The organism is Pseudomonas khavaziana (genome assembly GCF_036704165.1).
Classification (GTDB): Bacteria; Pseudomonadota; Gammaproteobacteria; order Pseudomonadales; family Pseudomonadaceae; genus Aquipseudomonas; species Aquipseudomonas khavaziana.
This window is the reverse complement of sequence record NZ_CP129946.1, coordinates 5,483,504-5,714,189: the sequence shown is the minus strand read 5'-3', so window position 1 is coordinate 5,714,189 and position 230,686 is coordinate 5,483,504. Positions and strand designations below refer to the sequence as shown.

Annotated in this window: 172 protein-coding genes, 2 tRNA genes, 1 other RNA gene and 3 pseudogenes (1 of these 178 only partly in view); 96 read left to right on the top strand and 82 right to left on the bottom strand. The window is 58.2% G+C overall.

What is annotated here, in order from left to right; genetic code table 11:
- The 6 genes and pseudogenes from QYQ93_RS25490 to QYQ93_RS25470 all read left to right on the top strand — a co-directional run.
- Window positions 1-3,247, top strand: partial view of an amino acid adenylation domain-containing protein gene (locus QYQ93_RS25490; protein WP_338475762.1) — the 3' portion only. Its footprint begins 6,173 nt before the window's first position; the window shows 3,247 of its 9,420 coding nt (coding positions 6,174-9,420); its start codon lies beyond the left edge, outside the window; it ends in the stop codon at window positions 3,245-3,247.
- Entirely contained in the window at window positions 3,234-7,469 is a 4,236-nt protein-coding gene (locus QYQ93_RS25485) for a type I polyketide synthase (protein ID WP_043047937.1), read from the top strand. The genes QYQ93_RS25490 and QYQ93_RS25485 overlap by 14 nt, the downstream gene beginning before the upstream one ends.
- Entirely contained in the window at window positions 7,470-8,903 is a 1,434-nt protein-coding gene (locus QYQ93_RS25480; protein WP_124421781.1) for a condensation domain-containing protein, read from the top strand.
- Window positions 8,897-9,115: an MbtH family protein gene (locus QYQ93_RS25475; protein WP_080889039.1), complete on the top strand. Its 219-nt coding sequence runs from the start codon at window positions 8,897-8,899 to the stop codon at window positions 9,113-9,115. Before QYQ93_RS25480 ends, QYQ93_RS25475 begins: the two co-directional genes overlap by 7 nt.
- Window positions 9,112-11,415: pseudogene (locus QYQ93_RS28650) on the top strand (AMP-binding protein); the annotation flags it as partial. The gene QYQ93_RS25475 and the pseudogene QYQ93_RS28650, both read left to right, overlap by 4 nt.
- Before the next feature lie 345 nt (window positions 11,416-11,760).
- Window positions 11,761-25,098, top strand: a complete 13,338-nt coding sequence (locus QYQ93_RS25470; protein WP_422394059.1) for an amino acid adenylation domain-containing protein — start codon at window positions 11,761-11,763, stop codon at window positions 25,096-25,098.
- A 237-nt stretch (window positions 25,099-25,335) separates the two neighbouring features.
- Here the strand turns inward: QYQ93_RS25470 and QYQ93_RS25465 are convergent, their stop codons facing one another.
- The 8 genes and pseudogenes from QYQ93_RS25465 to QYQ93_RS25430 form a co-directional block, all read right to left on the bottom strand.
- Window positions 25,336-26,946: an MBL fold metallo-hydrolase gene (locus QYQ93_RS25465; RefSeq protein ID WP_338475759.1), complete on the bottom strand. Its 1,611-nt coding sequence runs from the start codon at window positions 26,944-26,946 to the stop codon at window positions 25,336-25,338.
- A gap of 129 nt (window positions 26,947-27,075) precedes the next feature.
- A complete protein-coding gene (locus QYQ93_RS25460; RefSeq protein ID WP_338475758.1) occupies window positions 27,076-28,089 on the bottom strand; it encodes an LLM class flavin-dependent oxidoreductase in 1,014 nt (337 codons plus the stop codon).
- A gap of 466 nt (window positions 28,090-28,555) precedes the next feature.
- Window positions 28,556-28,747, bottom strand: a pseudogene (locus QYQ93_RS25455) (MbtH family protein); the annotation flags it as partial.
- Between the two features lie 61 nt (window positions 28,748-28,808).
- Window positions 28,809-38,408, bottom strand: a complete 9,600-nt coding sequence (locus QYQ93_RS25450; RefSeq protein ID WP_338475757.1) for an amino acid adenylation domain-containing protein — start codon at window positions 38,406-38,408, stop codon at window positions 28,809-28,811.
- 654 nt (window positions 38,409-39,062) lie between these two features.
- The gene (locus QYQ93_RS25445; protein WP_338475756.1) at window positions 39,063-40,040 is read right to left on the bottom strand and encodes a phosphotransferase enzyme family protein; all 978 of its coding nucleotides are present in this window, start codon (window positions 40,038-40,040) and stop codon (window positions 39,063-39,065) included.
- 63 nt (window positions 40,041-40,103) lie between these two features.
- Window positions 40,104-41,819, bottom strand: a complete 1,716-nt coding sequence (locus QYQ93_RS25440) for a cyclic peptide export ABC transporter (RefSeq protein WP_043050658.1) — start codon at window positions 41,817-41,819, stop codon at window positions 40,104-40,106.
- Complete coding sequence (locus QYQ93_RS25435) at window positions 41,816-44,263, bottom strand: penicillin acylase family protein (protein ID WP_338475755.1); 2,448 nt, start codon at window positions 44,261-44,263, stop codon at window positions 41,816-41,818. Before QYQ93_RS25435 ends, QYQ93_RS25440 begins: the two co-directional genes overlap by 4 nt.
- 61 nt (window positions 44,264-44,324) lie before the next feature.
- Complete coding sequence (locus QYQ93_RS25430) at window positions 44,325-45,650, bottom strand: lysine N(6)-hydroxylase/L-ornithine N(5)-oxygenase family protein (protein WP_043050659.1); 1,326 nt, start codon at window positions 45,648-45,650, stop codon at window positions 44,325-44,327.
- A 326-nt stretch (window positions 45,651-45,976) separates the two neighbouring features.
- Here QYQ93_RS25430 and QYQ93_RS25425 point away from each other — a divergent pair, with 326 nt between their 5' ends.
- The 4 genes from QYQ93_RS25425 (at window position 45,977) to QYQ93_RS25410 (ending at window position 52,255) form a co-directional block, all read left to right on the top strand.
- Window positions 45,977-47,119 (top strand): efflux RND transporter periplasmic adaptor subunit, encoded by a 1,143-nt coding sequence (locus tag QYQ93_RS25425; RefSeq protein WP_043050660.1) that lies wholly within the window; start codon window positions 45,977-45,979, stop codon window positions 47,117-47,119.
- 7 nt (window positions 47,120-47,126) lie between these two features.
- Window positions 47,127-50,252, top strand: coding sequence for a multidrug efflux RND transporter permease subunit (locus tag QYQ93_RS25420; RefSeq protein WP_043050661.1), 3,126 nt, complete (start codon window positions 47,127-47,129; stop codon window positions 50,250-50,252).
- 50 nt (window positions 50,253-50,302) lie between these two features.
- Entirely contained in the window at window positions 50,303-51,361 is a 1,059-nt protein-coding gene (locus QYQ93_RS25415; RefSeq protein ID WP_052501170.1) for a GNAT family N-acetyltransferase, read from the top strand.
- A gap of 159 nt (window positions 51,362-51,520) precedes the next feature.
- Window positions 51,521-52,255 (top strand): thioesterase II family protein, encoded by a 735-nt coding sequence (locus tag QYQ93_RS25410; RefSeq protein ID WP_043050662.1) that lies wholly within the window; start codon window positions 51,521-51,523, stop codon window positions 52,253-52,255.
- A gap of 114 nt (window positions 52,256-52,369) precedes the next feature.
- Here the strand turns inward: QYQ93_RS25410 and QYQ93_RS25405 are convergent, their stop codons facing one another.
- The 3 genes from QYQ93_RS25405 to QYQ93_RS25395 all read right to left on the bottom strand — a co-directional run bounded on the left by QYQ93_RS25405 (window position 52,370) and on the right by QYQ93_RS25395 (window position 55,126).
- Window positions 52,370-53,266 (bottom strand): serine hydrolase domain-containing protein, encoded by an 897-nt coding sequence (locus QYQ93_RS25405; RefSeq protein WP_080889114.1) that lies wholly within the window; start codon window positions 53,264-53,266, stop codon window positions 52,370-52,372.
- Between the two features lie 70 nt (window positions 53,267-53,336).
- Window positions 53,337-54,425 (bottom strand): endonuclease/exonuclease/phosphatase family protein, encoded by a 1,089-nt coding sequence (locus tag QYQ93_RS25400; RefSeq protein WP_338475754.1) that lies wholly within the window; start codon window positions 54,423-54,425, stop codon window positions 53,337-53,339.
- 41 nt (window positions 54,426-54,466) lie between these two features.
- Window positions 54,467-55,126, bottom strand: a complete 660-nt coding sequence (locus tag QYQ93_RS25395) for a YciC family protein (protein ID WP_043050687.1) — start codon at window positions 55,124-55,126, stop codon at window positions 54,467-54,469.
- A 182-nt stretch (window positions 55,127-55,308) separates the two neighbouring features.
- Here QYQ93_RS25395 and QYQ93_RS25390 point away from each other — a divergent pair, with 182 nt between their 5' ends.
- The 3 genes from QYQ93_RS25390 (at window position 55,309) to QYQ93_RS25380 (ending at window position 57,283) form a co-directional block, all read left to right on the top strand.
- Window positions 55,309-56,034, top strand: coding sequence for a DUF2076 domain-containing protein (locus QYQ93_RS25390; RefSeq protein WP_338475753.1), 726 nt, complete (start codon window positions 55,309-55,311; stop codon window positions 56,032-56,034).
- A 135-nt stretch (window positions 56,035-56,169) separates the two neighbouring features.
- Window positions 56,170-56,646, top strand: coding sequence for an NYN domain-containing protein (locus QYQ93_RS25385; protein ID WP_043050665.1), 477 nt, complete (start codon window positions 56,170-56,172; stop codon window positions 56,644-56,646).
- Between the two features lie 25 nt (window positions 56,647-56,671).
- Complete coding sequence (locus QYQ93_RS25380) at window positions 56,672-57,283, top strand: 3'-5' exonuclease (protein WP_043050666.1); 612 nt, start codon at window positions 56,672-56,674, stop codon at window positions 57,281-57,283.
- 141 nt (window positions 57,284-57,424) lie between these two features.
- Here QYQ93_RS25380 and QYQ93_RS25375 read toward each other — a convergent pair whose 3' ends face one another.
- Entirely contained in the window at window positions 57,425-57,736 is a 312-nt protein-coding gene (locus QYQ93_RS25375; protein WP_043050667.1) for a DUF6124 family protein, read from the bottom strand.
- Between the two features lie 488 nt (window positions 57,737-58,224).
- Between QYQ93_RS25375 and QYQ93_RS25370 the strand changes: the two genes are divergently transcribed.
- Both QYQ93_RS25370 and QYQ93_RS25365 read left to right on the top strand, forming a co-directional pair.
- Window positions 58,225-58,791 carry a hypothetical protein gene (locus tag QYQ93_RS25370; RefSeq protein WP_043050668.1) on the top strand — a complete coding sequence of 189 codons (567 nt, stop codon included), beginning with the start codon at window positions 58,225-58,227 and terminating at the stop codon, window positions 58,789-58,791.
- The gene (locus QYQ93_RS25365; RefSeq protein ID WP_043050669.1) at window positions 58,781-59,047 is read left to right on the top strand and encodes a hypothetical protein; all 267 of its coding nucleotides are present in this window, start codon (window positions 58,781-58,783) and stop codon (window positions 59,045-59,047) included. The genes QYQ93_RS25370 and QYQ93_RS25365 overlap by 11 nt, the downstream gene beginning before the upstream one ends.
- A gap of 107 nt (window positions 59,048-59,154) precedes the next feature.
- Here QYQ93_RS25365 and QYQ93_RS25355 read toward each other — a convergent pair whose 3' ends face one another.
- Complete coding sequence (locus QYQ93_RS25355) at window positions 59,155-59,616, bottom strand: Lrp/AsnC family transcriptional regulator (RefSeq protein WP_056845799.1); 462 nt, start codon at window positions 59,614-59,616, stop codon at window positions 59,155-59,157.
- 161 nt (window positions 59,617-59,777) lie between these two features.
- Between QYQ93_RS25355 and yedA the strand changes: the two genes are divergently transcribed.
- Together yedA and QYQ93_RS25345 are read left to right on the top strand one after the other, a co-directional pair.
- Window positions 59,778-60,674, top strand: coding sequence for a drug/metabolite exporter YedA (yedA, locus tag QYQ93_RS25350; RefSeq protein WP_043050671.1), 897 nt, complete (start codon window positions 59,778-59,780; stop codon window positions 60,672-60,674).
- 48 nt (window positions 60,675-60,722) lie between these two features.
- Window positions 60,723-62,057 (top strand): DEAD/DEAH box helicase, encoded by a 1,335-nt coding sequence (locus QYQ93_RS25345; protein ID WP_338475750.1) that lies wholly within the window; start codon window positions 60,723-60,725, stop codon window positions 62,055-62,057.
- A gap of 123 nt (window positions 62,058-62,180) precedes the next feature.
- Here QYQ93_RS25345 and QYQ93_RS25340 read toward each other — a convergent pair whose 3' ends face one another.
- Entirely contained in the window at window positions 62,181-63,407 is a 1,227-nt protein-coding gene (locus QYQ93_RS25340; protein ID WP_338475749.1) for a TIGR03862 family flavoprotein, read from the bottom strand.
- Between the two features lie 170 nt (window positions 63,408-63,577).
- Window positions 63,578-64,498 (bottom strand): histone deacetylase, encoded by a 921-nt coding sequence (locus QYQ93_RS25335; protein WP_338475748.1) that lies wholly within the window; start codon window positions 64,496-64,498, stop codon window positions 63,578-63,580.
- 76 nt (window positions 64,499-64,574) lie between these two features.
- Here QYQ93_RS25335 and QYQ93_RS25330 point away from each other — a divergent pair, with 76 nt between their 5' ends.
- From QYQ93_RS25330 to QYQ93_RS25320, 3 genes are read left to right on the top strand one after another with little or no spacing between them, the layout of a single operon-like run.
- On the top strand, window positions 64,575-65,144 hold the full coding sequence (locus tag QYQ93_RS25330; RefSeq protein ID WP_338475746.1) for a GNAT family N-acetyltransferase: 570 nt from the start codon (window positions 64,575-64,577) through the stop codon (window positions 65,142-65,144).
- Between the two features lie 38 nt (window positions 65,145-65,182).
- The gene (gene tesB, locus QYQ93_RS25325) at window positions 65,183-66,052 is read left to right on the top strand and encodes an acyl-CoA thioesterase II (RefSeq protein ID WP_043050676.1); all 870 of its coding nucleotides are present in this window, start codon (window positions 65,183-65,185) and stop codon (window positions 66,050-66,052) included.
- Window positions 66,049-66,636: an HAD family hydrolase gene (locus tag QYQ93_RS25320; RefSeq protein ID WP_338475744.1), complete on the top strand. Its 588-nt coding sequence runs from the start codon at window positions 66,049-66,051 to the stop codon at window positions 66,634-66,636. Before tesB ends, QYQ93_RS25320 begins: the two co-directional genes overlap by 4 nt.
- Before the next feature lie 132 nt (window positions 66,637-66,768).
- Here QYQ93_RS25320 and QYQ93_RS25315 read toward each other — a convergent pair whose 3' ends face one another.
- Genes QYQ93_RS25315 through QYQ93_RS25305 form a run of 3 tightly spaced genes read right to left on the bottom strand, consistent with a single transcriptional unit; the run spans window position 66,769 to window position 69,087 of the window.
- Window positions 66,769-67,743 carry an alpha/beta hydrolase gene (locus tag QYQ93_RS25315; RefSeq protein ID WP_338475743.1) on the bottom strand — a complete coding sequence of 325 codons (975 nt, stop codon included), beginning with the start codon at window positions 67,741-67,743 and terminating at the stop codon, window positions 66,769-66,771.
- Window positions 67,744-68,631, bottom strand: coding sequence for a KPN_02809 family neutral zinc metallopeptidase (locus QYQ93_RS25310; protein ID WP_043050679.1), 888 nt, complete (start codon window positions 68,629-68,631; stop codon window positions 67,744-67,746). It abuts the gene before it with no gap.
- A 45-nt stretch (window positions 68,632-68,676) separates the two neighbouring features.
- Window positions 68,677-69,087 carry a membrane lipoprotein lipid attachment site-containing protein gene (locus QYQ93_RS25305; protein ID WP_043050680.1) on the bottom strand — a complete coding sequence of 137 codons (411 nt, stop codon included), beginning with the start codon at window positions 69,085-69,087 and terminating at the stop codon, window positions 68,677-68,679.
- A gap of 185 nt (window positions 69,088-69,272) precedes the next feature.
- Between QYQ93_RS25305 and QYQ93_RS25300 the strand changes: the two genes are divergently transcribed.
- A complete protein-coding gene (locus QYQ93_RS25300) occupies window positions 69,273-70,151 on the top strand; it encodes a DMT family transporter (protein ID WP_043050681.1) in 879 nt (292 codons plus the stop codon).
- Here the strand turns inward: QYQ93_RS25300 and QYQ93_RS25295 are convergent, their stop codons facing one another.
- Window positions 70,152-71,486: an MFS transporter gene (locus QYQ93_RS25295; protein ID WP_043050682.1), complete on the bottom strand. Its 1,335-nt coding sequence runs from the start codon at window positions 71,484-71,486 to the stop codon at window positions 70,152-70,154.
- A gap of 224 nt (window positions 71,487-71,710) precedes the next feature.
- On the opposite strand from QYQ93_RS25295, the gene quiC reads away from it, so the two are divergent.
- The gene (gene quiC / locus QYQ93_RS25290) at window positions 71,711-73,612 is read left to right on the top strand and encodes a 3-dehydroshikimate dehydratase QuiC (RefSeq protein ID WP_338475741.1); all 1,902 of its coding nucleotides are present in this window, start codon (window positions 71,711-71,713) and stop codon (window positions 73,610-73,612) included.
- A 77-nt stretch (window positions 73,613-73,689) separates the two neighbouring features.
- Window positions 73,690-74,355, top strand: a complete 666-nt coding sequence (locus tag QYQ93_RS25285; RefSeq protein ID WP_043050684.1) for a TetR/AcrR family transcriptional regulator — start codon at window positions 73,690-73,692, stop codon at window positions 74,353-74,355.
- Between the two features lie 142 nt (window positions 74,356-74,497).
- Here the strand turns inward: QYQ93_RS25285 and QYQ93_RS25280 are convergent, their stop codons facing one another.
- Both QYQ93_RS25280 and aroQ read right to left on the bottom strand, forming a co-directional pair.
- A complete protein-coding gene (locus QYQ93_RS25280; protein WP_338475740.1) occupies window positions 74,498-75,346 on the bottom strand; it encodes a shikimate dehydrogenase in 849 nt (282 codons plus the stop codon).
- Entirely contained in the window at window positions 75,346-75,792 is a 447-nt protein-coding gene (gene aroQ / locus QYQ93_RS25275; protein WP_043048490.1) for a type II 3-dehydroquinate dehydratase, read from the bottom strand. Before aroQ ends, QYQ93_RS25280 begins: the two co-directional genes overlap by 1 nt.
- A 207-nt stretch (window positions 75,793-75,999) precedes the next feature.
- Between aroQ and QYQ93_RS25270 the strand changes: the two genes are divergently transcribed.
- The 9 genes from QYQ93_RS25270 (at window position 76,000) to QYQ93_RS25230 (ending at window position 86,682) form a co-directional block, all read left to right on the top strand.
- Complete coding sequence (locus QYQ93_RS25270; RefSeq protein ID WP_043048488.1) at window positions 76,000-76,521, top strand: RNA polymerase sigma factor; 522 nt, start codon at window positions 76,000-76,002, stop codon at window positions 76,519-76,521.
- A 63-nt stretch (window positions 76,522-76,584) separates the two neighbouring features.
- The gene (locus tag QYQ93_RS25265) at window positions 76,585-77,583 is read left to right on the top strand and encodes a FecR family protein (protein WP_338475738.1); all 999 of its coding nucleotides are present in this window, start codon (window positions 76,585-76,587) and stop codon (window positions 77,581-77,583) included.
- A 199-nt stretch (window positions 77,584-77,782) separates the two neighbouring features.
- A complete protein-coding gene (locus tag QYQ93_RS25260) occupies window positions 77,783-80,440 on the top strand; it encodes a TonB-dependent receptor (protein ID WP_338475737.1) in 2,658 nt (885 codons plus the stop codon).
- Window positions 80,441-80,521: 81 nt separating this feature from the next.
- The gene (locus QYQ93_RS25255; protein ID WP_043048484.1) at window positions 80,522-81,142 is read left to right on the top strand and encodes a heme acquisition protein HasA; all 621 of its coding nucleotides are present in this window, start codon (window positions 80,522-80,524) and stop codon (window positions 81,140-81,142) included.
- A 119-nt stretch (window positions 81,143-81,261) separates the two neighbouring features.
- Window positions 81,262-83,010 carry a type I secretion system permease/ATPase gene (locus tag QYQ93_RS25250; RefSeq protein WP_338475735.1) on the top strand — a complete coding sequence of 583 codons (1,749 nt, stop codon included), beginning with the start codon at window positions 81,262-81,264 and terminating at the stop codon, window positions 83,008-83,010.
- Window positions 83,007-84,332 (top strand): HlyD family type I secretion periplasmic adaptor subunit, encoded by a 1,326-nt coding sequence (locus QYQ93_RS25245; protein WP_338475734.1) that lies wholly within the window; start codon window positions 83,007-83,009, stop codon window positions 84,330-84,332. Before QYQ93_RS25250 ends, QYQ93_RS25245 begins: the two co-directional genes overlap by 4 nt.
- Window positions 84,329-85,657: a TolC family outer membrane protein gene (locus QYQ93_RS25240; protein ID WP_338475733.1), complete on the top strand. Its 1,329-nt coding sequence runs from the start codon at window positions 84,329-84,331 to the stop codon at window positions 85,655-85,657. The genes QYQ93_RS25245 and QYQ93_RS25240 overlap by 4 nt, the downstream gene beginning before the upstream one ends.
- A gap of 135 nt (window positions 85,658-85,792) precedes the next feature.
- Window positions 85,793-86,221 carry a DUF4160 domain-containing protein gene (locus QYQ93_RS25235; protein WP_043048479.1) on the top strand — a complete coding sequence of 143 codons (429 nt, stop codon included), beginning with the start codon at window positions 85,793-85,795 and terminating at the stop codon, window positions 86,219-86,221.
- A complete protein-coding gene (locus tag QYQ93_RS25230; RefSeq protein ID WP_043048477.1) occupies window positions 86,218-86,682 on the top strand; it encodes a DUF2442 domain-containing protein in 465 nt (154 codons plus the stop codon). Before QYQ93_RS25235 ends, QYQ93_RS25230 begins: the two co-directional genes overlap by 4 nt.
- A gap of 122 nt (window positions 86,683-86,804) precedes the next feature.
- On the opposite strand, the gene trmA is transcribed toward QYQ93_RS25230, so the two are convergent.
- Window positions 86,805-87,884 carry a tRNA (uridine(54)-C5)-methyltransferase TrmA gene (trmA, locus tag QYQ93_RS25225; RefSeq protein ID WP_338475732.1) on the bottom strand — a complete coding sequence of 360 codons (1,080 nt, stop codon included), beginning with the start codon at window positions 87,882-87,884 and terminating at the stop codon, window positions 86,805-86,807.
- On the bottom strand, window positions 87,881-89,176 hold the full coding sequence (locus QYQ93_RS25220) for an NCS2 family permease (RefSeq protein WP_034117796.1): 1,296 nt from the start codon (window positions 89,174-89,176) through the stop codon (window positions 87,881-87,883). Before QYQ93_RS25220 ends, trmA begins: the two co-directional genes overlap by 4 nt.
- Before the next feature lie 188 nt (window positions 89,177-89,364).
- Between QYQ93_RS25220 and QYQ93_RS25215 the strand changes: the two genes are divergently transcribed.
- From QYQ93_RS25215 to QYQ93_RS25200, 4 genes are all read left to right on the top strand, one after another.
- The gene (locus tag QYQ93_RS25215; protein ID WP_043048499.1) at window positions 89,365-89,811 is read left to right on the top strand and encodes a DUF4879 domain-containing protein; all 447 of its coding nucleotides are present in this window, start codon (window positions 89,365-89,367) and stop codon (window positions 89,809-89,811) included.
- Window positions 89,812-89,908: 97 nt separating this feature from the next.
- Window positions 89,909-90,433, top strand: a complete 525-nt coding sequence (locus tag QYQ93_RS25210; RefSeq protein ID WP_043048475.1) for a (2Fe-2S)-binding protein — start codon at window positions 89,909-89,911, stop codon at window positions 90,431-90,433.
- Window positions 90,430-91,419 (top strand): FAD binding domain-containing protein, encoded by a 990-nt coding sequence (locus tag QYQ93_RS25205; RefSeq protein WP_043048473.1) that lies wholly within the window; start codon window positions 90,430-90,432, stop codon window positions 91,417-91,419. Before QYQ93_RS25210 ends, QYQ93_RS25205 begins: the two co-directional genes overlap by 4 nt.
- Complete coding sequence (locus QYQ93_RS25200; RefSeq protein WP_338475730.1) at window positions 91,416-93,599, top strand: xanthine dehydrogenase family protein molybdopterin-binding subunit; 2,184 nt, start codon at window positions 91,416-91,418, stop codon at window positions 93,597-93,599. Before QYQ93_RS25205 ends, QYQ93_RS25200 begins: the two co-directional genes overlap by 4 nt.
- Window positions 93,600-93,710: 111 nt before the next feature.
- Here QYQ93_RS25200 and QYQ93_RS25195 read toward each other — a convergent pair whose 3' ends face one another.
- A complete protein-coding gene (locus tag QYQ93_RS25195) occupies window positions 93,711-94,961 on the bottom strand; it encodes an MFS transporter (protein WP_338475728.1) in 1,251 nt (416 codons plus the stop codon).
- A 318-nt stretch (window positions 94,962-95,279) separates the two neighbouring features.
- Between QYQ93_RS25195 and QYQ93_RS25190 the strand changes: the two genes are divergently transcribed.
- Genes QYQ93_RS25190 through QYQ93_RS25180 form a run of 3 tightly spaced genes read left to right on the top strand, consistent with a single transcriptional unit; the run spans window position 95,280 to window position 97,908 of the window.
- Entirely contained in the window at window positions 95,280-96,719 is a 1,440-nt protein-coding gene (locus tag QYQ93_RS25190) for a cytochrome ubiquinol oxidase subunit I (RefSeq protein ID WP_043048468.1), read from the top strand.
- 1 nt (window position 96,720) lies between these two features.
- Complete coding sequence (cydB, locus tag QYQ93_RS25185; RefSeq protein ID WP_043048467.1) at window positions 96,721-97,728, top strand: cytochrome d ubiquinol oxidase subunit II; 1,008 nt, start codon at window positions 96,721-96,723, stop codon at window positions 97,726-97,728.
- A 12-nt stretch (window positions 97,729-97,740) separates the two neighbouring features.
- Window positions 97,741-97,908, top strand: a complete 168-nt coding sequence (locus QYQ93_RS25180; RefSeq protein WP_068965453.1) for a DUF2474 domain-containing protein — start codon at window positions 97,741-97,743, stop codon at window positions 97,906-97,908.
- 124 nt (window positions 97,909-98,032) lie between these two features.
- On the opposite strand, the gene QYQ93_RS25170 is transcribed toward QYQ93_RS25180, so the two are convergent.
- Together QYQ93_RS25170 and QYQ93_RS25165 are read right to left on the bottom strand one after the other, a co-directional pair.
- Complete coding sequence (locus tag QYQ93_RS25170; protein WP_338475725.1) at window positions 98,033-99,157, bottom strand: class I SAM-dependent methyltransferase; 1,125 nt, start codon at window positions 99,155-99,157, stop codon at window positions 98,033-98,035.
- Window positions 99,158-99,298: 141 nt separating this feature from the next.
- Window positions 99,299-100,009: a LuxR family transcriptional regulator gene (locus QYQ93_RS25165; protein ID WP_043048464.1), complete on the bottom strand. Its 711-nt coding sequence runs from the start codon at window positions 100,007-100,009 to the stop codon at window positions 99,299-99,301.
- Between the two features lie 445 nt (window positions 100,010-100,454).
- Between QYQ93_RS25165 and QYQ93_RS25160 the strand changes: the two genes are divergently transcribed.
- Window positions 100,455-101,231, top strand: coding sequence for a ferredoxin--NADP reductase (locus tag QYQ93_RS25160; protein WP_043048463.1), 777 nt, complete (start codon window positions 100,455-100,457; stop codon window positions 101,229-101,231).
- A gap of 43 nt (window positions 101,232-101,274) precedes the next feature.
- Here the strand turns inward: QYQ93_RS25160 and mscL are convergent, their stop codons facing one another.
- Entirely contained in the window at window positions 101,275-101,691 is a 417-nt protein-coding gene (gene mscL / locus QYQ93_RS25155; RefSeq protein ID WP_043048461.1) for a large-conductance mechanosensitive channel protein MscL, read from the bottom strand.
- Between the two features lie 287 nt (window positions 101,692-101,978).
- On the opposite strand from mscL, the gene QYQ93_RS25150 reads away from it, so the two are divergent.
- Genes QYQ93_RS25150 through radA form a run of 3 tightly spaced genes read left to right on the top strand, consistent with a single transcriptional unit; the run spans window position 101,979 to window position 105,520 of the window.
- Window positions 101,979-103,520 (top strand): catalase, encoded by a 1,542-nt coding sequence (locus QYQ93_RS25150; RefSeq protein WP_338475722.1) that lies wholly within the window; start codon window positions 101,979-101,981, stop codon window positions 103,518-103,520.
- A gap of 57 nt (window positions 103,521-103,577) precedes the next feature.
- On the top strand, window positions 103,578-104,117 hold the full coding sequence (locus QYQ93_RS25145; RefSeq protein ID WP_043048458.1) for an ankyrin repeat domain-containing protein: 540 nt from the start codon (window positions 103,578-103,580) through the stop codon (window positions 104,115-104,117).
- 35 nt (window positions 104,118-104,152) lie between these two features.
- Entirely contained in the window at window positions 104,153-105,520 is a 1,368-nt protein-coding gene (radA, locus tag QYQ93_RS25140; protein ID WP_005791613.1) for a DNA repair protein RadA, read from the top strand.
- 127 nt (window positions 105,521-105,647) lie between these two features.
- Here radA and QYQ93_RS25135 read toward each other — a convergent pair whose 3' ends face one another.
- Window positions 105,648-106,016 carry a PilZ domain-containing protein gene (locus QYQ93_RS25135; protein ID WP_338475721.1) on the bottom strand — a complete coding sequence of 123 codons (369 nt, stop codon included), beginning with the start codon at window positions 106,014-106,016 and terminating at the stop codon, window positions 105,648-105,650.
- Window positions 106,017-106,191: 175 nt separating this feature from the next.
- Between QYQ93_RS25135 and QYQ93_RS25130 the strand changes: the two genes are divergently transcribed.
- From QYQ93_RS25130 to yjiA, 3 genes are all read left to right on the top strand, one after another.
- Complete coding sequence (locus tag QYQ93_RS25130; protein WP_043048455.1) at window positions 106,192-108,258, top strand: carbon starvation CstA family protein; 2,067 nt, start codon at window positions 106,192-106,194, stop codon at window positions 108,256-108,258.
- Window positions 108,259-108,273: 15 nt separating this feature from the next.
- On the top strand, window positions 108,274-108,471 hold the full coding sequence (locus QYQ93_RS25125; protein ID WP_003194308.1) for a YbdD/YjiX family protein: 198 nt from the start codon (window positions 108,274-108,276) through the stop codon (window positions 108,469-108,471).
- A 152-nt stretch (window positions 108,472-108,623) separates the two neighbouring features.
- Window positions 108,624-109,583: a GTPase gene (gene yjiA, locus QYQ93_RS25120; RefSeq protein ID WP_043048453.1), complete on the top strand. Its 960-nt coding sequence runs from the start codon at window positions 108,624-108,626 to the stop codon at window positions 109,581-109,583.
- Window positions 109,584-109,928: 345 nt separating this feature from the next.
- Here yjiA and glyA read toward each other — a convergent pair whose 3' ends face one another.
- Entirely contained in the window at window positions 109,929-111,182 is a 1,254-nt protein-coding gene (gene glyA / locus QYQ93_RS25115) for a serine hydroxymethyltransferase (protein ID WP_043048451.1), read from the bottom strand.
- Between the two features lie 230 nt (window positions 111,183-111,412).
- The gene (locus QYQ93_RS25110; protein WP_043048449.1) at window positions 111,413-115,264 is read right to left on the bottom strand and encodes a sensor domain-containing protein; all 3,852 of its coding nucleotides are present in this window, start codon (window positions 115,262-115,264) and stop codon (window positions 111,413-111,415) included.
- Between the two features lie 284 nt (window positions 115,265-115,548).
- Here QYQ93_RS25110 and ettA point away from each other — a divergent pair, with 284 nt between their 5' ends.
- Both ettA and gdhA read left to right on the top strand, forming a co-directional pair.
- Window positions 115,549-117,213, top strand: coding sequence for an energy-dependent translational throttle protein EttA (gene ettA, locus QYQ93_RS25105; RefSeq protein ID WP_005791601.1), 1,665 nt, complete (start codon window positions 115,549-115,551; stop codon window positions 117,211-117,213).
- Window positions 117,214-117,502: 289 nt separating this feature from the next.
- Window positions 117,503-118,840 carry an NADP-specific glutamate dehydrogenase gene (gene gdhA, locus QYQ93_RS25100; RefSeq protein ID WP_217883305.1) on the top strand — a complete coding sequence of 446 codons (1,338 nt, stop codon included), beginning with the start codon at window positions 117,503-117,505 and terminating at the stop codon, window positions 118,838-118,840.
- Here the strand turns inward: gdhA and QYQ93_RS25095 are convergent.
- From QYQ93_RS25095 to QYQ93_RS25070, 6 genes are all read right to left on the bottom strand, one after another.
- Window positions 118,837-119,334 (bottom strand): GreA/GreB family elongation factor, encoded by a 498-nt coding sequence (locus QYQ93_RS25095; protein WP_043048447.1) that lies wholly within the window; start codon window positions 119,332-119,334, stop codon window positions 118,837-118,839. The genes gdhA and QYQ93_RS25095 overlap by 4 nt on opposite strands.
- Before the next feature lie 70 nt (window positions 119,335-119,404).
- Window positions 119,405-119,761: a hypothetical protein gene (locus QYQ93_RS25090; RefSeq protein WP_005791596.1), complete on the bottom strand. Its 357-nt coding sequence runs from the start codon at window positions 119,759-119,761 to the stop codon at window positions 119,405-119,407.
- A 241-nt stretch (window positions 119,762-120,002) separates the two neighbouring features.
- Window positions 120,003-121,088, bottom strand: a complete 1,086-nt coding sequence (locus QYQ93_RS25085; protein WP_338475717.1) for a type I restriction endonuclease — start codon at window positions 121,086-121,088, stop codon at window positions 120,003-120,005.
- Window positions 121,089-121,324: 236 nt separating this feature from the next.
- Window positions 121,325-121,636: a chorismate mutase gene (locus QYQ93_RS25080; RefSeq protein WP_338475716.1), complete on the bottom strand. Its 312-nt coding sequence runs from the start codon at window positions 121,634-121,636 to the stop codon at window positions 121,325-121,327.
- Between the two features lie 152 nt (window positions 121,637-121,788).
- Window positions 121,789-123,642 carry a DUF4105 domain-containing protein gene (locus QYQ93_RS25075; protein ID WP_043048442.1) on the bottom strand — a complete coding sequence of 618 codons (1,854 nt, stop codon included), beginning with the start codon at window positions 123,640-123,642 and terminating at the stop codon, window positions 121,789-121,791.
- Between the two features lie 92 nt (window positions 123,643-123,734).
- Window positions 123,735-124,223 (bottom strand): DUF3015 domain-containing protein, encoded by a 489-nt coding sequence (locus tag QYQ93_RS25070; protein WP_003194274.1) that lies wholly within the window; start codon window positions 124,221-124,223, stop codon window positions 123,735-123,737.
- Between the two features lie 265 nt (window positions 124,224-124,488).
- On the opposite strand from QYQ93_RS25070, the gene QYQ93_RS25065 reads away from it, so the two are divergent.
- On the top strand, window positions 124,489-126,927 hold the full coding sequence (locus QYQ93_RS25065; RefSeq protein WP_043048439.1) for a Lon protease family protein: 2,439 nt from the start codon (window positions 124,489-124,491) through the stop codon (window positions 126,925-126,927).
- A 296-nt stretch (window positions 126,928-127,223) separates the two neighbouring features.
- Window positions 127,224-127,541 (top strand): hypothetical protein, encoded by a 318-nt coding sequence (locus tag QYQ93_RS25060; protein WP_043048438.1) that lies wholly within the window; start codon window positions 127,224-127,226, stop codon window positions 127,539-127,541.
- A 6-nt stretch (window positions 127,542-127,547) separates the two neighbouring features.
- Here the strand turns inward: QYQ93_RS25060 and QYQ93_RS25055 are convergent, their stop codons facing one another.
- Window positions 127,548-129,371, bottom strand: a complete 1,824-nt coding sequence (locus QYQ93_RS25055; protein ID WP_338475715.1) for a hypothetical protein — start codon at window positions 129,369-129,371, stop codon at window positions 127,548-127,550.
- 162 nt (window positions 129,372-129,533) lie between these two features.
- Here QYQ93_RS25055 and QYQ93_RS25050 point away from each other — a divergent pair, with 162 nt between their 5' ends.
- On the top strand, window positions 129,534-130,022 hold the full coding sequence (locus tag QYQ93_RS25050) for a TIGR00645 family protein (RefSeq protein WP_005791582.1): 489 nt from the start codon (window positions 129,534-129,536) through the stop codon (window positions 130,020-130,022).
- A 15-nt stretch (window positions 130,023-130,037) separates the two neighbouring features.
- Here the strand turns inward: QYQ93_RS25050 and QYQ93_RS25045 are convergent, their stop codons facing one another.
- The 6 genes from QYQ93_RS25045 to QYQ93_RS25020 all read right to left on the bottom strand — a co-directional run bounded on the left by QYQ93_RS25045 (window position 130,038) and on the right by QYQ93_RS25020 (window position 135,442).
- Window positions 130,038-131,471, bottom strand: a complete 1,434-nt coding sequence (locus tag QYQ93_RS25045) for an ArnT family glycosyltransferase (protein ID WP_338475714.1) — start codon at window positions 131,469-131,471, stop codon at window positions 130,038-130,040.
- Between the two features lie 116 nt (window positions 131,472-131,587).
- Window positions 131,588-132,613, bottom strand: a complete 1,026-nt coding sequence (locus QYQ93_RS25040) for a hypothetical protein (protein ID WP_338475713.1) — start codon at window positions 132,611-132,613, stop codon at window positions 131,588-131,590.
- Between the two features lie 106 nt (window positions 132,614-132,719).
- Window positions 132,720-132,974: a DUF6124 family protein gene (locus QYQ93_RS25035; RefSeq protein WP_094774590.1), complete on the bottom strand. Its 255-nt coding sequence runs from the start codon at window positions 132,972-132,974 to the stop codon at window positions 132,720-132,722.
- A gap of 415 nt (window positions 132,975-133,389) precedes the next feature.
- Window positions 133,390-133,923: a hypothetical protein gene (locus QYQ93_RS25030; RefSeq protein WP_338475711.1), complete on the bottom strand. Its 534-nt coding sequence runs from the start codon at window positions 133,921-133,923 to the stop codon at window positions 133,390-133,392.
- A gap of 128 nt (window positions 133,924-134,051) precedes the next feature.
- Entirely contained in the window at window positions 134,052-134,303 is a 252-nt protein-coding gene (locus QYQ93_RS25025) for a DUF6124 family protein (protein ID WP_338475710.1), read from the bottom strand.
- A gap of 620 nt (window positions 134,304-134,923) precedes the next feature.
- Window positions 134,924-135,442, bottom strand: a complete 519-nt coding sequence (locus QYQ93_RS25020) for a cysteine hydrolase family protein (protein WP_338475709.1) — start codon at window positions 135,440-135,442, stop codon at window positions 134,924-134,926.
- A gap of 312 nt (window positions 135,443-135,754) precedes the next feature.
- On the opposite strand from QYQ93_RS25020, the gene QYQ93_RS25015 reads away from it, so the two are divergent.
- On the top strand, window positions 135,755-136,678 hold the full coding sequence (locus QYQ93_RS25015; RefSeq protein ID WP_338475708.1) for a phytanoyl-CoA dioxygenase family protein: 924 nt from the start codon (window positions 135,755-135,757) through the stop codon (window positions 136,676-136,678).
- 32 nt (window positions 136,679-136,710) lie between these two features.
- Window positions 136,711-137,670, top strand: coding sequence for a DMT family transporter (locus QYQ93_RS25010; RefSeq protein WP_043048429.1), 960 nt, complete (start codon window positions 136,711-136,713; stop codon window positions 137,668-137,670).
- 55 nt (window positions 137,671-137,725) lie between these two features.
- On the opposite strand, the gene QYQ93_RS25005 is transcribed toward QYQ93_RS25010, so the two are convergent.
- A complete protein-coding gene (locus tag QYQ93_RS25005; RefSeq protein ID WP_056845772.1) occupies window positions 137,726-138,043 on the bottom strand; it encodes a hypothetical protein in 318 nt (105 codons plus the stop codon).
- A gap of 410 nt (window positions 138,044-138,453) precedes the next feature.
- Complete coding sequence (locus tag QYQ93_RS25000; protein ID WP_338475707.1) at window positions 138,454-139,356, bottom strand: hypothetical protein; 903 nt, start codon at window positions 139,354-139,356, stop codon at window positions 138,454-138,456.
- A gap of 127 nt (window positions 139,357-139,483) precedes the next feature.
- On the opposite strand from QYQ93_RS25000, the gene QYQ93_RS24995 reads away from it, so the two are divergent.
- From QYQ93_RS24995 to QYQ93_RS24965, 7 genes are all read left to right on the top strand, one after another.
- Window positions 139,484-140,794 carry a hypothetical protein gene (locus tag QYQ93_RS24995; protein ID WP_338475706.1) on the top strand — a complete coding sequence of 437 codons (1,311 nt, stop codon included), beginning with the start codon at window positions 139,484-139,486 and terminating at the stop codon, window positions 140,792-140,794.
- Between the two features lie 61 nt (window positions 140,795-140,855).
- Window positions 140,856-141,083, top strand: coding sequence for an AlpA family transcriptional regulator (locus QYQ93_RS24990; RefSeq protein WP_338475705.1), 228 nt, complete (start codon window positions 140,856-140,858; stop codon window positions 141,081-141,083).
- Between the two features lie 462 nt (window positions 141,084-141,545).
- A complete protein-coding gene (locus QYQ93_RS24985; RefSeq protein ID WP_338475704.1) occupies window positions 141,546-142,247 on the top strand; it encodes an inovirus Gp2 family protein in 702 nt (233 codons plus the stop codon).
- 406 nt (window positions 142,248-142,653) lie between these two features.
- Window positions 142,654-144,528: a UvrD-helicase domain-containing protein gene (locus tag QYQ93_RS24980; protein ID WP_338475703.1), complete on the top strand. Its 1,875-nt coding sequence runs from the start codon at window positions 142,654-142,656 to the stop codon at window positions 144,526-144,528.
- A 5-nt stretch (window positions 144,529-144,533) separates the two neighbouring features.
- The gene (locus QYQ93_RS24975) at window positions 144,534-147,725 is read left to right on the top strand and encodes a helicase-related protein (protein WP_338475701.1); all 3,192 of its coding nucleotides are present in this window, start codon (window positions 144,534-144,536) and stop codon (window positions 147,723-147,725) included.
- Complete coding sequence (gene drmB / locus QYQ93_RS24970) at window positions 147,715-149,568, top strand: DrmB family protein (RefSeq protein WP_148852544.1); 1,854 nt, start codon at window positions 147,715-147,717, stop codon at window positions 149,566-149,568. Before QYQ93_RS24975 ends, drmB begins: the two co-directional genes overlap by 11 nt.
- Window positions 149,568-151,256 carry a nuclease-related domain-containing DEAD/DEAH box helicase gene (locus tag QYQ93_RS24965; RefSeq protein ID WP_338475699.1) on the top strand — a complete coding sequence of 563 codons (1,689 nt, stop codon included), beginning with the start codon at window positions 149,568-149,570 and terminating at the stop codon, window positions 151,254-151,256. The genes drmB and QYQ93_RS24965 overlap by 1 nt, the downstream gene beginning before the upstream one ends.
- Before the next feature lie 59 nt (window positions 151,257-151,315).
- On the opposite strand, the gene QYQ93_RS24960 is transcribed toward QYQ93_RS24965, so the two are convergent.
- The 7 genes from QYQ93_RS24960 to QYQ93_RS24930 form a co-directional block, all read right to left on the bottom strand.
- Window positions 151,316-151,891, bottom strand: coding sequence for a hypothetical protein (locus QYQ93_RS24960; RefSeq protein WP_338475698.1), 576 nt, complete (start codon window positions 151,889-151,891; stop codon window positions 151,316-151,318).
- Entirely contained in the window at window positions 151,872-152,354 is a 483-nt protein-coding gene (locus QYQ93_RS24955; RefSeq protein WP_338475696.1) for a very short patch repair endonuclease, read from the bottom strand. Before QYQ93_RS24955 ends, QYQ93_RS24960 begins: the two co-directional genes overlap by 20 nt.
- Entirely contained in the window at window positions 152,354-154,012 is a 1,659-nt protein-coding gene (locus QYQ93_RS24950; RefSeq protein ID WP_338475694.1) for a DUF2357 domain-containing protein, read from the bottom strand. Before QYQ93_RS24950 ends, QYQ93_RS24955 begins: the two co-directional genes overlap by 1 nt.
- Before the next feature lie 3 nt (window positions 154,013-154,015).
- Window positions 154,016-155,695: an McrB family protein gene (locus tag QYQ93_RS24945; protein WP_148852545.1), complete on the bottom strand. Its 1,680-nt coding sequence runs from the start codon at window positions 155,693-155,695 to the stop codon at window positions 154,016-154,018.
- A complete protein-coding gene (locus tag QYQ93_RS24940; protein WP_338475691.1) occupies window positions 155,661-157,166 on the bottom strand; it encodes a DNA cytosine methyltransferase in 1,506 nt (501 codons plus the stop codon). Before QYQ93_RS24940 ends, QYQ93_RS24945 begins: the two co-directional genes overlap by 35 nt.
- A gap of 571 nt (window positions 157,167-157,737) precedes the next feature.
- Window positions 157,738-158,529 carry a hypothetical protein gene (locus QYQ93_RS24935; protein WP_338475689.1) on the bottom strand — a complete coding sequence of 264 codons (792 nt, stop codon included), beginning with the start codon at window positions 158,527-158,529 and terminating at the stop codon, window positions 157,738-157,740.
- 113 nt (window positions 158,530-158,642) lie between these two features.
- Window positions 158,643-158,996, bottom strand: a complete 354-nt coding sequence (locus QYQ93_RS24930) for a hypothetical protein (protein ID WP_338475687.1) — start codon at window positions 158,994-158,996, stop codon at window positions 158,643-158,645.
- A gap of 138 nt (window positions 158,997-159,134) precedes the next feature.
- Between QYQ93_RS24930 and QYQ93_RS24925 the strand changes: the two genes are divergently transcribed.
- Entirely contained in the window at window positions 159,135-159,482 is a 348-nt protein-coding gene (locus tag QYQ93_RS24925) for a helix-turn-helix domain-containing protein (RefSeq protein WP_043048414.1), read from the top strand.
- A 44-nt stretch (window positions 159,483-159,526) separates the two neighbouring features.
- Here the strand turns inward: QYQ93_RS24925 and QYQ93_RS24920 are convergent, their stop codons facing one another.
- The 6 genes from QYQ93_RS24920 to QYQ93_RS24895 form a co-directional block, all read right to left on the bottom strand.
- A complete protein-coding gene (locus QYQ93_RS24920) occupies window positions 159,527-159,814 on the bottom strand; it encodes a hypothetical protein (RefSeq protein ID WP_338475685.1) in 288 nt (95 codons plus the stop codon).
- A 66-nt stretch (window positions 159,815-159,880) separates the two neighbouring features.
- Window positions 159,881-160,093: a hypothetical protein gene (locus QYQ93_RS24915; RefSeq protein WP_338475683.1), complete on the bottom strand. Its 213-nt coding sequence runs from the start codon at window positions 160,091-160,093 to the stop codon at window positions 159,881-159,883.
- 57 nt (window positions 160,094-160,150) lie between these two features.
- Window positions 160,151-161,047, bottom strand: a complete 897-nt coding sequence (locus QYQ93_RS24910) for a hydrolase or metal-binding protein (RefSeq protein WP_338475681.1) — start codon at window positions 161,045-161,047, stop codon at window positions 160,151-160,153.
- Between the two features lie 90 nt (window positions 161,048-161,137).
- A complete protein-coding gene (locus tag QYQ93_RS24905; protein ID WP_338475679.1) occupies window positions 161,138-162,139 on the bottom strand; it encodes a lambda-exonuclease family protein in 1,002 nt (333 codons plus the stop codon).
- A gap of 79 nt (window positions 162,140-162,218) precedes the next feature.
- The gene (locus QYQ93_RS24900; protein ID WP_338475678.1) at window positions 162,219-163,187 is read right to left on the bottom strand and encodes a DUF932 domain-containing protein; all 969 of its coding nucleotides are present in this window, start codon (window positions 163,185-163,187) and stop codon (window positions 162,219-162,221) included.
- 93 nt (window positions 163,188-163,280) lie between these two features.
- Window positions 163,281-163,610, bottom strand: coding sequence for a hypothetical protein (locus tag QYQ93_RS24895; protein ID WP_043048406.1), 330 nt, complete (start codon window positions 163,608-163,610; stop codon window positions 163,281-163,283).
- A 357-nt stretch (window positions 163,611-163,967) separates the two neighbouring features.
- On the opposite strand from QYQ93_RS24895, the gene QYQ93_RS24890 reads away from it, so the two are divergent.
- Window positions 163,968-164,561, top strand: coding sequence for a hypothetical protein (locus QYQ93_RS24890; RefSeq protein WP_052501134.1), 594 nt, complete (start codon window positions 163,968-163,970; stop codon window positions 164,559-164,561).
- Window positions 164,562-164,563: 2 nt separating this feature from the next.
- Complete coding sequence (locus QYQ93_RS24885; protein WP_043048404.1) at window positions 164,564-165,490, top strand: Kiwa anti-phage protein KwaB-like domain-containing protein; 927 nt, start codon at window positions 164,564-164,566, stop codon at window positions 165,488-165,490.
- A gap of 157 nt (window positions 165,491-165,647) precedes the next feature.
- Here the strand turns inward: QYQ93_RS24885 and QYQ93_RS24880 are convergent, their stop codons facing one another.
- From QYQ93_RS24880 to QYQ93_RS24860, 5 genes are all read right to left on the bottom strand, one after another.
- Window positions 165,648-166,904, bottom strand: coding sequence for an integrase domain-containing protein (locus tag QYQ93_RS24880; protein ID WP_338475677.1), 1,257 nt, complete (start codon window positions 166,902-166,904; stop codon window positions 165,648-165,650).
- A 184-nt stretch (window positions 166,905-167,088) separates the two neighbouring features.
- Window positions 167,089-167,486: a transfer-messenger RNA gene (gene ssrA, locus QYQ93_RS24875) on the bottom strand.
- 94 nt (window positions 167,487-167,580) lie between these two features.
- The gene (locus QYQ93_RS24870) at window positions 167,581-167,862 is read right to left on the bottom strand and encodes a hypothetical protein (RefSeq protein WP_043048402.1); all 282 of its coding nucleotides are present in this window, start codon (window positions 167,860-167,862) and stop codon (window positions 167,581-167,583) included.
- A 136-nt stretch (window positions 167,863-167,998) separates the two neighbouring features.
- Window positions 167,999-170,809, bottom strand: coding sequence for an FAD-binding and (Fe-S)-binding domain-containing protein (locus QYQ93_RS24865; protein WP_338475676.1), 2,811 nt, complete (start codon window positions 170,807-170,809; stop codon window positions 167,999-168,001).
- 70 nt (window positions 170,810-170,879) lie between these two features.
- Window positions 170,880-172,574 (bottom strand): lactate permease LctP family transporter, encoded by a 1,695-nt coding sequence (locus tag QYQ93_RS24860; RefSeq protein WP_338475675.1) that lies wholly within the window; start codon window positions 172,572-172,574, stop codon window positions 170,880-170,882.
- Window positions 172,575-172,826: 252 nt separating this feature from the next.
- Here QYQ93_RS24860 and QYQ93_RS24855 point away from each other — a divergent pair, with 252 nt between their 5' ends.
- Window positions 172,827-173,594, top strand: coding sequence for a GntR family transcriptional regulator (locus QYQ93_RS24855; protein ID WP_034117836.1), 768 nt, complete (start codon window positions 172,827-172,829; stop codon window positions 173,592-173,594).
- A 38-nt stretch (window positions 173,595-173,632) separates the two neighbouring features.
- Here QYQ93_RS24855 and smpB read toward each other — a convergent pair whose 3' ends face one another.
- The gene (gene smpB / locus QYQ93_RS24850; protein WP_014719962.1) at window positions 173,633-174,115 is read right to left on the bottom strand and encodes an SsrA-binding protein SmpB; all 483 of its coding nucleotides are present in this window, start codon (window positions 174,113-174,115) and stop codon (window positions 173,633-173,635) included.
- A gap of 168 nt (window positions 174,116-174,283) precedes the next feature.
- Between smpB and QYQ93_RS24845 the strand changes: the two genes are divergently transcribed.
- Entirely contained in the window at window positions 174,284-174,718 is a 435-nt protein-coding gene (locus QYQ93_RS24845; protein ID WP_005791512.1) for a type II toxin-antitoxin system RatA family toxin, read from the top strand.
- Complete coding sequence (locus QYQ93_RS24840; protein ID WP_043048398.1) at window positions 174,711-175,013, top strand: RnfH family protein; 303 nt, start codon at window positions 174,711-174,713, stop codon at window positions 175,011-175,013. The genes QYQ93_RS24845 and QYQ93_RS24840 overlap by 8 nt, the downstream gene beginning before the upstream one ends.
- Window positions 175,014-175,076: 63 nt before the next feature.
- On the opposite strand, the gene QYQ93_RS24835 is transcribed toward QYQ93_RS24840, so the two are convergent.
- Window positions 175,077-175,604: an outer membrane protein assembly factor BamE gene (locus QYQ93_RS24835; RefSeq protein ID WP_043048396.1), complete on the bottom strand. Its 528-nt coding sequence runs from the start codon at window positions 175,602-175,604 to the stop codon at window positions 175,077-175,079.
- A gap of 98 nt (window positions 175,605-175,702) precedes the next feature.
- Between QYQ93_RS24835 and fur the strand changes: the two genes are divergently transcribed.
- The gene (gene fur / locus QYQ93_RS24830; protein WP_003194220.1) at window positions 175,703-176,107 is read left to right on the top strand and encodes a ferric iron uptake transcriptional regulator; all 405 of its coding nucleotides are present in this window, start codon (window positions 175,703-175,705) and stop codon (window positions 176,105-176,107) included.
- Window positions 176,108-176,191: 84 nt separating this feature from the next.
- Here fur and recN read toward each other — a convergent pair whose 3' ends face one another.
- The gene (gene recN, locus QYQ93_RS24825; RefSeq protein ID WP_217883354.1) at window positions 176,192-177,865 is read right to left on the bottom strand and encodes a DNA repair protein RecN; all 1,674 of its coding nucleotides are present in this window, start codon (window positions 177,863-177,865) and stop codon (window positions 176,192-176,194) included.
- 254 nt (window positions 177,866-178,119) lie between these two features.
- On the opposite strand from recN, the gene grpE reads away from it, so the two are divergent.
- The 8 genes from grpE to QYQ93_RS24785 all read left to right on the top strand — a co-directional run bounded on the left by grpE (window position 178,120) and on the right by QYQ93_RS24785 (window position 188,593).
- Window positions 178,120-178,680 (top strand): nucleotide exchange factor GrpE, encoded by a 561-nt coding sequence (gene grpE / locus QYQ93_RS24820; RefSeq protein WP_043048393.1) that lies wholly within the window; start codon window positions 178,120-178,122, stop codon window positions 178,678-178,680.
- Between the two features lie 102 nt (window positions 178,681-178,782).
- The gene (gene dnaK, locus QYQ93_RS24815) at window positions 178,783-180,699 is read left to right on the top strand and encodes a molecular chaperone DnaK (RefSeq protein WP_043048392.1); all 1,917 of its coding nucleotides are present in this window, start codon (window positions 178,783-178,785) and stop codon (window positions 180,697-180,699) included.
- A 317-nt stretch (window positions 180,700-181,016) separates the two neighbouring features.
- A complete protein-coding gene (gene dnaJ / locus QYQ93_RS24810) occupies window positions 181,017-182,141 on the top strand; it encodes a molecular chaperone DnaJ (RefSeq protein ID WP_005791501.1) in 1,125 nt (374 codons plus the stop codon).
- Window positions 182,142-182,151: 10 nt separating this feature from the next.
- The gene (gene dapB / locus QYQ93_RS24805) at window positions 182,152-182,958 is read left to right on the top strand and encodes a 4-hydroxy-tetrahydrodipicolinate reductase (protein ID WP_338475672.1); all 807 of its coding nucleotides are present in this window, start codon (window positions 182,152-182,154) and stop codon (window positions 182,956-182,958) included.
- Window positions 182,959-183,217: 259 nt separating this feature from the next.
- Window positions 183,218-184,354 carry a glutamine-hydrolyzing carbamoyl-phosphate synthase small subunit gene (gene carA / locus QYQ93_RS24800; protein ID WP_043048390.1) on the top strand — a complete coding sequence of 379 codons (1,137 nt, stop codon included), beginning with the start codon at window positions 183,218-183,220 and terminating at the stop codon, window positions 184,352-184,354.
- Window positions 184,355-184,459: 105 nt separating this feature from the next.
- Window positions 184,460-187,681: a carbamoyl-phosphate synthase large subunit gene (carB, locus tag QYQ93_RS24795; protein ID WP_043048389.1), complete on the top strand. Its 3,222-nt coding sequence runs from the start codon at window positions 184,460-184,462 to the stop codon at window positions 187,679-187,681.
- Between the two features lie 2 nt (window positions 187,682-187,683).
- Window positions 187,684-188,160 (top strand): transcription elongation factor GreA, encoded by a 477-nt coding sequence (gene greA / locus QYQ93_RS24790; RefSeq protein WP_338477294.1) that lies wholly within the window; start codon window positions 187,684-187,686, stop codon window positions 188,158-188,160.
- A gap of 28 nt (window positions 188,161-188,188) precedes the next feature.
- The gene (locus QYQ93_RS24785) at window positions 188,189-188,593 is read left to right on the top strand and encodes a hypothetical protein (RefSeq protein WP_043048387.1); all 405 of its coding nucleotides are present in this window, start codon (window positions 188,189-188,191) and stop codon (window positions 188,591-188,593) included.
- Between the two features lie 9 nt (window positions 188,594-188,602).
- Here QYQ93_RS24785 and yhbY read toward each other — a convergent pair whose 3' ends face one another.
- Window positions 188,603-188,911 carry a ribosome assembly RNA-binding protein YhbY gene (gene yhbY / locus QYQ93_RS24780; protein WP_043048386.1) on the bottom strand — a complete coding sequence of 103 codons (309 nt, stop codon included), beginning with the start codon at window positions 188,909-188,911 and terminating at the stop codon, window positions 188,603-188,605.
- A gap of 106 nt (window positions 188,912-189,017) precedes the next feature.
- Between yhbY and rlmE the strand changes: the two genes are divergently transcribed.
- From rlmE to QYQ93_RS24700, 16 genes are all read left to right on the top strand, one after another.
- Complete coding sequence (rlmE, locus tag QYQ93_RS24775; RefSeq protein WP_034117848.1) at window positions 189,018-189,668, top strand: 23S rRNA (uridine(2552)-2'-O)-methyltransferase RlmE; 651 nt, start codon at window positions 189,018-189,020, stop codon at window positions 189,666-189,668.
- Window positions 189,669-189,868: 200 nt separating this feature from the next.
- Window positions 189,869-191,779: an ATP-dependent zinc metalloprotease FtsH gene (ftsH, locus tag QYQ93_RS24770; protein ID WP_046069552.1), complete on the top strand. Its 1,911-nt coding sequence runs from the start codon at window positions 189,869-189,871 to the stop codon at window positions 191,777-191,779.
- An 8-nt stretch (window positions 191,780-191,787) separates the two neighbouring features.
- Window positions 191,788-192,639, top strand: a complete 852-nt coding sequence (gene folP, locus QYQ93_RS24765) for a dihydropteroate synthase (protein ID WP_043051839.1) — start codon at window positions 191,788-191,790, stop codon at window positions 192,637-192,639.
- Window positions 192,640-192,655: 16 nt separating this feature from the next.
- Window positions 192,656-193,993, top strand: coding sequence for a phosphoglucosamine mutase (glmM, locus tag QYQ93_RS24760; RefSeq protein ID WP_043051840.1), 1,338 nt, complete (start codon window positions 192,656-192,658; stop codon window positions 193,991-193,993).
- A 66-nt stretch (window positions 193,994-194,059) separates the two neighbouring features.
- On the top strand, window positions 194,060-194,815 hold the full coding sequence (gene tpiA, locus QYQ93_RS24755) for a triose-phosphate isomerase (protein ID WP_043051841.1): 756 nt from the start codon (window positions 194,060-194,062) through the stop codon (window positions 194,813-194,815).
- Between the two features lie 4 nt (window positions 194,816-194,819).
- The gene (gene secG, locus QYQ93_RS24750) at window positions 194,820-195,203 is read left to right on the top strand and encodes a preprotein translocase subunit SecG (RefSeq protein ID WP_338475668.1); all 384 of its coding nucleotides are present in this window, start codon (window positions 194,820-194,822) and stop codon (window positions 195,201-195,203) included.
- 21 nt (window positions 195,204-195,224) lie between these two features.
- Window positions 195,225-195,310: transfer RNA gene (locus QYQ93_RS24745), tRNA-Leu, on the top strand.
- Window positions 195,311-195,406: 96 nt separating this feature from the next.
- A tRNA-Met gene (locus QYQ93_RS24740) sits at window positions 195,407-195,483 on the top strand.
- 140 nt (window positions 195,484-195,623) lie between these two features.
- Window positions 195,624-196,082: a ribosome maturation factor RimP gene (gene rimP / locus QYQ93_RS24735; RefSeq protein ID WP_043051767.1), complete on the top strand. Its 459-nt coding sequence runs from the start codon at window positions 195,624-195,626 to the stop codon at window positions 196,080-196,082.
- A gap of 47 nt (window positions 196,083-196,129) precedes the next feature.
- Window positions 196,130-197,611: a transcription termination factor NusA gene (nusA, locus tag QYQ93_RS24730; RefSeq protein WP_043051766.1), complete on the top strand. Its 1,482-nt coding sequence runs from the start codon at window positions 196,130-196,132 to the stop codon at window positions 197,609-197,611.
- A 27-nt stretch (window positions 197,612-197,638) separates the two neighbouring features.
- Window positions 197,639-200,155, top strand: coding sequence for a translation initiation factor IF-2 (infB, locus tag QYQ93_RS24725; RefSeq protein ID WP_043051765.1), 2,517 nt, complete (start codon window positions 197,639-197,641; stop codon window positions 200,153-200,155).
- Window positions 200,156-200,314: 159 nt separating this feature from the next.
- Entirely contained in the window at window positions 200,315-200,710 is a 396-nt protein-coding gene (rbfA, locus tag QYQ93_RS24720) for a 30S ribosome-binding factor RbfA (protein ID WP_003176137.1), read from the top strand.
- Between the two features lie 3 nt (window positions 200,711-200,713).
- On the top strand, window positions 200,714-201,631 hold the full coding sequence (gene truB, locus QYQ93_RS24715; protein WP_043051764.1) for a tRNA pseudouridine(55) synthase TruB: 918 nt from the start codon (window positions 200,714-200,716) through the stop codon (window positions 201,629-201,631).
- Between the two features lie 116 nt (window positions 201,632-201,747).
- Window positions 201,748-202,017 carry a 30S ribosomal protein S15 gene (rpsO, locus tag QYQ93_RS24710; RefSeq protein WP_003176135.1) on the top strand — a complete coding sequence of 90 codons (270 nt, stop codon included), beginning with the start codon at window positions 201,748-201,750 and terminating at the stop codon, window positions 202,015-202,017.
- Between the two features lie 196 nt (window positions 202,018-202,213).
- On the top strand, window positions 202,214-204,319 hold the full coding sequence (gene pnp / locus QYQ93_RS24705) for a polyribonucleotide nucleotidyltransferase (protein ID WP_043051763.1): 2,106 nt from the start codon (window positions 202,214-202,216) through the stop codon (window positions 204,317-204,319).
- Between the two features lie 294 nt (window positions 204,320-204,613).
- Window positions 204,614-205,234 (top strand): BON domain-containing protein, encoded by a 621-nt coding sequence (locus QYQ93_RS24700; RefSeq protein ID WP_043051762.1) that lies wholly within the window; start codon window positions 204,614-204,616, stop codon window positions 205,232-205,234.
- Between the two features lie 374 nt (window positions 205,235-205,608).
- Here QYQ93_RS24700 and QYQ93_RS24695 read toward each other — a convergent pair whose 3' ends face one another.
- The 14 genes from QYQ93_RS24695 to dksA form a co-directional block, all read right to left on the bottom strand.
- Entirely contained in the window at window positions 205,609-208,542 is a 2,934-nt protein-coding gene (locus QYQ93_RS24695; protein WP_124421777.1) for a DUF748 domain-containing protein, read from the bottom strand.
- A gap of 87 nt (window positions 208,543-208,629) precedes the next feature.
- Window positions 208,630-209,646, bottom strand: a complete 1,017-nt coding sequence (locus QYQ93_RS24690) for a class I SAM-dependent rRNA methyltransferase (protein ID WP_338475667.1) — start codon at window positions 209,644-209,646, stop codon at window positions 208,630-208,632.
- 68 nt (window positions 209,647-209,714) lie between these two features.
- On the bottom strand, window positions 209,715-210,584 hold the full coding sequence (locus QYQ93_RS24685) for an oxygenase MpaB family protein (RefSeq protein WP_338475666.1): 870 nt from the start codon (window positions 210,582-210,584) through the stop codon (window positions 209,715-209,717).
- Between the two features lie 16 nt (window positions 210,585-210,600).
- On the bottom strand, window positions 210,601-212,538 hold the full coding sequence (gene acs / locus QYQ93_RS24680) for an acetate--CoA ligase (RefSeq protein WP_338475665.1): 1,938 nt from the start codon (window positions 212,536-212,538) through the stop codon (window positions 210,601-210,603).
- Between the two features lie 103 nt (window positions 212,539-212,641).
- Window positions 212,642-214,306, bottom strand: a complete 1,665-nt coding sequence (gene pgi, locus QYQ93_RS24675; RefSeq protein WP_043050613.1) for a glucose-6-phosphate isomerase — start codon at window positions 214,304-214,306, stop codon at window positions 212,642-212,644.
- Window positions 214,307-214,530: 224 nt separating this feature from the next.
- Window positions 214,531-215,382: a pantoate--beta-alanine ligase gene (panC, locus tag QYQ93_RS24670; RefSeq protein ID WP_338475664.1), complete on the bottom strand. Its 852-nt coding sequence runs from the start codon at window positions 215,380-215,382 to the stop codon at window positions 214,531-214,533.
- Complete coding sequence (gene panB, locus QYQ93_RS24665) at window positions 215,379-216,179, bottom strand: 3-methyl-2-oxobutanoate hydroxymethyltransferase (protein WP_043050611.1); 801 nt, start codon at window positions 216,177-216,179, stop codon at window positions 215,379-215,381. The genes panC and panB overlap by 4 nt, the downstream gene beginning before the upstream one ends.
- A gap of 322 nt (window positions 216,180-216,501) precedes the next feature.
- On the bottom strand, window positions 216,502-216,984 hold the full coding sequence (gene folK / locus QYQ93_RS24660; RefSeq protein ID WP_043050610.1) for a 2-amino-4-hydroxy-6-hydroxymethyldihydropteridine diphosphokinase: 483 nt from the start codon (window positions 216,982-216,984) through the stop codon (window positions 216,502-216,504).
- A gap of 2 nt (window positions 216,985-216,986) precedes the next feature.
- Window positions 216,987-218,390: a polynucleotide adenylyltransferase PcnB gene (locus tag QYQ93_RS24655; protein WP_124379464.1), complete on the bottom strand. Its 1,404-nt coding sequence runs from the start codon at window positions 218,388-218,390 to the stop codon at window positions 216,987-216,989.
- Window positions 218,391-219,087: 697 nt separating this feature from the next.
- Window positions 219,088-220,527 carry a sigma-54-dependent transcriptional regulator gene (locus QYQ93_RS24650; RefSeq protein WP_124379463.1) on the bottom strand — a complete coding sequence of 480 codons (1,440 nt, stop codon included), beginning with the start codon at window positions 220,525-220,527 and terminating at the stop codon, window positions 219,088-219,090.
- Between the two features lie 22 nt (window positions 220,528-220,549).
- The gene (locus tag QYQ93_RS24645; protein WP_161796521.1) at window positions 220,550-223,504 is read right to left on the bottom strand and encodes a sensor histidine kinase; all 2,955 of its coding nucleotides are present in this window, start codon (window positions 223,502-223,504) and stop codon (window positions 220,550-220,552) included.
- On the bottom strand, window positions 223,488-223,664 hold the full coding sequence (locus QYQ93_RS24640) for a hypothetical protein (RefSeq protein WP_003176118.1): 177 nt from the start codon (window positions 223,662-223,664) through the stop codon (window positions 223,488-223,490). The genes QYQ93_RS24645 and QYQ93_RS24640 overlap by 17 nt, the downstream gene beginning before the upstream one ends.
- 62 nt (window positions 223,665-223,726) lie before the next feature.
- Entirely contained in the window at window positions 223,727-224,614 is an 888-nt protein-coding gene (gene gluQRS, locus QYQ93_RS24635) for a tRNA glutamyl-Q(34) synthetase GluQRS (RefSeq protein ID WP_043050606.1), read from the bottom strand.
- Between the two features lie 83 nt (window positions 224,615-224,697).
- A complete protein-coding gene (dksA, locus tag QYQ93_RS24630) occupies window positions 224,698-225,132 on the bottom strand; it encodes an RNA polymerase-binding protein DksA (RefSeq protein WP_005791430.1) in 435 nt (144 codons plus the stop codon).
- 321 nt (window positions 225,133-225,453) lie between these two features.
- On the opposite strand from dksA, the gene QYQ93_RS24625 reads away from it, so the two are divergent.
- Window positions 225,454-226,626, top strand: coding sequence for a pyridoxal phosphate-dependent aminotransferase (locus QYQ93_RS24625; RefSeq protein ID WP_124401912.1), 1,173 nt, complete (start codon window positions 225,454-225,456; stop codon window positions 226,624-226,626).
- Window positions 226,626-227,339, top strand: coding sequence for a DNA/RNA nuclease SfsA (gene sfsA / locus QYQ93_RS24620; protein ID WP_043050604.1), 714 nt, complete (start codon window positions 226,626-226,628; stop codon window positions 227,337-227,339). The genes QYQ93_RS24625 and sfsA overlap by 1 nt, the downstream gene beginning before the upstream one ends.
- Here sfsA and QYQ93_RS24615 read toward each other — a convergent pair.
- Window positions 227,336-227,653: a Rieske (2Fe-2S) protein gene (locus QYQ93_RS24615; RefSeq protein ID WP_043050603.1), complete on the bottom strand. Its 318-nt coding sequence runs from the start codon at window positions 227,651-227,653 to the stop codon at window positions 227,336-227,338. The two genes, sfsA and QYQ93_RS24615, sit on opposite strands and share 4 nt — an antisense overlap.
- A 155-nt stretch (window positions 227,654-227,808) precedes the next feature.
- Here QYQ93_RS24615 and QYQ93_RS24610 point away from each other — a divergent pair, with 155 nt between their 5' ends.
- The 3 genes and pseudogenes from QYQ93_RS24610 to QYQ93_RS24600 form a co-directional block, all read left to right on the top strand.
- Window positions 227,809-228,687 (top strand): heme/hemin ABC transporter substrate-binding protein, encoded by an 879-nt coding sequence (locus QYQ93_RS24610; RefSeq protein WP_338475661.1) that lies wholly within the window; start codon window positions 227,809-227,811, stop codon window positions 228,685-228,687.
- Window positions 228,684-229,721 carry a FecCD family ABC transporter permease gene (locus QYQ93_RS24605; protein ID WP_043050601.1) on the top strand — a complete coding sequence of 346 codons (1,038 nt, stop codon included), beginning with the start codon at window positions 228,684-228,686 and terminating at the stop codon, window positions 229,719-229,721. The genes QYQ93_RS24610 and QYQ93_RS24605 overlap by 4 nt, the downstream gene beginning before the upstream one ends.
- 47 nt (window positions 229,722-229,768) lie before the next feature.
- Window positions 229,769-230,488 (top strand): annotated as a pseudogene (locus tag QYQ93_RS24600) (heme ABC transporter ATP-binding protein); the annotation flags it as partial.
- Window positions 230,489-230,686 lie beyond the last annotated feature (198 nt).

Below are 230,686 nucleotides of genomic sequence, written 5' to 3'. Positions count from 1 at the left end.
GGGCAAACGCTCAGGGCAGCGGGAGATTATCTTCGGCCTGACCGTGTCAGGAAGAGACGGTCTACCGCATGCCGAGAACGCGACGGGGCTGTTCGTCAGGACCGTGCCGGTGCGTGTCAATGTGTCCGGTGATGTCAACGGGCCGACGCTCTTGCAGACGATTCAGCAGACAATGCTGGCTCGTCGTCCATTCGAGCGAACGCCGTTGGGTGATATTCAGCGTTGGGCTGGGGTTTTCTCCCCCGGCTCACTGTTTAACCATGTTGTGCTGATTGAAAACTTCCCGATTCAAACCGCGATGCAGGCATTGCCATCCACGCTTGTCATTGAAGACCTGCATTGCCGTCAGCGTTCGCACTATCCTGCAACTCTGGTCATTGTCCCAGGCGAGAGTATGCGTCTGGAGCTGTCCTGGGAGGCGGACCGCATGTCGATAGAGGAGGCGCAGTCGATCCTCGAGGACATGCAGAATATGCTTGAGTGCCTCGGCCTGGAAGGCGACGCCACCTTTGCCCAAAGGGGAATCCTCGGACACCGTGATACTGTGTCGCCCAAGGCATTGCATTCGCAACCAAGGGCGTCTGCCTATGCAAATGCGACCATCCATGAATGTTTTGAGCGAACTGCTCGACGCCAACCAGACGCGGTCGCGCTGATCGGCACCACGCGCAACCTGACCTATGCCGAGCTCGACGCCTGGGCCAATCGCCTAGCCAATGCATTGATCGAAGTGGGCGTTGCTCCTGAGTCGCGGGTCGGGTTAGTCGCCATGCGATCCTTCGAGGTCGTCGCTGGCCTGTTGGCGATCCTCAAGGCTGGAGCCGCATGGGTGCCCCTTGATCCGACTTATCCGGCAGCTCGCCTGGAACGGATGATTGAAGTCAGCCAGCCGACTGTCATTTTGTCGCGTTCGGATATCACGGCGGCTTTTGCGGGCGACAAGCTCCCCATACCGGTTCTGAGTATCGATCAATACGAAGCAGGAGCAGCACAAGCGGCGCCCGTCGTCGCGTTGACGCCCGACAGCCTGGCCTTCGTATTGTTTACCTCAGGATCTACCGGCGAGCCTAAAGGCGTGATGGGGACGCACCGCAGCACCCTGGCCGTCGCGGCATGGCGTGAGACAGCTTTCCCTTATCGTAAAGGCGAGCACTGTATTCACAAAACGTCATTGGGATTCGGCGATTCGATTCAAGAAATTCTCGGGCCATTACTGGCTGGTGCATCCTTGGCGTTTCTCTCCACAGAGGGTGGGCGCGATCCCTATCATTTCGTGGAGGAGATGCTCACCTACGAAGTTTCACGGGTGATTATCGTGCCTTCATTGTTGCAGGCCATTTTTTCGTCTGCTGCCAGGGTCGAGCGCTTGGTCGGGACTGTACTGTGGATCGCCAGTGGTGAGGCGCTCAGCGCAGAAACTATCGTACTGTTCAACAAGCGTTTGCCTAATGCAAGGCTGGTCAATGTGTATGGCATGTCAGAGGCTTCCTTTGACAATACTTGCGCGGATGTCGTCGATGCTGGTGTTCCAGCGCTGATAGGCAAACCGATTGCGGGCGCCGGTATATCCATTCTGGACGAGCACATGCGTCCTGTTTCTGTCGATACAGTGGGCGAAATCTACGTGAGTGGCGAGGTGGTCAATCGTGGCTATTTCGCTGACCCTCGCAAGACGGCTTCCACATTCGTACCTGACCCGCAGGGCATGGGTGGGCGCATGTTCCAGACCCGCGACATGGGCCGTTTCATGACCACCCAAAGCATTGCTTATCATGGGCGAATTGACCAGCAAGTCACCTTGCGCGGTATCCGCATTGAAATTCCAGAAGTCGAGGCTGCGTTGGCGGCCTGTCCGGGCGTTGCTCAAGTTGCCGTGGTGCATGACCAGGACGCCCAGGCACTTGTCGGTTGGGTTGTTCCCGATGAGCGCGAGCAATTGCTCAAGGACGGCGAGTACCAGGTATTCGAGAACGGTCTGGCACTGTTCGAGTACCGGCGTGGCGAAACTGACTACATCAGCGTCGAGTTTAGCGAACATGATACGCCGCTGCCGGTGTTACCCGACGGTGCCGTGGTCATCGATGTCGGAGCCAATATCGGCATGTTTTCCCTGGCCGCTCATTTTGCCGCGAGTGATGTGCATATCGTTGCGGTTGAGCCTGCGCCTGTAGTGTCATCGATTCTGCGGCGCAATCTGATTCTGCATGGCTGCTCGTTCGAGCTGTTGCAATGTGCTGTTGGCGCACAGGCTGGAACTGCGGACTTCACCTTCTATCCCAACGCCAGTCTTGAGTCCGGTCTCTACGCCGATGTACGCAAGGACGAACAGATCTTCCGAGAAAGTATCTCTGCCGAGATGGCTCAACATGACGTCAATCGCTTGATGGAGAACCGGTTTGACAGCGAGCGACTCGAGGTCAGGGTCGTCACATTGGGGGACGTGATTGACCAGATGGGCGTATCGAAAGTCGACTTAGTCAAAATCGACGTCGAGCGTTCTGAAGTCCAAGCGTTGCAGGGTTTGCAGGCGCACCATTTTGAACGCATCGCACGCTTTACCATCGAAGTGGAGTGCGTGGACGGCGCGCAGACTCAAGCCACTATCGCGGCCCTGTTCCCACCCAGCTTCACGTTGTTCTGGAAGCCTCACGGCCGATTGAACAAGGCAGGAATCTGGATGCTGGAAGCGATCAACCTATCCTGGCCGGTGCTTGAAAACGGGCTGAACCAGACGGTGACGTTTACGCCGCCAACCAGTTCTCTTTCAGAGCGGTTGTTGCGTCGTCAGTTGGCGGATGTCTTGCCTGCCCACATGCTGCCAGCCCGGATTCATTTCACCGACTCATTGCCGCAAACCCCAAGTGGAAAGCTTGATCGTCGTGCCCTTGCCCTCAAGCCTGCCCCGGTAGGCGCCGTCGTGCCGGCCACAATGGATACTGTGGAGTTCGAAATTGCGCAGGTCTGGCGCGAGGTTCTTCGTCGGCAGGACATAGCGCTTGACGATAACTTTTTCGACATTGGAGGCCACAGCCTGTTGGTTCTCGAACTGCTGAACCGTTTAGAAAAACGTGGCCATGGAAACCTGTCCGTTGCCGATTTTTACATGTGCCCTACGATCGCCGCACTTGCCGATTTTCTGCGTCAGGGGCGAAGCGAACGCGCTGCGACCACGCGAGGAATGTCGCGTGGAGAACAGCGTCGTTTGCGTGCCCGCATCCGTTCGGAGAATCCCCATGTCCAATCCTGATCATATCGCCATCGTCGGCGTGTCCTGCAGCCTGCCTGGGGCGCACGGAGTGGACCAGTACGCAAGCCTGCTCGCCGAGGGGCGAGATGCGTTCGAACGGGTTTGCGCGGCTGATGCGCAGAAAACAATAGCCCGCGGTATCGACCCAAACTCGCCAGACTGGGTGGGTGTCAATGCACCTTTGCAGAACGCCGAGCGCTTCGATGCCGACTTGTTTGGCTATACGCGCCGTGAAGTAGAAGTCATGGATCCTCAGCAGCGGGTTGCCATGCAGTGCGCGTATGCGGCGTTGGAGGATGCGGCCATCCAGGCCAGTTCAGTCGATCATTCGGTCGGGGTGTATTTAGCCTGCTCTCCCAGTACTTTTCTGTTCGAATACCTGTCTTCGACCGGGATGCGCAATACTTTGGGCGTAGATGCACTGGCGCTGGTCAACCACGCTGATTTCATCGCGACGGCTATTTCCTACCGACTCGACCTGCGCGGCCCCAGCATGGGAATTCAGACGGCTTGCTCCGGCTCTCTCGTCGCCGTCCATAGTGCGTGCGAAGCGCTGCGCTCCGCAGCCTGTGATCTGGCGCTCGCTGGCGGGGTGTCGGTGCGTATGCCTCAACGTTCAGGCTATCAAGCCCCTGCGGGAGGGGTGGCATCGCCTTCGGGCGCCTGTCGCCCTTTTGCGGAGGATGCCGATGGTACTGTTTTTGGCAGCGGTGCGGGCTTCGTAGTACTTCAGCGTCTGGATGACGCCCTGGCAATGGGCAGTCGCATCCTCGGGGTTATCTCCGGATCGGCTGTCAACAATGATGGGCGCGCGCGAGCGGGTTTCACTGCCCCCTCCCAGTCCGGCCAGGCTGCTGTGATTGCGGAGGCGCTTGGTGCGGCAGGCTTGAGTCCCGGTGACATCACCTATGTTGAAGGACACGGAACCGGTACGTTGGTCGGTGACCAAATTGAACTGCGCGCATTGGCCGATGTGTATGGAGGATCGGTGCGCCGCCAACCTCTGATCGTGGGTTCATGCAAAGGCAATATTGGCCACGTTGATGTAGCCGCCGGTATCGCCGGGCTGGTGAAGGTCATTTTGGCATTACGGCATAAAACCTTGTACCCGACGCTAGGTAAAGGCGTCTGCGCGGCAGTGGCAGGCTCAGGGTTTGAACTGGATATCATTCGAGAAACCCGAGAGTGGCCAGCAGGCGCACCTCGGCGCGCAGGCGTCAGTTCATTCGGGATTGGCGGGACCAATGCTCACGTCATCGTCGAGGAGCCGCCGCTGGTTGCGCCTGTACATGTTCGCTCAGACGATCGTGCGCGACTGATTACGTTGTCGGCGGCAACACCAGAAGCCATTTCCAGCAAAGTCCGTGATTTGTCGCGCCTACTGGAGCAGTCGTCAGGTGAGTCCCTTGCCGACATCGCTTATACGCTGCACACCGGACGAGAAAGCTTGCGATTTCGTATCAATGTGACGGCGCAAAGCAGGCATGCGGCGGCATTGGCACTTCGTCAAACCGTCGCGACTCACAGCATCGCTCGACCTTGCGTAGTGTTTCTTGTACCTGGGCACGATGAGGCGGTGTTGGCCAGCGCCAAAGCGATGTATACGAGCTGCAGCCTATTCAAAGCCGCCTTCATCGAGGTGGCGCTTCTCTTCACGCGCTGTTCGGGCCCTGACATTCTGGCGATGGTGGAAAGAACCGACGGGTCTTCGTCCGAAGGTATTCTTATGGCGTTCGCTTATGCGCTGGCTTTGGCGGACACGTTGGCTTGCTTCGCAATCACGCCTGATGCAGTGATCGGACACGGTGCTGGGGAGTTGGCCAGTGCAGTATTGGCTGGCGTCATTGACCGGGAGCAGGGCGTCGCGGCCATCCTGAGAGCCACAGCCATGGCCGGTACCGTGGCAGTTGAGCGTTCCATATCGGTTTCGCTCAGTGCGGCGGCAGTCCGGGAGCGATTGGTCGATGGGCTTCGTATCAGCGCTCTGGACGGGCGCCTGAGTACCGTTGTCAGCGGCTTGGATGCACCGCTCAAGGCATTCTGCGAGCATTTGGATGACCTCGCGATGCCATGGACGCCCCTGCAGAATGAGGCGTTTTGTACCGATGGTGCTGTTTGCAAAGCATTAGCCGGGTTTGAGCTGACAGGCGGAGTTCCAGACCGGGCGTGGATCTCGCCGGTGGCTGCAAAGATCATCAACGCCGGTGAGCGGGTCGAAGGTTCACATTGGAAGTCCCTGGCGGCACAGCCACAAGACTGGCTTACCGCCATGGAGCGCCTTGAGGAACACTTCGCCGCTCATCCAGGCGCAGTACTGATGATTGATCTTGGCCCAAGTGATCGGCTTGGGTCCATGGCGCAACGTGTGGTGGGCGCCAAACTGCTGCCATGGCGCAAGCCGAGCGATCCGGTTCGAACCGGTGAAGCGTGGCTGTTAGCACTGTTGGGAGTACTGCACAGCAACGGCCTGCCATTGGATTTCGAAGCCCTGTATTCGGGAGAAAAAAGAGCACGTGTTGCGCTGCCGTCCTACCCGTTTGCCACGACGGCCTACCTGCCGGCTCAAGAAAAACCCGTCGAGGTGGCTGTTGAACCTGCGGTGTGCATAAGGCAAATGGCATGGAGAAAAGAAGCCCGGCCTATCATGTTGCCCTCGACCGGGGAGCGTCAGTGGTTGGTGCTGGTGCGCGATCCGGACGACACCTTGGTCGCTCAATTGCGCGCGACGGGAGCGAGCGTTGTATTGGCACAAGCTGGAGACTCGTTCGAGCAACGTCAGGCTGATCACTTTGTCATCCGGCCCGGACAATTTGAAGATATTGCCGCAGTGCTGGCGACAGCCCCCTTCACGGACATCGTTCATCACTGGAGTTATGGCGAGGAGGGGCCTGATGAGCGTGAGCGCGGAGTTGTCGGCGGGTTCGCGATGTTGCGTGCATTTAATGCCTCTTCCAGAATGGGGCCTTCGCGTGTGTTCTTTGTGACGCAACGTGCGCTGGATGCATTTTGCCCGCAACCGGTCATCCCTGCTCGCAGTGCACTGGGCGCCCTGGCACGCGTGGCAGTGCAGGAAATGCCGGGTATCCGCTGTGTGCATGTTGATGTCGATAACGATCAAGACGCTCTGGCTTCGTTGTTTTGCGAACGCCCGCATCCACGCGCAGCCATTCGGGCAGGACACCCCTTCACTCCGGTCTTCGCTCCGCTCGAGCTTGAGTCGCAGGCGCCCTCACTTCTGGTAAACGGTGGGGTCTATGTGATAACCGGCGGCACCGGTCGATTCGCGATGATCATCGGGCAGTTGCTGGTTCGTGAGTACGCGGCCAAAGTCATTGCGTTCGCACGAGGCATCACGCCTGCAACTGAAGCGCTTTCGGCCGGGTTTGATATCCAGACGGTAGATATCGGTAACCGAGAGGCAGTATTCGCAGCTTTTGACGCAGTGCGTGAGCGTTACGGTCGAATAGATGGTGTCTTCCACGCGGCGGGTGTTGTCGCTACGCAGCTGCACCAGTCCATCGATGAAATGGACAATGAGCAGTTGCGCGAGCATTTCGATGTACGGGTCGACGGGTTCAATAATGTCCATGATGCGACCCGTAGTGATTCTGGGGCGTTGAAGCTGCTGGCTTCTTCCATGTCTCCCATTTTGGGCGGGCTGGGTCTGGCTGCTTATTCTGCCGCACATACCTGGATCGACGCCGCTGCCGACGCCTCGGATGACTGGAGAGCGATTCACTGGGAAGGCTGGTTCAGAGCACCCACCACGGGGGCGCAGAGCGTTGATGCCGCTGCGGACCGGGGGCCAAGTATGTTGTCCGATGATGAAGTGCGGACCTATTTTTTAGCCGCGCTCAAGGAAAGCACGCCTAGACGCATCATCGTCACGCGACATGACCTGGAAAGCCGTTTAGCCAAATGGGTCACCCGCCCAGCCGTGTTTGATTCGGTGCAAGCCTTGCCCGCAATGGTGAGCGTACGCGATGAGCTGATTCGCATCATCAGTTCATTGATTGGCGTTGAGCCTGGTGATGATGATGATTTCTTTGATTTGGGCGTCAACTCCCTGGTGGTGGTGCAAGTCCTCGCCCGGCTGCGCGCTTCGCTGGGAATCGATGTGCCTTTACGCGCGTTGTTCGACTATCCCAGCGTGGCGCTGCTATGCGCTGAAATCGAGTCGATGCGTCAGGGCTCGGACTCGAAAACCCGGGCGGAGCACTGAGTGGAGCGTTTTATGGGCCAAGCGCCACTGATCCAGCGTGTTCAGCGTAATGATCGCTTACCGCTTTCTTTCGGGCAGGAGCGGCTCTGGTTTGTCGAGCAGTTGACGCCGGGGTCCTCTCTTTACAACGAGCCGTTAGTGGTGCTCGAGTTGAATGGGCCCTTGCAGATTAGCTGCGTGCAGGCCGCCATTGACCACCTCGTCGTACGTCACGAGCCTTTACGTTCATACGTTGCCCAGCAAGCGGGGCAGCTGTCTGTGCGTGTGCGGCCACCGCAGCCGGTGCCAATTGTACGGGTGACGCTCGACACCAACGAGCGAGCTGAAGCGCTCGATACGTGGCTCAATCATGAGGCGCTGCGTCCTTTCGATTTGGAGAACGGGCCACTTTTTCGCGCTGCTTTGATTGATTTTGCAGACAACAAGGAGCGTCACTGTCTCGTGCTTGGTCTGCATCACATGGTGTCCGACGGTTGGTCGGTACGTCTTCTACTCAATGAAATCGCCGCAATGTATGCGGCGGCCAATCGTGGTCATTCATTGCCCGGCGCATTTCCTGAACTGGAGATTCAGTATGTCGATTATGCCGCCTGGCAAAAGAACACATACCGAAACGGTGGCTTCGCTGACGAGCAAGCGTATTGGCTGCAATGCCTGGTCGGTGCGCCGACGACTCAGTGGGTGGCGGATCATCCTGGCCAAGCGAAGGGGTTTGTCGCAAATTTTGTCGCGGATGTCATCCCTCTCGAACTTTTGGATGGGATTCGTCGTGCCGCCGAAAATAACGAGTTCAGCGCGAATAATGACGCGGTAACCACCCGGTACATGATTTTGCTGGCTTGCTGGCTGGTGGTACTGCAAGCGCGTGCGAATACATCGGACCTGACGGTTGCCACGGCTGTCGCCGGTCGCTCACTTCCTGAACTGGAAGGGCTCATCGGTTTCTTCGTCAACGTGATGCTGCTCAGAGTTGACACCTGTGGCAATCCGCCGTTTCGTGAGCTGCTGGCAAGAGTACGTACGACGGTAGTTGGTGCGTTGAGTCATCAGGCCTTGCCGTTCGATTGTCTTGTTCAGCAATTGCAGCCTGAGCGCCTTGAAGGTCGGCAGCCGTTGACCAATGTTTTTTTTGCTTACCACAATTTCCCTCATACAGAGATCGATATCGACGAATTGAAAGTCAGTCGATATCGCCATGAGAGAGGTGGGGCAAAATACGACATATCGCTGTTGGCAGTAGAGAAGGAGGAAAATACAGAGTCTCTGTCCCTCCAGCTCTGGTATGACGAAGAACTGTATGACGAGCGCTCGATGCGCGCAGCCCTCCAGGCGCTGCGACATATTATCGAAGCGCTCAATGAGCACGGAATTGAACGGCGCCTGCTGTTGGTGGGGGCCGATAACATGAATTATTTGGAAGATAGCCCATGGTGAACAGAATGGATGCGGGATGGGTAGTTGTAATCAATCACGAGGAACAGTATTCCGTCTATCCGGCGGATCTACCCGTGCCCGCGGGTTGGGTTGCCACGGGGCATAGCGGTACTCGTGATGAATGTCTCGATCATATTGCCCTTGTATGGGTTGATATGCGGCCACGCAGCGTGCGTGAGGCATTGGCTAAAGTGGCGTCTCATTCAGAATGAAAGATTCGGCTGTGTCATTGATTTCGATTGAGCTGGGGTTGGCGTTAGAAGCGGCCTTGACGGATTTCTCGAGAGTGCAGGGGGTTGCACAAGAAACCATTGTGTTGGCCGCCTGGTGTGAATTTCTTGCACTGGAAGATGAGGTGTCTCCTGGCGTCCATGTGACTCATCGACGAGGCACATTCTCGTTTGCAGAGACGCGGCCACAACCAGGCACGCCTTTTCTTGACAGAGTGGTCGCCGTTCATCACGCCATACGTCGGTCTGGCGCAAACTCGGGGCATGACACAGCCGGTTTTTTCATAGGTGACGCGGTCGATTTCAACCCTCGTACGGACAAGGACCTGGGCTTTTGCGGTGAGCCAGGCACGCGCGTCCTGATGGGGCCATTTGCACAAGCAGTCGTATCGGCGTTGACGACGTTTTTCGTCTCGCACGAGGCTCGTGCAGTCACGCTGAGTTTTGATGGGCATGCACCATCGACAGGAAGACCGCCTGCGGTTTTCGAGCACCCCGACGTCGTCACGGCGTTCCTGCAGGTCGCTCATCGTCAGCCAGAAGCAATTGCGCTGCAGACAACGCTGCGATGCTGGACCTATGCCGAAATTGAACACTGTGTACGACGCTGGAGCGGTCAGTTATGTGCCGGCTCCACAGTGGCCGTCGTATCCGATGATCCTTTTGTGCTGATATGTGCGCCGCTGGCCATCCTTGCGGCGGGGGCATGTTTCGTAATGCTGGATGCGAGCGTATCGGCGTCGCGAAGGGCGCGTCTGCTGGAGGCCAGTAAGGCCGATGCGGTAATCACTTGCAGTGACCTTGAGCTGCCTGACGGCGTCGCCCTTATGCGTACATGGGACCTGGACCAGGCAGTAGCGCCCGCGGTTATCCATGCTTACCCGGATGTGCTGCCCGGCTGTATCACTCTGACCAGCGGCAGTACGGGGTTCCCGCAGGCTTGTACGCTGAGTCGACGTACGTTGCGCAGCCTCGGCCGAGAGTTGAAAGAGTTGTTCGGCGGTACGCGAATCCTGCATCTGGGATCGGTCAGCTTTGATGTGTTTTTACATAACTTCAGTTTGGCCCTGGCGGAAGGCGGGACGCTGTTCTACGTTCCGGCCCTGGATCCTGCACGTATAATCACGCTGGCGGCCCAATGGCGTATCGATCATTTTTGCAGTGTTCCCTCCATTTTAAAATTGCTGGATCCTGGCGCGCTGTGTGGTGAACGTTGGCCCGTCGTTGTATCCGTTGGTGAGCCGTGTTCCGAAGGACTGACGAAACGCTTTGCGGCTCACGCAGTGTTCTTTGATGCCTACGGCTGCACGGAGGCCGGCGTCGCCAATCTTTATCAACGGCATGCTGCACTGACCCCAGACACTTGCTTCGCGCTGCAGCCATTTCCTGGCAATACCGTCTCGGTAGTTGATAGGCGGTTCCAGCGCCTGCCGCAGGGCGTCGCAGGTGAGTTGACTATCGCAGGCGATTGCCTGGGGCTTGGGTACGTCAATAACGCCCGTGACACCGCGTCCCGTTTTGTTCCCGACCCACAGGGCGCGCCCGGCAGTCGGATGTTCCGCACGGGTGATAAAGCCTATCTTGATAGCAATGGACGGGTGAGCCTGCTGGGCCGCCTTGATCGCCAAGTCAAAGTGCTGGGCGCTCGCGTAGATCTGCGTGAAATTGAGGCCCTTGCTGAGCAACAGCCTGGAGTGACCAGCGCTGCCGCCTTCACCACCGCAGATCCGGCAGCACTTCGCCTGGCGGTAGTCGCCGATACAAATCAGCGCCTGGTTGATCTGGAGCGAAAGCGCGTTGCGCAGTGGGTGGACACCTTCGATTATTCGCTCGACTTGACCGAGCGCGAGGAGTTTGCCGGTTGGAAGAGTGCAATCACCGGTGGTGATATTCCCGCCGAGCAAATGCGTGAGTGGGTAGAGGCGACCTGTGAGCGTGTGTTGGCACTTGGTCCGACCTCAGTGCTTGAAGTGGGTTGTGGAACGGGGGCCATCCTCGTTCGACTCGCATCGAGTTGTACCGAGTTATGCGCGACGGATATCAGTGCTCCGGCTCTCGCGGTAGCGGGCCAGCGGCTCTCCAAGGCTGGAGGGGCCAAATTCCAATTGCTGCGACAGTCTGCGATCGATTCCGTCGCTGTCGAAGGTTACTTCGACGCAGCGGTATTGAGTTCCGTGGCCCAGTATTTCCCGAGTGCTGCTTATCTGCGGGATGCATTGGCGAAGGCAATTGCCTGTGTACGTCCGGGCGGGCATGTTCATGTCGCTGATGTCAGGGATTTGCGCCTTCAGCCAAGGCTCATCGAATGCATCCAGGCTGCGCAGTCTGATGCATCCTTGAAAGCCGATGACGAAGAGCTTCTGGTCGACCCCTCTTTTTTCCTGACGCTGGGAGGGGCGAACAAGCGGGTTGCCGGCGTTGAGTTACTTGTTCGGGGCGGCGACACCCCCAATGAACTTAACAGCTACCGTTATGACGTCATTATTCATGTCGGCAAGCGCGAGATTGAAGAGCCCGTGCGGTGTGTACCCTGGTCACGCTCACTCGTGCTCGAGGCATTTGCTTCGCCGGTTCGCATTACCGCAATTCCCAATGCGCGCCTGCTGGGAGAGCAGGGCGAAGATCCTATGGTTATGTTGCGTCTCGCTCGAGCCAGTGGGCACCGCTCCAGTGTGACGCTCAACCTGGATGACCCGATGACGTTCGACCTGAACCTGGGTGTATCAGCAGTGCATCCGTTGCTCGGTTCGACTGGACAGCATACCTCGTCTTTGACAAACGACCCTCTGGCCATCGAGCGTTGCGCCATTGTCGCCGCCGATCTGGAAGCCATTTTCGAGAAAGACTTATCGCCCTGGATGCGTCCGGCGCAGATACATATGCTCAAGGCTTTGCCGAGGACCACGGGAGGCAAGGTCGACTACAGCACCCTTGCCGCGTCGATATCTCAGGTCATCACGCAGCCTCGGGCCTTTGGCGACAGCGTGACCGCAGAGCTATTGTCGGGCCTTTGGCAGGATGTACTCGGTGTGTCACCGCGTACGCAAGAGGATAACTTTTTTGCCTGCGGAGGCCACTCCCTTCAAGGCGTGCGACTGATGGCAAGAATTGCGTCCACGCTCGGCGTTCAGTTGCCGCTGTCGACGTTGTTCCGCAATCCTACATTCAGCGGTTTGCTCGCAGCTATTGAAGGCGCCAGAGGCAGCGAGAAGGTGTGCGAGACGCTGCAGCGCGTACGGGCACCTTCGACCATGACGCATTTTCCGCTTACGGCGGCGCAGGCGCGGCTTTGGTTTCTTGAACGATTAACGCCGGGCACCTCTGCGTATCACATGCCGGTCGCCCTGCGGTTGACCGGAGTACTGGATGTGTCGGCGCTACGGCGGGCCTTCAACCTGGTGGTTGATCGTCATGAAACGTTACGAGCCAACTTCGGTGTGATTGACGCAGAGCCTGTGCAATGGTTCGCTTCTTCCACTGATATTGATGTGCCGTTGCTGACAGGCATGTGCATGTCCCATGACGAAACAGAACGCTGGATCGAGACGTTCGGACGCAAGCCGTTTGCATTGAGCACCGGTCGCTGTTTTCGCGTGGCGATTCTGGAGCTTGAGCCGCAATGCCATTTGTTCGTCATGGTCATCCATCATCTTATCTCTGACGGTTGGTCGATGCGGGTTCTTACAGAGGACCTTTCCCGCGCCTATCTGGCATGTAAAGAAGTAGATAACGACGTCGAGGTTGTCGCCTTCCCTGAGTTACCATTCACGTTCAGTGACTATGCCTATTTGCAACAGGCACAAGCTGCAACAGATGCATCCTTGGTGGACTTGCAGTGGTGGGTCGACCGCTTGCGTGGCAACCAGGTGTCGACGCTGCCTGTCTATCCCCGGCCGGCATCACGTGCGGGCAAGGGAGCAGGGGTTGACCGAGTGGTTTCCATGGAGGCAGTCGAAGTCCTCAGGTCATACGCTCGTTCGGCGGATGCCACTTTGCATATGCTGTTGTTCACTGCATTTAGTGTGCTGGTTGCCCGACATGGTGTGGACCGTGACATCACGATAGGGACGCCTGTTGCGAATCGACCTGATGACACGCTGATGTCGTTGATCGGCTTCTTTGCCAATACGGTTGCATTGAGGGTGGAGGTGTCTCTTGACGCCAGTTTCAGGCAATTGCTGGCACAAGTCAGGGACACGATTGTTTCCTCGTTCGATCACCAATCCTGTGCATTCGAGCGAATTGTGGATGCGCTGCATCCTGTACGTGATCTTAGCGTAACACCCGTCTTTCAACTGTGGTTCGCCTTCCTCGACATGGAACTGTTGACGCAGGAAGTCGAAGGTTTGCGTATTGCGCCTATCTCCATGAAGCATGCCGAGGCGCAATTCGACCTGTCGTTGTCGATTGCGCTTACCTCCTCCGGCCTGACTTGTTCATTTACGTACGATACCGAGCTGTTTCCAGCGTGCCACATCGAAAAGATGGCAGATCGATATCTCATACTGCTGGAGCAACTGGCTGAGTCATTTGACAAGCCTGCAGGTGATATCGAGCTTTTGACTGACCGGGAGCGTACGGCCATTCGTGAAGATGGCCTCGGCGGCTGTCCGATTCGGCAGGGCGATGTAGCCAGCTTGTTGAAGGTTCATGCAGCCCAAAGTCCAAATACCATCGCCCTGATCGAAGAGGACATGCATTGGAGTTACGCTCAACTGGACAGGTTGGTTGACGTTATTGCCTATGCGTTCAGCTGGCAGGTCGAACCAGGCTGCACCGTGGGCATTTGCATGCTCCGCTCGTGGCGGTTGTTGCCATTGATCCTCGGGGCTTATCGGGCGGGTGTGCCATTTGTCCTGCTGGATCCGCGTTATCCTCCCGCTGCACGAGAGTCGATTTGTGCGGATGCGCAAGTAGGACTAATCGTCGATGAGACGAACTGGCATTCGCTTATCAGTGGGCCGCGTTACTCGTCTGCTACCCCTTTGTGCGAGTCTGCCCTGGCCTACATCTGCTTCACCTCAGGTTCTACCGGCCAGCCTAAGGGCGTGCGGGTATCTCGTGGTGCTCTCGACGCTTTTCTCGGCGCGTTTATAGCACGCATGGGCGCGACGTCGGATTTGGTCATGTTGGCGGTGACGGTTCCGAACTTTGATATTGCCCTGTTGGAGTGGCTACCGCCCATTTGCGTAGGCGCGCGTATTGTAGTCGCTCCTGCAACCACCTCTTTCGAGGCTCATTCGGTAATCGAGTTGATCGAGCGTCAGGCCGTTAATACCGTGCAATGTACCCCGTCGATGTGGCGCCTGATGCTTGCCGGTGGCTTCCAGGGGTGCCGAAAAACGATGACGTTGTTGTCGGGAGGAGAAGCACTTGCCGCGGACATAGCTCTTGAGTTGACGAGCCGGTGTGCGCGTCTGCTCAATTTTTATGGGCCTACTGAAACAACGATTTACTCGATCTGCCATCAGGTCCATGCCGGCGACAGCGAGGCGCCTCCAATTGGCCGGCCGATCCTGGGAACGCGTAGTTACGTGCTTGATGAGAGGATGCAGCCGGTCGCGTACGATGTTATCGCAGAACTTTATCTGGCCGGAGCGGGGGTCGCTGACGGCTACGCTAATCGTCCGTCCGAGACGGCTCGCAGGTTTGTGCCGGAAATCAACGGCTCCCCCGGCTCGCGCATGTATGCAACAGGCGATCTTGTGCGACAGAAAGCAGATGGTGAATTGCTTTATGTGGGCCGGGTTGACAATGAAGTCAAGCTGCATGGGATGCGTATAGACCTTACAGGTATAGAAAGTGTCCTGCTCGGTTGGCCTGATATGAGCGACGTATGCGCGCTGGTAGTAGGAGAAGGTCTATCCGCACGGATCGTCGTAAGTTGTATCTGCACCACCCCTGATATGACACTGGGAAGTGTGCGTGAAAGGGCTGCACGCGAGCTGCCTGTGCATATGTTGCCCGAGCAGTTGCTGTTGGTTGATGTGCTACCCCGTACCGCTACCGGTAAGCGTGACCGCAAGGCGTTGGCGGTAATGGCTAAAGCCCAGGTCCCAGAGAACTTCATCGATGGGCGTTCAGACCCTGTCCTTGAAGGTGTGAGAAGCCTTTGCAGCAGTATCGTTGGTGGCGCAGTCGTTAAGGTGGACGATAACTTTTTTGCTGATCTGGGCGGGCATTCGTTGATGGCGTTGCGCCTGATCGAGAGCCTGCAGAAACGGTTTAGTATCCAGTTGCCTCTGCGTGTGATATTTGAAGCTCCGACGGTCAGAGGTATTGCCGAACGTGTCGCGTTGGCAATGTTGGAAAATTCCCCTGCCATTTCCCAACCGGTTGCTCGCAGCGCTCGCGAAGGCCTGCTTCCCCTGTCCTTCGCCCAGCAGCGCTTGTGGTTCCTCAGCCAACTGCATCCCGACAGTGCTCTGTATAACATTCCCGTCGCCGTGCGCCTGGATGGCCGGCTCGATCCTGCTGCGCTACAGCAGGCACTCACGGCTGTGGTCGAACGCCATGAGGCATTGCGCACCACCTTCCCACTAGCGCAGGACCTGGCCTATCAGCATATCCACCCGGCACAGGTATGCGCCTTGCCGCTGATCGACCTGACTGCCTGGCCCGAAGACGAGCGCTTGGCACGCTCCCAAGCGCTGGTCCGCCAGGAAGCGGCGCAGCCCTTTGACCTGGCCAACGGCCCGCTGCTGCGCACGCAGCTGCTCAAGCTCGATGACCAGCAACATATCCTGTTGCTGACCATGCACCATATTGTCTCCGATGCCTGGTCCGCGGGCGTGCTGACCCAGGAGCTGTCGCAACTGTATGCCGACTTCAGCCAAGGCCAGGCCAGCAGCCTCGTACCGCTTGAAATCCAGTACGCCGACTATGCCCTGTGGCAACGCGAACACCTGCAAGGCGCCCGGCTCGACGAGCAGCTGACCTACTGGAAACAGACGCTGGACGCTGCGCCAGCCTTGCTCGAGTTGCCCACTGACCGGCCTCGTCCCGCTGTGCAAAGTTACCGTGGGCACACCGTGGCCTGCGAGATCGATGCCGCCCTGACCGCGCGTATCAAGGCTCTCGGGCAACAGCACGGCACCACGCTGTTCATGACCTTGTTGGCCAGCTACGGTGTGTTGTTGCAGCGCTACAGCCATCAACACGACCTGGTCATCGGTTCACCGATTGCCAACCGCAACCACCCTGGCATCCAGCCGTTGATCGGCTTTTTCGTCAATACCCTGGCACTGCGGTTACGTATCGATGGGCAACAGGCGTTCACCGATCTACTGGCCCAGGTACGCGAGCACACGCTCAATGCCTATGCCCATCAGGATCTGCCGTTCGAGCAACTGATCGAAGAGCTCAAGCCGGTGCGCAGCCTGGCTTATTCACCACTGTTCCAAGTGATGTTCGCGGTGCATAACGCGCCGGCCGGCGAGCTGATGGCCGACGGCTTGACCTTCCAGGGCGTGGAGGCGCCGGCCACATTGGCCAAGTTCGATTTGAGCCTGGGCGTAACCGAAGTCAACGGCTGCTTGCAGGCTACTTTCGAATACAGCACCGACCTGTTCGATCAGGCCCGTATCGAACGGATGGCCCACCACTGGCTGGCCATGCTGGAGCAACTGACGCAGCAACCGGACACCGCCCTGCGTGAGTTGCACCTGTTACCGGCCAAAGACTACCGCCAGATCGTCCACGACTGGAACGCCACCGATGTGCAACGCCAGCCAGCGCAGTGCGTGCACCACCTGTTCGAAGCCCAGGCCGCCCGTACTCCGGATGCCGTGGCGCTGGTCTATCAGGACCAGCAGGTGAGCTACCGCGCGTTGAACCGTCAGGCCAACCAGTTGGCGCACTACCTGATCCTACAGGGTGTGCAATGCGATGAACTGGTGGGCGTGTTCATGGAGCGCTCGGTGCAGATGATCGTGGCGTTGCTGGGTATTTTGAAAGCCGGGGCCGCCTATACGCCGCTGGACCCGGACTACCCTGGCTCGCGGATTACCTACATGCTCGACGATGCCGGCGTGAAACGCGTGCTGACCCAGCATTCACTGCTGGAGCAACTGCCGGGCGATTACGCAACGCTGTGCCTGGACAGTCAGGCCGAGCGGTTCAAGGCTTGCCCGAGCACCAATCCGGTGACCGGCGTAACGCCGGCGAACCTGGCGTATTGCATTTACACCTCGGGCTCCACCGGGCGGCCTAAAGGGGTGGCGAATCCGCACACCGGGGTTGTCAATCGCCTGGTCTGGATGCAGGAGGAGTACAAATTCGAAACAGTAGATGTCTTCCTGCAGAAGACTGCTTTTGGATTTGATGTTTCAGTGTGGGAATTCTTCTTGCCGTTGATGGTGGGTGCGCGTCTGGTTGTTGCAGAACCGAATATGCATAAAGATCTCGACTACATGCGCCAGATCATCAGCGAACAGCAGGTCACCGCATTGCATTTTGTTCCGTCGATGCTTCATGCATTTATTGCTGATCCGGTGGTCACTCATGTATTGAAAAAAGTGTTTTGTAGCGGCGAGGCCTTGCCGGAGCCACTGCAAAATCAATTTTTCGATGCGTACCCTGGCGTTTATCTGCATAACTTATACGGGCCTACTGAAGCTGCCATCGACGTATCCTACTGGCAGTGTCAGCCCCATTCAGATACGGCAGGTGTTCCGATAGGCAGCCCCATTGCCAACATTGAGCTGTACGCACTGGATGACGATTTCAATGTTGTACCGGTGGGTGTCAATGGTGAACTGTACATCGGCGGAGTAGGCGTCGCCCGCGGCTATAACAAAGCCGCAGCTATGAGTGCAGAACGCTTTATCCCTAACCTGTTCAGCCAGCAAGGTACGCGTTTGTACCGGACCGGCGACCTGGTACGTTGGCGCGAAGATGGTCAACTGGAATATTTCGGTCGCCAGGACCATCAGATCAAACTGCGTGGTTTCAGGATCGAGCCAGGCGAAATCGATGCCCGCTTGCAATCGTGTCCCGGCATTCATCAGGCATCGGTCATGGTGCGCGAGGACGTACCGGGGCAGAAACAACTGGTGGCCTATTTCACCGCTGAAACGACTGAATCGACGCTCACGACCCAGACCGTTCAGGCTTGGCTTCGCGATGCGCTGCCCGATTACATGGTGCCTGCGGCGTTCGTTCGTCTGGACCATTGGCCGCTGAATGACAACGGCAAGCAGGATCGCAAAGCGCTGCCGGCCCCCAACCGGCATGCCTTGAGCTCTGATGTGTATGAAGCCCCCCAGGGCAAGATCGAGACGATACTGGCCGGCATCTGGGCCGAGGTGCTGTCGGTAGAGCCGGTAGGACGCTCCGACAATTTCTTTGCGCTGGGCGGTCATTCGCTGCTGGCTGTGACACTCATCCAGCGTATGCGCCAGCACGGCATGCGTGCCGACATCAAAGTGCTGTTCAGTCAGCCGACGCTGGCTGCGCTCGCCGCCTCCCTGTCGCAGGAACTGGAGCTTGAAGTTCCGGACAATCTGATCCCGGTTGACTGCCAGCGCATCGAGCCGCACATGCTGCCATTGGTCACCCTCGACCAGGCGGCTATCGATCAGATCGTCGAGGCTGTACCGGGCGGTGCCGCCAACATTCAGGACATCTACGCACTGGCGCCGTTGCAGGAAGGTATCCTTTACCATCATGTCTCCACCCATGAGGGTGACCCGTTCATTCTTAATGCGGTGCTTGAACTGGACAGCGAAACACGTGTGGTTTCGTTTGTCAGTGCCCTTCATAAAGTCATGCAACGCCATGACTCCCTGCGTACGGCCGTGTTCTGGAAAGGTCTCGATACGCCGGTCCAGGTTGTGTTGCGCTCAGCTTTCTTGTCGAGCGAAAAGGTTGAGCTGGATCCGGCCGACGGCGATCTTCTCGACCAGATGCGCGAACGGTTCGATGCCCGTAGTTTTCGGCTTGACATCAGCCAGGCACCGATGCTGTGCCTGCGTCATGCGTGGGATCCCCTGAGCCAGCGCTACATTATGGCGCTGGTCTTCCACCACCTGATTCTGGATCACGTTGCATTGGCTGTGATCATGTCGGAGATACAGAGTTTGCTGGTGGACGATTCGGCGCAATTGCCGACCCCGGTTCCTTATCGCAACTACATTGCCCAGACCCGCCTGCGCAACGATGATGAGGCTCATGAACGCTTCTTCCGCGACATGCTGCATGACGTTGACGAACCTACCTTGCCATTCTGCAAGCAATCCCCCGAGGGCGCTTTGCAGCAAGTACGGCAGACACTGGATGGCCAGGTCAGTCGTCGCATTCGCCACCTCGCCCGCAGTTTGAGTGTCAGCGCTGCCAGCCTTATGCACCTTGCCTGGGCGCGCGTGGTGGGAGGTGTGTCGGCGCGTGACGATGTGGTGTTCGGCACCATACTTGTAGGCCGCATGCAAGCTGGCGAGGGTGCTGAACGGGCACTGGGCATGTTCATCAATACCTTGCCGATTCGCGTCGAGCTACGGGCGCAAACCGTCGTTGAGGCAGTCACGCAGGTGCATGCGCGCCTGACCGGTCTGCTCGAACACGAGCACGCCCCTCTGGCCCTGGCGCAACGCTGCAGCGGCGTGCCGGCCCCAGCTCCGTTGTTCGGCACATTGCTCAACTTCCGTTACAGTCCGGCGGACGATTCTACTCTGGCCCATGATGCCTGGCGGGGTATACGAGGGCTTGATGTGCATGAGCGTACGGGTTATCCGCTTGCGCTGGCAGTGGATGATACTGGTGAAGCATTCACTTTGACGGTCCAGGCCACCAACGGCATTGATGCCCAACGCGTCTTCGGCTATTTGCAGTGCGCGTTGCACAACCTGCTGGATGCGCTTGAACGGGCGCCGTTGACGCCCATCAGCCAGCTTTCAATCCTGCCGCAGCCGGAACAGGAGCGGGTGTTGCACGGCTTCAACGCCGCGCCGCGTGATTATCCGCGTGATGAGCTGATTCATGCGCTCTTCGAGCAGCAGGCCCGACGGACTCCGGACGCTTGTGCTGTCAGCGATCACCGCGGCCTGACCTTGAGTTACGACGCGCTCAATCGCCAGGCCAATCAGTTGGCCCACCGCCTGATTGCCCAAGGCGTAGTACCGGACGCCCGCGTGGCCGTTTCGCTTTATCGCAGCAATGACCTGGTCGTTGCCCTATTGGCGATTCTCAAAGCCGGCGGTGCCTATGTGCCCGTGGATCCGGACCTGCCCGTCGATCGCCGCGACTATATGCTCAGAGACAGCGCGCCAGTGGTCATGCTTACCAGTGTGGCGTTGCAGGACGTCGTTGCGCGCGCGAACACTCCGGTGCTGTTGGTCGATGTAGAGACCACGCAAGACTCATTCGAATATCACAATCCTGACCCGGTCGCGCTAGGGCTCACTGCGACTCACCTGGCTTATGTGATTTATACGTCCGGTTCGACCGGCACCCCGAAAGGGGTTCTGAGCGAACACCGTGGCGTGGTCAACCTGCTGCTCTGGGTCCGCGATGAATACCAAGTAGACGAGGCCGATCACATTCTGCAGAAGACTCCGTTCGGATTTGATGTGTCGGTCTGGGAGTTTTTCCTGCCGCTGCTGAGCGGCGCCCGGTTGTACATGGCACGCCCCGGTGGCCACCAGGATCCGGCCTATCTGACGCGTGTCGTGCGCGAGCAACGCATCACATTGCTGCACTTCGTGCCCTCAATGCTCGAAGTCTTTCTGGAGCATCATGACTGTCGGGGCTTCGAGGCGCTACGCAAAGTATGGTGCATTGGAGAAGCCTTGCCGCGTAGCCTCCAAAACCGCTTTGAAGCGCGTCTGCAAGGCGTCGAGCTGCACAATCTGTATGGACCGACTGAAGCGTCCGTTATCGTGACGGCTTGGCATTGTCGCTCCGACGATCAGAGCATCAGTGCGCCGGCCGGTCGTCCTATTGCCAATATCAACCTCTATATTCTGGATGCCCACGGCCAGCCAACACCGATGGGCGTTGCTGGGGAAATCAATATCGGTGGCATCGGCGTTGCACGGGGGTATTTGAACTTGCCCGAACTGAGCGCCGAGCGTTTCTTGCAAGATCCGTTTGACAAGGACCCGTTGGCCCGCCGTTATCGCACCGGCGATCTGGGTCGCTGGCTGGATAATGGCACGATCGAATATCTGGGCCGTAATGACTTTCAGGTGAAGATCCGTGGTCAGCGCATCGAGTTGGGTGAGATCGAAGCCCGACTGGCGCTCCATCCCGCAGTCAAGGAAACGGTGGTGATGGCCCGTGACGAAGCTGACGGTGAAAAACGACTAGTGGCGTATTTCACGTCTGGCAAGAACGATCTGCCTGAGATCAGCGAGCTGCGCGAGCACTTGCAAGGCTACCTGCCGCACTACATGTTGCCAGCCGCCTATGTCGGTCTGGAAGCCTTTCCGCTGACCGCCAACGGCAAGCTGGACCGCAAGGCGCTGCCAGCCCCTGACGCACTCAGTGGCCGTGGTTACGAACCGCCTCAGGGAGAGCTGGAAACCGTACTTGCTGTGGTGTGGGAAGAGCTGTTCAAGGTTGAGCGTGTCGGCCGCCACGACGACTTTTTCGAATTGGGCGGCCATTCGTTATTGGCGTTGCACCTGATCGAAAACCTGCAGAAACGATTTGATATTCAGTTGCCACTGCGTGCGATATTTGAAGGCTCGACGATTAGAGGCATAGCCGAACATATCGCCCTGGCAATATTGGAAAATGCGCCGGCCGTTTCCCAGCCGGCTCCTCGTGGCGCTCGCGAAGGTCAGCTTCCCCTATCCTTCGCCCAGCAGCGCCTGTGGTTCCTCAGCCAGCTGCAACCCGACAGCGCCCTGTATAACCTCCCCGTCGCCGTGCGTCTGGTGGGCCGGCTCGATCCTGCTGCGCTACAGCATGCACTTACGGCTGTGGTTGAACGCCATGAAGCATTGCGCACCACCTTCCCGGTGGTACAGGGCCAGGCTCACCAGCATATTCACCCGGCACAGGTATGCGCCTTGCCGCTGATCGATCTGACCTCCTGGCCCGAAGACGAGCGCCTGGCACGCTCCCAAGTGCTGGTCCGCCAGGAAGCGGCGCAGCCCTTTGACCTGGCCAACGGCCCGCTGCTGCGCACGCAGCTGCTCAAGCTCGATGACCAGCAACATATCCTGTTGCTGACCATGCACCATATTGTCTCCGATGCCTGGTCCGCGGGCGTGCTGACCCAGGAGCTGTCGCAACTGTATGCCGACTTCAGCCAAGGCCGGGCCAGCAGCCTCGTACCGCTTGAAATCCAGTACGCCGACTATGCCCTGTGGCAACGCGAACACCTGCAAGGCGCCCGGCTCGACGAGCAGCTGACCTACTGGAAACAGACGCTGGACGCTGCGCCAGCCTTGCTCGAGTTGCCTACTGACCGGCCTCGTCCCGCTGTGCAAAGTTACCGTGGGCACACCGTGGCCTGCGAGATCGATGCCGCCCTGACCGCGCGTATCAAGGCTCTCGGGCAACAGCACGGCACCACGCTGTTCATGACCTTGTTGGCCAGCTACGGTGTGTTGTTGCAGCGCTACAGCCATCAACACGACCTGGTCATCGGTTCACCGATTGCCAACCGCAACCACCCTGGCATCCAGCCGTTGATCGGCTTTTTCGTCAATACCCTGGCACTGCGGTTACGTATCGATGGGCAACAGGCGTTCACCGATCTACTGGCCCAGGTACGCGAGCACACGCTCAATGCCTATGCCCATCAGGATCTGCCGTTCGAGCAACTGATCGAAGAGCTCAAGCCGGTGCGCAGCCTGGCTTATTCACCACTGTTCCAAGTGATGTTCGCGGTGCATAACGCGCCGGCCGGCGAGCTGATGGCCGACGGCTTGACCTTCCAGGGCGTGGAGGCGCCGGCCACATTGGCCAAGTTCGATTTGAGCCTGGGCGTAACCGAAGTCAACGGCTGCTTGCAGGCTACTTTCGAATACAGCACCGACCTGTTCGATCAGGCCCGTATCGAACGGATGGCCCACCACTGGCTGGCCATGCTGGAGCAACTGACGCAGCAACCGGACACCGCCCTGCGTGAGTTGCACCTGTTACCGGCCAAAGACTACCGCCAGATCGTCCACGACTGGAACGCCACCGATGTGCAACGCCGGCCAGCGCAGTGCGTGCACCACCTGTTCGAAGCCCAGGCCGCCCGTACTCCGGATGCCGTGGCGCTGGTCTACCAGGACCAGCAGGTGAGCTACCGCGCGTTGAACCGTCAGGCCAACCAGTTGGCGCACTACCTGATCCAACAGGGTGTGCAATGCGATGAACTGGTGGGCGTGTTCATGGAGCGCTCGGTGCAGATGATCGTGGCGTTGCTGGGTATTTTGAAAGCCGGGGCCGCCTATACGCCGCTGGACCCGGACTACCCCGGCCCACGCATTGCCTACATGCTCGACGATGCCGGCGTGAAACGCGTGCTGACCCAGCATTCACTGCTGGAACAACTGCCGGGCGATTACGCAACGCTGTGCCTGGACAGTCAGGCCGAGCGGTTCAAGGCCTGCCCGACCAGCAACCCGGTGACCGGCGTAACGCCGGCGAACCTGGCGTATTGCATTTACACCTCCGGCTCCACCGGGCGACCTAAAGGGGTGGCGGTGGCACACGGCGCACTGGCGATGCATTGCCAGACTATCGGCGCGCGTTATCAATTGACCGCGCACGACCGCGAGTTCCACTTTCTGTCCATCAGCTTCGATGGCGCCCATGAGCGCTGGATCACTCCACTGTTCTTCGGGGCTTGCGTGGTACTCAAGGAGCAGGCCTTGTGGGGAGCCAAGCAAACCTATGAGACCCTGCTCGCTCAAGGCATTACGGTTGCGGCGTTTCCCCCCAGCTACCTGCAACAGCTGGCGGACTGGAGTGCACAGCAAGGCCGTGCCCCGACCGTCAATACCTATTGTTTTGCTGGCGAAGCGTTTGGTCGCGACACCCTGCACCACATCATCAAGCACTTGAGCCCCAAGTGGATCATTAATGGCTATGGCCCGACCGAAACGGTCATCACCCCCACGATCTGGCGAGCGGATGCGCAGTCTGCCGACTTCAGCGGCGGATACGCGCCCATCGGCAATGGCGTTGGTGAGCGTGAATTGTACGTGCTGGACCAGGATTACAACGTGGTCCCCATCGGTGTTTCAGGTGAGCTGTACATCGGTGGCGAGGGCTTGGCACGTGGCTACCTGAATGCCTCGCTGTTCACGGCCGAACGCTTTATTCCCAACCCGTTCTGCCAACAGGGTACGCGCTTGTACCGGACTGGCGACCTGGTGCGCTGGCGCGACGATGGGCAACTGGAGTATCTCGGTCGCCTGGACCACCAGATCAAACTGCGGGGTTTCCGGATCGAACTGGCGGAAATCGAAGCGGCCCTGCGCAACCAGCCACAGGTCGACGAAGTGGTGGTACTGGTGCGCGAAGATGTACCAGGTATCAAGCAACTGGTGGCCTATGTGGTCGGCGACTCGGCCCAGGTGCTGAACCTGCAGGCGGCTCTGCGACAGCAGTTACCGGGGTATATGGTGCCGAGCCAATTTGTATTTTTGCAGGCGCTGCCACTGCTGCCCAACGGCAAGACCGACCGTCAGGCGCTGCCGGCGCCACAGGCGAGCCGCGAGCATTTGGAAGACCGCTACGTGGCGGCACGCAACGAAACCGAAGCGTTGCTGGTGGCGTTGTACGAAGAAGTGCTCAAGCGTGAACAAGTGGGCATCCACGACAGCTTCTTCGAGCTGGGCGGGCACTCGTTGCTGGCGATGCAGTTGGTCGCTCGGCTGCATGAAGAGCTGAACATCGACCTGCCCGTGCGGGCGGTATTTGAAATGCCGTCGATTGAGCCGTTGGCGGTAGTCATCGCACACATTCAGGGCTCGCTGGGGTCAACAACCTCTGAGGAAGAGTACGATGAATTGTTGATTTAGGCTCATTTCTAGCACCCCGTAATGTGGCAGATTCTCTGCATTTCTTACGGGGTGTGGCCTCATTGGCTTGGGAGGAGGCTCATGATGTTGCAGCGATGCTTCATGGAGTTTGATGCCGCACGTCTGAGCCATGTGTCAGCGTCTGAGTTGACGCTGACTCTGGCTTGTCATTGGGGGAGCAATGGAGGTGTAGCATGAAGTTTCGCATCGCAGTGCTGACCAGCGACAAGCAAGCCTTCAGTGGTCTGTACATTCCTCGTGCAAGCGTGATGAGTTCTTTTTGCTGCTGAGGGTGTAGGGGCCTAACAGCAGCTTGGCTTCCATGCCACGTTCGGTGCAAATCCGAACGAAGCGAGAAGCTTCGACTATTGGCAACGACGTATCGGTATAAATCTTGGAGGTGATATGGCGCAGCCATCGTTCCTGTCCCATTGCATAGACGAATGCTCGCTTGGGGTTAAACAGGTCAATCAAACTAATGGCTTGGGCACAGTCACTACTACTGAGGTGTCGAGAGTTATCAACATTGCGTGGTAACGGCTTGGATAACAAAGGACCATAGAGCCAGCTGACAGGAGCCCCTTCACACTCCATGCCAATGAACAGCGTATCTACAGCAGGCAGGATTTTTGCGAGATGCGCTACCACGCGGGGTTCGATGTTTCGGAAGTCAGCCATCAGTAGGATATTTTCCCCCTCCACATTGACTGCGTAGGTAGCTTTTGCCCCGATGGGCAGGTCGCCGTGCTCGCCTAGAAACGGTAGCGCGGTAACGGTTGCGGAGCCGATTTTCAGCGGTTCGAGATACGGAGCCTCGCGCACATCGGTAAAGCCCAGTTGGCGCAGCATGATGGCGGGTGAGGGATCCGTCAGCTCACCGCGTGCCGCTTGCGGTACGATGACGCATTGTGTGCGGCTACGCAGCTGTAGGAGCGTTTCGAGGAAGAAGTGATCTTGGTGGGAATGCGTGATGACAATCGCATCGATCTGATCCGGCAAGTCCGAGAATGTCCAGCCGCCGTCTTGTCGGGCACTGGCATAGCCAATGACTGGATCGACCAGGATGCTTGTACCAGCGTGTTCAATCAAGACAGTAGCATGCCCCAGTACGCGGACTTTACTGCCAACTACAGCATCGGGTCGCGGCGGCGCTTGCGTTGTAAACAGGCTTGCCAAGTCGTCTGGGGGCAGACCCAGCTCTTGAAGTAATGCTGGTGCGTCCACAGGGTGGATACGTGCCAATGCCAGTCGATCAAGCCGCGGGTCATCGAAGGCGATATCCAAGATACGGTTGTTGCTATCGTCCAGGGTCGGCGTACTCAAGGAGAATGGCCTAGGGTTCGCGCGCTCCGTCTGAATTGAAATGGATTGTAAGCTTTTTACATAGTATGGGCTGCGATAGAGCAGCTCTTCAATCAGCCGAAAGCCAGGTTTTCCTTCCGTCTCTCGAATCAATTCAACGTAGCCCTTGAGCCCGTCTGGTACGGTTGAGTACAGCGATTCCATGGTCGCATCGTCCGGCGCGGCTCTAAGCATCTCTCGTAGTTTTTCAACCTCGATGGCCACTTCAAGCAGTCCCCGGCACTCGCTACGTGTTTTTGAAGCCAAGGCACGAATCGGTGATGAACAGTCAGTTTCATAATCAACGAATGGGCCGCCGATGTTATTTATGTCCTGTACTGCGCGTGCGTGCAAGGCAGGTGCATTGGCATAGGAATCCATGATTGGTAGATGGCGCTTGGCGATATTCAGCGCTCCCGTCAAAGGGGCGATGAGATGCGGCCACGCATACCAGCGTCCAATCAGCGGAACGAGTGTTATGTCCTCTTTAAGCCAATACTGAATCATCAGTTTCTCCCTGTTCGGCTAATCGGTAATTTAAGTAAGCTGAAGCTCACGAGCGGGCGGCTTGGCACTGGCTTCGCGGCATGTATATTTTTTAGAATGCGGTAGGTCTCTGCGTGTGAGGTCAGTGACCTAGAGAGGTGGCATGCAAGCCTTGGTACGCTGAATGGCGGCAGCCGCGAACATATAATCTTTCTCGCTATCGTGAAGCTCGAGAACGAGCTGACGGACGTTATGGGCAATGAGTTGATCCAAGCAGCGGGCGACCGTTTCTACAGAACCGATGAGTAATGGACAATCCAACTGGCCGCGTAAAAACGGGCCCAGCCAATAGGCGTCGTTTGGTGTGGATATAACTTCGGCCTCTTTTAGCAACGCCTTTTTCCATGAAGCATCCGTGTTGTGTATCAGCATATGTTGGGGGATCGCGGAGGTCTTCTCGGGAAAACGCGAGTACGCCTCGGCCCAGGCTTCGTCATCGGAGTCTCGAGCGATGATTCCCATGTGTACCCCCGAAGCGCTTGGTGGCGACACGGCCATTGAACCTTGAAGCATTCCAAGTGACCGGGCACTCAGTGTTTGCGCGGTCTGTTGCGCTGCCGGTGACTGACCGGCAACGAAAAATACCGGCTGCAGATCGGATGGAACTCGATGGGGCAACCGCAAATGTTTAGCGCCAAAGAATTTCCCTTCGAATGAGACGGCCTTATCGCCGCGGCAAAGTTCGCGAACGATCAGGGCAAATTCGCGCAGCCGGTCATATCGCTGATCATGCCCGTCGGCCTCGTCGAGTGCGCTCATATCCGCAAGCGACGTGCCTGCAATCAGATTCAAGTGGCAGCGCGTCCCGTAGCGTTGCGCCAGCATGGCAATGCAACGGGCGACGGTGAATGGGTGCATGTACACAGGGTTAACGGCGATGAAGGGAGACAGGGTGGGGTGAGATTGTGCCAGTTCCCCGGCCACAAGCCAGGGCTCTACCGGCACTTCATTGCCTGTATAAATCAGAATACCTTTGAAACCCGCGGCTTGCGTCAACGACGCTGTACGTCGCATCCGGTCGGAATATTGCCCTACCTCAGATTCTCGAGGGCATGTTGTGAATATCTCCAATGCCGACTTAGTGGGCCGCTCAATCCCTGCCATGATATTTACTCCTGATCTGACGCCATGTTGGCTGCTCTCTGTGCCATAAAGGTTTGCTCAATTGCAGCGTTAACCTGCCTCATCCAACTGATTTGATATTAATAACCTTCAGCCCGCCCAACCCTGCCATTGTTTGTAAGTCGACTACTGCCTCACAGAGCACCGGTACGTCATCAAGGACCAAGCGGCCGACAAACCTTACCTCACCGGTGCCTTTTTCGAAGTCGGCGCTCTCCAATCGCGTTTCTTTGTGATCAATATTCAGCGCGAGCTCGGTACACCCCTGGGTGCTTGTGAACGTGACCAGTACCACACCCTGGTCGAGAGACCTTTGCAATTGGGCTGGGCTTGCTTCGGGGCGCAAAGAGATACGTAGAGGGTGCTGCCCGGTGCTGAGTACCTGTACGAGTGTTTCTCCAGTGTCTTCTTGCTGCTGAGGCGCCTGCTCTGGCAACTTGCCTTGTGTCATCGACCGACGCAGGCTGAGCGGCCGCATATCGGTCCAGACGTTTCCAATGTAATCCAGGCATTCCTGCTTGGATCCACGTTTTCCTTCAGACCTCCATCCTTCGGGAGGTTGGCGCCATTCGGGCCAGACTGAATATTGCTCTTCATGATTAACGACGACGTGGTAAATACCATCGGAGTGGGTGTTCATGGGGTTCTTCCTTGCTTATTCGTTATGAGTTTTGACACGCTGGCTCAGAGCGGCCTTGCTATTACTGACGATCATCCTCAGGTGGATTTGTCCTGAGTCTTACGGCAAGTTCTTCGACAGTTGGCGATTCAAAAAGCGTGACTAAAGGTACCGCTCTTCCTAAGTGAGCACGCAGCTTTGCGACAAGCTTGGTAGCCAGCAATGAATGACCGCCCAGGTCGAAGAAACTGTCGTGCACTCCCACGTGCTCTCTCTCTAGTATCTCTTCATAAAGCGAGATCAGAAGCGCTTCAGTCTCGTCGCGGGCGGCTATGTATTGTGCCTCTTGGTCGCGCCTATCCAATATTGGCGCTGGCAAGGCCTGGCGGTCTACCTTGCCACTTGGGTTCAGCGGAAGCTTTTCAAGCGTCACGAAATGGTTGGGTATCATGTAGGCAGGTAACTGCTGCCGCAGGGCCGCTTGCAAGTCTGACATCGGCGTCGAACGGCTTGCCACATAAGCCACCAGTTGCTGGATGCCTGGCACATCTTCGCGTACCACTACCACCGCGTCGTCCACCTGAGCCTGGCTGCGCAGGCGGGCTTCAATTTCTGTCAGCTCGATCCTGAAACCACGCAGTTTGACTTGGTGGTCCAGGCGGCCGATATACTCCAGTTGACCGTCGTCGCCCCAGCGTACCTGGTCGCCGGTCCGGTACAAGCGGGTACCTTGTTGGCAAAAAGGGTTGGGGACAAAGCGCTCTGCGCTCATGGCCGAGGCCTTGTTGTAGCCGCGAGCTACGGCTATCCCACCAATGTACAGCTCGCCGTTGGCACCTATCGGTACAACATTAAGATCGTGATCCAGTGCATAGAGCTGAATATTGGCAATCGGGCTTCCCATAGGAACGCTTGTCTTGCTCGGATCGAGCTGACATTGCCAATAAGAGACTTCGATTGCTGCTTCAGTAGGCCCATATAAGTTGTGCAGCAAAACGCCAGGGTAAGCCGCGAAGAATTGGCTTTGCAGGCGCAGCGGCAAGGCTTCACCACTGCAGAATACTTTTTTCAATACGTGGGCGTCCGCAGGACCAGCCAGAAACGCCTGCAGCATCGACGGCACGAAGTGCAGTACCGTAATCTGCTTTTCTCTAATGATCTGGTTCATGTAGTCGAGATCTTTATGCATATTCGGTTCTGCAATAACCAAACGTGCACCCACCATCAAGGGTACGAAAAACTCCCACACTGAAACATCAAATCCAAATCCAGTCTTCTGCAAGAAGACATCTGTTGTGTCGAAGTTGCACTCTTCCTGCATCCACATCAGGCGATTGACAACCCCGGTGTGCGGATTCGCCACCCCTTTAGGCCGCCCGGTGGAGCCCGAGGTGTAAATGCAATACGCCAGGTTCGCCGGCGTTACGCCGGTCACCGGATTGGTGCTCGGGCAAGCCTTGAACCGCTCGGCCTGACTGTCCAGGCACAGCGTTGCGTAATCGCCCGGCAGTTGCTCCAGCAGTGAATGCTGGGTCAGCACGCGTTTCACGCCGGCATCGTCGAGCATGTAGGTAATCCGCGAGCCAGGGTAGTCCGGGTCCAGCGGCGTATAGGCGGCCCCGGCTTTCAAAATACCCAGCAACGCCACGATCATCTGCACCGAGCGCTCCATGAACACGCCCACCAGTTCATCGCATTGCACACCCTGTAGGATCAGGTAGTGCGCCAACTGGTTGGCCTGACGGTTCAACGCGCGGTAGCTCACCTGCTGGTCCTGATAGACCAGCGCCACGGCATCCGGAGTACGGGCGGCCTGGGCTTCGAACAGGTGGTGCACGCACTGCGCTGGCTGGCGTTGCACATCGGTGGCGTTCCAGTCGTGGACGATCTGGCGGTAGTCTTTGGCCGGTAACAGGTGCAACTCACGCAGGGCGGTGTCCGGTTGCTGCGTCAGTTGCTCCAGCATGGCCAGCCAGTGGTGGGCCATCCGTTCGATACGGGCCTGATCGAACAGGTCGGTGCTGTATTCGAAAGTAGCCTGCAAGCAGCCGTTGACTTCGGTTACGCCCAGGCTCAAATCGAACTTGGCCAATGTGGCCGGCGCCTCCACGCCCTGGAAGGTCAAGCCGTCGGCCATCAGCTCGCCGGCCGGCGCGTTATGCACCGCGAACATCACTTGGAACAGTGGTGAATAAGCCAGGCTGCGCACCGGCTTGAGCTCTTCGATCAGTTGCTCGAACGGCAGATCCTGATGGGCATAGGCATTGAGCGTGTGCTCGCGTACCTGGGCCAGTAGATCGGTGAACGCCTGTTGCCCATCGATACGTAACCGCAGTGCCAGGGTATTGACGAAAAAGCCGATCAACGGCTGGATGCCAGGGTGGTTGCGGTTGGCAATCGGTGAACCGATGACCAGGTCGTGTTGATGGCTGTAGCGCTGCAACAACACACCGTAGCTGGCCAACAAGGTCATGAACAGCGTGGTGCCGTGCTGTTGCCCGAGAGCCTTGATACGCGCGGTCAGGGCGGCATCGATCTCGCAGGCCACGGTGTGCCCACGGTAACTTTGCACAGCGGGACGAGGCCGGTCAGTAGGCAACTCGAGCAAGGCTGGCGCAGCGTCCAGCGTCTGTTTCCAGTAGGTCAGCTGCTCGTCGAGCCGGGCGCCTTGCAGGTGTTCGCGTTGCCACAGGGCATAGTCGGCGTACTGGATTTCAAGCGGTACGAGGCTGCTGGCCCGGCCTTGGCTGAAGTCGGCATACAGTTGCGACAGCTCCTGGGTCAGCACGCCCGCGGACCAGGCATCGGAGACAATATGGTGCATGGTCAGCAACAGGATATGTTGCTGGTCATCGAGCTTGAGCAGCTGCGTGCGCAGCAGCGGGCCGTTGGCCAGGTCAAAGGGCTGCGCCGCTTCCTGGCGGACCAGCACTTGGGAGCGTGCCAGGCGCTCGTCTTCGGGCCAGGAGGTCAGATCGATCAGCGGCAAGGCGCATACCTGTGCCGGGTGAATATGCTGGTGAGCCTGGCCCTGTACCACCGGGAAGGTGGTGCGCAATGCTTCATGGCGTTCAACCACAGCCGTAAGTGCATGCTGTAGCGCAGCAGGATCGAGCCGGCCCACCAGACGCACGGCGACGGGGAGGTTATACAGGGCGCTGTCGGGTTGCAGCTGGCTGAGGAACCACAGGCGCTGCTGGGAAAAGGATAGGGGGAGCAGGCCTTCGCGCGGCATGCGGGTGAGGGCGGGCAATATGCTACCGGACAATTGCCGTACATGATCTGCCAACGGCTCAATCGACGGCATTTCAAATACCGCCCGCACGGGCAGGTCGATGTTCAGCTCTTCATGCAGCCGAGCGATCAACTGCATGGCCAGCAACGAGTGCCCGCCCAGCTCGAAGAAGCTGTCGTGGATGCCCACTTGCTCACGCTTGAGCACTTCTTCGTACAACGCCACCAGCAACGCTTCGGTTTCGTTGCGTGCCGCCACGTAGCGGTCTTCCAAATGCTCGCGGCTCGCCTGTGGCGCCGGCAGCGCCTGACGGTCGGTCTTGCCGTTGGGCAGCAGTGGCAGCGCCTGCAAAAATACAAATTGGCTCGGCACCATATACCCCGGTAACTGCTGTCGCAGGGCCGCCTGCAGGTTCAGCACCTGGGCCGAGTCGCCGACCACATAGGCCACCAGTTGCTTGATACCTGGTACATCTTCGCGTACCAGTACCACCACTTCGTCGACCTGTGGCTGGTTGCGCAGGGCCGCTTCGATTTCCGCCAGTTCGATCCGGAAACCCCGCAGTTTGATCTGGTGGTCCAGGCGACCGAGATACTCCAGTTGCCCATCGTCGCGCCAGCGCACCAGGTCGCCAGTCCGGTACAAGCGCGTACCCTGTTGGCAGAACGGGTTGGGAATAAAGCGTTCGGCCGTGAACAGCGAGGCATTCAGGTAGCCACGTGCCAAGCCCTCGCCACCGATGTACAGCTCACCTGAAACACCGATGGGGACCACGTTGTAATCCTGGTCCAGCACGTACAATTCACGCTCACCAACGCCATTGCCGATGGGCGCGTATCCGCCGCTGAAGTCGGCAGACTGCGCATCCGCTCGCCAGATCGTGGGGGTGATGACCGTTTCGGTCGGGCCATAGCCATTAATGATCCACTTGGGGCTCAAGTGCTTGATGATGTGGTGCAGGGTGTCGCGACCAAACGCTTCGCCAGCAAAACAATAGGTATTGACGGTCGGGGCACGGCCTTGCTGTGCACTCCAGTCCGCCAGCTGTTGCAGGTAGCTGGGGGGAAACGCCGCAACCGTAATGCCTTGCGCGAGCAGGGTCTCATAGGTTTGCTTGGCTCCCCACAAGGCCTGCTCCTTGAGTACCACGCAAGCCCCGAAGAACAGTGGGGTGATCCAGCGCTCATGGGCGCCATCGAAGCTGATGGACAGAAAGTGGAACTCGCGGTCGTGCGCGGTTAATTGATAACGCGCGCCGATAGTCTGGCAATGCATCGCCAGTGCGCCGTGTGCCACCGCCACCCCTTTAGGCCGCCCGGTGGAGCCCGAGGTGTAAATGCAATACGCCAGGTTCGTCGGCGTTACGCCGGTCACCGGGTTGCTGGTTGGGCAAGCCTTGAACCGCTCGGCCTGACTGTCCAGGCACAGCGTTGCATAATCGCCCGGCAGTTGCTCCAGCAGTGAATGCTGGGTCAGCACGCGTTTCACGCCGGCATCGTCGAGCATGTAGGCAATGCGTGGGCCGGGGTAGTCCGGGTCCAGCGGCGTATAAGCGGCCCCGGCTTTCAAAATACCCAGCAACGCCACGATCATCTGCACCGAGCGCTCCATGAACACGCCCACCAGTTCATCGCATTGCACACCCTGTAGGATCAGGTAGTGCGCCAACTGGTTGGCCTGACGGTTCAACGCGCGGTAGCTCACCTGCTGGTCCTGATAGACCAGCGCCACGGCATCCGGAGTACGGGCGGCCTGGGCTTCGAACAGGTGGTGCACGCACTGCGCTGGCTGGCGTTGCACATCGGTGGCGTTCCAGTCGTGGACGATCTGGCGGTAGTCTTTGGCCGGTAACAGGTGCAACTCACGCAGGGCGGTGTCCGGTTGCTGCGTCAGTTGCTCCAGCATGGCCAGCCAGTGGTGGGCCATCCGTTCGATACGGGCCTGATCGAACAGGTCGGTGCTGTATTCGAAAGTAGCCTGCAAGCAGCCGTTGACTTCGGTTACGCCCAGGCTCAAATCGAACTTGGCCAATGTGGCCGGCGCCTCCACGCCCTGGAAGGTCAAGCCGTCGGCCATCAGCTCGCCGGCCGGCGCGTTATGCACCGCGAACATCACTTGGAACAGTGGTGAATAAGCCAGGCTGCGCACCGGCTTGAGCTCTTCGATCAGTTGCTCGAACGGCAGATCCTGATGGGCATAGGCATTGAGCGTGTGCTCGCGTACCTGGGCCAGTAGATCGGTGAACGCCTGTTGCCCATCGATACGTAACCGCAGTGCCAGGGTATTGACGAAAAAGCCGATCAACGGCTGGATGCCAGGGTGGTTGCGGTTGGCAATCGGTGAACCGATGACCAGGTCGTGTTGATGGCTGTAGCGCTGCAACAACACACCGTAGCTGGCCAACAAGGTCATGAACAGCGTGGTGCCGTGCTGTTGCCCGAGAGCCTTGATACGCGCGGTCAGGGCGGCATCGATCTCGCAGGCCACGGTGTGCCCACGGTAACTTTGCACAGCGGGACGAGGCCGGTCAGTAGGCAACTCGAGCAAGGCTGGCGCAGCGTCCAGCGTCTGTTTCCAGTAGGTCAGCTGCTCGTCGAGCCGGGCGCCTTGCAGGTGTTCGCGTTGCCACAGGGCATAGTCGGCGTACTGGATTTCAAGCGGTACGAGGCTGCTGGCCCGGCCTTGGCTGAAGTCGGCATACAGTTGCGACAGCTCCTGGGTCAGCACGCCCGCGGACCAGGCATCGGAGACAATATGGTGCATGGTCAGCAACAGGATATGTTGCTGGTCATCGAGCTTGAGCAGCTGCGTGCGCAGCAGCGGGCCGTTGGCCAGGTCAAAGGGCTGCGCCGCTTCCTGGCGGACCAGCACTTGGGAGCGTGCCAGGCGCTCGTCTTCGGGCCAGGAGGTCAGATCGATCAGCGGCAAGGCGCATACCTGTGCCGGGTGAATATGCTGGTGAGCCTGGCCCTGTACCACCGGGAAGGTGGTGCGCAATGCTTCATGGCGTTCAACCACAGCCGTAAGTGCATGCTGTAGCGCAGCAGGATCGAGCCGGCCCACCAGACGCACGGCGACGGGGAGGTTATACAGGGCGCTGTCGGGTTGCAGCTGGCTGAGGAACCACAGGCGCTGCTGGGAAAAGGATAGGGGGAGCAGGCCTTCGCGCGGCATGCGGGTGAGGGCGGGCAATATGCTACCGGACAATTGCCGTACATGATCTGCCAACGGCTCAATCGACGGCATTTCAAATACCGCCCGCACGGGCAGGTCGATGTTCAGCTCTTCATGCAGCCGAGCGATCAACTGCATGGCCAGCAACGAGTGCCCGCCCAGCTCGAAGAAGCTGTCGTGGATGCCCACTTGCTCACGCTTGAGCACTTCTTCGTACAACGCCACCAGCAACGCTTCGGTTTCGTTGCGTGCCGCCACGTAGCGGTCTTCCAAATGCTCGCGGCTCGCCTGTGGCGCCGGCAGCGCCTGACGGTCGGTCTTGCCGTTGGGCAGCAGTGGCAGCGCCTGCAAAAATACAAATTGGCTCGGCACCATATACCCCGGTAACTGCTGTCGCAGGGCCGCCTGCAGGTTCAGCACCTGGGCCGAGTCGCCGACCACATAGGCCACCAGTTGCTTGATACCTGGTACATCTTCGCGTACCAGTACCACCACTTCGTCGACCTGTGGCTGGTTGCGCAGGGCCGCTTCGATTTCCGCCAGTTCGATCCGGAAACCCCGCAGTTTGATCTGGTGGTCCAGGCGACCGAGATACTCCAGTTGCCCATCGTCGCGCCAGCGCACCAGGTCGCCAGTCCGGTACAAGCGCGTACCCTGTTGGCAGAACGGGTTGGGAATAAAGCGTTCGGCCGTGAACAGCGAGGCATTCAGGTAGCCACGTGCCAAGCCCTCGCCACCGATGTACAGCTCACCTGAAACACCGATGGGGACCACGTTGTAATCCTGGTCCAGCACGTACAATTCACGCTCACCAACGCCATTGCCGATGGGCGCGTATCCGCCGCTGAAGTCGGCAGACTGCGCATCCGCTCGCCAGATCGTGGGGGTGATGACCGTTTCGGTCGGGCCATAGCCATTAATGATCCACTTGGGGCTCAAGTGCTTGATGATGTGGTGCAGGGTGTCGCGACCAAACGCTTCGCCAGCAAAACAATAGGTATTGACGGTCGGGGCACGGCCTTGCTGTGCACTCCAGTCCGCCAGCTGTTGCAGGTAGCTGGGGGGAAACGCCGCAACCGTAATGCCTTGCGCGAGCAGGGTCTCATAGGTTTGCTTGGCTCCCCACAAGGCCTGCTCCTTGAGTACCACGCAAGCCCCGAAGAACAGTGGGGTGATCCAGCGCTCATGGGCGCCATCGAAGCTGATGGACAGAAAGTGGAACTCGCGGTCGTGCGCGGTTAATTGATAACGCGCGCCGATAGTCTGGCAATGCATCGCCAGTGCGCCGTGTGCCACCGCCACCCCTTTAGGCCGCCCGGTGGAGCCCGAGGTGTAAATGCAATACGCCAGGTTCGTCGGCGTTACGCCGGTCACCGGGTTGCTGGTTGGGCAAGCCTTGAACCGCTCGGCCTGACTGTCCAGGCACAGCGTTGCATAATCGCCCGGCAGTTGCTCCAGCAGTGAATGCTGGGTCAGCACGCGTTTCACGCCGGCATCGTCGAGCATGTAGGCAATGCGTGGGCCGGGGTAGTCCGGGTCCAGCGGCGTATAAGCGGCCCCGGCTTTCAAAATACCCAGCAACGCCACGATCATCTGCACCGAGCGCTCCATGAACACGCCCACCAGTTCATCGCATTGCACACCCTGTAGGATCAGGTAGTGCGCCAACTGGTTGGCCTGACGGTTCAACGCGCGGTAGCTCACCTGCTGGTCCTGATAGACCAGCGCCACGGCATCCGGAGTACGGGCGGCCTGGGCTTCGAACAGGTGGTGCACGCACTGCGCTGGCTGGCGTTGCACATCGGTGGCGTTCCAGTCGTGGACGATCTGGCGGTAGTCTTTGGCCGGTAACAGGTGCAACTCACGCAGGGCGGTGTCCGGTTGCTGCGTCAGTTGCTCCAGCATGGCCAGCCAGTGGTGGGCCATCCGTTCGATACGGGCCTGATCGAACAGGTCGGTGCTGTATTCGAAAGTAGCCTGCAAGCAGCCGTTGACTTCGGTTACGCCCAGGCTCAAATCGAACTTGGCCAATGTGGCCGGCGCCTCCACGCCCTGGAAGGTCAAGCCGTCGGCCATCAGCTCGCCGGCCGGCGCGTTATGCACCGCGAACATCACTTGGAACAGTGGTGAATAAGCCAGGCTGCGCACCGGCTTGAGCTCTTCGATCAGTTGCTCGAACGGCAGATCCTGATGGGCATAGGCATTGAGCGTGTGCTCGCGTACCTGGGCCAGTAGATCGGTGAACGCCTGTTGCCCATCGATACGTAACCGCAGTGCCAGGGTATTGACGAAAAAGCCGATCAACGGCTGGATGCCAGGGTGGTTGCGGTTGGCAATCGGTGAACCGATGACCAGGTCGTGTTGATGGCTGTAGCGCTGCAACAACACACCGTAGCTGGCCAACAAGGTCATGAACAGCGTGGTGCCGTGCTGTTGCCCGAGAGCCTTGATACGCGCGGTCAGGGCGGCATCGATCTCGCAGGCCACGGTGTGCCCACGGTAACTTTGCACAGCGGGACGAGGCCGGTCAGTAGGCAACTCGAGCAAGGCTGGCGCAGCGTCCAGCGTCTGTTTCCAGTAGGTCAGCTGCTCGTCGAGCCGGGCGCCTTGCAGGTGTTCGCGTTGCCACAGGGCATAGTCGGCGTACTGGATTTCAAGCGGTACGAGGCTGCTGGCCCGGCCTTGGCTGAAGTCGGCATACAGTTGCGACAGCTCCTGGGTCAGCACGCCCGCGGACCAGGCATCGGAGACAATATGGTGCATGGTCAGCAACAGGATATGTTGCTGGTCATCGAGCTTGAGCAGCTGCGTGCGCAGCAGCGGGCCGTTGGCCAGGTCAAAGGGCTGCGCCGCTTCCTGGCGGACCAGCACTTGGGAGCGTGCCAGGCGCTCGTCTTCGGGCCAGGAGGTCAGATCGATCAGCGGCAAGGCGCATACCTGTGCCGGGTGAATATGCTGGTGAGCCTGGCCCTGTACCACCGGGAAGGTGGTGCGCAATGCTTCATGGCGTTCAACCACAGCCGTAAGTGCCTGTTGCAGTGCCTCGCTGTCAAGGTGACCGCTCAGGCGCACGGCGACGGGGAGGTTATACAGGGCGCTGTCGGGTTGCAGCTGGCTGAGGAACCACAGGCGCTGCTGGGCGAAGGATAGGGGGAGCAGGCCTTCGCGAGCGCTACGGATCAAAGCGGGTGTAGGCTTGAGGGCCAATAAATAAGAGAGAAGTTGGGGCTTCTGGTCCTTTATTTCAGCGAGGATCTCGGTGGGAAGCTTCACTCCTTTCGGTACAAGGCAGCGGAGGTTGTCGCCGAGTATTTCAAGGCGAGCCCCGAGACCAGCTAATTGTCTTACGATCTGGAATGGCGTCATTTTGAAAGCAGCTTCCTTACTGGTTATGCAGAAACGAGCATGTTCAAAACGATAACAAGCTCAGCATAAAATCCTTGACGCCTCAACTTCAATCAGCTTGCTCTTAAACTCATGTACTGAGGCTCAAGAATGAAAACCGATTGTAAGTGTTGAGTGAAACCGTCGCGCACAGCCATGATATTTGTTCCTCAGGGCGAGGGCAAGCAGACTAAACGAATTGATTTTCCTGAGTGTCCAGTTTCGTCTGGGGTAGTTGACCGAAAGTCGTGGGTGTTAGCCTACTAGTCAGAAAAGGTGCTGGTATATTGATCATGCTGAAATAATAATGGCCCTGCTATTGTCGTTTGCGGATAAGCAAGCCTTGTTCAGGCGCATTCTAAATATGCATGTGATAATTTTTAGCTCTGCTGGCGATGTTGATAGCTGAATTGAAAGTTTGCTGGGTGCTGTAGCTCATGTGAATGATTGATAGGTTCGGCATGAGATTAATGCACCCGGCAGTGAGCTAGCGTTAATGTGCAAGGCTCAGTGTTCAGGAGGTCATCTTACTAAGTGAGGTGACTAATTACGACTTTTCAGTTCAGGCTCCCACAGCCGCAACCACTCAATGAGTTTTACCGCATAGGGGGGGCCAAAATAAAAGGAGCCTATACGAGAGGCCATGGACAAGTGCAACGCCGTTACCCAGATTCGCTGCACAAGTAGCATAGCGGATTGAATGGAAAAGTCATCGGCAGTAACGGTGTGTTGAGAGCGATAGCCGTCAAAATAGGCGCTGATGAGCGCCTGGTTAGCAGGCGTTGGCCCACTGGACCACGTCATGCCGCGCGCAAACGCTGCCAACTCGAAAGCTCTCCAGCCCCAACCACTGCAATCAAAATCGAACACACACGGCCCGTTGTCAGAGAAGTGTATGTTCGAGCTATTGAGGTCCCCGTGGCAAAAGTCTGTTGTCAGTGTATGAGCCTGAATAAGTTCGGTCAGTTTTATTGAAAGACCAAGGAGGTAGGCCCTCTCATCTGCACCTAAAAAAGGGATGATCTTTCTTATCGGATCCAGCAGGATGAAGTCCAAGTCAATGCGCATATACTGGGCTGAGGCTCTCAATGTATCGCAGGCATCATGGAGCTTGGCCGCTGCACAACCATAACGACTGGCATTCTTGGTGCCCTCCGGCCCTGAATAGCTAACCTCTACCCCGGCGGCGTGCTCAAATAGAACTGCCGTACGAGATCCTTCGGCCGCTTCTAGCGCCAGAAGATAATCCCCTGTTGTTCGAGCAACGGGTCTTACAACTGAGGCACCTGCTTGGGCGAGCTGCAACAGGGCGCCGATCTCGGTGTGAGTCTGGCTTGGTGTTCTCCAGCCGTAGGGATGTATCCGTAGCCACCACTGACGTCCGTTAGCTTCCAATCGAAAAACATCATTTACCGAGCATCGCCAGAGGTGGCAGCTCTCGATGGTGCCAATATCGTACTCGTTTTTGAGGTGTGAGGCCAAGGCAGTTGCATTAAAAATAGTATGACTTGTAAGTTGCATGTTGAATCTCCACAAATAAAAGTTTGAGAAATAAGCCTGCTGGAGTTGTTGGTGGATTTTATATCAGCGAGCAGCAGGATGATTGTCCAAAATACTGGTTTGAGTCTGATGGTAAATGCTTTTTAATTCGCCGTCTTCCATCGTGACTATCTGATCGGCAAAGGAGAAGTAACGGTCATCATGGGTAATAACGACCACCAGCTTTTTTCTTTTGCGCAAGGCTGGCAGTAGCTGCTCGTAAAAAATCCTCTTGAATGCGGGGTCCTGATCGGCTGCCCATTCATCAAACATGAAAAAATCTTTGTCTTCCATGAGGGCGCAGAGAAGCGCCATACGACGACGTTGACCATCTGAAAGGTTTTGGCTGGAAAAATTGTCCCCCATCATGTCGATGAGGCTGTTTAGTTTTAAAGACTCGACATGTGCATTGAATGTGGAGTCTTTTTTTAATTCGGGCAAGTTAAGAAGCTTGTCAAAAATATGGTAGTCGGAGTAAATCGAATATATCGCATTTCTGTAGGACGAGATGTTTTCAAGGTTGACCGCCGTATCATTGAAGGCAATGGTTCCTTTAGTGGGTTTGTAGTGCAAAGTCAGTAGTTTGGCAAGGGTTGACTTGCCTGAGCCGTTACCGCCAACAATGTAGGTGATTTGTCCGCGTGTCAATATAAGATTGATGGGGCCTATCCTCGCTCCCGCCTGAAATTTCTCGGTGGGGTATTGATAGTAAATATCGCTTAGTTTGACAGAGTCGAAAAAGCCAGCGGCATGTTTGCCCGTCGCAGACCGCTCGTTGCAAAGTTCGTTGAGTATGTGGTTGAGTTTGTTAAGTGAAATGCGCGCATTCAAATATTGTGGCATCAGGTTAAGCAGTGTGGCGATCGGGCCAGTGATGTATAAAAGGGCCATGGTGATGCCTGCCAGCTCACTTTTTGAAATGGTACGATAATTCACAAATACGAATACAATGATGCCGATGATAAAAAAATTTATCATTTCCCCATAAATTGCAGTGGTCCTGATGAATGTATTGGCGCGCTTATCATGTTTTAAGATTTTTTGCTCGGCAGTGCCGGCGATTTTTGATAGAAAATCTTCCTGTTTTTTTTCACTGAGCTTCAACTCCTTCGCGCCCAGAATTAAGCCTCGTATCGCTTCATGCAAATCGTCAGTTGCCTGTCGTGAGCGTGTGTAATATTTCAGGGCGAAGAACATCGGAATTTGATACGAAACGGCGCCAGCTGCAATTGCTCCAAGCACCAAGGAGAAAACTGGAGGGTTCAGGTAAAGTAAAAACGAAAGAACTCCAAGCAAAGACACCGAGCTGATCAGTAACTCTGGCAATAGGCCTGCGCCGATAACGATGCGCGGAACATCGGAAGTGAGGGTGGCGATGAGTTTGGCTGAGCCCATTTTTTCAAGTTGGTCAATGGGGGCGCTGATGATTCGTTTAAATATCTTGGTCCGCGTGTCGGAAGCCAGTTCAATCGAAACTCTTATTAGCAATACTTGAGATAAGGCCTTAGTGAATATAATGAGTAAGCAGGCGATCAGAAAAACCAATGCCATGCGGTAGTGTACAACCTCAAAACCAAGGAACCTGAGCGTTTCTGCTTCTGATTGATTCTGTGAAAGCGGGTCATCCGAAAAGCTTGCGAGGACGAGCGGGATGAGCAGGGCATAACAGCACCCCGCTACCCCGCCCATGATGACTGAAAAAAAAGTGCGATTAGGCGCGATCCTTCCTAACGCACTGAAAAGATTCCTGCTCAATTTCATTGTGCCTCTTGGTTCGCGTTAAGGTACAACCGATGATTGCGAGATGCCTGGTTTGGGAAATCCAGCTTAAAATATTTTCCATCTCTGAATGCAGTCAGCATGTCGCGATAATGGGGGCTTAACGGATGTCCTGACTGGCCGGTGGGCAGCGAGTACCAATGTTCTATATGATTACCAAGTTGTACGATCTGTCTGAAACCAGGGCCTGCGTCTTGGCGATACCCACGGGAATCATAAAGTTTGGCATTGGCCACGTTAATCGTGTCTTCGGCACCACCATTACTGATAGAGCTCTCAAAGAAATTTTTTATCAAGCTGACTTCGCTGAATGGCGTGTGGCGATAATAGGCGTAATGGATGTCGCCCCAGTGCCACTCGTGAAGATTGTCACCTTGGAGTTTTTTCAATTCTTTGATTGTTTTCGTTAAAGAACGTACTAGCGTATTTGCACAGGACTGTTCACTGGCAGTCTCTTTTTTACACCAAGTGTCGTTATTGGCAGCCAATGCATCGACCACGGTATCGGTAGACGCATCGATGCCAAAATTGTTAAGTTCTTCGAGTTTTCCTCGCATGTCCCAGTTTTGAGTGAGGTTTTCGGTGAATAGCATGGTCTTCAGGTGTCGGACCCAGACGAGATAGATAGCCGCTGCCGTACTCTCGCGAGTCACGTCACCATCCCAGTTACGTAAGACTTGAAGTGCATCATATTGTTCTGGGTTTTCAGGTTTAACTGTCAGTAGCAACGGGAGTAGTTTTTTTGCGGCTAGACTCTTAACGTCGAGTTGCATGGCCATCATCGTCTCTACCCTGATTTTGCTATCCATGGCGAGTGCGTTGTTTATCAGTAACTCGATGTTGTTGGCGCGTTCGGGAGGTGCCCAGTCATTTGAAATGAAGTGGGGGTTGTCAGGCGTCATATTGTTATTGGCAGAGACGATATATCCATTTTTCGGGTTGTATTGCCCTGGCATTTCACTGAAAGGGATGTAGCCTTTCCAAGCGTATTGGGCGGAGCCACCAGGAGAAGGGAATTGTCCATCGCCTTTGTTCCGAACGGGGATTCTACCGGCGCCCTGATAACCGATATTGCCCTTGCGATCGGCATACAGCAGGTTCAGTGCGGGCGCAACAAAGTAACTGACGGCTGCATGAAAAGATGGCCAGTCGTGCGCGAGGTTGATGCGATAGATGGATTCGTAAGTCGTATCCGATTTTTCCAGGCCCGTCCACTGTAGGGATATGGCTCGGTCAAAAGAGCCTGATGTATCGCTGATAATAGGGCCGTGTTCAGTGCTCAAAACCTGAATGATGAGTGGTTTCGAGGGGGGGCGTAATACGACAGGAAAATCTGGCTTCACCAGAATACTTTCTTCACGACGATTCGGCGCCTGCCAGCCCGCTGTGGATTTGTATCGTAGCGGCGCAGTAGAACTTAATTGTTCGATGTAACCGTCTTGGACATCGGCCATCATGCTGGTGCCAGCCCAGGCAATATTTTCATTTGCTCCAAAGACGACGAGGGGTAGTCCCACCAGGCTCATGCCATTACTTCGCAGGTGGTCCCCAGACTGGCTGACTACGTACCATGCCGATGGTGTCTGCAGTCCCAGGTGGGGATCATTAGCCAGGAGGGCCGCACCGTTCGCGCTATGCTCGCCACTGATCACCCATGCATTACTTCCAATGCCGACGGCGCCCATTTTAAACGTGTCCCTGAACTGGTTTGTCTGGTTGACAACTTGTTCCAGTATCGTACTCATTGCAGGTCCGCCAGCCTCTGCGGATAGCTCAGTATCAGGAGTGTTGAGGTTGGGGTACATGGATTTGAATTGAGCGTCATTGAGGCGAGAGATAGCCAAATACCGTTCCATCTCTTTGGGGAAATTTCCGCTCAATATCAATGCGAAGAATTTTAGCCAGGCAATCGAATCAACGGGGGCCCAGCGCTCGGGCTGAGTGTTCAACAATAGAAACTCGGGTGGTAGCGGATGATTTTCGGCCAGCCAGGCATTTATGCCATCCGAATAGGCGGTCAATGTGGCCTGTGCTTCTGGACTGAGGGCCTGCCAAGCGGAGTCTGCGGTTTGTGTGATATCGAGCTTTCTTAAGAAAATATCTTGCTTAAGGTAAGCGCTTCCGAAAAATTCACTCATGCGACCCTGAGTGGTCCATTTTTGTAAGTTTAACTGCCACAGCCGGTCTTGGGCGTGCGCATACCCCATCAAGAAATACACGTCCCGATCGGATTCAGCTGATATTTTGACAATGCCTTGTTCGTTTCGGACTATGCTGCCAGAGGTATAAAGCCCATGAACTGAACGAGTGCCGCTTTCCTGGGCAAGGCTAGCACTCAACATCCAATAGGCTGAAAGCCCGGCAATGATCAAGGGCGGAAACAAAAAGAAGATGAAGCGCATTGCCAAGGGGTACTGACGAAACATTAAAACCTCAGATATTACTTATAAGCGATAGCATCAGCGGCCGCGAACTGAGCGGATGAGTTTATACAGAGGCAATCGTTTGGCACTCGGGCCGCTCAAGAGCGTATTCGTATAGTTCCTTGGCGATTTCCTGTGCTCTGAACGGTAGTATTGACAATAGGCTATCGCTTAGACCATGGCTTGATTCGTTGAAACCCTGAAGATAGATAGCGCTCTTAAGTCTTTTGTCAGTCTCTAATCTGTAGTTCCTTGTTGTTTTAAAATCACCCAGATAATCAGCCAGCGGCGCGAGAGCTTCGCGATGTGAAGAGCGTTCGTAGCCTGTCGCTAAAACCGTGAGGTCATATTCCTTCGTCAAGCTTTCCCCCGTTGAGTGATTTTGTATCAATAGGGCTACACTGTCTTCCGTATGGCGAGTGTGTTCTGTGCTGCAGTGTTTAAGAAGGGTGTACCGATGTTCGCCAGCAACTTGCTGATGATAAAGAATGCTGTAGATTCGTTCAATCAGATCGATATCAATAACCGAATAGTTTGTGTTGTTGAACTCGCTTATTAATTTCTCTCGCTCTGTTACTGATTTGTTGTAAATGAAGTCGGTGTAGCGCGGTGCGAAAATTTCGTTGACGAACGGGCTTTGATCTGATGGCTTAAGTGAACTGCCGCGTATAATCAGATCGATGTGAGCAGACGGAAAGCGATCATGTAGATCGATAAAGGCTTCCGCAGCGCTTTGGCCTGCGCCAATCACGGCAATTCTTCCTGGATGGCCATGAGTGTGGCTGAAGCGTTGCAGGCTATGGAGGTATGTGCAATGGTGAAAGACTCGAGGGTTGTCTTCTGTCAGCATAAAGGCAGACGGAATTCTTGGAGTGCCTCCCAGGCTTAATACAAGCGACTTTGTTTGGCGCGTCTGTTGCTGTCCATGACAGTCCCTGGAAATAACGTCAAGTAGTTCGATTTCGCCTGTTTTTCCAATCTGGGGCTCGACTCTAAGAGCCTGCTCGCCGTAAATGCAGCGTTCGGAAAAGTGAGCAGATACCCATTTCAGATAATCGTTATATTCCAGGCGACTCGGGTGGAACTGACCTAGATTTATGAACTCGACAAGCCTATCTTTTTGGTGCAGGTAGTTGATGAAGCTGAACGGGCTGGTCGGGTTGCGCAATGAAACCAGATCTTTCAAGAAAGATATCTGCATCTTGCTTTGCGGTGTCAGTGTATTGCTGTGCCAGTTGAATTGCTTTTGTTTTTCGTAGAAAACGACATTGAGTGGGCGCGTCGAGGTTGTTTTCAGCTCGTCTAAAGCAATAGCCAAAGCCAGGTTCGAAGGACCAAAACCTACACCTATCAAATCATACGAGGGTGTGGCTTCTTGCGGTAGTGGCATAGTCTCGGCATCCTTGGCTGGTTGTGCGTGCACCATCGGGCCATGTCGGTGGCGCCCCAGGCTGGCAGATATAGCGCTGTTCAGCACTATACTTTTTCCATGAGGGGGTACTAGTATGCATGCAAAAAAGGCTACGGTGCCAGAGGCATTACCTCTTGCCTAACGCTCAGGGGCGGATGTGTTTGCTACTTGCATTTCGACGAAGCGTGCGCTAAAGAACGGGTGCCGTCCCATCGACTATTAGTCTGTACGCTTCTCTGGTAACCTGAAAAACATGCCTGGCCCTAGGTGGATCGAAAGGCAGGCTTTAACTTTTTGAGTGGATTATGCGGATCGCATACTTAATACCAAGGATGGTGAGCGTAGCGGTCGCTGCACTGTCAGTGCTGACTGGCTGTCGTCCGGCGGACCCTGACAGCAACCCCTCCAAAATAGCAGTCGATGTTGTTATTGCAACCCCTTCTACTCTGGCTGATGTATCTAGACTTACCGGCCGCTCCGATCCTTATCGGAGTGCGCAGGTGCGCGCCCGCGTAGCGGGAATCGTGCAGAAACGAGAATACACTGAAGGCGCTGAAGTGAAGGAAGGAGAGTTGCTGTTTCACATTGATCCTTCTCAGTTAATAGTCAATTTGTCTGCTGCCCAAGCCGAGTTGACCCAGGCAAGGGTTACCGCCGATGCTGCGCGAGACATCGCTCAGCGATCCATGCAACTGGTGGAAGATCATTCCATTAGTACGCAGCAATATCGCAAGGATTTTTTCGCCGAAAAACATGCTCTTGCTGTGTTGCAGATTGCTCAGGCAAAAGTGCGCGATGCGACGTTGCAGTTGTCTTATGCCAGCGTAACGTCGCCGATATCAGGTCGTGCGCGTAGGGCGCTCGTCAGCGAAGGCGCATTGGTGGGTCAAGATGAAGGAACTGTCCTGACCACGGTAGAGCAGATCGATCCTATCTACGTAAACTTCTCTCTGCCGGTTGCGGATTTCCTTGAACTACGCAAGGCGCAATTTGAACGGCCTGATGATGGGAGCCTGAAGACTGTCCGTTTGCTGCTGGGTGATGGGACGCGTTATGAAGTTCCTGGCACGCTTGAATTTTCGGACTCAGCGGTGGATCCGCATACAGATACCGTGGCGTTAAGGGCCGTATTTTCCAACTCTAATCATCTATTGTTGCCCGGCATGTATATGCAGGTAGAGGTCACGCGCGCGTCTGCGGGCAAGGTAATTCTGATCCCGCAGCAGGCCCTTTCGCGCGGGGCAGGCGGGGCATATGTGATGGTTGAAAATAACGGTGTGGCGCGTCAAGTCAGTGTCCATGCCGACAGTCTTGAACGAAATCAGTGGCGGGTCGAGTCGGGATTGCTCGGGGGGGAAAAGGTCATTCTTGAGGGCGGAGCCCTACGTGACGGTCAGCCAATAGAGCTCAAAAAGTCCAGTGCACCGGCTAACGTGAACCGTTCATAGGGAAGTTATGTCGTTATTTTTTATTGATCGCCCAATTATGACTTGGGTATTAGCGATTTTGATCCTGCTTGGGGGAGGCGTTGCCGCCACCCAGCTAGCGATCGAACGTTTTCCTGACATAGCACCACCCCGCGTGACAGTTCATGCATCCTATCCTGGCGCCTCGGCAGAAACGGTGGAGCGGACCGTTACCGCAATTATAGAGCGAGAGCTAAATGGCATTCCTGGTTTGTTATCGTTCAGCTCACGCAGTATGCAAGGCGGATCGGATATCAGTGTATTGCTCAATTCTGGTGTCGATACCAAGCTAGCAGCAATCGAAGTACAAAACCGAGTTAAAAGGGTAGAAGAGCGTCTGCCCGAAAGCGTTCGCCGCCAGGGCGTGACTGTTCAGCAAAGCAGCGGTAGTGCGCTGCTATTCGTGACATTGAGTGCAGACAACCAGAGCCTTGATAGTGTCCAGCTGGGAGACTTGGCTTCGAGCATGGTGCGACCGGCATTGCTGCGCGTCAAAGGCGTGGGTGAGGTCAGTTTATTCAGTCCCGAATATGCTATGCGTATCTGGCCCGACGTGCACAAGCTTACTGCTTTCGACGTTACTACGGGTGAGTTGATGGATGCCATCAGCGTGCGTAACCAACGGATTCCTCTAGGATCGATCGGCGCCGCCCCCAGCCCCCAAGACACCGCCCTCACTGCACCTTTGGCATTGGAAGAGGACCTTAATACACCGCAGGATTTCGGCGCCATTGCCTTGAAGGTAAATAGTGATGGTTCGGCCTTGCGCGTGTCGGACGTTGCAGATGTCGAACTCGGTGCGAGTAATTACGATTATCCGGCATTCATTGATGGTCGTTATTGTGCCGCGATGTCAGTCAGGCTGGCGCCCGGGGCGAACGCGCTTGAGACAACAGACGGTATCGCTGCCGTTCTGAAGACATTATCTACGCAACTGCCGCCGGGTGTGCATTTTCAGACGTCATTTGATAACTCGACGTTTGTGAAACTGTCCATCGAGCGAGTTATTTATACCTTGTTCGAAGCCATGGCGTTGGTGTTTTTGGTCATGTGGTTATTCATGCGCAGCCTTCGAGCCACCCTTATTCCAACAATGGTAGTACCTATCGCGTTGGCGGGGACCTGCGCGGTCATTTGGGCACTGGGGTTCTCAATCAATGTGCTCACGCTATTTGGTCTAGTGTTGGCCATCGGTATTCTGGTCGATGATGCCATTGTGGTAGTTGAGAACGTTGAACGCATCATGCGTGAAGAGCGCTTGCCTGCTAGAGAGGCAACAATCAAGGCAATGGGGCAGATCAGCGGTGCAATTATGGCGATCACCTTGGTGCTCACTGCGGTGTTTATACCGATGGCACTGCTTGATGGTGCTGTTGGTACCATCTATCGACAGTTCTCCATTGCGCTAGCAGTGCCTATGGCTTTTTCGGCATATTTGGCACTTACCCTTACGCCGGCTCTGTGTGCCGCGTTGCTTAAACCAGGGGCTGAAGTTTCGGCGCAGCGTCGAACCGCTAGGTTTGGCGCTGCGTTGTCACGGAACTACTTAAGGGCGCTCAACGGAATATTACGACGCCCTTTGCGTTATCTTGTTGTCTACTGCGCCCTCGCGGTCATCCTGGCGTTTCTTTACATAAAACTGCCCAGCGGTTTTCTGCCTGCCGAGGATGAGGGGTTATTCGCCGTCGTTGTGCAACTGCCCACAGGCTCTCCTCAAGCTGAAACGCGAAAGGTGATTGACGAGGTGCAGCAATACCTCATGGTTGACCCGAATGTCAGTAGCGTATTTGCGATGCAAGGGTTCAGTTATTTTGGTGGCGGGCAAAACGCAGCAATGGTTTTGCCGAGCCTCACCGATTGGTCGGTACGGACACGACCCGATCAGCAAATCGAGGGCATATTGGCGCGTTTCAATAAGGACTTTGAGGGCGGCGCGCTCGCTCATCCTCAAGCATTGATCAAGGCGTTTGGCCCTCCACCTATTTTTGCGCTGGGGAACACGGCAGGCGTTGAGCTGAAGTTGCAAGATCGGGCCGGCCTGGGGCATACCCTTCTCATTGAGGCCAAGGATCGTTTGCTGGGTTTGGCTGCGAAAAGTCCAGTACTGGCCCATGCGTCTTTCTCTGGTCAGAACGATACCTCCCAGATAAGAGTGACAATAGACCGGTTAAAAGCTGAGAGCATGGGGGTGGACCTGGGTGAGATCAACAGAACAATGGAAACCCTGTATGGCTCCAGTTACTTAGGCGATTTTATTCATAATAATCAGGTCAGGAATATTCTGGTTCAGGCCAAAGGAAGTGATCGGCAATTGCCTGACAGTGTGCTACAGGCGCGGGTTAGAAATAAATTCGGTGGTATGGTGCCCTTGGAGGCTTTCGTATCAATACGATGGGATAAAGGGCCATCGAGCATAGAGCATTGGAATGGTTTTCCCTCGTTGAGCATCAGTGCTGTGCCGGCGCCGGGATATAGTACTACTCAAGCAATGGAGGAAATGGCTCGCCTCATATCGCAATTACCCATCGGCTTCACTTATGAGTGGTCAGGGCAGTCATTTCAGGAGCAGAGTTCAAATAGGCAAATGCCCCTGCTGTTCATGCTGTCTATTCTCGTTGTATTTCTATGCCTTGCCGGTCTCTACGAAAGTTGGTCTACGCCGCTGACTGTGGTACTGGCTATCCCTATGGGCGTGTTGGGAGCTGTGTTGGCGGCAACGGCTCGCGGCTTGCCAAGTGATTTATATTTCAAGGTAGGCTTGATCGCTGTCATTGGCTTGTCAGCAAAAAACGCGATTCTTATCGTCGAAGTCGCGCAAACACTGGTCAAACAGGGGGTTGATACGCACCAGGCGCTACTGAGCGCGGCGCGAATACGCTTAAGGCCCATTATGATGACTTCGCTGGCCTTCATGTTTGGTGTGCTGCCGCTGGCGCTCGCTGTCGGCCCAGGGGCTGCGAGCCAGCACTCCATGGGAACCTCAGTATTCGGTGGGATGCTGAGTGCTACGGCGCTCACCTTGTTTGTCGTTCCGCTTTTATATAGTTTTATCGTGCGCACCCGCACTCGGCGATTCAGGCGTGCCTTGTCACAAAAGAAAACGGAACTGGCGTAGGTTCGCTGAGTGTAAAGTATTGCGAAAATATTAAGGAGGACAAGCACACTATGAAGCCTATAGACGAGCGTAAAAATCGGTTGATAAAGGTTGGTCAGGTTACCGGCTCCCCCGGCTATGTCATAGTTGATAGCTCAAAGATAGCAGTGCATCTTGAGTCTGGGGTTGTATATTTTGAACTAATGACAGAAAGCGAAAACTTTAAAATAATTGCTCACTCGGCCTCATTGACGAACGTGACAGTGGATGTTTCAGTATCTTTGAGTCATGTGCTTGCGGCGGTTGAGGCGGTATTTGTTAATAGCCCTTTATGTGACAGGGTTGAGGTTCTGTTACCTGAACCAGTGAATGCACAATTGTGCGCATTGGGCATAGCTGTTTTTCAGAATGAAAAGTGTTATGTAAGGGCGGAAATGTTTTGGCAGTTGTCAATGCCGTGGTGCTCGAAGGGGGCGATTAATAGTTATCCACTTTGTTACACCGGGTCGGACCAATACCCTATCCCGGTTCGACCTCGGCAGCCTGCTGGGGATGTTTATGCCAGGTATATTCCCTGGCTCGAAAAAACCCTGAGTTTCAAAGTGGTTGATGTTGACAGGGATCTGACGCAGTTTAATCGCTGGATGAATGATCCTCGGGTTTCTTTTTTCTGGGAAGAAGAAGGGGACTTGGAATATCATCGAGCGTTCCTTGAAACGCAACTTGCTGATTCGCGAGTTACTCCCCTAATCGGCTTCTTTGATTCGCAGGCGTTTGGCTATTTTGAGGTGTATTGGGCTAAAGAGGACAGGTTGGCGCCATTTTGCCAGGCTACGGACTTTGACCGGGGCTTTCACCTGCTGGTGGGCGAAGAGGCCTTTAGGGGGCGTCAATGGTTGGAAGCATGGTATCCGTCCTTACTCCATTTTATGTTTCTTGATGATGTTCGCACACAACGCGTTATGGCTGAGCCTCGCGCGGATAATGAACGTTTATTGCGCTGTAGTGAAATGCTTGGCCTCGAAAAACTTAAAGAATTTGATTTTCCGCATAAGAGAGCGGCTCTGATTAGCATTACCAGGACTAAGTTTTTTGGACGCGCACAACAACTATCAGGGCGTCGATTTTAATGCTGAGCCCGTCCCGGTAGCGGATCTCAGACGGGATACTGATGGTGCGCTTTAATATGTCACGCGTTGCGTGAGGCAACGTGGATGAGTACGCTAGAGCTGTGTATGATAAATCGCTCGTAAGTAGGTTGTTCAATTTATAAAATTAAGGAGAGTTTTGTGTCTCGAATTACCTTTAAAACTTTTTCACCTCGTTCAGACAATCCAGCGCTCAGACTGATTTGTTTTCCTTATGCGGGTGGCAGTGGAAACATTTATGAAGAGTGGCAAGGTCTTATCGGGTCCAATGTCGAAGTGTGTGCTGCACAGCTCCCTGGGCGCGGGGCGCGATTTAATGAGCCGAAGCACATAACGTTAGGTGACCTGCTCGACGAGTGTGAAGAGGCCATCCTTCCGTTACTTGATCGGCCATTCGCGATTTTTGGGCATAGCTTGGGCGCTGTGGTGGCGTTTGCATTTGCCCAACGGCTCGAAAAGTTAGGGAAAGTACCTCAGCATTTGTTTGTCTCCGGCGCATCAGCGCCTGTGGATGGCTCCGAATACAAAAAAACACGTGATTTGAATGATCAGGAGTTAGTCGAGTGGATGTCCGAAATTAATGGCACGCCTGTCGAGTTGATGAATGACCCTGAACTTATGGAAATTGCTTTGCCGATTCTCCGGGCAGACTTCGCAATCGCCAGCTCTTATAAACATGTGGACGCAAGGCTGAAAACGTCGGCTACCGTATTTGGCGGCAGCGAAGATAAAAATATTCCCGTAGAGCAACTGTCGAGCTGGGGTAACTTGGTGACTGGGCGAGTACAAGTAGAAGTCATCCAGGGCGATCACTTTTTCATACACGGCAATGAGAAAGTCGTCATCACCGCGATCCGTCGGACCTTAGGGCTGTAATCCTCCACCGGTGTGCGGCGATGGGAGCTGATTATCGGGCTTATCCCGGATCCGAATTCCAGCACGTCGACGGTCCTGGCACGGCCGTCGTCGGTCATAACAGCTCTCCTCACACTACCGCTCACTTAACAATCGCTGAAGATTCGACGCTATGCATTGAACTACGCGCGCCTCTATTTCGCCCCTTCCAGTACCTTGCTGGGAAATAGCACAACAAACCGATGCATTTTTTTCAGCGCATCGGTAAATGGCAACGCTACTACCTGGGCCGCTTCCTGTGTGTCCGCATAGAATGTGCCCTCCACCGGTCGCACTTTGCATGACGCCCAGACCGTATCCCGGCGTCAACCAGGGTTGGCCGGGGAGTGGGCCACCCAACCACCGTATTGTCAGCATTTGTTTGAGTAAAGAATGGGAAATCAAGTGGCCGTCTAATAGTCTGTCCAGGAAGAGGGCCGCTTGGGACAGTGGACCGACCAGTAAGCCGTGGTAGACCCAGGCCGGGTCGTAATAGCTGGCGTTTCCCGCATATGTTTCGTCCAGATCGGATGGGCGGCTGGCGATCCTCACTCCCGATAGGCCTAAGGGCGCAAGCGCACGGGTGATTATCGCCTTCTCAAGTGTCAGCCCTGTTGCCTGTTCGATAAGTCGTGCAATAAACATATAGCCCACATTTGAGTAGTACCAACTTGTGCCGGGTTCATAACGTAATTTTGTTGCATTTATTCGTCTTAGCATTTCTGCTGGCGGCCACGCGCGTTGTCGTTCTTCGACAGCGGTTTGATAGTCGGTATCTTCCCTGTAATCGGACAGGCCCGCTTCGTGCCGTAAAAGTTGGCGCAGGGTAAACGCCTCGCCCATTACTTTGTCATCAAGACCCAATAAGCCATCTTGTACCAATGACAATGATGTTGCGGCCAAAACGGTTTTTGTAAAGCTCCACCATGGAACACAGGCGTCTGAGTGGATGGATGTAAGTGATTGCCCATTGACGATGAGTGAAAAGAGCACGTGTCAATATCTCCTTGAAAAAGGCTTGTCTTAGCCTTCTGTCGACTGATGACTCAAGCAGGCTCTCAGGTTAAAAACTAGCGGGCAGAAGAAAACGAGCGATCACCGGCATATGGCTGGAAATACGCAACGTATCTTCCTGCCGTACTTTCGCCTCTACCCGCTTGATCCGTGGGCTGAAGAACAGGTAATCCAAAGTGCGGTCCGGGCCGTCGAGGCTCGGATCATTGGGGTAATAGGTCAGCCATCGCTCACGGTTTATTCCGCTGGATTCACTGTTACTCGGGATCATCGGGTATTTGTCCCACAGCAGGTGCAGCTCGCTGTCCGGCGAATACTGCCCGCGTTTTTGCGCGTCCAAACGCAGGAACTGCCCCAGCGGCAATAAGTTGAAATCTCCCCCGATCAGCCATGGCGTGCCGCGGCCTTCAAACTTGTCCAGCAGCTTCACCGTTGCCTTGACTTGCTCTTGCATGGCACCGCGTCCGGGCATGCCGGCCTCTAGCCGCGTATTGAGCACCGCCAGCTGACCACCGTCGCTCAGCGGCAGGTAGGTCAACAGCAAGGCGGGCTTGGGCTGGAACTGGCGGCTGATAAAGTTGGCGTCGGCGGCCGGCAATTGCAGGCGCTCAGCATGTTCGATCTGGTAGCGGCTCAGTGTCGCCAGCTTGCGACCGACGCTGCCGAAAATGTGCAGGTTGGGCACAAAGTCGGCTTTCCAGTCGAACGCCTGGGCGCTGCAGGGGTAGAGGTCGACCAGGCGCTCTTGCAACAGCGCCAGCTGGTCCTGGTAGTGAGAGGGTTTGGCGCCCTCGTCAATCTCTTGCAGCAACAGGATATCGGGCTGTTCGTCGCGGATCACCCGTGCCACTTCGTCGAGGCTGAACGCCATGTCTTCAACGGTGGGGCGGTCATCCGGGCCGCTGCCGTCGGGGGTGTCGTACCAGAACACGTAGTTCTTGCCGGCCAGGTACTGCACGTTCCAGGTCATCACCTTGAGCGCCTGCCCCGGCAGCAGGGTCGGGGCGCGGGGCGCCACGCAACTGACGGGCAAGATCTCTTTGTCGGCGGGGCGCCAGGTCAGGCTGTGGGTCAGCGCCGCCAGCAGGCCGGCGATGATCAACAGGCTCAACAGGGTGATGCGCAATAAACGGGTCATCGGCTCGGCTTATGTGCGTGTCAGAAGAGGCACGGAGCATATCACCGCGCGTCGGCGTCGCCACCGATCAACATGAATAAACGGAACAGCACCACGCTGGTGAACAATTGCAGGAAGCTGTGGGCACTGTCCATCAGCAACCCCAGCAACGGCGCGGGCTCCGGATAGGCCGCCACACTGGCGCCCTTGAGCAGCCACAACGGGGTCATCACGCATAGCAGGCACACCAGGATTCGCCAGAAATGCCCGCGGGTCAGGCGAAAACTCTCCTTCATCGCCTCCAGGGCCGGCATGCCGCGCAGCACCAGCAGGTATTCGGCAAACGCCAACACCACCATCAGCCACAAGCCCGGCAGGAAGTACAGCGACAGGCCGAGCAAGATCAACAACGTGCTCAGGGCCGTCAGCAGGGCAAAGCGCGGCCACAGGCCCAAGGCCATGGCCCACACGTCCTTGATCCGGGGCGATTCGCCACGGGTGCGTGCGTCGAGAAACAGGATCAGGGCGCCGGTGTACAGCGGGTACACCAATAAACCCACGACCACGCTGTAGCCGGGAAATGCATCCGGGCCCAGCGTGTGGTCCAGTATCTGTTGCAACAGGGCTTCGAGGATCACCAACGGCAGGCACAACTGCACGATGGCGCCCAGGTTGCGCTGGGTAAAACGCAAGGAGTCGCGCAAAACGTCTAACGGATTCATCAGGGTCATCACAGGCCTGGAAGCAGAGGGCGACACTTTAACCGATCAGGGTCCAAGGGGCACAAACGTAAACCTTGAGTAAAGACCATTGAAACAACTCGTAACATCCCCATAACTGGAGGGCACCCGGCCTGACCACAGGCGGGACCAGAATTTTTTATCGGCAATCTAACGAGGTCGCCATGAACAGCGAAGAGCAAACCCTGATCGATGGACTGTTTTCACGGTTGCAGCAAGCCGAAACGGACTCAGCCCCCCGCGACGCCCAGGCCGAAGCGCGGATCAAGGAGCACATGACTCGCCAACCGGCTGCCGGGTACTACATGACCCAGTCGTTACTGGTGCAGGAACACGCGCTTCAGGCTCTGGATGCGCAAAATAAGCAGCAGGCGCAACAGATCCAGCAATTGCAGGACGAACTGCAGCGGGCCAAGTCGACGCAACCGGCGCCGGCCAGTGGTGGTGGATTTCTGTCGAGCATTTTTGGCGGTAGCTCCCGCGATCCGCAACCTGCGCCGAGCAACTCCGGTGGCGGCTGGCGTGAGCCGGCGCGGCCATCGTTCAACCCACCTGCACCGCAGCAGAACTATCAGCAGCCGCAAGCACCAGCAGCCGCGCCAGTGGGCAGCGGTTTTCTCGGCGGCGCGATGAAGACCGCCGCCGGTGTGGCCGGTGGTGTGTTGCTCGCCGAAGGCATCAGCAGCCTGTTTCATCACAACCAGCAGCCGCAGGTGGTGGAAGAAATCATCGAACAACCGGCACCGACCAGCGACCAAGGTGACTGGGGCAACGATGACCAGAAGTTTGCCGGCAATGACAGTTGGGGCGGCAACAATGCTGACAGCTTCGCTGACAGCGATTATTCCGACGATTCCTCTTCCTTTGGCGACGACGATTCCTTCGTCTGACACGCCAGGCCCGGAGCGCGACAGCGCTCCGGTCTGATTTTTTCCCGGAACCGCTCCCTTGGCTGGCATACTGGCGCCCTTTCCGGGCGCTGGCGCCTGGCTGTCTATGAGCCTGGCTGTCTATGAGGAAGTGCGGTGAAGAAAATTGCAGTGTTCGCCGATGTACAAAACCTCTATTACACCGTGCGCCAGGCCTATGGCTGCCACTTCAACTACGCCGCCCTGTGGGCTGACATCGGCGCCCGCGGGCAGATCGTCGAGGCCTATGCCTACGCCATCGACCGTGGCGACAGCAAGCAGCAGCAATTCCAGCAGATCCTGCGCAACCTGGGCTTTACGGTAAAACTCAAACCGTATATCCAGCGCAGCGACGGTTCGGCCAAGGGTGATTGGGACGTGGGCATCACCATCGACATCATGGACGCCGCCGACCATGTCGACGAAATCGTGCTGGCCTCCGGTGACGGTGATTTCGACATGCTGCTCGACCGTGTCATTCACAAGCATGGCGTCGAAGCCGTGGCCTATGGCGTGCCCGGGCTGACGGCCAATTCATTGATCCGCGCCGCCAGCCGCTACGTGCCGATCGAAGGCGCGTTGCTGCTCAAATAAATTGTTAGACGGAGTGGGAACAGGTTTGGAACGTATAGCGGTCATCGACTTTGAAACCACCGGCATCACCCCCAGCAGCCACTGCCGGGCTACGGAGATTGGCGTCGTCATCCTCGAGCGCGGACAAATCGTGGACCGCTACCAGAGCCTGATGAACGCCGGCGTGCGCGTACCGGCTTTTATCGAACAACTTACCGGCATCAGCAACGCCATGCTGCGCAGCGCGCCACCGGCTGAGCGGGTGATGAACGAAGTCAATGAATTCGTCGGCACCACGCCCTTGATGGCGCACAACGCCGCCTTCGACCAGAAGTTCTGGGACTTTGAACTGGGCCTGATCCGCCGCACCCGCCTGCAGAAATTCGCCTGCTCCCTGCTGCTGGCCCGCCGCCTGATGCCGGCTGCGCCCAACCACAAACTCGGCACCCTCAACGCCTACGCCAAACTGCCCCACACCGGCCAGGCTCACCGGGCGCTGGCGGATGCGGAAATGGCCGCCAACCTCACGGCGCACCTGGCCCAGCAACTGCGCCAGACCCACGGCCTGCGCGAACTGTCCCATGACCTGTTGTGCACCTTGCAGAAAGTGCCTGCCGCGAAGATCAATGAACACCTGAAGAAACATCGCGGGTTCTGACCCAGAGTGCATTTTCAAGACCAATGACACTCCAAATGTGGGAGGGGGCTTGCTCCCGATGGCGGTGGGTCAGATACAGCCAAGCTGACTGACACACCGCCATCGGGAGCAAGCCCCCTCCCACATTTAGTGATGCGGCGCCTATCGAGGCTGTGTGCACGCCAACGCCTGGTCCACCACTCCCTTCGCCATCTCCACCAAATGCATCACCGCCCGCTGCGGCGCCTTCATCACTTCGCCCGACCCATGGGCCGTCTCCACCGCGCAATGCAACAAATCCGCCGCATGGGCCAGAGCCTCTTCGAAGCTCAGGTTGTCATTCAGGATAAAAATCGGCGCATCCGGGGCGGATGCCTTGAGGTAGTAGTCGATGGCGCGACGGTGGAGCAGGGCGTCTTCGCTGAGGAAGTCGGCTTTGGACTTGGGTGGATCGGGGGTGACTTTTTTGACCATGGTGAAACTTCTCCGTCAGGTAAGAAGCTGCAACCGTTCGCTTGCACACGAATTAGGGTGGCAGCAGTACGCAGGTGTGCAAGACCGAGACGGAGTCCGGTAGATCCGAAGATCTCCCGCGTACAGCTGCCATGACACTTAGCGCCAGAGATACACCCAGGCGTAGAGAGTTAAGGCTATGCGTATTACCGTCGTCGGACTTGCACGTCCGGTCACCGAACATTCGATGACAGGGCGAGACTAGCTACCGAATCCGACGGAAACAAGGCCGTGGGATTCTCTCGGAAACGTCCCGCAAATGAAAGGGATTGATCTTGCTGGCCACTGAAACACTGGGGTTTTGAGGTCTCTTTCACCTGAGCACTGAATGATCGGTAGGCCAAATCCGGATATGATCTAGGACCTTTCTGGTTTTCCTCTTTACTCATCTATCGCCTCTTACTGCGACCTACCATCCTGTTTGTCACTCATGCACAGGGATTACAGTCATGCAGGAAAGCGATCTTCATACAGCGATCATGCGAAGCAAGTTGGAACTCGAATCAAATGGCATTGATCTGGGTTCCAGTTCAAGCATGGCGTTTCATGTGGGGAACACGATGACAAGCTGCCCGGCAGTCATGGTGTTGCCGAGTTCGCCAGGTTGGAGTCATGGCCCTCATTACCAGTTACTCAAGCCGATTCACGCTGACCCCGTTGCGCCCGATACGACGTTTGATGAACTCTGGAAATGTACACAGCAACACTACGGCCTCACGGCAGCCACAGTGATCACTGGCGCGGCGGGCATACCCATAAGCAAAATTGCGGTGGGTGCTTGGGTTCACGTCGGCTCCAGCAAAACCACGAACCTGGCTAGCCTGATCGGAATGCGCTTTTTCCCTCGTACGTTGATCAAGCAACCCACCATGGCCAGAATGGCAAAAGCAACGTTTGGCACGGTTCGGGTATTTGGCATCATCGGGCGAGGCATCCCCTTCGTCGCTGCCGGGCTTGCAGTCTTTGATCTAGTCAGTATTGGCAAGTGTGCCTATGAGGCGAGGAATGGAAGGTAATCTGAGCAGAGCCGAAGTTGCTGAGAAAGTGATCCAGCTGTTCGTCGATATCATCGGTTTTATTGACCGAAGCGAAGTGACGGAGCAAACCGATTTCATCCATGACTACGACATCATTGATGATGACCTGACCTGCTTTGTCATGCAGATCAAGTGGCAGTTCAAGCTGCAAGCGACGCAGGAGGATTGGGATCGCATTACGACCATCGAGCAGATCGTTGATTTGATCGTCCAGCGCAGATCAAGCCCTTTGTAGGAGCGAGCTTGCTCGCGAAGAACGTCAACGGTGACGCTGGCGTCCTGAATGCCCGCGGCGCCCACAGGTCCTTCGCGAGCAAGCTCGCTCCTACAGTGCGCGGCAGGTCAGCCAGCATTTTTCCCATTGGCTTCCAACTGCCCCAACGGCACCCTCCGCTCTATGGCGCTGGACAAAATAATCGAGGTCTTGCTGAACCCGAACTTCGCCACTCGATTAATCAGGTCTTCCAGCTGCGGCATGGTGCCTACCGCCGCTTGCATGATCACGCACGGGTCGCCGGTGACCCGGTGGCATTCGGTCAGCTCGGGAATTTGCGCCAGGGCGTCGTATACCTTTTGGCTGCCGTGATTGGTCAGCCGCAGTTCAATTACGCACTGAATCGGCAAGCCGACTTTGGACAAATCCACCTTGGCCTGGTAGCCGGTAATCACGCCGCTGGCTTCCAGTTTGGCGACCCGTTCGGCCACGGCGGGGGCGGAGAGGTTTACCGTGCGGGCCAGTTGCGCGTAAGAGGCGCGGCCGTCTTCGAGCAGAGCGCTGAGGAGCATGCGGTCGTATTTGTCCATGGTAAGGCTCCAGTTGCGTGTGGCTTTCGAAAGCACGGGTTATAGCCTTCATAACCATGTTTTGAAAAGTGTATGGGCGGTTTAAACAGGTTTTGTAACTTATGTTTATCCATCTGTCTTTCTAGAATAAAGCCTCCTATCTCCTGCCATAGAGCCGCCCAATGCCTGGCCCACGTCGTTTTCCCTTACCGTTGATCGCTGCCTTTTTTGCGTTGTATGTGATCTGGGGTTCCACCTACCTGGTGATCCGTATCGGCGTGGAGTACTGGCCGCCGCTGTTGCTGGCGGGCATTCGGTTTTGCACGGCAGGCGTGTTGATGTATGGCTTCCTCCGGTGGCGCGGGGTGCCGGCGCCGACGTGGCCGCAATGGAAGGCGGCCGGGATGATCGGCATTTTGTTGCTCACCGTGGGCAATGGCGGCGTCAGCGTGGCCGAACATATGGGCGTGTCGTCCGGCGTGGCGGCACTAGCCGTGGCCACCGTGCCACTGTTCACGCTGCTGTGTGGTTTTTTCTGGGGCGCACGTAATACGCGACTGGAATGGGCCGGGGTGATCCTCGGCATCATCGGCATCGCCATGCTCAATATGGGCAGTACCCTGCAATCGAGCCCACTGGGCGCGGTGTTGCTGTTGATGGCGGCGGCGTCCTGGGCCTTCGGTTCGGTGTGGAGCCGACATTTGCCGCTGCCCCAAGGCGCCATGGCCAGTGCCGCTGAAATGCTCGTGGCCGGCGTGGCGCTGCTGATCGTCAGCGCGCTCTCCGGTGAGCACCTGCAGGCCATGCCACCGCTGGAAGGCTGGCTGGCCCTGGCCTACCTGACGGTGTTCGGCTCGATTATCGCCTTTAACGCCTATATGTACCTGCTCAAGCATGTGCGTCCGGCGGCGGCGACCAGTTATGCCTACGTGAACCCGGCAGTGGCGGTGTTGCTGGGGATTGTGTTCGTTGGCGAGACCATCGGCCTGGAAGAAGCCCTGGCGATGCTGGTAATCATCAGCGCCGTGCTGTTGATCAGCCTGCCCCAGTGGCGCAAGCCCAAGGCGGAAATAAGGTAAACTGCCGCGCATTATGCCTTTGCGCTGAATTTTTCCTACGGTAAATACATGACTTTCGCCACCCTTGGCCTGATCGAACCCTTGCTGCGCGCCCTTGAGACGCTTGGCTACCAGACCCCGACGCCGGTGCAGGCGCAAGCCATTCCGGCGGTGCTGGCCGGTCGTGACCTGATGGCCGCGGCGCAGACCGGCACCGGCAAGACCGCAGGCTTCGCCTTGCCGCTGCTGCAATTGCTGACCATGGAAGGGCCGAAAGTCGCCGCCAACTCAGCGCGTGCGCTGATCCTGTGCCCGACCCGCGAACTGGCTGAGCAGGTTCACGCCAGCGTCGCCGAGTATGCCCAGCATCTGCCGCTGACCACATACGCGGTGTACGGCGGTGTGAGCATCAACCCGCAGATGATGAAGCTGCGCAAGGGCGTCGACATCCTGGTCGCCACCCCTGGCCGGCTGATCGACCTGTTCCGCCAGAACGCGCTGAAACTCAACCAGCTGCAAACCCTGGTGCTCGACGAAGCCGACCGCATGCTCGACCTGGGCTTCTCCGAAGAGCTTGCCAACATTTATCGCATGCTGCCGAAAAAGCGCCAGACCTTGCTGTTTTCCGCGACCTTCTCCGATGACATCCGCCTGCTGGCCGGGCAGATGCTCAACGACCCGCTGAGCATCGAAGTGAGCCCGCGCAACGTCGCCGCCAACACCGTCAAGCAGTGGGTGGTGCCAGTGGACAAGAAGCGCAAGGCCGAGCTGTTCGTGCATCTGATGCGCAAAGGCCGCTGGAAGCAGGTGCTGGTATTCGCCAAGACCCGCAACGGCGTGGACGCACTGGTGGACAAGTTGCAGGGCCTGGGCATCAATGCCGACGGCATCCATGGCGACAAGCCCCAGGCCACCCGCCAACGCGCACTGGACCGCTTCAAGTCCAGCGAGGTGCAGATCCTGGTCGCCACCGACGTGGCAGCCCGTGGCCTGGATATCGAAGATCTGCCGCTGGTGGTCAACTTTGACCTGCCAATCGTGGCCGAGGACTACATCCACCGTATCGGTCGTACCGGTCGTGCGGGTAACACCGGTGAGGCGATTTCCCTGGTGTGTGCCGACGAGGTCAACATGCTCTCGGCCATCGAGATGCTGACCCGCCAGACCTTGACCCGCAAGATGGAGCCGGATTTTGAGCCGGAGCATCGTGTACCGGATACCGATGCCAGTGGGCAGGTGGTGAAGAAACCGAAGAAACCGAAGAAGCCTAAAATGTCTGGTGGTGGCGGCAAGCGCAACCTGGGCAAGTGGGTGGACAGTGGTGATGTGGCGCCGGCTGAGCCGTCGATCAAACCGGTGCGCAAGGTGCCGGTGTTTAATACTGGGCCGCGCAAGAAGAAGTAATTTTGTGCTGTAGCTGAGGGCCTCATCGGGAGCAAGCCCCCTCCCACACTGGGACTGTATTTCACAGTTCGAAATGTGGGAGGGGGCTTGCTCCCGATGGCGGCCTTGAACCCATCCCAGATCTCAGCGATTAAGCCACTCCAACATCCCCCGCCCAGCCGCTCTGCCACTGGCAAAACACCCCGTCAGCAAATACCCACCAGTGGGCGCCTCCCAGTCCAGCATTTCCCCCGCACAAAACACCCCAGGCAATGGCTTGAGCATCAAGCGCTCATCCAGCGCTTCAAACGGCACACCACCCGCGGTGCTGATTGCCTCATCCATCGGCCGCGTCTTCACCAATGTCAGCGGCAACGCCTTGATATCCACTGCCAACTGCGCTGGATCAGTGAAGTGTTCAGCGGGCGTCAGCTCACGCAACAACGCTGCTTTGACCCCATCCAAACCCAACTGACTGTGCAAATGCTTGCTCATCGAGCGCGACCCCCGTGGCTTGGCCAACGCCGCCTGCACCTTGTCCAGCGGCTTACTCGGCAGCAAATCGATATGCACCATTGCCGCACCGTCGCGCTTGATCGCTTCGCGAATCGGCGCCGACAAGGCGTAAATCAAACTGCCTTCAATGCCGGTAGCGGTGATCACGCATTCGCCCAGCCGAGGTTTGTCATCCCCCAGGGCAATAGCGACGTTTTTCAACGGTGCGCCAGCGAATTTGCTGACCATCAACTCGCTCCACGCCGACACTTCAAACCCGCAGTTGCTCGGTTGCAAACGCACATAGGGCAGGCCTTTGCCTTCAAACAGGTTCTGCCACGCACCGTCAGAACCCAGGCGCGACCAACTGCCGCCGCCCAAGGCCAGCAACACGGCGTCGCTGTGGACAACTTTTTCGCCGTCCGCGCTGTGGATAAGTAAATCGCCCTCGGCATTCCAACCTGTCCAACGATGTCGGGTGTGGATAACCACACCTTGATCCCGCAGGCGCTTGAGCCAGGCGCGCAATAGTGGCGCGGCTTTCATATCGGTAGGAAATACGCGGCCGGAGGTGCCGACAAAGGTCTGGATACCCAGGCCATGGATCCATTCGCACAACGCCTCGGCGCCAAAGCTGCGCAGCAGCGGCGCCAGGTGCGGGGCGCGTTCGGCATAGCGCGACAGGAACGCCGGGTACGCTTCGGAGTGAGTGATGTTCATGCCGCCGACACCGGCCAGCAGGAATTTGCGCCCCACCGAGGGCATGCCGTCGTACAGGTCTACCCGCACCCCTGCCTGGCTCAAGACCTCAGCGGCCATTAGCCCGGCGGGGCCGCCGCCGATAATGGTGGCGTGGTGTGAAGAGGTCCGAGGCATGGCAGGGCTACTGTCGCTTGAATAGGCCGAGCATTCTACCCGACGATGGCGCGGCTGCCTGATCAAAAAACGTACACTTTCCTACAGGCCATATGGCTGCTAGCTTGCAGGCGCTTACGCTCAAGTTATCCACAGGCCGTTCCACAGGCATTGTGGGTAACGCCCACAATTCAGTGACAACCTGATGACGACCACACCCGCTGGGCGCTGTGGTGCAGGATGCCGTGGCGGCGGGCCAGGGCCAGGCGGTCTTTGCTGTAGCCGCCGCCGATCACGCCCATTACCGGAATGTCGCGACCCAGGCAGTGGCGCATCACGCTTTCATCACGGGCGGCGAGGCCTGCGTCTGTCAGCTTGAGGTAACCGAGGGCGTCATCCTTGTGTACATCCACGCCGGCGTCGTATAGCACCAGGTCGGGCTGGTAGAGCGGCAACAGGTAGTTGAGCGTGTCTTCCACCACCTTGAGGTAGTCGGCATCGCCCATGCCCATGGGCAGCGGGATGTCCCAATCACTCTGGGCCTTACGCGCCGGAAAGTTCTTTTCGCAGTGCAGCGACACGGTGATGGCGTCCGGCGTGTCGTGGAGGATGCGTGCGGTGCCGTCGCCCTGGTGCACGTCGCAATCGAAGATCAACACGCGATTGACCCGACCGCTGGCCAGCAGGTACTGGCTGATCACTGCCAGGTCATTGAAGATGCAAAAGCCTGCCGGATAATCGTAGTGGGCATGGTGGGTGCCGCCGGCCAAATGGCAGGCCAGGCCATGTTCGAGGGCTTGTTCAGCCGCCAGTATCGAGCCGCCTACTGCGCGCACGGTACGCCGCGCCAGTGCTTCGCTCCAGGGCAGGCCGAGGCGGCGCTGGTCTTCGCGGGACAATTGGCCGCTCATGTAGCGTTCGATATACCCAGGTTCATGGGCCAAGGCCAGGATATCCGCTGGACACAATTGCGGGCGCAGCAATTGGCTGTCTTGGGTCAAGCCAGTGTCCACCAGGTGGTCGCGCAGCAGGCGAAACTTGTCCATGGGGAACCGGTGGTCCGCCGGGAACTCGGGGCTGTAGTCTTCGTGGTAGATCAATGGCAAAGGCATGGGATTTTCTGACGGGAACCTGCGAAGGATCTTAACAGCGCTGTACACTCACGCACATGGCAAGGGAGGGGGACCCATGGAGCCGATATTGGAATTGGAAAGTGCACGCCTGCTAATGCGCCAGTGGCGCGACAGCGACCTGCCAGACTTTGCGCGCATGTGCGCCGACCCACAAGTGATGCGCTATTTTCCGGCCAGGTTGAGCCATCTGGAAAGCGCCGCATTGATCGGTCGCATTCGCGGGCATTTCGCGGAGTACGGCTTCGGTTTTTGGGCCTTGCAGCGCAAGGATACCGGCGAATTTATCGGTCTGACCGGGCTGCAGAATGTCAGCTTCGAAGCCGGCTTTACACCGGCAGTGGAAATCGGCTGGCGTCTGGCCCGCGAACACTGGGGCCTGGGCTATGCCAGTGAGGCGGCCTGGACCGCGTTGCGCTGCGGCTTCGACCGTTTGCAACTGGACGAGGTTGTAGCCTTCACCACAGAGGCCAATCAGCCTTCACAAAAAGTCATGCAGGCCATCGGTATGCATTACGATCCGCAGGCAGATTTTGAACACCCCAAGGTCGCAGCGGATGACCCGCTGCGCCCTCATGTTTTGTACCGCATCACCCGCGCCCAATGGTTGGACACGCTGCATGGATAAGCAGCCCGGAATGCCCTATTGATTGCAGGAGTTGCTCTATGAGCCAAGTATTGGAAGATCTGGTGGACTTGCTGACCCTGGAACCGATCGAGGAAAACCTCTTTCGCGGCCGCAGCCAGGACCTGGGCTTTCGCCAGTTGTTCGGCGGCCAAGTGCTCGGCCAGTCGCTGTCGGCGGCCAGCCAGACGGTAGAAGAAGCGCGGCATGTGCATTCCCTGCACGGTTATTTCCTGCGCCCTGGCGATGCAGCCTTGCCGGTGGTGTATTCGGTGGACCGCGTACGCGACGGCGGCAGTTTCAGCACTCGGCGGGTAACGGCGATCCAGAAGGGCAACCCGATCTTTACGTGCACCACCTCGTTCCAGTACGACGAACAAGGCTTCGATCACCAGACCACCATGCCGATGGTGGTCGGCCCGGAAAACCTGCCGTCGGAGCTGGAGCTGACCAAGCAACGTGCACACCTGATCCCCGAGCACATGCGCGACAAGCTGCTGTGTCCCAAGCCTATCGAGGTGCGCCCGGTCACCGAGAAAGACCCGTTCAACCCGCAGCCGTCCGACCCGGTCAAGTACGTGTGGTTTCGTGCCGATGGCGCCCTGGCGGACTCGCCGGCGCTGCATAAGTACCTGCTGGCCTACGCCTCGGACTTCGGCCTGCTGACCACCTCGCTGCTGCCCCATGGCAAGACCGTGTGGCAGAAAGACATGCAGGTCGCCAGTCTCGACCACGCGCTGTGGTTCCATGCTGACCTGCGTGCCGATGACTGGTTGCTGTATGCCATGGATAGCCCGTGGGCTGGCAACTCCCGGGGCTTTTCCCGTGGCAGCGTGTACAACCGCTCCGGGCAACTGGTGGCCTCGGTGACCCAGGAAGGTTTGATCCGCCATCGCAAGGACTGGGCATGAGCCTGTCGGACATTAAGCATTGGGTGTTCGACATGGACGGCACCCTCACGGTGGCCGTGCATGATTTTGCTGCCATCCGCGTGGCGTTGGATATTCCGCCTGAGGACGACATTCTCACTCATCTTGCTGCGTTGCCCGCAGACGTTGCAGCAGCCAAGCATGCCTGGCTACTGGAGCATGAACGCGAGCTGGCACTCGGTTCGGTCGCGGCACAAGGCGCCGTGGAACTGGTGCGTGAGTTGGCCGGGCGCGGTTATCACCTGGGTATCCTGACCCGCAATGCGCGCGAGCTGGCCCATATCACCCTGGAAGCCATCGGCCTGGCGGACTGCTTTGCCATTGAGGATGTGCTGGGGCGTGATGATGCGCCGCACAAACCTGATCCGGGTGGTTTGTTGAAACTGGCAGCGGCTTGGGATGTAGCGCCGAGTGAGATGGTGATGGTCGGGGATTATCGTTTTGATCTGGACAGTGGCCGAGCCGCGGGGACGAAGACCGTGTTAGTGAACCTGCCGGAGAACCCATGGCCGGAGTTGGCGGATTGGCATGCGGCAGACTGCGCTGCATTGCGCCAAATGATCTAGCCCAGACAATAGAGATCAGATGTGGGAGGGGGCTTGCTCCCGATTGCGGTGTGTCAGCCAGCCTATGTTTAGCTGGCACACCGCAATCGGGAGCAAGCCCCCTCCCACATTTTGATTGAGTTCCTTCAGGTGCTACTGGGCAAACAGCACCTTTTCTCCCTCTGGCGAGGTAAACATCTTATCCCCGTCATGCCCTACACCTGGCACCTCCACCAGCTTGTGGGTCAGCTGCGGATGACGTTGCCTGAGGTAGTCAAAGTAGTTATGCCCACGAATCAGTCGATACGCGCCCTGGGTCTCGGCCTCGCAGCCTTTATCCAGCGCCGGGTGGTTGGGGGCGGTGTCTTGCTGGCCCAACAGATAAGTGATGTCGCGTGAAACGTAGGCCTGTTCCAGTTGCTGGGCGCCTCGCTCACCCACGTAATCCGGCAGGTTTTGCATGCCGTATTTCCAGTCGTTGAAGCTTGGGCAACTGGCCGTATCGAACGGCACCGGCCGCTGCGGGCTGAAGTAGGCGTAGGACGATGGGTTGGCCACCACATACCGCAGGCTGATGCCTTCGGTTTGCAGCCGCGGGTGGTCATGGCCGGTGAGGGCGAAGCGTTGGACGACTTGGCCGCCACCGGAATGCCCGGCGATCACGATTTCTTTCAACGCCGGGAACAGCTTGCGGTTGCCCAGGTGCTTGATGATCTGGTCCAGAACGCCATAAGAACTGACCTGCCCAGGCGCGGTGGAAGCTTCGCCAGCCATCCAGTCGTTGCCCTTCCAACGCAATACCTGATTGCCCAGATGGTTACGCTTCACGTCCGATTGATTCAGAAACTGCGGCGCGATCACCAGCGTAGTGCCGCCGGCCCCGGCATGGGTGGCGGCGTCGATACCGCTTTGCAGGTAGGTCTGCGCATTGCGCAGGCGGCCATGCACGATGATCAGTGCACGCGTGACCTTGGGCAGCGGCTGGCGCCAGTCCTGGCTCACGCCGAGGCTGAGGTCGCCGGCCTCCAGATGAAAGCGATCAGGGCTGACCACCTTAACGCCGTGTTCGGCCGCCAGGGTGCAGCAGGACACGAACACACCCAGCAGCAACCCCAATCGTTTGATCATTTAAAGACTCTTGGCCGCGAAGGTATCGCATTGCGAGATCTGGCCCTGGGCGAAGCCGGTCTTGAACCAGCGCACTCGCTGGGCCGAGGTGCCGTGGGTAAACGAGTCGGGCACTACGCGCCCTTGGCCCTGTTGCTGCAAACGGTCATCGCCAATGGCGTTGGCCGCGTTCAGTGCCGCTTCGATATCACCCGGTTCCAGCCAGTTAAGCCGTTTCTGTGCGCGGTTGGCCCACACCCCGGCAAAGCAGTCGGCTTGCAGTTCCTGGCGTACCAGCAAGCCGCCGTCGCCTTGCATCTGCCGACCTTGCTGGCGCGCTGCCTGGATTTTGGATGAGATACCCAGCAACGTTTGCACATGGTGCCCGACTTCGTGGGCGATCACATAAGCCTGGGCGAATTCGCCGGATGCCTGGAAACGCTGGGACATTTCCCGGAAGAAATCCAGGTCCAGGTACACCTGTTGGTCAGCCGGGCAATAGAACGGGCCGCTGGCGGAGGTGGCGCCGCCACAGGCCGAGTTCACCCGGCCACGGAACAGGATCAGCTTCGGGTTCTTGTAGGCCAGGCCGTTTTCCTGGAACACCTGGCCCCAGGTGTCTTCGGTGTCGCCCAGCACGGCCCGCACGAAGTCGGCCTGCTGGTCATTGGCCGGTGGTGCCTGGCGCGACTGGGTACTGACCGACGGTGCCTGTTCCATCTGGCCGCTTAACTGGCCGAGGATCTGCATCGGGTCCTGGCCGGTCAGCCAACCGATGCCCACGATCAGCACAATCGCCGTCAGGCTCAGGCCCTTGCCGCCGCCAAAGCGCATGCCGCCACCGCCGCCGCCACTGTCATTGCGGGCATCGACCACGTTGTCGCTGCGTCTGCCTTTTTTCCATAGCATGGGAGCAATCCTCTGTGTGCTAACCGTGAGTGATTATGGTCGGTATTAACGGCAATAGCCTTCGCCCGTGGCGACGATCAGGCAGTCTTTTTTATCCGCCAGCCATTTCAGGCCGGTGGCGGCACCGTCGCCGGCGCGCAGCAGTTGCGGGCCGTCCGGGCGGGTGAAGGCAATGCCATCTTCGGCCGCTTCACCCTTGAAGGTGCCGGAATCTGCGGCGTCGAGGCCGTATTGCATGGTCAGAATGTAGTGACCGCGGCCAACGCTGTCGTCCTTGGCGATGGTCAGGTTCAAGCCCTCGACGCCGATCCACTTGCCAACCCATTGATCGGTCGGGGGCGTTTCCGGCACCAGGGTCGCCTGTACAGAAGGGGGCGCAGGTTTGGGCGCTTCCTTGGCTTTATCGCAGGCGGTAAGCAGGACGACGGCAGAAAGAACAAAGAGGATTTTTTTCATAGCGGCAAGGCCTTGGTTAAAAAGTGTGCAACGCCGGGGCGAGCGTGCAGGGTTGGACTCGATTCCGGTGATTTAGTGCGCTGTTCGCCCACTGTTTGGTTATGCTCTCGGGGCAGACCCATGCCCGGCTGCTAGATTACTCGGTTGAGTGCTACCGCGTTGAACTCGCCACGCAAGAGAATTCCATGACTGTCAGTACCCCGCTTTCCGGCGTCAACCATCCCTTCAAAGGCATTCTGCTGATTGTGCTGGCGACGTTCCTGTTCTCCAGCCATGATGCCTTGTCCAAATACCTGGCCGGGTTCTACCCCATCGTGATGGTGGTGTGGGCGCGCTACCTGGTGCACACCTTGCTGATGGCCGGGATCTTCCTGCCGCAGTCGGGCTTGCGTGTACTGCGCAGCAAACGACCGGGCATGCAGGTGGTGCGTGCCTTGTGCCTGTTGGGCACCAGCTTGTTTTTCACCGCGGCGCTGCACTACATCCCGTTGGCGGAAGCCACGGCGGTCAACTTTCTCGCGCCGATCCTGGTGACGGCGCTGTCGGTGCCGCTGCTGGGTGAGCACGTCACACGTGGTCAATGGCTGGCGGTGATTTGCGGTTTTATCGGGGTGCTGGTGATCATTCATCCCGGAGGCGAGCTGTTCACGCCGGCGGTACTGTTGCCCCTGTGTTCGGCAACGTTCTTCTGCTTCTATCAACTGCTTACGCGCATCCTCAGTAAGTTCGATACGCCCACCACCAGCAACTTCTTCGCCGGGTTGTGCAACACCTTGGTGATGAGCGCCATGGTGCCGTTCTTCTGGCAGGTGCCGACCTTGTGGCACGCTGTGTTGATGCTGGCGCTGGGGACTTGTGGGATGACCGCGCACCTGATGCTCACCCAGGCCTTCCGTTTCGCTGCGCCGGCTTTGCTGGCGCCGTTCGGCTATTGCCAGATCGTGTTCGCGGGGTTGTTGGGCTGGCTGGTGTTCAGTCATACCCCCGATACCACCACGGTGGTTGGTATCGGGGTGATCTGCATGAGCGGATTGGCCGCTGCCTGGCAGCAACGGCGGCGTTGATTAGACGTCTACCGTCGGAATCTTGCGCGGCGCCATGAAGTACATCCATACCAGTGCGATGAAGTACATCGCCGGGATCAGGGTGAACAGCACGGTGTAGTTGTTATTGGTCACCGTGAGGATGTGGCCGACGATCTGGGTCATGAACATGCCGCCAATGGCCGCGCACATGCCGCCGAAACCGAACACTGTGCTCATCATGTGCTTGGGCGTGTAGTCCATCACCAGGCTCCAGATGTTGGCGGTCCAGGCCTGGTGCGCGCCGATGGCCAGGGAGATGGCGAACACCGCGACCCACAGCTGGCTGGAGCCGGCCGCCATGATCACCCCGACGATGCAGCAGGCAAACAGCAGCATCGACAGCAAGCGGGCCTTGATCGAGTTCATCCCACGGCCGATCAGGAACGACGACAGGATCCCACCTCCAACGCTGCCGAAGTCGGCGGTCAGGTAGATGATGATCAGCGGAATGCCCATCTGCGTCACGTTGATGCCCAGGTTGTATTGCTGGTTCAAGAACGGCGGCAGCCAGTACAGGTAGAACCAGAACACCGGTGCGGTCAGCGAGTAGGCGAGGGCGAAAGCCCAGGTACCACGCATGCGCAGGATGCGGCTGAATGGCACGCGGGGTTGTTCCGGCTCGACTTGCTGTTGCACGTAGTCCAGTTCGGATTGTTTAACGGTGGGATGGTCTTCCGGGTTGTAGTATTTCAAGCCCCAGAACAACAGCCAGATGCCGCCGAGTGCCGACATGCACAGGAACGCCGCCTGCCAGCCCCACACGTGCAGGATCAACGGCAGCAGCATTGGCGTCATCATTGCGCCAACGTTGGTGCCAGCGTTGAAGATACCGGTGGCAACCGCCCGCTCGCCGGCGGGGAACCACAGGCGGGTGGTCTTGACGCAGGCTGGGTAGTTGGCGGCTTCGGTCAGCCCGAGGATAAACCGGCAGACCATAAAGCCCACCGCCGAGGTGGCCAGGCCGTGGGCGCCCGTGGCAAGGCTCCACAACAGCACGGCGCAGAAGAACACGCGCTTGACGCCAACCCGGTCGATCAAGCGGCCTTGCAGCACAAAGCCAATGGCGTAGCCGACCTGGAACCAGAAGTTGATGTTGGCGTAATCCATCGCCGTCCAGCTCATTTCCTTGGCGAGGATCGGCTGCATGACGCCGAGGGCGGCGCGGTCGATGTAGTTAAGAGTGGTGGCGAAGAACACCAGGGCCAGCATGCCCCAGCGCGTTTTACCTACGGCCAGGGCGCCGCGGATCTTGTCGCCGATGCCGGCGTGCGGGTTGCCCGGGCGCGCGGCCAGGGTGGGGTTTTGCAGAGGCATGAGGTCGTACCCGTTTTTTGAAATTTTTATGGTGTGTTCTGGGTCTTGTTACTTGAACGAGTTGCCCGGTCGATGGTGCGCAGTGGTTAAAAAGTCGTCAATTCGCCAAAGGGGCATAGTGTTCGATAATCGCACCGAAAACTAACCGGTTCGTACATTTTAATTGCTGGGTGTAGGCTGGGGGCGAATAATTTGCCACAAATAACAACTGCCGGGAGTCATCCATGCAACGTTCCATCGCCACTGTTTCCTTGAGCGGCACCTTGCCGGAAAAGCTCGAAGCCATTGCTGCCGCCGGGTTTGATGGGGTGGAGATCTTTGAGAACGATTTGTTGTATTACGACGGCAGCCCCCGCGAAGTTAGGCAGATATGTGCCGACCTCGGCATCGCCATCACCCTGTTCCAGCCGTTCCGCGACTTTGAAGGCTGCCGTCGCGACCGCCTGGCGCGCAACCTGGAGCGCGCCGAGCGCAAGTTCGACCTGATGCAGGAACTGGGTACCGACCTGATACTGGTGTGCAGTAATGCTTCGGCCGAGTGTGTGGGCGATGAAAATATTTTACTCGATGACCTGGGCCTGCTGGCCGAACATGCCGGCAAGCGTGGCCTGCGCATCGGTTATGAAGCGTTGGCCTGGGGCAAGCATGTGAACACCTGGCAGCAGGTGTGGAACCTGGTGCGCCAGGTCGACCACCCAAGCCTTGGTGTGTTGCTCGATAGTTTTCACACCCTGTCGCTCAAGGGCGACCCGAGCGGCATCGCCCAGGTCCCGGGCGACAAGATCTTCTTTGTGCAAATGGCGGACGCGCCGATCCTGGCCATGGATGTGCTGGAATGGAGCCGGCATTTTCGTTGCTTTCCTGGCCAGGGCGAATTTGACCTGGCCGGTTTTCTGGCACCGATTATCCAGAGCGGCTACACCGGGCCATTGTCCCTGGAGATTTTCAACGACGGCTTTCGCGCCGCGCCGACCCGAGCGAATGCGGCAGATGGCTTGCGTTCGCTGCTGTACCTGGAAGAGAAAACCCGTCAGCGCCTGGCCGAGGAGCAGCCCCGCCAGCCCATCGACATCCTGTTCGAAACCCCGGCGGCCAGTGAATACGACGGCGTCGAATTCCTGGAATTTGCCGTGGATGAAAGCCTCGGCGCCAAGCTCACCCATTGGCTGGAGCGACTGGGTTTCACCAAGGCCGGCCAGCACCGCTCTAAGAATGTGAGTCTGTTACGCCAGGGTGATATCAACCTGATCCTCAACTGCGAGCCTTATTCCTTTGCCCACAACTTTTTCGAGGCCCATGGCCCGTCCCTGTGCGCCACGGCGATTCGGGTCAAGGACAGCGCCAAGGCCCTGGAGCGGGCGGTGGCCTACAAGGGCCAGCCGTATCGCGGCCTGGTCGGGCCAAACGAGCTGGAACTGGCCGCCGTGCGTGCGCCCGATGGCAGCCTGATTTACCTGGTCGACCCCAGTGAAAGCGGGCTGTACGACACTGACTTCAATCTGCAACCGGCTTCTGCCACCAGTGGTGGTTTGCTGCGCATCGACCATATGGCCATGGCCTTGCCGGCCGACAGCCTCGACAGTTGGGTGCTGTTCTACAAGAGCTTGCTGGATTTCGAAGCCGATGACGAAGTGGTGTTGCCTGACCCATACGGCCTGGTGAAAAGCCGTGCGTTGCGCAGCCGTTGCAGCTCGATCCGCCTGCCGTTGAATATCTCCGAAAACCGCAACACCGCGATTTCCCACGCACTTTCCAGCTATCGTGGTTCGGGGGTGCATCACATTGCCTTCGATTGCGCGGATATCTTCGCCGAGGTGCGCCGGGCCAAGGAGGCCGGGGTGCCGTTGCTGGATATTCCGCTCAATTACTACGACGATTTGGCGGCACGCTTCGATTTTGACGATGAGTTCCTCAGCGAGTTGGCGTACTACAACGTGTTGTACGACCGTGACGCCCAGGGCGGTGAGTTGTTTCACGTGTACACCGAACCGTTCGAGGGGCGGTTTTTCTTCGAGATCATCCAGCGCAGGAACGGCTATGCTGGCTATGGCGCAGCCAACGTGGCCGTGCGTTTGGCGGCGATGGCCAAGTCACGTAGCGGCGCAGTGCGCCAGGCGCGTTTATAACAGCTGGCCGGGTGCTTCCTTCGGCGAGCGCCGCGGCCCATAATCAGGGCCTGCACAATAATGGCTGTGAGCGCCCCATGACCTCAAGTCCCGTTCTCCGCGCGGTGTCAGACGCACCGCGTAAGAGTCGTAAGAACAACCCGGAAAAGACCCGCGAGAATATTCTCCAGGAAGCCATTGTCGAGTTTGTTCAGCAGGGCCTGGCCGGTGCCCGCGTGGATGCCATCGCCGAGCGCATCCACACCTCCAAGCGCATGATCTATTACTACTTCGGCAGCAAGGAGCAGTTGTACGTCGAGGTGCTGGAGAAGCTCTACGGCGATATTCGCAACACCGAGACCCGCATGAACCTCACCGCCCTGGAACCGCGTGAGGCGATTCGTCGGCTGGTGGAGTTCACGTTTGATCACCACGACCAGAACGTGGATTTCGTGCGCATCGTCAGCATCGAAAACATTCACAACGCCGAGTACGTCAAACGCACCGACACCATCAAGGCGATGAACAGCAAGATCCTTGAGGGGCTGGGTGAGACCTTGCGCCGTGGCGCCGAATTAGGGTTGTTTCGCGAAGGACTGGAGCCGTTGGACGTGCACCTGCTGATCAACTCGTTCAGCTTCTACCGGGTATCCAACCGGCATACGTTCAGTGAAATTTTCCAGATCGAACTGTCGGATGAGGCGATCAAGCAGCGGCATCGGGAGATGATTTGCGAGTCGGTGTTGCGCTACCTGCAGGCCTGAGAACACGCCTCTATCAGGTAAGCATGCAATCCATGTGGGAGGGGGCTTGCTCCCGATTGCGGTCTGTCAGCCGAGCATGTGCTGACTGATACACCGCAATCGGGAGCAAGCCCCCTCCCACATTTGAACTCTGTTTCGGCAGTCAGCCATTCATGCTCTGGAAGTGCGCCAGCATTCGATCGGCGTCCGGCACTTGGCCGCTGAATAACTCAAACGCCTTCACCGCCTGAAACACCGCCATATTGCCGCCATCCAGGGTACGGCAGCCCAAGGCGCGGGCATCGCGCAGCAGCTGGGTTTCCAGTGGGAAATATACGATCTCAGCCACCCACAGTTCTGTGCGCAACAACGCAGCTGGCACCGGTGTCCCGGGCAGCTTGGTCATGCCCATTGGCGTGGTGTTCACCAACCCGTCGGCTTCGGCCATGGCGTTTTCCAGATGGTGGCCGACTTGGGCGCGACCGGCGCCGAAACGCTGGGTGAGGTTAACTACAAGCTCCTGGGCACGAGTGTCGTCGACATCGAAAATACTCAGTTGCTCTACACCCTCAGCCAGTAGCGCATGGGCAACCGCCGCGCCCGCGCCACCTGCGCCCATCTGCACGACGTGTTGACGCGTCACGTCATGCAAGTTACGCCGGAAACCTTCAGCGAACCCCAGGCAATCGGTGTTATGGCCGATCCGTTTACCGTCCTGGAACACCACCGTGTTGACTGCGCCAATGCCTCTGGCCTCGTCGGACAAGTCATCGAGCAACGGCAGGATCGCCTGCTTGCACGGGTAGGTAATGTTCAGCCCGTTGAAGTGCATCAACTCGGCGGCTCGCAGCAGGTCGGGCAGGGCATTGAGGTCCAGGTGCAGTGGCTCAAGGTCGATCAGGCGATACAGATAGCGCAAGCCCTGGGCGTCGCCTTCCTCTTCATGCAGCGCCGGGGTGCGGGAGGCCTGGATACCGGCGCCGATCAGGCCAGCGAGAATGCGTGGTTTCATCAAGCGCGTCCCTTCAGTGTATGGCTGAAGTGCTCCAGCGCCAGGTGGTAGCCGTGGCTGCCGAACCCGGCCAGCACTGCCTGGGCGATAGGGGATACAAACGAGTGATGACGAAACGCCTCGCGGGCATGCACGTTGGATAAATGCACTTCGATCACTGGCACTTCACTGGCCACCAGTGCATCGCGGATCGCGACCGAGGTGTGGGTCCAGGCTGCCGGGTTGATTACGATACCGGCGCAACGGGCGCGGGCGCCGTGGATCCAGTCGAGCAGTTCGCCCTCATGGTTGGTCTGGCGAAACTCGATTTTCAGCCCGAGCTTGTCTGCGCTGCGACCACACAGGGCAGCGATGTCGGCCAGGGTTTCGTGGCCATAGGTGGCGGGCTCGCGGGTGCCGAGCAGGTTGAGGTTGGGGCCGTTGAGCACCAGCACGATGGGCGGCATAGAGGGTTCTCCACAGTTTCTTATTGGTTGTGGAGACAAAATGTACTGGATGGTTAATTTGGTCAATTGTTGGCAGCGGATCCGTTCGATTATCGAACCGTTAATCAACGCCATAGGCCAACGCAATCAGATTAGATATCAATTGAAAATCATTCTCGATAACGCTTAAGATGCCCGCCTGTTTCCTTAACATTCCAGGGAGTCGGTTTGTCGGACGTGGATCTCAAGGGCCTGTTTCTCAAGCACGCCGATACTCTGCGCGGGTATCTGGCCCGCAAGGTACGGGACCCGCAATTGGCTGCCGACCTGGTGCAGGAGAGCTTCCTGCGCCTGGCGCAAAAGCCGGCCGGCGAGCGCATCGATAACTCCCAGGGCTATCTCTATCGAACGGCGAGCAATCTGCTGATCGACCATATTCGCCAGGAAGCACGGCAAAAGACTGACACCGTGCCCCACGAGGCGTTGGCCGAGATTGAAGATGACGTGGCCGGGTTGGAGGCTCAGGCAATGGCGCAGCAACAGCGACAGGCATTGAAGCAGGCACTGGCGGAGTTGCCGGAGCGCACCCAGCAGATTTTCCGCTTGAACCGTATCGAAGGCATGACCCACGCCCAGGTCGCCCAGCACCTGGACATCAGCGACAGTTCCGTGCAAAAGCACCTGGCCAAGGCCCTGGCGTATGTGATGCAGCGCTTGCAGGAAGGCGAGGTGAAGCCATCCGACGAATGAATTACCGAAAACCGCCAGGCCAGACGTCACAGCGTCTATATAACGAGAATTCGAGATTCACACGTGAATAGCCAAGGTCCGCAACAGCACAGCATTACCGAGGAGGCGGCCGAATGGGCGGTGCGCCTGCACGCCGGTGCCTTGAGCGAACAGGAACAAGCCGAGTTGCGCCAGTGGATCGCCCGCGACAGTCGCCACGAAGCGGCCTTGCGCTTTGCCGAGCAGACTTGGGCGGCGCTGGGCGAAGTGCATAAGGACGAATCCGTATATCGTCAGCGACCGCCGACAGCGGCTTCGCCGGTACGCCGTTCCACACGCCGAAGGCCGTGGCAGCGTGTGGCTGTCGCAGCGCTGGTCGTAGTGGTAGTGGGTGTCGGCTGGATGCGCGGCCCGGATATGTTGCTGCACATGCAGGCCGACTACGTCACGGGCAAAGGTGAAGTGCGCACGGTGCACCTGGCCGACGGCAGTACGGTGGAGCTCGATTCCGGCAGTGCTATTCGCCTGGATTACGATGGGGTACAGCGGGGCATCAGCCTGCTCCAGGGCTCAGCGGTGTTTGACGTGGCGCCAATGGTGGGCGAAGAGGCCCGGCCCTTCGTGGTGCACAGCGCCGCGGGCCAGACCCGGGCATTGGGTACGCGGTTTGTGGTCGAGCGCGAGGGTGACAGTCAAGCCTGGGTCGGCGTGTTGCAGCACAGCGTCGAGGTGTCTGTGCAGGCTTCACCGAAAAATGGCGCGACCGAGCGCATCGTCGAGCAAGGCCAGGCTGCGCGCTACAGCCCCCAGGACGGTGTGGTCAGCCTCGACCAGTTTGATGTTGATCGCGCCACCAGTTGGCGGCGCGGTATGTTGATCTTCGACCGGCAGCCGTTGGCCAAGGTTATCGAGCAACTCAACCGTTACCGACCCGGGCATGTGGTGTTGACCAACCCGGCGCTGGGCGAGCGTGAAGTCAGCGGCGTATTCCGCCTCGACATGCTGGAAACCGCCCTCGGCACCCTGACCCAGGAGCTCCAAGTGCAACGCTTGGACCTGGCCGGCCTCAGCTTGATCTACTGAATTTTCCCCTTTAAAACCGCTGCCCTTGTAGGAGCGAGCTTGCTCGCGAAAACCCAAGGGCAACGCGTTTTCGTTGACGTTCTTCGCGAACAGGCTCGCTCCTGCAAAAAAATATTACTGACTTCCCGCGCCTCGCACGTCTTGCTAGGTGAGAAGCATTCGCATAAACAAAAAACGCTTAGCGCAGGGATCACCACACATGTCAGCACTCACCAAGGGGCGTATCACCGGCAGTTGGTTGGCCCTGGCCATTCACCTGGGGTTGTTGGCCGTCGCCGCGCCGGTCCATGCCGTGGAACCTGCGGCCGGTACCGCCCAATCCGCGGTGCTGAGGTTCGATATCCCTGCGCAATCGCTCGGCAGTGCGGTGCTGGCTTTCGCTGACCAGGCCGGCCTGCAAGTGCTGTTCGACAGCCAACGCCTGCAAGGTCTGAGCAGTACCACGCTCAAGGGCAGCTTTGGCGTGCAGGAAGGGCTTGCCCGCCTGCTGGGTGCCGCACCGGTTGAATACCGCTTTACCGGTGAGCGCCAGGTGACCTTGAGCCGAGTCGAGCAGCAGGCCGGTGCCCTGGCCTTGGCGACCACAACAGTCACCGGCTTGCACCAACAGGACTGGGTGTATTCAACCCCGCGCCCGGTGAGCGTGGTCGGGCGCGAACAGCTCGATCGCAACCCGCCCCGGCATGCCGCCGAGATGCTTGAAGAGGCGCCTGGGGTCTACTCCGCCGTCAGCCAGCAAGACCCAGGGCTGTCCGTGAACATCCGCGGTATCCAGGACTATGGCCGGGTCAATATGTCAGTCGATGGCATGCGCCAGAATTACCAGCAGAGCGGTCACCAGCAACGCAACGGCACGTTGTATGTGGACTCTGAGTTGTTGTCCGAAGTCGTGATCGAAAAGGGCGCGACCTCCACCCAGGGCGGTGCGGGCGTGATTGGCGGGGTGGCCAACTTTCGTACGGTGGAGGCCGCTGACCTGCTCAAGGGCGGCAAGGAAATCGGCGGGCGCATTCGCCTTACCTCAGGGCTGGGCGGGCGCAGCAACGGCACGCATTTCATCGGCAGCTCGGCGTTTGCCGTGGGCACCGACGTATGGGACATGCTGGTGGCCGCCAGTGAACGGCACCTGGGCGATTACAACCCTGGCACCAAGGGCAGCATTGGCGAGTTGCGTACCGGCGCGGCGTTCATGCCGGCCAGTGAGGAGCGTATCAAGCACACCACCGTTGCCTATTCAGGTTCGGTGATGCGCTCGCGCCTGCTCAAGCTGGGGCTCAACCTGCCGGCTGACCAGCGTTTGCAACTGAGTTACCTGGCCACCGACGTCGACTACGACGACGTCAACATGATGACCGCCGAAAAGGCGCAGTTATGGGAAAAGCTCGGCAGCAGCGACGTCAGGGCGCAGAACGTTGCGCTGGATTACAGCTATGCGCCGGACAACCCGCTGATCGACTTCAAGGCCAAGCTCTACTACGTGGACACCCGCAATGAGCAATCCACCCTGGCCCGGGGGATCAACAAGGCTTATGACGTCACCTATCAAACCAATACCTATGGCTTGCAGGCGCAGAACATCTCGACCTTTGCCCTGACGGAGCTGGCCGCACTCAAGGCCAACTATGGGCTGGAATTTTTCTACGACAAAGTGCGCCCGGACTCCAACCAGGCGGTGGAAGCTGGCTCTGCGGTCAAGGCCTCAGCGGCCGAGAGCATCACACCCAAGGGCGACCGTGCGATGGGCAGTGTGTTCGGGCGCCTGGATTTCGACTACGACGGTTGGCTGAACCTCAACGCCGGCTTGCGTTATGACCGCTACCGGCTGCGCGGCGAAACCGGCTTGAACACCCGCACGTTTATCATTGGCACTACCCGTCAGATCGGCGTGCCGGTGAACTACGACGTGGATCGCGAGGAGGGCCGTTTTTCGCCGACCTTTGGCCTGTCGATCAAGCCAGGTGTGGATTGGCTGCAACTGTTCGCCACCTACGGCAAGGGCTGGCGCCCGCCGGCGGTGACCGAAACCATGGTCAGCGGCCGGCCCCATGGCGGTGGTTCGGAGTCGATTCTGCCCAATCCCTACCTCAAGCCGGAGCGATCCACCGCGTGGGAGGTCGGCTTCAATGTGCTCAAGCAAGACCTGCTGTTCGCCGAGGATCGCGTAGGCATGAAGGTGTCCTACTTCAACACCCGGGTCGATGACTTTTCCTATATGGCCTTGGGCGTACAGCCGCCCGGTTATGGCAACGTCAATATCGGCAGTGCAGCGTATGTGAACAACCTGGAGACCACACGTTTTCGTGGTCTTGAATACCAGCTCGATTACGACGCCGGGTTTGCCTACGGCCAGTTCAACTACACGCGCATGCTCGGCAGCAACAAATTCTGCAGCAAGACCGCCTGGCTCGGCGGCGTGACCAAGACCCAGAAGCGCCCTGGCAACCGTGCGCCGGTGGATGCGATGGTGCCGGACGATGCGGCCAATGCCGGCGTGGGCTGCAGCGCGATCCTGGGCTCATCCGAACACATGCCCATGGACCGCGGCACCGCGACACTGGGCGCACGGTTCTTCGAGCGCAGGTTGGATGTGGGGGTGCGGGCCCGCTACAGCGCCGGTTATTACGTCAAGGGCGGCGCCGGAGTGACCACTTCGCAAACCGGCGTCTACCCCGCCGATTGGAAGCCCTACACCGTCTACGACCTGTACGGCAGCTACCGCGCCACCGATCAGTTAACCCTGCGCCTGGCCATGGAAAACGTCACCGACCGCGCCTACCTGGTGCCGCTGGGCGATGTACTGGCCTTCACCCTGGGACGTGGACGCACCTTGCAGGGCACCGTTGAATATCAGTTCTGACCGCTTTTGCCCAGTGACGGGCAAAACCACAGCAGGCACCGGCTTGCTGCGGAGTGACCACCCCATGACTTGGAGTTTTGCATGAGCATTTCTATTTCATACAGCACGACCTACGCCGCTAGCACCGTCGCCCAGTACCTGAGCGATTGGTCGGCCTACTTCGGTGACCTCAACCACCGTGAAGGTTCGGTCAAAGAGGGTGTGAACACCGGTGGTTTCAATCCTGGGCCGTTCGACGGCACTCAATACGGCGTTTCGAGCAGCGTCAGTGATGCCGCCGTGGTCGCCGAAGGCAGCCTGCATTACACCCTGTTCAATCCGCCGACCCACACGCTGTGGGGTTCGCTCGACGCTCTGACCCTGGGCGACACCCTGGCCGGTGGCGCAAGCAGCGGTGGCTACAGCATCGCCAACCAGGAAGTCAGCTTCACTAACCTGGGCCTGTCGAGCCTGCAGTCCGAAGGCCGTGACGGCCAGGTGCACAAAATCGTGTACGGCCTGATGAGCGGTGACAGTTCGGCGTTGGCTTCGGCCATCGATACCTTGCTCAAGGGCATCGACCCAAGCCTGTCGGTCAATTCCACCTTCGATCAACTGGCCGCGGCCGGTGTGGCGCATCAGGACTCGGCTGCATTCGCCGCAGCCGATGTGGGCCTGGTCGGCATTCAGGACGCGCCTCAAGACTTCGCCATGGCCGCCTGATGCAAAAAGCCGATGGAGGCTCACGCCTTCATCGGCCTTGCGAATCCAGTGGGCACGCCGCAGGTGCTGTCAACGCTCCGGGGCGGGCCCTTGCTCGACTCTTTAATGGAACAACCACCATGACTCGGCCCGGTGCCAAGCGCGCGAATGAGATGCTGGCTGCACTGACGGCCTATAAAAGTGCCTTCTTCAACATCGGCCTGTTCTCGGCGGTGATCAACCTGCTGATGCTGGCCCCGGCGCTGTACATGTTGCAGGTGTATGACCGGGTATTGGCCTCGGGCAACCAGATGACCCTGCTGATGCTGACGCTGATGATCCTCGGCCTGTTCGGCTTGATGGGGGCGCTGGAGTGGGTGCGCAGCCAGGTGGTGATTCGCCTCGGCACGCAGATGGACATGCGCTTGAACCAGCGCGTATTCGACGCCGCCTATGAAGCGCAGCTCAAGGGCGGCACCCAGGCGGCGGGCCAGGCCCTGCACGACCTGACCATCTTGCGCCAGTTCGCCACCGGCCAGGCGTTGTTCGCCTTTTTCGATGCGCCATGGTTTCCGGTGTACCTGTTGGTGATCTTCCTTTTCCACCCCTGGCTGGGCCTGCTGGCGCTGGGCGGTGCGCTGCTGTTGATCGCGCTGGCGTGGGCCAACCATCATGTCAGCCAGGCGCCAATGGCCCTGGCCAGCCAACTGTCGATCAGCGCCAGCCAGCAGGCCACGGCCAACCTGCGCAATGCCGACACCATCGAAGCCATGGGCATGCTCGCCACACTGCGCGGGCGCTGGTTCAACCAACACCAGGCATTTCTGGTGCAGCAGAACCTGGCCAGTGAAAAGACCGCCGTGATTACTGCCTGGTCCAAGGGCGTGCGCCTGGCCCTGCAATCCCTGGTGCTGGGTTTGGGCGCCTGGTTGGCAGTCAATGGCGACATTACCCCGGGAATGATGATTGCCGGGTCGATCCTGATGGGCCGGGTGCTCAGCCCCATCGACCAGTTGATCGGCGTGTGGAAGCAGTGGAGTTCGGCGCGTCTGGCCTATGAGCGTTTGTCACTGATGCTCCAGGATAACCCGGCGCGCCCGGTACGCATGGCCCTGCCCGTACCCAAGGGCCAGGTGAGCGTGGAGCAGATCAGCGCCTGTGCCCCTGGCAGTCGCCGGCCGGCGCTGGCCAACCTGGGTTTCAGCCTGCCCGCGGGTGACGTACTCGGTGTTATCGGGCCGTCGGGCTGCGGCAAGTCGACACTGGCCCGAGTGCTGGTGGGGGCCTGGGCACCCCTGGCCGGCAAGGTGCGCCTCGATGGCGCCGACCTGGCTCTCTGGGATAAGCAGCAACTGGGTCCGCATATCGGTTACTTGCCCCAGGACATCCAGTTGTTCGCCGGCAGCATCGCGCAGAACATCGCGCGCTTTGAAACGGTGGAAGCCGACAAAGTCCTCGCTGCGGCACAAATGGCTGGCGTGCATGAGCTGATCCTGCAACTGCCCCAAGGCTACGACACCCTGCTGGGCGAAGGCGGAGCGGGTTTGTCCGGTGGGCAAAAACAACGCGTCGCCTTGGCGCGTGCGCTGTACGGCCTGCCGGCGTTGATTGTGCTGGATGAACCCAACGCCAATCTCGACGAAGTGGGCGAGCAGGCGCTGCTGCAAGCCATCGCCCAGCTCAAGCAACAGCGCCGCACCCTGGTGCTGATTACCCACAAGCCCAACGTGCTGAGCCTGACCGACCAGTTGCTGATCCTCAAGGACGGCCAGATGCAGGCCTTCGGCCCGACGGCGCGGGTATTGGAAGCGCGGCAGAAACCTTTGGCGAGCAAGCCGGTATCGACCATGAGCATGAGCTACCGGCTCGGTGAAGGAAAACACGCATGAGCCAGACTAAACCCACATTAATCAGTGACCAACCACACAACGTGCTGGCGCTGGATGACAAAAAATACTCGCGCCTGGGCTGGTGGCTCGTGCTCGGGGGCTTTGCCGGGTTTCTCGGCTGGGCGGCATTGGCACCGTTGGACAAGGGCGTGGCCGTGCCGGGCAAAGTCATGGTCTCGGGCCATCGCAAGACGGTGCAGCACCCGGCGGGCGGGATTGTCGAGCGTATCGAAGTACGCGAAGGTGACCCAGTCAGCGCCGGCCAAGTGTTGCTGCGTTTAAAGGAAACCCCGTTGCGCGGGCAGATGCAGTCACTGCGCAGCCAATACCTGGCGTCCCTGGCCAGCGAAGCGCGCTTGAGTGCAGAAAGCGAAGGTTTGCCGGCCATCGAGTTTGCACCTGAGCTGCTGGCCGATCCTGAAGCCGCCTCCACCCTGAGCCTGCAACGCCGGCTGTTCGAAAGCCGTGCCCAGGCGCTGGCCACCGAACAGGCGGGCCTGCGCGAAACCATCGCCGGCTTTGAGGCGCAAATGCGAGGTACGCGGGACTCCCAGGCGAGCAAAGTACAGCAGCGTGCGACGTTGAATGAGCAGCTGCAGGGCCTGCGTGAGTTGGCCCGCGACGGTTACATCCCACGCAATCGTCTGCTGGACAGCGAGCGGCTGTACGCGCAAATCGATGGTGCCATCGCCGAGGATGTTGGACGCATCGGCCAGTTGCAACGCCAGGTGCTGGAGTTGCGTCTGCGCATCCGCCAGCTCGGTGAAGATTTCCAGAAAGACCTGCGCGGCCAGTTGGCCGAGACCCGCACCCGCAGCGACGACCTGCGCAATCGCCTGGCCTCGGCTGAGTTTGAACTGGCCAACAGCCTGGTACGCGCACCGGCATCCGGCGTGGTAGTGGGGTTGGAGGTGTACACCGAGGGCGGCGTGATCAAGCCCGGCCAGGCCCTGATGGATATCGTGCCCCAGGGCGAGCCGCTGCTGGTGGAAGCTCGGGTACCGGTGCAGATGATCGACAAGGTGCACCCAGGCTTGCCGGTGGAATTGCTGTTCTCGGCGTTCAACCAGTCCACCACGCCACGGGTGGCGGGTGAGGTCACGCTGGTGTCCGCTGACCGTCAGGTGGATGAACGCACTGGTGAGCCCTACTACACGTTGCGGGCCCAGGTCAGTGCAGCCGGTATGCAGCAACTGGACGGCGTGCAGATCCGCCCGGGCATGCCGGTGGAAACCTTCGTCAAGACCGGCGAGCGCTCGATGCTCAACTACTTGTTCAAACCGTTGCTGGATCGCACCCATATGGCCCTGGTGGAAGAATGAAGGCGTTGTGGTTCACCCTCTGTTTAAGTTGCATGCCAGCGGCCCATGCCCTGGGTTTGCTGGATGTTTATGATTTGGCGTTGCGCAACGACCCGACCTTTCAGGCGGCCATCCAGGAGCGTGAAGCCGGTGAAGAAAATCGTGTGATCGGGCGGGCGGCACTGCTGCCCAACCTGTCGTGGAGTTACAACAATTCGCGCAATGGGTCCGAAGTCACCCAGAGCACCGCGCTCGGCAATGTCACCAGCGACCGTGATTACCGCAGCTACGCTTCGACCTTGACCTTGCAGCAACCGCTGCTGGATTACGAAGCTTATGCGCGCTTTCGCCAGGGCACGGCCCAGGCGCTGATGGCCGACGAGCGCTTTCGCGCCAAGAGCCAGGAACTGGCGGTGCGGGTGCTGGGCGCCTACAGCCAGGCGTTGCTGGCCCAGGAGCGCATCGAGTTGAGCCGAGCGCAGAAACGCGCCTATGCCGAACGGCTGCAACTCAATGATCGCCTGCTCAAAGGCGGTGAAGGCACGCGTACCGATGTGCTCGAAACCCAGGCGCGACTGAGCCTGGCCCAGGCCGAGGAAATCGAGTCCCTGGATGCCCAGGACAGCGCCCTGCGTGAGCTGGAGGCCATTGTCGGCCAGCCGCTGCAGATTGAAGCGCTGGCGCCCCTGGCACGCCGATTCGATATTACGCCGCTGGAACCGAATCGTTTCGAAACCTGGCGTGAGCTGGCCATGGCCAACAACCCTGAACTCAAGTCCCAACACCACGCGCTGGACGTGGCTTCTTATGAAGTGGAACGCAAGCGCGCCGGGCACTTGCCTAAGGTCAGCCTGTACGCCAGCAGTCGCCAGACCAGCTCCGATTCAGAAAGCAGCTACAACCAGAAGTACGACACTAACAGCGTCGGCATCCAGGTCAGCCTGCCGCTGTTTGCCGGCGGCTCGGTGTCGGCCTCCACGCGCCAGGCGGCTAACCAACTGTCCCAGGCCCAGTACGAGCTCGACGCGCAAACCGCTGCCACGTTGGTGGAGTTGCGCAAGCAATTCAACCTCAACACCAGCGGCGCGGCGAAGGTGCGGGCCTATGAAATGGCGGTGAGTTCCGCCACAGCGCTGGTGACCGCCACGAAGAAAAGCGTCAGCGGCGGCGAACGGGTCAACCTCGATGTGCTTGATGCCGAACAACAACTCTTCACCGCCCGCCGCGACCTGGCCAATGCGCGGCATGCCTACCTGCTGGCGCGCATTCAACTGAAGTATTACGCGGGGTTGCTGAGCGAGCAGGACTTGCGGGCACTGGCCGGGTATTTCCAGCCGTCGGCATGAGTGGTTACAACCCGGCATTCGCCGGGTTTTTTGTGGTTACTAATCTGTGAAACAGCTTCGGGAATAGGGAGCCGGTTGTCGGGTGGCGGAGGGAAATTGTTACCTGGCGGAAAATAACCTAACGGATGGGTTACGATGAGAGTAGGTGCTTACAAAGGCTACGTGATTTCGGTGTTTGTCAGGGATGAGCATTGCCCACCCCATGTACATGTCAGGGGCAAGGAGTGGGATGCGCGGTTTCGTTTCAGTTTTTTGGATGGGGATGTTGAGTTGTGGGACGTGGAGCCTGAACGGAGGCGGCCACCCATGGCGGTTCTGAATGAGATACGCGGGGCGATCATGCAGCGGCACTACCTGGCGCGGGCACGCAGGATCTGGTGGGAAAACCTGCAAACGGTTTGCCTGGAGAATCATTCCTGGAATTGGGACGCAGGTGAATTGGTTCCAGGGTTGGTCATTCGACCGGGTGTCTACGTCATCGCAAGCGCACGGCACGACGTTGTCGAGCAACGGACTATTTTGAATCTGGTAAGAGCGCCAGATTGCGTGGGGATTAACTTATGAAGATCGTAAAAGCTAAGGTCAAACCTTATGTACCTCTCACTGAAGCTGACGTTGACAAGGCAATCGCCCGAGGGCGCAGGTTGAAACGCCTGTACGCCAACGCCAGCAACGTAGGTTATGAAAACGACTGTCTCTCCATTGGCTTCAGCGACGGCAGCCGCATCATGTTGCCGGTGGCTGGCCTGCCGGAGTTCGAAGGCTTTTCAGAGAAAGACTTCCAGCAGTTGGAAGTAACTTTCGGTGGCAAGGCGATCAGCTGTGAGGCTCAGGACCTGGACGTTTCGATCACCGGCCTGATCGCCACAAGCCAACCGCTGATGGACCTGGCAACCAGCCTGGTGGCATCGCGCAATGGTCGCAAAAGCAGCGCGGCCAAATCCGCCGCCGCCCGTGCTAATGGCAAGAAGGGCGGGCGGCCACGCAAGCAAACACCGGAAACTCCAGATACTTCAGACACATGAATAACCCATGTGGGAGGGGGCTTGCTCCCGATAGCAGTGTGTCAGCTGATGTATATATCGGCTGACACCCTGCTATCGGGAGCAAGCCCCCTCCCACAGTTGGATCTCAGTGTCTTGAGCAATTATCGGCGGGTCAGCAACACACCCGACTCCATATGGTGCGTCCACGGGAACTGGTCGAACATTGCACATTGGGTAACCCGGTGCGTGTCGTGCAGTTGCGCGATGTTCGCCGCAAGCGTCTCCGGGTTGCAGGAAATGTACAGGATGTTGTCGAAACGCCGGGTCAGTTCGCAGGTGTCCGGGTCCATTCCGGCGCGGGGCGGGTCGACGAATACGCTGCCAAACTCGTAGCTTTTCAGGTCGATGCCGTGCAGGCGGCGGAACGGACGCACTTCGTTCAGGGCTTCGGTCAACTCCTCGGCGGAGAGGCGCACCAGGGTGACGTTATCCACCTTGTTTTCATCGAGGTTGCTCAAGGCCGCATTCACCGAGGTCTTGCTGATCTCGGTGGCCAGCACGTTACGCACGCGGGTGGCCAGCGGCAGGGTGAAGTTACCGTTGCCGCAATACAGCTCCAGCAGATCGTCCGGGCGATCGCCCAGGGCTTCATAGGCCCAGTTGAGCATCTTCTGGTTCACCGTGCCGTTGGGCTGGGTGAAGGCGCCTTCGGGTTGGCGGTAGCTGAAGGTGCGGCCACCGACGTCGAGTTTCTCCACCACGTAGTCCTGGCCGATCACATCGCGCTTGCCCTTGGAGCGGCCGATGATGCTCACGTTCAGTTCCTCCGCCAGCTTGTTCGCGGCGGTGTGCCAATGTTCGTCCAGCGGGCGGTGGTAGCACAGGGTGATCATCGCGTCGCCGGCCAGGGTGGTAAGGAACTCCACCTGGAACAGCTTGTGGCTCAGGGCGGCGCTGGCTTGCCAGGCGGCCTTGAGTTGCGGCATCAGTTGGTTGATACGCTGGCTGGCGATAGGGAATGCTTCGATCAGGATCGGCGTGCGCTTGTCGTCCTGGGAAAACATCGCGTAGTGGCGCTCGCCGCCTTCGCGCCACAGGCGGAACTCCGCACGCAGGCGGAAGTTCTGCGGGGGCGAGTCGAAAACCTGAGGCTCCGGTGCGTCGAAGGGTGCCAGCAGGTCACGCAGGCGCGTGACCTTGTCTTGCAGTTGAACGGTGTAGGTTGCGGCGTCAAAAATCATGCGTTGAACCAGCCCAGCTTGATCACAAACAGAATCGACAGGATCACCAGTGCCGGGTTCAGCTCACGGTAGCGGCCCGAAAGCAGCTTGATGGCGGTCCAGGCGATGAAACCGAAGGCGATGCCGTTGGCGATGGAGTAAGTGAAGGGCATCGCCAGGGCTGTGATCACCACCGGCGCTGCAACAGTAATATCATCCCAGTCGATTTCGGCCAGGCCAGAGGTCATCAATACTGCAACGAACAGCAGCGCTGGCGCGGTGGCGAAGGCCGGTACGCTGGCCGCCAGAGGTGAGAAGAACAGCGCCAGCAGGAACAGGATCGCAACCACGATGGCGGTCAAGCCGGTGCGACCACCAGCACTCACGCCCGCAGCGGATTCGATGTAGCTGGTGGTGGTCGAGGTGCCCAGCAAGGAGCCGGCCATGGCGGCGGTACTGTCGGCGATCAGCGCACGGCCCATTTTCGGCATGTGGCCGTCCTTGCCCATCAGGCCGGCACGCTTGGCGACGCCGATCAGGGTGCCGGAGTTATCGAACAGGTCGACGAATAGGAAGGCGAAGATCACGCTGACCAGGCCGATATCCAGGGCGCCCTTGATATCCAGTTGCAGGAAGGTCGGGGCCAGGGACGGTGGCATCGAAGTCACGCCGCCGAAGGGGGTGACGCCCAACAGGATCGAGACAATCGTCACCGCCAGGATGCCGATCAACACGGCGCCACGTACCGCAAGGGCTTCCAGCGCGACGATCAGCACGAAACCGAGGGTGGCGAGGATCGGCGCGGGTTGCTTCAGGTCGCCCAGGCCCACCAGGGTGGCCGGGTTGGCGACTACGATACCGGCGTTGTGCAGGGCGATCAGCGCCAGGAACAGGCCGATACCGGCGGCAATTGCTGAACGCAGGGGCAGGGGGATGCTGTTGATGATCCACTCGCGGATACGGAAGATCGACAGCAGGAAGAACAGCACCGCCGAAATGAATACCGCACCCAATGCTACCTGCCAGGTATGGCCCATGTGCAGGACCACGGTGTAGGTAAAGAAGGCGTTGAGGCCCATGCCCGGTGCGAGGGCAATCGGGTAGTTGGCGATCAGGCCCATCACGGTGGAGCCGATGGCGGCGGCCAGGCAGGTGGCGACAAACACCGCGCCCTTGTCCATGCCGGTCTCGCCGAGGATGCTCGGGTTCACGAACAGGATGTAGGCCATGGCCAGGAACGTGGTAATACCCGCGAGAATCTCGGTGCGCACATTGGTGTTGTGTGCTTTGAGTTGAAACAGCTTTTCCAGCATGCCGGCTCCCTGTGACGCTATCTTGCGTCGTTATTTGTTGACCTCTAAGTCAAAGCACAAACTGCGCCAAGCGCCTGTGGTTTCAGAGAGGATCGGAAAAAGCGGCGCATCATACCAGCAGCCGAGGCTGTGTGGCGCATGGCCTTGAGGCATACTGCGCCGACGTTCAATACCGGGTCATTGCCAGCATGAAAAAAGCCAACGCGTGGAGTCTAGCTCTGATCGCCAGTATCAGCCTGTGGCTGGGTGCAGCACCGGTGTGGGGCGCGGCTGCACCGGCCTTGAGCGAGGTGCGGGTGTTCAAGGTGGAATCGGCCAAGTGCAGCGAAGCGATCCCGGAACGGGTCAACACCACCCAGATGTGCGAGCACCGCGGGCCCACCAAGGTCTCGGTGATGGAAGTCGGCCTGGGCAACAGCCCGATGGGGCGCTTCAACGGCGCAGAGTTGAACGGGCAACGCACGGCGGTATGCCAGGTCGGCAACATCAGTGAGGCGTGCAACGGCGTAGGCACGTTGATGGGCTACATTTATGTATTCGACCTGAATGTCCAGGCCCAGGGCTGGTTCGAGTTCACCAACACATCGATCAACCCGCCGCAAAACACCTTGAAAGCCCAGCTCAATATCCGCTGATCAATCATCTTGAACGCTCAAAACCCCGGGAAGTCGTACCCCTAAGACGGCGACTTTCCTGAACGCCGCGGATGTACACCAACCCGTGAGGTGTTTTATGAGCGCGACCCCTAATGGCGCGGCGGCCCAACCGTTCGTCGCCCACTCGATTCGATTGACCCTCAATGGCCAGGATCGCCAATTGGACGTGTTGCCCTGGACCACCTTGCTGGACCTGTTGCGCGAACAATTGGATCTGGTCGGCAGCAAAAAAGGCTGCGACCACGGCCAATGTGGCGCCTGCACCGTATTGCGCGATGGCAAGCGCGTTAACGCCTGCCTGACCCTCGCTGTGATGTGCGATGGCGCCGAGCTGACCACCATCGAAGGCTTGGCCGAAGGCGACCAACTGCACCCCATGCAGCAAGCTTTTATCAAGCACGATGCCTTCCAGTGCGGCTATTGCACCCCCGGCCAGATCTGTTCCGCCGTGGGCCTGGCCAATGAAGGCCGCGCCCACGACAGTGCCCAGATTCAGGAACTGATGAGCGGCAACCTGTGCCGTTGCGGCGCCTACACCAATATCCGTGATGCCATCGAAGAGGCGCTGCCAGCGTGCCGCACCACGGGAGGTGAGCAATGAACCCTTTCCAGTACAGCAAACCTGCCGATGTGCACGAAGCCGTGCAGTTGAGCAGTGCGGTATCGCGCTTCATTGCTGGCGGCACCAACCTGTTGGACTTGATGAAGGAAAACATCAGCCGCCCCGAGCACCTGATCGATATCACTGGCCTGCCACTGCATGCGATTGAAGAAACTGCCGAGGGCGGTGTGCGTATCGGCGCGCTGGTGAGCAATGCCGACCTGGCCTGGCATCCGCTGATCGAACAGCGCTACCCGTTGCTGTCCCAGGCGATCCTGGCCGGGGCTTCGCCGCAACTGCGCAATATGGCCAGTACCGGCGGCAACCTGTTGCAGCGCACCCGGTGCTACTACTTCTATGACGCGACGGTGCCGTGCAATAAGCGCGAGCCCGGCAGCGGTTGCCCGGCGCGCAGCGGTTTGAATCGCATCCATGCGATCCTCGGCGCCAGCGAGCAGTGCGTGGCCACCCATCCTTCGGACATGTGCGTGGCCCTGGCGGCGCTGGAAGCGCGGGTACATGTCGAGGGCCGCGGCGGGGCGCGAGTCATCGAGTTTGCCGACTTCCATCGCCTGCCCGGCGATGCGCCGCAGCGCGACAACCAGTTGGCCGACGATGAGCTGATCATCGCTATCGAACTGCCTGCCGACCATCTGGCCCGGCATAGCCACTACTTGAAAATCCGCGACCGGGCGTCGTATGCCTTTGCTTTGGTGTCGGTGGCTGCGGCGCTGGAACTGGACGGCGACACCATCGTTGATGCACGCCTGGCCCTTGGCGGCGTGGCGCACAAACCCTGGCGCGACCGCGCAGTGGAAGCGGCATTGATCGGTCAGACCGTCAGCCGCGAAACCTTCAGCAACGCCGCCGACGCCCTATTGCAAGACGCCGAGCCGCTGGAACACAACGGCTTCAAGATCAAACTGGCACGACGCGCAATCATCCGTGCCCTGAGCGACGCCGCTGTCGCAGGAGAACAGCCATGAGTGCTATCGGCAAACCCTTGGATCGTGTCGACGGTCTGCTCAAGGTCACAGGCCAGGCGCGCTATGCCGGTGAGTTCCCTGAGGAGGGCCTGCTGCATGGCAGCGTAGTCTCCAGCACCATCGCCAAAGGCCGCGTTATCAAGATCGATGCCTCCATGGCCCTGGCTTTGCCCGGCGTGGTCGAGGTCATCCATCATCTCAATCGCCCCAGAATCGCCAGCTACGACGATGCCTTCCAGGATGATGATGCCGCCGACGGCTCACCCTTTCGCCCGCTGTATAACGACCGCGTGCTATACAACGGCCAGCCCCTGGCCTTGGTGATCGCCGATAACCTGGAACTGGCCCGGTACGCCGGTTCACTGGTGAACATCGAATACGCACCTGAAGATTTCGAAACGGACCTGCTCACCCAGCAGGAGCGAGCTCACCCTTCGCCGCAGACACCGCCCAAACCACGCGGCAACTTTCAGGCTGAGTGGGCCGGCGCGGCGATCAGCCTCGATCTGCATTACAGCACCCCCATCGAACACCACAACCCGATGGAACCCCATGCCAGCACCGTGCTGTATCAGCCGGACGGTACGTTGCATATCCACGACAAAACCCAGGGCCCGCAGAACTGCCAAGCCTACGTGCAAAAAGTGTTCGGCCTGGATAAAAGCCAGGTGCGCATCTTTGCTGCCTTTGTCGGTGGCGCCTTCGGTTCGGGCCTGCGCCCGCAGTATCAATTGCCACTGGCCGTCATGGCCTCCCTGGCGCTCAAGCGGTCGGTGCGCGTCACTCTGACTCGCCAGCAGATGTTCACTTTCGGTTATCGCCCGCGCACTTTGCAGCGTTTGCAAATGGGTGCCGCTGCCAACGGTCGACTGCTGGCTCTAGGCCATACCGCAATTGGCCAGACGTCGCGCTTCGAGGATTTCAGCGAGCATGTAGTGGAATGGAGCGGCATGCTCTATCACTGCGACAACGTGCAACTGACCTACAAGTTGGTACCGCTGGATGTGTTCACGCCCTTGGACATGCGCGCACCCGGCGCCGCCTTGGGCGTGATCGGCCTGGAATGTGCCATGGATGAACTGGCCTGCGCCCTGGCTATCGATCCGGTGCAACTGCGCCTGATCAACTACGCCGAGCGCAACCAGAACGAAGACAAACCCTGGTCGAGCAAAGCCCTGCGCGAATGCTACAGCGAAGGCGCCGAACGCTTCGGCTGGAGCCAGCGCAACCCGGAACCGCGCAGCATGCGCGACGGCCGCCAGTTGATCGGCTGGGGCATGGCCGGTGGGGTGTGGGAAGCCATGCAGATGAAGGCCAGCGCCAAGGCTCGCATCGATAGCGACGGCAAACTCACCGTCAGCAGTGCCACTACCGACATTGGCACGGGCACCTACACGGTGATGACCCAGATTGCCTCTCAGGCCAGTGGCGTGGCGATGGCCGATATCAGCTTTCTGCTGGGTGATTCGTCATTGCCCACGGCGCCGTTGCAGGGCGGTTCGTTTACCGTGTCCTCCGTCGGTACCGCCGTGCAGCAAGCGTGCGAAGCGCTGAATGCCAAGTTGCTGAAAATCGCCCGGCAGACTTACCCGGTGTTCAAGGATGCCGAATCCGTAAGGTTCGAGGACGGCAAGCTGCATGCCGGTGACGTGAGTGTGGCGTTGGCCCAGCTCGTCAAGGACAGCGGTGAGGACATCCTCGAGGTGCAGGTCGACAGTGATCCGGACAAGAAGCGCGAGGGTTATGCCACCGCCACTCACTCGGCGGTATTCGTCGAGGTGCGGGTGGACGAGGACCTGGGCACCATCAAGGTCAGCCGTGTAGTCAGCGCGATTGCCGCCGGGCGCGTGGTCAACCCGAAGATGGCCCGTAGCCAGATCCTTGGCGGTGTGGTGTGGGGCATCGGCATGGCCCTGCATGAAGAGACCCAGGTCGATCACCAACTGGGGCGCTACATGAACCACAGCCTGGCCGAGTACCACGTCCCGGTGAATGCCGATATCGGTGAAATTGACGTGGTGTTTGTCGAAGAGCACGACGAGGTCGTCAATGCCCTGGGGTCCAAGGGAGTTGGAGAGATCGGGATCGTCGGGGTGGCGGCGGCGGTAGCGAATGCGATTTACCACGCCACCGGCAAGCGGGTGCGGGAGTTTCCGATCACCCTGGACAAGGTGCTTTAAAAAAACACCTCATCACCCATGTGGGAGGGGGCTTGCCCCCGATGGCGTCAGGTCAGTCACGGCATCGTCGCCTGACACTCTGCTATCGGGGGCAAGCCCCTCCCACATTAGTTATACGGCAGTTTTTTGAATGGGTTCTTCCACTGGCACATGCATACGGTCCCGATTAGCCAATGTCGGAAACAGCTTGATCCACACCCCAGTCACCACCAGCGTGCCGATACCACCCATGACCACCGCCGGCACAGTGCCGAACCAATGAGCAGTAATCCCGGATTCGAACTCGCCCAACTGATTCGATGCGCCGATAAACAAGCCATTGACCGCACTGACCCGCCCGCGCATCTCGTCCGGCGTCTCCAACTGCACGAACGACGCACGGATCACCATGCTGATCATGTCTGCCGCGCCCAGCACCACCAGCACCGCCAGGGAGAACCAGAAGGAGGTCGACAGGCCGAAGGCGATGGTTGCCACGCCAAATATGCCGACGGCGGTAAACATCACGCGGCCGACCTGGCGGTCCACCGAGAACCGCGCCAACCACAATGACATTAATAACGCCCCCACCGCCGGCGCCGAACGCAGCAGGCCCAGGCCCCAGGCGCCGGTCAACAGGATGTCCTTGGCGAACACCGGCAGCAGCGCGGTGGCGCCACCCAGCAGCACGGCGAACAAGTCCAGGGAGATGGCGCCGAGGATGTCCGGGCGGCTGCGGATAAAGCGAATGCCGGCCAGCAGCGAGTCCAGGGTGGCCTTGCCTTTGTTCAGCGGGGTCTGGCGGGCGGGCAGGTTCAGGGTCAGCACGCAGGCAATCAGGTACAGCACCACGGTCGGGCCATACACCCACACACTGCCAAACGCATAGAGCAAACCGCCAAGGGCCGGGGCGACGATGGTCGCCAATTGCTGGGCCGATTGCGAGGAGGCCACGGCCCGCGGGAACAGGGCGCTCGGCACGATACTTGGCAGCAGAGCCTGGGTGGTGGGCATTTCAAACGAACGCGCCGCGCCGAGCAGGAACGCGAGGATAAAGATCATCTCGCGGGTCACGTTGCCGGTCAGGCCGCCGATGGCCAGGGACAAGGCAATCAGCGCCTGCAGGGTCTGGCAGATGGCGGCGACTTTGCGTCGCTCATAGCGATCAGCCACATGCCCGGTGTGCAGCATGAACAGCACACGCGGTACGAACTCCACCAGACCCACCAAGCCCAGGTCCAGCACATTGCCGGTCAGTTGGTAGAGGTTCCAGCCGATCGCCACGGTGAGCATCTGGAAGCCGCTGGCAGTAAAGATGCGCGCCAGCCAGAACGCGATGAAAGGACGGTGGTGACGTAACAATAACGCGGGTTCACTGGGCATCGGGAACTCAGGTCAGGGTTGTGGGAATGGCGAGATTAGCACCAAGCTGTAACAAATAGTTGCGAGAACAGGGCTGAGGCAAGCTGTCACGCGGCAAAAGACCACACAGTCTGATCGCGAAAATGAGACTACTCTTTTGAGCAATGCTTGATCCAGATCAAAACCTGCCCCGGGATTGTTCTGGCGGTCGCAAGACCAGATTCCCTGCGAGATGGGTAAAAAAAGAAACGAATTGAAATTCGCCACACTCCATATCCGTGGGGGCAGTGGGTGCAGGCTCCCAGCCAGCAGCCGGTATTACCTGACAGAGGAAGACTTATGTTCGGTTTGGAGGCGCTAGATCTCGCCCGAATTCAATTCGCGTTCACCATCTCATTCCACATCCTGTTCCCGGCGATCACCATCGGCCTGGCCAGTTACCTTGCGGTGCTGGAAGGATTGTGGCTCAAGACCCACAACGATACCTACCGCGACCTCTACCATTTCTGGTCGAAGATCTTTGCGGTCAACTTCGGCATGGGGGTGGTCTCGGGCCTGGTCATGGCCTATCAGTTCGGCACCAACTGGAGCCGCTTCTCGGACTTCGCCGGCAGCATTACCGGGCCGTTGCTGACATATGAAGTGTTGACGGCCTTCTTCCTTGAGGCCGGTTTCCTAGGTGTGATGCTGTTCGGCTGGAACAAGGTGGGGCGCAAGCTGCACTTTTTCTCCACGGTAATGGTGGCGGTCGGTACGTTGATTTCCACGTTCTGGATTCTGGCATCCAACAGCTGGATGCAGACGCCCCAGGGCTTTGAAATCATCGATGGCCGCGTGATCCCCACCGATTGGCTGGCGGTGATCTTCAATCCTTCATTTCCCTATCGCCTGATGCACATGGCCACGGCGGCCTTTGTGGCTACGGCGTTCTTCGTCGGCTCCTCGGCGGCCTGGCATCTGCTGCGCGGCAAGGACAACCCGGCGATCCGCAAAATGCTGTCGATGGCCATGTGGATGGCCTTGATCGTTGCGCCGATCCAGGCGGTGATTGGCGACTTCCATGGTCTCAATACCCTCAAGCATCAACCGGCAAAAATCGCCGCGATTGAAGGCCACTGGGAAAACATCGGCAACGAGCCGACGCCACTGATTCTGTTCGGCTGGCCGGACATGAAAGCCGAGAAAACCAAATACGCGGTCGAAATTCCCTACCTCGGCAGCCTGATCCTGACCCACTCCCTGGACAAACAGGTGCCGGCCCTCAAGGAGTTCCCGCCTGAGGACCGTCCGAACTCGACCGTCGTGTTCTGGTCATTCCGAGTCATGGTCGGCCTGGGCTTTTTGATGATCTTCACCGGTTTGTTCAGCCTCTGGCTGCGCCGGGGCGACAAGATGTATACGTCCAAGCCGTTCCTGTACCTGGCGTTGTGGATGGGCCCCTCCGGCCTGATCGCAATTCTCGCCGGTTGGTTCACCACCGAAATCGGACGCCAGCCTTGGGTGGTCTACGGGCTGATGCGCACGGCGGATGCCTCATCCGGGCATAGCCTTGCGCAGATGACCATCACTCTGGTGTTGTTCGTGGTGGTGTACTTTGCGCTGTTCGGTGCCGGCCTGGGCTACATGATGCGCCTGGTGCGCAAAGGGCCTCAGACTTATGAAGGCAGCGAACCCACCCACGGTGGCCCTGGCCAGAAACGCACCCCGGCACGGCCGTTGTCTGCCGCCGATGATGGCAGCGATAACGACCACGACCACATCCAGCACAAGGGGAATTGAGATGGGTATTGATCTTCCGCTGATCTGGGCCGTGATCATCATCTTCGGCATCATGATGTACGTGGTCATGGACGGCTTCGACCTGGGCATCGGCATTCTCTTTCCGTTTATCCCCGGCAAGGTTGACCGTGACGTGATGATGAACACCGTGGCGCCTGTCTGGGACGGTAACGAAACCTGGCTGGTGCTCGGCGGCGCGGCGTTGTTCGGCGCGTTCCCGCTGGCGTATTCGGTGGTGTTGTCGGCCTTGTACCTGCCGCTGATCCTGATGCTGATCGGCCTGATCTTCCGTGGCGTGGCCTTTGAGTTTCGCTTCAAGGCCAAGGATCACAAACGCCACCTGTGGGACAAGGCGTTTATCGGCGGCTCGCTGGCGGCGACCTTCTTCCAGGGTGTGGCGCTGGGTGCCTTTATCGACGGCATCCCGGTGGTCGACCGCCAGTTTGCCGGTGGCTCACTGGACTGGCTCACACCGTTCACGATGTTCTGTGGCGTGGCGTTGATCGTGGCCTATGCGTTGCTCGGCTGCACCTGGCTGATCATGAAGACCGAAGGCAAGTTGCAGGAGCAGATGCACAACCTGGCGCGGCCATTGGCGTTCGTGGTATTGGCGGTGATCGGTATCGTCAGTATCTGGACGCCGCTGACCCACCCGGAAATCGCCTCGCGCTGGTTTACCCTGCCGAACCTGTTCTGGTTCCTGCCAGTGCCGATCCTGGTGCTGGTGACCATGTACGGTCTGTTCCGCGCCGTGGCGCGACATGCGCACTACACGCCGTTCCTGTTGACGCTGGTATTGATCTTCCTCGGCTACAGCGGCCTTGGTATCAGCCTGTGGCCGAATATCATCCCGCCATCCGTGTCGATCTGGGATGCCGCCGCGCCGCCGCAAAGCCAGGGCTTCATGCTGGTGGGCACGTTGTTCATTATCCCGTTTATCCTGGGTTACACCTTCTGGAGCTACTACGTGTTCCGCGGCAAGGTCACCCACGAAGACGGCTATCACTAGGAGGGACGAAACATGTCCGGCAAACCTACGTTGCACGAGATTGAACAGGCCGAGAAGCAGCCTTTGTGGCGGCGCCTGGGTTGGCTGGCGATGATCTGGACCGCCAGCGTGGTGGCCCTGTTCATTGTGGCCAGTCTGATGCGCATGTTCATGAATGCCGCCGGCCTGACCACGCACTGACACCAATGTAGGAGCGAGCTTGCTCGCGAAAAACGTCAACGATAACGCGGGGTGCCTGACGCCCCGCGGTGTTCTCAGGTTTTTCGCGAGCAAGCTCGCTCCTACAAAAAAAGCAGGGCTTTTTTTATTTGCGTGCCTTGAGAATCACGAACTTCGGCGTGGCCGCCACTTGCTCGACACCGCGGAACAACCGCGCCAGCTTGCTGTGGTAGCCCAGGTGACGGTTACCGACGATATACAGGGCGCCGCCGACGACCAAGGCTTCACGTGCCTGCTGGAACATGCGCCAGGCGAGGAAGTCACCGACAACCTGTTGCTGGTGGAACGGTGGGTTGCACAGCACCACGTCCAGCGATTGCGCCTCCTGGCCGGCCAGGCCGTCATCGGCGCGTACTATGACCTCACGCCCACCCAAAGCGGCTTGCCAGTTTTCAGCGGCAGACTGCGCGGCCATGTAGGACTCATCTACCAGGGTGTAGTGGGCGTCTGGGTTTTGCAGGGCGCTGGCAATCGCCAGCACGCCGTTGCCGCAGCCCAGGTCCGCCACGCGGGCACTGCCGAGGTCTTTCGGCAGGTGGGGCAGGAAGGCGCGGGTACCGATGTCCAGGGCGTCGCGGCAGAACACATTGGCGTGGTTGAGCAACTCGATGGCTGGTGTGTCCAGGGTGTAGCGGGTCGGGTAGGGCGAGACGGCAACCGCGCGATCTGCAACGGTGGCGATCAACAGGCGTGCCTTTTTTACCGCCAATGAGGCATGCATCGGCCCGATATAACGCTCCAGCAACTCGCCCGCAGCCCGTGGCAGATGCTTGACCATCGCCGCGGCGATCACTTGTGCGCCAGGCGCCAGCTGCCCCTGCAAGCGGATCAGTTGTTCCTCCAGCAGCGCCAGGGTTTTCGGGACACGGAGCAGCACGCGATCGAACGGCCCGCTCACGGCCTGGCTGGCAGGTATGAACCTCACGGCATCAAAGGCCTTGCCATTGCGCAGGAGATTTTTCTCCAGCCCCTGGGCAGCGAGGAACGAGTCGCCGCTGGAGGTGATCTGCACATGGCCCAGCAGGCTGGCTGCCAGGGCACCGAAGCTGTCATTGAGGATCAGCACGCGGGTGGCAGCATGGGGTTGCTGTTCGGCAAGGTAGCTGAGCAGGTACTCGTCGGCGGCATCGAAGGCTTGCAGCGGATCATTATGCTGCTCTGGCTGGCGAATCAGATCGAGCTGGGCGAAGGGGCTGTCGAGCAGGGGCATGGCAGGGGAGGCTCTGGGGTAATCGGCGGGCCGTCTGAGTGAACCGCGAAGCAATACCTTAAAGGGCTGCGTCAACACTCAGAATTGACCACAAATGTTACTTTTTTTTGAACCCGATGACATGCAGTGTTTCTTGCCCAGTTAAAACAGCCCCGCTTTGGAAGCACTGAGTACAGCAGCGATCTTGTTATTGACCCCCAGTTTCTTGAACGTGCTGCTGATATGAAAACCCACCGTGCGCTCCGACAGGCAGAGGATGGTGGCGATATCCGAGGCGGTCTTGCCCATGGCTGACCATTTGAGGATTTCTGTTTCCCGTGGGGTCAGTTTGCTTGGAGAATGCACGTCGGAGTTATAGGCATATTTTTGCGCTACCACCGCGTGTAGCGCATGACATAGCCACAAGGCCTGCCCCGCCTTTTCATATAATTCCTGCGGGGTGATTTCGCCAGTACTGCGGCCCAAGGTCAGCATGCTATAGACGCCCTGGAAGTCATGCACCGGTTGTGTCCAAGCCAGATGCACGCCGTAGGATTGGGCCATCGACCACAATTCGGGTGCGGTCTCGAACGCTTTTTCCTCCCAGACGATAGGCAATACGCAGCGCTTGCAGTGGGCCACAATTGGGTCTACGTCGAAATAGTGCGCACGCTGATAAAGTTTGCTCCACTCGTTTGGATAGTTGTTCATCTGAACGGGTTTTGCCTGGGGGCTATGTGATTGGCAGCCCATCGTGAATGAACAGTACTGGAAACCTAGTTCATAGGTATGGTTAAGCACCATTTCAAAGACAGTAGTGATCTCGTTTTCCCCTTCCAGTTTGGGGAGACGAGTAGTGCGCCAGTTTTCCATCGTGAATCTCCATGGTTTGCCATGTTACGTGGGTACGTCCTGATCCCAATGTTTAACGGAAATTAGTGTAGGACACTGCCTGCAAATGCATGTGAAAAAGATGTTATATACCGTCAAATCCAACAGTTGTTTGGCTTTGTACGGTGCAGCGGATTTTGCATAAGATTCCGGACTTGGAGGTGGTTTTTTAGTGCATTTAAGGGGTTATGAATGGTGTCAGACTGATGGCGGCGTAGGTGCGATGTGCTGGACGGTGATAGGTTGGCAGACGATTAATAGCGAAATAGTTAGTTTGCGTTAACGTGACCTCGTTCTCCCCTTAAGCGCCTTTTTCTGCCTGGCCGGCATCCAGGTTGGGCGGCCTTGGCAATGCCAGTACAAATCAACGGTGTTTGCGCGGCCTGCTTTGAGGGACACTAGGCGCCTGTGCAAAACGGAGCCCCCCATGACGGCCAGTGCTGAGAAATTTACCCGCCAGACCTTGCTCGACGTGCAATCGCTGACCCCCAGCCTCTTCACCCTGCGCACCACGCGCGACCCCGGTTTTCGTTTTACTGCGGGCCAGTTCGTGCGCCTGGGCGTAACCAAGGCAGATGGCAGTACGGTATGGCGTGCTTATTCCTTGGTCTCGTCGCCGTTCGACGAGTACCTCGATTTCTTTTCCATTGTCGTTCCAGGCGGCGAGTTCACCAGTGAGCTGAGCCGCCTGCAGATAGGCGATACCTTGCTGGTAGAACGCCAGGCCACCGGTTTCCTGACCCTTAGCCGCTTTGTGGATGGGCGTGACCTGTGGCTGCTGGGCACCGGTACAGGCGTGGCACCGTTCCTGTCGATCCTGCAGGACTTCGAAGCCTGGGAGAAGTTCGAGCGCATCATCCTCGTGTACAGCGCCCGGGAGGCTAAGGAATTAGCGTACCAATCGCTGATCAAGGAGCTGGGGACGCGTGAGTATCTTGCGCAATACGCCCACAAGCTCATCTACATCCCCATCGTCACCCGTGAACAGCATCCGGGTGCGTTGAACGGGCGTATTACGGCCTTGATAGAAAACGGTGAGTTGGAACGTGCGGCCGGCGTCGAGCTGACGGCGGAGCACTCGCGCGTACTGATTTGCGGCAACCCGCAGATGGTCGATGACACCCGCCAGTTGCTCAAGCAACGGGACATGCAATTGAGCCTGAGTCGACGTCCGGGCCAGGTTGCAGTAGAAAACTACTGGTAGAAAAAAGGCGCCTCACGAGGCGCCTTCTTCGTGCAGCCGCTGGTTACAGTGGCTTGTCATTCTGTGCCTTGAGCAGATCGCGGATCTCACCCAACAGAACTTCTTCCTTGCTCGGCGTCGGTGGCAAGCTCGGGGCCACGGCCTCCTCTCGCTTCAGGCGGTTGATGGCCTTTACACCCATGAAGATCGCAAACGCCACGATCACAAAGTCGATGATGCTCTGGATGAACTTGCCATAGGCCAGGACCACTGCGGGTACATCGCCTTGCGCGGCCTTGAGCGTTACTGCCAGGTCGCCAAAGTCCACCCCCCCGATCAGCAGACCAATAGGCGGCATGATCACGTCGCCTACAAACGAGGAAACAATTTTGCCGAAGGCGGCGCCGATGATGATACCGACGGCCATGTCGACCACATTGCCTTTGACCGCGAAGGCCTTGAATTCACTGATCACGCCCATAGGTTATTCCTTGTTACAGTTGAAAAGGGTGGAGGTCAGTGTAATTCAGTCGTTCAAGGCTTGCTCGACACAACTGTTAACACTGTCGATTTTTATCGACACATTAAATCGCAAATAGTTTGCAAAGTGCCATCAATCGCGCGCGAAATAGGCGCTATTTCAGCGGGTTACCAGATTATTTTCTTAATCGGACCTGTGGTGTTTTTCTATTTATCTTCTGACTCACGGGTCACTAGCCTCTGGCAGGCACAACGAATGTGCACTGAAAAAAACCAGAGGAAACCTCGATGAATACTTCACTCAGCCGCAGGCCCGTGTCCGCGCGCCACGCGCTGGCACTGGTGACCGCCAGCCTGCTTTCCCTGTCCGTGCAAGCCGCCAACCTGACCCGCGATAACGGCGCCGCTGTCGGTGACAACCAGAACTCGCAAACCGCCGGCGCCAACGGCCCAGTTTTGTTGCAGGACGTACAATTGATCCAGAAACTGCAACGTTTCGACCGCGAGCGCATCCCCGAGCGCGTGGTTCATGCCCGCGGCACTGGCGCCCATGGCACGTTTACCGTCATTGACAACCTCAGTGACCTGACCAAGGCCAAGGTGTTCGCTGCTGGTGAAACCACCCCCGTGTTCGTGCGTTTTTCGGCGGTGGTCCACGGTAACCATTCCCCGGAAACCCTACGCGACCCACGAGGCTTCGCCACCAAGTTCTATACCGCCGAAGGTAACTGGGACCTGGTCGGCAATAACTTCCCGACCTTCTTTATCCGTGACGCCATCAAGTTCCCGGACATGGTCCACGCCTTCAAGCCGGACCCACGCACTAACCTGGATGATGACTCGCGTCGTTTCGACTTCTTCTCCCATGTTCCAGAGTCCACTCGTACATTGACCGAGTTGTATTCGGACTCGGGCACGCCAGCCAGTTACCGTGAAATGGACGGTAACGGCGTACATGCCTACAAGTTGATTAACGCCAAGGGCGAAGTGCACTACGTCAAGTTTCACTGGAAGAGCCTGCAAGGCATCAAGAACCTTGATCCCAAGCAAGTCACCGAAGTGCAGGGCCGTGACTACAGCCATATGACCAATGACTTGGTCGCTCATATCAACAAGGGCGATTTCCCGAAGTGGGACTTATATGTACAAGTCCTCAAGCCCGAGGACTTGGCCAAGTTTGATTTCGACCCATTGGACGCCACTAAGATCTGGCCGGATGTACCGCAGCGTAAAGTCGGGCAAATGGTGCTGAACCGCAACCCTGGCAACGTCTTCCAGGAAACCGAGCAAGTCGCCATGGCCCCGGCCAACCTGGTACCGGGCATTGAGCCGTCGGAAGATCGCCTGCTGCAGGGCCGGGTATTCTCCTATGCCGATACGCAGATGTACCGCCTGGGCGCCAACGCCCTGCAATTGCCGATCAACGCCCCACGGGTGACCGTCAACAACGGCAACCAGGACGGCGCGATGAACTTCGGCAAGACCACCACCGGCGTGAACTACCAGCCAAGTCGTCTGATGCCACGGGAAGAGCCGCAAACTGCGCGCTACAGCGAGTCGGCGCTGGCGGGCAATACCCAGCAGGCGAAGATCCAGCGTGAGCAGAACTTCAAGCAGGCCGGTGACCTGTACCGGTCCTACTCCAAGAAGGAGCGTCAGGACTTGATCGACAACTTCGGCGGCTCGTTGGCCACCACCGATGACGAGAGCAAGCACATCATCCTGTCGTTCCTCTACAAAGCTGATCCGGAATACGGCACCGGCGTGGCCAAGGTCGCCAAGGGTGACCTGGCGCGCGTGAAGGCGCTGGCGGAAAAACTGACCGACTGATCCGTTGGTTGTGGTCGGCGCCCTGATGGGGCGCTGACCTTTGCAGGAGAAAACCCTATGCGTATCTCTATCGGTTTGCTGATGGCCATGCTGGCCTTTGTCGCCCATGCCGAATCCCCCGACCCGGTGGCGCTCAAGGCGCAGTTACAGGATTACTATTTCGATGCTGCCCGCCGTGGCGACCTCGACATGCTCAATACTTTCATCGAGTCCGGCTATGGCCTCAACACCCAGGACGATAAAGGCTACACCGCGCTGATCCTCGCCGCTTATCACGGCCAAGGCCCGTATGTAGAACGTTTGCTCGACGCGGGTGCCGATGCCTGCGTGCAAGACAAACGCGGCAACACGGCGTTGATGGGCGCCATCTTCAAAGGCGAGCTGAAAATTGCCCAGCGTCTGCTGGCAACCGACTGCAACCCCGATCAACGCAACGGCGCAGGGCAGACTGCCGCCATGTACGCCGGGCTATTCAAGCGCCTTGAACTGCTGGGCGAGCTGCAAGCCAAAGGCGCCGACTTGAACGCCGAAGACCCCATCGGCAACAGCGCTTCACGTTTGGCCAACGGTGAAATCCGGACCCCGGCGTCGCGCTGAGCTATCATCGCGGTTTTTCGGTTGGAGGTTCTCACATGGCAAAGGCCAAGCGCATGTACGGCTGCACAGAGTGCGGCGCGACCTTTCCCAAATGGGCGGGCCAGTGCTCCGAGTGCGGTGCGTGGAACACCCTGACTGAAACCATGATCGAGAGCGGCGGGGCTGCAGCGCCTACCGGCCGCGCCGGCTGGACCGGGCAACAGGCGCAGATCAAGACCCTGGCAGAAGTCAGTGTCGAAGAGATCCCGCGTTTCTCCACCGCCTCCGGTGAGTTGGATCGCGTACTCGGTGGTGGCCTGGTGGACGGTTCGGTGGTGCTGATCGGCGGTGACCCGGGCATCGGCAAGTCGACCATCCTGTTGCAGACCTTGTGCAGCATCGCCAGCCGCATGCCGGCGCTGTATGTCACCGGCGAAGAGTCCCAGCAGCAAGTGGCCATGCGCGCCAGGCGCCTGGGCCTGCCCCAGGACCAGCTGCGGGTCATGACCGAAACCTGCATCGAAAGCATCATTGCCACGGCGCGGATCGAAAAGCCCAAGGTGATGGTGATCGACTCGATCCAGACGATTTTTACTGAGCAACTGCAATCGGCACCGGGCGGCGTGTCCCAGGTGCGGGAAAGTGCGGCGTTGTTGGTGCGCTATGCCAAACAAAGTGGTACGGCGATTTTCCTGGTCGGTCACGTAACCAAGGAAGGCGCGCTGGCCGGGCCACGGGTGCTGGAGCACATGGTCGACACCGTGCTGTATTTCGAAGGTGAATCCGACGGTCGCCTACGCTTGCTGCGGGCGGTGAAGAACCGTTTTGGCGCGGTGAACGAGTTGGGTGTGTTCGCCATGACCGACCGCGGGCTTAAGGAAGTCTCCAATCCCTCAGCGATTTTTCTGACCCGCGCCCAAGAGGAAGTCCCGGGCAGTGTGGTGATGGCAACATGGGAGGGCACCCGGCCGATGCTGGTGGAGGTCCAGGCGCTGGTGGATGACAGTCACCTGGCCAACCCGCGACGGGTCACGCTCGGCCTGGACCAGAACCGTCTGGCGATGTTGCTGGCAGTATTGCACCGCCACGGTGGTATCCCGACCCACGACCAGGACGTGTTCCTCAACGTGGTCGGCGGGGTCAAGGTGTTGGAGACCGCTTCCGACCTGGCGCTGATGGCGGCGGTGATGTCCAGCCTGCGCAATCGGCCACTACCTCACGACCTGCTGGTGTTCGGTGAAGTGGGCTTGTCGGGTGAAGTGCGCCCGGTGCCCAGCGGGCAGGAGCGATTGAAGGAGGCAGCCAAGCATGGCTTTAAGCGTGCAATTGTGCCCAAGGGCAATGCGCCGAAGGAGATGCCGGCAGGTTTGCAGGTGATTGGAGTGACGCGCCTGGAGCAGGCGTTGGATGCACTGTTCGAGTAGCCAGCGACACCGCAAAAACAATGTGGGAGGGGGCTTGCTCCGATTACGGTGGATCAGTAATAGATGGGCTGACTGACCCACCGCAATCGGGAGCAAGCCCCCTCCCACATTTGAATTGTGTTGGCTTCTAGATTTCCAGCAATGCCGCCAGCTCTCTGTGTAGCTCTTCCTCATCCCCCAGGTTCAACTCAATCAGCCGCCGCAAATGGCTGATCGAATCCAGATCGATGTATTGGCACACGAAGCCCAGCTGCCCCTGATCCTCGTGGCTCAGCTTCACTTGCATCTTTATATGTGCTTTAGGATCCAGGCGCATGTCTACGTCGAACGGCAGGGCTTTATTTCCCTTCCAGCCTTCGGGGCGCTCTATCAATAGGCCCTTTAACGAGAGATCTACCAACTTAACCGGCAATTCCAATCCGTTTTGCCGAATTTCGGTCTTGGCGTCAAAAGCGATCCGGCGAAAACGGCGACGGTCAGGCGCATGCTCGGTCATGGTGAAGCCCTCTGTGGATAGGAGCAGTGTAGCCCTGCGCCACCCTCCAGCATTTATTTCCGCTTTTTTTCGCCATGGCAAGGCTCTAGACCAACGTAGGGGGCTGGTCTTTGATGCCAGTAGCGCTAAACTCCGGATGGCTGTCCTTTCTGTCCACCCTGGCTGGAATATAAAAATGAAAAATAATAATAGCCTGCTACGCCACTTACCCTGGCTGGTGCTGGCAATCGTAGGAGCGTGCGCCCTGGGCGTAGTGGCCTTGCGCCGCGGCGAGGCGATCAACGCCTTGTGGATCGTGGTCGCTGCTGTGGCCATCTATCTGGTTGCGTACCGTTACTACAGTCTGTTCATCGCCAATAACGTGATGCAACTCGATCCCCGGCGGGCCACCCCCGCAGTGGTCAATAACGACGGTCTGGACTATGTGCCGACCAACAAACACATCCTGTTCGGTCACCACTTTGCGGCGATTGCCGGGGCGGGCCCGTTGGTCGGCCCGGTACTGGCTGCGCAGATGGGCTACCTGCCCGGCACCCTGTGGCTGATTGCCGGGGTGGTACTGGCCGGTGCGGTGCAGGACTTCATGATCCTGTTCCTGTCCACCCGTCGTAACGGTCGCTCCCTGGGCGACATGGTCCGCGAAGAGATGGGGCGTATTCCCGGGACTATCGCGCTGTTTGGCTGCTTCCTGATCATGATCATCATCCTCGCGGTGCTGGCGCTGATCGTGGTCAAGGCCCTGGCCGAGAGCCCATGGGGCATCTTCACGGTGATGGCGACCATCCCGATCGCGATGTTCATGGGCATCTACATGCGCTACATCCGCCCGGGCCGCATCGGTGAAATCTCGATCATCGGCGTGCTGCTGCTGCTCGGTTCGATCTGGCTGGGCGGGCAGATTGCCGCCGACCCGTACTGGGCCAAGGCCTTTACCTTCACCGGGATCCAGATCACCTGGATGCTGATTGGCTACGGCTTCGTGGCTGCCGTGCTGCCGGTCTGGCTGATCCTGGCGCCCCGTGACTACCTGTCGACCTTCCTGAAAATCGGCACCATCATCGCCCTGGCGATTGGCATCCTGGTCACCATGCCCGACCTGAAAATGCCGGCACTGACCCAGTTCATCGACGGCACCGGTCCGGTGTGGAAGGGCGGCCTGTTCCCGTTCCTGTTCATTACCATTGCCTGTGGCGCGGTCTCGGGCTTCCATGCGCTGATCTCCTCGGGCACCACGCCCAAGTTGCTGGCCAGTGAAAGCCACGCCCGTTACATCGGCTACGGTGGCATGCTGATGGAATCGTTCGTAGCCATCATGGCGATGGTTGCCGCCTCGGTGATCGAGCCAGGCGTGTACTTCGCCATGAACAGCCCGGCTGCAATCGTCGGCACCGACGTGGTCACCGTGGCGCAAACCGTCAGCAGCTGGGGCTTCGCAATTACCCCTGAGGCGCTGTCAGCCGTGGCCCACGATATCGGTGAAACCACGATCCTGGCGCGTGCCGGTGGTGCACCGACACTGGCGGTCGGTATCGCGCAGATCCTGCACAGTGTGCTGCCAGGTGAAAACACCATGGCGTTCTGGTACCACTTTGCGATCCTGTTCGAAGCGCTGTTCATCCTCACAGCAGTCGATGCCGGTACACGTGCCGGTCGCTTCATGCTGCAGGACCTGCTGGGTTCGTTTGTGCCGGCGCTGAAACGCACCGAGTCGTGGACTGCCAACCTGATCGCGACTGCCGGTTGCGTGGCAATGTGGGGTTACCTGTTGTACCAGGGCGTGATCGACCCGCTGGGTGGCATCAACACCTTGTGGCCGCTGTTCGGTATCTCCAACCAGATGCTGGCGGGCATCGCGCTGATGCTGGCGACCGTTGTGCTGATCAAAATGAAACGCCAACGCTACATCTGGGTAACCATGCTGCCGGCGGTCTGGCTGCTGATCTGCACCACCACCGCAGGCTTCATCAAGCTGTTCGACGCCAACCCGGCCATTGGCTTCCTGTCGCTTGCGAAGAAATACAGCGATGCCTTGGCTAATGGCCAGATCCTGGCCCCGGCCAAGAACATCGACCAGATGCAGCACGTGATCTGGAACGCCTATACCAACGCAACGCTGACGGCGCTGTTCCTGTTCGTGGTGTTCAGCATCCTGTTCTATGCGCTCAAGGTTGGCGTCGCCGCCTGGGGCAACAAAGAGCGTACGGATAAAGAGGCCCCGTTCCAGGCTGTACCGGACGCGTAAACGAGGATTGCAAACATGTTCAATGACATCAGTCGCCTCGGTAAATACCTCGGTCAGGCCGCACGCCTGATGGTCGGCATGCCCGACTACGACACCTACGTCGAGCATATGCAAACCAAGCACCCGGACAAGCCGGTGATGGACTACAAGGCGTTCTTCCGAGAACGCCAGGAGGCCCGTTACGGCGGCAAGGGTGGACCCAAGTGCTGCTAGCTCGATAACTTGGGTTGGCGGTGATCCTTGTGGGAGGGGGCTTGCTCCCGATAGCGGTATGTCAGTGACATACAAGTGCCTGGCACACTGCTATCGGGAGCAAGCCCCCTCCCACATTTGTTTTGTGTTTATTCAGTTATCAGGAGGTAATTTTGTCCTCTCCCATCCCCGTCACCATCCTCAGCGGCTTCCTCGGCGCCGGCAAGACCACCTTGCTGCGCCACCTGCTCAAGGCCGAGCACGGCTTGAAAATCGCCGTGATCGAAAACGAATTCAGCGACGCCGGCATCGACACCCAGCTCTTGGGCGCAGAGCCGGTGCAAGTCATGACCCTGTCCAACGGCTGTGTGTGCTGCACCATCCACACTGACCTGACCAAGGCCCTGTACCTGCTGCTCGAACGCCTGGACAGTGGCGAAATCGCCTTTGACCGATTGGTGATCGAGTGTACGGGCCTGGCCGATCCTGCCCCTGTGGCTCAGACGTTTTTTATCGACGAAGAACTGCGCGAGCGCTACATCCTCGACGGCATCATTACCTTGGTGGACGCGGCCCACGCCGAGCAACACCTGGCCCAGACCATCGCCCAGGCCCAGATCGGCTTTGCCGACCGCCTGTTGGTGAGCAAGCGAGACCTGGTGGACGAGGCGACGTTCGACGCCCTCAGCCAGCGCCTGACGCGCATCAACCGCCGTGCGCCGATCCGTGTGGTGGATCACGGCAAGATTGACCTGGCCGAGTTGCTGGATGTGCGTGGTTTCAACCTCAACGCCGGCATGAGCCTGCGCCCGGTCAACGCCGCGCCATCGGTCGACCGTATTTCCAGCCTGGTACTGCGTACCGAGCAGCCACTGGATATCGACCGGCTCAGCGAGTTCATGAACGAGTTGCTGGAAGACCACGGCAAGCAATTGCTGCGCTACAAGGGCGTGTTGAATATTGCCGGGGAAGACCGGCGCATGGTGTTCCAGGGCGTCTTGAAACTCTATGGTTTCGACTGGGACACCGAATGGGCCGAGGGTGAAGCGCGGGAGAGTGTGATCGTGTTTATTGCCGATGAGCTGCCGGAGGACAAGATCCGAGAAGGCTTCCAGCGCGTCTACCAATCCTGATTTGAAATACGATCAACTGTGGGAGGGGGCTTGCTCCCGATTGCGGTGGGTCAGTAAACAAATAAGTGACTGACACTGCTATCGGGAGCAAGCCCCCTCCCACATTGGATTGCATTTCAAATTGAAATAAAAAAGCCCGGCTCAAGAGCCCAATGCCGTTCAGTTAAGCGTATACCGCCCTCTGTAGGAGCGAGCTTGCTCGCGAAAAACGTCAACGATAACGCGTGCTTCCTGAATGAACGCGGCGCCTATGAGTTTTTCGCGAGCAAGCTCGCTCCTACAAAATGCCTTAACTGAACAGCATTGCGGCTCAAGAGCCGGGCTTCTTAATTCAAGCTACTGCAATTAAGCGCCGTATACCGGCAGCTTCTTGCAGATGGCCTTGACCTTCTCACGTACCGCGTCGATCACGGCTTCGTTGTTCAGGTCTGCCAGGATGTCGCAGATCCAGCCAGCCAGTTCCTTGCACTCGGCTTCCTTGAAGCCACGGGTGGTCACAGCCGGAGTGCCGAAGCGCAGGCCGGAAGTGACGAACGGCGAACGTGGATCGTTCGGCACGGAGTTCTTGTTTACGGTGATGAAGGCTTTGCCCAGGGCAGCGTCAGCATCTTTACCGGAAATGTCCTGCTTGATCAGCGACAGCAGGAACAGGTGGTTTTCGGTACCGCCGGACACCACGTCAAAACCGCGCTCGATAAACACGCTGGCCATGGCCTGGGCGTTCTTCACCACTTGCTGTTGATAGGTCTTGAACTCAGGCTGCAGCGCTTCCTTGAAGCAGATCGCTTTAGCCGCGATCACGTGCTCCAGCGGGCCGCCCTGGGCGCCCGGGAATACTGCGGAGTTGAGCTTTTTCTCGATCTCGGCGTTGGCGCGCGCCAGGATCAGGCCGCCACGTGGGCCGCGCAGGGTCTTGTGGGTGGTGGTGGTCACCACGTCAGCGTAAGGCACCGGGTTCGGGTAGACACCAGCGGCGACCAGGCCGGCAACGTGAGCCATGTCGACGAACAGGTAGGCGCCGACTTTGTCAGCGATTTCGCGGAAACGTGGGAAATCCAGAATCTGCGAGTATGCAGAGAAACCGGCCACGATCATTTTCGGCTTGTGCTCGACTGCCAGGCGCTCGACTTCGTCGTAGTCGATCAGGCCGTCGGCATTGATACCGTATTGGACGGCGTTGTACAGCTTGCCGGAGGAGGAAACGCTGGCGCCGTGGGTCAGGTGGCCGCCGTGGGCCAGGCTCATGCCCAGGATGGTGTCGCCGCCTTGCAGCAGGGCCAGGTACACGGCGCTGTTGGCTTGGGAACCGGCGTGTGGCTGGACGTTGGCGTAATCGGCGCCGAACAGTTCCTTGGCACGGTCGATAGCCAACTGCTCAACCACGTCGACGTACTCGCAACCACCGTAGTAGCGCTTGCCTGGGTAGCCTTCGGCGTACTTGTTGGTCAGAACCGAACCTTGAGCCTCCATCACCGCAGGGCTGGTGTAGTTTTCCGAAGCGATCAGCTCAATGTGCTCTTCCTGGCGCACGGCTTCTTGCTCCATGGCGGCGAAGAGATCGGCGTCGTACTTGGCAATAGTCAAATCACGGCTGAACATGGCGGTCCTCAAGGATCGGGGGCAGAAAAGAAGGGCATTCTAACCCAATGGGTTTTGGATGGCATATGAAAGGACATCATGTCGCGGACAAGTGGGGCTCATCTGGGGATGAGTGGTGACTGTGCTGGGCCCATCGGGAGCAAGCCCCCTCCCACATTTGAAGGTATTCACAGTTCAAAATGTGGGAGGGGGCTTGCTCCCGATGGGGCCATTAGCCTCACAACAGCAGCTCAGTCGAACATGAACAGCGCATCATTGCTGAACTGCGCCTCGAACCGATTCGCCGGCATCGGTCGCCCGAACAGGTAACCCTGCACCTCGTCACAGCCATGCTCGCGCAGGAAATCCAATTGCTCATGGGTTTCCACGCCTTCGGCAATCACCGCCAGGTTGAGGCTGTGGGCCATGGCAATGATCGCCCGGGCAATCTGCGCATCCTGTTCACCCGAGGGCAAGCCATCGACGAATGTACGATCGATTTTCAACACGTCGATGGGAAACTGCTTGAGGTAGTTGAGTGATGAGTAGCCGGTGCCGAAGTCATCCACCGCGATGCTCAGGCCCAGGTTCTTCAGGCTGGCGAGGATCTGCATGGCTTCGTTGACTTCGCGCATCAGGATGCTTTCGGTCAGTTCCAGCTCCAGGCAGGCCGGCGGCAGGCCGGTGTCCTTGAGGATGGTGGCGATGCGCGTGCCCAACTGGCCATCGGAGAACTGCCGCGCCGAGATGTTCACCGAGACTTTCGGCACCCGCACCTTGTTCTGATGCCAGCTCTTGAGCTGGCGACAGGCTTCGCTGATCACCCAGTCGCCCACGTCCACCACCAGGCCCAACTCCTCCAGCACGGGGATGAAGTCACCCGGCGGCACCAGGCCACGACGCGGATGGCGCCAGCGCAGCAGGGCTTCGGCGCCGGTCAGGCGTTTGCCGTCGCCGCTGAACTGCGGCTGGTAATAGAGCACGAATTCATTCTGGTCCAGGGCGTGGCGCAGGTCGCTTTCCAGCTCCAGGCGTTCCAGGGCGCTGGCGTTCATGTCGGCCTGGTAGAACTGGAAGTTGTTCTTGCCGCGCTCCTTGGCGTGATACATCGCGGTATCGGCGTTTTTCATCAATTGGCTCAGCTCGTTGCCGTCCTGCGGGCTGAGGGCGATGCCGATACTGGCGGTGACGAAGAACTCGCGGCCTTCCAGTACAAACGGCTTCACCAGGCTGGCGAGAATCTGCTCAGCCACATGAATCGCACGGTTCAACGCCATCTCGCGACTGACCCGCGGCTGCAAGAGCAGGGTGAACTCATCACCGCCCATGCGCGCCACGGTGTCGTCCTCGGCCACGCAACCGAGCAGGCGCGTGGCCATCTCCTTGAGCATACGGTCGCCGGCGGCGTGGCCCAGTGAGTCGTTGATCGGCTTGAAGCGGTCGAGGTCGAGGAACATCAGTACCACCCACGACTTCTGCCGCTCGGCCGACTGCAACGCAGTGTGCAGGCGGTCCTGGAACAGCGTACGGTTGGGCAGATGGGTCAGGGCGTCGTAGTAGGCCAGGCGATGGATGCGTTGTTCGCTGGCCTTGCGCTCGCTGATGTCGCTGAAGAAGCAGACGTAGCTGGCCAGGTCGCCCTCATCGTCGAACACCGCCGTAATGCCGACCCAGGCCGGGTAATGCTCGCCATTGCGGCGCTTGAGCCACACTTCGCCTTCCCAGGTGCTGTGCTGGTGCAGTTGCTTGAGCACATAGCGCAAGTGGGCTTCCTGCTGCTCGTCGACCGTGAGCATGTTCGGCAGTTGGTCGAGCACATCGCTTACGGCATAGCCGCTGACCCGGCTGAACGCCTCGTTGGCCTGCACGATATAGCCCGCCGGGTCGGTGATCAGGATGGCCGAGGTGGAATGCTCGAATACCGTGGCCGCCATGCGCAGGTCTTTTTCGGCGCGGCGTTGCTGGCTGATATCGCGGCCCACGCCGAGAATGCCTTCAAACGCACCATGTTCATCCCATACCAGTACCAGGCGCAGTTCGATCGGCACTTTGCGCCCGTCGGCGCGCAGGCAGTCGAACAGGAACAACTGGGTCTGAACATCATCGCGCAGCGTGTTCAAGGCCTCGGGGTTGCCCAGGGCGCGGCTGACCTGTTCCATCAAGCTATAAATGCCGGTCAACTGCTGCGGGTTGGCAATGATCGACTGCCAGCCATTCTTGAATACCCAGTCCACGTCATAGCCGAGCACGGCGTTGACCGATGGGCTGACGTAGTTGAGGGCCAGTTGGCTGTCGGTGGAACAGATGACGTCGCTGATGCTTTCGGCCAGCATGCGATAGCGCTGCTCACTGTCGCGCAGGGATTCGCTGGCCTCGATCTGGTCGGTAATGTCCTTGGCCACGCCAATGATCCGTGTGACCACTGCGGACGTGTCCCGGGCCAGGGCTTGTTCGCGGATATCGAAGCGACGCCATTGGTTGTTGCGGTGACGAAAACGCAGCTGGCAGTGCAGTTGCGTCGTGTAGCCGACCTGGCGCTGCTGTTGGCGCAAGTCGTGGTAATGCTCGGCGTCTTCGGGATGCAGCAGGATTTCCCAGAAGTACTCGCCCATTTGCTGCAGTTCGGCCCTGTTGTAGCCGAGGGTGTGGCCCAGGTGATGGTTGCTGAAAATCATGCGCTGGCTGATCACGTCCTGCACATACAGGTGGTCGGGCACGGTGCGCACCACGTCCGACCAGAAACTCTCGCGCTCCACCAGTGACAGCTCGGTCAGCTTGCGGCTGGTGATGTCGCTGATGCTGAGGATCACCGCCTTGAAGTCGTCCTGTTGCTCCGGCAGGCGCATCACCAGCCACAGGTATTGCTCATTGCCGGCTACATCGTTGAGCTGGATTTCCAGCTCCAGCTGTTTCTGTTGGGCCAGTACCGCTTCCAGCACCGGGTAGCCGATGGCGGTGGCGTTGTGTGGGCAATCATCGATCAGGCGTTCCCAGGCTTGCTCACATGAGTTTACGTTCAACAGGCGCACCGCCACCTGGTTGACCTCGGTGACCCGCAGTTCCTTGAGCAGTTGTTGGCGTTCGCTGGGGTTGGCCTGTAGCCAGGCATGCAGTTGCTCGCGGCTGTGCACTTTGGTGTTGTCGAAGAATGCCCTGAGCCCCGACAGGTCAAGCACGCACAAGGCCACGCCGGTGCCTTCGAAAATGTCCTGGTAGCGCCGTCGGCCCTCGTTCACCTGGCGCTGGCGGCGGCGCATGTTCAGCAGCACGATCACCGGTATCAACGAGAACGCCAACCCCAGCAGGCATTTGCCGATAAACGCCGGCAGCAGTTGCTCAAGCACTGCGCTGCGGTCGAACAGGCCGCGCAGTTGCCAGTCGCTTTTGCTCAAGGGCGTGACCAGCACGCTTTTGTTCAACTCCTCCGGGGTCAGCGCGCCGGCCCACTGCGCCGGCATGCCGCTGTCCCGGCTGACCACGCGATGGTTCAGGCGGTTCTCGATCGCCCACATCGGGCGCTGGGCCTGGGCATCCTGGCGTGTGAGGCCGGCCAGGTAGTTGGGTGCCAGGCGTAATGCCCAGTACACCTTGGAGCCACCGCTGGGCTGGTGCAGCAACAGATAGATGACGGTGCCGTCATTGTCGTTGCTCAGGTAATACGACTGGGAGTGGCTGCGCTTGACCAGCTCTTCAAGCCAGGCGCTGTCGCGGCTGTCGTCGTCGGTGTCGCTGATCAGCGCGCCGCTGGGCGCCAGCAGGGCGAAGCTGCGCAGTTCTGGTAACGAACGCTGCAAGGTGCGCATCAAGGCCTGCTGCTGTTCGGCATTGCGCGGTGGTTCGACGATGGGCAGCAGGTTCAGGGCGATCTGCGCGCTCAGGGCCATGCTCTGGCTGATTTGCTCGGCCAGGTCGGCACTGTAGTCGATGGTGTATTGCTGCTGGTTTTTCTGGTTTTGCTGCAACTGGTCGAGCAGTTGCCAGAACAATAACGCGAGCAGCAACAAGACAAGCGTCGCCAATGCGCCCTTCAAGGTGCCGTGCAGGGGCGCTCCCGGCGCAATATGAGCGGCGCGCAAGGGAGTTGGCGGCGTGACTTTGGACAAGCTGTGATCCTGCGGTTTGGCTGGACTGGCGCGCGACGTGCACTATAAGCCGGACGCCCGGAGGGCGGCTAGCATGCCTTGAGTTGTGGCAAAGTGCCAGTCCTGCCTGGCTGGACTGCCCCAGCGCATTCAGGTAGCTTTGCCGGTTACGCGGGGGCGTTCCAGCCCCAGACACTCAGGCTTTTCCCCACGCAGGCATTGATCATCGTCAACGGCCCGCGCGGCGCATGGCCTGGCACGGGCTTCGTCCGCTTAATTCATCAGTCACTGACGCTAGGTTCACCATGGCTCAATACGTCTTCACCATGCATCGGCTGGGAAAAGTTGTTCCGCCGAAGCGGGAAATCCTGAAAAACATTTCGCTATCTTTCTTCCCGGGCGCCAAAATCGGCGTGCTCGGCCTCAACGGTTCGGGTAAGTCCACGCTGCTGAAAATCATGGCCGGCGTCGACACCGAGTTCGAAGGCGAAGCCCGCCCGATGCCGGACCTGAACATCGGCTACTTGCCGCAAGAGCCGATCCTGGATCCGACCAAGACCGTGCGCGAAGTGGTCGAAGAGGCCGTCAGCGTGATCAAGGACGCCCAGGCGCGCCTGGACGAGGTCTACGCCGCCTACGCCGAACCGGATGCCGACTTCGACAAGCTGGCCGCCGAACAGGCCAAGCTCGAAGCGATCCTGCAGGCCGGCGACGGTCACAACCTGGAGCGCCAGCTGGAAGTCGCCGCCGATGCGCTGCGTCTGCCGGCGTGGGACGCCAAGGTCGAGCACCTGTCCGGCGGCGAAAAGCGTCGTGTGGCCCTGTGCCGCCTGCTGCTGTCGGCGCCCGACATGCTGCTGCTCGACGAACCGACCAACCACCTGGACGCCGATTCCGTCGCCTGGCTGGAGCATTTCCTCCACGACTTCCCAGGTACCGTGGTTGCGATCACGCACGACCGCTACTTCCTGGACAACGTCGCCGGCTGGATCCTTGAGCTCGACCGCGGCGCCGGTATCCCTTACGAGGGCAACTACTCCGGTTGGCTGGAAGCCAAGTCCGACCGTCTGGCCGCTGAATCCAAGCAACAATCGGCCCACGAAAAAGCCATGAAGGAAGAACTGGAGTGGGTGCGCAAAGGCGCCAAGGCCCGCCAGTCCAAATCCAAGGCACGTCTGCAACGCTTTGAAGAAATGCAGTCGCAGGAATTCCAGAAGCGCAGCGAAACCAACGAGATCTACATCCCGGCCGGCCCGCGCCTGGGTGACAAGGTCATCGAGTTCAAGAACGTATCCAAGGGTTATGGCGACCGTGTGCTGATCGACAATCTGTCGTTCTCCATGCCAAAAGGCGCGATCGTCGGCGTCATTGGTGGGAACGGTGCGGGTAAATCCACGCTGTTCCGCATGTTGATGGGCAAGGAAACTCCGGACTCCGGCAGCATCGAGATCGGCGACACCGTGCAACTGGCCTGTGTAGATCAGAGCCGCGACGACCTCGACGGCAGTAAGACGGTGTTCCAGCAGATCTCCGATGGTTCCGATCAGATCCGCATCGGTAACTATGAAATCCCGTCGCGTACCTATGTCGGCCGTTTCAACTTCAAGGGCGGCGACCAGCAGAAGTTCGTCAAGGACCTCTCCGGTGGTGAGCGCGGCCGCTTGCACCTGGCCCTTACCTTGAAAGAGGGTGGCAACGTGTTGCTGCTCGACGAACCGTCCAACGACCTCGACGTGGAAACCCTGCGTTCCCTGGAAGAAGCCCTGCTGGACTTCCCGGGCGCCGCCATTGTGATCTCTCACGACCGGTGGTTCCTTGACCGCGTCGCGACCCACATCCTGGCGTACGAAGACGACTCCCAAGCGGTGTTCTTCGAAGGTAACTACACCGAGTACGAAGCCGACCGTAAAAAGCGCCTGGGCGAAGCCGCTGCCCAGCCGCACCGTGTGCGTCACAAGAAACTGGCCTGATTCAGGGTGGTTTGAAAAAAACGGAGCCTTCGGGCTCCGTTTTTTTGTGTGTTTAATGCGGTCGAATGTGGGAGGGGGCTTGCCCCCGATGGCGGTTTATCTATTGGTGCATTCCCTTGACCTGAAATCCTCTTTTAAGTGCATAAAACCCTGAAAAACTGGATACAGTTATATCCAATGCACCATTTAATTTCACAAAGGCGACATTTTGCCCTGTCGCGGTGCGAAACGAATTGATAAAGTCCGGCTCATTCTCTGTTTAACAACAATCAATTTGCCGAGACTTTTCATGATCGAATCCGTCGAATCCTTCCTGGCCCGCCTCAAGAAACGCGACCCCGACCAGCCGGAGTTCCACCAGGCCGTAGAAGAAGTCCTGCGCAGCCTGTGGCCATTTCTTGAAGCCAACCCTCACTATCTGACCTCGGGCATCCTGGAGCGCATTTGCGAGCCAGAACGTGCGATTACCTTCCGGGTATCGTGGGTGGATGATCATGGCAAGGTCCAGGTCAATCGCGGTTTCCGCATCCAGATGAACAGCGCCATTGGCCCCTACAAAGGTGGCCTGCGTTTCCACCCGTCGGTGAACCTGGGCGTGTTGAAATTCCTCGCCTTCGAGCAAACCTTCAAGAACTCCCTGACCTCGTTGCCCATGGGCGGCGGCAAAGGCGGCTCGGACTTCGACCCCAAGGGCAAGAGCGATGCCGAAGTGATGCGCTTCTGCCAGGCGTTCATGAGTGAGCTGTACCGCCACATCGGTGCAGATGTAGACGTACCGGCCGGTGATATCGGCGTGGGCGCACGGGAAATCGGCTTCCTGTTTGGCCAGTACAAACGCCTGAGCAACCAATTCACCTCAGTGCTGACCGGCAAAGGCACGACCTATGGCGGCAGTCTGATCCGCCCGGAAGCCACCGGTTTCGGCTGCGTCTATTTCGCTGAGGAAATGCTCAAGCGCCAAGGCCAGCGCGTTGAAGGCAAGCGCGTGGCAGTGTCCGGTTCCGGTAACGTGGCGCAATACGCGGCGCGCAAGGTGATGGACCTGGGCGGCAAGGTGATTTCCCTGTCGGACTCCGAAGGCACCTTGTACGCCGAGAGTGGTTTGACCGAGGCGCAATGGTCGGCCCTGCTGGAGCTGAAAAACGTGCAACGCGGGCGCATCAGTGAATTGGCCGAACGCTTCGGCCTGGAGTTCCGTAAAGGCAAGACGCCTTGGGAGCTGGCCTGCGATATCGCCCTGCCATGCGCGACCCAGAACGAACTCGACGCCGACGCCGCCCGCATGCTGCTGCACAACGGCTGTATGTGCGTGGCCGAAGGCGCCAACATGCCGACCACCCTTGAGGCTGTGGATATCTTTATCGATGCGGGCGTTCTGTTCGCGCCGGGCAAGGCATCCAACGCCGGCGGCGTGGCCGTTAGTGGCCTGGAAATGTCGCAGAACGCCATGCGCCTGCTGTGGACCGCCGGGGAAGTGGACAGCAAGCTGCACAACATCATGCAGTCGATCCACCATGCCTGCGTGCATTACGGCGAAGAAAACGGCCGGGTCAACTACGTCAAGGGCGCGAACATTGCCGGCTTTGTGAAAGTCGCTGACGCGATGCTGGCCCAGGGCATCGTCTAGACCTCGGGTTCGATGCTCAGCACTTCGATCAACTGATCGCCGACGGGGCGTTTCCACAGCACCTCGTCACCCACCTGGGCACCCAGCAGGGCGCGGCCCAGGGGCGAGCCCCAGTTGATCAGCCCTGCGTTGGCGTCGGCCTGGTCTTCACCCACCAACTGGATGCGCTGCTGCTGGTCCTGCTCGTTAGCGAACGTGACCCAACTGCCGATTTGCACCTTGTCGGTGGACGTGGCAGGCGGCACAACCTGGGCGCTTTGCACTCGCTGGTTGAAATAGCGTAGATCCCGCTCAAGATCGGCTTGCCGCTGTTTATCGGCCTTGTCGCCCTTGGCGGACTCGGCGCTGTACTCAAGCTGCAATTGCGCAACCTTGGCTTGCAACTGCGCCAACCCTTGCGCAGTCAGGCGGTTGGGCTGTTCGCTGACCTGACGCTCCACCGGCTGATCGGCCTGGGCGGCAGCATTGTCTTCATTTACAAAAGCTCGGCTCATGGCGTTCTCCCTCTATGGCGTTTGGGCCATATTCGCCGTGCTTTAGTTTCGATGGATGTCTGCAAACGACCTATTGCGAGCGATAGGCCTTGGCCGCATCGCGGTCTTTTTCTTGCTGCCACTCGTGCTCGCGGTCGTTGTTGCGGTTGTCCTGGTAGTCGCGCAGCTCTTCGCTCTCGCGCATGGCCTTGCATTGGCGGAAACCATCCTCCCAGCCTTCGGCGTAGTGCTTTTCTTTCAGGTAACGCGGCACGTTCTTGCGAAACTCCCCGGTGATCACCCCAGCAGCCTGGCGACCACTGCTGCAACCGTCGTCAAAACCATCGGCAAAGGCGGGTGGATAACCCTTGGCCAATAAATCCTGATGGGTTGTTTGGCAACCCGCCAGCCACACCACTGCACACAGCATTAGCGCATACCGCCACATGGCGTACTCCCTGGCCGGTTCACGGCTGTTAAGGAGAGTCTAGAAGGGGTTTTGTCAGCTGTATGTGAAAGTGGTGTCAGAGGGATGTGCAGGACTTTTGGCCAAGTACAAAACCAAGTGTGGGAGGGGGCTTGCCCCCGATGGCAGAGTGTCAGTCAGTCTATTTGTTTCTGACCCACCGCTATCGGGGGCAGCCCCCTCCCACAGTATTATCCACAACTCCCGTCTCCCGCTGCAGGCTTTATTCGTAGTAACCCACTGTCTTTTTTAGCTGATCGGCGTATTCGTAAATTTCGTCAATGGATGAAATGGCGTGCCGGGTCTCATTCTTTTCCTCGTCGAATATCCCGAGGTACTTTTGGCTACGATTGAAGTGGAGCCGGCAGATGGGCTTACGATTGTTGTCGTCCAGTAATATTCCAAAATAGCTTTGGGTATCTCGTTGAACGATTCGTTTGGCATCGACTACGGAGCGAACGACAGCGCGGACGATGTGATAACCCTCCATTTCCTCAAGGGTCGTCAGAATTTTATCTTCTGCCTCTTCTCGATCCTGCAAGTCTGCATTCGCGCTATTCGCGACAGTCAATGACGTCATCGTCGGCTGAATTGCACCGCTCATAGCAGACTTAAGTCGCTCATTAATTTGGTCATTCAAAAATTGAGCTAACGCTTTTCGGGTTAGTTCGAAAAATTGCTCACGGACTCTTTGCGTGATCACTCCTTCATAAACGCGGGATGCGAAAAATTTCACGAAGTCGTCTTCTGGTTTACTGACTTGAGCGCCAATGAGTTTCTTGAGTTGGCTAACGTATTTCAATTCTCCCGCTGCGCTGATGATTGAGTCCACATCGAAGGCCGACTTGGTAAGTTTTATCAGCTCTGGTACGGAGTATTCATCAATGTCCAGTAGATCCAGTTCTAAAAATGGCTTTTCATCCATTTTATTAGGGGCGTCCAGATCAGTAAAAAATCTATAGACCTGGCCGTTGGTAAGAATTGAGATTCTTGCACTTGTAACGTGAAAGTACCGAAAGAGCTGCGACGCGTGATTAATGCTCAACGACTCGCCAATCTTTTTGCATTCAATGAGTATCTGAACTTCGCCATCTTTCATGATTGCGTAGTCGATTTTTTCACCCTTTTTCGTCCCTACATCGCAGACAAATTCGGGCGTCACCTCCTGCGGGTCAAACACGTCATAACCCAACACGGTGTTGATAAAAGGCATTACAAAAGCATTTTTTGTAGCTTCTTCTGTTTGGATGGCGGGGCCTTGCAGGCGAACTTTTGCTGCCAAGCTGGTGAGTTTTTCGAGAAATTCCATATCAGCCTCTTACCCTATTCAGATCCGTGTATAGAAGTGGTGGCAAATTGATGCCGTTCGATACTAGACACAAAACCTCACAAAGAGAATGAAGTGAGAGACGGTTTATTTCGTATGAAAAAAGCTAAAAAGTCGTCTGAAATTTCCTGTCTATTTTTCAATAGGTTGCAAGAGTGCTATGAATTTGTGCTTGCAGGCAAAAGGCTGATAAATCCTGAGTAGGTAAGACGGAGGGATCAGGCTCGTGGTTTGTCAGCCTTGTCCAGCACAGAATATTCAGCCAATTCTTGTCGGATAAACGCCGTAATCATCGCGCGATACACCTGCTCTGTGACCTCGGGGTTGGCGCCGGCCACCTGAGATAACCCACGTACCTTGGCGATCACCTGTTCAACCCGTTGTGGCGCCTTGACGTCATCGGTGCTTTTTTTGAAGCGTGCGGCTTGGGATACGTAGTGGCCGCGTTCGGCGATCAGAGCGACGATTTGCTGGTCAAGGAGGTCGATGTTATTGCGGACTTCTTCGAGGGTAGTGCAGTGAACGGCCATATTGAATGGGCTCCTGATTATGTGAGCAATGCTAACAAAATGTGGGAGGGGGCTTGCTCCCGATTGCGGTGGGTCAGTCAAAAATACTGAGACTGAAACACCGCCATCGGGAGCAAGCCCCCTCCCACATTTTGATTTTCATCAGGCTTTAATTAGTAGTGGTACCACTTCACTTCGAGCATCACTTCATTTACCGGCGTGGACAAGTGGCTGTATTCGCGCTGCGCACTCAGGCGCAGGCCCAGGTTGCGTGACAGTTCCCACTGCTGATTGAGGCTGATGCTGCGTCGCACTTCGCCGTTGGTGAAGAAATCGCCCTTGGCCTCCAGGCTCAGGTTGCCAAGCGGGTTTTTCCACAACACGCCGGTGTTGAAGCCAGCGGCGGGGGAGATGGCTTCGCTGAAGTCGTTGTTGTGCTCTACGCGCACGGTGCCGAGGGCGAAGCCGAGCATGTCGTCGGAGAGCTGCCAGGTGCCGCCGGCGCCGCCGTTGACATGGGCGACCAGGGTTTCGTCGTCGTGTTTGCCCGGCACCCGCTCCAGGCCGCCGGTGACTTGCCATGACCAGGGTTGCAGCAGCGCATTGCGCGGGGTCAGGGAGCGGATGGTGGCCAGGTCCAGTTGCTGCAGTTGCCAGTGGTTACCTTCGTACTGGCGCAGTTTCATTTGCAGGATTTCGATCTGGGCGCCCAGGGGGAAGCCTTCGGCGTTGTCGTTGAGGTCGTGATAGGCCATGCGCAGGCCGTATTCGCCGAAGGCTTTGTCGCCTCGGGTGCCGATGCCGGCTTGCCAGGTGCGCGACTCATGGCCGTTCTCGGGCAAGCCTGGGGGCGTGATCTTGAGGTCGGGCGCAGGGTTCTGGTTGATCGCTCGCAGCAGCTCGAAGCTGCGCTGGGAGCGTGCGCTGTCGCGCTCCAGACCGTTGGCGCGGTAGCGGCCCAGGCGGTAGGCGGCGTCGATGATCAGCGCCTGGCGATCACGGGGCAGCGCCTTGAAGACCGGTTCCTGCAATTGCTTCTGGTCATCGCTGACTTTCAATACCCACTGTTGCTCATCGCCATCCAGCGGCTTGGCGCGCTCGAGCAGTTCACGTTCGCGAGAGGGGCGATAGTCGATCTTCTCCACCAAGCCCGCTTCCTTGACGGCCTTGACCGTGTCGGTAGGGATCGCAGTGAGCGGGAATTGCTCGGTCAAACGCAGGCCGGGGCGTGCCACTTGCAGCAGTTCCAGCAGGCGGTAGGAGCAGTTTTCATCGAAGAAGAAGTAGTCGAACTGGATCTGCTTGAGTTCCCACACGTGCTCGACCATGCGCTTGGTTTCGACTTCGGTGAGGTTCAGGCGGTATTCCCACAGGTCGCGGTTTTCGAGACTACGGTATTCGGAGAGTTTTTCCTGGTAAGGCACCAGGGCGAACAGGCCGGGGTAGCCGCCCATCAGGCCCTTCCAGGCATACAAGATACTGTTGTCGGAGCCTTCGATATAAGCGCCGAAGTTGATCGCATAGCTGAGCAACGCGGTGTTGTTGCTTTGCACGTCGGCCTGGTCGATGCGCAGCAGGGTGTGGCCGAACATTGACGACGGGCTGTTGAGATAGGCCGCCGGGAAGATCATCACCGCGCTATGGGGCGCAACGTCCTTGAACCATTGGGTGAATTCTTTGCAGTCCAGGGCGGGCAGGTCGGTCAGATGCAACTGATCCTTTAGCCAGCGGGTACGTGCAGGGTAGACGCATTGGGCATGTTTTTCGCCCAGGCTGGCCGGGGCGTACAGCGCATCGACGGTGGCCCTGAGTTCCGCGTCCGGATGGTGGGCACCGTCGGCGGCGAGGAAGAATTTTTTGTCGCTGACGTAGCTGCGCCAGCCGCTGATCTTGCCGGCTTCGTAATGTCCCAGCGAAAGCCAGAACGGGTCATTGGCCAGTTGCTGCAAACGTTGATCGTCGAGGTGCGGGGCCGCATGCAGCGGGGCGCAGGCGAAGAGAGCCAGGCAAGCGAGGCGTTTGAGCATGGGGGCTACTTAAGTCGGACTGAAAAAAAGACCCAAGGGGGGCAGGTCGAAAAAATAAAACCCGCGCCTCGAAAGACGCGGGTGGGTCGAGCTTAAGCCTGGGTTGCGTATTTCGCCAGACGGGCATCACTTTTCAGTACTGCGATGGTGTTGTTGTGCACGTCGTCAGCGGTCACGTCAGCCTTGCTGAAGATCTGCTGGAAGTGCTCGTGGGTCACGGCCGCGAAGTGATCGCGATCTTCCGGGGCAACACCCAGTACCACCGCGTAGGTGGTCAGTGCTTCGCCGTTGCCTTTGGCCATGTCTTCGGACAGCTCGTTCATCATGCCATTCATGGCAATCCAGGACTTGCCGCCGTAGGTCAGGGCGCTGTTGGTGCTGCAACCGTTGGTGCCCGAGGTCATGCCGAATGTGGCGTTACCCGAGGTGCCGTTGGTGGTGGAGGCCAGGAAATGGGCCGGAGTGCCGCGCTGGCCTTCGAACAACATGTTGCCCCAACCGCAGTTCGGGCCACCTGGTGCTTCTGCCATTGCATTGAGGGAGACGACGGTGAAGAGAGTACCAAGAAGGATCCGTTTCATAGCTTTGTTCTCTTTGTGTGCAAACCAATGGACAAGGGTTCAGGCGCTTCGCAGCACCCTAGGGGCCAGTTATTAGTCCAACCCGCGCAGTTTGGAGTTTAGGCACGTTCCCGGGGTTCCGTGTTTTTTTATAAACATTCAATCTCCGGCGATTTTTTTGTAGGACGCGTGCGATGACTATGCTTTCCCAAAAGCGCGCCTTGCCAGAGCGCTCAACCGGGAGCCAGAATGCGCCCATCTGCCCCGCCTGATGTAAGGAAGCCCGATGCCTGATCCTGTTGCTGCCAGCTTGCGTCTAGCGCCCGAAGCGCTGACTCGCCCTTTCTCCGCTGAACAGTTCAGCTTCTCGACCACCAATGATTTGGAGCCCTTTCGCGGTGTGCTTGGCCAGGAACGTGCGGTTGAAGCCTTGCAGTTCGGCGTGGCCATGCCACGCCCCGGTTACAACGTGTTTGTCATGGGCGAGCCGGGCACCGGCCGCTTTTCGTTCGTCAAACGCTACCTGAAAGCCGAAGGCAAGCGCCTGCAGACCCCGGCGGACTGGGTCTATGTGAATAATTTCGATGAACCACGCGAGCCCCGTGCCCTGGAATTGCCGGGGGGCGGCGCCGCGGCGTTTATCGCCGATATCAACGGCTTGGTCGACAACCTCGTAGCCACCTTTCCGGCAGTGTTTGAACACCCGACTTATCAACAGCGCAAAAGCGCCATCGACCGGGCCTTCAACCAGCGCTACGACAAGGCGCTGGACGTGATCGAACGCTTGGCCCTGGAAAAGGACGTGGCGCTGTACCGCGACAGCTCCAACATCGCCTTCACGCCGATGCTCGATGGCAAGGCGCTGGACGAAGCCGAGTTCTCGCAACTGCCTGAAGCCGATCGCGAGCGCTTCCACACCGATATCTCCGAGTTGGAAGAACGTCTCAACGAAGAACTGGCCAGCCTGCCGCAGTGGAAGCGTGAGTCCAACAACCAACTGCGCCAGTTCAACGAAGAAACCATCACTCTGGCCCTGCAACCGTTGCTGGCGCCGTTGTCGGAAAAGTACGCAGAAAACGCCGGCGTCTGCGGCTACCTGCAAGCCATGCAGGTGTACCTGCTTAAAACCGTGGTCGAGCAATTGGTGGATGACGCCAAGACCGATGCCCAGGCGCGCAAGCTGCTCGAAGAGCAGTACTGCCCGAGCCTGGTGGTGGGCCATCCGGTCAACGGTGGCGCGCCCGTGGTGTTTGAACCGCACCCCACCTACGACAACCTGTTCGGCCGCATCGAATACAGCACCGATCAGGGCGCGCTCTACACCACTTATCGCCAGTTGCGCCCGGGCGCCTTGCACCGCGCCAATGGCGGTTTCCTGATTCTTGAAGCCGAGAAGATGCTCAGCGAGCCGTTCGTGTGGGATGCGCTCAAGCGCTCCCTGCAATCGCGCAAGCTCAAGATGGAATCGCCCCTGGGTGAGCTGGGCCGCCTGGCCACCGTGACCCTCAACCCGCAAATGATCCCGTTGCAGGTCAAGGTGATCATCATCGGCTCGCGCCAGTTGTACTACGCGTTGCAAGATGCCGACCCGGACTTCCAGGAGATGTTTCGCGTACTGGTGGACTTCGACGAAGACATCCCGATGGTCGACGAAAGCCTGGAGCAGTTCGCCCAGTTGCTCAAGACCCGTACCTCGGAAGAAGGCATGGCGCCACTGACCTCGGACGCGGTGGCGCGCCTGGCGACCTACAGCGCACGTCTGGCGGAACATCAGGGCCGGTTGTCGGCGCGGATTGGCGATTTGTTCCAGTTGGTCAGCGAGGCGGATTTTATTCGCCACCTGGCGGGCGACGAGATGACCGATGCCGGGCATATCGAGCGCGCCCTCAAGGCCAAGGCCACGCGCACCGGCCGCGTGTCGGCGCGGATTCTCGACGACATGCTCGCCGGGGTGATCCTCATCGACACCGCTGGCGCTGCCGTGGGCAAGTGCAACGGCCTGACGGTGCTGGAGGTCGGCGACTCGGCATTCGGTGTGCCGGCGCGGATTTCCGCCACGGTGTACCCCGGTGGCAGCGGTATTGTCGACATCGAGCGCGAAGTTAACCTTGGCCAGCCGATCCACTCCAAGGGCGTGATGATCCTCACCGGTTACCTGGGCAGCCGCTATGCCCAGGAATTCCCGTTGGCGATTTCTGCGAGCATCGCCCTGGAGCAGTCCTACGGTTATGTGGATGGCGACAGTGCCTCCCTGGGCGAGGCCTGCACCTTGATTTCGGCCTTGTCGAAGACGCCGCTCAAGCAGTGCTTCGCCATCACCGGCTCGATCAACCAGTTTGGTGAAGTGCAGGCGGTGGGTGGGGTCAACGAGAAAATCGAAGGTTTCTTCCGCCTTTGCGAAGCACGCGGCTTGACCGGTGAGCAAGGCGCGATCATCCCCCAGGCCAACGTTGCCACGCTGATGCTCGATGAGAAGGTGTTGCAGGCCGTGCGTAACGGGCAATTCCATATCTATGCGGTACGCCAGGCGGATGAGGCGTTGAGCCTGTTGGTGGGCGAGGATGCCGGTGAGCCGGACGCAGAGGGCCAATTCCCGGAAGGCACCGTAAATGCGCGGGTGGTGGAGCGTTTGCGAGCGATTGCCGAGATGATCAGCGAGGAAGATCTTAAGGAGGCGGAGAAGGAGCTGGCGCAGCAGGCGTTGGCAGAAGCCAAACCGACCTGATCCCTGAAGCTCAATGGGAATCAAATGTGGGAGGGGGCTTGCTCCCGATAGCAGTGGGTCAGTCAAAATTACTTAGACTGGCACACCGCAATCGGGAGCAAGCCCCCTCCCACATTTGCTCCTGCGTATGTCACTAAATTGACAGCTATCCCGGGCCGACGCCCGTTGGTCCCTACAACCTTGGTTTGGCGCGTTTTTCTTCTATTCTCAATTCAGGGATATCCACAGGAGTCGCAGGATAGAGACAGCCTCGCCTTGCGCTGGGGCTGAACACCGATCTACCGAGGGGCGCCGCCATGTCGCGCAACCTTTGCCTTACCCGCCAGTGCCTGGGCCTGGTCACCCGTATTGAATGCTCCATTCGCCCACTCGCCGGGGACAACGGACTGTGGACTTTATTGTTTGCCGCTGGAATGTCGGGCGAACAGCCTTCCACCGTCAAGTCCGAGGGCCCGTTTAATGGGCCCTGGGTGGCTGAAACAATGCTGGGTTCCATCGTCGATAACCTGACCTTGCATGGCTACGAGCAGATGGACGAACCGCAAATCTGGTGCCTGCACCTGCAAGCCCATCTGCGCCAACTCAATGGCAGTCAAGAGCGGCTGGCCCTGTAGTGCCGGCTATTTGCTCTCAGGCTTGTCCAGCTTGACCTCAAAGCCGTATTGCACGGTGCTGAGGTCGGTGCGCTGGTAACTTTCCAGCGTCGTCGGCTGGCCGTAGAAGTAATGCACGTCAAACAACGCCGTGCCGTATTCCTCGGCGCGGTGGCTGACGCTGAGGATCTCCTTGAGGTAGTTGCCGCTGGCGTCCTTGGCATAGAAGCGCCAGCTATCGGATGGGAAATCCTTCTGGTCGACGATCAGTGCGTTGTCCTTGAGCGACAGGCCCTTGGGCAGCTTGGCCACGTCAATCGTGGTTTTTTCAATACTGGCCAGGAAAAGCGGTACGGACCCCACTACAAACGCCGGAGTCTCAGGGAACAGGTTGAGGTCGTAAGTGAGCGTGCCGCTGGCGGCGTTCAGCTCGAACGCCTCGGTCGGCAACTCGATAGGCTCGCCGCGTTCGCCCTTGTCGTCGGCGGTGAAGAAGGTAATAGGCGCATCGCTGTTGTTACGTTCGGCGCCGACCAGGTCGTCATTGAACGTATAGGGGTGATCAAACACGATTTTCGCCGCGCTGGCATCTTCGGTCGATTGGCTGATGGTGACGCTGCCTTTGAGCTGGTCCTCGCTCATTGAGGCATCTTTTAGCCAACTGGCGGCGCTGTCGTCATACACCGTGACCGGCATCGGCAGGGGCTGCACGGTCTGCTGCAGGCTGTTTCTGTCGAAGCGCAGCACCGGCAGGTCCAGGTCTTTGTGGGTGACGGTAGCTGTAGAAAAATCCAGCACATTGACCTGCAGATTGTCGATCAGCCCATTGAAATACACCTTGGCGTAATGGCCGCTCTGCTTGTGTTCGAAGGCTTTTTGTTCGTCGGTAAGCTGTTTCTCGAAGGCCTCGGACCAGGTCTTTTGTTTCTGCATTTCAGCCAATTGTTTCTCATAGAACGCCACTTGCGCGGCACTCTCGTTGATCGAGCCTGAGCGCGTGAGAAATTGCCCGGTGCTGTCCCGTGCCTGCACCAGCAGCGGGTTCGGCGACTCGTCGCCCAGTTCGGCGGCGAGGGGGGCGCTGTTGGTCAGTTCGATCTCGGCGTAGTTCTTTTCCAGCGCCAGCAGGTTGAGGGTGATACCGCCCTCGGTGCGTTTATGGCCGACGTCTTTTTTCGTCAGATCGAACGTCAGCACCTTGCCCGGGGTGACCACCTCGACTGCGCCCTTGAGGCTGACCGGCTGTGGCTGGCTTTTGTTTTCCGTCTCGATGCCCTCGATAAACGGATACGTGACCGTCAGGTCGTCGGGATTGTTCAGGTTGGAGCTGCTCGGGCTCAGTTGGATGCCAGGATCGGTTTCCGACCACTCCGGCTGGAAAGGAATGACTTTATTGTTGCTTAGGGTGACCGATTGCCATTCCAGGCCATGGGGGAAGGGGAACTGGTCGGGGGCGTTGAAGTTGAACGGGAATACCGGCTGCAAATCCGTCAGATAGTCCGAATGGGAGGTCTTGCGCAGCACGAACAGGCCGTTGATATAGGTGTCCACCAGGGCTTGCGGGGTCGGGTAGTGCTTGAGCAGGGCCAGGCTGTCTTCGCCGTACTCGGCTTCGATGGGCTTGCTGGCAAGCTTGAGGCGCGCACGCTCCAGCAACAACAGCGAGCCGCCGAGGTCGGCGATGGCGTCGCGCAGCTTGGGATCCTGGATGTCGTCCAGGGATTGTTCGAATTGGGTGGTCTTCTCTTCGAGGGTGGCTTGCTTCTGCTCTTCTTTGGGGGAGCAGCCGCTGGCCATCAGCAACGCCGCGCACAGGCCGAGCGTGGCCAAAGGGGATCGCACATCCATCATCTGAGTTTTCCTGTCCGACATCATCGAGCCGAGTTGATGGTCTCGACACTAGCAGAAAAACTCTCTTACAGATGCCACTTGGGTCAGTTTTCTAGCGGTGACAGGGGCCGGGTGGCGGCTGGTATACTCGGCGCCATTTTTAGCCAAGCTGTGTGAGATTCAATGGAACGCTTTATCGAAAATACGATGTACGCCTCGCGTTGGCTGCTGGCGCCGATCTACCTGGGGCTGTCCCTGGGCTTGCTGATCCTGGCGCTGAAATTCTTCCAGGAAATCATTCACGTGATTCCCAACATCTTCACCATGTTGGAAGCGGAAGTGATCCTGTTGCTGCTGTCACTGATCGACATGGCCCTGGTGGGCGGCTTGCTGGTGATGGTGATGATTTCCGGCTACGAGAACTTCGTCTCGCAGCTGGACATCGATGAAAACAAGGAAAAGCTCAACTGGCTGGGCACCATGGACTCTTCGTCGCTGAAGATGAAAGTGGCGGCCTCCATCGTGGCGATTTCCTCCATCCACTTGCTGCGCATCTTCATGGACGCCAAGAACGTCGATCCGCAACACCTGATGTGGTACGTGATCATCCACATGACCTTCGTGGTCTCGGCGTTTGCCATGGGCTACCTGGACAAACTCACCAAGCATTGATGCACCGCGCCGGCCTTACTGCTCGACGAAGTAGTAAGGCTGGCGGTTGATCGCCATTTGCTTGATCACCGTGACCGGCTCTTTCAGCCGGTCAGTATGGTCCGTCAGCGCGACGTTGCCGGGCTTGTCGGCAAGGAAGGCGCGCAGCTCGGCTTCGGTCTTGAGGATCGGCAGGTAGGCTTGCAGGTAGAACACGCTGGCGCCGGCGATCCGCTCGTTGGGCTGGAACATCGCCACCGCTTTCCCTTCGTCCTGCAGTGTATGGATCTGACTCATCACCGGTACGAATGAGTGGCGCACATCGGCTTTAGGTGCGAACCAGAATGCCGCGCTCAGGTAACAGGCGATGGCCAGGCTGAAAACCCCGGCGATGATGCGCCGGTGGTAACGGTACAGCGCCGGCTTGTGTGCCTTGGCCCACTCCAGCAACACCCGTGCATATTCGGCGGCCAGCACGGCAGCGGCCGGGGTGAGTGCCATCAAGTAAACCGTGCGTTTGCTCGAAGCCAGGGTCAGCAAGGTGAACTGCGCCACCAGCCACACGCTGAAAAACAGGCGATAGCGGTTGCGCACCAGGTTTTTACGGAAGTGCCACAGGCCCAGGTACACCAGGATATTCCAGGGCAGGAACGCCTCTGGCAGCTTGGCGATGTAATAGTAGAACGGCTCGTAATGCCCGGCTTCGACAAACGAGCCGCTGAAGCGTCCGACGCTGTTGGTCCACAACACTTCCCCCACGGCCTGCATCCCGCCGCGTTGAAACAGAAATCCCAGCCAGATCAGCAAGGGCACCAAGGCCAGCAGCGTGAATAGTGCCGGTTTGAGCCAGTCACCGATGCGCAGGCGCCTATCCATCAGGCTGGTGCTGAGCAGGTAGACAAAGATCACGATGCCCGGCATTGCCAAGCCCAACACGCCTTTACTCAAGGTGGCGATGACCATGCCGGCGGTAAACAACGCCCAGGCCCACACACTGGAGCCTTCAGGTTCTGGCCGTACCGCCTGATAAAACCCCAGCAGAGCAGCGGTGACACCGAGGCTGAGCAACGAATCCTCACCCACCCCCCGCACATTGCCCCAGTAACTGGCCATGGTCGCCAGGATCAACGCGGCACTGAATGCCAGTGTCTGCGGTCGTCCAAAGCGGCGCAGCATGCCGTACAGCAGCATCACGCTAAACAAACCGGCGAACGCCGAGGCCAAACGCACCGCCCCGGTGCTGGCGCCAAACAGGCGAATCGCCCCGGCGTCCAGCCACAGGCTCAGGGGTGGTTTTTCCAGGAACGGCTCGCGAAACAGACGCGGCACCACCCAGTCATCGTCCAGGTGCATCGCCATGGCGATCCCGGAAACCCGGGCTTCGGTGGAGCCTTGCAGCTCGTGGTTGCCGAGGGCGAAGAAGAACAATAGACCAGCAAGCAGGAGCAGCAGGGGAGCGGGACGCGTCATGGAATCTGGCTACCGGGGCATGAGACCGATCGGGCGACCGGTCATGGGTAGTCAGGGAGTATACGAGCGCGATTCTTAACCTTTGGTGAACGGCTGTGGGGTTTTTCTCGGGCGAGTCAGGGCAGTTTCAAGCTGGGCACTGCCGCTTTGCCTTGTGCGGTCAGCACCGGCTCCAACTGTTCCCAGGTGAAGGCCAAGTCGTTGTCGCAACCGTCACCATTGGCCGGTGTCGAGAGTTGCAGGCCCTGGGTGTTGAAGCTGAGGTGAAAGTTGGAGTAATCGGTGATCGCCGGGCAGCCCTCGTCGGTAGTGGTTTGCTTGGCCAGCCAAGTGCTGAAGGCGGCCGGCAGCTTCAAATGGCCGGAATAGGCGTCATGCCATTGCTGATGGCCGCCGAGCCAGGTCCATGGGTCCACATTCTCACCGGTTTGCAGGTTCCAGGAGTGCAGCCCCCAACTGATGCCCATGGCGCCTTGGCCTGCGGCCCAGCGGTAGAACCGCACGGTGAGAAATTGCGATGACCAATAGGCGGGCTCAACCTCGATCTCACTGGTATAGGCCGAGCCGTTTCGGCCCAGGTATTCACGCCGTTCATAAAAATAGTCGGTTAGATCTTCGTCATTGACGGCCAACGCGGCGAGTTGCTGATTGATCTTCTGCACCGCCGGGCCATCGCCCGCAAGCTTGAGCGTGACGCGGGGGCCTTGGGTCTTGAGCTGGTAGGTGTGATTTTGGAAAGTTTTCTTCTCAGTCTTGATCGGCAGCGGCGCGGCTTCCATGGGCGCGTTATAGGCATCGCTGCCGCAGCCGTCCGTACCAATGCGGCGCAGGGCCAGTGGCAGCGGCGTGCCGCCATCGGTTTTGCTCCAAGCACCAGAAAGGGTATCGCCCTGAGGTTTTTGCAGGGCCCAGAAACCGGTGTTTCCTTCCTCTACCCAAGGGGCGTTGTCGTTGGCCTGGGTCAGCTGAATCGGGGTACGAATGCGCTGATAGTAATAACTGCCATGCTCGCCGTCGGCGCCGTTGAAACACACGGTGATAGCGGACTTGCCCAAAGTACCTTGCCAAACCCCGGCCAGCTCGGCAGCGGTGGCGAATGAAGGGATGAAGGCGAGGGCGATAACGGCGAAGGGCTTGAACACGGGTATCTGACTTCCGGTTGTCTGATAAAGGCCGTCAGGGTAATGGGAAGTGTGAGGGGATGCCAGCGGGCGAGATGCGGTAAGGCAGCTCGCCCGTTTTCGTGTTTTAGGGTTGTGGCGGATGGGTAGTGAATGGCTGGGTGTTCAAGACCCGTTCTACTAGTAGCTCACCTAGAACGATCAATTGCTGAGCAGCCAGCAACTTGTGGCGGTGCGCGCCTTCAAGCTCGAAAGCCAGGTCGGTAGTCATGGCGTTGAGAGAGGCGAGGGTTTCGCTGGCTTGGATTAGCAGGGTTTCGGGGTGGATGTTTTCGGCGAGCGTGAAGAGGGTGGTTGGGGGATTGGGGGTGATTTTTTTCATGGCTGAAACTCCTTGATTGATGGAGTCGCCAGACATCGCTGCTAAACGAAAAGGGTGGCGACCGTACGCGGGTTAGCAGACCAGGAATCAAGGAACCCGGCGCACCCGAAAGTGCCCCACGCACAGCCGCCATGATACGAACCAGCGGATGCTGAAAGCATCGCTTGAACGGATGGTGGCTTTGCAGGCCTTGATATTAACCGAGCTGCTAAACCCGGTCGCTGATTTTGCAGCGACAGGGGAAGGCTAGGCTTGTTGGGCTGAGTGCGCTAGTTCACCGACAGCTCGGCATCTTGCGGGAAAATTCCGAAGCCCAGCCCTGTTAACCTCCCGCGTCGTCAGGCTCTGTTAAAAGCTCCAGTCCTCAGCCTGAACCAACTGGCAGAACGGCCCGCACTGCCCGGTGCTGGTGCCTTTAGTGAACGGATGGGGAAATATTGAGCGCAGGCGTTGCGTTCATCACCACAATCCCCAAGGGCCCGCTGCGCTTTTCCACCGTCGCCCAGCCCTGATCACCGCTACCACCCACATGGCAGATCTTGATCTGCTTGTTCACTTCCGTATCGAACACCAGGATGCCCGAGCAACTACGGCTGCCGCCTGTTGTGTATTCGTACTGGGTTGTGTAGGTGCTGAGCGTCGCACTTGTAAGAAGGATGACGACTGCCAGCAGGGAGATCATGGCCATGGCACTTGCGATGAACGTACCGAGAAAAATTTTCAATCGGTCCATGGGCTTTTTACGCAGCCATTCGGTTTTCCTGACTCGCCACACATAGAGCGTCAGCACAATTGCCAGCACCGGCGACGCGATCAGGCAGATTTTCTCGGCCAACGGCTTGAAGTGCACAGACGGCCAGATAACGAATACCCAGGCCAGCACCAGCGCCATGCACACCAGCATGCCAATGGCGACCGGTATTACGAAGGCGTAGGAGTTTTTGTTCAATGGGAGTTCGTCCTTGTCATCAATGCTTTGAGGGCCGCGGCGGGGGATATGATGGCAGTGATGCGCTTGGATGTCTGAGACGCATGACAGAAAAAGGCCGAGCCGCTGAACGCGCCTCGGCCTTTTGATTACTGGAAGGTTTGCCTGTCTTGGGTGAGCACCAGCACCCGCTCAACCAACAGCTCACTCAGCACGGTGAGTTGCTGAGCGGCTAACAGCTTGTGGCGGTTGGCGCCTTCGAGTTCGAAGGCCAGGTCGGTGGTCATGGCGTTGGGAGAGGCGAGAGTTTCGCTGGCTTGGATCAGGAGGGTTTCGCAGGAAATGTCTGGAGAGATTATGAAGAGGTTGGCGGTGGGGGGATTGGGGGTGATCTTTTTCATGATGAAGCTCCTACACTGTTCAAGGAGCTGCCTCCCCTGCTGTCAAACAGAATAGGTGGCAGCTGTACGCGGGTTGACAGACCGGAAGTGTAGGAACCCGGCGCACCCGAAGATGCCCCACGCACAGCCGCCATGAACAGGGCGGAATGCGTACGCATGCCGTCTTATCACGGGGTGTGAAAGATTACACTTTTCGGCCTGTCAAAGCCGGACGCTGATCATCAGCGACGCAAAGAAGTTAGCGTTGTGAGGTGGCTTGCGCTAGTTCACCAACTGCGCGGCAACTTGCGGGAAAATTCCGAAGCTAGGCCCTGCGGGGTTCAGCCTGGATTCATGATTATTACTGGTGTGTTTTTGCCAGGCGAAAAAAAGCTCAGGACTGCTGGGCAGGTTCTAACAATTGCCTGCGCGCTGTACTGAGCTGGTAGAGGGTTTTGTTCAGTCGCTGCCTGAGCGTCAAGGACGAGATGGGGCTATCGTCGAATCTGGCGCTGCCATTGCTGCAACAGTCGCAGGTTATTCGCGACAGATGAGTTTGACCAGTTCACCAACAGCGCGCCATATCGCGGGAAAATTCCGAAGCACTGCTCTGGCGACTTTCTTTCCTCCGGAAACCTCTGCTAAAAGCTCCAGTCCTCAGCCTGAACCAACTGGCAGAACGGCCCATTGAGCGTGGCATTGTGATGAGTCACGATGGCCTCGGCTTTCATCAAAGGCGTATCAAAACAGGTATGACCGTCGGCGATAAGCACCGCATCGAAGCCAAGATCACGCGCGGCACGGCAGGTGCTGTCGACGCAGTATTGCGTTTTCATCCCCGTGACTACCACGCCGGTGGCGCCGCTGGAGCGCAGATTGTCAGCCAGATCAGTCATTGCAAAAGCGTTTGGCCGGCGCTTTTCGAACACCACTTCCCCACCCAGCAACTTCAGTTCCTCTGCAACCAGCGTAAGCGGGCTGCCCGGCTCGATTGGCGAGCCAGCGGGGCCGATGTGGCGTGCGAGAAAAATTGGCGCGCCTGCGCTGCGGGCCTTGTCCATCAGAGTATTCAGGGTTTCCAACAGCTCGTCGCAGCGCCAGGGCTTTTCCGGGCCGTGGATGAGTCCGACTTGGATATCGAGTATCAACAGGGCGTACATAGGTGCATCTCCTTGCGTGTGAACCAGCGACACAAGGCATAAAAAAGGCCCGTCCATCGCTGGCGGGCCTTTGAAGTGTTCGTTTGTTATTGGCTCACGACACCTCGCACGCTCCGCTTTCAGCGGTCGTGGTGGTGGTTGTCGAGGTGAGGCCATAGGTAGTCATGACCTGACACTAGCAATATCGCCGACGACTGGCAAGCCAGCATCCAATGTCGCCTCAGTGCGCAAAACAGTCGTCTGGGTTCAAGTCACAAGCGCCCACCTATTGCATGCTTGAGTTCAAACGCTGGCATAAAGGAGGCCACGGTGATGCAATCCCAGGAAAAGGACTTGTCTCTTGTTAACAACCTCTCGTTCAGCAGCGATGAAATCGAAGCATTTCGTCGCCAGGGGTTTATCAAACTCAAAGGCTTCTTATCTGAGCACGCCATTCAATCCTTGAAGCAGGCGGCCCGTTCGAAAGTGATCTCTGCACAGGAGTCGAAGTCCGCCTACGGGGATTCCTTCAGCCGGTTGACCTACGATCTGGGGACAACCGACGCGGTGAAAAACATCTATTCCTCGATCGCTTTCAGGACGGCCTTGGTGACGTTGATCGGGCATCCGCTGATCATGACCGAGTCCCAGAGTTTCGAGCTTACCCCGCAGAAAGAGGGTTTTGCCTGGCACTACGATTCCCTGAGCTTCAGGTACATCCGCCCTCAGGACGCCGCCTTCAGCGTGTGGATCCCGTTGGATCCTATCGACAATTCAGGCCAGCGCGGGGGCATGGCTTATTTAGCCGAAGACATCTATAGCGCAAAAGCGAATTTCCAGATGGCCAGCCTGATTTCCAAAAGGATGGATGCCGGCGTTGCCGTGGAGGATTTTTCCGCGCATTTGCGAGCTGTGTTCCAAACCCCCAGCCTGCTCACCGACCTGTTTGAAACGTATAAAACCCAGGACGATTTTGCATTGGGCGACGTAATGCTGTTCACCAAATCGATGTGGCACCGCTCTGAACCGCTCTTGCCAGGACCGCTCGCGACTCGCCTGGCGGTGACCATGCGTTTTCTCGATTGGCGTTCACGATTGGACAAAACGATGTTCGAAGGCGAGTCTGAAAGCGGTGGCGGCGTAGGGATGGGGGTCAACTGGGGCAGGCCGACCCAGACCGCCTATGGTTCGCAATTTACCGACATCAATGACGGCGAGGAAATTCGCACTTCCACGTATTGCGGCCCTGTCATCTGATGTCCCCGAAGGTTGCCTGCTGAGGAACGCTAATGTCCAGATCCTACGTGCTGGGGGTGGCAGCTGCGGTATTTGCCACCTTCAGTTGGGCGCTTAATTTTCTGTCGCCCTACATGATGGGCGCGTTCGGTCCGATTGACTTCATCACCCTGCGGTTCATCGTATCCGGCTGCATCGGCCTGGTGATGCTGCGCATCTATTGGCCAGGCGACCCCGTTTTAACCAGGCGCTCAATCCTCAACGCCGGGCTGCTGGGCGTGCTTGGCTATGCGGTGTACATCGGTTGCATCATGGGCAGCGTGCTCAATGGCGGCGCTATCATCGCACCGGCATTCCTGAGCGCTACCCCAGTCATCATCGCGGTCGCGGGCAATATGATCGAGCGCACCACCACCTGGAGCAGCCTCGCTGTCCCAATCATCCTGGCGATTTGCGGGTTGGTCGCGGCGAACTATGGCACCTTGGTCGGGGTTTTAGACAATGACCTGACCTCCTACCTGGCCGCGGTCAGCTACGCCGTGGGCGCGGTGCTGACCTGGCTGATGTTCAGCATACTCAACCAGAAGATGCTGGCGAAAATCCCCAGGGTACACGCAGGCCTATGGACCGGCCTGATGATGGTTGGCGCCGGTCTGAGCGTGGTTGTGTTCGTGCCGTTCGGGCTGGTACTGGACCTGTACACCTATCCGCACCTGGACCTGCACTTGGGCAACACCCTGCCGGTGCTGGCTGCCGCAGCGGCGCTGGCCTGTGTTGCCTCCGTTGGCGGCGCATGGGCCTGGAATTTTGCCAGCCAGAGGCTACCGATGGCCCTGTCCGGGCAGCTTATTTCAGTGGAAACCATATTCGCAGTCGCCTTTGGCCTGATCGCCGAGCAGCGCTTGCCTACCGGCCTTGAGGTTCTGGGTATCGTTGGGCTGCTGGCAGGTGCTTCGATTGCGGTGAGGGTGATGGCTCAGGGGAATCGCGAAGGGGTGAAGGTGCAGGCTTGAGTGATCGAGCTGGCGGGTGCGGCGGGGTATGGCGATAGGTGAACAACAGCGTTGATCAGAATTTAATCAACCTGAAACGATAGGCCACGACCAGCACCGTTGGCCAGAACAGCGTATTGACGATGTCATGGAGGCTCGCGCCCCACCGCCAGTATCCCAAGCTCGCCTTATCATCCATAAGATCGAACAACTCGATGAGGCTCGCCCCCGCCAACACCACCAACCAACTGCTGAGTGAGCCCAAGGATTTTCGAGTGATGCAGCTGGTAGCGATCAGCAAACCCAGACCTACATAGATATGCAGGGCGTCCCTCGAGAGACCGGTGGCTGAGATGATGCCAAGCTTGAGTGATTGCAGTGTGGAAGGGTCCATTGAGTGTTTCCTCGTTTACCGGGGCTTAGGTCCATGATAGTTACCCGTGGTTTGATGGGTTGTCACGCTCAATAGCCGGACATGAAAGCCCATTCGTTTCAGGGCCACGTTGGCTGTCTGGCTTACGATGGGCTGGGGGAGTGGGCATTGCTTTCGTTTGGCTGGACGCTGTAGAGGGTGTTGCTGAGGGGCTGAGCCTTGTGAGAGTTCGCATCAATCGATAACCACTTGTCATGCGTCCAGATGCAGAAAAACCCGCACTGGGCGGGCTTATCTGGTGTGTCGATTGGCCGGGGTAATCTGAATTGATTATTTATGTAATTGATTTTAAATGATTAATATCGGTTTGTTTTTTCGTTGGAATACTTTTTGGAATACTAGGATCTATGCGCTGAGTCAATCCGAGCGCGTCAATCGCTTTGATCTGCTTCCCACGGTTTCGGCAAAAGATCGCTGGGCATAGTGAACCGTCTTTTCTTTTGAGTCCCCACTTTCATCGTGGTCAGTTGGGCGTCGACTTGAGCGCAGGTAGGAACGTTGTCATTCGTCTGCGGGCTTAAATTCACCGCAGCTGATTGCTCAGGTTGGAGCTCGTCCGCAATTGTGGTTGTGGCCGGCACTTGGCTGCCATGGAGTGATTCGGGGAGAGGAGTATCTGTTCGTTGCTGTTCCTGGGAGGCTTCCGCAATCGGTAACGGCCTCGGTGCACCTGAGTACACTTCGGTCACTTCGTGCACAGTGTTTACGTCGTCTTCCACAGTTGTCTCAGGGTGGCGGGCTGACTTTGGGAACTCCCCGTTATCCCTTTCACCAGTATTGTTCGGTCCCTGGAATGAGTAATTACGAGCTGCTCGCGGGGCTTGCTTCGATTGTTGCGTTTGTCGCTTACGGATATGGGCTTTGTAAGCCTTAGTGATAAGGCTTTCCAGCAATGCTGTGGCGCTCCTTCCCTGGTCCTCGGCCATTTCACTCAAGTTGGTTTTGGCTGACGTGTTCAGAGTGAAGGCGCACACCTTCTTGCCTTTCGCGGAATCCCGCCGGTCCTTTTGCCGCCAGGCAGCTTTCATGTCTTGGAAGATTTCGCGTCCATCGTTCCGACGCTCAATCTTTGCACCGAGCTCCAGCATTTCTCCATGTCTCGCAAAAAGCATTGGGGAACTGGCGCGATTCTCTTTATCGAAAACCTGGAAGCCCTTCGCCCATAAGTAATCCAGGGCCCATTGCCGCTGGGTCCCATTCTCTGGGTCAAGCCACTCTAGGCCCGGTTTCCGTTTACGCCCCATTGTTAGCCTTCTGAGGATTGTGAGGTTCACTCAATCGTAGCCTTTTAACGTGGGTTTATTCAATTAATTACGAATACCGTTATGCAGTCACGTTAAAAATCTTTTTTCATAAAAACAGGGTATATTTATCGATATAAATTTAAGTGAGATTAACGCTGTGCTCGTTGACTTATTGCTAAAGCCGGTGTCAGGTCTTGGGCCGAATGCGAGGTTTTTCCTGGCGGCTTTCGCGATGCGCTTTGGTGGGGAAGGGGCTGTTTTGCTTACGGTGAAGGAATTGGCGAGGCGTCTGATGATCTCGTCGCGCCTGGTGACGGAGGTGGTGCCTGAGTTGGCGAGGGACGAAGCGTTCCTAGTGGTCAAAGATGTGTCAGTAGGGCGGGGGCGGCCCACACGTAGTTATGAAATTGCACCTGCGCTTCAAGAGGTTGAGCGAAGCAGGCCAGAGTCCATCGCCTCGCTAACTCATGGGCCTCTCATCAGGCACTTGCTGTCCTGCCCAGATATCCAGGAGTCGGACAGCATTGTGGAGGTTGCTGTAGGAGAGTCGGAGCAGGCAGTTGGTTACAAGCAGCTACCTGCCAGGAAAAAATCGAACCGACTCAGCGTCAGTAATCGATTGCTTCTGGCTGTATTGATGTGTCATGCGGATGACCTCGGAGTTGTTCGCAGGGTTGGGATGCCCATGCTCAAGCAGCTCACAGGCCTGGATGAGGCCAAGCTGAAACCCAGGCTGCGACGACTGGTTCATCTGGGGTTCATTCGTAGTTCGGTTGCGGGGGTAACCAGTTCGATTTTTGCGGAGGTCAAGGTCAGCACAACTTATTTTCTCAATTTGAACCACCCGCAGCTGAGGCTAGAGGAAGACTGCTGTGCGTCCATAGTGCTCCACGAGTATGGAGTCGGTCGTCGGGAGACTGTCTCTGCCGCAGCTCCGGCTGTTGCGCTGCGTTTCTTCCAGGCGCTTAGGGAGCCTGTTTTTGAAGTGCTTTATCTAAAGTTGGCTCGATATGTGTCGCACCTGCTGAGCCACCATTGGAATGAGCTGCGTTTGCCAGAACGCTCGTGGGAGTTCGCGCCGCTGAAGAATATGATCTCAGCCGACTTCAATCGACCGCAAGGAGATTTCGCGACGGGCTTGGCGATAGGGGAGGCCGATTGGTTGGAGGTCATCGACCATTTTCATTGGTTTGTGGTAGCGCGGGCCGCCAAGATCAAGTCTCGACTTGAGGGCACGGTATTGGGCGACCTCAAGGATTCGCGAATGGAGGTGATACCTTCCCCTGATCGAGACGACGGTAGTCGGATCACTACGCTGTTGCTGAGACGGGGGCCGGTACCTACGGCCAGTTGCTTGGTCATTAGGGATGCGCGGTCAGGATTCTGTGAGCCATTCAATGGAGAGGCGCAGCTAGCTGCGGACGAGCGCTACCAGTTTGGCTTGCAGACTAATCCCAAGTCGGGTTGAGCTGGTTAGGTCATTTTTAACCGCTTCTGCAGATCCTCTGAGCCAATAGAGGAGCCTGCTCATGAGGATCATCCGCCTGAAAGAAGTCATCGATTCGACCGGCCTGGCAAGGTCGACTATTTACAAGTACATCGGGGAGGGTACCTTCCCGAAGCCGGTCTCATTGGGGGACCGTTGTGTCGGTTGGGTTGAAAGCGAGGTGCACGACTGGATTTTGGGAAGAATCGAAGAGCGTGACTTGGCTGAGAGCGCTGCAGCCCGCCCCGGCCGCCTGAGTATGACCAACTAATCAATCATCTGCGTCATGACCGGTTGGTAGCTGGTCATGGCGTTTATGCCGCTTGGGGGAACCCTACATTCTCACGTAACTCCCGCAGGATCCCAATGGGGCACTCTCGGCAGGCTCGGTAATGCTGTTCCTCCTAGCTAGGCCCATCGGGAGAGAGGATGTTAGGTTTCTCGCTGAGTCAGTGCAGCTGATCGATGGTTTATCTCTGGAGTAGACGCCCTGAAGAAATTCACGGTGCAGCTTTGAAAAATCCTCCCTCAATCCCGGTGTGTCCGAGAGCGTCATTTGCGGTGCGGGTAGTATGCTTTTACTAGCACTTACTACCCGTAGGGTTAGTGGGCTGATTCATTGGAGCATCGACCAGCGTATCCTGCATGGGAGGAGCAGACAGTTACGAGGTAACGGTTAAAAAATACAAAGCAAACTCAGGTTATGAAACTCACCAACTGAGGCGTCATAACCATGACTAGTAATCCTGACAACACCAGCCGCTATTCGCTTCGTCATTCCAGCAATACCAATCTCCACCTGCACCATGACTGTACTTTTGAAACTCTACCTTTGATGGTCGACAAGGGACCTTTCGTCAGGGAGTACCTTTCCCGGCTTAAGCGCACCATCGACCAAGCACTAGCTCAGTATCCGAGGGTGCTGGCCTTCAGGGTGGATCTCAGGTTACCCCAGGGCACCATTCTCCCTGACCATGCCTATACGAATCAGACCATCAGCAGGTTCATCGCCTCCTTCAACGCCAAGATCGAGCACAACCGAGATAAGGCACGTGAGCGGAATCCTTATGCCCATGATTGCAAGGTTCGCTACGTCTGGACAAGGGAGTTGGGAGAGGGGCAACGACCGCACTACCATCTGCTGATCCTGCTTAACCGTGATGCCTACTACACAGTGGGACGCCTATGTTCTGAGAGGGAGAACAATATCAGCCGGATGGAAGAGGCCTGGGCCAGTGCTCTGAGGTTGTCAGTGGACCAAGTGATAGGGTTGGTCCATATCCCTGGGAATGCTGAATACCGAATAGACCGGAATGTCAGTCATGGTGATGCTGACAAGTTACCAATGCTATTCCATCGTGCCAGCTACCTCTGTAAGGCAGCTACGAAGTCATACGGTGATCAGCAACGCGGGTTCGGCACCAGCAAGGGATGACGCTTGGTTCTGCATAGAGCTTTCAACCACGCCGAGCTGAGATTCTTCGTATGAATTGAATTAGCTGGAATATCTTCACCTAAGATGATGGTTTCCAAAATAAAACACCCTGCGAAAGCGTAGCCCTCGCAGCGTGTGGGGGTGACCATATCATTAACCGCCCACCATCAAACCACCACTCCATCTGCTTTCTGCGGGAATTTCCACTAAAGCCCCATCCATAAGGCTGCTCGTGATGAAAGCCTTTTGCGCGCAGATGCCATAAAGTAGGGCCTCGCAGGTCCTCTGCGGGCTGAAGTGATCTCTGAGAGGGCCAAGAAGATCGAATGCTGGTGGAAAGTAAGAGACAGCTCTAACTCCTCGCAGCTGTAGTGATCCCCGAGCTGAAGTAAGGAACTCTTTAGCCATGATTTTTGCTGGAAATACTCTTATGGAATCAGGCTGGGATGCAGATCAGCTCCGGGTGATCGAGGGAGATATGGATGCCCGGCTTGTCGTCGACGCGGGCCCCGGAACCGGAAAGACGGCTGTCGCTTGCGCGCGCCTCGCCTATTTGATTACTCAAGAAGATCTTGAGCCCAGCAACACTTGGATGATCAGCTTCACGAGGACCGCAGTAGCGGAAATTCGTGCGCGGCTGCACTCTTACGTTGGCGATGCATCCTTTGCTATCCGGATTGCAACCGTTGACTCGCATGCGTGGTCCATCCACTCCGGACATGACCCGAAAGCCAGACTGACTGGATCCTACGAAGAGAACATAGATCGAGTCATCGAGCTTTTGATGACTGACCTAGATGTGGCTGACGAGCTGTCGAAAATAGAGCATGTCGTGATTGACGAGGCGCAGGACATAGTTGGACGGCGAGCGGACCTGATCGGGGCTCTAGTGAAGCAACTGCGTTCGGACTGTGGTATCACAGTTTTCGCCGACGAGGCCCAAGCAATCTATGGCTTCTCTGACGACAGCATCGACCGTCGTAAGGCGGCTGGCTCCAAGCCCGTTCAGCCGTTGCTAGGCCGTTTGCGAGCCGAGAAAGCTTGGGGTTTCACTACACTGATTCTGAAGGAAATTTATCGTACGTCCTCTTCCGGACTTCGGAAGATCTTCTCGGAATTGCGCCAGGATGTCCTCGACAAACAAAAACACCGCGACGGATTGCACGCCGAGACAGCGGAAAGAGTCCGAGAGTTGGCCGACAAGAGCGGGTTAAAGTGGACGAACATGAAGGTCGCCGACTTCACCAGCGACGATCTTCTGTTATTCAGAACTCGTGCTGAAGTGCTCATGGCGTCGCAGTTTTGTAATCTCCCCCATCGGCTGCGACTATCAGGGTATGGCGGAACACTACCGGCATGGTTGGCGATCTGCTTCTCGGATTTCGTTGAGCTATTCCTCGCAGAGCGGCGTTTTCTTGACCTGTGGGCCTCGCGCATCGAGGGCAAGGCCGCGCCTCAGTATGGGCCTGTTGAAGCTTGGCAACATCTCATGCGCATTGCAGGGCGTCAGGATGGCTCCATCGACATGCAGATACTGAGACGTCGGCTGGGCCAGCCCCGGCCCCCTGTCGAGCTGACTCTCCCTGAGTACGGCCTTCACGGGCCGATCGTAGGGACGATTCACGCGAGCAAGGGTCGAGAGGCTAGCAACGTCGTTCTGCTGCTGCCGAACGGTGCAGAATTCCAGAGCATCGAGGATGAGATCGAAGAGACGCGCGTGCTTTTTGTCGGAGCCACGCGCGCGCGCGCATCCCTCATCGTCGGAGAGTGTAGCGCCCTCAGAGCGTCAACCTTGCGATCGGGACGGGGCCATCGCTCGACGAAAAGTGGCCAACCCACGATGGTCGAGATTGGTCGTGACGGCGACATCACGGCGCGTGGTCTTGTCGGTTGCAGCGAGTTCAGCGCAGCCGATGCCTCTGCAGGGCAAGCCTTTCTGACCAAGGTCGCCGATGTTGTCACCACCTACAAGTTGGAAGCCGATCCCGACCTAGATTGGCGCTACAGGATCCATACCGGTAGCGAGGGTTTCTGTGTTGGTGCGCTGTCGCGCAACCTCACGTACGACCTCTGGGAGATACTCGCGAACAGAAACCAGAAGCAAAGCCACAAGCCGCCGAGCTACGTGAACCATGTGAGAGGTCAGGGGTGTGCAACGATCGTTCTGGGCCCCGACGACAATGATCTCGAGACGCTGCATGAGCCTTGGGCCTCCTCCGGTTTCGTCCTGACACCGAGAATTGCGGCGTTCCCTCCCTTCTACTTTTATGGCCGGAGGTAGCTCCCATGCAGGACAAATCGCAGGACAGAGACATCGTTGCCAGCAGGCTTGCCGAGGACCTAGTCGGGCCACGCGCAGAAGGTGAGGAACTTACGACACGTCCATCCGACGTCTATCTCACCGGCATCCTCTGGCCCCAGCGCACGGCAATGTTCGGGGAAGATGACGAGCGACTTGGGGCTGCGGGCGCCGGTTCGGGCGAGGAGAGCGACGGTGAGGCCGAGGTAGTCAGAACTGGGTCGCTCCAGAAGCCGTCCGTGGCAGGCATATCGTTCAGCGTTGCTTCCAGCGGCACACCACAAGCACGGGTCATCTGTAGTTTCGCTACGTACCGGATCGAAAAGCTCAACGACGTCGATGTTTGGGTTCGACAGCCTCATAGTGTCGAGATTCCCGGTCTTGATCTATCGGCCGGCCCAACGCGCTTGATTGCGCTTGCAGCGCTCAGCGATGGACTACCCAACGTCTCACTTAGTGTCCGATCCATCAATGCAGGGGACGCGGTCTTATCTACTCTGACGCTCGTGAATTCGGTCGTGCCAGAGCAGGGCCGAAACGAGATTGAGGCCGCATCGCTTTTCCAGACGGAGCTTCGCATTGAGCCCTGTGAGGGCACTCTCTTGGTGCCGAAGCCTCCTAGGCGCGTAATGTCGCTGCCTCAAGCGGGGGAGGGAGGGGCCGGCTCAATTAGTGATGAGGAAAGCGGGGCACTGCTGTACAGGAACGTGGCGGAGTTCGCTGTCGGGCACGTCTGCTCGGCCGAGTGGGAATCCGCAGACTATGTAGCTGGCGTTCGGCCTACTGCACGATGGGTAGGGACGACTTGGCTCCCGTCAGCTATCGTCGAGAGTGTTGATCCGAATGGTCATGTCTTCTTTTCGGAGCTTGGAAAGGAACGCGTAGCCTTCGATCCGCTTTCGGCCGAGTCTCTGGCTTCCGCCGACACAACGAGCCTCCAGCAGGGACTACAGCTCTTCTGTGATACCTACGAGCGCTGGATACTAGTGCAGCGTAAGCGACTCGACAACGTGATGGATGTGAGCTCCGAGCTGAAGTACGTCGCCTCCTCACATCTTGCCCGATGTGAGGAGGCGCTTGAGCGCATGCGGGCATCTGTTCTCGATATCGGCGCTAATCCGCGGCTCCGGAGAGCATTTCAGCTGGCAAATCTTGCCATGCACTTGCAGCACTCGTGGGATAGTTCCAAGAGCCGTCACGCTCCTTTGCGGTGGCGGCCGTTCCAGCTGGGGTTCCTGCTTCTCAGTGCACCATCCTCGGTTATCCGCGAACACAAGCACAGAGGAGTCATGGATCTCCTTTGGTTTCCCACCGGCGGAGGCAAGACCGAGGCCTACCTCGCACTGATCGCATGCATCGCTGTGTATCGTCGCCTCTCCGATGATCCGAATGACCACGGAGGTGTCTGCGCCCTCATGCGCTACACGCTTCGCCTGCTGACGACGCAGCAGTTCGCACGGTCGGCAGCCATGATCGTGGCATTAGAGGCGATACGCTCCGGCCGGGCGGCGGTTCCTGACGGCTTGCCGCTTCAAGGTGACGTGCCATTCTCGATTGGTCTATGGGTCGGCGGAGACGCAACTCCCAACAAGCGTGCAGATGCATTTGCTTCTCTTCGAGGGTCATCGGAGGTGGCATCGCCGAAGCAGCTCTCTCGCTGCCCCGCATGTGGCGAGAAGCTGTCATGGTCGATGGCGAACGCAACCTCACCGGTTGATGTCGAATGCACGAATAGTTCGTGCAAGATGTGCGGGATTCTGCCCGTCTTTACAGTGGATGATGATGTCTACGACAACCGGCCTACGTTGTTGATTGGAACCGCCGACAAGTTCGCGCAGATCGTCCGCGAGAAGAGAACCAACAGACTGTTCGGTGTTACAGACGGATCTCCACCTGATCTCATCATCCAGGACGAGTTGCATCTCATCTCAGGTCCCCTCGGGACTATCGCGGGAGTGTATGAGGCAGCATTCGACCTGATGTTCGCTGTGCGCGGATATCGGGCAAAGGTCATCGGTTCTACAGCAACGATCCGTAGAGCGTCGGAGCAGGTGCTGGCTCTGTTCGATCGCGAAGCATTCCAGTTTCCACCGCCAGCAATCGATCATGATGACTCCGGTTTTGCTGTTCGCGATCGGCGGCAAAAGGCGGTGGGAAGGCGTTATCTCGGCATCACCACGGCCGGTCGATCGGCAAAGTTCACCCTGCAGGCCGTCGCAGGCTCACTGTTGCAAACTGCTTTCGCGGCTTTCAGCGATGATGTTCGCCGAGATGCTTACTGGACGCTCGTCGGGTATTTCAACTCGATTCGTGAACTTGGTGGTGCGCTCGTCCTCATGCAGGACGACGTTACTGACAGTATCGCGTTATACGCTAGCGCACGCCGCGAAGAAAAAAGAACCCTTCGTAACGTTGAGGAGCTGACCTCCAGAAGAACGCAGGAAGAAATCCGCGGGATGCTAGAGGTTCTAGACATCAAGGTTGGGCTTCCCGGCGCAGTCGATGCGGTGCTAGCGACGAACATGGTCAGTGTCGGAGTGGACATCTCCCGGCTAGGACTGATGCTGGTCAATGGACAACCCAAGACCATCGCCGAATACATCCAGGCCACTAGCCGCGTCGGCCGGGGAGAAGTGAGCGGGCTTGTGGTCTCTGTGCTCAACAATGCTAAGGCACGCGACCGTTCACATTTCGAGACGTTCTGCAGTTGGCATCGCACCCTGTACAGGGATGTGGAGGCAACGAGCGTCACTCCATTCGCGTCACGGGCTCGCGACAGGGCGCTGCACGCTGCGTTGGTGGCTGTGGTACGTCATCTTGTTGCCGATATGCTCGATTCTCCACGCATGAATGATGAAGCAGAGGATGAGGCGATGGACCTCATCGGCCTGATCGTCGAGCGTGCGAAGCGGATTGATCCCGAGGAGACGGCCGTTAGGGAAGAGCTGGAGTCCCGTCTTGATACATGGAGAACAAGATCCCCAGCGGTCTACTGGAGTGATTACAAGGGGGGAGGATCCCTTCTCCAGAGTGCTGAGCGCGCCGCAGCTCGCCGGGCTGCCAACCGTGAAACGGGAGCTGCTTGGCCGACCCTCAATTCAATGCGGACCGTCGAAGCTGGGACCCCTTTCAGGATGGCCCCTGTCCTCAGGGCAAAGGATGACATACATGAAGAATGAACTTCAGGATCTGCGGCGCAGCGCAGTTGTTTCTACATTCGGCCCCGGTTCGGTTGTGGACTTCAGGGCCGGTGGAGGAGCAGTTTCGGGTATCGCTGCTGGGCTTGAGGAGTGGGACCGCTCCTTCCCCCCCGCTGGCTTGGCCCACCCGCAGGTGATCCGCGAGCCACGCTTGCAGAAAAAGCTTGGCGTTAAAGGCTTTAGGTCTCCCCCTGTCACGCTCGAACGGAGAAAAGATGACGAACCAGATTCCCGGCGTCTCGTCGCCGTGCGTTTCCCGAAATGGCTGCAATGTCCAGGCTGCGATTTCATCAAGCCGGAACGCCGATGGGCAAACGATCCGGGCGAGGCCTATCGCTACTGTCCGACTTGCACCGAAAAGTCTCCTGGACGCAGCAAGGTCTTCGTCATCCCAGTTCGCTTCGTCATGGCCTGTAAGCATGGTCACGTAGACGAGTTTCCTTGGGACTGGTGGGTGGGACACAAGCCGGAATGCCCGACCTTGAAGCGTGATAATCCGGATCGCCATCCCGGTCTGATGCTTCGAGCGGAGAACCCTGGCCTTGCGGGGCTCATGCTGAGTTGTCCAAAGTGTGGCGCGCGCCGGTCGATGGACGGTGTTTTCTCGAAACAAACCTGGGAGCGAGGTCCGAAGTGCCGGGGGCATCGACCATGGCTGAGCGACGGCGACGAAATATGCGGAAAGGAGCAGTATGCTGTTCAGCGAGGTGCGTCCAACCTGTACTTTGCGGTGACAGAGTCAGCCCTCAGCATCCCGCCTTGGTCCGACCGTATCCAGGAGGTTCTGGGCGACTGGTGGAGTTCTCTCACGAATCTCGACGACCCGTCGAGGCTTGAGGAGTATATCGGCTTCCTTGCCAAGGGTGATTTAGAGAGCATCCTGCGGGAACTGAAGATGTCGCCCGCGGAGCTGGCAGAGGCAATCCGGAACCGCCTCGTGTCGTACGGACAGTTGCAAACCGATGACCTCCGTCCGGCGGAGTATCGGCAGTTCGTCGCCGAACCTAGTCGGAGTCGGACTCCCGACTTCGAAACCCGCAGAGAAACCGTATCCCCAGAAATAGCTGCATGGATCTCCCGAGTGGTACGGGCTGTGCGCCTCCGCGAGGTTCGTGCCATTAAAGGGTTCACCCGGATCAATCCGCCAGGTGATCCGGACTCGCCGGAGGTGGCACGGCTCTCCAAGGAACCGCTTGATTGGCTACCGGCGATTGAGGTGCGTGGTGAAGGCATCTTCCTTGCGCTGAATGAGGGGTGGCTTTCTGCGTGGGAGATTCGATCTGATGTAATTGCGCGCGTCTCCGAGTGCGACGCTCAGCATCAAGCGAACTGGAAGGAACGGTACGGAGACGACGCAAAGCCGCCTCGCGAGATTACCCCGCGATACATGCTCTGCCACACACTCGCGCACGCTCTAATGCGCCAGTTGACGCTGGAGTGCGGATACTCCTCCGCATCGCTACAGGAGAGGATTTATGCCGGGAGTGGCGATGAACAGATGGCCGGGCTTCTGATTTATACCGCGACGCCAGACTCGGACGGAACTCTTGGAGGACTTGAACGGCAAGGAAAAGCAGGGCGCATCGAGGGAATTTTGCAGCGTGCGATCAACGCGATTGAGTGGTGCTCATCCGACCCACTCTGCATTACGGACATGATGGGAGCGATCAATAGCTACTCGCACTCAGTGTGCCACGCTTGCTGCCTTGCTCCAGAGACATCATGCGAAGCTTTCAACAGTTTCCTTGATCGCGCCCTCTTGATCGGTGACGGGACAAATTCGGGACTCGGATACTTCGAAAACATGCTTAGGAGAGGCTGATGGCGGTGCTCTGGCCAAGGAAATTACCACGCTCGGTACTGGATGATCCGAGGCGGCGAGCGGAAGTTCGCGTGTACAACCGACTAGCCGAGGTTCTCGACGATTCCTTTCATGTTTTTTACTCAAGCCCTTGGCTAGGCACCGACCGGTTGGGAAACGAAAAGGACGGCGAATGCGACTTCCTGATCGCACATTCACGACACGGCATCCTCGCGATAGAGGTCAAAGGGGGGAGGGAAATTTCGTTTGACCCGATGGATGCTCAGTGGCGCAGTACAGATCATGGTGGCTTCGTCCACAAAATTAAGGACCCGGTGGCACAGGCGCGTAGTGCAAAGTACGAAATTCTGAGACGGCTCCACGAATCACTCAGGGGGCCAAAGCGTGTAATACATGCCACTCATGGGGTTGTATTCCCTAGTGCTGGGTCGCCTCGTGGCAATCTCGGAGCTGATCGCCCGGCCTACATTTTCTGTTGTTCAAATCAGCTTGAGCACGGTCTCCATGAGTGGATCACAGATCGGCTGAAGGAAGGGCAGCGACCTGATAACTGTGAGTCTCTTGGTCGTGACGGTATAGCGGCGCTGGAGAGACTTCTGGCACACCCCTTCACCCTGAGCTTCCGAATCGGTGCCGCACTTGCGGAAGCTGAAGGAGAGTTCCGTGTCCTTGAGCCCTCCCAGTACCATATCCTTGATGTCATCACCGATATCCCGCGGGCCCTGATTCAGGGTGGTGCAGGCACAGGCAAAACTGTGGTGGCGATCGAGGAAGCACTGCGGTCCGCCGCCACTGGCAGGAAGACCCTCCTGACTTGTTATAGTCGCCCGTTGGGAATTGACCTTGAGCGAAGACTGAAAACCGTAGAGAACCTCACGGTCGCCAGCTTTCACATGCTGTGCGGGCGCATGGCAAGTCAGGCAAGTGTTCAGACCCCTACTGGCGTCAGCGAACAGGAGCTCTACGAGAACGTGCTGCCTGATGCCCTCTACAGTGCGATGGAAATCAAGCCTTCGCTCAAGTGGGACACGATTATTGTCGATGAAGGCCAGGACTTCCGTGCCGAGTGGTGGATCGCGATCGATGCCTGCCTGAACAGCAATGGTCACCTCCGTGTTTTCATGGATAGCAATCAGAGGGTATACGACAGCCTCGGGAGTGGCGTTCATGATCTAAGCGTGGTTCCAGTTCGGCTTTCCCGAAATCTCCGCAACACAAAGAACATCCACAAGGCCGCTTCGGTGCATTATTCGGGTCTCGAGATAATTGCCGACGGGCCCGACGGTCTCGAGGTCTCTTGGATCAACGCGGATAATCCAGGTTCGAAAGTTGAAGCTGCATACGGGGAGCTTCGACGGCTCGTCAACAGTGAGGAAGTGGCACCCGGTGACATAGCAATCCTTGTCAACGGGCCCACCGCTAGGACAAGCTTTCTCGAAAAAAGCAGCGGGACGAATATTTCGCTTACAGACGCCGAAACAATGGTGCTCGAAGACGTAGTCGTAGATACCGTACGACGGTTCAAGGGGCTGGAACGGCCGGCAATAATTCTCATCGTAAGCGGCGACGAAATGGAACGTCGCGAGCTTGCCTATGTCGCGTTCTCGAGAGCGCGGGCCTACTTGTGCATTGTGTGTTCCGAAGATGACGCACGCTGGCTTTCAGGAAAGGAAAAACGCGACGACTGACGTGTCTCCCCCAATGGGCTTGCGTACGTACCAATGTCGAAGGCTTTAGAATAAAGTTCTCAGAGGGGCACGGTAGAGTTGTCTGGATTTTTTACTCTAAGGCTGACCGGCGAAGGCAGGGTCGCTAGGCTTGCAGGTCTGGGATAAATTTGGCGCCCAACACTTAGCACGCGGTTGGAGCGGGCTACATACCAAGCGTTCATTCTGATATCCCAGCTACGGACTGCGCAGAATTGTTGCCAGTCGAGCTCGATGATGCGCTCTAATGTGAAGTCTTCATGGATCAGAACGATGAGGATGAACTCGAAAAGCTGACGTTCATTATTGGACTGGTCCGGGTAAATCGTCCCAGATTTTTTTGCTCTTTGCAGCGTCTTGATCGAGTATCGGTTTCCTTCCCGAGAAATTGCATCTATGTTTTTTGTGCCTCGAGGGGATGGGGCCAGGACAGGTAGATCGGGGCGCTCTTTAAAGGCGGCAATTGCCAGTTTCTCGCCGATTTCGCCGACATTGAAGCTTAAGCCCCGATTCCTGGCCTCTCTGGCAACTGCTGCATGTAGTGCCAGAAGTTGGAGGTCGTCAAGGGGGGGCAGATCCATTGGGTTTTCGCTGGGCTTACGGTTGATTTTCTTCATGTGCTCTTGCAGCTCCGGAAATATCTATCAGCGTAAGTTCCTTTGATAGCAGGAATGTCTGGCATCTTGTAATAACTTCATCGCAGGTAAGTTTGGCAGGACCTCTGATACTGCACTCCCAAACATTTGCCACCCGCCATCCTAGTTCAAGCAGAGCTGTAGTAGCTCTCTCATCCCGGGCACGATTAGACGCGATCTTTGTGGCCCAGAACTCCTGGCGAGTTACCGGAAGTTTGAACATTGGGCAGCCGTGCCCGTGCCAGAAGCAGCCGTTGATGAAGACCACGGCGTGATAGCGCGGGAACACAAGGTCCGGGCGGCCAGGCAATTTTCGATCCTGCAGTCGATAGCGAAAGCCTCGGGCATGTAACCCGTGCCGGATAAGCATTTCTGGTTTGGTATCGCGTCCACGAATCCGGCTCATATTGAGGTGGCGCTGTTCCGGGGTAAGGACATCAACCATCAGGGCTCTCCGATAGCGTCTGCGACAATCGCCTTCAGGCTGCCTCGGAGATCTTCGCTGCTCATCCCCGGGCGTAGGGTAATAGCACCGAAGCGGAACTTATCCCGGTACTGAGGATGGAAAAGTCGTCCCGGTACGGGGGTAGTCTTGAAGTCAGAATTGAGGGCAGGAGCGTGTGGTGTTAACAGATAGGCGGCTGTAACAACTCCCTCAATCTCGCCGCTCTCGGCCTCTTGTACCAGAGCGTCGCGATATGTGTGAATCGAAGTCAGCGCGTCATTCAGACCGTCATTAATGCGGTACTTTGCATCCAGGACGATAACCTGCCTCCTAGGACTTCCGAAGCCGGTACCTGCCAGAACCACATCCGGCACCATGACCCGGCTGAAGCTGCCTTCGCCACTTGGTTCTATCCAGTATTCACGGTATTGACGTTGGAAGCACAAGATCTTGTCAGGACCGACTGACACGATGACCGCTCCTGCGGAAATAGTCACACCGCCGGCCGCGTCGGTCACGAACAGATTGCTCAGGTCTATGCCGGTTGAACCGTACTCTTGAACGGTCGCGCGAAGAAGACGCAGGAAGCACCATAGTTCGTACAGCTCATACGTTCTGGCCAGTGGCATCTGCAGGAAATCGCCGAACAGAGCCGCAAGGCCCAGGTTCATGTCCTGCCATAGTCGATAGAAGCGGTGGTAAACGGGGTCATTGCGAAACAGCGAAGACATCTTCAGCATCGCTGGGCTGTCGGTGACCTCTACCATAAAGCCTGAACCTGAAGCATCGTTGAACTGGCGCGCAATGCGCCGAGCACGTACAGCCCAATTACCTGCTGTAGTGAGTATCTCAGGATCTCCGGTACGGCCTACCTTGGCAAGTACATCGGCGACACCTGACAACCAAGCTGCCCACGACCGAAGACATGCCTTGATCTGCCGATGCTCCGGAATGTCTACGCTATTGCGACGTTGTCGTATTGTAATCTGTGCTGGCAGGCGCCCGCCGAGGGCTGCAGGCAATCGGGATGGCTGGCTGGTTTCGGTCCGGATAAGTCCGGACCGAAACGATTTGATAATTTCTGGGCCTGTGGCACGTACGGCACGGTGAGAGGGCACCGTTACCTGCTCAGCGCGCAGGAAGTGCCTGGGTGAACGGTTGATTGCGCTAATGGTTTGCGTAATCTCCTCGGCTCGCGAGCGCAGGAATTCCAGCCGGGCAAGCGGTGGTGGTTTACTGCCGCGTTGGCGGGCAATGCTCTTACGGAATGCACTGAGCGAGAAGAGGGCGAAGGTGTCTTCCAAGACCTCGCGAACCATAGCGTCAAAGTCGTTACGGGTGAGCTTGCGAAGATCCGGATCAGTAGTGATCTCGAAGCGGCGGACTTCTGTGCCGGGCAGATGTAGCGCAACTTCTACCGAGCCGGCATGGAAGCCTGGTGTCCAGCGCCAGCGGGCTACGCGTGTATGGCGCGAACGCAAAGCCTCGATAGGTACATCGTCGATCAGAAGATCGGCGGCAATTGCATCATCGCTGTCGCGCAGTTCAAATAGGTAGGAAGAAGCTTCCCTGATCGAACCGCTAGGGATTACATCCTGCAAAGGCCAGACCTGCCATGCAGGTCCTCCGTCCTCGCTCTGGACATATAGAGTTGTCATTTCTCAGCGCATCGCCTGGAAGGAACCGAACTCATCCAGATCGCTCAATAGTCTACGGACATACTTCAGTGCGTGGGGAAGACCCTCGCAAGCCTTTTCCAGAGCATTTAACAGCGGGCGCTGGCGCTCTGAGCCACGCAGCTTGACCAGGACCTTTTGTACCAGTAACTGGTCCGTGACACTGCCAGTCGGATTCTGCAGGTACTTGGCGTCGAAGGCGTGATATCGCACAAACTCCTCAATTACCCGGTAACCGAACCCTAAGCCATAGTGCTCCAAGAGTCCGTGGACTTCTATCAGTTTCGGTTCGGACGCATCCTTTGCATTCCGCAGTTCAGGGCAACGGTCGGCCAATGAGGCCATGAAACCCGATACGTCCACTGCTGACATGTCGATCACCGATGCCCGATCAAGTACTTTGTCGCTGACAGGGTTAGTTGTTTCATCGACGTTAATTGTGCCGATGATGAACAGGTTAGAGGGCAGCGGAATTTCGGCACGGACGCTGGCGCCTGTGGTGCCCTCCAGCGGTACCCCGTTGGAGTGCAGTTGCAGTGCTCCTCGGGTCTCAATGGCGGACAATATGTCAGACAGATAGTACTCAACCCGCGCAAGGTTCATCTCATCTAGTATTACAAATACCGGGGAGTCCCGGTGCGCCGTTGCAACCAGCACTGCTTCCAGAAAGGTCGGTACGACGTATCGGTTCGTCAGTACGTCGTAGTAGCCCGTCAGTCCTGTAGGGTCTGTCCATTCTGGGCGAACTGGGCACTCAAAAAGTAGTGGGTCGGTGGCTGTACTTGAAGTTAGGCCGTGAACTGCGCGTGCATATTTCAACGCCAGTTGCGTCTTACCTGTACCTGAAAGTCCCGAGAGAATAACGAAGTGCTTGTGGTCCAGGAAGTTTAGGGCGGCATGAAACCGCCGGACCTCTCCATTTGGATAGTGGCCACCCAGGGCCTTGATCGCCGTCTCGATTTCTTCAACCGGAATGGTTGGTGGCAGGCGACGCATGTCTTGGCTGAGCGTTGCTGTATCTGCCCAAACGGGGAGTTCGTGAATTTTTTCCCTACCGACCAGGCTGCCTAACCAACCGATGAACTCGCGAGCAAGGAGGCTACGCCTTGCGGAGGCCGTCGGCGGATACAGGGCAACAACGATCTCATCTGGTTCCGTGGAGGGCCCGAAAGGTGAAAGGTCGAAAGCCAAACTGTCCCAGAATTTGGCGTTGCGCAACCACAGGCGCCCATCCCTTGCCAGATAGATAGGCACCAGATTGTTCCTGGCGCTGTACTTGATAGTGGTCCCAGGGGGTTCCGGCAACTCGTCACTATCTCCGGCCGCTTCCAGAGCAAACTCCGAGTCTTCGCCTGCACTCTTTGCCGCTGCGCCCAGACGCTTCATTTCGGCCAAGCGCTCGAGGAAACTTGTTTTGTCCTTGCGGACCAGAACAGCAAAGTAGACCTCATCCTCCGGTGGGAACCGGAGAACGCATCCAAATATCAGAGCCTCGGCGTCTTCTCTGACGTTATCTAGGTTGACTACCCCAAGCTGGATGCCGCCCTCAACAATTTTCGCGCTATTCGATACCCCGAACAGCTCTCGCGGGCGGACTGCTTTTGATGTGCCGAAGTGCTGCTGCGCAGCTTCAAGAAACTGTCGTTGCCGCTCGACGAGGCTCATCTACCGAATCCTTTTGCATGATTGCCTGTTTGATGGTCTGTTTGATGTGGGTGGCTAGTGCTCTGGCCATCAGAGGCGGCACCGCATTACCGATCTGCTTGAAAGCGGGGTTCATTGTGCCGCTGAAACGGAAACCGTCCGGGAAAGACTGTAGGCGTGCAGCTTCGCGAACTGAAATGGTTCGAGCCTGCTTGCTGTCGTAATGGATGTGGCTATAGCCATCCTTGCCTAGATGGGCCAAGAGCGTGCGTGCAGGCTGGTCTCGCCACATTTTGCGCCACTTATTTGGGAACTTGCTTACGTCATATGGCGGCACAATCGAGGCCTTCAATGCCTTGTACTCTACCGAACCGTCAACGAGCGTTTCTCCGTAGGTACGCGCAATGGCCAAGCGCTCCTGGAACATTTCAGTGGCATGCGCATATGCCTCAGGATACTGATCACCTGGGTTCATGCGAGCAAACAGTTCGTAATCCCGTGGTAGGTAGCGGATGACATGATCCGTCAACCCATCTTTGGGAGCCTCATGATCGGACCACGTGCGCATCAGTTCTGCATAAGCGGAAGGCTTCCTGCGGCTGTAGCTGACTGGGTTGTCGAAGCGGCGGGCGCCACGGCCGATCTTCCCAGCAGCAAGTAGCTCTCGAGCGTTGATTGCTGGGAGGTCGTCTAGTGCTTCCTCCGCCGTTACTGCGGGTGGGAGGTCTGGAGTCGCAGCTGGCGGTTCGATGTAGGAGTGAGCCTCATCGGCCAAATTGCGCAATGACTTGAGAGCGACGGAGCGAGATCCCTCATATCCGGGGGGCAGTATCAGCCAGTGGCTGGGAGAGGGGAATGAAACCTTCGCCCCTAACTCACGTCGGTATGCAATCAGGAACATCCGTTCGCGCATCTGTGGGACGCCATAGAATGCTGAGTTGAGCAGGGTGTAGCCGCAGACATAGCCTTTAGCTTCCAGGACCTCACAGGTTTCTTCGGCAATGTTCTGGCCGCCGTGGTTCAGAATGTCGGGTACATTTTCCATAAGCACGGCTAGTGGCTGGAACGCGTCTACGTACTCCAGATACTTCTTATAGAGCTGTGCCCGTGGATCATGGATGAACGCTTCGGGATGCTCCTCGATCTCGCGCAGTTTGGATCTACCCACTCGAGCAAATGCTTGGCAAGGCGGTCCCCCCACTACGATGTCGAAGGCATCTGCAACATTGCCCAGATCAAGCTGGCGGCAAAGATCAGCCGGCGTGGTCTTTGTAATGTCAATTGGCTGGCTGTGGGCCTCAGCACCACCATGGAAATTTAGGCCGTGCGATCTGGCCGCATCGGGATCGAACTCAACGGAGCCCCGCATCTCGAAGCCTGCAGACTCGAAGCCAAGTGAGATACCGCCACAGCCGGAGAACAGATCCAGCACGCGAGGCTTTGCGGAGGTTTGGAGGCGCGCCAGTTTACGAAGAATGACATCTTTACTCATGAATCAGATCCTTGTCGCGCAGACATGCGAAGGGGCAGTTGGAGCTGCCCCTGGTGCTCGTCCAGAAAGCGCTGCACCGCCATGCGTATGACCCAGGCAGACGAAACGTGATTCGCGTCGGCCAGAGCTTGTACCTGGAAGTGGACGTCCTCAGGCAACATGACTGAAGTCCTGACGGTCTTACGATCAGGAGCGATAGGGGGGCGGGCCATAAGCTGAAGACCAGTGGTGATAGTGGTGCCATTGTGCACCACAGTGCGTACCCTTGCACCAATTTCCTGCCCAGCTGTGTTGGGACGGTAAGTATCAAGGCGCGCTATGGGCGAAACAGTCCTGCTCGTCCGTGAGACTGACGGAAAATTTTGCGTTGGATGAGCTGTTGGCTTGGCTCGATGATTTCATCTCAAAGTATGAAAGTCATTCCATCACTAAGTGACAATACGATGCTTGATCGTGTCGATCCGTCTGAGGTCAAGCCGATGATCAAAAAAATAAAAGTTGAAGTGAAGCCAGTAGGGGGCGTATGACCCCCTATTTGCAGGATTAGCAAGGCGAGTATTGCTCAGGATTGTTATTGCAACAGATAGCCCATCGGTTGGTCATCTTTGTCGAAGCAGAGGATGGTTTCACAGTGACCTCCTAGCTGGTCGGCATTTGATTCGCTGATGTCCGGCAACCACTTGCCCAGTTCGGCAATAGGGACTTTCTTGCTGTTGATGTAGCAATCATCATCCATGCGTGGGTTGCACCAAGCGGTTTTGACTTCTGGCCACTCGGTTTGGGTCGAAGGGGCAGGTGACTGCTGAGTCGCTGGTTTCGCCCCTCCTTTCTGTGCTTGCCAAGCTGCATGGCCGCCGTCATAGCGCCCGTTAAATGTAGGGACGAGTTGGTCGTCAGGTACCCCAATGTCCAGGTAGAACTGGTACAGGAGAGATCCCGCCTCGGCATACGACACTTGACGGGAGGTATCGATGCGGTAGGCCACTGGCTTGCCGTCGGTGCTGGTGCCGATGCGATACCAGATCGATATTGTGAACAAAACGTCCTGGTTCCACTCACCCACCATGGCATTGCTTATCCGGCACTTGCCGCGCAGGCACTGACCACTTACTTGGTTGACATAGCGCACGTCCAGTTGACGCTGGGCATCCCAGATGAGTACATCGCGGGCGGTCTCCAGCCACGTGCATTTCAGCATGGGCTGACCATTGAAGGCTTTCTTGGCAATACACGGGATAGCTTCGGGGAGGCCATTGGTTGAAGTCTCGTCTGGGAAGGCGATAGCGCCCCATGCGTAATGGTCCACGACGGCGTTTGCGTTGGCGCAAAAAATGAGCAGCACGATGCTGAGTATCCGTTTCATGGGTTCACTCCAGTTTGTTGCTTCTGTGCAAAATTAACGACTGATGACGGGGCAAACGAGCCCAGCAGAACAACAGGGTTCTTCGCTGTTGGTAGTTGTGGGAATGAATGGGGTTATTTCTTGTAGATGACCTTGAGCCGCTGATTCACGTAGTCCTTGAGGATTTCGTAATCAGGGTTGTAGGTAACTAGACCGTGCCCCACGCTTGCGACGGCCCCGAGCGTTACCACGGTCAGTGTTGCAGGTGTGGACAGGACGCTGAATACAGCACCGAGTGCGCCGCCCTGTACCACAGCACTTTTCACGTCACTTCTGACTCGACACTTCAGTCCCTGGCTTTCAATCTTGGTTTCGACAAGTTTGATACCTGCCATGAAATTGCCCCTGAGGCCATTGATCTCGAAGGATGTTTTGCTTCTCAGGAGACCTTCAATCTGCGCTTCATTCGGGCCCGTTACGACGATCATGTTTTTTTGAGCTCCCTGCAAGAGGTGGTGGTTTAGAGAAAAAGTCGAATATCAACCTTTTGGGGTGAGTCTCAGCTTGGGAAGTCCTTCATGTCAACAGGTTGATGCCCAACCATCCAGGTTGAACTGGAGGGCGGCATGGCAAAAACCGAATCGAAGCAGCTGGCGGAGCTTGTTGGTCAAGCAATTGCTCGCCAGCGTGCTCGTTGCAAGCTGAGTCAGGAACAGGTTGCGGAAAAGCTTGGGATTGGAAGTGAGGCTGTATCCCGTATCGAGCGCGGGATCGTCATGCCTAACATCGAGCGTTTGGTCGAGTTAGCGGAAATTTTTGGCTGTGAAACCGCCGACTTGCTGACGGCGGGCAGTTCACGCCCAGAAGACCAGGCGCGCAGGCTCGACGATTTACTGTCCACGCTGGATACGGATGACCGCGCACTCGTCATGGGTGTGGTGGAGCGTCTTGTTGACCGGCTCGGTCGTGACTGAGTTGCTATTTTACTGCGGCTGAGGCGCTTGCTCAGAAGCTTCCTTCACCGCCTCATCAATAAAGCGCCGCAGCGCAGGCACAGACAGTCTTCGCCTGCGAAGTGATATTTGGCGACATCCTCAGCCAATCGCAGCGCCGATGGGTAAGTCGGTGCGATGGCGGCCAGCCCACTCAGTAGCGAGTTGTATCCGAGGCGATCCTGCGTGCCCTGATTCGTGTCCTGAACTCCTCGTAGCGCGCCATCGGCCAGGCCGGCCAGCAGGGCAACGCCTCTTGCGGCCTCCTGGGCCAGGACGGCTCTTGAGTCGCAGATCAAACATTGTCTGATCATCGTTCATTCTCCTGATGGGTTAAGTGCGGCCATTCCCTGTCTGGCCGCTCATAAAGGTTGCTGAGGTCACCCCTGTGATGCGGGATTTTTCGTGGGATTGTCCTGGCCGGATGCGCGCAGTAGCTTGCACAGGCGGTTCAGAATCCAGCACGCAAGGACTACGGCGACCAGCAACGGCGGGAAACGCAGCATTAGCAGAATGCTCAGCACCAGTACGCCTGCTGCAGCCAGCGCCCCGATGAAAATGAATAGGCAGAATAGAAATCGAAGCAGGGTCATGACGGCTTTCCGAAAGAGCCTGCCTGGCCGATGCATTCAGTCCAGGCAGGAGTGGTATCAGTTGGCGTGCGAGGCGAGCGCTTCCAGCTTGCCCGCGAGTGAGTTGGGTGCCGGTTGCGGTTCGTCACTCTGGGCAGCGCCGGTGGTGGCATCCGTGCGCGAATAAAACTCCTCGATCACGGCGTCACCGTCTTCCTCGCTGTCCTCGAACGCCCCGTTGCCGAGCCCATGCTTCGCTGCGCTGTCCAATGAGGCCTGATCGAAGCCCGCAGATTGCCGGGCTTCATCGAGCTGCCGAGCGGCGAGCAATGCTTCCTCCATGCTCATGCCGCTGCGCACGGTGATATCGACGTAGAAGATCGGCGTGCCGTGGCTTTGCCGGGTGGACTTGCCGCGCAGACGCAGTTCCAGCGGCAGGCAGGCCAGGCGGTTGCCCGAGATGGCTTGGAAGTAATGCAGCCGAGCGGCCAGAGTGCGGATGCTATTGAAGCCGGTGGTACGGAACACGAAGCTGCCCAGCGGATCGTCATCACCGATGAGTACGTTCAGCCGACCATAAGGCTTGCAGGCCCCCCCTTTGGCCAATGGACACGCATCCGGCGAGGGGCAGGGAAGTGACTGCATGCCGTCTTGAGTGGCACGCTTGCAGGTCTCGCCATTGCCCACGCACAACGGCCTGCCAGACTGCCGATCAAACAGGTTGTAGTCGGCGCGGAAGTTCAACTCGGGCTCGTTGAAAAGCAGGCGCATCGGAATGCTGCGCAGCTTGTCCTCGTGGCCTTTGCGTAGCTCGTCATTGAGCGGGTGTAGCAGCCAGCCGTCCTTGGCCTGTACCTGCGAGGTGATGGTGAATTGATCATCTTTCTCCGGCAGACGCTTGCCGTTTTTCTCGATGACCTTGCCGATGGAAATCCGCCCGAGCACGGGCGGTGTGATAGCCAGACCTTTCAGCATGGTGGTTCTCCTAGAAATGAAAAAAGGCCAGTCACGCAGAACGAACTGCATGGGCTGGCCAAGGGGAGGGAATGATTGAGGGGATGGGAATCAGACCACCAGAAAGCGCCGTGCACCAGGCTTCGGCAACGTGTACTTGGCCTGCAAATAAGGCTTGTCCTTGAGCAACTGAGTGACGTCCAGACCGATGCTGTCCTTGGCTTTGCGCCAGCTGATAAAGCCGTTGCTGAACTCCGCTCGTGTGGCTTCACCCATGGCCTGTTGAAGCATCTGCTTAATCTGGGCTTCGCGTGTTTCCTTCTCGCTGATGGATTGGCGCACGGCTTTGAGCTCCAGGTAGGCGGCAGCCAAACCAGCACGACCACTGAAGTCGACCGTCTGGCCGTTGTCCTCTGGATATAGGCAGCGCAAAGCCGCCTCGGCCGAAGCACTACCGTCGGCGGGTGGCGGGGTGTCGGTTTCTACATAGGACCAGAACTTGCGCTCCAGCTCGACCAGGCGGGCAATCATCTGCTCGTTCCGTTCAATTCTGTGGATCTCCAACGTCTGGCCGCCGAGCAGTACCGCCACATCTGCCGCCTGCTTGCCGGTGACGGCGAGCTGGTGCATCACCTGTAGCTGTACATACTCAGGCACGCCTTCTTTCCAGAGGCGTGCGCCGTTTATGCCGGCCGTTTTGCATTCGAGGATCTGCACATCGTCCGCACCGATGACCTCTCGGTCGATGTTGGCGAGCATCCAGGGCAACTCAGGATTCGGATGCTGCAGCACGGCGTTGATGCGCCGTACCTTGTTCTTAGTGCGCTTGCTGTAATGCCAAGCCACGATGGGCTCCAGCACGTTGCCCCAGTACATCGGGCTTTCCTCATCGTGGGGATCGGCCTTCGGCAGTGTGGTATCGCGGCCGGTTTTCTCCAGCCACAGTTCCAGCTGCGACTTGTAGGGATTCAGACCCACTGCGGCGGCTGCATCAGAACTGCCGATGCCTTGCTTACGCACTGCCAGCCAGTCTTCACGGGGTAATTCCTTGGTACTGATTAGGCGTAGCGCTGGGCGAGCCTTGCTGGTGCTGCTCAACGAAGTAGCTTTCATAGCGTTCACCTTGCGGAAATAGAAACGCCCGACCAGCGACGAGGCTGGTCGGGCGTTATAGGGGGGAAGAGGTAAGCGGTCAGGTGACCAGTTGCAGGGCGGTGTCCAGGGCGCGTTGCTTGATCTGCGCGCCCTGGCCGAACCAGGCCGAGTCCATGCGGTACTCGTTGCTGCGTGCCCGCCGTTCGTGGTCGACAAACTCGGTCACGGAGTTGAGCAGGCCCCAGGCGGTTCCGCGTGCTGAGTCCAGCTGACTGCCGCGGCCACGACCCTCGTACAGCTCTTGAACTTTGCGCAGGGCGCGCTCGTTGGGCAGGACTTCCGGCAGAGCACCGGTCGGGTTGGTTTCGCACAGCACATTCATGAAGAAACCCAGCGCCTCATGCCACTGGACCTTGCGCTCGGCTAGGGCGCGCATGCGGTACATAAACTCGTCCCAACCGGAGACGGCTATGCCGAGTTGCTTTTTCACTGCCTTCGGATCGAAGCGGGTGTTGTGCGGCACCTTGATCGCGCGGCTGGTGCCATCAAGAGCGATAGTCAGCGTGTTGTTGCACACCACGCGCACTGTGGTCGGTGTTGCCGTGGTGGCCAGGGTGCCGTCGCAGGATGTTGCCAGCAGCAGATAGCCGTTGACCTGGTCGTTACCCTTGAGCGCAGCACCTTGCCCGGTACGCGCCAGCGCCCAGAACTTGCGCCCGCCTTTGAGCACGCCGGCGGTTTCCAGCTCATAGCCGGAGACGTCGGTCAGATCCCGGTAGAACTCGAGCACTTCCCGAGGCTGCACCGTGTGATAGCGCTGGGATACCACTGACAGTGGTGACTTGGTGTCCGAACGGTAGAGCACCTTCTGTTCAGGGAAGGAGTGGATGGTCCCCAGATGCCCCGCGACTTCTGACTTGAAATGCACGGGGCTTTCCAGGATCTGCCAGTCCATACCCGCCTCGCGTTGCCAGACTTCGATGGGCTGTTTCTGAGTGAGTTGATTGCCTATGCCGTGCCACGGGGTAGCGCCAGCGTAGGCCATGGTTTCGACGAGATGTGCCATGTGAACGATTCCTATGGGTGCAAGTCGGCATAAAGCGCCGCGCACAGCGCAGCACCGACCGAAGGATAGAAATGAGAATGGTGAGGATGCCGATCAGGTCGACAGATTGAAGCGATGACCGCAGAGCAGACAGAGGTTGTGGGCCAGGACGTGGCGGTCGAGCGACTCGCCCAGTTGAGCGCCGAGCGCGCAGCCGCCCACGCCTCCGGCCAGACCGCCGAGTATGGCCCCCGACACGGAAGCTAGGGTGATGCCGACTGGCCCGGCGAGCGCACCGATAGCTGCGCCGGCCTGACCACCTGCCATGGCAGCGCTGACGCCACGCGCAACGCCGCCCACGATGCCGATGGCGGCCCCGACTTTCATGGCGTGATGGAAGGACGCGACTTTGGGGGAGTGACAACGTGGGCATTGCAATGACATGGGGAATGACCTTCTACTGTTGATGTCATTGCGATGATGTGTGGCTGAGATTTTTTTGAATCGAATGGCCGCTTTTTAGCAGCGAAATCAATGGTGTAACGGGCTAAATTGGCCAATAGCAGCCCTTCGATGGGTGTGGGAAACAGAGGGCGAGTCATTGCGAGGGGGCGAACGCAGCATTTAGGCCAAGCTAAATTGACAGCCTGGGTCAAAATCGTGTCAGCGCCAATAGCCTAGATTCTTTAGCTTGCTGGAGCATTATGCCACTAGCAGCAGCCAGTGATCGCCGTTATCCTGATTACCATCAATTTTCGCGCCAGGGACGGATAAATTCCCCCGTCCTCGCAGGGATGCATAATGGAACTCAGGCTAGTATTCGCCGCAGCAATCTTCTTGGGCTCCTACCTTCCGCTCAGCATCATTCTGCTGGTTCAGGACCTGAAGGTCGAGCTCATTAGTAGGCCTTTTTGTTCAACGCTTTCGCGGATGTCGTCGGAGTGCGAGCTCCCTTTCAATAATTCTGGCCTTGCGATTGGATTTGTTCTCTGCTGCCTGGTTTGCTTTCTAACCACCATCTTTGTGATCTGGTGTAAGCAAGAGCCTCAGAGCATTACTATCATTGAGTCAAAACAAATTCCAACTGACCTGATCAATTACGTAGTGCCCTACATAGTCTCGTTCATGAGTCTTGAATACTCACTATTGACCAAGGTGATGGGCTTTGCGCTATTCATGGTGTGGGTTTTTTGGCTGTCCTACAAAACCGGCCAAGTCGTCCTCAATCCAATTCTGATTATCCTGGGTTGGAAGTTGTACGAGATCAAATACACTTACCAGAACAGCCCAACTGAGCGCGTAGATAAAGCCTTGGCCAAAACTGAGTTTAGGCCCGCCGCCAGAGCCTATATCGACGTCGAGTTCATTCAAGAAGTCATAGTGAAAAGGGATTAGCCATGGCAGTGCTGCAGGATCTACACGATTTTGATCTCGAACAAGCAACGGTCAATTTCTGGATATTCAAACGATATACAAAAGGTACGCCACCAGAGCCGAAATACACGGGCAAATGGGTAAGCCTGGATAATGACCTCAAAGTGGCATTGAGGTCGACGGCAGCCGCCTTCAAAGCGGCGCTCACTGAAACGCTTGAATACGGGTTACTCGCTGAAAACAATCAATCGAGTGCGCTCACCATTCCTCAGGACGAAACTCACGCAGCCAAGTTCGTAGCGGAGTCGCACGACCAGACCCCAGCCAAGCGAATCTCCAAAATGGAAGAGCTCGCGAACGCCGAGTTTTATGTGGTGAAGTTCTCCAGTGCTCAGGGCAATCTGTACTGTGTGCGCAAGACGGATTCCACATGGAAGACCAAGAAGCGAGCTGGTGCCATTCATACCTTTTTCAAATCCAAAACGCTCAAACTTGATGAGGCGCCCAGCTTTCACATCGCTAAGGACTTCGACATGGCGGTGCTGAATGACACCATATTCATCAAACACAAACCCAGCTTTGAATCGATACTGAGCCACAAGGCTGCCCACCAGGATGACTTTACTCAGCTCCTAGCCCATGCCGACTTCCAAGCACTTTTCACCACTACCGACGTGGTGAGCGCCTACGTTGGTACAAATGCAATGCAGCTTCGCAGGGCGTGTGCCATCAAGATGAAGGGTCATTACCTCGATGCAAGATTCATGGGCAATCTGCGACGCGAGTACGCTAACTTCGGTCTAAACATCCCCTTCCAAGCTGACGGAAAAATCGCGCCTACGCCAGAAAGCTGCCCTGATATTTTCAAAGCGCTACTGGATCACCGGCTCAAATCTCACTTCTCTGAAAAGATTTATGACGTTCAGAACACCGCTGAGACAGGGGTGTAAGTATTGATAAGGGAGGGCCACATGTCCTCCCTTTTTATAATCACCTTATGCCCGACCAGCAAAAATGAATGGTCCTCAGTTTGCCAGGCACAACCAAGGCCTGCTATTCGCCATTTTAGCCTGCCTTCACCCGCTATTTTGGGGCGCTGTTTGTTGATCAGCGTATCGAAACGACTTTTCTGTCGCGATTCTCCTGGATGGCTGACACCGACAGATTGCCCGTTGCTGCTTCCTGGATGTGCTCACTCCACCAGGTCATCATTGGGCGTCTCCGCTCGATGTAGTCCGCACGGTTGTAGGCACTGCGAACCTCGTCTTTATCGACGTGGGCCAGTGCTACCTCGATCAACTCGGGATCCCAGCCATGCTCGTTGAGGATTGTGCTACCCATCGAGCGCATACCGTGGCTGACCAGGCGTCCCTCGAAGCCCATTCGCTTCAGCGCCATGTTGGCGGTCTGGCTGTTGCAGTGGGTGCGGGGGTTCCGGTCTGCGGGGAACACATATTCTCGGTGTCCGCTGTACGGCTTGATCGTCTCCAGCAGTGCGAGAGCCTGCTCCGTGAGTGGGATGATATGCGTACGGCGTTTCTTCATTCGTTCCGCAGGAATCGTCCAGATTCTTCTATCAATATCGATGTCCGCCCAACGTGTGGTTGCCGCTTCCACTGGCCGGGTCATGGTGTGGAGCTGCCACTCGATCAGGCAGCGGGTTGTTCTTTTTATGCTGGCATTGGCTATTGCCACCATGAGCTCCTTCAGCTCATCGGGGGGTAGTGCCAGCATGTTTTTCTTTTTCGGTTTCTTGAAGACGGAGCGTATGCCGCTAAGCGGGTTCGCGTGAATCAGTCCCGAGTTGACCCCGTAGGTCATGATCTCGTTGAGTCGCTGCGTCAGCCGCTTCACAGTTTCAAGGCTGCCCTTGGTCTCGAGTGGTCGGAGCAAGTTGATAACCTGAGGGGCATTGATGGCTGAGATCGGAGTGGTGCCCACATCAGGGAAGATGTGTAGCGTGAGGGAGCGCCAGATGTCCTCGGCGTAGGCCTCCGTTACTGAGTCTTTTTTCAGTTCATACCAAGCTGTCGCGATGTTCTGAAAGGTATGTTCGGTCGCGGCTTTTTTCGCCTGACGATGAGCGTTGCGTTGTTCCTTCGGATCGATCCCTTGGGCAACAAGCTCTCTAGCCTCGACGGTTCGCTTGCGCGCCTGAGCCAGGCTCACTTCAGGGAAAGTACCTAAACCCATGTTTATCCGTCTCTTCGTTACGGGATGGATATAGTTAAAATTCCACAGCTTAGAGCCATTGCTTCTCACTCGCATCTGAAGGCCGTTGCCATCAGTCAGCGTGTAGTCCTTTTCACTAGGCTTTGCGGTTTTGACTTTAAGGTCAGAGAGGCGCGTGGCTTGGGCACCCATGATGTATTCCAGAGTTGGTGGTGTATTCCAAAAAATAACAGCTGAGTGCTTGGAATACCACGTGGAATACACGAAAACATAGATGCTGCTGGACGCTATCGGATCGTGACGACGCTGAAAGCTCCGTATCTACTGGGTTTCAGGCACAAAAAAAGACGTCCGTGGACGTCTTTAGATGTTGAAGTGGTGGAGCCGGGGGGATTTGAACCCCCGTCCGCCAGTACTCCGCTGTCGGTACTACATGCGTAGCCGTTTCTATTAAGTTAACCCTCAGCGACCCGAAGGGCAGGGTGCTTTGGGCGAGTTGTGTAAGTTTTAGCCGCTTCGTCCACAACGTACTGCACGGCGATTCTGTTCTATATGACAATCACTTTGGGTTTACAGACATCCCCTGGTGATTGCTGGACCCGAAGGTACCAGAAGCTCAGGATCTAAGGCTGCTTACGCAGCGATAGAGAATTCCTGGCCGTAGTTTTCGTCATTGGCAACTATAAGAAGTTGCAACAGTGGATTTACGAGTTCTGTTACCAACTCGGCATGCACCTAAAGTTTCGCAACCGGCGTCGAATCCTAAACGGCCCCGTGCTTGTAACTCGTTGTTTCTTAGTGAGTGACAAGCCTGTGCAGTGTACGCCAAAAGGTCAGCGAAGGCCAACCCGAAGGTTGGCCCTATCGCTTACTGGCCGCCTTTGTCGCTGTTTTGCAGGTCCTGCAGGGCCTTGGAGGTGATTTCGATGCACTTCTTCTCATCACCTGCCGCGAGGGCGGCCTTGGCCTGGGAAACGGCGGTGTCTATTTCGCCGCTTTTGCCGCTGGTGTCGGTGGCCAGCAGGGCCTTGCCGTTGTTGATTTTATCCAGATTGATCTGGCACAGGTCTTTGTCACTGCCGGCTGCAAACACAGGGGAGGCCAGCATCGCAGCGGTAATAAACAAGCCAGCAAGAGCGGAACGCTTCATAGGGTATCTCCTTGCGCAAAAGGGCTCGACGCTGCTGGCGTTTAACCGCTGCCAGCGACATCACTGATGAGCCTCGTTCGTCGAGGCCTATGCAGATGACTGCGCCAGCGCGCCAGGGTTCTGTTTTTTTGCCGGGTTAGTGAGCGCGTGCGCGGGTGACCCGGTCCACCAGGTAGACCAAGCCGTGGTAGTCGATGCCGCCATGCTGGCTCAGGCCGATCTCGCAGGTGCGGCTGGTGGAGATGCCTTCGCTGCAATGTTGCACGGCATCTCTGAGCGATCGCAGGGAGTGGGCGTTGAGTTCCGGCGTGGTGAAGCCTTTGTCGCCGGCAAACCCGCAGCAATGAATGCCTTCGGGGATTACCACGGTTTTTGCGCAGCGCCGGGCTAGTTCTATCAGCGCCTGGCTTTCGCCCAGGTGCTGGGTGCTGCAGGTGACGTGTACGGCGATGGGCGCTTCCTGGGGGGTGAAGTCCAGGCGCTCCATCAGGTGGGTGCGGATGAAACGCACCGGGTCGTAGAGGTCCAGGCGCGTGTCGCCCAACTCTTGCACCAAGCGCAGGGTGCATGGGCTGGTGTCGCAATAGATCGGATCGAGGCCGCCACGGCTGGCGTGGAGCAGGGCGCCGATCAGCTCCTGGCGCTTGTGTTCGGCCTGCTCGGCGTAGCCTTTGGATGCGAAGGGTTGGCCGCAGCAGAGGCTGTCCTGGTTGTCGGGGAAGACCACCTGGTAGCCAGCTTTTTCCAGCAGTTGGCGGGTTTTATCGTACAGCGACATCTGCTCTTTATCCCCGGCTGCCGGCCCCATGGCGCGTGAGACGCAGGCGGCCAGATACACCACTCGCGGGCGCTCGTCCGATACCGCAGGGCTGAAGCGAATGGCTTTTTCCGGTTGAGGCATGGCGTTGGTCCACTGCGGAACCTGGCCTTTGGACAATTTGGTCAGCGTGGCTGACCACTTCGCCAGGCGCGGTGCCCCCAGCAGCATGCGTGCACCATTGGCGACATGCAGCGTAAAGCGTGCGCCTTGCAGCGCCGTGGAGAAATGACTGGCAAGCCATTCGGCGGTTTTCGTACGGTCGGCCTCGTGGCTGCGCAGCTTTTTCACCAGGTCACCGGTGTTGATACCGACCGGGCAGCGTTGGGCGCAGAGCCCGGTCGCGGCGCAGGTCTCGATGCCTTGATAATGGTAGGCCGCTTCCAGCTCGGTGGTATCGACCCCCGCGCGTTGCTTGGCCTGAATATCGCGCCAGATCACGATGCGTTGGCGTGGGCTCAACGTAAGGCCCTTTGACGGGCACACCGGCTCGCAGAACCCGCACTCAATGCACTTATCCACAAGCTCATCGGCGGCGGGCAAGGGCTTGAGGTGTTTGAGGTGGATCTGCGGGTCGTCACTGAGCACTACATCCGGGTTGAGAATTCCGTTGGGGTCGAGCAGGCGCTTGAGTTGCCACATCAGCTGATAAGCGTCGCTGCCCCACTCCAGCTCGACGAACGGCGCCATATTGCGGCCGGTGCCGTGTTCGGCTTTCAGCGAGCCACCGAATTCAACCGCCACTAGCTGCGCGACGTCGTCCATGAACGCTTGATAGCGTGTGACTTCTTCGCGGCTGTTGAAGCCCTGGGTGAACACAAAGTGCAGATTGCCTTCCAGGGCGTGTCCGAAAAGGATGGCTTCGTCGTAGTGATGTTTGTCGAACAGTTCGATCAGGCGGTTTACGCCAATCGCCAGTTGTTCGACGGGGAAGGTGACGTCTTCGATGATCACGGTGGTGCCGGTCTTGCGCACCGCGCCTACGGCGGGGAAGGTGTCTTTGCGGATCGCCCACAGGCGAGCGTTTTCCACGGGGTCTTCGGTGAAGTCGACCTGTTTCTCTACGGGAAACGCCGCCAGGGAAGCCATGATCACTGTCAGCTGTTCGTGCAGTAATGCGGGCGAGGCGGCGCGGGATTCGATCAGCAGTGCGCAGGCATTTTCCGATAAGTGTTGTACGAATGCGGGCATGCCCGGCTTGTTCTGCACCGAGCGCATGCTGCGTCGGTCCAGCAGCTCAACGGCGGAAACCGGCTGGGTTTTCAGCACCGTTACTGCGTTGCAGCATGTCTCGACATCCGGGAATACGATCAGCGCCGAGGCTTTGTTCGGGTGATCGATTACCGTGTCGTAGGTGACCGCACTGATAAACCCCAGGGTGCCCTCGGAGCCGACCAGCAGGTGGCTGAGAATATCCAGCGGGTCATCGAAATCCACCAGGGCGTTGAGTGAAAGGCCGGTGGTATTTTTCAGACGGTATTTGTGGCGAATCTTTGCCGCCAGTTCAGTATTTTCCCGCGTTTCACGGCCCAATGTGGCCAGGCGTTCAAGCAACGCGCCGTGTGTCTGGCGGAAGGCCTGCACGCTGGCGGCGTCTTCCGTATCCAGGCGGCTGCCATCAGCCAGTACCAGGCGGATGCCCGCCAGGGTGTGGTAGGTATTTTGCGCCGTGCCGCAGCACATGCCACTGGCGTTGTTGGCAACGATACCGCCAATCTTGCAGGCATTGATCGACGCCGGGTCTGGCCCGATCTTGCGCCCGAATGGCGCGAGCCAGGCGTTGGCCTGGGCGCCAATGACGCCGGGTTGCAGGCGTATCTGAGTGCCTTGCCCGCGGATTTCGCGATGGTTCCAATTGTCTCCCAGCACAATCAGCACCGAGTCGCTGATGGCCTGCCCGGACAGGCTGGTGCCGGCGGCACGAAAGGTCACTGGCACGCGTTCACGCTGGGCCAGTTGCAGCAGTGTGACCACTTCGTCTTCTGACTCCACGCGGATCACCAGCTGTGGGACCAGGCGGTAAAAGCTGGCGTCGGTGCCGAAGGCCAGGGTGGAAAGTGCGTCGTCGAAACGACGATCTTTCGGGATCAGTTGTGCGACGTCGCTGATAAAAGCAGCAGGCAGGCTCATCGGTCCTCCAGAAATAGCAGACGCCGGAATCGTTATCCGGCGTCGATTCTTACCCTATTACGTGCAGGTCTCAGTGCACCAGCATACCGGTGAACCAGTAGGCCTGCGCCAAGGTGATCAGCCCGACGATGGTGGCAAAAAACAGGCTGTGCTTGAGGGTAAAGCGGAACAGGTCGGATTCCTTGCCTACCAGGCCAGTGGCGGCGCAGGCCACGGCGATCGATTGCGGCGAGATCATTTTGCCGGTCACGCCGCCGCTGGTGTTAGCCGCTACCAGCAGGGTGTCATTGACACCGATCTGGTGGGCGGTGGTGGCTTGCAATGAGCTGAACAGGGCGTTGGATGAGGTATCGGAGCCTGTCAGGAAAACCCCCAGCCAGCCAAGGAATGGCGAAAAGAACGGGAAGGCTGCGCCGGTGCCGGCCAGCACCAGGGCCATGGTCGAGGACATGCCCGAATAGTTGGTGACGAAAGCAAACGCCAGCACCATGCCAATGGACAGGATCGGCCAACGCAGCTCAAAGAAAGTTTCTTTTAAAGTGGTAAGACCAGTTTTAACGTCAATTTTCAACACCAGCATGGAGACCAGTGCGGAGAAGAAAATCGCGGTGCCGGTGGCCGAAATCGGGTCGAGCTTGAATACGGCTGGGATGGCGGTCGGGTTGGTCACGATGGGGGCGACTTTGATCACAAGTTGATCCAGGTGAGGGATCGCAAAGTTGAAGACCCAGCTGTACATCGAACCGCCCGCGGCGAACATGGCCTTGAAGGGCTTGAGGGTCCAGATGGTGACCAGCACGGTCAGGATCAGGAACGGTGACCAGGCCTTGAAGATCTGCCCCAGGCTGTAGGGCGAAACCACGGTGCTGCGTGGCAAACCGAAGCCGCCGACGCTGGAAGTGACCGCTACGCTGGAGGTGGCGCCGGCAATTTGTGCGCCTGCGGTGCGCTTGGGCTGCCAGACTTTGAGGAACAGCGTCAGGGCGATCAGACTGGCGAGCGCCGAGGTGATGTCCGGCAGTTCCGGGCCAATGAAGTTGGAGGTGAAATACTGGGTGATGGCAAAGCTCAAGCCCGCGACCAGTGCAGCTGGCCAGGTTTCGCGAACGCCACGCAGGCCGTCCATCATGAACACCAGCCAGAAGGGCACGAACAGTGACAGCAGCGGCAATTGCCGGCCGGTCATGGCGCCGATCTTGAACGCATCAATGCCGGTGACCTGGCCTGCGACGATGATCGGAATGCCCAATGCACCGAAGGCCACTGGCGCGGTGTTGGCAATCAGGCACAGGCCGGCGGCGTACAGCGGGTTGAAACCCAGGCCGACCAGCAGCGCGGCGGTAATCGCCACAGGTGCGCCGAAACCGGCGGCGCCTTCCAGGAAAGCACCGAAGCAGAAGCCGATCAACAGTACCTGCAGGCGCTGGTCGTCGGTGATCGACAAGACGGAGCTGCGGATGATCTCGAACTGACCGCTCTTGACCGTCAATTTGTAGAGGAATACCGCTGCCACGATGATCCAGGCGATGGGCCACAAGCCGTAGGCAAAGCCATAACCGGCTGCAGCCAGGGCCATGTCTACTGGCATCTGGAAGGCGAAGATGGCGACCAGGATCGACAGCGCCAGGGTGATGCTGCCAGCTACATGGCCTTTAAGGCGAAAGACGGCAAGGGCCAGGAAGAAAAACACGATGGGAATAACCGCTGCCATTGCGGACAAGCCGAGGCTGCCGAGAGGGCTGTAGAGCTGTTGCCAGGTTTGCATATGGGGTGGCCCCTGATTTTGTTGTTGTTTGTGTGCTTGGATAATTGGTAATACCAATTTACACTCGCTGTTGGCTAGATTAAGAGGCATTGCCGGGGTGTGTCAATTTGCCGCTCGCGAAACTTTGGTCTGAGGGTGTGATGGAAGGCGATCTGATCGGATGAATCGAAGGCGTTCTGATAGGTGCTGCAAGCGCAGCGATAGGCCAGAATAGGGGGCCCGGCGAGTGGTCGGGATCGTGGAGAGTGAGTTATGGGGTTTGATCAGGTGCGTCAGCGCCGTTTGTCTGATGACATTGTCGAGCAGCTTGAGGGCATGATCCTTGAGGGCACGTTGAAGTCAGGCGAGCGCTTGCCGGCCGAGCGCGCTTTGGCTGAACAGTTTGGTGTGTCGCGCCCTTCATTGCGTGAGGCGATCCAGAAACTGGCGGCCAAGGGGTTGCTGGTCAGTCGCCAGGGCGGTGGCAACTATGTGGTGGATTCCCTGGGTTCGACCTTCAGCGATCCGCTGCTGCATTTATTGGAAAACAATCCCGAGGCGCAGCGGGATCTTTTAGAGTTTCGCCAGACGCTTGAGGCTTCCTGTGCCTATTACGCGGCGTTGCGTGCCACGGAGGTCGACCGTGAACGACTGACGGCGGCTTTTGAGGCGCTGCAGGATTGTTATGCGCGAGCCGATGAGGTGAGCCGAGTGGAGGAGGGCGCCGCGGATGCAAGGTTTCACTTGGCGATTGCCGAGGCCAGTCATAACGCGGTGTTGCTGCACACCATTCGCGGCTTGTTCGACCTGCTCAAGCGGAACGTGGTGACCAACATCGGCGGCATGTACCAACAGCGTACAGAGACCCGCGACATGCTGATCAGTCAGCATCGGGATTTGTACCTGGCAATCATTGAGGGGCGAGCCGAGCAGGCGCGCGAAGTTTCGACACGTCACCTGTTGTATGTGCAGGAAGTGCTGGAGGAGGTGCGTCAGGAGGTTCAGCGTGTAGCGCGAGCGGAACGACGTAAGGGCATGTAGCCACGGGCAGGGTGCCCGAGGCTATATCGTCGCAAGGGTTATTCTTCCTTGCCCTTGTTACGCACGGCGCGATGCAGTTCACGATTGGAATCGCGCTCGCGTTCGGTATCGCGCTTGTCGTATTCCTTCTTGCCCTTGCCCAGTGCGATTTCGCACTTGACCAGGTGCTTGCTCCAGTACCACGACAAGCAAACGCAGGCGTAGCCTTTTTGCTGCACGGCCGCGGCGAGTTTTTCGAGCTCGCGGGCATTGAGCAATAGCTTGCGCGTGCGCACCGGGTCGGCAATCACGTGGGTGCTCGCGGTGGTCAGCGGGGTGATATGACTGCCGAGCAGCCATGCCTCGCCATCCTTGAGCAGCACATAGCTGTCGACCAGCTGCAGTTTGCTGGCACGCAGACTCTTTACTTCCCAGCCGGCCAGGACCAGACCAGCCTCGAACCGATGTTCGATGAAGTAATCGTGTCGCGCCTTTTTATTTTGCGCGATGGTCCCTGTGGGGTGTTTCTTTTGTTTAGCCATAGGGGCGGCATTATAGGGAGTTGCGAGCTTGTCGGCTACGGTCAACCTGCGTGCTTGAGCGTGTTGGATGAATCCCGGACAATACGGGCAGTTCTTAGGTTTTTTTCTCTCGCGGATCGGGCTGTACTTTCGCGATGTTTGCCGCTCAGCAGTGGAAGTAACGCTCACATGACGACGCATATTCAACGTTCGGCCCTGTTGCCCTATCCAGCGCAGGCGCTCTATGACCTGGTCAACGACGTGGCGCGTTACCCGGAGTTCCTGCCTTGGTGCTCGACTGCCGAGGTCTTGGAGAGCAGTGACGAGCACATGGTTGCCAGTGTCGGGGTCGCCAAGGGCGGTCTTAGCCAGCATTTTGTGACGCGCAATGTGCTGGTGCCTGGCAAATCCATCGAAATGAATCTGCAGGAGGGGCCCTTCACTCAGTTGCATGGGGTGTGGGTATTCAAGGCGCTGACGGATAAGGCCTGCAAGATCAGCCTGGATCTGTCATTTGATTATGCCGGGCCCATTGTGCGTGCCACCTTGGGGCCATTGTTCAACCAGGCCGCGAATACGCTGGTGGACGCGTTCTGCCAACGGGCCAAGCAATTGCATGGTTGAGATTGAAGTGGTGTATGCCGCGGTGGATCGCCAGGTTTTGTTGGCGGTGACAATGCCCGTGGGCACAAGCCTGAGGGCGGCGGTCCTGGCGTCGGGAATCGCACGGCAATTTCCGGATTTGGTGTTGGCCGACTGCCCGCTGGGAATCTTCGGTAAGGTGGTGGCGGACGCTGATTTGCGTGCTGTGCAGCCCGGTGATCGAATTGAAATCTACCGGCCGCTGCTTGCGGACCCCAAGGAAGTGCGCAGGCTGCGTGCGGCTAAAGCTGCGATGAGCAGGCAGCAAAATTCATAAGCCGGCGAACAGGCAGGCAACAAAAAGCCCGGCATGCCGGGCTTTTTATCGAGCGCCGCAAAATTACTGCGGGTCGGTGTCCAGAGGCTGCGGCGTCGGAACAGGCACGGTTTCCACGCCGTCGACGTCTTTCTGGATCTGGTCCAGCAGCGAGCCTGGCTTGGCCGGCACCTCGGATTTCGGCTTTTCAGCTTCCTGCACAGGTGCGGTCACGTTGGTGCCGCTGTCCTTGCCCAGCAGCGCTTCATCGCGGCTCACGCCGGGCATGAAGTCACCGGACAGGCTGACAAGCTGGTCATTGCCGTTGAAGACGACACTGACGCGCTCCTGTTGGCGTTCACCGCCACCTGGCTGGAGGCTATAGAGATAATCCCAGCGATCGGCATGGAAAGTGTCGGTCAGCAGGGGGTTGCCCATAATAAACCGTACTTGCCGTCGGGTCATTCCCGGGCGTAACTGGTCTATCATGTCCTGCGTGACGACATTGCCCTGCTGGATGTCGATTTTGTAAACCCCGGGGAATGAACAACCGGCGAGTGCGAGCAGTCCCACAAAGGTGAAACTGGTTAGCAAGAGCTTGGTGTTTTGCATCGGTGGGCGACTTCCACTATCTTGGCTGGGACAACGTAAACGCCGATCATACCCGTATTAAGAGAAGCTGCGAAGCAGCATCCGCGAGAAAGCTAACCATGGTTGAAAATAGCGAACTACGCAAAGCCGGTCTCAAAGTGACTCTGCCACGAGTCAAGATTCTACAAATGCTCGATTCTGCTGAGCAGCGCCACATGAGTGCCGAGGATGTCTACAAGGCGCTGATGGAGTCTAACGAGGACGTCGGCCTGGCCACGGTTTACCGTGTGCTGACCCAGTTTGAAGCCGCAGGGCTGGTGGTTCGTCATAATTTCGACGGCGGTCATGCGGTGTTCGAATTGGCCGACGGTGGTCACCATGACCACATGGTTGACCTGGATACCAATGAGGTTATCGAGTTCACCAGTCCTGAAATCGAGGCGCTGCAGCATAAGATCGCTGAGGAGCATGGGTTCGATTTGGTCGACCATAATCTGGTCTTGTACATCCGTAAGAAAAAGTAAAAATCGACGCAGATGTGCTCTGTGAAACGATTGAAGGCGACCCCAGGGTCGCCTTCGTGCTTTCTATAAGACGGAAATACCAGTTCAGGCCTTGGCGGCCACGACCATTTTTTTCGCGTGAGCCAAGGACTCCTTGGTCAAGTCGATACCGCCGAGCATCCGCGCCACCTCTTCTACCCGCTCCGATTTGTTCAGCTTGGAGACGGCCGTATGCGTCGCGTCATTGCCTCGCACCTTGTGCACAAATAAATGCTGATGACCCTGGGCGGCCACTTGCGGCAAGTGAGTTACCGTAAGCACCTGTCCACGATCCCCCAGGCGGCGCAACAACTGGCCGACAATCTCTGCGGTCGGCCCGCCAATGCCAACGTCTACCTCGTCGAATACCAGCGTCGGAACTCGTGAGGTTTGGGCGGTAATCACTTGGATCGCCAGGCTGATTCGCGACAGCTCGCCACCGGACGCCACTTTGGCCAACGCCTTGAGAGGTTGTCCGGGGTTGGCGCTGACCAGCAGTTCTACTTGTTCCAGCCCATGGGGTTGCAGTTCATGGCTGGCATTTGCGCGTAGTTCGATGGTAAAGCGCCCGCCCGGCATGCCCAGGCGCTGGATTTCTTGCTCAACGGCGCTGGCCAGGCTGGTGGCTGCTTGCTGGCGCAGGTCGCTCAACTCTCGGGCCTTTTCTTGATAATGGCGGGCAAACGAAGCGAGTTCCTCGCCCAGCCGCTCGATGGATTCGTCGTTCGCGTTCAGCGTCTCGATTTCATCCAGCAATTTCTGCTGCATGGCGGCGACTTCAGTGGGCTGGATTCGATGCTTGCGTGCCAGGGTATAGATGGTATCCAGGCGCTCTTCTATTTCCTGCAGGCGCGCTGGATCGGCATCGAAATGGTCCAGAAAGCGATTCAGTTCGCCGACCGCTTCCTCAACCTGGATCTGTGCGCTGGTCAGCAGGGTGGTGGCTTCATTCAGCGAGCCGGAAGCGTTGTTCACGCTGGACAGGCGATTGAGGCTGGCGGTCAGTGCGTTGAGCACATTGCCGGAATCGCTCTCACTGCATTGCTCGACCACCTGGCGGCATATACCTAGCAGGGTCTCGGCATTGGTCAGGTTCTTGTGTTCCTGTTCAAGCTGCTCCAGCTCGTTCTCACCCAGGCCCAGGCTTTCGAGTTCTTCCAGCTGATAGCTGAGCAACTGGTGGCGGGCACGTTGTTCATCGCCGGAGTTGGAGAGGCGTTCCAGCTCCTGGCGCGTCTGGCGCCAACGTTGGGCAGCCAGTTGAACTTGACGGGCAAGATCGGTGGCGCCGGCGTATTCATCGAGCAGGCGGCGGTGGGTATCGGTTTTCAGCAGGGATTGGTGTTCGTGCTGGCTGTGGATATCGATGAGCAGCTCACCCAGGGCTTTCAAGTCGCCAAGGGGGCAAGGCGTGCCGTTGATATAGCCGCGGGAGCGCCCTTCGGCAGTGATCACCCGGCGCAGGATGCAAGGCCCTTCATTATTCAGATCGCGCTCGGCCAGCCATGCCTCGGCTTCAGGAATATCCGCAAGGTCGAAGGTGGCCAGGATATCGGCTTTGTCGGAGCCAGGGCGTACCACGCCACTGTCGGCGCGGTCGCCGAGGGTCAGACCAAGAGCGTCGAGCATGATCGACTTGCCGGCGCCGGTCTCGCCTGTGATTACGCTCATCCCGCGATCCAGTTCAAGGTCCAGGTGTTCAACAATGGCGTAGTTGTGTACAGACAGGTGCACCAGCATGACGGCCGCTCCCAGGCTTTAGGTCTGGTTATTTATACAGTGTTTTGTTTAAGGCTGACAATCCTGACGCTTAGCTCGATTTGCTTGATTAATGCATTTTCTTAGCGCGATGCGGAATGAGGGCGCAGGAAATGATCCAGCGCATGCGAAAGACTTTTGGTAACGCCTGCGCCCTTGAACCTGGAAATTGTGGCCCCATATACCGGAACAGAAGCGCGAGTTGAGTTCGCGCATGATTTTGAAAGGAGAAATCTATGGCTGACGAACAGACGCAGGATACGCAAACTCCAGACGCCAACGCGGCTGCCGGTGATGAGCTGGCAACACGCGTGCAAGTGCTCGAAGAGCAATTGTCCGCTGCGCAGGATCAATCTTTGCGTGTTGCCGCCGATCTGCAGAACGTCCGCCGCCGTGCTGAGCAGGACGTAGAAAAGGCTCACAAATTCGCGCTGGAAAAATTCGCCGGTGATCTGCTGCCGATCATCGACAGCCTGGAGCGTGGCCTTGAGTTGTCCAATCCGGACGACGAAAACATCCGTCCCATGCGCGAAGGCATCGAGCTGACCCTGAAAATGTTCCAGGACACCCTGAAGCGTTATCAGCTGGAAGCTATCGATCCGCAAGGCGGTGAGCCGTTCAACGCTGAGCATCACCAAGCCATGGCCATGCAGGAAAGCCATGACCTGGAGCCCAACAGCGTAATGAAGGTGTTCCAGAAGGGTTACCAGCTCAACGGCCGCTTGATGCGCCCGGCAATGGTAGTGGTGAGCAAGGCTCCTGCACCCGCTGCACCTTCTATTGATGAGCAGGCTTGAAATCCGCCGCAAGGCCCCCATCTATAAGTCAAGCGTTTAAGTGCTACCGCAGTTAGCCACCACTGCTGCGGCAAAAAAATTCAAGTTTCGGGAGAGTAAATCATGGGCAAAATTATCGGTATTGACCTGGGGACCACCAACTCCTGCGTCTCCGTGCTGGAAAACGGCGTTGCAAAAGTTATCGAAAACGCCGAAGGCGCGCGTACCACGCCGTCGATCATTGCTTACGCAAATGACGGCGAGATCCTCGTCGGTCAGTCGGCCAAGCGCCAGGCTGTGACCAACCCGCATAACACCCTGTACGCGGTAAAGCGTCTGATCGGTCGTAAGTTCGACGAAGAAGTCGTTCAGAAAGACATCAAGATGGTGCCTTACAAAATCGCCAAGGCCGACAACGGCGACGCCTGGGTTGAAGTAAACGGCCAGAAAATGTCGCCGCCGCAAATCTCGGCTGAAATCTTGAAAAAGATGAAGAAGACCGCCGAAGACTACCTCGGTGAAGCAGTGACTGAAGCGGTGATCACCGTTCCGGCCTACTTCAACGACAGTCAGCGTCAGGCAACCAAAGACGCCGGCCGTATCGCGGGCCTCGACGTAAAACGCATCATCAACGAACCCACCGCAGCTGCGCTGGCTTACGGCATGGACAAGGCCAAGGGCGATCACACCGTGATCGTTTATGACCTGGGCGGCGGTACCTTCGACGTCTCGGTAATCGAGATCGCCGAAGTTGACGGCGAGCACCAGTTCGAAGTGTTGGCCACCAACGGCGACACCTTCCTGGGTGGTGAAGACTTTGACATTCGTCTGATCGACTACCTCGTTGACGAATTCAAGAAAGAAAGCGGCATGAACCTCAAGGGTGACCCGCTGGCCATGCAGCGCCTGAAAGAAGCCGCCGAGAAAGCCAAGATCGAGCTGTCTTCCGCTCAGTCGACCGACGTCAACCTGCCGTACATCACTGCAGACGCTACCGGTCCTAAGCACTTGAACGTGAAGATCTCGCGCTCCAAGCTTGAAGCGCTGGTTGAAGACCTGGTTCAGCGCACTATCGAGCCGTGCCGTATCGCGCTGAAAGACTCCGGCATCGACGTTGGTTCGATCAACGACGTGATTCTGGTCGGCGGCCAGACCCGTATGCCATTGGTGCAGAAGCTGGTAACCGAGTTCTTCGGCAAAGAAGCACGTAAAGACGTCAACCCTGACGAAGCCGTTGCCATGGGTGCTGCGATCCAGGGTGCGGTATTGGCCGGTGACGTGAAAGACGTGCTGCTGCTGGACGTAAGCCCGCTGACCCTGGGTATCGAAACCATGGGCGGCGTAATGACTGCGCTGATCGAGAAAAACACCACGATTCCTACCAAGAAATCCCAAGTGTTCTCGACTGCCGATGACAACCAGGGCGCCGTGACCATTCACGTGCTGCAAGGTGAGCGTAAGCAAGCCGCCCAGAACAAGTCCCTGGGCAAGTTCGACCTGGCTGAGATTCCACCAGCACCACGTGGCGTGCCACAGATCGAAGTGACCTTCGACATCGACGCCAACGGCATCCTGCACGTTGGTGCGAAGGACAAGGCTACCGGCAAAGAGCAAAAGATCACCATCAAGGCTAACTCCGGCCTGTCTGACGAAGAAATTCAACAGATGATCCGTGATGCCGAAACCAACGCTGAAGCGGACAAGAAGTTTGAAGAGCTGGCAGGTGCCCGTAACCAGGGTGACGCGCTGGTTCACTCGACTCGCAAGATGATCGCTGATGCTGGCGATAAGGTGACGGAAGACGAGAAAACCGCAATCGAAGCCGCAGTGGTTGCCCTGGAAGCCGCCATCAAGGGTGACGACAAGGCCGCCATCGAAGCCAAGGTTGAGGAACTGTCGAAAGTTTCCGCGCCGGTCGCTCAGAAAATGTACGCCGAACAAGCTCAGCCGGCTGACGGTGCTGCGCAACAAGCAGAGCCTGAAGCCAAGCACGACGACGTAGTCGATGCCGAGTTCGAAGAAGTTAAAGACAACAAGTAAGTTGGTTGCCCGGTTGACCGCTGACAAGCGGTGACTGGTAGGATGTCGCCGCGCGGGAGCTAGCTCCCGCGTTGGCGTGTCTGGGGTATGCGAATTTTTACAGCATGCGACAACGCTCGGATGCTGGCGGTGTGACCGGGAATGCTCCTGCTTTCCGAATGACAGTCACCGCGTTTTTGGCCGGGTCCCTGGCTGAAAGCAGTAATGACCAGGATCGTTGAATTGACGTGAGTTGGGTCCGGGCCTGTATTGGGGCTCAACGAGTTTGGCAGGGTTCAGGAGGGCCAGGCCGGACGTCCTTAAGAGTGCAAAGACTTATGGCAAAGCGTGACTATTACGAAGTGTTGGGTGTGGAGCGCGGGGCCAGCGAAGCGGACCTGAAAAAGGCCTACCGCCGCCTGGCAATGAAGCACCACCCGGACCGTAATCCGGATAACAAAGAATCCGAAGAGATGTTCAAGGAGGCCAATGAGGCCTACGAATGCCTTTGTGATCCCAACAAGCGTGCGGCCTACGACCAGTATGGGCATGCCGGCGTCGACCCGAGCATGGGTGGCGGCGGTGCCGGTTTTGGTGGCCAGAACTTCTCCGATATTTTTGGCGACGTGTTCAGCGACTTCTTTGGCGGTGGCCGCGGTGGTCAGCGTGGCGGTGCCCAGCGTGGCAGTGACCTGCGCTACACCCTGGAGCTGAATCTGGAAGAGGCCGTGCGCGGCACCAGCGTCAACATCCGTGTGCCGACGCTGGTTAACTGCAAGCCGTGCGACGGTTCGGGGGCGAAAAAAGGCTCTTCGCCGATTACGTGCCCGACCTGTGGTGGTATCGGTCAGGTACGCATGCAGCAGGGGTTCTTCTCGGTGCAGCAAACCTGCCCGCGTTGCCATGGCCAGGGCAAGATCATTTCTGATCCATGCGACTCCTGCCACGGCGAAGGCCGCGTTGAAGAGTACAAGACCCTCTCGGTGAAAGTGCCGGCAGGTGTGGATACCGGTGATCGTATTCGCCTGTCGGGCGAAGGCGAGGCGGGGACGCAGGGCGGCCCGACGGGCGACTTGTACGTGGTGATCAATGTGCGCGAGCACTCGATCTTCCAGCGCGATGGCAAGCATCTGTTCTGTGAAGTGCCGATCAGCTTTGTCGATGCAGCCTTGGGTGGCGAACTGGAGATTCCGACCCTTGATGGTAGGGTTAAGCTCAAGATTCCCGAGGGCACTCAAACCGGCAAGCAGTTCCGCATTCGTGGCAAAGGCGTTGCGCCGGTTCGCGGAGGGGGGGCGGGTGACCTGATGTGCCGTGTAGCGGTAGAAACCCCGGTGAACCTGGGACGGCGCCAGCGCGAATTGCTCGAAGAGTTCCGTAGTTCGCTGGAAGGTGACGATTCCCACTCGCCGAAAACCACTGGCTTTTTCGATGGCGTGAAGCGCTTCTTCGGCGACCTGTAAGGAAGTGGATATGCGACGTATAGCCGTAATGGGCGCTGCCGGGCGCATGGGCAAAACGCTGGTCGAGGCGGTGCAGCAGCGTTCGCCGGCCTCTGGGCTGACCGCGGCGATCGTTCGCCCGGGCAGCACCTTGATTGGCGCAGATGCAGGTGAATTGGCCTCTTTGGGGCGCATCGGTGTTTCGTTGTCGGGCAGTCTTGAGCAGGTGGCTGACGAGTTCGACGTATTGATCGACTTCACCCTGCCGGATGTGATGCTGAAAAACCTGGTGTTCTGCCGCAAGGCAGGCAAGGCCATGGTGATTGGCACAACGGGCTTGAGTGCTGAGCAGAAGCAATTGCTGGTGGAGGCGGGCAAGGACATCCCCATCGTCTTCGCCGCCAATTTCAGCGTCGGCGTGAACCTGTCGCTCAAGTTGCTGGATCTGGCGGCGCGCGTGCTAGGCGATGAAGCGGATATCGAGATTATCGAGACCCATCACCGCCACAAGATCGATGCACCTTCAGGCACTGCTCTGCGCATGGGGGAAGCTATTGCTGATGCGCTGGGTCGCGATCTGTCGAAAGTGGCTGTCTACGGGCGTGAAGGTCATACCGGCGAGCGTGCGCGAGACACCATTGGCTTCGCGACTGTGCGCGGTGGCGATGTGGTGGGTGATCACACCGTATTGTTCGCTACCGAAGGCGAGCGCTTGGAGATCACGCACAAGGCCTCCAGCCGCATGACGTTCGCCAAGGGTGCGGTACGTGCTGCGCTCTGGTTGGAAGGGCGTGAGCCGGGTCTGTATGACATGCGCGATGTGCTGGATCTGCACTAACCAGTAGCTAAAGCGGGGCTCCAGGATTATCCTGAGGCCCCGTTTTTAACCGCTAAGCGACGTCCTGTCGCATTCTCCTGCCTTTAGGGCTCATTAGCGGTGGACCAAAAAAGCCTTTTTCTGTAAGCTACAGCTTTAGTGTGTCCACTAAAAGCGCGCAGAATAATTCAGTGAAGAAGCGGGGTGACGTGTCCATACGTCACTCCGCTTTTTTACAACCTGCGATCGCCCTTTCAGGCTTTATTTACGGGAGGTCTTCTTGACTAAGCCAGCCATACTCGCCCTTGCTGATGGCAGCATTTTTCGCGGCGAAGCCATTGGAGCCGACGGTCAAACCGTTGGAGAGGTAGTGTTTAACACTGCCATGACCGGCTATCAGGAAATCCTTACCGATCCTTCCTACGCCCAACAGATCGTTACCCTGACCTATCCGCACATCGGCAACACCGGTACTACACCGGAAGACGTCGAGTCTGATCGTGTCTGGTCGGCAGGTCTGGTAATTCGTGACCTGCCACTGGTTGCGAGCAACTGGCGTAACACGATGTCGCTGTCCGATTACCTGAAAGCCAACAATGTTGTGGCGATCGCCGGTATCGATACGCGCCGCCTGACGCGCATCCTGCGTGAGAAAGGCTCGCAGAATGGCTGCATCATGGTCGGTGACAATATTTCCGAAGAGGCGGCGATTGCCGCAGCACAAGGTTTCCCTGGCCTGAAGGGCATGGACCTGGCGAAAGTCGTCAGCGTCAAAGAAAAGTACGAGTGGCGTTCCACGGTCTGGGATTTGAAGACTGACAGCCATGCGACCATTGATGCTGCCGAGTTGCCTTACCACGTGGTCGCCTACGACTACGGCGTCAAGTACAACATCCTGCGCATGCTGGTCGAGCGCGGCTGCCGCGTGACCGTGGTGCCGGCGCAAACCCCTGCCAGCGACGTGCTCGCCCTGCAACCGGATGGTGTGTTCCTGTCCAACGGCCCGGGTGACCCCGAGCCATGCGACTACGCCATCCAGGCCATCAAGGACGTGCTGGAGACCGACATCCCGGTATTCGGCATCTGCCTGGGCCACCAGTTGCTGGCCCTGGCCTCCGGCGCCAAGACCCTGAAAATGGGGCACGGCCACCACGGTGCAAACCACCCGGTACAAGACCTGGATACCGGCATTGTGATGATCACCAGCCAGAACCACGGTTTTGCGGTAGATGAAGCCTCCTTGCCAAGCAACGTGCGCGCCATTCACAAGTCGCTGTTCGACGGTTCCCTGCAGGGCATCGAGCGCACCGACAAGAGCGCGTTCAGCTTCCAGGGCCACCCTGAAGCCAGCCCGGGCCCGAACGACGTAGCGCCGCTGTTCGACCGTTTCATCAATGAGATGGCCAAGCGACGCTGACTGACTGGCCTGCGGGTGGCCCCGAGCTTCGGCGGCCCCCGCAGGCTCTTCAAAGATTGTTCAAGACGGCTTGCCGACTGACCTGCGGATTTGAGTGACAAACCCATGCCAAAACGTACAGACATAAAAAGCATCCTGATTCTCGGCGCTGGCCCGATCGTGATCGGCCAGGCCTGCGAATTCGACTACTCCGGCGCCCAGGCCTGTAAAGCCCTGCGCGAGGAGGGCTACCGCGTCATCCTGGTGAACTCCAACCCAGCCACGATCATGACTGACCCGGCCATGGCCGACGCCACCTACATCGAACCGATCAAGTGGCAGACCGTGGCCAAGATCATCGAGAAAGAGCGTCCGGACGCGCTGCTGCCGACCATGGGCGGCCAGACCGCTTTGAATTGCGCCCTGGACCTGGAGCGCGAAGGCGTCCTGGAAAAGTTCGGCGTAGAGATGATCGGTGCCAATGCCGACACCATCGACAAGGCTGAAGACCGTTCGCGCTTCGACAAGGCCATGAAGTCCATCGGCCTTGACTGCCCACGCTCCGGTATTGCCCACAGCATGGAAGAGGCCAACGCCGTTCTCGAAAAGCTGGGCTTCCCATGCATCATCCGCCCGTCCTTCACCATGGGCGGCACCGGTGGTGGCATTGCTTACAACCGTGAAGAGTTCGAAGAAATCTGTGCCCGTGGCCTGGACCTGTCGCCGACCAAAGAGCTGCTGATCGACGAATCCCTGATCGGCTGGAAAGAGTATGAGATGGAGGTTGTCCGCGATAAGAAGGACAACTGCATCATCGTCTGCTCCATCGAAAACTTCGACCCGATGGGCGTGCACACCGGTGACTCGATCACCGTTGCTCCGGCGCAGACCCTGACGGACAAGGAATACCAGATCATGCGTAACGCCTCGTTGGCGGTGTTGCGCGAGATCGGCGTTGAAACCGGTGGTTCCAACGTTCAGTTCGGCATCTGCCCGGACACTGGCCGCATGGTCGTGATCGAGATGAACCCGCGTGTATCGCGTTCTTCGGCGCTGGCTTCGAAAGCTACCGGCTTCCCGATTGCACGTATCGCTGCCAAGCTGGCGATCGGTTACACCCTGGACGAGCTGCAAAACGAAATCACGGGCGGTGCCATGCCTGCGTCTTTCGAGCCGTCTATCGACTACGTTGTGACCAAGCTGCCACGCTTTGCCTTCGAGAAATTCGCCAAGGCTGATGCGCGCCTGACCACCCAGATGAAGTCTGTCGGTGAAGTCATGGCGATCGGTCGCACTTTCCAGGAGTCCCTGCAGAAAGCCCTGCGTGGCCTGGAAGTCGGTGTTTGCGGCCTGGACGAGAAGCTCGACCTGAGCAACCCGGAAAGCATGAGCATCCTCAAGCGCGAGCTGACCGTGCCGGGCGCCGAGCGTATCTGGTATGTGGCTGACGCCTTCCGCGCCGGCCTGAGCGTCGAAGATATCTTCGGCATGAACATGATCGACCCGTGGTTCCTGGTACAGATCGAAGATCTGATCAAGGAAGAAGAGAAGGTCAAGACCCTCGGTCTGTCGTCTATCGACCGCGACTTGATGTTCCGTCTCAAGCGCAAAGGCTTCTCCGACCAGCGCCTGGCCAAGCTGCTGGGTGTAACCGAGAAGAACCTGCGCACCCATCGCCACAAGCTGGAGATCTTCCCGGTCTACAAGCGCGTTGACACCTGCGCAGCCGAGTTCGCCACCGACACTGCCTACATGTACTCCACCTACGAGGAAGAGTGCGAAGCTGCGCCGTCGGATCGCGACAAGATCATCATCCTGGGTGGTGGTCCGAACCGTATCGGCCAGGGCATCGAGTTCGACTATTGCTGTGTACACGCCGCCCTTGCACTGCGCGAAGACGGGTACGAGACCATCATGGTCAACTGCAACCCGGAAACTGTTTCCACTGACTACGACACGTCCGATCGTCTGTACTTCGAGCCGGTAACCCTGGAAGACGTACTGGAAATCTGTCGCGTCGAGAAGCCCAAAGGTGTAATCGTCCAGTACGGCGGCCAGACTCCGCTGAAGCTGGCGCGTGCCCTCGAAGCCGCCGGTGTGCCGATCATCGGCACCAGCCCGGACGCTATCGATCGTGCCGAAGATCGTGAGCGCTTCCAGCAGATGGTTGAGCGCCTTAACCTGCGTCAGCCGCCAAACGCTACCGTGCGCAGCGAAGACGAAGCCATCCGTGCGGCCAGCAAGATCGGCTACCCGTTGGTGGTGCGTCCATCCTACGTGCTGGGCGGCCGCGCGATGGAAATCGTCTACGAAGAAGACGAACTCAAGCGTTACCTGCGTGATGCGGTGAAAGTGTCCAATGACAGCCCTGTGCTGCTGGACCACTTCCTCAACTGCGCCATCGAGATGGACGTGGATGCGGTTTGTGATGGTACCGACGTGGTGATCGGCGCAATCATGCAGCATATCGAACAGGCGGGCGTTCACTCCGGTGACTCCGCATGCTCGCTGCCGCCGTACTCGTTGCCGGCGCACATCCAGGACGAGATGCGCGAGCAGGTCAAGAAAATGGCGCTGGAGCTGGGTGTGGTCGGCCTGATGAACGTACAGTTGGCGCTGCAAGGCGAAGACATCTACGTCATCGAAGTCAACCCGCGGGCTTCGCGTACCGTGCCGTTTGTTTCCAAGTGCATCGGTGTGTCCCTGGCCATGATCGCGGCCCGTGTGATGGCCGGTAAGACCTTGAAGGAAATCGGTTTCACCAAGGAAATCATTCCAAACTTCTACAGCGTGAAAGAGGCGGTATTCCCATTCGCCAAGTTCCCTGGTGTGGACCCGATCCTGGGCCCGGAGATGAAGTCCACGGGTGAAGTGATGGGCGTGGGCGATACCTTCGGTGAAGCATTCGCCAAGGCCCAGATGGGGGCCAGTGAAGTGCTTCCGACCGGCGGTACTGCGTTTATCAGCGTGCGTGATGACGACAAGCCACTGGTTGCAGGGGTTGCCCGTGATCTGATCAACTTGGGCTTTGAAGTCGTGGCTACCGCCGGGACCGCCAAGCTGATCGAAGCTGCGGGCCTGAAAGTACGCCGCGTGAACAAGGTGACGGAAGGCCGTCCGCATGTGGTCGACATGATCAAGAATGACGAAGTCACCCTGATCATCAACACCACCGAAGGTCGCCAGTCGATCGCGGATTCCTACTCCATTCGTCGTAATGCCTTGCAGCACAAGATCTACTGCACCACCACTATTGCTGCTGGCGAAGCCATCTGCGAAGCGCTCAAGTTCGGTCCGGAAAAGACCGTGCGTCGCTTGCAGGATTTACATGCGGGATTGAAGGCATGAGCATAACCAAATACCCAATGACCGTTCAGGGTGCCAAGGCCCTGGAAGAGGAGCATGCCCATCTGACCAAGGTCGTACGTCCAAAGCTGAGCCAGGACATCGGTACGGCCCGCGAGCTGGGTGACTTGAAGGAAAACGCCGAATACCACGCTGCCCGTGAGCAGCAGGGTATGGTCGAGGCGCGGATTCGTGATATCGAGGGCCGCATGCAGAATGCGGTGATTATCGATGTCACGACCATCCCGCATACTGGCAAGGTGATCTTTGGCACCACGGTGGAAATCGCCAACGTCGAGACCGATGAGAGCGTGACCTACCAGATCGTGGGAGAAGATGAGGCTGACTTCAAAAAAGGCAAGATCTCCGTCGGTTCGCCGATCGCTCGTGCCTTGATTGCCAAGGAAGAGGGCGACGTGGTCGCTGTGAAGACGCCGGGTGGCGTGATCGAGTACGAGATTGTCGAAGTTCGTCACATCTGAGAAACGGCGCCCGCTTCGTGCGGGCGCCATGCTTTGGCAGCTCTCCCAGATGCTTTGGGTCGGTGGCCTGTGGCTGTTACATATTGGCGTGTTACCGGCGCTGGGCTTGATTGGCCTGGCACCGCTGCTGATCGACGAAGTCGACGGATTGTTGAGTGCGCTGCTGGTAGGTTTTGCGGCGGCGTGCGTAATGCTTCAGGCGTTAGTGCTGATCAAGGCTGAAGGCTTGGGGAGTTTGTGGCGAGATATTCGTGGGCAACTGCTGTTGATGGCGCTGTATGCCTGCGCGATGTTTTGCGTGGTGCATGTGTGGCTGCCGGAAGCGTTGCGCTGGCGGCTGTTCAGCTATCTTGTGCTAGGGTTCTCCGGCCTGGTGCTGGTGATGCAGCCGGTCCCAGGATGGAGTGGCAGGGCGCGCGAAGCACGCCCGTGACCCTTTTTGTTACTTGAAGCGGTGTACGTTCGACAGTTGCTTGTTGACGCTGAAGTTCTTGCGATACAGCAGCGCCATCTTGCCGATGACCTGGACCAGGTCCGCCTTGCCCGCCTTGCACAGTTCTGCAACGGCAGCCAGGCGCGCTTCGCGATCAAGGATGTTGACCTTGATCTTGATCAGCTCGTGATCGTTCAGTGCGCGTTCAAATTCGGCTAACACACCTTCAGTCAACCCGTTGTCTGCCACAATCAGAACTGGTTTCAGATGGTGGCCAATGGATTTGTACTGTTTCTTCTGCTCTTGAGTGAGCGGCATAATCTGACCCCTGCGTCTGATCTTGTAAAAAGCGGCGGCCAGTTTACCCGAGCGAGTCCGGGACCGCCCAGTTAATCACGACCCGTTTTATTTTTCGAGGTGGCCCGTGGCCCGTTCCAAAACTAGCCTTAAGTGGCTGCAAGAACATTTCAACGATCCTTACGTCAAAAAGGCGCAGAAGGATGGGTATCGCTCCCGGGCCAGCTACAAGCTGCTGGAGATCCAGGACAAGGACAAGTTGATTCGTCCAGGCATGAGCGTCATCGACCTTGGTGCGGCCCCCGGTGGCTGGTCCCAGGTGACCAGCCGTCTGATTGGTGGGCAAGGTCGATTGATCGCTTCCGACATCCTTGAGATGGACAGCATCCCCGATGTCACCTTCGTACACGGTGATTTCACCCAGGACGCGGTGTTGGCCGAGATTCTGGAAGCTGTAGGAAATTCGCAGGTAGACCTTGTGATTTCCGACATGGCCCCCAATATGAGTGGATTACCGGCTGTTGATATGCCGCGAGCCATGTTCCTGTGCGAATTGGCACTGGATCTGGCGGGTCGCGTATTGCGTCCGGGTGGTGATTTCCTGGTGAAAGTGTTCCAGGGCGAAGGTTTCGACGAGTACCACAAGAACATCCGCAAGTTGTTCGACAAGGTACAGACGCGTAAGCCGGACTCATCCCGGGACAGGTCCAGGGAACAATACCTGTTATGCCGCGGCTTCCGCGGCGTCGAAGGCGCGGCGAGCGAGGAGCGTTTTTGAGAATTTCGAGGAAGGCGATAGGTTTTTTTATATCGCTTTTGTCATGAGGCTTTACGAATATTGTGTAGTCAAAGTTTCACAAAGGGTTACAGACGGCGCCTGCCAGAGATGTAGGTAATGTAGTAAGTTAGGCCGGTGAATATCATGCGAAGCGCGCGCCAGTAGCGGAGCTTGCTTCAGAGGGTAGTTAATTGAACGATATGGCAAAGAATCTGATCCTGTGGTTGATCATCGCGGCTGTCCTGGTGACGGTGATGAACAACTTCTCCAGCCCTAACGAGCCGCAGACCCTCAACTATTCCGACTTCATCCAGCAAGTCAAGGATGGCAAGGTCGAGCGCGTAGCGGTTGATGGCTACGTGATTACCGGTAAGCGCATTGATGGCGACAGCTTCAAGACCATTCGTCCGGCAATTCAGGACAATGGGCTGATCGGCGACCTGGTGGATAATAAGGTCGTCGTGGAAGGCAAGCAGCCGGAGCAGCAGAGTATCTGGACACAGCTCCTGGTAGCCAGCTTCCCGATCCTGGTGATTATCGCCGTGTTCATGTTCTTCATGCGCCAGATGCAGGGCGGTGCGGGAGGCAAGGGCGGGCCGATGAGCTTCGGCAAGAGCAAGGCGCGCCTGCTCTCCGAAGATCAGGTAAAGACGACCCTGGCTGACGTTGCCGGTTGCGATGAAGCCAAGGAAGAAGTCGGCGAACTGGTAGAGTTTCTGCGCGATCCGGGCAAGTTCCAGCGTCTGGGTGGTCGTATTCCTCGCGGCGTGCTGATGGTGGGTCCTCCGGGTACCGGTAAAACCTTGTTGGCCAAGGCGATTGCCGGGGAGGCCAAAGTGCCTTTCTTCACGATCTCCGGCTCCGACTTCGTCGAGATGTTCGTCGGCGTGGGTGCCAGCCGTGTTCGAGACATGTTCGAACAGGCAAAGAAACATGCTCCGTGCATCATTTTTATCGACGAAATCGATGCCGTTGGTCGCCATCGTGGTGCCGGCATGGGTGGTGGTCACGATGAGCGTGAGCAGACCCTCAACCAGTTGTTGGTCGAGATGGATGGTTTCGAGATGAATGACGGCATTATCGTCATCGCTGCGACCAACCGTCCGGACGTGCTGGACCCTGCACTGCTGCGTCCGGGCCGTTTCGACCGTCAGGTCGTGGTTGGCCTGCCGGATATCCGTGGCCGTGAACAGATCCTGAAAGTACACATGCGCAAAGTGCCAATGGGTGACGACGTGGCACCGGCTGTGATTGCCCGTGGTACGCCTGGTTTCTCCGGTGCTGACCTGGCTAACCTGGTCAACGAGGCTTCCTTGTTCGCTGCCCGTACCGGCAAGCGCATTGTTGAAATGAAAGAGTTTGAGCTGGCCAAAGACAAGATCATGATGGGCGCCGAGCGCAAATCCATGGTCATGTCCGAGAAAGAGAAGCAGAACACCGCTTATCACGAGGCGGGTCACGCTATTGTCGGTCGCGTTGTGCCTGAGCATGACCCGGTCTACAAAGTGTCGATCATCCCCCGCGGTCGGGCCCTGGGTGTGACCATGTTCCTGCCGGAGGAGGATCGCTATAGCCTCTCCAAGCGGGCGCTGATCAGCCAGATCTGTTCGCTGTACGGCGGCCGGATTGCGGAAGAAATGACCCTTGGTTTCGACGGTGTGACCACCGGCGCGTCCAACGACATCATGCGTGCCAGCCAGATTGCTCGGAACATGGTGACCAAGTGGGGCCTGTCGGAGAAGCTGGGTCCTTTGATGTATGCCGAGGAAGAGGGTGAAGTGTTCCTGGGTCGTGGTGGTGGCGGTCAGAGCGCCAGCTTCTCGGGTGAGACAGCCAAGCTGATCGACTCCGAGGTTCGCAGCATCATTGACCAGTGCTACGGTACGGCCAAGCAGATCCTGACTGATAACCGCGACAAACTTGACGCCATGGCTGATGCGCTGATGAAGTATGAGACCATCGACGCCGACCAGATCGACGACATCATGGCTGGCCGTACGCCGCGTGAGCCTCGTGATTGGGAAGGTGGTTCGGGTACCTCGGGCACCCCGCCCGTAGTTCAGAATGAACTCCCTGAAGCCCCAATCGGTGGCCCGGCGGCTGACCATTAAGGTTTGAAATGACTTCTGCGTTGTCCTCTACCCGGTTGCCTTGCGGCAACCGGGTTCTTGATTTGGCCCATGCACATGTCATGGGGATTCTCAATGTAACCCCTGATTCCTTTTCCGATGGCGGCCGTTTCAGCCAGGTCGACGCTGCGTTGCGCCACGCCGAGGCGATGGTGGCTGCTGGCGCGACTTTGATTGATGTCGGTGGTGAATCGACCCGGCCTGGCGCTCGTGTTGTTTCGCCATTGGAAGAGTTGGAACGAGTGGCGCCGGTTGTCGAGCGCATCGCCCGCGAGCTGGATGTGATTATCTCGGTGGATACTTCCACTCCGGCGGTGATGCGCGAAACTGCTCGTCTCGGGGCTGGACTTATCAACGACGTACGTTCGTTGCGACGTGATGGTGCCCTTGATGCCGCCGCAGCGACCGGCCTGCCTGTCTGTCTGATGCATATGCTGGGTGAGCCCGGCAATATGCAGGATAATCCGCACTACAACGACCTGGTCGGCGAAGTAAGTGGGTTTCTTGCTGACAGGATGGCCCAGTGCGTGGCTGTGGGAATTGCACCTGAGAAGATCATCCTTGATCCGGGATTTGGTTTCGCCAAGACCTTGGAGCACAATTTGAGCCTGTTCAAACACATGGATGCTCTGCATGCCCTTGGTCGCCCGCTGTTGGTCGGCGTCTCGCGCAAGAGCATGATCGGGCTCGCCTTGAATCGCCCGGTGGGTGAGCGTTTGTATGGCGGCCTGGCGCTTGCGGCGCTTGCCGTAACCAAGGGCGCACGTATTTTGCGTGTACATGATGTCGCCGAAACGGTCGACGTGGTGCGCATGCTCGCTGCTGTAGAATCAGCCGAATAAGAATGATGGAGCACTTATGACTAAAAAATATTTTGGCACCGACGGCATTCGTGGTCGGGTCGGCGAATTTCCGATTACTCCTGACTTCATGCTCAAGTTGGGTTGGGCGGCAGGCATGGCGTTCCGCAGCATGGGCGCTTGTCGCATCCTGGTAGGCAAAGATACCCGTATCTCGGGTTACATGTTTGAGTCAGCGCTGGAGGCCGGTTTGTCGGCCGCCGGCGCCGATGTGATGCTGCTGGGGCCTATGCCCACACCGGCGATCGCATACCTGACACGTACGTTCCACGCTGAGGCTGGGATTGTGATCAGTGCCTCCCATAACCCTCATGATGACAATGGCATCAAGTTCTTTTCCGGGCAGGGCACCAAATTGCCTGACGAGATCGAGCTGATGATCGAAGAGCTGCTGGATGCGCCGATGACGGTGGTTGAATCCAGCAAGCTAGGCAAGGTGTCGCGTATTAATGACGCATCCGGTCGTTATATCGAATTCTGCAAAAGTAGCGTTCCAAGCAGCACCAATTTTGCCGGGTTGAAGATCGTCGTCGATTGCGCCCATGGTGCGACCTATAAGGTAGCGCCGAGCGTCTTCAAGGAGCTGGGCGCGCAGGTCACAGTACTGTCTGCACAGCCTAATGGCTTGAACATCAACGATAATTGTGGCTCCACCCACATGGAGCAGCTGCAGGCGGCTGTCCTGGCCGAGCACGCAGACCTGGGCATTGCTTTCGACGGCGATGGGGACCGGGTCCTGATGGTGGATCACACCGGCATGATCGTGGATGGTGATGACCTGCTGTTCATCATTGCTCGTGACCTGCATGAGCGTAACAAGCTGCACGGTGGCGTCGTGGGTACCTTGATGAGTAACCTCGGGCTTGAACTGGCGCTGGCAGAACTGGGTATCCCCTTTATTCGTGCCAATGTTGGTGACCGTTATGTGATCGCCGAGTTGCTGGAGCGTAACTGGCTGGTCGGCGGTGAGAACTCCGGGCACGTCGTCTGCTTCCAGCACACCACTACAGGCGACGCGATCATCGCCGCGCTGCAGGTGTTGCTGGCTTTGCGTCGTCGTGAAGAGAGCCTGGCACAGGCGCGCCAAGCCCTGCGCAAATGCCCGCAAGTGCTCCTCAATGTGCGCTTCGCCGGTGGCGAAAACCCGATCGAGCACCCGGCAGTCAAAGAGGCTTGCGAGCGTGTGACCCAGGCAATGGCTGGGCGTGGGCGTGTGTTATTGCGCAAGTCCGGCACAGAGCCTCTGGTGCGCGTCATGGTCGAAGGCGAGGACGAAACCCAGGTTCGCGGCCATGCCGAAGACCTGGCGAAACTGGTAACTGAAGTTTGCGCCTGAATTCGGCTTGCCAGTGATGATGTGGTTGGGTAACATCTGCGCCCACTTTGACCGACGAGGTACAGCATGCGTCGCACTATGGTAGCTGGTAACTGGAAGATGCACGGTACCCGCGCCAGTGTCGCTGAGCTGATCAACGGCCTTCGTCACTTGGCCTTGCCTGGCGGTGTTGATGTCGCGGTGTTTCCGCCTTGCTTGCATATCAACCAAGTGGTTGATGGCTTGAAAGGCAAGTCGATTCAGGTCGGCGCGCAGAACTCTGCGGTGGAGCCCATGCAAGGTGCATTGACTGGCGAGATTTCGCCAAGTCAGTTGGTTGATGCGGGTTGTTCCTATGTGCTTGTCGGGCACTCCGAGCGTCGTCAGATGATGGGCGAGCGTGATGGGACACTCAACCGCAAGTTCGCCGCGGCACAGGCTTGTGGCTTGATTCCGGTGCTGTGTATAGGGGAGACCCTGGAGCAGCGCGAATCGGGCAAGACTCTTGAAGTTGTCTCGCGTCAGCTGGGCAGCATCATCGAGGAGCTGGGTGTTGGTGCGTTTGCAAAGGCGGTCATTGCTTACGAGCCGGTCTGGGCCATTGGCACTGGGCTGACTGCTACACCGCAACAAGCGCAGGATGTGCACGCAGCCATTCGCGCGCAGTTGGCGGCAGAAAATTCTGAAGTCGCACAAGGTGTGCGGCTTCTATACGGCGGCAGCGTGAAGGCGGCCAATGCGGTCGAACTGTTCGGCATGCCGGATATCGATGGGGGGCTCATTGGTGGAGCCTCCCTGAATGCAGATGAGTTCGGTGCGATCTGTCGCGCCGCGGGAAACTGAAAAAATGCTGGAAACAGTCGTAGTCGTTTTTCATCTGTTGGCTGCCCTGAGCGTAGTTGCTCTGGTTTTGTTGCAACAGGGTAAAGGTGCGGATGCTGGTGCGTCTTTCGGTGCAGGTGCTTCAAATACTGTGTTCGGAAGCCAAGGTTCCTCTACCTTTCTTAGTAAGTTTACTGCTATACTTGCCGCCGGTTTCTTCATAACCAGCTTGGGGTTAGGTTACTTTGCTAAAGAGAAGGCTCATGTGCTGACTCAGGTAGGTCTCCCAAACCCAGCAGTGTTGGAAGTACCAAAAGCAAAACCGGCTTCTGATGATGTCCCGGTGCTTCAAGAGCAAAAGTCGGCTACTCCAGCGACTGACGTGCCTCCAGCTCGAGAGCAGAAGTAAGAAGGTTGTAAACGCTGTATTGCCGAGGTGGTGGAATTGGTAGACACGCAACCTTGAGGTGGTTGTGCCCATAGGGTGTAGGGGTTCGAGTCCCCTTCTCGGTACCAATTATCAGGAGAGCCCGCTGTTGCGGGCTTTCTTGTAGGTGGAAGGTTACATTGACCCTGTAAGGGATCGGTCGTATACTTCCGCCCCAGCTTTGTCGCGGGGTGGAGCAGTCTGGTAGCTCGTCGGGCTCATAACCCGAAGGTCGTCGGTTCAAATCCGGCCCCCGCAACCAGTTTTAGCGGAGCCCCTTTTAAGGGGCTTTTTGTTAGCTGGACACTTTCGACGCCGCTGTTCGACGGCGTTTCAAGGATGGGCGTTTCGCCCATTTTTTTATTTTGCACAGCATGCACATACATGCACGAGGGGGTTCAGGTGTCGAGCAAGCTAGAAGAGTTGCAGGCCTTGCTGGCCCCGGTGGTCGTGGCCCTAGGCTATGAATGCTGGGGTATTGAGTTTTCGGCTCAGGGTCGCCACTCAATGTTGCGCGTTTATATCGATAAAGAGGGCGGCGTGCTGATCGACGATTGTGCCATTGTCAGCCGTCAGATCAGCGGTTTGCTGGATGTTGAAGATCCTATCACCGCAGAATACACCCTCGAAGTTTCCTCGCCAGGCATGGAACGCCCGCTGTTCATTATCGAGCAGTTTGCTAAATATGCCGGTGAACAAGTGAAGATCAGGCTGCGCTCCCCGTTCGAAGGGCGACGCAACTTTCAGGGCCTTCTGCGCGGTGTAGAAGAACAGGATGTCGTGGTGCAGGTAGAAGACCATGAGTTCCTGTTGCCGATCGATATGATCGACAAGGCCAACATTATTCCCAGTTTTGACTGAGACGCGGATCCCGCGGATCCAATGGCTTGCGAAAGGCGAGGCGTACGATGAGCAAAGAAGTACTGCTGGTTGTTGAGTCGGTATCCAATGAAAAGGGCGTACCGGCAAACGTGATTTTTGAAGCGCTGGAGCTGGCCCTGGCCACTGCTACCAAAAAGCGTTTTGAAGATGAAGTTGATCTGCGTGTGGAAATCAACCGCCACACCGGTGCCTATGAGACCTTCCGTCGCTGGACGGTTGTCGAAGAAGCCGATCTTGATGATCCGGCCATCGAAACCTGGCCAAGCAAGGTTGCGCAAACGCACCCTGGTGCCCAGGTTGGTGATGTCGTCGAAGAAAAGATCGAATCGATCGAGTTCGGCCGTATTGCTGCACAGACCGCCAAGCAGGTCATTGTGCAAAAGGTTCGCGAAGCCGAGCGCGCTCAAGTCGTTGACGCCTATCGCGAGCGGTTGGGGGAAATCATCTCCGGCACCGTGAAAAAAGTCACCCGCGATAACGTGATCGTCGACCTGGGTAACAATGCGGAAGCGTTGCTGGCCCGTGAAGACATCATCTCTCGCGAAACCTTCCGTGTTGGCGTGCGTCTGCGTGCGCTGCTCAAGGAAATCCGCACTGAGAACCGCGGCCCTCAGTTGATCCTGTCGCGTACTGCGCCGGAAATGCTGATCGAGCTGTTCCGTATCGAAGTGCCGGAAATCGCCGAAGGTCTGATCGAAGTCATGGCTGCATCCCGGGACCCGGGTTCGCGTGCCAAGATTGCGGTCCGCTCCAAGGACAAGCGCATTGATCCGCAAGGCGCCTGCATCGGTATGCGCGGTTCGCGCGTCCAGGCAGTGTCGGGCGAATTGGGCGGCGAGCGTGTCGACATCGTCCTGTGGGACGATAACCCTGCGCAGTTTGTGATCAATGCGATGTCGCCGGCTGAAGTGGCGGCAATTATCGTTGACGAGGATGCCCATGCAATGGACATCGCCGTTGGCGCAGACAATCTGGCTCAGGCCATTGGTCGTGGTGGTCAGAACGTGCGTCTGGCCAGCCAACTGACCGGTTGGACCCTGAACGTGATGACCGAATCGGACATCCAGGCTAAGCAGCAAGCTGAAACCGGTGACATCCTGCGCAACTTCATCGAAGAGCTGGAAGTCGATGAAGACCTGGCGCAGGTGCTGGTAGATGAAGGCTTCACCAGCCTGGAAGAGATTGCCTACGTACCGTTGGAAGAAATGCTCAACATCGACGGCTTTGACGAAGACACCGTCAACGAGCTTCGCGCTCGGGCCAAGGATCGTTTGTTGACTAAAGCCATCGCTACTGAGGAAAAGCTGGCAGACGCCCATCCGGCCGAAGACCTGCTCTCGCTTGAGGGTATGGACAAGGATTTGGCGATGGAACTGGCGGTGCGCGGCGTAATTACCCGCGAAGACCTGGCCGAGCAGTCTATTGACGATCTGCTCGACATCGACGGCATTGACGATGATCGTGCCGGCAAGTTGATCATGGCCGCCCGAGCCCATTGGTTCGAGTAATTAGGCGCGGCCTGAGGAGAGAAGTGCATGACGCAAGTCACGGTGAAACAACTGGCCGATGAGGTCAAAACACCGGTAGAGCGCCTGTTGCAGCAGATGCGTGAGGCAGGTCTGCCGCACACCGCCGCCGATGAAGGTGTGAGCGATAGTGAGAAGCAGTCTTTGCTGACTCACTTGAAGAGCAGCCACAAGGCGAAAGTGGAAGAACCGCGCAAGATTACATTGCAGCGCAAAACCACCAGCACCCTGCGTGTTGCGGGTAGCAAGAGCATCAGCGTTGAAGTGCGCAAGAAGAAAGTCTTCGTACAGCGCAGCCCGGAAGAAATTGAAGCCGAGCGCAAACGCGAACTGGAAGAACGTCGCGCAGTAGAAAATGCTGCTCGTCAGAAGGCTGAAGAAGAAGCCAAGCGTCGCGCCGAAGAAGAAGCGCGTCGCCAGCCTGCTGCTGCGCAACCTGCTTCCACTGAAGCAGTCGCCGCTCCTGCTGAAGCTGTGCGTGAGGCCACCCCGGTTGCCGCTGCACCTGCTCCTGCAGCAGATGCCCGCAAGCGCGACGAACCACGTCGTCCAGACAAACCCCGTGCCGACGATAACAATCGTCGCGGTGGTGGTGGCGATGGCGAGCGCAAAAACGCTCCGCATCGTGCTTCGGTTAAAGAGAAGGCGCCTGCTCCACGCGTTGCCCCACGTACTACCGACGAAGAAAGCGATGGCTTCCGTCGTGGTGGTCGCGGCAAGGCCAAGCTGAAAAAACGCAACGCCCACGGTTTCCAGAGCCCAACCGGCCCTGTCGTGCGCGAAGTGAAGATCGGCGAGACCATCACTGTGGGCGATCTGGCCCAGCAGATGTCGGTCAAGGCTGCTGAAATCATCAAGTTCATGTTCAAGCTGGGCACTCCGGCCACCATCAACCAGGTACTGGACCAGGAAACTGCCCAGCTTGTGGCTGAGGAATTGGGCCACAAAGTGACCCTGGTCAGCGACACCGCCCTGGAAGATTCCCTGGCCGAGTCCCTGAAGTTTGAAGGTGAGGCAGTCTCCCGTGCGCCAGTCGTGACCGTAATGGGCCACGTTGACCACGGTAAGACTTCCCTGCTCGACTACATCCGTCGTGCCAAGGTAGCCGCTGGCGAAGCCGGTGGTATCACCCAGCACATCGGTGCGTACCACGTTGAAACCGAACGCGGCATGGTCACCTTCCTCGACACCCCAGGTCACGCCGCGTTTACCGCAATGCGTGCCCGTGGTGCCAAGGCGACCGACATCGTGATCCTGGTCGTTGCAGCGGACGACGGCGTAATGCCGCAGACCATTGAAGCGGTCCAGCACGCGAAGGCTGCCGGTGTTCCCTTGGTCGTTGCCGTGAACAAAATCGACAAGCCGGGCGCTGATCTCGATCGCATCCGTAGCGAACTGTCGGTACACGGCGTGACGTCCGAGGAGTGGGGTGGCGAGACTCCATTCGTATCGGTCTCGGCGAAGATGGGTACTGGCGTTGACGAACTGCTCGAAGCTGTTCTGTTGCAAGCCGAAGTCCTGGAATTGACTGCTACTCCATCGGCTCCTGGCCGTGGTGTCGTGGTTGAATCCCGCCTCGACAAGGGCCGTGGCCCGGTTGCAACCGTGCTGGTCCAAGACGGTACCCTGCGCCAAGGCGACATGGTACTGGTCGGTTCGAACTACGGCCGTGTACGTGCCATGCTCGACGAGAACGGCAAGCCAATCAAGGAAGCAGGTCCGGCTATCCCGGTCGAGATCCTCGGCCTGGACGGTACACCGGACGCTGGCGACGAGATGAGTGTAGTTGCCGACGAGAAGAAAGCCCGTGAAGTGGCTCTGTTCCGTCAAGGCAAGTTCCGTGAGGTCAAGCTGGCCCGTGCTCACGCCGGCAAGCTGGAAAACATCTTCGAGAACATGGGTCAGGAAGAGAAGAAGACGCTTAACATCGTCCTCAAATCTGATGTCCGTGGTTCCCTCGAAGCGTTGAACGGCGCTTTGAACGGCCTGGGTAACGACGAAGTGCAAGTGCGCGTTGTCGGTGGCGGTGTCGGTGGTATCACCGAGTCCGACGCCAACCTGGCACTGGCTTCCAACGCTGTGCTGTTCGGCTTCAACGTGCGTGCCGATGCTGGCGCTCGCAAGATCGTCGAGCAGGAAGGCCTGGACATGCGTTACTACAACGTCATCTACGACATCATCGAAGACGTCAAGAAAGCCCTTACCGGTATGCTTGGCAGCGACGTCCGGGAGAACATCCTGGGTATCGCCGAGGTGCGTGACGTGTTCCGCTCGCCGAAGTTCGGTGCGATCGCCGGTTGTATGGTTGTCGAAGGCACCGTGTACCGTAACCGTCCAATCCGTGTACTGCGTGAAGACATCGTTATCTTCGAAGGCGAGCTGGAATCCCTGCGCCGCTTCAAGGATGACGCTGCCGAAGTGCGTGCCGGCATGGAATGCGGTATCGGCGTCAAGAGCTACAACGACGTCAAGGTTGGCGACAAGATCGAAGTCTTCGAGAAGGTTCAGGTTGCTCGCAGCCTCTAACTCGCGCACTTCAGGAGCCACGCAGCGTGTGGGCATGCAAATGCCCCGCGCAGCGTCAGGACTCTAAACGCAACGCCCGGTCTGGCTTTTGTCAGGCCGGGCGTTTGCCGCTTTCAGACCCCACGGGTTTCACCGTGTGGCAGTAACAGGTAACAAGACATGGCAAAAGAATACAGCCGTACCCAGCGTATCGGCGATCAGATGCAGCGTGAGCTGGCCCAACTGATCCGTCGCGAAGTCAAAGACCCCCGCGTTGGCCTGGTCACCATCACCGCTGTCGAGGTGAGCCGTGACGTAGGTCACGCCAAGATCTTCATCACCGTGATGGGGCAGGACAACAGCGAAGAAATCGCACAAAGCATCAAGGTGCTCAACTCGGCCGCAGGTTTCCTGCGCATGCAGTTGGCCCGTGAAATGAAGCTGCGCAGCGTTCCACAGTTGCACTTCCACTACGACGAAAGCGTCGTGCGTGGCGCGCACCTGTCGGCCCTGATCGAACGCGCCGTGGCTGAAGACAGCCAGCATCCGTCCACACCTGAAGACGCCAAGGAGTAATCGGTGGCTCAGGTCAAACGTATCCGTCGCAATGTCAGCGGCATCATTCTGCTCGACAAGCCCATTGGCTTTACCTCCAATGCCGCACTGCAGAAGGTCCGCTGGTTGCTCAATGCCGAGAAGGCAGGGCACACCGGCAGCCTTGATCCACTGGCCACCGGCGTGTTGCCGTTGTGCTTTGGCGAGGCCACCAAGTTCTCGCAATACCTGCTCGATTCCGACAAGGGTTATGAAACCCTGATGCAATTGGGCAAGACCACCACCACGGCCGACGCCGAAGGTGATGTTCTGCAGGTTCGCGAGGTGACCGTTGGTCGTGCTGATATCGAAGCTGCTTTACCGGCTTTTCGCGGGGAAATCAGTCAGATACCGCCGATGTACTCGGCGCTCAAGCGCGACGGACAACCACTTTACAAGCTGGCACGTGCGGGCGAAGTAGTGGAGCGCGAACCGCGTTCTGTTACTATTGCGCGCTTGGAATTGCTCGCCTGTGAAGGCGACACTGCCCGCCTGGCCGTGGACTGCAGCAAGGGCACCTATATCCGTACCCTGGTGGAAGATATTGGTGAAAAGCTCGGCTGCGGTGCGTACGTTGCAGAACTGCGACGCACCCAGGCCGGCCCTTTCAGCCTGGCCCAGACGGTGACGCTGGAAGAGTTGGAAGCCGTGCATGCCGAAGGCGGCAACGAAGCAGTTGATCGCTTCCTGATGCCATCGGATAGCGGTTTGCTCGATTGGCCATTGCTGCACTTCTCGGAGCACAGCGCGTTCTACTGGCTCAACGGCCAGCCGGTACGCGCCCCGGATGCCCCGAAGTTCGGCATGGTGCGGGTACAGGATCATAACGGTCGCTTTATCGGTATCGGTGAAGTGAGCGAAGACGGGCGCATCGCGCCACGTCGACTGATTCGGTCAGAATGACCGAACGAGGGTGGCTGTTAATAGGCATGGTCACTTCTCATTTATAGATACGGGGGTATGCCCTCGGCCTATTGAGATCACCCTTTGGGTGGTTTCCTGAAAAAAAGGATTGCCTCATGGCTCTCGACGTTCAAGAAAAAGCACAAATCGTAGCTGACTATCAGCAAGCTGTTGGTGACACTGGTTCGCCAGAAGTGCAAGTTGCACTGCTGACCCACAACATCAACAAGCTGCAAGGTCACTTCAAGGCCAACGGTAAAGATCACCACTCCCGTCGTGGTCTGATCCGCATGGTAAACCAGCGCCGTAAGCTGCTGGACTACCTGAAAGGCAAGGATCTGGGTCGCTATCAGGCTCTGATCGGTCGCCTGGGTCTGCGTCGCTAATCAGCGATTGCGCTAGAGGTTGGTTGTCTGCCGTGTGTCAGTGGGATTCCCGCTGGCCCATGGTAGGCTCCCAGCCTCAAGTTTTATCTGGATACACGTTTTACCCCTGGACAAGGGTTGGGCCGATTCCCGACATTGCCCAAGAATTTCGCAAGAAGACAAGTTCCCCCAAGAGCCACAAAGAAGGTAGGACACCGTGAACCCGGTTATCAAAAAATTCCAGTTCGGTCAGTCGACCGTTACCCTCGAGACAGGCCGTATCGCCCGTCAAGCCTCCGGCGCAGTGCTGGTTACCGTTGACGACGACGTTACCGTACTGGTGACCGTGGTTGGCGCCAAGACCGCTGACCCGAGCAAAGGCTTCTTCCCTCTGTCCGTTCACTACCAGGAAAAGACTTACGCTGCCGGTAAGATCCCTGGCGGTTTCTTCAAGCGCGAAGGCCGTCCTTCCGAGAAAGAAACCCTGACTTCCCGATTGATCGACCGTCCGATCCGTCCGCTGTTCCCAGAAGGCTTCATGAACGAAGTGCAGGTCGTCTGCACCGTGGTTTCCACCAGCAAGAAAACCGATCCGGACATCGCTGCGATGATCGGCACCTCGGCAGCCCTGGCTATCTCGGGCATTCCGTTCGATGGTCCTATTGGTGCCGCTCGCGTTGCTTTCCACGAGAGCACTGGTTACCTGTTGAACCCGTCTTACGAGCAGCAGAAAGCTTCGAGCCTGGACATGGTCGTTGCCGGTACTTCCGAAGCCGTACTGATGGTTGAATCGGAAGCCAAAGAGCTGACCGAAGACCAGATGCTGGGCGCCGTACTGTTTGCTCACGACGAGTTCCAGGTTGTGATCAACGCAGTTAAGGAATTGGCTGCCGAAGCTGCCAAGCCGACCTGGGCCTGGGCTGCTGCCCCGGAAGCCACCGACCTGCTGGGCGCTATCCGCTCCGAGTTCGGTGCTGCGATCTCCGACGCCTACACCATCACCGTCAAAGCTGACCGTTACGCTCGCCTGGGTGAGTTGAAGGATCAGGTCGTAGCCAAGCTGTCCGGTGAAGAAGGCCAGCCTTCCGCCAGCGACGTCAAAGCTGCATTCGGTGAAATCGAATACCGCACCGTTCGCGAAAACATCGTTAACGGCAAGCCGCGTATCGACGGTCGCGACACTCGCACTGTACGTCCGCTGAACATCGAAGTCGGCGTTCTGCCGAAGACTCATGGTTCAGCGCTGTTTACCCGTGGTGAAACCCAGGCACTGGTTGTAGCAACCCTCGGCACTGCCCGTGACGCACAGCTGCTGGACACCTTGGAAGGCGAGAAAAAAGACCCCTTCATGCTGCACTACAACTTCCCTCCGTTCTCGGTGGGCGAGTGTGGTCGCATGGGTGGTGCCGGTCGTCGTGAAATCGGTCACGGCCGTCTCGCTCGTCGTTCGATTGCTGCGATGCTGCCTGCTGCCGATGTGTTCCCGTACACCATTCGTGTGGTATCGGAAATCACCGAGTCCAACGGTTCCAGCTCCATGGCTTCGGTCTGCGGTGCTTCCCTGGCACTGATGGACGCTGGCGTGCCGATGAAGGCACCGGTTGCCGGTATCGCCATGGGCCTGGTTAAAGAAGGCGAGAAGTTCGCCATCCTGACCGACATCCTGGGTGACGAAGACCACCTGGGCGACATGGACTTCAAAGTAGCCGGTACCGCTAAAGGTGTTACCGCGCTGCAGATGGACATCAAGATCAAGGGCATCACCGAAGAGATCATGGAAATCGCCCTGGGCCAAGCCCTGGAAGCGCGCCTGAACATCCTCGGCCAGATGAACCAGATCATTGGTCAGTCCCGTACCGAACTGTCGGAAAATGCTCCGACCATGATCGCGATGAAAATCGACACCGACAAAATCCGTGATGTTATCGGTAAAGGCGGCGCGACCATTCGTGCGATCTGTGAAGAGACCAAGGCGTCGATCGACATCGAAGACGACGGCTCGATCAAAATCTTCGGCGAAACCAAGGAAGCGGCTGAAGCTGCACGCCAGCGCGTCCTGGGTATCACCGCTGAGGCAGAGATCGGCAAGATCTACGTCGGCAAGGTTGAGCGCATCGTCGACTTCGGCGCATTCGTCAACATCCTGCCGGGCAAGGATGGTCTGGTTCACATCTCCATGTTGAGCGACGCTCGCGTTGAGAAAGTGACCGACATTCTCAAAGAAGGCCAGGAAGTCGAAGTACTGGTACTGGACGTGGACAACCGCGGCCGTATCAAGCTGTCCATCAAGGACGTAGCAGCAGCCAAGGCTTCGGGCGTTTAATCACCCGTAGTTCAGGCTGGAAAAGGGACTCTTCGGAGTCCTTTTTTTATGGGTACTGGAAAATTAAGCAAAATCAGCCATTTAGCCCATCGCCAAAAACCGCAACTTGCATGCAGGTGCAGCGAGTTTCATGCAAGTTGCACGATTTCGAAAATAGGGTATTTTTTTAACTAGTTGATTTATAAGGGGTTATTTCGGTTTTTTGACTTGGCACGCCGTCTGCAATATCCCTGTTAACGCTGCAGCATCAAGGTCCACACGCCGCAGACTTTTAATAAAACAGGAGTTACTCGTATGAAGAAGTTCGCTCTCGCTACTGCTACCGCTCTGACACTGGCCATGGGTGCTAGCGTGGCCTTTGCTCAGACTTCCCAGGCCCCTATGACTCTGGCGGCTGGTGAAATGACCAAGGCCAAAGAGTCCACCTCGGATACCTGGATCACTACCAAAGTAAAAGCTGATCTGCTGACTGAGAAAGGCATTCCTGGTTCCGACATCAAGGTAGAAACCAACAAAGGCGTGGTTTCCCTTTCCTCCGATGTAGCTATCTCCGACTCGCAGAAAGCGACCGCTGTAGCCATTACCAAGAAAATCAAAGGCGTAACTGCTGTTTCTGCTGACGGCCTGCTGGCTGGCGGCGCTACCAAAGCTGACGGTATTGATAAAACCAAAGGCGCGGCTGCTGATGCCAAAGGCGCGACCAGCGACACTTGGATCACTACTAAAGTGAAGGCTGACCTGGTTACCGAAAAAGGTATTCCTGGTACCGATATCAAGGTAGAGACCAACAAAGGTGTGGTTTCCCTGTCTTCCGCGACTGCTGTAACTGCATCGCAGAAAGAAACTGCAGTCGCAATTGCCAAGAAAATCAAAGGCGTTAAAGCTGTATCGGCCGATGGCCTGAAAGCTGAGTAACGCGCCCTTTTCGTCTGAACTAGATGGCGGCGGCTTAGGGTGAGTTAGATATCCACCCGATGCACCTCTGGAGTTCATGCGACCGACCACACGGATGTGGTCATTACAGGCCCCGACACTTGTGTCGGGGCCTGTTCTATTCTAGGGCGCAATTGCTGGCCAAGCGCGGCATGAGAATATGGGAGGGGGGTTACCCTAATATCGCCCTCTGTAGGAGCGAGCTTGCTCGCGAAAAACGTCAACGATAACGCGTGCTTCCTGAATGAGCGCTGTGCCTGTGAGTTTTTCGCGAGCAAGCTCGCTCCTACAAAAAGCCTTAACTGACTGGCATTAGCGCGTGCCCCTCCCGCATTTAGAATTGCGCGAGCTTCAGGTTACTCAGCATCCAGATGCATTGGGGTGATGACACGACCATCTTTCTCCGCCTGCCCCAGCTGCGCATCAATGAAGTACACCCGGTCGTCTTCCAGCTGTCCCTTGTCCACCAGGTAATCCTTGATCGTGCTGGCGCGGTCCTGGCCCAGTTTGCGTAACAGTACATCACTGGCGCTCCAGAACTTGATCACGCCGTCCTTGAGTTTCGCCGTGCGCTCATCGCTGCCCAGGTCTTTCCATTCGGCCGGTGGCTGCTGCTTCAAGCGGGTGCGATAGATGCCTTCCAGCAGTGGGGCCTTTTCCTTCTCTGGCACCACCAGCAATGAGGCCTGGGCCGGGACTTTGTCGCCACGGCGCTGGAGGATCTTGTAGTAGTTGTATTGGTATTCACGTTCCAGCCGTTCTGCGGCCAGGAACGGCCCGTCGCTGCTTGCGGCAGCCGTGCCTTCAATTTCCAGGCGCAGGGTAGGGCGCTCTTTCAACGCCTTGGCCAGGGTGTTCAAAGCGCCTTCGGCATCTTTGTTCAGCTCACTGGAGCCGGCGTCGAACGACACATTGCCCAGGTCTTCCGAGCCGCCACCGGTCACCAACCCGCCGATAAACTTGAACGGCGCTGTTGCTGCCCGTACTACGAGGTTACGCAGGGTCTGCCACACAATCGGCATTACGCTGAATTGTGGGTTGTTCAAGTCGCCACTCACCGGCAGTTCGATGGAGATCTTGCCATCGGAGTCCTTGAGCAGGGCAACCGCCAGGCGAATCGGCAAGTCCACCGCGTCGGAGCTGTCGACTTTTTCACCCAGTTGCAGTTGTTCGACCACCACTTTGTTTTCAGCCTTCAACTGGCCCTTGGTGATGACGTAGTGCAAGTCGAGATTCAAGCGGCCCTTGCGGATACGGAAACCAGCGAACTTGCCTGAGTAAGGCGTCAGGTTGGTCAACTCGACACGCTTGAAGCTGGTAGCGATATCCAGCGACGCCATCGGATCAAACGGGTTCACGCTGCCTTTGATGGTCACCGGCGCGTAGCGGTCCACCTTGCCCTTTATGTCGACGCTGGCCGGTTTGGCCTGGCGGCTGTCGATGGTACCGATCTGGCCGTTGAGCTGTTGAATCGCGGTAGCAAAGTTGGGCGTGAGGCTGAAGTCGGCAAAGTTGGCCGAACCATCGTTGATTGCGATCTGGCCGATATGAATGCCCAGGGGCTTCTCGTTGCTGGCTGCGGGTTTGGCGGCCGACTTATTGCCACTGTCTGCCGGCTGTGGAACCAGCAGGTCATCAATGTTGGTGGTGCGATCGTCGTTGATCATGAAGCGCGCATAGGGTTGCAGCAGGTTGACCTTGTCGATCGACAGGCTTTGGCCGTGCTGGTAGTTCACGCCCTCCAGCACCAGGCGCTGCCACTTGAGGAAGTCGCGGGTCTTGAGGGTGTCCAGGGTATGCAACTGATCAACCTGGGCGCGGCCGGTGACTTGGAGGGCCAGAGGCTCGGTGCTTTTGAGGTTCACATCCAGGTTGCTGCCCAGCATGCCGCTGCGCAGTTCCAGGCGAATAAACGGGCTGATATAGGACTGGGCGACCCGCAGATCGATGTCCTGGGTGGTCACTTTCAGTTTGGCGCTGACGGGGTTGAGGTTAACCTCACCAGTCGCCTGGATCTTGCCTTGCTTGCCCAGGCCGGTGTCGACCTTCAAGGTAAAGGGGCTCTGGTTGAGGCTGTCGAAGTTCTGCACATCGACATTCAATGGGCCAAGCTCCAGCGCGACCGCAGGTTTGGCCTGGCGATCGGCCAGGTGCACCTGGTAGTTACGCAGTTGCACGTCCTTGAGCAGCACTTGCCAGGGTTTGCTCGGGGCTGCCGGTTGCGCTTGAGGGGCATCGGCAGTGGCCGGCGCAGTGGCCGGTTGCGGTGCCGTGGCTGGTTTACTCGGCTGGCTGGCAAACAGTTTCTGCCAATCCAACTGCCCATCGGCTTCACGGGCCGCCCAGGTTTCCAGCTTGTTGCTGCGAATCTTGCCGACAACCACCTGCTGCTTGGCCAGGTCTACCGTGGTTTCGCTGACGTCCAGGCGCTCCAGGCGGGCCAATGGCCGGCCATCCGGCGCCTTGATTGCAAAGGGCGCGATGCTGGCGGCGGTGTTGGTCAGGTTCAGTTCGGTTTCTTTGGCCAGGCTGAATTTATAGTCGGTGCTGAAGTTGAGCACACCGTCTTCCAGCACCAGGGGCAAGGCGTCACGTACATAGGGCCACCAGGCTTTCATCTTGCCGTCGGTGACTTTCAAGGTGCCTTCGGATGTGATCGGCACCAGGCTGAAATTACCTTTCCAGTCGATCTGCCCACCGTCAGGGCCCGCGGCGACCAGGGTCATGTCGGCGTTGTCTTCGGGCAAGGTACTGAGGTTTTTCAACTCGAAGTCGAGTTTGTCGTAAAGAAATTCGATGGGTTCGCTGGGGCGCAGGTCCTGGAAGTGCAGGTTGCCGCCCGCCAGCTTGATGCTGTCGATACGCAGTGGGAACGGCTTGGCATCGGGATCGGCTGGGGTCGGCTCGCTCGGTGGCAGCTTGAACAACTGCGCCAGGTTAAGTTGGCCGGATTTGTCGAACAGCAGTTCGGTCTTGGGCTTGTCCAATTGCACATCGGCCAGGTGCAGGGCGCGGGTCCAGAGACTGTCCACTTGCAGGTTGGCGTAGAAGCGCTCGAAACCCACTTGTTCTTTGCCCGGCTCACCGATCTTCAGGCCCCACAATGTCAGTTCGAGGCTGAACGGGTTGAGCTCGATGCGCTCGATTCGCGCTGGCACCGTGGCGTAGTTGGCCAACTGTTGGTTGGCAATGCGAAGGGCAATGCCCGGTAAGATCAGAAAGCCCAGCAAGCTGTACAAAGCAAGGGCGGTCAACAAGGCGCCTGCGGCGCGAATCAATCCTTTGGGCATGGGTGACGCCATCTATGTCGAACGAGAGTGCCTTGGAGTATGGCACGGGAATTCGGTTCCGAAGAACCGTGGGTGCTGGGAAAGTTCCTACAGATGCAGGATCAGTGTCTTCAATGGCGGTTGCTGGTCTCTCGATGGAAAGTCGGCTCCCGGTGTCATGATTTGCCAGTCACGTACAGGGCGACCGGCTTTTTCTGCGCAACGCAGCACCTGCTCGCGCCAGTCATCCATGCTGACCTTCGCCAGGTTGTTGCAGCAAATCAGCACGCCATTGTCGGCGGTGGCCAGCAGCGCGGGCTTGAGCAGGCTCTGATAGTCGCGCAGTAAGTCGACGGTGCCGAAGGCGCTCTTGGCCCAGGCGGGAGGGTCGAGGAGTACCAAGTCATATTGGCGCTGTTCCAAGCGTGGATAACTCGGCAGTTTCTGGCCGCGACGCTGGGTGATCGGCAGGCCCGCCAGTTGGCGAATCGCCGGGAAGTAATCAGACTGCACAAAATCCATTGCTGGCAACTGCGGGTTGAGCAGGCCGTTTTCACGCCCAACCGCCAGGTTGCCTTCGGCAAAGTCCAGGTTGCACACCTCGCGTGCCCCGCCTGCCGCCGCGCTTAAGCCTACGCCACAGGTGTAGGCGAACAGGTTCAGCACGCTTTTACCGGCACTGTGGTCCTTGACCCAGCCACGGGTGTTACGCAAGTCGAGGAACAGCAGCGGGTCTTGCCCGGCATGGCGTCCACGCACACGATAGTTTAGGCCCCATTCGTGGCCGATCAGGTCTTCCAATGCCGCAGGCTCTGCGCGGTATACCGTGTCTTCGCGGTCGATCCGTGAGTTGCCGCGGGCGCGGTCGTTGTACACCAGCAGCAATTCCAGGCCCATGTACTGGTTGACCAGTTGGTGCAGGTCCAGCAGGTCGGCGCTTTCCAGAGACTGGTGGAAGCTCTGCACCAGTAATTGCGGACCGTAGCGGTCGATGGTCAGGCCACCGGCACCTTCCTGGCTGCCGTGGAACAACCGATAGCAGTCCGTACCCTGGACGTGCAGTTGGTTGATCAGGTCTTGGCGATAATCGAGGGCGGCGCGCAGCGCCTGATTCAAGGGAGTCATGAAGCGCGCCTTGCTTGCGGTAAATGAGGGCAATATGGCCGCGGAGTTTAACAGCTATGGCTCGCTACCTACATCAACCCCATCCGCCGATGGGCGCGTTGTACCGAACCGTTACGCATCGCCCAACGCAGCAATGGTGCGCTGCGCTTGACCCCGGCGCGAATCATCTGGCGTTGCAGCGGGCTCTGGTGCTGTTCAAGCATAGCGCTTGCCCAGTCGGGCAGCAGGTCGATCCCGGCCTGCATCATCAGGCTGCCGAAGGGTTTGGCCAATGTGCTCGGGGCCGGGGCATCGAGCAGCAGGCGCAGCACTTCACGGCTGCGCTCGTCGCACAGCAGTTGCGGGCGGATACGCACCAGATAATCCGAAATTTCCTGGCGTGAACGCGGCACATGCCGCGCGCCCAGGCGTTCGGCGACCAGGGCAATTTCGCTGTAGTAGCGATCCTGGTCGCGACCCGAAAGCCGGGGGTTGCGATAACGCAGGTGAGCGGCGAGAAAGTTGCTTACCTCGGCCACATGCACCCAGGTCAGCAGCTCTGGATCGCTGGCCGCATAAGGTCGCCCATCCGGCGCGTGGCCGACCACCTGCAGGTGAATGGTGCGCACTTTTTCGATCAGCCACTCTGCATCCTTGCGTGAGCCGAAGGTGGTGCCGGAAATGAACTGCGAGGTTCGTCGCAAACGTCCGAGCATATCCTGGCGGAAGTTCGAATGGTCCCATACGCCGGCCAAGGCCAGTGGGTGCAAGGCTTGCAGCATCAACGCACTGATGCCGCCGATCAGCATGCTGCTGAAGTCGCCATGCACTTGCCAACTGACCGAGCCCGGCCCGAACAGGCCCGGATCGCCCTTCGGATTCTCCAGGTCCAGTTGGCCCAGTGACAAACCGGTCAGGCTCATCAACTGGGTTTCGATACGGCTGCGGATAAATTCCATGGCGACTCGGGTGTTCCTATCGGTTCAGGCGCTTGTCGATCAAACCGTCTACGACGCTCGGGTCGGCCAGGGTCGAGGTATCTCCCAAGCTGTCCAGTTCGTTGCAGGCGATCTTGCGCAAGATGCGCCGCATGATCTTGCCGGAGCGGGTTTTCGGCAAGGCAGGCGCCCATTGGATCAGTTCTGGCTTGGCAAAGCTGCCGATTTCCTTGCTGACCAGGTCCAGCAGGTGTTTTTTCAACGCATCGCTGGGCTCGACACCGTTCATTGGGGTCACAAAGGCATAGATGCCCTGGCCTTTGACGTCGTGGGGGTAGCCGACCACAGCGGCTTCGGCGATCTGGTCATGCAGCACCAAGGCGCTCTCCACCTCGGCAGTGCCGATGCGATGGCCCGATACGTTGATCACATCGTCGATCCGCCCGGTGATCCAGTAGTCACCGTCCTCATCGCGCCGCGCGCCGTCGCCGGTGAAGTAGTAGCCGGGATAGGGTTTGAAGTAGGTGTCGATCATGCGTTGCGGGTCGCCGTAGACGCTGCGAATCTGCCCCGGCCAGCTGGCCTTGATCGCCAGCACGCCACTGCCGGCGCCGCTGATTTCCTTGCCCTGCTCATCGAGCAGTACCGGCTGTACGCCGAACATTGGCTGGGTGGCGCAGCCCGGCTTGATACGCTGGGCGCTGACCAGCGGGCTGAGCATGATGCCGCCGGTTTCGGTCTGCCACCAGGTATCGACAATCGGGCAGCGCTGTTCGCCGACCGCGTTGAAGTACCAGTCCCAGGCCTCCGGGTTGATCGGCTCACCGACGCTGCCGAGTAAGCGCAAGCTGGCGCGGGAGCTACTCTCCAACGGACCGTGGCCTTCACGCATCAGGGCGCGCAATGCGGTGGGCGCGGTATAGAAAATATTCACTTGGTGCTTGTCGATCACCTGCCAGAACCGCGAGCTGTCCGGGTAGCTCGGTACGCCTTCGAACATCAGCGAGGTCGCGCCATTGGCCAGCGGGCCATAGACAATGTAGCTGTGGCCGGTGACCCAGCCGACATCGGCGGTGCACCAGAACACTTCGCCCTCTTGATAATCGAGCACGTACTTGAAGGTCATCGCCGCTTGCAGCAGGTAGCCGCCGGTGGTGTGCAGCACGCCCTTGGGTTTGCCGGTGCTGCCGGAGGTGTAGAGGATGAACAGCGGATCTTCGGCATCCATCGGCTCGGGCGGGCAGCTGTCGCTGGCGGCTTCCAGGGCGGCCTGATACTTCAGGTCGCGGCCCTCGTTCCAGTTCACGCTGGCCCCGGTGCGTTCTACCACCAGCACGGTACTGACATCCGGGCAACTGGCCAGGGCTTTGTCCACATTTTGCTTCAATGCCACGGGCTTACCTCCGCGCACGCCTTCGTCGGCGGTAATCACGGTACGGCAATCGGCGTCGAGAATACGGTCACGCAGGGCGTCAGGTGAAAAACCGCCAAACACCACCGAGTGCACCGCGCCAATTCGCGTACAGGCCAGCATGGCGTAGGCCGCTTCCGGAATCATTGGCATGTAGATGCACACGCGGTCGCCTTTTTTCACGCCACGGCTTTTCAATACATTGGCCAGGCGACTGACGTTTTGATGAAGTTGGCGGTAGGTGATTTTGCAGGACTTTGTCGGATCATCGCCTTCCCAGATAAAGGCGGGCTGATCGGCGCGCTTTGCCAGGTGACGGTCGATGCAGTTGTAGCTGACATTCAGTTGGCCGCCGGCAAACCATTGGGCGGCGCCGGTCTTGATGTCTGACTGCTGGACGCTGTGCCAAGGCGTAATCCAGTCGAGAAAGCCCTTGGCCTGTTCGGCCCAGAAGGTGTCCGGCTGTTCGATGGATTGGCGATAGAGGCGCTGGTAGTCCTCTTGACTGAGCTGCGCAGCCCGGCGGACGGCATCGGCGGTGGGGAACGTGCTGATATCGAACATGAGCGATCCTTATTCTTGTTTTTGCGACAAGTAATAAAGATGCACCCTGTGGCAGGTGGGTTCAAGGCCAACGTCCAAACGCACGTTGGCCTTGAGACCAGCTTCAGCCGCGGTGGCGACCGCGGAAGTAGTTGATCAGGCCCTGGGTCGAGGCATCATCTGCCAAGGTTTCTTCGGCGCCGGTCAGGCGGTTGTACACGCCCTTGCCCAGCTCCTTGCCAAGTTCCACGCCCCATTGGTCGAAGGCGTTGATGCCCCAGATGACGCTTTGCACGAACACCTTGTGCTCATACATCGCCACCAGCGCGCCGAGGCGACGAGGGCTGATGCGTTCGACCACGATGGTGTTACTCGGACGGTTGCCCGGGATCACCTTGTGCGGTGCCAGCTTCTGCACCTCGGCTTCCGGCAGGCCCTTCTCGCGCAGCTCGGCTTCGGCTTCGCTGCGGGTCTTGCCGAGCATCAGGGCCTGGCTCTGGGACAGGCAGTTGGCGTACAGCCACTGATGGTGGTCGGACACCGGGTTGAAGCTGACGATCGGCACGATGAAGTCGGCCGGGATCAGTTGGGTCCCTTGGTGCAGCAACTGGTGGTAAGCGTGCTGCCCGTTGCAGCCTACGCCGCCCCAGATCACCGGGCCGGTATCGGTGGACACCGGCGTGCCATCCTGGCGCACGCTCTTGCCATTGGATTCCATGTCCAGCTGTTGCAAATGCTTGGTTATGTTACGCAGGTAATGGTCGTACGGCAGGATCGCATGGCTCTGCGCACCCCAGAAGTTGCCGTACCACACGCCGAGCAAGCCCAGTAGTACCGGCATGTTGGCTTCGAACGGGGCGTTCTGGAAATGCTGGTCCATGGTGTAGGCACCAGACAGCAATTCCTTGAAGTTGGACATGCCGATGGCCAGGGCAATTGGCAAGCCGATGGCAGACCACAGCGAGTAACGCCCGCCGACCCAGTCCCACATCGGGAAGATGTTTTCTTCGCGAATCCCGAAGGCCACGGCCGCAGCGTTGTTGCTCGAAACGGCGATGAAGTGGCGATACAGCTCGGCTTCCGAGCCGCCCTGGGCCAGGTACCAGGCACGAGCAGCCTGGGCGTTTTTCAGGGTTTCGAGGGTGTTGAAGGATTTTGACGAAACGATGAACAGCGTGGTCTCGGCGCGCAGCTTCATGGTCAGCTCATGAAACTCGCTGCCGTCGATGTTCGCCAGGTAGTGGCAACGCACCCCTTTATGGGCGTAGGACAGCAGGGCCTCGGAGACCAGCTCCGGGCCGAGGAACGAGCCACCAATACCGATATTCACCACGTCGGTGATCGGCTTCTCGGTGTAGCCACGCCACAGGCCGTCGTGGATGCGGCCGACCAGGTCAGTGATCTGGTTCAGCACCTTGTGCACGTCCGGCATGATGTTCACGCCGTTGACCGACAGCTTGTCGCCCACCGGGCGGCGCAGGGCGGTGTGCAGGGCAGGGCGGCCTTCGGAGGAGTTGACCGGCTCACCGGCGTACAACGCGTCGATCGCGCCTTTGAGGTTCACTTCCTTGGCCAGGCCCACCAGCAGGTCGCGGGTTTCGCTGGTGATCAGGTTTTTCGAGTAATCGAGGAAAAGTCCGCAGCTGCTCAGGGTGAACTGGGAAAAACGCTGGGGATCGGCATTGAACGCCTCGCGCATGCTGAAATCCTGCATGGCTTGGCGATGTTGGGTAAGCGCTTGCCAGGCGGGCAGCGCGGTAACGTCATGAGGGGTGCGGTAGTACGCCATCGCTGCGGGTTTCCTTTTATTACGGGGACTGCCTTTAGGACACTTCAAAGCCCGGAACATCCAGTCTTATATCAAGGACTGGGTTCCAGACAGCGCTAACCGTAGCGCAGGGCGATTACATTAAACCTAGCGTGTCGATATGTCTTGGCTTTGTCTGCGCTGTGGCCGGTACTTTTTTATACCGGCACGGCGGTCGGGGCAACAGGTTGTGGATTAAAGACGGGTCAGGCGAGGTTCAGGTGCAGGTTATCAATGAGGCGTGTCGTGCCTAGATAAGCAGCGACCAGAATCACCACATCACGGTCTTGCGCCGTGGCCGGACGCAGGTGCACACCTTGGCGTACTTCCAGATAATCCATGCGCAATCCGGCGGCTTCAATGCGTTGGATCTGCTCGGCGCGCAGCTTGGCGAAATCACGGTCTCCGCCTTTGATGGCCGTGGCTATCTGGTTGAGGGCGAGGTACAGCACTGGCGCGACGGCGCGTTGCTCCTCGGTGAGGTAACCATTGCGCGATGACAGCGCTAGGCCATCCTCTGCGCGTACGGTGGGCTCGCCGATAATCTGGATCGGCATGTTCAGGTCATGGACCATTGCACGGATCACCGCCAGTTGTTGGTAATCCTTCTGACCAAATACGGCGATGTCCGGCTGGACCATGTTGAACAACTTGCTGACCACCGTGGCCACGCCTTCGAAATGCCCTGGGCGGCTGGCACCACACAAGCCTTCGGACAGCTGTGGAACGCTGACGCGGGTCTGGCCGGTCATGCCACCTGGGTACATTTCCTCGACGGTGGGCGCGAACAGCAGGTTGCAGCCGGCTTGCAGGAGCTTTTCCTGATCGGCGGCCAGCGTGCGCGGGTATTTGTCCAGGTCTTCACCGGCACCGAATTGCAGTGGGTTGACGAAGATGCTCGCCACCACGAAATCCGCTTGCTGCGCGGCTTTGGTCACCAGGGTTGCGTGGCCGCTGTGCAGATTGCCCATGGTGGGCACAAAGCCGATGCGTTTGCCGGCACTGCGGGCGTGGGTAACCGCGGCGCGCAGTTCACGTAGGGTTTTAACGGTGTTCATGCCGAGAACCCGTGTTCGATGCCCGGGAAGGTGACGGCTTTGACCTCGCTGACGTAAGCGCTCAGGGCTGCATGGATACTGTCCTGGCCGGCCATGAAGTTCTTCACGAATTTCGGCACGTGGCCGGTCATCGATAGGCCGAGCATGTCATGCAGCACCAGCACCTGGCCATCAGTGGCGGAACCGGCGCCAATGCCGATCACCGGCACTTTGACGGCCTGGGTGATTTCTGCGGCCAATTCGCTGGGCACGCACTCCAGCACAATCATCGCAGCACCGGCTTGTTCCAGGGCGATTGCGTCGGCGCGCATCTGGCGCGCCTGGGCTTCATTGCGGCCCTGTACCTTGTAGCCGCCGAGGATGTTCACTGACTGTGGTGTCAGGCCCATGTGCGCGCATACCGGTACGCCGCGTTCAGCCAGCAGCCGGATCGACTCGGCCAACCACACTGCACCTTCGACCTTGATCATGTGGGCGCCGGCTTGCATCAGCTTGCCGGCGTTCTGGAAGGTTTGCTCCAGCGTGGCGTACCCCATGAACGGCAGGTCGGCGATGATCAAGGCGCCGTCGTTGCCACGCTTGACGCTGGCGGTGTGGTAGGCAAGTTCATCGGTGGTCACGGGCAGGGTGCTGTCATTCCCTTGAAGAACCATGCCCAGGGAGTCGCCCACCAACAACACTTCAACCCCGGCCTGGCAACAGGCGTTGGCGAAGGTGGCGTCATAGCACGTCAGCATGGTGATTTTTTCACCTTTGAGCTTGAGGCTCTGCAAGGTGGTCAGGGTAATGTCTGGCATGAAAAGGGTCCTCGTTCAGGCGCTTGGAAACAGCGAGTAACGCGCGTGAGTCTTCGTTTATACAGGCGCACTGTCTTGAAAGCAGTGCTTATAAGGCCTGGATTGCGCCCTGTAGCGCCGGGTTGGCGGCAGCGGGACGCCTATAGTCGTGAGGAGGACACGGGAAGTCAATTGGATGTGTTACCGCATTGTTACGAAGGCGGTGTTACCGCTGTTACTGACGCGATTGTAGGAGCGAGCTTGCTCGCGAAAAACTAATAGGCACCGGGTTTAATCAGGCTGTGCGCGTTATCGTTGACGATTTTCGCGAGCAAGCTCGCTCCTACAGAGGTAAGCGTTCCAGACCGACGAATGGGCAGGCGCTGAGCAGGTCGCTCAAGTGGCGTCCGTCAGGCAGTTGCAGGGTACCTGGAGCCAACTCGGCCAGCGGGTACAACACAAACGCCCTCAGGTGCATCTGGTAGTGCGGCACCTTCAGGCGCGGTTCGTCGATCAGGCGATCACCGAACAGCAGGATGTCCAGGTCCAGCGTGCGTGGGCCCCAACGCTCAAGGCGCTCGCGGCCCTGGTCATTCTCGATGGCTTGAAGTGCATCGAGCAGGTCCAGTGGCGCGAGATCGCTGTCCAGGGCCGCAACCGCGTTGGTGTAGCGCGGTTGGCCCGGGAGCAGGGAATCACTTTGATAGAAGGCCGACACACCGGCGAGCTGGGTGCCAGGCAATTTCGCCATGGCCTCCAGAGCGCTGCGCAATTGCTGTTGCGGGGCTGCCAGGTTGCTGCCCATACCGATGTAGATACGTTCCACGTTTATTCGCCCGCGGCGCCCGAGGCATCGGCACTGCTGCGTTTACGCTTGCTACCGCTGCGGCGCCGCTTTTTCGGCCCTTCACCGGTACTATCGCCTTTACTACCCAGCTCGCGGATCATTTCGCGGCGCTGGCTGTCATTGGCGTCCTGATAATCGGTCCACCATTCGCCCAGGCCATCGGTCTGTTCGCCGGCGCTTTCGCGCAGCAGCAGAAAATCGTAGCCAGCACGAAAGCGCGGGTTGTCCAGCAGCAGGTCGGCGCGTTTGCCGCTGCGGCGCGGCAGGCGCTCCTGCATGTCCCAGATCTCGCGGATCGGCATGGTGAAGCGTTTTGGGATGGCGATGCGTTGGCACTGTTCGGCGATCAACTCGTGTGCCGCTTCCTGCATGGCCGGGATCGGCGGCATGCCACGGTCCTGCAGGCGCAGCACCCGCTTGGGCAGGGCTGGCCACAATAGGGCGGCAAACAGGAACGCCGGAGTGACCGGTTTGTTCTGCTTGATGCGTAGGTCAGTGTTGACCAACGCTTCGCTGATCAATGTGTGAGTGTACGTCGGGTTGTATTCCAAGGCCTCGGCGCTGGCCGGGAACAATGGATCGAACAACTGCAGGTCGACAAGCATTTCGAAGGTGTCGGCGGCATAGCCCGAGAGAAACAGCTTGAGCACTTCCTCGAACAGGCGCGCCGAGGGAATTTCCCGCAGCATTGGCGCCAGTTCGCGAATCGGCGCAGCGGTGTGTTTCTCGATGCCGAAGTTGAGCTTGGCCGCGAAGCGCACGGCACGCAGCATGCGCACCGGGTCTTCCTGGTAGCGCTGCGTCGGGTCGCCGATCAGACGGATCAGGTTATTGCGGATGTCATGTACGCCATTGGCGTAATCGAGGATGCGCTCGCTGACCGGGTCGTAATACAAGGCATTGATGGTGAAGTCGCGACGTTGCGCGTCTTCCTCCAGGGTGCCGTAGACATTGTCGCGCAGGATGCGCCCGCTTTCGTTGCGGGAAGACTGGTTGGTGTCTTCCTCTTCGTCGTTTTGCGGGTGGCCGGCGCGGAAGGTGGCCACCTCGATGATTTCGCGTCCAAAGTGGATATGCACCAACTTGAAGCGCCGGCCGATAATCCGCGCATTACGGAACTCGGCACGCACTTGTTCGGGCGTGGCGCTGGTGGCGACGTCGAAATCCTTGGGCGTGATATTGAGCAGCATGTCGCGTACGCAACCACCCACCAGGTAAGCCTGGTAGCCGGCGTTCTGCAAACGTTCGACGATGTTCACCGCATAACGGCTGAATTGAGCCCGTTGCAGTGAATGCTGGCTGCTATTGAGCACTTCAGGCGTGCTGCGTTTGTGTTGCGTTCGACGCAAGGGAGAACGGAATGACTGGAACAACTTCTTCAGCATGGGATGCACTGTTTGAAGGAATGTTCGGCCATAACGAAGAATGACCGCATGATGGGCCGGGATTCTAGCATTTAGTCGGGGGATGGTGTAGGAACAAGCTACAGGCATTGCGCCATAAGCTTCAGAACGTCAAATGCCGGAAACTACAAGGGGAGCCGAAGCTCCCCCAGAAGTAGTTGCGTGCTCTATTTTTATTATTGGTTTCGGGCTTCTTGTTTTTGTTGATCGCCCTCGCCATGAAGCTTCACCTTCATGACACTCCCAATTGGGAGTCAAGAGCAAACGGATTGCTTTGGTCGCTGTGTTGCTGATCTACGATCCAACCAGTTCAGGCTCTGCCTTAGGGCAGTTTTTGTTGTTCTCGGCCTGGTTGCGGGGCAAGCCCCAAATGCAACGCCTCTCCAAAAGAATCAGTTAGCTGCGCCTCCGCCGTGTTGTTTTTGTTATGCGTGAGTCGATTCGTCTTATTTTTATTGTCTTGTACAAAGCTTGTTATTGTTTTTGTACTAAGCATATAGCAGGGTGCGTGCCAACTTTTTCGCCGGCCAGCAAAACCGGGGTGTTGAGGTGGTTTTGTGGTTTTCGGGGCCGAAAAAAAGCCGGAGCTTCGTTACCGTAAGCCCCGGCTTCTGTTACGTGAAAAGTCAGCGGTAACAGTTTTTTCACATCAGCGGGTGTTACCTGGTGGGGCGCACCCTCAGCTTTCGCTGGCGACCCCGGTCTTGCGCCTTGGAATGCCCAGGCGCTGGCGCCGTTCCCACAGGCATTTGCGACTCACCCCGAGCTTGCGTGCCAGCTCGGTCTCGGTCATATGGTCCTGATGCTCAAGGACGAAATGCTGGAAGTAGTCTTCCAGTGACAAATCTTCCGTCGGTTCATGGCTGGTATTGCTAGCGCCACCCTGTTGCGGGGCCAAGCCAATGAAATCATCGTCGTCCAGATCACTGAGCTCGATATCGATACCCAGCAACTCGGCGGAAATCTCCGGGCTCTCCGACAGAATCACCGCACGCTCGACAGCGTTCTCCAGTTCCCGCACGTTACCCGGCCACGAGTAATGCCGGATCGCCTGCTCGGCGTCTGCGGCGAATTTCAGGTCGGTACGGTTGATGCGTGCACTCTGGCGCAACAGGAATGCACTGGCGATCTCGTTGACGTCGGCGCCGCGCTCGCGCAGGGCCGGCAGCTTGAGGGCGATCACGTGCAGGCGGTAATACAAGTCTTCACGAAACTGGCCGATCTTGGCCAGGCTCTTGAGGTCACGGTGTGTCGCAGCAATCAGTCGCACATCGACCTTTTGCGATTGCACCGAACCGACGCGTCGAATTTCGCCTTCCTGCAGCACCCGCAGCAAGCGGGCCTGGGCTTCCAGGGGCAACTCACCGATCTCATCGAGGAACAAGGTGCCGCCGTCTGCGGCTTCCACCAACCCCGCGCGCCCGGCGCTGGCGCCAGTGAACGCGCCTTTTTCGTGGCCGAACAATTCGGACTCGATCAGGGATTCGGGGATCGCCGCGCAGTTCACCGAGATCATCGGTGCCTTGGCACGCTTGGACAGGTTGTGCAGGGCGCGGGCTACCAGTTCCTTACCGGTCCCCGACTCGCCCTGGATCAATACATTGGAGTCGGTCGGCGCTACTTTGCGGATCTTGCTGTACAGATCCTGCATCGGAGGGCAGGAACCGATGATGCCGATCTCGCCGTTGCTGTTGTCGACACCTGGCTTGTCGGCGCCGTTGGTCGCTTTACCGGCTGGGCGCTGTTCGGCAGGCGCGCTGCTGGCCGACTGACGGTCACGCAGGATGCGGGCCACGGCCTGGAGCATTTCATCGTGGTCGAAAGGCTTGGCGATGTAGTCCACCGCGCCCATCTTCATCGAGTCCACCGCCGAGCGCAGGCTGGCGTAGCTGGTCATGATCAGCACCGGGGTGCCTTGGCCCAGCTTGATCAGCTCGGTGCCCGGGGCTCCGGGCAGGCGCAGGTCGCTGACAATCAGGTCGAACGTGGGAATGCTGAATCGCTCTTGGGCTTCCTGCACCGAGCCGGCTTCGCTGACCTGGTACTGATTTCGTTCAAGCAGGCGACGCAAGGCAGAGCGGATAATGGTTTCGTCTTCGACGATCAAAATGTGCGGCATTGATTCAATTCTCTCGACGGTCTCAGTTCACAGCGGACGTCGCTTCGACATGACGCGGCAAGGTCACCCGTATACGGGTGCCGCGTTGGCTTTCGGTGTCAGCCGGGCTGTCGATGGTGATTTGTCCATAATGCTCTTCAACGATGGAATAGACCAGTGCAAGGCCCAGACCGGTACCTTCACCGGGGTCCTTGGTGGTGAAGAAGGGTTCGAACAATCGGTCCATGATGTTCTGTGGAATGCCGCTGCCTTCGTCCTCCACGATCAGGTCGACCGTGTGCTCGAAAGCCTCGCTCTTGACACGCACAGCGCTGCCGGCCGGTGACGCATCGCGGGCGTTGGACAGCAGGTTGATCAGCACTTGGGCCAGGCGTTGTGAGTCGCCATCGACCCAATGTTCCGGATCACAAAGATTGAAGAACTGTACTTCGAAATTGCGCCGGTTCAAGGCCAAAAGCCCAATGGCATCCTGCGCCACTTCGGCCAGGCACACCGCTTCGTCCTGGTTTTGATGCGCGCCGGAGTGGGCGAAGCTCATCAGTGACTGCACGATGCGTGACACGCGCTTGGTCTGCTCGAGGATTTGTCCGCTGATTTCGGTGATTTCACCGTCTTCTTCGCGCTCTTCCCGCAGGTTCTGCGCCAGGCAGGCGATACCGGTGATCGGGTTGCCGATTTCGTGGGCCACGCCGGCTGCGAGGCGGCCAATACTGGCCAGGCGCTCGGAATGCACCAGTTTGTCTTCGAGCATTTGTGTGTCGGTCAGGTCTTCCACCAGCAATACCAGGCCGCTGTTACCCGGCGCAAGGGGCTCATCGATGGCAGCTTTGTGCAGGTTGAGCCAACGGGTCTGACCGTCGAGGGCCAGGTGTTGTTTATGCAGGTGCTCATCGGGCAGGTTGATAAAGCCCAGGAGCAGTTCTTTCCAAGGATCGCCCAGGGTATTAAGCCGCGAACCCACCACCCGTTGCGCGGCGATGCCGGTGAGTTCTTCCATGGCCTTGTTCCACATCAGGATCTCTTGGTCCTTGGCCAGGGAGCAGACGCCCATCGGCAATTCTTGCAGGGTCTGGCGGTGGTAGCGGCGCAGGGCGTCGAGCTCGGCGGCCAGGCCGGTGAGGCGCGAATGGTAATCCTCCAGCCGGCTTTCGATGAAATGGATATCTTCGGTCACGTAGTTTTCGCCGCCCGCCTTGTAGGGCAGGAATGTTTCGACCATGTCCTGGGACACGCTGGGGCCCATCAGGCCGGAGAGGTTGGCCTCGATACGGTCGCGCAGACGCCGCAGGGCGTAGGGGCGACGCTCGTCAAATGGAAGGTACAGATCACGCAGTGCCTGCTCGACTTCCTTTTGCGCGGCCTTCGCGCCCAGGGGCTTGGCCAGTTGCGTGGCGAACTCCTGAGGCGAGGCAGCATGCAGCTCGCGGCGTTGCGGGCGGCGTACGTTGTCCACCGCGCAGGCTTCGGCGGCGCTGGTTTCTTCGGGACTGGCGTTGGTGAACAGCGAGATCAGGGTGAACATCAGTACGTTGGCGGCCAGCGAGGCAATGGCCGCCATGTGCCAGCTGGTGTCGTCGAGCACGTAGATCATGTTCAGCAACGGGATATAGAAACCCTGCAAATTGCCGACCAGCGGTAGCAGCATGGTGACAACCCACACCAGGATTCCCGCCAGTAACCCGGCAATAAAGCCACGGCGATTGGCGGTCGGCCAGTACAGCACCGACAACACACCCGGCAGGAACTGCAAGGTGGCGACAAACGCGACGATGCCGAGGTTGGCCAGGTCTTGCCCGGCGCCAAGCAGCAGGTAGAACCCGTAGCCAGCCATGATGATTGCGATGATCAGCGCACGGCGGGTCCATTTCAACCAGCGGTAGATATTGCCTTCGGCCGGCGGCTGGTACAGCGGCAGCACCAGGTGGTTGAGTGCCATGCCCGAGAGCGCCAGCGTAGTGACAATGATCAACCCGCTGGCCGCCGATAAACCGCCGACATATGCCAGCAGCGCCAGGGCCGGGCTGTTGGCGGCAATGCCGATGCCCAGGGTGAAGTACTCAGGGTTAGTGGTGGCCCCCAGTTTCAGGCCGGCCCACAGGATCAGCGGCACCGCCAGGCTCATCAGCAGCAGGAACAGCGGTAATCCCCAGCTGGCGCTGACCAGCGAGCGGGGGTTGAGGTTCTCGGTGAAGGTCATGTGATACATGTGTGGCATTACGATCGCCGAGGCGAAGAACACCAGCAGCAGTGTGCGCCAGGGGCCTTCCTGCAAGGGAGTATGCAAGGCGGCGAGGGCGGTCTGGTTTTGCAGCAGCCAGAGTTCCAGCTGTTGCGGGCCGTCGAACACACCGTAGAGCGCATAGAGGCCGACGCCGCCGATGGCGATCAGCTTGATGACCGACTCAAAGGCAATCGCAAACACCAGGCCTTCGTGCTTCTCACGGGTGGCGATATGGCGCGAGCCGAAGAAAATCGTAAACAGGCTGATCAGCGCGCAGAAGGCCAGGGCAACAAGGTGTTGTACCGGCTCGCGGGTCAGGATGCTGATGGAGTCGGCTACCGCCTGGATTTGCAGGGCCAGTAATGGCAGCACGCCGATCAGCATGAAAATCGTGGTCAGCGCGCCGGCCCAGGTGCTGCGAAAGCGAAAGGCGAATAGGTCCGCCAGGGACGACAACTGGTAGGTACGGGTGATTTTCAGGATCGGGTAGAGCAGCACCGGAGCCAGCAGGAAGGCGCCGGATACCCCGAGGTAGCTGGAGAGAAAGCCATAGCCGTACTGATAGGCCAGGCCTACCGTGCCATAGAACGCCCAGGCACTGGCGTACACGCCCAGGGACAAGGTGTAGGTCAGCGGATGGCGAATGATCGCCCGCGGAATCATCCCGCGCTCACTGATCCAGGCCACACCGAACAACGCAGCCAGGTAGGCGGCGCTGATCAGCAGCATCTGGGTGAGACTAAAGCTCATCGGCATCTTTTTGGCTCTGCAGGATGAAGGTCACGACGATCAGGATCAGCCACAGCAGATAGGGGCGGTACCAGGCGCCCGTGGCGTCGATCCACCAATCCATGATGGCGGGGGAAAACAGGTAGATCCCGACGACCAGCAGCAGGACCAATCGATAGATGTACATGTTGGCCTCTGATTAAAAATCTGCGGCGATGGTAACGGATGGCTGGCAACCTGCAAGCGCCTTCAACGCAATTGCGCTTCGGCCAACGTCAATGTGCGCGGGATGCGGGTCGCGTCCCAGTGCACAATGCCCCAATCCAGCAGTTCCCGTGGGCTGGCGTGCAGCAGTTCATCGCCGGCTGGCTGGCCAAGGGCGCGCAGTGCCCGCAGCAGCAACGGCGTGGCCTGGTCGACCGTCAACGGCGGCGAACGGTAGGACTTGCCCAGCTTATGGCCGTCCGGCTGGACGATCAGCGGCACATGCAGGTAACGCGGTTGGCGCAGGCCCAGCAGCTCTTGCAGGTACAGCTGGCGTGGTGTGGAATCGAGCAAGTCGGCGCCGCGCACGATATCGGTAACCCCTTGCCATGCGTCATCAAGGACCACGGCCAATTGGTAGGCGTAAAGGCCATCGCGGCGACGGATGATGAAATCGCCTGCATCGCGACCCAAATGCTGTCGGAACTCGCCCTGTACGCGATCAGTAAAGTGGTATTGCAGTTCGGGCACGCGCAGACGGATGGCGGCGTCTTGCTGATCGTGGCCGGCATTGCGGCACAGGCCGGGGTAAATCCCGTTATAGGGTTCCAGCTGTTTACGTGAGCATGTGCAGGCGTACGCCAGGCCGTGGTTGAACAAGTCATTCAGCACTTTGGCGTAGGCATCATGCCGCTCGCTCTGTCGGACCAGATCACCATCCCATTCAAAGCCGTAGCTTTCCAGGGCATGCAGGATCGCTGCCTGGGCGCCGGGCTCTTCACGCGGTGGATCGAGGTCTTCCATGCGCATCAACCAGCGACCGTGGTGGGCGCGAGCATCGAGGTAGGAGGCGAGGGCAGCAACCAGGGAGCCGAAGTGCAAATGGCCGCTGGGCGTGGGGGCGAAACGCCCGATATAGGTAGAGGCTGTCATGGGCCGGATACTACTGCAAAAGCGGTAAACGCCAGAAACAAAAATGGGGCGTTTGCACGCCCCATTCGTTCAGTTCGGCAGGGTTATTTGCCGACCTGTTTTTCCTTGATTTCAGCCAAGGTCTTGCAGTCTACGCACAGGTCCGCGGTTGGGCGGGCTTCCAGGCGGCGAATACCGATCTCGACGCCGCAGGATTCGCACCAGCCATATTCCTCGTCTTCGATCAGTTGCAGGGTCTTGTCGATCTTCTTGATCAGCTTGCGCTCGCGATCACGGGCGCGCAGTTCGAGGGCGAACTCCTCTTCCTGGCTGGCACGGTCGGCCGGGTCCGGGAAATTGGCTGCTTCGTCCTTCATATGGTCAACCGTGCGGTCGACTTCCTGCATCAAGTCCTGTTTCCACTGCTTCAGGATTTTGGAGAAGTGCTCGCGCATGGGCTTGCCCATGTATTCCTCGCCCTTCGACTCAACGTAGGGTTGGAAGCCGCTGATGCTCTGTTGCTTTGCTTGGGTGGACATGAATAGACCGCCTCTCACTCTTCTAATCCATTGCGCAGGATTGCAACGTCACCGACACCTGCCGGCCCTGCGGCTGCAAGCGGGCGAACTTACCAGATAGATTCAGGGTGCGCCACTCCCGGTTGTCGAGCTCCACGGCAAAAGGGGTTGCAAACTGCAACAGCCCGCCATGGCTGGGGATGTACCCGCTCGAATGTTGATTTTAGTCGTTTTACAGGCGCCTGCCGGGCTCATCTTGGATGGCCGAGCAGGCAATAGAGCATGTTTTACCGCGAGGGTTCGGTAGAATCCTGATTTTGTCCTCACCGTTAAGGAAGGCTAATGGCTCAGCCCTACAGTGCGCGCAGTCGCGCTATCGAACCTTTTCATGTCATGGCGTTACTGGCACGGGCCAATGAGCTGCAGGCCGCCGGCCATGATGTGATCCATCTGGAAATCGGCGAGCCGGACTTCACCACGGCCGAACCGATCATCCAGGCCGGCCAGGCCGCACTGGCGAACGGCAAGACCCGCTATACCGCTGCCCGTGGGTTACCGGAATTGCGCGAGGCCATCAGCGGGTTTTATCAGCAGCGTTATGGCTTGAGTGTCGATCCCGAACGCATTCTGATTACCCCCGGTGGCTCCGGCGCCTTGTTGTTGGCGAGCAGCCTGCTGGTAGACCCAGGCAAGCACTGGTTGCTGGCGGACCCGGGTTATCCTTGCAACCGACATTTTCTGCGCTTGGTAGAAGGCGCGGCCCAGTTGGTGCCGGTGGGGCCGGAGGTGCGCTACCAATTGACCGCAGACCTGGTTGCAAGGCATTGGGACCAGGACAGTGTGGGGGCGCTGGTCGCGTCGCCGGCCAATCCCACCGGGACTATTCTTACGCGGGGCGAATTGGCCGGGCTGTCCGATGCAATCAAGGCACGCAACGGACACTTGGTGGTCGACGAGATCTACCATGGGTTGACCTACGGCACCGACGCCGCCAGCGTGCTGGAAGTCGACGATGATGCCTTTGTCCTGAATAGTTTTTCGAAGTATTTCGGTATGACGGGTTGGCGCCTGGGTTGGTTGGTAGCGCCCCCCGACGCGGTCAGTGAATTGGAGAAATTGGCGCAAAACCTCTACATCAGCGCGCCGAGCATGGCCCAATACGCCGCCTTGGCCTGTTTCACCCCGCAAACCCTGGGCATTCTTGAAGAGCGCCGCGCTGAATTCGGTCGACGTCGCGACTTCTTGCTGCCTGCATTGCGCGAGTTGGGATTCGGCATTGCCGTAGAGCCGGAGGGTGCCTTCTACTTGTACGCCGATATCAGCGCGTTTGGCGGTGATGCCTTCGCGTTCTGCCGTCATTTTCTCGAAACCGAGCATGTGGCCTTTACGCCTGGGTTGGACTTTGGCCGTTATCAAGCCGGTCACCATGTGCGTTTTGCCTACACTCAAAACCTTGATCGGCTACAAGAGGCGGTTGAGCGCATCGCCCGTGGTTTGCGGAGTTGGCAAGGCTGATGCGATTTGATCCCCCTCTCGAAGAAGCGCGACTTATTCGTCGCTACAAGCGTTTTCTCACCGATATCGAAACGGTTACCGGCGAGTTGCTCACCATTCACTGCCCGAACACTGGCTCGATGCTCAATTGCATGGTCGAAGGTGGCCAGGTCTGGTTCAGTCGTTCCTCCGATCCCAAGCGCAAGTTGCCGGGCACTTGGGAAATTGCTGAAACGCCTCAGGGACGGCTGGCGTGTGTCAACACGGCACGCGCCAATCAGTTGGTGGAAGAAGCACTGCGTGCCGGTGTGATTACTGAACTCAATGGCTTCACGGCGTTGAAGCGTGAAGTACCTTATGGTCAGGAGAAGAGCCGGATCGATTTTCGCCTGGATTACCCGCAGGGTGCCGCGTTCGTCGAAGTCAAAAGCGTGACCTTGGGCTTTGACGACACTTCGGTGGCGGCCTTTCCTGATGCAGTGACGCAGCGCGGGGCCAAGCACCTGAGAGAGCTGGCTTACCTGTCACGAACAGGTGTGCGAGCGGTGCAATTGTATTGCGTGAATCTATCGGGAATCGATGCGGTGCGCCCCGCCGTGGAAATCGACGCTGCCTACGCTGGCGCTTTACGTGAGGCCAAGGCCGCGGGCGTCGAGGTGCTGGCATACGGCGTACGGGTCACGCCGCAAGAGATTTACATCGAGCGTCCATTGCATGTGCTGCTTGGTAGCTAGAGTTCTACCCATAATCCCTGTGCGTCTTCCCGACCAGGCAGGGCCGTGAGGCTCTGGCCTGCGCAGGGGCCGGCGATGCATTCACCGTTTTCGATCAGGAACAGCGCACCATGGGTGGCGCATTGGATCAGGCTGGCGCTGGCGTCGAGGAAGCGGTCGGGCTGCCATTCCAGCGGGATACCGCGATGGGGGCAGCGGTTGAGATAGAAGTAGGCAACGCCGTCTCGGCGTACAGCCAACAGCTTGCAGCCATCGATCTCAAAACCGCGGCTGCTGTTGGGGGCGAGGTCGCCTGAGGCGCAGAGAAACTTCATTTCAATCCTTAAGTGCCTTGACGTTCAAATGCAAACAATTATCAAATGCCCGCTTCGCCCGTCAGCTGACTGGGTGCTCAATACGATGCCTGGCAGGGATTATCTGTCACATCGATGAGTGCTTGAGTGGCCCTGCCTAGGAAGGAAACCCTGTTATGCGTCTGAGTACCAGCGCCATTGCGCTTGTTGCCTCACTGCTGGTCAACCACGGGGCGCAAGCCTCTGAGCTGCCACAGCGCTGGGTCAGTGCCGGAGGAGCGCTATCGGAGTGGGTAGCGGCGCTGGGCGGTGAATCGAAATTGGTCGGGGTGGATACCACCAGTCAGCATCCCGAGTCGCTCAAGGCGTTGCCGAGCATTGGCTATCAACGCCAATTGTCGGCCGAGGGTATTCTCAGCCTGCAGCCGCAAATCCTCGTGGGCACCGAGGAAATGGGGCCACCACCGGTACTGGCGCAGATTCGCAATGCTGGCGTGCAGGTGGATATGTTCTCGGCCCAGCCGGATCTGCCGACCTTGAAAGACAACCTTCAACACCTGGGGAAGTTGCTCGGCAGTGAGGCCAAGGCCAACACGCTGTTTGCCGGATATGAGCAGGCGCTTGAGCAGCAAAAGAATTGGGTGGCCAAGGCCCAGGCCACGCAAAAGGCGCCGGGCGTTCTGTTGTTGCTGGGCAATGCCGGTGGCAAGCCGCTGGTTGCTGGCAAGGACACGGCCGCCGATTGGCTGTTGCAGCAGGCCGGCGGGCGTAATCTGGCCACGCACACGGGCTACAAACCGTTTTCAGTGGAGTCGCTGGCAGGGTTGAGCCCGGAGGTGCTGGTGTTTGCTGATCGCGCCCTCACCGGCGATGCGGCGCGGGCAGCCTTGTTCAAGGAAAATCCGATCCTTGCGTCTACGCCTGCAGCCAAGAGCGGGCGAGTGTTTGAGCTGGATCCGACCCTGCTGGTGGGTGGCCTGGGGCCGCGGTTGCCACAAAGCCTGGTGAAGCTGTCCGCCGGGTTTTATCCGTCCCAGGTCAAGCCTGCTCCATGACCACTCTGGTTAAGCCGAAAACACTGTTCATCGGGCTGTCGCTGTTATGTCTATTGGCGATCTGGCTCTCATTGGCCCTGGGCCCGGTCAGCCTGCCATTGGTGGACACGCTCAGGGCCGCTTTAAGGCTGATGGGGGTGCCGATTGAAGCGCCAGGCTTGGAACAAGCCGAGTTGATCCTGGGGCAGATTCGCCTGCCACGAACTTTGCTGGGCCTTGCGGTCGGCGGGGTGCTTGCGTTGTCAGGCGTAGCGATGCAGGGATTGTTTCGCAACCCGCTGGCCGATCCTGGGTTGGTGGGGGTGTCCAGCGGCGCAGCATTGGGGGCGGCGGTGGCGATTGTCGGCGGTTCGTTTTTTGGCGGGCTGCCGGATGCCTTCGGGCCGTACCTGTTGTCGTTGTGCGCATTTCTCGGTGGCCTGGGCGTCACGGCGCTGGTCTATCGGCTGGGGCGTCGCAATGGCCAGACGAATGTTGCGACGATGCTGCTTGCTGGTATCGCGCTTACGGCGCTGGCCAGTTCGGCGGTCGGGCTGTTTACCTATTTGGCCGATGACGCCACTTTGCGCACCCTGACGTTCTGGAACCTCGGCAGCCTCAATGGTGCGAGCTATTCGCGGTTGTGGCCCTTGCTGCTGGTGAGCGCGGGCGTGGCGCTGTGGTTACCGCGCCGGGCGAAGGCATTGAATGCACTATTGTTGGGAGAGTCCGAGGCCAATCATCTGGGCATCGATGTAGAAGGGCTCAAGCGTGAATTGGTGTTCTGCACGGCCTTGGGCGTTGGTGCGGCGGTGGCGGCGGCAGGGATGATTGGCTTTGTTGGCTTGGTAGTGCCGCACCTGGTACGGCTGCTGGCGGGGCCGGATCATCGGGTGCTGCTACCGGCCTCGGTGCTGGCAGGGGCGAGTTTGTTGTTGTTTGCGGACCTGGTGGCACGCTTGGCGCTGGCGCCCGCGGAGCTGCCGATTGGTATTGTTACTGCATTTATCGGTGCGCCATTTTTCCTCTACCTGTTACTGCGGGGGCGCGCCTGATGCTGCGAGTTGATGCGTTGCAGATACGGCGTGGGCGTAAAACCGTGCTGGCCGATGTCACCTTGGACCTGTTGCCGGGCGAAGTGCTGGGCGTGCTGGGGCCGAACGGTGCCGGCAAAAGTACCTTGCTGGGGGCGCTTTGCGGGGAGTTGCAGCCTGATCAGGGCAGAGTGTGGCTGGATCAGCAAGAGTTGAAGAGCCTGGGCGGCGCCCAGCGAGCCCAGCGCCTGGCGGTGTTACCGCAAAGCTCAACCCTGGATTTTGCTTTTCGTGTCGAAGAGGTGGTGGGCATGGGGCGCTTGCCCCATCAGACCGGGCGAGTGCGCGATGACGAAATCATCAATGCGGCGCTGCAGGCGGCGGATGTCGGCCACTTGAGTGGCCGCAGTTACCTGGCTTTGTCGGGGGGCGAGCGGCAGCGTGTGCATCTCGCGCGGGTATTGGCGCAGTTATGGCCAGGTGAGGCGGGGCAGACGTTGTTGTTGGATGAGCCGACGTCGATGCTCGATCCTTTGCACCAGCACACCACGTTGCAGGCCATTCGCAGCTTTGCCGACAAAGGCGCTGCCGTGCTGGTGATCCTGCACGACTTGAACCTGGCCGCGCGTTACTGCGACCGGATCCTGTTGCTGAAAGACGGACGCCCCCATGCCATGGATACGCCCTCTAAAGTCCTGCAACCTGAACCGCTCAAGGCCGTCTTTGGCTTGGACGTACTGGTACAACCACATCCGGAGCGGGGGCACCCGCTGATCATTGCGCGCTGAGCTCAGTTATATGCGGGCAAAAAAAGACCCGGCAAGAGCCGGGTCAAATAACCGTGATTAGCCTGATGAGGAGATAATCTGAGAGTCCGAACCAATGGTCTTTCAGTTATCGGCTGATCTCGCGATCAGTTGTGATAATCATAACGATTCTCATTTGAGAGTCAACATTTGTTTTTGCATGCCCATCCAGTTTTCTCA

What these genes read in the sequence shown, in the direction of transcription:
- QYQ93_RS25485 (WP_043047937.1), top strand. Translation starts at nt 3,234, where the DNA reads ATGTCCAATCCTGATCATATCGCCATCGTCGGCGTGTCCTGCAGCCTG.
- QYQ93_RS25475 (WP_080889039.1), top strand. Translation starts at nt 8,897, where the DNA reads ATGGTGAACAGAATGGATGCGGGATGGGTAGTTGTAATCAATCACGAG.
- QYQ93_RS25470 (WP_422394059.1), top strand. Translation starts at nt 11,761, where the DNA reads ATGGTTATGTTGCGTCTCGCTCGAGCCAGTGGGCACCGCTCCAGTGTG.
- QYQ93_RS25465 (WP_338475759.1), bottom strand. Translation starts at nt 26,946, where the DNA reads ATGATTCAGTATTGGCTTAAAGAGGACATAACACTCGTTCCGCTGATT.
- QYQ93_RS25460 (WP_338475758.1), bottom strand. Translation starts at nt 28,089, where the DNA reads ATGGCAGGGATTGAGCGGCCCACTAAGTCGGCATTGGAGATATTCACA.
- QYQ93_RS25445 (WP_338475756.1), bottom strand. Translation starts at nt 40,040, where the DNA reads ATGCAACTTACAAGTCATACTATTTTTAATGCAACTGCCTTGGCCTCA.
- QYQ93_RS25440 (WP_043050658.1), bottom strand. Translation starts at nt 41,819, where the DNA reads ATGAAATTGAGCAGGAATCTTTTCAGTGCGTTAGGAAGGATCGCGCCT.
- QYQ93_RS25435 (WP_338475755.1), bottom strand. Translation starts at nt 44,263, where the DNA reads ATGTTTCGTCAGTACCCCTTGGCAATGCGCTTCATCTTCTTTTTGTTT.
- QYQ93_RS25430 (WP_043050659.1), bottom strand. Translation starts at nt 45,650, where the DNA reads ATGCCACTACCGCAAGAAGCCACACCCTCGTATGATTTGATAGGTGTA.
- QYQ93_RS25425 (WP_043050660.1), top strand. Translation starts at nt 45,977, where the DNA reads ATGCGGATCGCATACTTAATACCAAGGATGGTGAGCGTAGCGGTCGCT.
- QYQ93_RS25420 (WP_043050661.1), top strand. Translation starts at nt 47,127, where the DNA reads ATGTCGTTATTTTTTATTGATCGCCCAATTATGACTTGGGTATTAGCG.
- QYQ93_RS25415 (WP_052501170.1), top strand. Translation starts at nt 50,303, where the DNA reads ATGAAGCCTATAGACGAGCGTAAAAATCGGTTGATAAAGGTTGGTCAG.
- QYQ93_RS25400 (WP_338475754.1), bottom strand. Translation starts at nt 54,425, where the DNA reads ATGACCCGTTTATTGCGCATCACCCTGTTGAGCCTGTTGATCATCGCC.
- QYQ93_RS25395 (WP_043050687.1), bottom strand. Translation starts at nt 55,126, where the DNA reads ATGAATCCGTTAGACGTTTTGCGCGACTCCTTGCGTTTTACCCAGCGC.
- QYQ93_RS25390 (WP_338475753.1), top strand. Translation starts at nt 55,309, where the DNA reads ATGAACAGCGAAGAGCAAACCCTGATCGATGGACTGTTTTCACGGTTG.
- QYQ93_RS25375 (WP_043050667.1), bottom strand. Translation starts at nt 57,736, where the DNA reads ATGGTCAAAAAAGTCACCCCCGATCCACCCAAGTCCAAAGCCGACTTC.
- QYQ93_RS25370 (WP_043050668.1), top strand. Translation starts at nt 58,225, where the DNA reads ATGCAGGAAAGCGATCTTCATACAGCGATCATGCGAAGCAAGTTGGAA.
- QYQ93_RS25365 (WP_043050669.1), top strand. Translation starts at nt 58,781, where the DNA reads ATGGAAGGTAATCTGAGCAGAGCCGAAGTTGCTGAGAAAGTGATCCAG.
- QYQ93_RS25355 (WP_056845799.1), bottom strand. Translation starts at nt 59,616, where the DNA reads ATGGACAAATACGACCGCATGCTCCTCAGCGCTCTGCTCGAAGACGGC.
- yedA (WP_043050671.1), top strand. Translation starts at nt 59,778, where the DNA reads ATGCCTGGCCCACGTCGTTTTCCCTTACCGTTGATCGCTGCCTTTTTT.
- QYQ93_RS25345 (WP_338475750.1), top strand. Translation starts at nt 60,723, where the DNA reads ATGACTTTCGCCACCCTTGGCCTGATCGAACCCTTGCTGCGCGCCCTT.
- QYQ93_RS25340 (WP_338475749.1), bottom strand. Translation starts at nt 63,407, where the DNA reads ATGCCTCGGACCTCTTCACACCACGCCACCATTATCGGCGGCGGCCCC.
- QYQ93_RS25335 (WP_338475748.1), bottom strand. Translation starts at nt 64,498, where the DNA reads ATGCCTTTGCCATTGATCTACCACGAAGACTACAGCCCCGAGTTCCCG.
- QYQ93_RS25330 (WP_338475746.1), top strand. Translation starts at nt 64,575, where the DNA reads ATGGAGCCGATATTGGAATTGGAAAGTGCACGCCTGCTAATGCGCCAG.
- tesB (WP_043050676.1), top strand. Translation starts at nt 65,183, where the DNA reads ATGAGCCAAGTATTGGAAGATCTGGTGGACTTGCTGACCCTGGAACCG.
- QYQ93_RS25320 (WP_338475744.1), top strand. Translation starts at nt 66,049, where the DNA reads ATGAGCCTGTCGGACATTAAGCATTGGGTGTTCGACATGGACGGCACC.
- QYQ93_RS25315 (WP_338475743.1), bottom strand. Translation starts at nt 67,743, where the DNA reads ATGATCAAACGATTGGGGTTGCTGCTGGGTGTGTTCGTGTCCTGCTGC.
- QYQ93_RS25310 (WP_043050679.1), bottom strand. Translation starts at nt 68,631, where the DNA reads ATGCTATGGAAAAAAGGCAGACGCAGCGACAACGTGGTCGATGCCCGC.
- QYQ93_RS25305 (WP_043050680.1), bottom strand. Translation starts at nt 69,087, where the DNA reads ATGAAAAAAATCCTCTTTGTTCTTTCTGCCGTCGTCCTGCTTACCGCC.
- QYQ93_RS25300 (WP_043050681.1), top strand. Translation starts at nt 69,273, where the DNA reads ATGACTGTCAGTACCCCGCTTTCCGGCGTCAACCATCCCTTCAAAGGC.
- QYQ93_RS25295 (WP_043050682.1), bottom strand. Translation starts at nt 71,486, where the DNA reads ATGCCTCTGCAAAACCCCACCCTGGCCGCGCGCCCGGGCAACCCGCAC.
- quiC (WP_338475741.1), top strand. Translation starts at nt 71,711, where the DNA reads ATGCAACGTTCCATCGCCACTGTTTCCTTGAGCGGCACCTTGCCGGAA.
- QYQ93_RS25285 (WP_043050684.1), top strand. Translation starts at nt 73,690, where the DNA reads ATGACCTCAAGTCCCGTTCTCCGCGCGGTGTCAGACGCACCGCGTAAG.
- QYQ93_RS25280 (WP_338475740.1), bottom strand. Translation starts at nt 75,346, where the DNA reads ATGAAACCACGCATTCTCGCTGGCCTGATCGGCGCCGGTATCCAGGCC.
- aroQ (WP_043048490.1), bottom strand. Translation starts at nt 75,792, where the DNA reads ATGCCGCCCATCGTGCTGGTGCTCAACGGCCCCAACCTCAACCTGCTC.
- QYQ93_RS25260 (WP_338475737.1), top strand. Translation starts at nt 77,783, where the DNA reads ATGTCAGCACTCACCAAGGGGCGTATCACCGGCAGTTGGTTGGCCCTG.
- QYQ93_RS25255 (WP_043048484.1), top strand. Translation starts at nt 80,522, where the DNA reads ATGAGCATTTCTATTTCATACAGCACGACCTACGCCGCTAGCACCGTC.
- QYQ93_RS25250 (WP_338475735.1), top strand. Translation starts at nt 81,262, where the DNA reads ATGACTCGGCCCGGTGCCAAGCGCGCGAATGAGATGCTGGCTGCACTG.
- QYQ93_RS25245 (WP_338475734.1), top strand. Translation starts at nt 83,007, where the DNA reads ATGAGCCAGACTAAACCCACATTAATCAGTGACCAACCACACAACGTG.
- QYQ93_RS25240 (WP_338475733.1), top strand. Translation starts at nt 84,329, where the DNA reads ATGAAGGCGTTGTGGTTCACCCTCTGTTTAAGTTGCATGCCAGCGGCC.
- QYQ93_RS25235 (WP_043048479.1), top strand. Translation starts at nt 85,793, where the DNA reads ATGAGAGTAGGTGCTTACAAAGGCTACGTGATTTCGGTGTTTGTCAGG.
- QYQ93_RS25230 (WP_043048477.1), top strand. Translation starts at nt 86,218, where the DNA reads ATGAAGATCGTAAAAGCTAAGGTCAAACCTTATGTACCTCTCACTGAA.
- trmA (WP_338475732.1), bottom strand. Translation starts at nt 87,884, where the DNA reads ATGATTTTTGACGCCGCAACCTACACCGTTCAACTGCAAGACAAGGTC.
- QYQ93_RS25220 (WP_034117796.1), bottom strand. Translation starts at nt 89,176, where the DNA reads ATGCTGGAAAAGCTGTTTCAACTCAAAGCACACAACACCAATGTGCGC.
- QYQ93_RS25215 (WP_043048499.1), top strand. Translation starts at nt 89,365, where the DNA reads ATGAAAAAAGCCAACGCGTGGAGTCTAGCTCTGATCGCCAGTATCAGC.
- QYQ93_RS25210 (WP_043048475.1), top strand. Translation starts at nt 89,909, where the DNA reads ATGAGCGCGACCCCTAATGGCGCGGCGGCCCAACCGTTCGTCGCCCAC.
- QYQ93_RS25205 (WP_043048473.1), top strand. Translation starts at nt 90,430, where the DNA reads ATGAACCCTTTCCAGTACAGCAAACCTGCCGATGTGCACGAAGCCGTG.
- QYQ93_RS25200 (WP_338475730.1), top strand. Translation starts at nt 91,416, where the DNA reads ATGAGTGCTATCGGCAAACCCTTGGATCGTGTCGACGGTCTGCTCAAG.
- QYQ93_RS25195 (WP_338475728.1), bottom strand. Translation starts at nt 94,961, where the DNA reads ATGCCCAGTGAACCCGCGTTATTGTTACGTCACCACCGTCCTTTCATC.
- QYQ93_RS25190 (WP_043048468.1), top strand. Translation starts at nt 95,280, where the DNA reads ATGTTCGGTTTGGAGGCGCTAGATCTCGCCCGAATTCAATTCGCGTTC.
- cydB (WP_043048467.1), top strand. Translation starts at nt 96,721, where the DNA reads ATGGGTATTGATCTTCCGCTGATCTGGGCCGTGATCATCATCTTCGGC.
- QYQ93_RS25180 (WP_068965453.1), top strand. Translation starts at nt 97,741, where the DNA reads ATGTCCGGCAAACCTACGTTGCACGAGATTGAACAGGCCGAGAAGCAG.
- QYQ93_RS25170 (WP_338475725.1), bottom strand. Translation starts at nt 99,157, where the DNA reads ATGCCCCTGCTCGACAGCCCCTTCGCCCAGCTCGATCTGATTCGCCAG.
- QYQ93_RS25165 (WP_043048464.1), bottom strand. Translation starts at nt 100,009, where the DNA reads ATGGAAAACTGGCGCACTACTCGTCTCCCCAAACTGGAAGGGGAAAAC.
- QYQ93_RS25160 (WP_043048463.1), top strand. Translation starts at nt 100,455, where the DNA reads ATGACGGCCAGTGCTGAGAAATTTACCCGCCAGACCTTGCTCGACGTG.
- mscL (WP_043048461.1), bottom strand. Translation starts at nt 101,691, where the DNA reads ATGGGCGTGATCAGTGAATTCAAGGCCTTCGCGGTCAAAGGCAATGTG.
- QYQ93_RS25150 (WP_338475722.1), top strand. Translation starts at nt 101,979, where the DNA reads ATGAATACTTCACTCAGCCGCAGGCCCGTGTCCGCGCGCCACGCGCTG.
- QYQ93_RS25145 (WP_043048458.1), top strand. Translation starts at nt 103,578, where the DNA reads ATGCGTATCTCTATCGGTTTGCTGATGGCCATGCTGGCCTTTGTCGCC.
- radA (WP_005791613.1), top strand. Translation starts at nt 104,153, where the DNA reads ATGGCAAAGGCCAAGCGCATGTACGGCTGCACAGAGTGCGGCGCGACC.
- QYQ93_RS25135 (WP_338475721.1), bottom strand. Translation starts at nt 106,016, where the DNA reads ATGACCGAGCATGCGCCTGACCGTCGCCGTTTTCGCCGGATCGCTTTT.
- QYQ93_RS25130 (WP_043048455.1), top strand. Translation starts at nt 106,192, where the DNA reads ATGAAAAATAATAATAGCCTGCTACGCCACTTACCCTGGCTGGTGCTG.
- QYQ93_RS25125 (WP_003194308.1), top strand. Translation starts at nt 108,274, where the DNA reads ATGTTCAATGACATCAGTCGCCTCGGTAAATACCTCGGTCAGGCCGCA.
- glyA (WP_043048451.1), bottom strand. Translation starts at nt 111,182, where the DNA reads ATGTTCAGCCGTGATTTGACTATTGCCAAGTACGACGCCGATCTCTTC.
- ettA (WP_005791601.1), top strand. Translation starts at nt 115,549, where the DNA reads ATGGCTCAATACGTCTTCACCATGCATCGGCTGGGAAAAGTTGTTCCG.
- gdhA (WP_217883305.1), top strand. Translation starts at nt 117,503, where the DNA reads ATGATCGAATCCGTCGAATCCTTCCTGGCCCGCCTCAAGAAACGCGAC.
- QYQ93_RS25095 (WP_043048447.1), bottom strand. Translation starts at nt 119,334, where the DNA reads ATGAGCCGAGCTTTTGTAAATGAAGACAATGCTGCCGCCCAGGCCGAT.
- QYQ93_RS25090 (WP_005791596.1), bottom strand. Translation starts at nt 119,761, where the DNA reads ATGTGGCGGTATGCGCTAATGCTGTGTGCAGTGGTGTGGCTGGCGGGT.
- QYQ93_RS25085 (WP_338475717.1), bottom strand. Translation starts at nt 121,088, where the DNA reads ATGGAATTTCTCGAAAAACTCACCAGCTTGGCAGCAAAAGTTCGCCTG.
- QYQ93_RS25080 (WP_338475716.1), bottom strand. Translation starts at nt 121,636, where the DNA reads ATGGCCGTTCACTGCACTACCCTCGAAGAAGTCCGCAATAACATCGAC.
- QYQ93_RS25075 (WP_043048442.1), bottom strand. Translation starts at nt 123,642, where the DNA reads ATGCTCAAACGCCTCGCTTGCCTGGCTCTCTTCGCCTGCGCCCCGCTG.
- QYQ93_RS25070 (WP_003194274.1), bottom strand. Translation starts at nt 124,223, where the DNA reads ATGAAACGGATCCTTCTTGGTACTCTCTTCACCGTCGTCTCCCTCAAT.
- QYQ93_RS25065 (WP_043048439.1), top strand. Translation starts at nt 124,489, where the DNA reads ATGCCTGATCCTGTTGCTGCCAGCTTGCGTCTAGCGCCCGAAGCGCTG.
- QYQ93_RS25060 (WP_043048438.1), top strand. Translation starts at nt 127,224, where the DNA reads ATGTCGCGCAACCTTTGCCTTACCCGCCAGTGCCTGGGCCTGGTCACC.
- QYQ93_RS25055 (WP_338475715.1), bottom strand. Translation starts at nt 129,371, where the DNA reads ATGATGGATGTGCGATCCCCTTTGGCCACGCTCGGCCTGTGCGCGGCG.
- QYQ93_RS25050 (WP_005791582.1), top strand. Translation starts at nt 129,534, where the DNA reads ATGGAACGCTTTATCGAAAATACGATGTACGCCTCGCGTTGGCTGCTG.
- QYQ93_RS25045 (WP_338475714.1), bottom strand. Translation starts at nt 131,471, where the DNA reads ATGACGCGTCCCGCTCCCCTGCTGCTCCTGCTTGCTGGTCTATTGTTC.
- QYQ93_RS25035 (WP_094774590.1), bottom strand. Translation starts at nt 132,974, where the DNA reads ATGAAAAAAATCACCCCCAATCCCCCAACCACCCTCTTCACGCTCGCC.
- QYQ93_RS25025 (WP_338475710.1), bottom strand. Translation starts at nt 134,303, where the DNA reads ATGAAAAAGATCACCCCCAATCCCCCCACCGCCAACCTCTTCATAATC.
- QYQ93_RS25020 (WP_338475709.1), bottom strand. Translation starts at nt 135,442, where the DNA reads ATGTACGCCCTGTTGATACTCGATATCCAAGTCGGACTCATCCACGGC.
- QYQ93_RS25015 (WP_338475708.1), top strand. Translation starts at nt 135,755, where the DNA reads ATGCAATCCCAGGAAAAGGACTTGTCTCTTGTTAACAACCTCTCGTTC.
- QYQ93_RS25010 (WP_043048429.1), top strand. Translation starts at nt 136,711, where the DNA reads ATGTCCAGATCCTACGTGCTGGGGGTGGCAGCTGCGGTATTTGCCACC.
- QYQ93_RS25005 (WP_056845772.1), bottom strand. Translation starts at nt 138,043, where the DNA reads ATGGACCCTTCCACACTGCAATCACTCAAGCTTGGCATCATCTCAGCC.
- QYQ93_RS24990 (WP_338475705.1), top strand. Translation starts at nt 140,856, where the DNA reads ATGAGGATCATCCGCCTGAAAGAAGTCATCGATTCGACCGGCCTGGCA.
- QYQ93_RS24985 (WP_338475704.1), top strand. Translation starts at nt 141,546, where the DNA reads ATGACTAGTAATCCTGACAACACCAGCCGCTATTCGCTTCGTCATTCC.
- QYQ93_RS24980 (WP_338475703.1), top strand. Translation starts at nt 142,654, where the DNA reads ATGATTTTTGCTGGAAATACTCTTATGGAATCAGGCTGGGATGCAGAT.
- QYQ93_RS24975 (WP_338475701.1), top strand. Translation starts at nt 144,534, where the DNA reads ATGCAGGACAAATCGCAGGACAGAGACATCGTTGCCAGCAGGCTTGCC.
- drmB (WP_148852544.1), top strand. Translation starts at nt 147,715, where the DNA reads ATGAAGAATGAACTTCAGGATCTGCGGCGCAGCGCAGTTGTTTCTACA.
- QYQ93_RS24965 (WP_338475699.1), top strand. Translation starts at nt 149,568, where the DNA reads ATGGCGGTGCTCTGGCCAAGGAAATTACCACGCTCGGTACTGGATGAT.
- QYQ93_RS24960 (WP_338475698.1), bottom strand. Translation starts at nt 151,891, where the DNA reads ATGAAGAAAATCAACCGTAAGCCCAGCGAAAACCCAATGGATCTGCCC.
- QYQ93_RS24955 (WP_338475696.1), bottom strand. Translation starts at nt 152,354, where the DNA reads ATGGTTGATGTCCTTACCCCGGAACAGCGCCACCTCAATATGAGCCGG.
- QYQ93_RS24950 (WP_338475694.1), bottom strand. Translation starts at nt 154,012, where the DNA reads ATGACAACTCTATATGTCCAGAGCGAGGACGGAGGACCTGCATGGCAG.
- QYQ93_RS24945 (WP_148852545.1), bottom strand. Translation starts at nt 155,695, where the DNA reads ATGAGCCTCGTCGAGCGGCAACGACAGTTTCTTGAAGCTGCGCAGCAG.
- QYQ93_RS24940 (WP_338475691.1), bottom strand. Translation starts at nt 157,166, where the DNA reads ATGAGTAAAGATGTCATTCTTCGTAAACTGGCGCGCCTCCAAACCTCC.
- QYQ93_RS24935 (WP_338475689.1), bottom strand. Translation starts at nt 158,529, where the DNA reads ATGAAACGGATACTCAGCATCGTGCTGCTCATTTTTTGCGCCAACGCA.
- QYQ93_RS24930 (WP_338475687.1), bottom strand. Translation starts at nt 158,996, where the DNA reads ATGATCGTCGTAACGGGCCCGAATGAAGCGCAGATTGAAGGTCTCCTG.
- QYQ93_RS24925 (WP_043048414.1), top strand. Translation starts at nt 159,135, where the DNA reads ATGGCAAAAACCGAATCGAAGCAGCTGGCGGAGCTTGTTGGTCAAGCA.
- QYQ93_RS24920 (WP_338475685.1), bottom strand. Translation starts at nt 159,814, where the DNA reads ATGATCAGACAATGTTTGATCTGCGACTCAAGAGCCGTCCTGGCCCAG.
- QYQ93_RS24915 (WP_338475683.1), bottom strand. Translation starts at nt 160,093, where the DNA reads ATGACCCTGCTTCGATTTCTATTCTGCCTATTCATTTTCATCGGGGCG.
- QYQ93_RS24910 (WP_338475681.1), bottom strand. Translation starts at nt 161,047, where the DNA reads ATGCTGAAAGGTCTGGCTATCACACCGCCCGTGCTCGGGCGGATTTCC.
- QYQ93_RS24905 (WP_338475679.1), bottom strand. Translation starts at nt 162,139, where the DNA reads ATGAAAGCTACTTCGTTGAGCAGCACCAGCAAGGCTCGCCCAGCGCTA.
- QYQ93_RS24900 (WP_338475678.1), bottom strand. Translation starts at nt 163,187, where the DNA reads ATGGCACATCTCGTCGAAACCATGGCCTACGCTGGCGCTACCCCGTGG.
- QYQ93_RS24895 (WP_043048406.1), bottom strand. Translation starts at nt 163,610, where the DNA reads ATGTCATTGCAATGCCCACGTTGTCACTCCCCCAAAGTCGCGTCCTTC.
- QYQ93_RS24890 (WP_052501134.1), top strand. Translation starts at nt 163,968, where the DNA reads ATGGAACTCAGGCTAGTATTCGCCGCAGCAATCTTCTTGGGCTCCTAC.
- QYQ93_RS24885 (WP_043048404.1), top strand. Translation starts at nt 164,564, where the DNA reads ATGGCAGTGCTGCAGGATCTACACGATTTTGATCTCGAACAAGCAACG.
- QYQ93_RS24880 (WP_338475677.1), bottom strand. Translation starts at nt 166,904, where the DNA reads ATGGGTGCCCAAGCCACGCGCCTCTCTGACCTTAAAGTCAAAACCGCA.
- QYQ93_RS24870 (WP_043048402.1), bottom strand. Translation starts at nt 167,862, where the DNA reads ATGAAGCGTTCCGCTCTTGCTGGCTTGTTTATTACCGCTGCGATGCTG.
- QYQ93_RS24865 (WP_338475676.1), bottom strand. Translation starts at nt 170,809, where the DNA reads ATGAGCCTGCCTGCTGCTTTTATCAGCGACGTCGCACAACTGATCCCG.
- QYQ93_RS24860 (WP_338475675.1), bottom strand. Translation starts at nt 172,574, where the DNA reads ATGCAAACCTGGCAACAGCTCTACAGCCCTCTCGGCAGCCTCGGCTTG.
- QYQ93_RS24855 (WP_034117836.1), top strand. Translation starts at nt 172,827, where the DNA reads ATGGGGTTTGATCAGGTGCGTCAGCGCCGTTTGTCTGATGACATTGTC.
- smpB (WP_014719962.1), bottom strand. Translation starts at nt 174,115, where the DNA reads ATGGCTAAACAAAAGAAACACCCCACAGGGACCATCGCGCAAAATAAA.
- QYQ93_RS24845 (WP_005791512.1), top strand. Translation starts at nt 174,284, where the DNA reads ATGACGACGCATATTCAACGTTCGGCCCTGTTGCCCTATCCAGCGCAG.
- QYQ93_RS24840 (WP_043048398.1), top strand. Translation starts at nt 174,711, where the DNA reads ATGGTTGAGATTGAAGTGGTGTATGCCGCGGTGGATCGCCAGGTTTTG.
- QYQ93_RS24835 (WP_043048396.1), bottom strand. Translation starts at nt 175,604, where the DNA reads ATGCAAAACACCAAGCTCTTGCTAACCAGTTTCACCTTTGTGGGACTG.
- fur (WP_003194220.1), top strand. Translation starts at nt 175,703, where the DNA reads ATGGTTGAAAATAGCGAACTACGCAAAGCCGGTCTCAAAGTGACTCTG.
- recN (WP_217883354.1), bottom strand. Translation starts at nt 177,865, where the DNA reads ATGCTGGTGCACCTGTCTGTACACAACTACGCCATTGTTGAACACCTG.
- grpE (WP_043048393.1), top strand. Translation starts at nt 178,120, where the DNA reads ATGGCTGACGAACAGACGCAGGATACGCAAACTCCAGACGCCAACGCG.
- dnaK (WP_043048392.1), top strand. Translation starts at nt 178,783, where the DNA reads ATGGGCAAAATTATCGGTATTGACCTGGGGACCACCAACTCCTGCGTC.
- dnaJ (WP_005791501.1), top strand. Translation starts at nt 181,017, where the DNA reads ATGGCAAAGCGTGACTATTACGAAGTGTTGGGTGTGGAGCGCGGGGCC.
- dapB (WP_338475672.1), top strand. Translation starts at nt 182,152, where the DNA reads ATGCGACGTATAGCCGTAATGGGCGCTGCCGGGCGCATGGGCAAAACG.
- carB (WP_043048389.1), top strand. Translation starts at nt 184,460, where the DNA reads ATGCCAAAACGTACAGACATAAAAAGCATCCTGATTCTCGGCGCTGGC.
- QYQ93_RS24785 (WP_043048387.1), top strand. Translation starts at nt 188,189, where the DNA reads ATGCTTTGGCAGCTCTCCCAGATGCTTTGGGTCGGTGGCCTGTGGCTG.
- yhbY (WP_043048386.1), bottom strand. Translation starts at nt 188,911, where the DNA reads ATGCCGCTCACTCAAGAGCAGAAGAAACAGTACAAATCCATTGGCCAC.
- ftsH (WP_046069552.1), top strand. Translation starts at nt 189,869, where the DNA reads ATGGCAAAGAATCTGATCCTGTGGTTGATCATCGCGGCTGTCCTGGTG.
- folP (WP_043051839.1), top strand. Translation starts at nt 191,788, where the DNA reads ATGACTTCTGCGTTGTCCTCTACCCGGTTGCCTTGCGGCAACCGGGTT.
- glmM (WP_043051840.1), top strand. Translation starts at nt 192,656, where the DNA reads ATGACTAAAAAATATTTTGGCACCGACGGCATTCGTGGTCGGGTCGGC.
- tpiA (WP_043051841.1), top strand. Translation starts at nt 194,060, where the DNA reads ATGCGTCGCACTATGGTAGCTGGTAACTGGAAGATGCACGGTACCCGC.
- secG (WP_338475668.1), top strand. Translation starts at nt 194,820, where the DNA reads ATGCTGGAAACAGTCGTAGTCGTTTTTCATCTGTTGGCTGCCCTGAGC.
- nusA (WP_043051766.1), top strand. Translation starts at nt 196,130, where the DNA reads ATGAGCAAAGAAGTACTGCTGGTTGTTGAGTCGGTATCCAATGAAAAG.
- infB (WP_043051765.1), top strand. Translation starts at nt 197,639, where the DNA reads ATGACGCAAGTCACGGTGAAACAACTGGCCGATGAGGTCAAAACACCG.
- rbfA (WP_003176137.1), top strand. Translation starts at nt 200,315, where the DNA reads ATGGCAAAAGAATACAGCCGTACCCAGCGTATCGGCGATCAGATGCAG.
- rpsO (WP_003176135.1), top strand. Translation starts at nt 201,748, where the DNA reads ATGGCTCTCGACGTTCAAGAAAAAGCACAAATCGTAGCTGACTATCAG.
- QYQ93_RS24700 (WP_043051762.1), top strand. Translation starts at nt 204,614, where the DNA reads ATGAAGAAGTTCGCTCTCGCTACTGCTACCGCTCTGACACTGGCCATG.
- QYQ93_RS24695 (WP_124421777.1), bottom strand. Translation starts at nt 208,542, where the DNA reads ATGCCCAAAGGATTGATTCGCGCCGCAGGCGCCTTGTTGACCGCCCTT.
- QYQ93_RS24690 (WP_338475667.1), bottom strand. Translation starts at nt 209,646, where the DNA reads ATGACTCCCTTGAATCAGGCGCTGCGCGCCGCCCTCGATTATCGCCAA.
- QYQ93_RS24685 (WP_338475666.1), bottom strand. Translation starts at nt 210,584, where the DNA reads ATGGAATTTATCCGCAGCCGTATCGAAACCCAGTTGATGAGCCTGACC.
- acs (WP_338475665.1), bottom strand. Translation starts at nt 212,538, where the DNA reads ATGTTCGATATCAGCACGTTCCCCACCGCCGATGCCGTCCGCCGGGCT.
- pgi (WP_043050613.1), bottom strand. Translation starts at nt 214,306, where the DNA reads ATGGCGTACTACCGCACCCCTCATGACGTTACCGCGCTGCCCGCCTGG.
- panC (WP_338475664.1), bottom strand. Translation starts at nt 215,382, where the DNA reads ATGAACACCGTTAAAACCCTACGTGAACTGCGCGCCGCGGTTACCCAC.
- panB (WP_043050611.1), bottom strand. Translation starts at nt 216,179, where the DNA reads ATGCCAGACATTACCCTGACCACCTTGCAGAGCCTCAAGCTCAAAGGT.
- QYQ93_RS24655 (WP_124379464.1), bottom strand. Translation starts at nt 218,390, where the DNA reads ATGCTGAAGAAGTTGTTCCAGTCATTCCGTTCTCCCTTGCGTCGAACG.
- QYQ93_RS24650 (WP_124379463.1), bottom strand. Translation starts at nt 220,527, where the DNA reads ATGCCGCACATTTTGATCGTCGAAGACGAAACCATTATCCGCTCTGCC.
- QYQ93_RS24645 (WP_161796521.1), bottom strand. Translation starts at nt 223,504, where the DNA reads ATGCCGATGAGCTTTAGTCTCACCCAGATGCTGCTGATCAGCGCCGCC.
- QYQ93_RS24640 (WP_003176118.1), bottom strand. Translation starts at nt 223,664, where the DNA reads ATGTACATCTATCGATTGGTCCTGCTGCTGGTCGTCGGGATCTACCTG.
- gluQRS (WP_043050606.1), bottom strand. Translation starts at nt 224,614, where the DNA reads ATGACAGCCTCTACCTATATCGGGCGTTTCGCCCCCACGCCCAGCGGC.
- dksA (WP_005791430.1), bottom strand. Translation starts at nt 225,132, where the DNA reads ATGTCCACCCAAGCAAAGCAACAGAGCATCAGCGGCTTCCAACCCTAC.
- QYQ93_RS24625 (WP_124401912.1), top strand. Translation starts at nt 225,454, where the DNA reads ATGGCTCAGCCCTACAGTGCGCGCAGTCGCGCTATCGAACCTTTTCAT.
- sfsA (WP_043050604.1), top strand. Translation starts at nt 226,626, where the DNA reads ATGCGATTTGATCCCCCTCTCGAAGAAGCGCGACTTATTCGTCGCTAC.
- QYQ93_RS24615 (WP_043050603.1), bottom strand. Translation starts at nt 227,653, where the DNA reads ATGAAGTTTCTCTGCGCCTCAGGCGACCTCGCCCCCAACAGCAGCCGC.
- QYQ93_RS24610 (WP_338475661.1), top strand. Translation starts at nt 227,809, where the DNA reads ATGCGTCTGAGTACCAGCGCCATTGCGCTTGTTGCCTCACTGCTGGTC.
- QYQ93_RS24605 (WP_043050601.1), top strand. Translation starts at nt 228,684, where the DNA reads ATGACCACTCTGGTTAAGCCGAAAACACTGTTCATCGGGCTGTCGCTG.